Annotated in this window: 201 protein-coding genes, 1 tRNA gene, 2 pseudogenes and 1 riboswitch (1 of these 205 running past the window's edge); of the genes and pseudogenes, 76 read left to right on the top strand and 128 right to left on the bottom strand. The window is 49.5% G+C overall.

Annotated features, from left to right (window positions below; genetic code table 11):
* Positions 1-113 precede the first annotated feature (113 nt).
* Positions 114-320: a hypothetical protein gene (locus tag PAECUDRAFT_RS26370; protein WP_040712207.1), complete on the bottom strand. Its 207-nt coding sequence runs from the start codon at positions 318-320 to the stop codon at positions 114-116.
* Positions 321-586: 266 nt separating this feature from the next.
* On the opposite strand from PAECUDRAFT_RS26370, the gene PAECUDRAFT_RS12210 reads away from it, so the two are divergent.
* The gene (locus PAECUDRAFT_RS12210) at positions 587-1486 is read left to right on the top strand and encodes a sigma-70 family RNA polymerase sigma factor (RefSeq protein WP_006038412.1); all 900 of its coding nucleotides are present in this window, start codon (positions 587-589) and stop codon (positions 1484-1486) included.
* A gap of 85 nt (positions 1487-1571) precedes the next feature.
* Here PAECUDRAFT_RS12210 and PAECUDRAFT_RS12205 read toward each other — a convergent pair whose 3' ends face one another.
* Both PAECUDRAFT_RS12205 and PAECUDRAFT_RS12200 read right to left on the bottom strand, forming a co-directional pair.
* Positions 1572-2063 (bottom strand): ferritin family protein, encoded by a 492-nt coding sequence (locus PAECUDRAFT_RS12205; protein WP_006038411.1) that lies wholly within the window; start codon positions 2061-2063, stop codon positions 1572-1574.
* A gap of 85 nt (positions 2064-2148) precedes the next feature.
* A complete protein-coding gene (locus PAECUDRAFT_RS12200; RefSeq protein WP_006038410.1) occupies positions 2149-2799 on the bottom strand; it encodes a hypothetical protein in 651 nt (216 codons plus the stop codon).
* A gap of 104 nt (positions 2800-2903) precedes the next feature.
* On the opposite strand from PAECUDRAFT_RS12200, the gene PAECUDRAFT_RS12195 reads away from it, so the two are divergent.
* Positions 2904-3383 carry a hypothetical protein gene (locus PAECUDRAFT_RS12195; RefSeq protein WP_006038409.1) on the top strand — a complete coding sequence of 160 codons (480 nt, stop codon included), beginning with the start codon at positions 2904-2906 and terminating at the stop codon, positions 3381-3383.
* 99 nt (positions 3384-3482) lie between these two features.
* On the opposite strand, the gene PAECUDRAFT_RS12190 is transcribed toward PAECUDRAFT_RS12195, so the two are convergent.
* On the bottom strand, positions 3483-4421 hold the full coding sequence (locus tag PAECUDRAFT_RS12190) for a sugar phosphate isomerase/epimerase family protein (RefSeq protein WP_006038408.1): 939 nt from the start codon (positions 4419-4421) through the stop codon (positions 3483-3485).
* A gap of 120 nt (positions 4422-4541) precedes the next feature.
* Between PAECUDRAFT_RS12190 and PAECUDRAFT_RS12185 the strand changes: the two genes are divergently transcribed.
* From PAECUDRAFT_RS12185 to PAECUDRAFT_RS12175, 3 genes are all read left to right on the top strand, one after another.
* Positions 4542-5267 (top strand): Dph6-related ATP pyrophosphatase, encoded by a 726-nt coding sequence (locus PAECUDRAFT_RS12185; RefSeq protein ID WP_006038407.1) that lies wholly within the window; start codon positions 4542-4544, stop codon positions 5265-5267.
* 104 nt (positions 5268-5371) lie between these two features.
* Positions 5372-6043: a response regulator transcription factor gene (locus tag PAECUDRAFT_RS12180; RefSeq protein WP_006038406.1), complete on the top strand. Its 672-nt coding sequence runs from the start codon at positions 5372-5374 to the stop codon at positions 6041-6043.
* Positions 6040-7038, top strand: a complete 999-nt coding sequence (locus PAECUDRAFT_RS12175; protein ID WP_006038405.1) for a sensor histidine kinase — start codon at positions 6040-6042, stop codon at positions 7036-7038. The genes PAECUDRAFT_RS12180 and PAECUDRAFT_RS12175 overlap by 4 nt, the downstream gene beginning before the upstream one ends.
* A gap of 51 nt (positions 7039-7089) precedes the next feature.
* On the opposite strand, the gene PAECUDRAFT_RS12170 is transcribed toward PAECUDRAFT_RS12175, so the two are convergent.
* The 4 genes from PAECUDRAFT_RS12170 to PAECUDRAFT_RS12155 form a co-directional block, all read right to left on the bottom strand.
* Positions 7090-9054 carry an ABC transporter permease gene (locus tag PAECUDRAFT_RS12170; protein ID WP_006038404.1) on the bottom strand — a complete coding sequence of 655 codons (1965 nt, stop codon included), beginning with the start codon at positions 9052-9054 and terminating at the stop codon, positions 7090-7092.
* Positions 9051-9797, bottom strand: a complete 747-nt coding sequence (locus PAECUDRAFT_RS12165; RefSeq protein ID WP_040712198.1) for an ABC transporter ATP-binding protein — start codon at positions 9795-9797, stop codon at positions 9051-9053. The genes PAECUDRAFT_RS12170 and PAECUDRAFT_RS12165 overlap by 4 nt, the downstream gene beginning before the upstream one ends.
* Before the next feature lie 167 nt (positions 9798-9964).
* Positions 9965-11023: a hypothetical protein gene (locus PAECUDRAFT_RS12160; protein ID WP_006038402.1), complete on the bottom strand. Its 1059-nt coding sequence runs from the start codon at positions 11021-11023 to the stop codon at positions 9965-9967.
* On the bottom strand, positions 11020-12804 hold the full coding sequence (locus PAECUDRAFT_RS12155; RefSeq protein ID WP_006038401.1) for an HSP90 family protein: 1785 nt from the start codon (positions 12802-12804) through the stop codon (positions 11020-11022). The genes PAECUDRAFT_RS12160 and PAECUDRAFT_RS12155 overlap by 4 nt, the downstream gene beginning before the upstream one ends.
* 172 nt (positions 12805-12976) lie before the next feature.
* Between PAECUDRAFT_RS12155 and PAECUDRAFT_RS12150 the strand changes: the two genes are divergently transcribed.
* Both PAECUDRAFT_RS12150 and PAECUDRAFT_RS12145 read left to right on the top strand, forming a co-directional pair.
* Positions 12977-14449 (top strand): MBOAT family O-acyltransferase, encoded by a 1473-nt coding sequence (locus tag PAECUDRAFT_RS12150; protein ID WP_006038400.1) that lies wholly within the window; start codon positions 12977-12979, stop codon positions 14447-14449.
* Between the two features lie 20 nt (positions 14450-14469).
* Positions 14470-15555, top strand: coding sequence for a hypothetical protein (locus PAECUDRAFT_RS12145; RefSeq protein WP_006038399.1), 1086 nt, complete (start codon positions 14470-14472; stop codon positions 15553-15555).
* A 45-nt stretch (positions 15556-15600) separates the two neighbouring features.
* Here the strand turns inward: PAECUDRAFT_RS12145 and PAECUDRAFT_RS12140 are convergent, their stop codons facing one another.
* On the bottom strand, positions 15601-16620 hold the full coding sequence (locus tag PAECUDRAFT_RS12140; protein ID WP_006038398.1) for a LacI family DNA-binding transcriptional regulator: 1020 nt from the start codon (positions 16618-16620) through the stop codon (positions 15601-15603).
* Between the two features lie 543 nt (positions 16621-17163).
* Between PAECUDRAFT_RS12140 and PAECUDRAFT_RS12135 the strand changes: the two genes are divergently transcribed.
* Both PAECUDRAFT_RS12135 and PAECUDRAFT_RS12130 read left to right on the top strand, forming a co-directional pair.
* Positions 17164-20436, top strand: a complete 3273-nt coding sequence (locus PAECUDRAFT_RS12135) for a glycosyl hydrolase (protein WP_006038397.1) — start codon at positions 17164-17166, stop codon at positions 20434-20436.
* 167 nt (positions 20437-20603) lie between these two features.
* On the top strand, positions 20604-21008 hold the full coding sequence (locus PAECUDRAFT_RS12130; RefSeq protein WP_006038396.1) for a VOC family protein: 405 nt from the start codon (positions 20604-20606) through the stop codon (positions 21006-21008).
* 223 nt (positions 21009-21231) lie between these two features.
* Here the strand turns inward: PAECUDRAFT_RS12130 and PAECUDRAFT_RS12125 are convergent, their stop codons facing one another.
* Positions 21232-21945 (bottom strand): HAD family hydrolase, encoded by a 714-nt coding sequence (locus tag PAECUDRAFT_RS12125; protein ID WP_006038395.1) that lies wholly within the window; start codon positions 21943-21945, stop codon positions 21232-21234.
* A gap of 188 nt (positions 21946-22133) precedes the next feature.
* On the opposite strand from PAECUDRAFT_RS12125, the gene PAECUDRAFT_RS12120 reads away from it, so the two are divergent.
* Entirely contained in the window at positions 22134-23033 is a 900-nt protein-coding gene (locus tag PAECUDRAFT_RS12120; RefSeq protein WP_006038394.1) for an ATP-binding cassette domain-containing protein, read from the top strand.
* Complete coding sequence (locus PAECUDRAFT_RS12115) at positions 23030-23824, top strand: ABC transporter permease (RefSeq protein WP_006038393.1); 795 nt, start codon at positions 23030-23032, stop codon at positions 23822-23824. The genes PAECUDRAFT_RS12120 and PAECUDRAFT_RS12115 overlap by 4 nt, the downstream gene beginning before the upstream one ends.
* Positions 23825-23873: 49 nt before the next feature.
* On the opposite strand, the gene PAECUDRAFT_RS12110 is transcribed toward PAECUDRAFT_RS12115, so the two are convergent.
* Positions 23874-24668 (bottom strand): TetR/AcrR family transcriptional regulator, encoded by a 795-nt coding sequence (locus tag PAECUDRAFT_RS12110; RefSeq protein ID WP_006038392.1) that lies wholly within the window; start codon positions 24666-24668, stop codon positions 23874-23876.
* 173 nt (positions 24669-24841) lie between these two features.
* Here PAECUDRAFT_RS12110 and PAECUDRAFT_RS12105 point away from each other — a divergent pair, with 173 nt between their 5' ends.
* Positions 24842-25378 carry a DinB family protein gene (locus PAECUDRAFT_RS12105; RefSeq protein ID WP_006038391.1) on the top strand — a complete coding sequence of 179 codons (537 nt, stop codon included), beginning with the start codon at positions 24842-24844 and terminating at the stop codon, positions 25376-25378.
* A 115-nt stretch (positions 25379-25493) separates the two neighbouring features.
* Here the strand turns inward: PAECUDRAFT_RS12105 and PAECUDRAFT_RS12100 are convergent, their stop codons facing one another.
* Genes PAECUDRAFT_RS12100 through PAECUDRAFT_RS12090 form a run of 3 tightly spaced genes read right to left on the bottom strand, consistent with a single transcriptional unit; the run spans position 25494 to position 28742 of the window.
* Entirely contained in the window at positions 25494-27302 is a 1809-nt protein-coding gene (locus PAECUDRAFT_RS12100) for a carbohydrate-binding domain-containing protein (RefSeq protein ID WP_006038390.1), read from the bottom strand.
* A gap of 22 nt (positions 27303-27324) precedes the next feature.
* The gene (locus PAECUDRAFT_RS12095) at positions 27325-28005 is read right to left on the bottom strand and encodes a DUF4956 domain-containing protein (RefSeq protein ID WP_006038389.1); all 681 of its coding nucleotides are present in this window, start codon (positions 28003-28005) and stop codon (positions 27325-27327) included.
* A complete protein-coding gene (locus tag PAECUDRAFT_RS12090) occupies positions 28002-28742 on the bottom strand; it encodes a polyphosphate polymerase domain-containing protein (protein WP_006038388.1) in 741 nt (246 codons plus the stop codon). Before PAECUDRAFT_RS12090 ends, PAECUDRAFT_RS12095 begins: the two co-directional genes overlap by 4 nt.
* Positions 28743-28978: 236 nt before the next feature.
* On the opposite strand from PAECUDRAFT_RS12090, the gene PAECUDRAFT_RS12085 reads away from it, so the two are divergent.
* The 3 genes from PAECUDRAFT_RS12085 (at position 28979) to PAECUDRAFT_RS12075 (ending at position 32430) form a co-directional block, all read left to right on the top strand.
* The gene (locus PAECUDRAFT_RS12085; RefSeq protein ID WP_006038387.1) at positions 28979-29656 is read left to right on the top strand and encodes a response regulator transcription factor; all 678 of its coding nucleotides are present in this window, start codon (positions 28979-28981) and stop codon (positions 29654-29656) included.
* Entirely contained in the window at positions 29656-30942 is a 1287-nt protein-coding gene (locus PAECUDRAFT_RS12080; RefSeq protein ID WP_006038386.1) for a sensor histidine kinase, read from the top strand. The genes PAECUDRAFT_RS12085 and PAECUDRAFT_RS12080 overlap by 1 nt, the downstream gene beginning before the upstream one ends.
* A 411-nt stretch (positions 30943-31353) precedes the next feature.
* The gene (locus tag PAECUDRAFT_RS12075; protein ID WP_006038385.1) at positions 31354-32430 is read left to right on the top strand and encodes an SDR family oxidoreductase; all 1077 of its coding nucleotides are present in this window, start codon (positions 31354-31356) and stop codon (positions 32428-32430) included.
* Between the two features lie 49 nt (positions 32431-32479).
* On the opposite strand, the gene PAECUDRAFT_RS12070 is transcribed toward PAECUDRAFT_RS12075, so the two are convergent.
* From PAECUDRAFT_RS12070 to PAECUDRAFT_RS12045, 7 genes are all read right to left on the bottom strand, one after another.
* Positions 32480-32872 carry a winged helix-turn-helix transcriptional regulator gene (locus PAECUDRAFT_RS12070; protein ID WP_006038384.1) on the bottom strand — a complete coding sequence of 131 codons (393 nt, stop codon included), beginning with the start codon at positions 32870-32872 and terminating at the stop codon, positions 32480-32482.
* 18 nt (positions 32873-32890) lie between these two features.
* Positions 32891-33304 (bottom strand): DUF1801 domain-containing protein, encoded by a 414-nt coding sequence (locus tag PAECUDRAFT_RS12065; RefSeq protein ID WP_006038383.1) that lies wholly within the window; start codon positions 33302-33304, stop codon positions 32891-32893.
* A gap of 156 nt (positions 33305-33460) precedes the next feature.
* On the bottom strand, positions 33461-33850 hold the full coding sequence (locus PAECUDRAFT_RS12060; RefSeq protein WP_006038382.1) for a hypothetical protein: 390 nt from the start codon (positions 33848-33850) through the stop codon (positions 33461-33463).
* Between the two features lie 344 nt (positions 33851-34194).
* Complete coding sequence (locus tag PAECUDRAFT_RS12055) at positions 34195-34680, bottom strand: GNAT family N-acetyltransferase (protein WP_006038381.1); 486 nt, start codon at positions 34678-34680, stop codon at positions 34195-34197.
* 6 nt (positions 34681-34686) lie between these two features.
* Positions 34687-34851 (bottom strand): hypothetical protein, encoded by a 165-nt coding sequence (locus PAECUDRAFT_RS26640; protein ID WP_456090120.1) that lies wholly within the window; start codon positions 34849-34851, stop codon positions 34687-34689.
* 25 nt (positions 34852-34876) lie between these two features.
* The gene (locus PAECUDRAFT_RS26635; protein WP_006038380.1) at positions 34877-35137 is read right to left on the bottom strand and encodes a helix-turn-helix domain-containing protein; all 261 of its coding nucleotides are present in this window, start codon (positions 35135-35137) and stop codon (positions 34877-34879) included.
* A 65-nt stretch (positions 35138-35202) separates the two neighbouring features.
* A riboswitch (ZMP/ZTP riboswitch) is annotated at positions 35203-35281 on the bottom strand.
* A 61-nt stretch (positions 35282-35342) separates the two neighbouring features.
* Positions 35343-36782 (bottom strand): patatin-like phospholipase family protein, encoded by a 1440-nt coding sequence (locus PAECUDRAFT_RS12045; protein ID WP_006038379.1) that lies wholly within the window; start codon positions 36780-36782, stop codon positions 35343-35345.
* 530 nt (positions 36783-37312) lie between these two features.
* Here PAECUDRAFT_RS12045 and metE point away from each other — a divergent pair.
* Positions 37313-39583: a 5-methyltetrahydropteroyltriglutamate--homocysteine S-methyltransferase gene (metE, locus tag PAECUDRAFT_RS12040; RefSeq protein WP_006038377.1), complete on the top strand. Its 2271-nt coding sequence runs from the start codon at positions 37313-37315 to the stop codon at positions 39581-39583.
* A gap of 22 nt (positions 39584-39605) precedes the next feature.
* On the opposite strand, the gene PAECUDRAFT_RS12035 is transcribed toward metE, so the two are convergent.
* The 5 genes from PAECUDRAFT_RS12035 to PAECUDRAFT_RS12015 all read right to left on the bottom strand — a co-directional run bounded on the left by PAECUDRAFT_RS12035 (position 39606) and on the right by PAECUDRAFT_RS12015 (position 43731).
* Positions 39606-40547 (bottom strand): LysR family transcriptional regulator, encoded by a 942-nt coding sequence (locus tag PAECUDRAFT_RS12035; protein WP_006038376.1) that lies wholly within the window; start codon positions 40545-40547, stop codon positions 39606-39608.
* A gap of 66 nt (positions 40548-40613) precedes the next feature.
* Positions 40614-41117 carry an RNA polymerase sigma factor gene (locus tag PAECUDRAFT_RS12030; protein ID WP_006038375.1) on the bottom strand — a complete coding sequence of 168 codons (504 nt, stop codon included), beginning with the start codon at positions 41115-41117 and terminating at the stop codon, positions 40614-40616.
* 204 nt (positions 41118-41321) lie between these two features.
* The gene (locus PAECUDRAFT_RS12025) at positions 41322-42368 is read right to left on the bottom strand and encodes an oxidoreductase (protein WP_006038374.1); all 1047 of its coding nucleotides are present in this window, start codon (positions 42366-42368) and stop codon (positions 41322-41324) included.
* Entirely contained in the window at positions 42358-43143 is a 786-nt protein-coding gene (locus PAECUDRAFT_RS12020) for a DeoR/GlpR family DNA-binding transcription regulator (RefSeq protein ID WP_006038373.1), read from the bottom strand. The genes PAECUDRAFT_RS12025 and PAECUDRAFT_RS12020 overlap by 11 nt, the downstream gene beginning before the upstream one ends.
* A 174-nt stretch (positions 43144-43317) precedes the next feature.
* Entirely contained in the window at positions 43318-43731 is a 414-nt protein-coding gene (locus PAECUDRAFT_RS12015; RefSeq protein ID WP_006038372.1) for an Lrp/AsnC family transcriptional regulator, read from the bottom strand.
* A 146-nt stretch (positions 43732-43877) separates the two neighbouring features.
* Between PAECUDRAFT_RS12015 and PAECUDRAFT_RS24655 the strand changes: the two genes are divergently transcribed.
* Positions 43878-44351: a hypothetical protein gene (locus PAECUDRAFT_RS24655; RefSeq protein WP_006038371.1), complete on the top strand. Its 474-nt coding sequence runs from the start codon at positions 43878-43880 to the stop codon at positions 44349-44351.
* An 88-nt stretch (positions 44352-44439) separates the two neighbouring features.
* On the opposite strand, the gene PAECUDRAFT_RS12005 is transcribed toward PAECUDRAFT_RS24655, so the two are convergent.
* The 4 genes from PAECUDRAFT_RS12005 to PAECUDRAFT_RS11990 all read right to left on the bottom strand — a co-directional run bounded on the left by PAECUDRAFT_RS12005 (position 44440) and on the right by PAECUDRAFT_RS11990 (position 49030).
* Positions 44440-45162, bottom strand: a complete 723-nt coding sequence (locus tag PAECUDRAFT_RS12005) for an ABC transporter ATP-binding protein (protein WP_006038370.1) — start codon at positions 45160-45162, stop codon at positions 44440-44442.
* Positions 45162-46283 (bottom strand): ABC transporter permease, encoded by a 1122-nt coding sequence (locus tag PAECUDRAFT_RS12000; protein WP_006038369.1) that lies wholly within the window; start codon positions 46281-46283, stop codon positions 45162-45164. The genes PAECUDRAFT_RS12005 and PAECUDRAFT_RS12000 overlap by 1 nt, the downstream gene beginning before the upstream one ends.
* A 119-nt stretch (positions 46284-46402) precedes the next feature.
* On the bottom strand, positions 46403-46972 hold the full coding sequence (locus PAECUDRAFT_RS11995) for a TetR/AcrR family transcriptional regulator (RefSeq protein ID WP_006038368.1): 570 nt from the start codon (positions 46970-46972) through the stop codon (positions 46403-46405).
* Positions 46973-47074: 102 nt separating this feature from the next.
* A complete protein-coding gene (locus PAECUDRAFT_RS11990) occupies positions 47075-49030 on the bottom strand; it encodes a GTP-binding protein (RefSeq protein WP_006038367.1) in 1956 nt (651 codons plus the stop codon).
* A 222-nt stretch (positions 49031-49252) separates the two neighbouring features.
* On the opposite strand from PAECUDRAFT_RS11990, the gene PAECUDRAFT_RS11985 reads away from it, so the two are divergent.
* Positions 49253-50914, top strand: a complete 1662-nt coding sequence (locus PAECUDRAFT_RS11985) for a hypothetical protein (protein ID WP_006038366.1) — start codon at positions 49253-49255, stop codon at positions 50912-50914.
* A 68-nt stretch (positions 50915-50982) separates the two neighbouring features.
* On the opposite strand, the gene PAECUDRAFT_RS11980 is transcribed toward PAECUDRAFT_RS11985, so the two are convergent.
* Together PAECUDRAFT_RS11980 and PAECUDRAFT_RS11975 are read right to left on the bottom strand one after the other, a co-directional pair.
* Positions 50983-51855: a carbohydrate ABC transporter permease gene (locus PAECUDRAFT_RS11980; RefSeq protein ID WP_006038365.1), complete on the bottom strand. Its 873-nt coding sequence runs from the start codon at positions 51853-51855 to the stop codon at positions 50983-50985.
* A 15-nt stretch (positions 51856-51870) separates the two neighbouring features.
* The gene (locus PAECUDRAFT_RS11975; protein WP_006038364.1) at positions 51871-52863 is read right to left on the bottom strand and encodes an ABC transporter permease; all 993 of its coding nucleotides are present in this window, start codon (positions 52861-52863) and stop codon (positions 51871-51873) included.
* A gap of 291 nt (positions 52864-53154) precedes the next feature.
* Here PAECUDRAFT_RS11975 and PAECUDRAFT_RS11970 point away from each other — a divergent pair, with 291 nt between their 5' ends.
* From PAECUDRAFT_RS11970 to PAECUDRAFT_RS11960, 3 genes are all read left to right on the top strand, one after another.
* The gene (locus PAECUDRAFT_RS11970) at positions 53155-54735 is read left to right on the top strand and encodes a sensor histidine kinase (protein ID WP_199558749.1); all 1581 of its coding nucleotides are present in this window, start codon (positions 53155-53157) and stop codon (positions 54733-54735) included.
* A gap of 1 nt (position 54736) precedes the next feature.
* Positions 54737-56350, top strand: a complete 1614-nt coding sequence (locus tag PAECUDRAFT_RS11965) for a response regulator (protein WP_006038362.1) — start codon at positions 54737-54739, stop codon at positions 56348-56350.
* A 106-nt stretch (positions 56351-56456) separates the two neighbouring features.
* On the top strand, positions 56457-58163 hold the full coding sequence (locus PAECUDRAFT_RS11960; RefSeq protein WP_006038361.1) for an extracellular solute-binding protein: 1707 nt from the start codon (positions 56457-56459) through the stop codon (positions 58161-58163).
* Between the two features lie 63 nt (positions 58164-58226).
* Here PAECUDRAFT_RS11960 and PAECUDRAFT_RS11955 read toward each other — a convergent pair whose 3' ends face one another.
* The 5 genes and pseudogenes from PAECUDRAFT_RS11955 to PAECUDRAFT_RS11935 all read right to left on the bottom strand — a co-directional run bounded on the left by PAECUDRAFT_RS11955 (position 58227) and on the right by PAECUDRAFT_RS11935 (position 61317).
* The gene (locus tag PAECUDRAFT_RS11955; RefSeq protein WP_006038360.1) at positions 58227-58877 is read right to left on the bottom strand and encodes an HAD-IA family hydrolase; all 651 of its coding nucleotides are present in this window, start codon (positions 58875-58877) and stop codon (positions 58227-58229) included.
* 31 nt (positions 58878-58908) lie between these two features.
* Positions 58909-59712 (bottom strand): histidinol-phosphatase, encoded by an 804-nt coding sequence (locus PAECUDRAFT_RS11950; protein WP_006038359.1) that lies wholly within the window; start codon positions 59710-59712, stop codon positions 58909-58911.
* Positions 59713-59738: 26 nt separating this feature from the next.
* On the bottom strand, positions 59739-59975 hold the full coding sequence (locus tag PAECUDRAFT_RS26715; protein WP_040712363.1) for a YiaA/YiaB family inner membrane protein: 237 nt from the start codon (positions 59973-59975) through the stop codon (positions 59739-59741).
* Between the two features lie 57 nt (positions 59976-60032).
* Positions 60033-60215: pseudogene (locus PAECUDRAFT_RS26710) on the bottom strand (YiaA/YiaB family inner membrane protein); the annotation flags it as partial.
* 226 nt (positions 60216-60441) lie between these two features.
* Positions 60442-61317, bottom strand: coding sequence for a serine/threonine protein kinase (locus tag PAECUDRAFT_RS11935; RefSeq protein WP_006038357.1), 876 nt, complete (start codon positions 61315-61317; stop codon positions 60442-60444).
* A gap of 271 nt (positions 61318-61588) precedes the next feature.
* Here PAECUDRAFT_RS11935 and PAECUDRAFT_RS11930 point away from each other — a divergent pair, with 271 nt between their 5' ends.
* A complete protein-coding gene (locus PAECUDRAFT_RS11930; RefSeq protein ID WP_006038356.1) occupies positions 61589-62887 on the top strand; it encodes an NCS2 family permease in 1299 nt (432 codons plus the stop codon).
* A 154-nt stretch (positions 62888-63041) separates the two neighbouring features.
* Here the strand turns inward: PAECUDRAFT_RS11930 and PAECUDRAFT_RS25275 are convergent.
* The 3 genes from PAECUDRAFT_RS25275 to PAECUDRAFT_RS11910 form a co-directional block, all read right to left on the bottom strand.
* Positions 63042-64393, bottom strand: a protein-coding gene (locus PAECUDRAFT_RS25275) for an IS1182 family transposase (protein ID WP_085979454.1) whose coding sequence is annotated in 2 segments (ribosomal slippage) — positions 63042-63826 and positions 63826-64393 — 1353 coding nt in all. Because the reading frame shifts where the segments join, the coding sequence is not laid out codon by codon here.
* Between the two features lie 138 nt (positions 64394-64531).
* Entirely contained in the window at positions 64532-65308 is a 777-nt protein-coding gene (locus tag PAECUDRAFT_RS11915; protein WP_006038355.1) for a TerC family protein, read from the bottom strand.
* Between the two features lie 122 nt (positions 65309-65430).
* Positions 65431-65988 carry a hypothetical protein gene (locus tag PAECUDRAFT_RS11910; RefSeq protein ID WP_233516752.1) on the bottom strand — a complete coding sequence of 186 codons (558 nt, stop codon included), beginning with the start codon at positions 65986-65988 and terminating at the stop codon, positions 65431-65433.
* A 284-nt stretch (positions 65989-66272) separates the two neighbouring features.
* Here PAECUDRAFT_RS11910 and PAECUDRAFT_RS11905 point away from each other — a divergent pair, with 284 nt between their 5' ends.
* The 5 genes from PAECUDRAFT_RS11905 to PAECUDRAFT_RS11885 all read left to right on the top strand — a co-directional run bounded on the left by PAECUDRAFT_RS11905 (position 66273) and on the right by PAECUDRAFT_RS11885 (position 70496).
* A complete protein-coding gene (locus PAECUDRAFT_RS11905) occupies positions 66273-66713 on the top strand; it encodes a DUF6978 family protein (RefSeq protein WP_006038353.1) in 441 nt (146 codons plus the stop codon).
* Position 66714: 1 nt separating this feature from the next.
* Complete coding sequence (locus PAECUDRAFT_RS11900) at positions 66715-67482, top strand: DUF1829 domain-containing protein (protein ID WP_006038352.1); 768 nt, start codon at positions 66715-66717, stop codon at positions 67480-67482.
* Positions 67483-67669: 187 nt separating this feature from the next.
* Positions 67670-68719 (top strand): fatty acid desaturase, encoded by a 1050-nt coding sequence (locus PAECUDRAFT_RS11895; RefSeq protein ID WP_006038351.1) that lies wholly within the window; start codon positions 67670-67672, stop codon positions 68717-68719.
* A 44-nt stretch (positions 68720-68763) separates the two neighbouring features.
* Complete coding sequence (locus tag PAECUDRAFT_RS11890) at positions 68764-69888, top strand: sensor histidine kinase (RefSeq protein WP_006038350.1); 1125 nt, start codon at positions 68764-68766, stop codon at positions 69886-69888.
* 2 nt (positions 69889-69890) lie between these two features.
* Positions 69891-70496 (top strand): response regulator transcription factor, encoded by a 606-nt coding sequence (locus PAECUDRAFT_RS11885; RefSeq protein WP_006038349.1) that lies wholly within the window; start codon positions 69891-69893, stop codon positions 70494-70496.
* Between the two features lie 82 nt (positions 70497-70578).
* Here the strand turns inward: PAECUDRAFT_RS11885 and PAECUDRAFT_RS26110 are convergent, their stop codons facing one another.
* The 4 genes from PAECUDRAFT_RS26110 to PAECUDRAFT_RS11870 all read right to left on the bottom strand — a co-directional run bounded on the left by PAECUDRAFT_RS26110 (position 70579) and on the right by PAECUDRAFT_RS11870 (position 74174).
* Positions 70579-70755, bottom strand: coding sequence for a hypothetical protein (locus tag PAECUDRAFT_RS26110; protein ID WP_006038348.1), 177 nt, complete (start codon positions 70753-70755; stop codon positions 70579-70581).
* Between the two features lie 120 nt (positions 70756-70875).
* Positions 70876-71850: a Gfo/Idh/MocA family protein gene (locus PAECUDRAFT_RS11880; RefSeq protein WP_006038347.1), complete on the bottom strand. Its 975-nt coding sequence runs from the start codon at positions 71848-71850 to the stop codon at positions 70876-70878.
* A gap of 121 nt (positions 71851-71971) precedes the next feature.
* Positions 71972-72775, bottom strand: a complete 804-nt coding sequence (locus PAECUDRAFT_RS11875) for an SDR family oxidoreductase (RefSeq protein WP_006038346.1) — start codon at positions 72773-72775, stop codon at positions 71972-71974.
* A 52-nt stretch (positions 72776-72827) separates the two neighbouring features.
* The gene (locus PAECUDRAFT_RS11870) at positions 72828-74174 is read right to left on the bottom strand and encodes an LLM class flavin-dependent oxidoreductase (protein ID WP_006038345.1); all 1347 of its coding nucleotides are present in this window, start codon (positions 74172-74174) and stop codon (positions 72828-72830) included.
* Positions 74175-74457: 283 nt separating this feature from the next.
* Between PAECUDRAFT_RS11870 and PAECUDRAFT_RS11865 the strand changes: the two genes are divergently transcribed.
* The 4 genes from PAECUDRAFT_RS11865 to PAECUDRAFT_RS11850 all read left to right on the top strand — a co-directional run bounded on the left by PAECUDRAFT_RS11865 (position 74458) and on the right by PAECUDRAFT_RS11850 (position 77763).
* Positions 74458-74982, top strand: a complete 525-nt coding sequence (locus PAECUDRAFT_RS11865) for a VanZ family protein (protein WP_006038344.1) — start codon at positions 74458-74460, stop codon at positions 74980-74982.
* Positions 74983-75077: 95 nt separating this feature from the next.
* Positions 75078-75719, top strand: a complete 642-nt coding sequence (locus PAECUDRAFT_RS11860) for a peroxiredoxin-like family protein (protein WP_006038343.1) — start codon at positions 75078-75080, stop codon at positions 75717-75719.
* 216 nt (positions 75720-75935) lie between these two features.
* The gene (locus PAECUDRAFT_RS11855) at positions 75936-77279 is read left to right on the top strand and encodes a hypothetical protein (RefSeq protein ID WP_006038342.1); all 1344 of its coding nucleotides are present in this window, start codon (positions 75936-75938) and stop codon (positions 77277-77279) included.
* Between the two features lie 22 nt (positions 77280-77301).
* Positions 77302-77763, top strand: a complete 462-nt coding sequence (locus PAECUDRAFT_RS11850) for a hypothetical protein (protein ID WP_006038341.1) — start codon at positions 77302-77304, stop codon at positions 77761-77763.
* A gap of 57 nt (positions 77764-77820) precedes the next feature.
* Here PAECUDRAFT_RS11850 and PAECUDRAFT_RS11845 read toward each other — a convergent pair whose 3' ends face one another.
* The gene (locus PAECUDRAFT_RS11845) at positions 77821-79017 is read right to left on the bottom strand and encodes a macrolide family glycosyltransferase (RefSeq protein WP_006038340.1); all 1197 of its coding nucleotides are present in this window, start codon (positions 79015-79017) and stop codon (positions 77821-77823) included.
* A 170-nt stretch (positions 79018-79187) separates the two neighbouring features.
* Here PAECUDRAFT_RS11845 and PAECUDRAFT_RS11840 point away from each other — a divergent pair, with 170 nt between their 5' ends.
* Positions 79188-80714 carry an MDR family MFS transporter gene (locus PAECUDRAFT_RS11840; protein ID WP_006038339.1) on the top strand — a complete coding sequence of 509 codons (1527 nt, stop codon included), beginning with the start codon at positions 79188-79190 and terminating at the stop codon, positions 80712-80714.
* A 46-nt stretch (positions 80715-80760) separates the two neighbouring features.
* The gene (locus PAECUDRAFT_RS11835) at positions 80761-81717 is read left to right on the top strand and encodes a helix-turn-helix transcriptional regulator (protein WP_006038338.1); all 957 of its coding nucleotides are present in this window, start codon (positions 80761-80763) and stop codon (positions 81715-81717) included.
* Between the two features lie 38 nt (positions 81718-81755).
* Here the strand turns inward: PAECUDRAFT_RS11835 and PAECUDRAFT_RS11830 are convergent, their stop codons facing one another.
* The 3 genes from PAECUDRAFT_RS11830 to PAECUDRAFT_RS11820 all read right to left on the bottom strand — a co-directional run bounded on the left by PAECUDRAFT_RS11830 (position 81756) and on the right by PAECUDRAFT_RS11820 (position 83906).
* Positions 81756-82535 carry a M15 family metallopeptidase gene (locus tag PAECUDRAFT_RS11830; protein WP_006038337.1) on the bottom strand — a complete coding sequence of 260 codons (780 nt, stop codon included), beginning with the start codon at positions 82533-82535 and terminating at the stop codon, positions 81756-81758.
* Positions 82536-82722: 187 nt separating this feature from the next.
* Positions 82723-83187: a hypothetical protein gene (locus PAECUDRAFT_RS11825; RefSeq protein ID WP_006038336.1), complete on the bottom strand. Its 465-nt coding sequence runs from the start codon at positions 83185-83187 to the stop codon at positions 82723-82725.
* A 116-nt stretch (positions 83188-83303) separates the two neighbouring features.
* Positions 83304-83906: a class I SAM-dependent methyltransferase gene (locus PAECUDRAFT_RS11820; protein WP_006038335.1), complete on the bottom strand. Its 603-nt coding sequence runs from the start codon at positions 83904-83906 to the stop codon at positions 83304-83306.
* A 530-nt stretch (positions 83907-84436) separates the two neighbouring features.
* On the opposite strand from PAECUDRAFT_RS11820, the gene PAECUDRAFT_RS11815 reads away from it, so the two are divergent.
* Entirely contained in the window at positions 84437-85765 is a 1329-nt protein-coding gene (locus PAECUDRAFT_RS11815) for an IS3 family transposase (protein WP_006038334.1), read from the top strand.
* 100 nt (positions 85766-85865) lie between these two features.
* Here the strand turns inward: PAECUDRAFT_RS11815 and PAECUDRAFT_RS11810 are convergent, their stop codons facing one another.
* Positions 85866-87089, bottom strand: coding sequence for an RNA polymerase sigma factor (locus PAECUDRAFT_RS11810; protein ID WP_006038333.1), 1224 nt, complete (start codon positions 87087-87089; stop codon positions 85866-85868).
* An 11-nt stretch (positions 87090-87100) separates the two neighbouring features.
* Positions 87101-87445, bottom strand: coding sequence for a YciI family protein (locus tag PAECUDRAFT_RS11805; protein WP_006038332.1), 345 nt, complete (start codon positions 87443-87445; stop codon positions 87101-87103).
* 198 nt (positions 87446-87643) lie between these two features.
* On the opposite strand from PAECUDRAFT_RS11805, the gene PAECUDRAFT_RS11800 reads away from it, so the two are divergent.
* Positions 87644-88324 (top strand): DUF421 domain-containing protein, encoded by a 681-nt coding sequence (locus tag PAECUDRAFT_RS11800; RefSeq protein WP_006038331.1) that lies wholly within the window; start codon positions 87644-87646, stop codon positions 88322-88324.
* A gap of 61 nt (positions 88325-88385) precedes the next feature.
* Here the strand turns inward: PAECUDRAFT_RS11800 and PAECUDRAFT_RS24650 are convergent, their stop codons facing one another.
* Together PAECUDRAFT_RS24650 and PAECUDRAFT_RS11790 are read right to left on the bottom strand one after the other, a co-directional pair.
* Positions 88386-90665 (bottom strand): PA14 domain-containing protein, encoded by a 2280-nt coding sequence (locus PAECUDRAFT_RS24650; RefSeq protein ID WP_006038330.1) that lies wholly within the window; start codon positions 90663-90665, stop codon positions 88386-88388.
* Positions 90666-90872: 207 nt separating this feature from the next.
* Entirely contained in the window at positions 90873-91232 is a 360-nt protein-coding gene (locus PAECUDRAFT_RS11790) for a winged helix-turn-helix transcriptional regulator (protein ID WP_040712182.1), read from the bottom strand.
* A gap of 136 nt (positions 91233-91368) precedes the next feature.
* Between PAECUDRAFT_RS11790 and PAECUDRAFT_RS11785 the strand changes: the two genes are divergently transcribed.
* The 3 genes from PAECUDRAFT_RS11785 (at position 91369) to PAECUDRAFT_RS11775 (ending at position 93257) form a co-directional block, all read left to right on the top strand.
* The gene (locus tag PAECUDRAFT_RS11785; RefSeq protein WP_006038328.1) at positions 91369-92241 is read left to right on the top strand and encodes an alpha/beta fold hydrolase; all 873 of its coding nucleotides are present in this window, start codon (positions 91369-91371) and stop codon (positions 92239-92241) included.
* Positions 92242-92255: 14 nt separating this feature from the next.
* The gene (locus PAECUDRAFT_RS11780) at positions 92256-92774 is read left to right on the top strand and encodes a dihydrofolate reductase family protein (RefSeq protein WP_006038327.1); all 519 of its coding nucleotides are present in this window, start codon (positions 92256-92258) and stop codon (positions 92772-92774) included.
* Between the two features lie 72 nt (positions 92775-92846).
* Complete coding sequence (locus PAECUDRAFT_RS11775) at positions 92847-93257, top strand: nuclear transport factor 2-like protein (protein WP_006038326.1); 411 nt, start codon at positions 92847-92849, stop codon at positions 93255-93257.
* A gap of 49 nt (positions 93258-93306) precedes the next feature.
* Here PAECUDRAFT_RS11775 and PAECUDRAFT_RS24645 read toward each other — a convergent pair whose 3' ends face one another.
* Positions 93307-93942 carry a hypothetical protein gene (locus PAECUDRAFT_RS24645; protein ID WP_006038325.1) on the bottom strand — a complete coding sequence of 212 codons (636 nt, stop codon included), beginning with the start codon at positions 93940-93942 and terminating at the stop codon, positions 93307-93309.
* 181 nt (positions 93943-94123) lie between these two features.
* Between PAECUDRAFT_RS24645 and PAECUDRAFT_RS11765 the strand changes: the two genes are divergently transcribed.
* The 3 genes from PAECUDRAFT_RS11765 to PAECUDRAFT_RS11755 all read left to right on the top strand — a co-directional run bounded on the left by PAECUDRAFT_RS11765 (position 94124) and on the right by PAECUDRAFT_RS11755 (position 96989).
* Positions 94124-94459 carry an ArsR/SmtB family transcription factor gene (locus PAECUDRAFT_RS11765; RefSeq protein WP_006038324.1) on the top strand — a complete coding sequence of 112 codons (336 nt, stop codon included), beginning with the start codon at positions 94124-94126 and terminating at the stop codon, positions 94457-94459.
* A 169-nt stretch (positions 94460-94628) separates the two neighbouring features.
* Positions 94629-96338, top strand: a complete 1710-nt coding sequence (locus PAECUDRAFT_RS11760; RefSeq protein ID WP_006038322.1) for a SulP family inorganic anion transporter — start codon at positions 94629-94631, stop codon at positions 96336-96338.
* A 24-nt stretch (positions 96339-96362) separates the two neighbouring features.
* Positions 96363-96989 (top strand): NAD(P)H-binding protein, encoded by a 627-nt coding sequence (locus PAECUDRAFT_RS11755; protein WP_006038321.1) that lies wholly within the window; start codon positions 96363-96365, stop codon positions 96987-96989.
* A gap of 48 nt (positions 96990-97037) precedes the next feature.
* Here the strand turns inward: PAECUDRAFT_RS11755 and PAECUDRAFT_RS11750 are convergent, their stop codons facing one another.
* From PAECUDRAFT_RS11750 to PAECUDRAFT_RS11730, 4 genes are all read right to left on the bottom strand, one after another.
* Positions 97038-99404, bottom strand: coding sequence for an MMPL family transporter (locus tag PAECUDRAFT_RS11750; protein WP_233516751.1), 2367 nt, complete (start codon positions 99402-99404; stop codon positions 97038-97040).
* Between the two features lie 34 nt (positions 99405-99438).
* Positions 99439-100053 (bottom strand): TetR/AcrR family transcriptional regulator, encoded by a 615-nt coding sequence (locus PAECUDRAFT_RS11745; protein WP_006038319.1) that lies wholly within the window; start codon positions 100051-100053, stop codon positions 99439-99441.
* A gap of 712 nt (positions 100054-100765) precedes the next feature.
* A complete protein-coding gene (locus PAECUDRAFT_RS24640) occupies positions 100766-104062 on the bottom strand; it encodes a TerD family protein (RefSeq protein WP_006038318.1) in 3297 nt (1098 codons plus the stop codon).
* 368 nt (positions 104063-104430) lie between these two features.
* Positions 104431-105366: a VanZ family protein gene (locus PAECUDRAFT_RS11730; RefSeq protein WP_006038317.1), complete on the bottom strand. Its 936-nt coding sequence runs from the start codon at positions 105364-105366 to the stop codon at positions 104431-104433.
* A 212-nt stretch (positions 105367-105578) separates the two neighbouring features.
* Between PAECUDRAFT_RS11730 and PAECUDRAFT_RS24635 the strand changes: the two genes are divergently transcribed.
* The 7 genes from PAECUDRAFT_RS24635 to PAECUDRAFT_RS11695 all read left to right on the top strand — a co-directional run bounded on the left by PAECUDRAFT_RS24635 (position 105579) and on the right by PAECUDRAFT_RS11695 (position 113836).
* On the top strand, positions 105579-107672 hold the full coding sequence (locus tag PAECUDRAFT_RS24635) for a chitobiase/beta-hexosaminidase C-terminal domain-containing protein (protein WP_006038316.1): 2094 nt from the start codon (positions 105579-105581) through the stop codon (positions 107670-107672).
* A 46-nt stretch (positions 107673-107718) separates the two neighbouring features.
* Complete coding sequence (locus PAECUDRAFT_RS11720; protein WP_083814138.1) at positions 107719-108669, top strand: helix-turn-helix transcriptional regulator; 951 nt, start codon at positions 107719-107721, stop codon at positions 108667-108669.
* Between the two features lie 108 nt (positions 108670-108777).
* Positions 108778-110496, top strand: coding sequence for a glycoside hydrolase family 13 protein (locus PAECUDRAFT_RS11715; RefSeq protein ID WP_006038314.1), 1719 nt, complete (start codon positions 108778-108780; stop codon positions 110494-110496).
* Complete coding sequence (locus tag PAECUDRAFT_RS11710; protein WP_006038313.1) at positions 110490-112160, top strand: alpha-amylase family glycosyl hydrolase; 1671 nt, start codon at positions 110490-110492, stop codon at positions 112158-112160. Before PAECUDRAFT_RS11715 ends, PAECUDRAFT_RS11710 begins: the two co-directional genes overlap by 7 nt.
* Position 112161: 1 nt before the next feature.
* Positions 112162-112923, top strand: a complete 762-nt coding sequence (locus tag PAECUDRAFT_RS11705; RefSeq protein WP_006038312.1) for an SDR family NAD(P)-dependent oxidoreductase — start codon at positions 112162-112164, stop codon at positions 112921-112923.
* Between the two features lie 104 nt (positions 112924-113027).
* Entirely contained in the window at positions 113028-113441 is a 414-nt protein-coding gene (locus tag PAECUDRAFT_RS11700) for a winged helix-turn-helix transcriptional regulator (RefSeq protein ID WP_006038311.1), read from the top strand.
* A gap of 23 nt (positions 113442-113464) precedes the next feature.
* The gene (locus PAECUDRAFT_RS11695; protein ID WP_006038310.1) at positions 113465-113836 is read left to right on the top strand and encodes a winged helix-turn-helix transcriptional regulator; all 372 of its coding nucleotides are present in this window, start codon (positions 113465-113467) and stop codon (positions 113834-113836) included.
* 34 nt (positions 113837-113870) lie between these two features.
* Here PAECUDRAFT_RS11695 and PAECUDRAFT_RS11690 read toward each other — a convergent pair whose 3' ends face one another.
* The 7 genes and pseudogenes from PAECUDRAFT_RS11690 to PAECUDRAFT_RS11665 form a co-directional block, all read right to left on the bottom strand.
* Positions 113871-114791: an alpha/beta hydrolase gene (locus tag PAECUDRAFT_RS11690; RefSeq protein WP_006038309.1), complete on the bottom strand. Its 921-nt coding sequence runs from the start codon at positions 114789-114791 to the stop codon at positions 113871-113873.
* 143 nt (positions 114792-114934) lie between these two features.
* Positions 114935-115113, bottom strand: a pseudogene (locus tag PAECUDRAFT_RS25510) (DNA-binding protein); the annotation flags it as partial.
* Positions 115110-115874, bottom strand: coding sequence for a formylglycine-generating enzyme family protein (locus tag PAECUDRAFT_RS11685; RefSeq protein WP_006038307.1), 765 nt, complete (start codon positions 115872-115874; stop codon positions 115110-115112). The pseudogene PAECUDRAFT_RS25510 and the gene PAECUDRAFT_RS11685, both read right to left, overlap by 4 nt.
* A 13-nt stretch (positions 115875-115887) precedes the next feature.
* Positions 115888-116667 carry an SDR family oxidoreductase gene (locus tag PAECUDRAFT_RS11680; RefSeq protein WP_006038306.1) on the bottom strand — a complete coding sequence of 260 codons (780 nt, stop codon included), beginning with the start codon at positions 116665-116667 and terminating at the stop codon, positions 115888-115890.
* A gap of 44 nt (positions 116668-116711) precedes the next feature.
* Positions 116712-117701, bottom strand: coding sequence for a quinone oxidoreductase family protein (locus tag PAECUDRAFT_RS11675; RefSeq protein WP_006038305.1), 990 nt, complete (start codon positions 117699-117701; stop codon positions 116712-116714).
* A gap of 85 nt (positions 117702-117786) precedes the next feature.
* Entirely contained in the window at positions 117787-118629 is an 843-nt protein-coding gene (locus PAECUDRAFT_RS11670; RefSeq protein WP_006038304.1) for a helix-turn-helix transcriptional regulator, read from the bottom strand.
* Between the two features lie 24 nt (positions 118630-118653).
* Complete coding sequence (locus PAECUDRAFT_RS11665; RefSeq protein WP_006038303.1) at positions 118654-119097, bottom strand: Lrp/AsnC family transcriptional regulator; 444 nt, start codon at positions 119095-119097, stop codon at positions 118654-118656.
* 144 nt (positions 119098-119241) lie between these two features.
* Between PAECUDRAFT_RS11665 and PAECUDRAFT_RS11660 the strand changes: the two genes are divergently transcribed.
* The gene (locus PAECUDRAFT_RS11660; protein WP_006038302.1) at positions 119242-120075 is read left to right on the top strand and encodes an alpha/beta fold hydrolase; all 834 of its coding nucleotides are present in this window, start codon (positions 119242-119244) and stop codon (positions 120073-120075) included.
* Positions 120076-120240: 165 nt separating this feature from the next.
* Complete coding sequence (locus PAECUDRAFT_RS11655; protein ID WP_006038301.1) at positions 120241-121335, top strand: sensor domain-containing diguanylate cyclase; 1095 nt, start codon at positions 120241-120243, stop codon at positions 121333-121335.
* Between the two features lie 140 nt (positions 121336-121475).
* Here the strand turns inward: PAECUDRAFT_RS11655 and PAECUDRAFT_RS11650 are convergent, their stop codons facing one another.
* The gene (locus PAECUDRAFT_RS11650) at positions 121476-122933 is read right to left on the bottom strand and encodes a DHA2 family efflux MFS transporter permease subunit (protein ID WP_006038300.1); all 1458 of its coding nucleotides are present in this window, start codon (positions 122931-122933) and stop codon (positions 121476-121478) included.
* Positions 122934-123093: 160 nt separating this feature from the next.
* Between PAECUDRAFT_RS11650 and PAECUDRAFT_RS11645 the strand changes: the two genes are divergently transcribed.
* Positions 123094-123798, top strand: coding sequence for a TetR/AcrR family transcriptional regulator (locus tag PAECUDRAFT_RS11645; protein WP_006038299.1), 705 nt, complete (start codon positions 123094-123096; stop codon positions 123796-123798).
* An 85-nt stretch (positions 123799-123883) separates the two neighbouring features.
* On the opposite strand, the gene PAECUDRAFT_RS11640 is transcribed toward PAECUDRAFT_RS11645, so the two are convergent.
* From PAECUDRAFT_RS11640 to PAECUDRAFT_RS11625, 4 genes are all read right to left on the bottom strand, one after another.
* Positions 123884-127252, bottom strand: a complete 3369-nt coding sequence (locus PAECUDRAFT_RS11640) for a hypothetical protein (protein ID WP_006038298.1) — start codon at positions 127250-127252, stop codon at positions 123884-123886.
* A gap of 119 nt (positions 127253-127371) precedes the next feature.
* Positions 127372-128376, bottom strand: a complete 1005-nt coding sequence (locus tag PAECUDRAFT_RS11635; RefSeq protein WP_006038297.1) for a LacI family DNA-binding transcriptional regulator — start codon at positions 128374-128376, stop codon at positions 127372-127374.
* Positions 128377-128562: 186 nt separating this feature from the next.
* A complete protein-coding gene (locus PAECUDRAFT_RS11630; RefSeq protein ID WP_006038296.1) occupies positions 128563-129039 on the bottom strand; it encodes a GyrI-like domain-containing protein in 477 nt (158 codons plus the stop codon).
* 50 nt (positions 129040-129089) lie between these two features.
* On the bottom strand, positions 129090-129569 hold the full coding sequence (locus PAECUDRAFT_RS11625; protein ID WP_006038295.1) for a hypothetical protein: 480 nt from the start codon (positions 129567-129569) through the stop codon (positions 129090-129092).
* 127 nt (positions 129570-129696) lie between these two features.
* On the opposite strand from PAECUDRAFT_RS11625, the gene PAECUDRAFT_RS11620 reads away from it, so the two are divergent.
* Entirely contained in the window at positions 129697-130671 is a 975-nt protein-coding gene (locus PAECUDRAFT_RS11620; protein WP_040712176.1) for a helix-turn-helix transcriptional regulator, read from the top strand.
* An 82-nt stretch (positions 130672-130753) separates the two neighbouring features.
* Here the strand turns inward: PAECUDRAFT_RS11620 and PAECUDRAFT_RS11615 are convergent, their stop codons facing one another.
* Complete coding sequence (locus PAECUDRAFT_RS11615) at positions 130754-131725, bottom strand: trypsin-like serine peptidase (protein ID WP_006038293.1); 972 nt, start codon at positions 131723-131725, stop codon at positions 130754-130756.
* Positions 131726-131903: 178 nt separating this feature from the next.
* On the opposite strand from PAECUDRAFT_RS11615, the gene PAECUDRAFT_RS11610 reads away from it, so the two are divergent.
* Positions 131904-133727, top strand: coding sequence for a DNA/RNA non-specific endonuclease (locus PAECUDRAFT_RS11610; protein ID WP_040712173.1), 1824 nt, complete (start codon positions 131904-131906; stop codon positions 133725-133727).
* A 65-nt stretch (positions 133728-133792) separates the two neighbouring features.
* Here PAECUDRAFT_RS11610 and PAECUDRAFT_RS11605 read toward each other — a convergent pair whose 3' ends face one another.
* The 3 genes from PAECUDRAFT_RS11605 to PAECUDRAFT_RS11595 form a co-directional block, all read right to left on the bottom strand.
* Positions 133793-135532, bottom strand: a complete 1740-nt coding sequence (locus PAECUDRAFT_RS11605; RefSeq protein WP_006038291.1) for an ABC-F family ATP-binding cassette domain-containing protein — start codon at positions 135530-135532, stop codon at positions 133793-133795.
* Positions 135533-135738: 206 nt separating this feature from the next.
* Entirely contained in the window at positions 135739-136626 is an 888-nt protein-coding gene (locus PAECUDRAFT_RS11600; RefSeq protein WP_006038290.1) for a TolB family protein, read from the bottom strand.
* A 96-nt stretch (positions 136627-136722) separates the two neighbouring features.
* Positions 136723-137571: an SDR family NAD(P)-dependent oxidoreductase gene (locus tag PAECUDRAFT_RS11595; RefSeq protein WP_006038289.1), complete on the bottom strand. Its 849-nt coding sequence runs from the start codon at positions 137569-137571 to the stop codon at positions 136723-136725.
* A gap of 157 nt (positions 137572-137728) precedes the next feature.
* Here PAECUDRAFT_RS11595 and PAECUDRAFT_RS11590 point away from each other — a divergent pair, with 157 nt between their 5' ends.
* Positions 137729-138160 carry a MerR family transcriptional regulator gene (locus PAECUDRAFT_RS11590; protein ID WP_006038288.1) on the top strand — a complete coding sequence of 144 codons (432 nt, stop codon included), beginning with the start codon at positions 137729-137731 and terminating at the stop codon, positions 138158-138160.
* Between the two features lie 94 nt (positions 138161-138254).
* On the opposite strand, the gene PAECUDRAFT_RS11585 is transcribed toward PAECUDRAFT_RS11590, so the two are convergent.
* Positions 138255-138689, bottom strand: a complete 435-nt coding sequence (locus PAECUDRAFT_RS11585; RefSeq protein ID WP_006038287.1) for a MarR family winged helix-turn-helix transcriptional regulator — start codon at positions 138687-138689, stop codon at positions 138255-138257.
* Entirely contained in the window at positions 138679-139650 is a 972-nt protein-coding gene (locus PAECUDRAFT_RS11580; RefSeq protein ID WP_006038286.1) for a quinone oxidoreductase family protein, read from the bottom strand. Before PAECUDRAFT_RS11580 ends, PAECUDRAFT_RS11585 begins: the two co-directional genes overlap by 11 nt.
* A 226-nt stretch (positions 139651-139876) precedes the next feature.
* On the opposite strand from PAECUDRAFT_RS11580, the gene PAECUDRAFT_RS11575 reads away from it, so the two are divergent.
* The 3 genes from PAECUDRAFT_RS11575 (at position 139877) to PAECUDRAFT_RS11565 (ending at position 142752) form a co-directional block, all read left to right on the top strand.
* Entirely contained in the window at positions 139877-141064 is a 1188-nt protein-coding gene (locus PAECUDRAFT_RS11575) for a sensor histidine kinase (protein WP_006038285.1), read from the top strand.
* Complete coding sequence (locus PAECUDRAFT_RS11570; protein ID WP_006038284.1) at positions 141033-141686, top strand: response regulator transcription factor; 654 nt, start codon at positions 141033-141035, stop codon at positions 141684-141686. The genes PAECUDRAFT_RS11575 and PAECUDRAFT_RS11570 overlap by 32 nt, the downstream gene beginning before the upstream one ends.
* A gap of 178 nt (positions 141687-141864) precedes the next feature.
* The gene (locus tag PAECUDRAFT_RS11565) at positions 141865-142752 is read left to right on the top strand and encodes a CPBP family intramembrane glutamic endopeptidase (protein WP_006038283.1); all 888 of its coding nucleotides are present in this window, start codon (positions 141865-141867) and stop codon (positions 142750-142752) included.
* 135 nt (positions 142753-142887) lie between these two features.
* On the opposite strand, the gene PAECUDRAFT_RS11560 is transcribed toward PAECUDRAFT_RS11565, so the two are convergent.
* Positions 142888-143520, bottom strand: coding sequence for an FMN-dependent NADH-azoreductase (locus tag PAECUDRAFT_RS11560; RefSeq protein WP_040712169.1), 633 nt, complete (start codon positions 143518-143520; stop codon positions 142888-142890).
* Between the two features lie 134 nt (positions 143521-143654).
* Between PAECUDRAFT_RS11560 and PAECUDRAFT_RS11555 the strand changes: the two genes are divergently transcribed.
* Positions 143655-144014, top strand: a complete 360-nt coding sequence (locus PAECUDRAFT_RS11555; protein WP_006038281.1) for a winged helix-turn-helix transcriptional regulator — start codon at positions 143655-143657, stop codon at positions 144012-144014.
* A 14-nt stretch (positions 144015-144028) separates the two neighbouring features.
* Here PAECUDRAFT_RS11555 and PAECUDRAFT_RS11550 read toward each other — a convergent pair whose 3' ends face one another.
* Positions 144029-144745, bottom strand: a complete 717-nt coding sequence (locus tag PAECUDRAFT_RS11550) for a DUF4386 domain-containing protein (RefSeq protein WP_006038280.1) — start codon at positions 144743-144745, stop codon at positions 144029-144031.
* Between the two features lie 34 nt (positions 144746-144779).
* On the opposite strand from PAECUDRAFT_RS11550, the gene PAECUDRAFT_RS11545 reads away from it, so the two are divergent.
* Positions 144780-145649, top strand: coding sequence for a helix-turn-helix transcriptional regulator (locus PAECUDRAFT_RS11545; protein ID WP_006038279.1), 870 nt, complete (start codon positions 144780-144782; stop codon positions 145647-145649).
* Between the two features lie 236 nt (positions 145650-145885).
* Here PAECUDRAFT_RS11545 and PAECUDRAFT_RS11540 read toward each other — a convergent pair whose 3' ends face one another.
* Complete coding sequence (locus tag PAECUDRAFT_RS11540; protein ID WP_040712167.1) at positions 145886-146770, bottom strand: LysR family transcriptional regulator; 885 nt, start codon at positions 146768-146770, stop codon at positions 145886-145888.
* Between the two features lie 100 nt (positions 146771-146870).
* On the opposite strand from PAECUDRAFT_RS11540, the gene PAECUDRAFT_RS11535 reads away from it, so the two are divergent.
* Positions 146871-147755, top strand: coding sequence for a DMT family transporter (locus PAECUDRAFT_RS11535; protein ID WP_006038277.1), 885 nt, complete (start codon positions 146871-146873; stop codon positions 147753-147755).
* A gap of 118 nt (positions 147756-147873) precedes the next feature.
* Here PAECUDRAFT_RS11535 and PAECUDRAFT_RS11530 read toward each other — a convergent pair whose 3' ends face one another.
* Together PAECUDRAFT_RS11530 and PAECUDRAFT_RS11525 are read right to left on the bottom strand one after the other, a co-directional pair.
* Positions 147874-148854, bottom strand: a complete 981-nt coding sequence (locus PAECUDRAFT_RS11530) for a tRNA dihydrouridine synthase (RefSeq protein WP_006038276.1) — start codon at positions 148852-148854, stop codon at positions 147874-147876.
* Positions 148855-148963: 109 nt separating this feature from the next.
* Positions 148964-149278 (bottom strand): EthD family reductase, encoded by a 315-nt coding sequence (locus PAECUDRAFT_RS11525; RefSeq protein ID WP_006038275.1) that lies wholly within the window; start codon positions 149276-149278, stop codon positions 148964-148966.
* A gap of 230 nt (positions 149279-149508) precedes the next feature.
* Between PAECUDRAFT_RS11525 and PAECUDRAFT_RS11520 the strand changes: the two genes are divergently transcribed.
* The 3 genes from PAECUDRAFT_RS11520 to PAECUDRAFT_RS11510 all read left to right on the top strand — a co-directional run bounded on the left by PAECUDRAFT_RS11520 (position 149509) and on the right by PAECUDRAFT_RS11510 (position 151716).
* Positions 149509-150528 (top strand): DUF4349 domain-containing protein, encoded by a 1020-nt coding sequence (locus tag PAECUDRAFT_RS11520; RefSeq protein ID WP_006038274.1) that lies wholly within the window; start codon positions 149509-149511, stop codon positions 150526-150528.
* A 321-nt stretch (positions 150529-150849) separates the two neighbouring features.
* Positions 150850-151263, top strand: a complete 414-nt coding sequence (locus PAECUDRAFT_RS11515) for a DUF4267 domain-containing protein (protein WP_006038273.1) — start codon at positions 150850-150852, stop codon at positions 151261-151263.
* A gap of 9 nt (positions 151264-151272) precedes the next feature.
* Positions 151273-151716, top strand: a complete 444-nt coding sequence (locus tag PAECUDRAFT_RS11510; RefSeq protein ID WP_006038272.1) for a DUF2269 family protein — start codon at positions 151273-151275, stop codon at positions 151714-151716.
* Positions 151717-151991: 275 nt separating this feature from the next.
* On the opposite strand, the gene PAECUDRAFT_RS11505 is transcribed toward PAECUDRAFT_RS11510, so the two are convergent.
* Positions 151992-152918, bottom strand: coding sequence for a tRNA dihydrouridine synthase (locus tag PAECUDRAFT_RS11505; RefSeq protein WP_050794340.1), 927 nt, complete (start codon positions 152916-152918; stop codon positions 151992-151994).
* 164 nt (positions 152919-153082) lie between these two features.
* Positions 153083-153397 carry an EthD family reductase gene (locus PAECUDRAFT_RS11500; protein ID WP_006038270.1) on the bottom strand — a complete coding sequence of 105 codons (315 nt, stop codon included), beginning with the start codon at positions 153395-153397 and terminating at the stop codon, positions 153083-153085.
* A 909-nt stretch (positions 153398-154306) separates the two neighbouring features.
* Here PAECUDRAFT_RS11500 and PAECUDRAFT_RS24630 point away from each other — a divergent pair.
* Entirely contained in the window at positions 154307-155764 is a 1458-nt protein-coding gene (locus PAECUDRAFT_RS24630; protein WP_006038269.1) for a hypothetical protein, read from the top strand.
* A gap of 280 nt (positions 155765-156044) precedes the next feature.
* On the opposite strand, the gene PAECUDRAFT_RS11490 is transcribed toward PAECUDRAFT_RS24630, so the two are convergent.
* From PAECUDRAFT_RS11490 to PAECUDRAFT_RS11475, 5 genes are all read right to left on the bottom strand, one after another.
* Positions 156045-156917, bottom strand: a complete 873-nt coding sequence (locus PAECUDRAFT_RS11490) for a DNA adenine methylase (RefSeq protein ID WP_040712165.1) — start codon at positions 156915-156917, stop codon at positions 156045-156047.
* Between the two features lie 34 nt (positions 156918-156951).
* A complete protein-coding gene (locus tag PAECUDRAFT_RS11485) occupies positions 156952-158562 on the bottom strand; it encodes a hypothetical protein (RefSeq protein ID WP_006038266.1) in 1611 nt (536 codons plus the stop codon).
* Positions 158563-158788: 226 nt separating this feature from the next.
* Entirely contained in the window at positions 158789-159268 is a 480-nt protein-coding gene (gene rlmH / locus PAECUDRAFT_RS11480) for a 23S rRNA (pseudouridine(1915)-N(3))-methyltransferase RlmH (protein WP_040712163.1), read from the bottom strand.
* A gap of 4 nt (positions 159269-159272) precedes the next feature.
* Positions 159273-159440, bottom strand: coding sequence for a CxxH/CxxC protein (locus PAECUDRAFT_RS25270; protein WP_006038264.1), 168 nt, complete (start codon positions 159438-159440; stop codon positions 159273-159275).
* Between the two features lie 181 nt (positions 159441-159621).
* Entirely contained in the window at positions 159622-161034 is a 1413-nt protein-coding gene (locus tag PAECUDRAFT_RS11475) for a S1C family serine protease (RefSeq protein ID WP_006038263.1), read from the bottom strand.
* Positions 161035-161167: 133 nt separating this feature from the next.
* On the opposite strand from PAECUDRAFT_RS11475, the gene PAECUDRAFT_RS11470 reads away from it, so the two are divergent.
* Positions 161168-161389 carry a hypothetical protein gene (locus tag PAECUDRAFT_RS11470; protein ID WP_006038262.1) on the top strand — a complete coding sequence of 74 codons (222 nt, stop codon included), beginning with the start codon at positions 161168-161170 and terminating at the stop codon, positions 161387-161389.
* Here PAECUDRAFT_RS11470 and PAECUDRAFT_RS11465 read toward each other — a convergent pair.
* The 13 genes from PAECUDRAFT_RS11465 to PAECUDRAFT_RS11405 all read right to left on the bottom strand — a co-directional run bounded on the left by PAECUDRAFT_RS11465 (position 161358) and on the right by PAECUDRAFT_RS11405 (position 177275).
* On the bottom strand, positions 161358-162164 hold the full coding sequence (locus PAECUDRAFT_RS11465) for an MBL fold metallo-hydrolase (protein ID WP_006038261.1): 807 nt from the start codon (positions 162162-162164) through the stop codon (positions 161358-161360). The genes PAECUDRAFT_RS11470 and PAECUDRAFT_RS11465 overlap by 32 nt on opposite strands.
* 79 nt (positions 162165-162243) lie before the next feature.
* A complete protein-coding gene (yycI, locus tag PAECUDRAFT_RS11460; RefSeq protein WP_006038260.1) occupies positions 162244-163011 on the bottom strand; it encodes a two-component system regulatory protein YycI in 768 nt (255 codons plus the stop codon).
* Positions 163012-163054: 43 nt separating this feature from the next.
* Positions 163055-164617, bottom strand: coding sequence for a YycH family regulatory protein (locus tag PAECUDRAFT_RS11455; protein WP_006038259.1), 1563 nt, complete (start codon positions 164615-164617; stop codon positions 163055-163057).
* Entirely contained in the window at positions 164614-166446 is a 1833-nt protein-coding gene (walK, locus tag PAECUDRAFT_RS11450) for a cell wall metabolism sensor histidine kinase WalK (RefSeq protein WP_006038258.1), read from the bottom strand. Before walK ends, PAECUDRAFT_RS11455 begins: the two co-directional genes overlap by 4 nt.
* Positions 166446-167225 carry a response regulator YycF gene (yycF, locus tag PAECUDRAFT_RS11445; protein ID WP_006038257.1) on the bottom strand — a complete coding sequence of 260 codons (780 nt, stop codon included), beginning with the start codon at positions 167223-167225 and terminating at the stop codon, positions 166446-166448. The genes walK and yycF overlap by 1 nt, the downstream gene beginning before the upstream one ends.
* A gap of 455 nt (positions 167226-167680) precedes the next feature.
* Positions 167681-169138: a M23 family metallopeptidase gene (locus tag PAECUDRAFT_RS11440; protein WP_158306245.1), complete on the bottom strand. Its 1458-nt coding sequence runs from the start codon at positions 169136-169138 to the stop codon at positions 167681-167683.
* Positions 169139-169315: 177 nt separating this feature from the next.
* Positions 169316-170134, bottom strand: coding sequence for an ICP22 family protein (locus PAECUDRAFT_RS11435; protein WP_040712162.1), 819 nt, complete (start codon positions 170132-170134; stop codon positions 169316-169318).
* 506 nt (positions 170135-170640) lie between these two features.
* Entirely contained in the window at positions 170641-171927 is a 1287-nt protein-coding gene (locus tag PAECUDRAFT_RS11430; protein WP_006038254.1) for an adenylosuccinate synthase, read from the bottom strand.
* A gap of 227 nt (positions 171928-172154) precedes the next feature.
* Entirely contained in the window at positions 172155-173519 is a 1365-nt protein-coding gene (gene dnaB, locus PAECUDRAFT_RS11425; RefSeq protein WP_006038253.1) for a replicative DNA helicase, read from the bottom strand.
* Positions 173520-173635: 116 nt separating this feature from the next.
* Entirely contained in the window at positions 173636-174082 is a 447-nt protein-coding gene (rplI, locus tag PAECUDRAFT_RS11420) for a 50S ribosomal protein L9 (protein WP_006038252.1), read from the bottom strand.
* Positions 174079-176040, bottom strand: a complete 1962-nt coding sequence (locus PAECUDRAFT_RS11415; protein ID WP_006038251.1) for a DHH family phosphoesterase — start codon at positions 176038-176040, stop codon at positions 174079-174081. Before PAECUDRAFT_RS11415 ends, rplI begins: the two co-directional genes overlap by 4 nt.
* Before the next feature lie 18 nt (positions 176041-176058).
* Positions 176059-176967, bottom strand: a complete 909-nt coding sequence (locus PAECUDRAFT_RS11410; RefSeq protein ID WP_407636290.1) for a DUF2232 domain-containing protein — start codon at positions 176965-176967, stop codon at positions 176059-176061.
* A complete protein-coding gene (locus PAECUDRAFT_RS11405; RefSeq protein ID WP_006038249.1) occupies positions 176964-177275 on the bottom strand; it encodes a MazG-like family protein in 312 nt (103 codons plus the stop codon). The genes PAECUDRAFT_RS11410 and PAECUDRAFT_RS11405 overlap by 4 nt, the downstream gene beginning before the upstream one ends.
* A gap of 306 nt (positions 177276-177581) precedes the next feature.
* Between PAECUDRAFT_RS11405 and PAECUDRAFT_RS25265 the strand changes: the two genes are divergently transcribed.
* Positions 177582-177773: a hypothetical protein gene (locus PAECUDRAFT_RS25265; protein WP_083814136.1), complete on the top strand. Its 192-nt coding sequence runs from the start codon at positions 177582-177584 to the stop codon at positions 177771-177773.
* 434 nt (positions 177774-178207) lie between these two features.
* On the opposite strand, the gene PAECUDRAFT_RS11395 is transcribed toward PAECUDRAFT_RS25265, so the two are convergent.
* From PAECUDRAFT_RS11395 to PAECUDRAFT_RS11360, 8 genes are all read right to left on the bottom strand, one after another.
* Positions 178208-179182, bottom strand: a complete 975-nt coding sequence (locus PAECUDRAFT_RS11395; protein ID WP_006038246.1) for an ABC transporter ATP-binding protein — start codon at positions 179180-179182, stop codon at positions 178208-178210.
* Complete coding sequence (locus PAECUDRAFT_RS11390; RefSeq protein WP_006038245.1) at positions 179179-180177, bottom strand: ABC transporter ATP-binding protein; 999 nt, start codon at positions 180175-180177, stop codon at positions 179179-179181. Before PAECUDRAFT_RS11390 ends, PAECUDRAFT_RS11395 begins: the two co-directional genes overlap by 4 nt.
* A gap of 18 nt (positions 180178-180195) precedes the next feature.
* Complete coding sequence (locus PAECUDRAFT_RS11385; RefSeq protein ID WP_006038244.1) at positions 180196-181158, bottom strand: ABC transporter permease; 963 nt, start codon at positions 181156-181158, stop codon at positions 180196-180198.
* 4 nt (positions 181159-181162) lie between these two features.
* Positions 181163-182095 carry an ABC transporter permease gene (locus PAECUDRAFT_RS11380; protein WP_006038243.1) on the bottom strand — a complete coding sequence of 311 codons (933 nt, stop codon included), beginning with the start codon at positions 182093-182095 and terminating at the stop codon, positions 181163-181165.
* A gap of 114 nt (positions 182096-182209) precedes the next feature.
* The gene (locus PAECUDRAFT_RS11375) at positions 182210-183883 is read right to left on the bottom strand and encodes a peptide ABC transporter substrate-binding protein (RefSeq protein ID WP_006038242.1); all 1674 of its coding nucleotides are present in this window, start codon (positions 183881-183883) and stop codon (positions 182210-182212) included.
* A gap of 376 nt (positions 183884-184259) precedes the next feature.
* Positions 184260-186284, bottom strand: coding sequence for an amidohydrolase family protein (locus tag PAECUDRAFT_RS11370; RefSeq protein ID WP_006038241.1), 2025 nt, complete (start codon positions 186282-186284; stop codon positions 184260-184262).
* A gap of 68 nt (positions 186285-186352) precedes the next feature.
* Positions 186353-186796 (bottom strand): CBS domain-containing protein, encoded by a 444-nt coding sequence (locus PAECUDRAFT_RS11365; protein WP_006038240.1) that lies wholly within the window; start codon positions 186794-186796, stop codon positions 186353-186355.
* A gap of 52 nt (positions 186797-186848) precedes the next feature.
* On the bottom strand, positions 186849-187904 hold the full coding sequence (locus tag PAECUDRAFT_RS11360) for an LCP family protein (RefSeq protein WP_006038239.1): 1056 nt from the start codon (positions 187902-187904) through the stop codon (positions 186849-186851).
* A 272-nt stretch (positions 187905-188176) separates the two neighbouring features.
* On the opposite strand from PAECUDRAFT_RS11360, the gene PAECUDRAFT_RS11355 reads away from it, so the two are divergent.
* Complete coding sequence (locus tag PAECUDRAFT_RS11355; protein WP_324603668.1) at positions 188177-188467, top strand: DUF4870 domain-containing protein; 291 nt, start codon at positions 188177-188179, stop codon at positions 188465-188467.
* A 95-nt stretch (positions 188468-188562) separates the two neighbouring features.
* Here the strand turns inward: PAECUDRAFT_RS11355 and rpsR are convergent, their stop codons facing one another.
* From rpsR to rpsF, 3 genes are read right to left on the bottom strand one after another with little or no spacing between them, the layout of a single operon-like run.
* Positions 188563-188841, bottom strand: a complete 279-nt coding sequence (rpsR, locus tag PAECUDRAFT_RS11350) for a 30S ribosomal protein S18 (RefSeq protein WP_006038237.1) — start codon at positions 188839-188841, stop codon at positions 188563-188565.
* A gap of 21 nt (positions 188842-188862) precedes the next feature.
* On the bottom strand, positions 188863-189393 hold the full coding sequence (ssb, locus tag PAECUDRAFT_RS11345) for a single-stranded DNA-binding protein (protein ID WP_006038236.1): 531 nt from the start codon (positions 189391-189393) through the stop codon (positions 188863-188865).
* Positions 189394-189434: 41 nt separating this feature from the next.
* Positions 189435-189722, bottom strand: coding sequence for a 30S ribosomal protein S6 (gene rpsF, locus PAECUDRAFT_RS11340; protein WP_006038235.1), 288 nt, complete (start codon positions 189720-189722; stop codon positions 189435-189437).
* Positions 189723-189940: 218 nt separating this feature from the next.
* On the opposite strand from rpsF, the gene PAECUDRAFT_RS11335 reads away from it, so the two are divergent.
* Positions 189941-190123 (top strand): YjzC family protein, encoded by a 183-nt coding sequence (locus PAECUDRAFT_RS11335; RefSeq protein ID WP_006038234.1) that lies wholly within the window; start codon positions 189941-189943, stop codon positions 190121-190123.
* 445 nt (positions 190124-190568) lie between these two features.
* Here the strand turns inward: PAECUDRAFT_RS11335 and PAECUDRAFT_RS11330 are convergent.
* The 4 genes from PAECUDRAFT_RS11330 to PAECUDRAFT_RS11315 all read right to left on the bottom strand — a co-directional run bounded on the left by PAECUDRAFT_RS11330 (position 190569) and on the right by PAECUDRAFT_RS11315 (position 192217).
* Positions 190569-190660 (bottom strand) — tRNA-Ser (locus PAECUDRAFT_RS11330).
* An 86-nt stretch (positions 190661-190746) separates the two neighbouring features.
* Positions 190747-190977 carry a DUF951 domain-containing protein gene (locus PAECUDRAFT_RS11325; protein WP_006038233.1) on the bottom strand — a complete coding sequence of 77 codons (231 nt, stop codon included), beginning with the start codon at positions 190975-190977 and terminating at the stop codon, positions 190747-190749.
* Positions 190967-191866 (bottom strand): mechanosensitive ion channel family protein, encoded by a 900-nt coding sequence (locus PAECUDRAFT_RS11320; protein WP_040712160.1) that lies wholly within the window; start codon positions 191864-191866, stop codon positions 190967-190969. The genes PAECUDRAFT_RS11325 and PAECUDRAFT_RS11320 overlap by 11 nt, the downstream gene beginning before the upstream one ends.
* A 108-nt stretch (positions 191867-191974) precedes the next feature.
* Positions 191975-192217, bottom strand: coding sequence for a DUF3343 domain-containing protein (locus tag PAECUDRAFT_RS11315; protein WP_006038231.1), 243 nt, complete (start codon positions 192215-192217; stop codon positions 191975-191977).
* A 96-nt stretch (positions 192218-192313) separates the two neighbouring features.
* Between PAECUDRAFT_RS11315 and yyaC the strand changes: the two genes are divergently transcribed.
* Positions 192314-192904, top strand: coding sequence for a spore protease YyaC (gene yyaC / locus PAECUDRAFT_RS11310; RefSeq protein WP_006038230.1), 591 nt, complete (start codon positions 192314-192316; stop codon positions 192902-192904).
* Here yyaC and PAECUDRAFT_RS11305 read toward each other — a convergent pair.
* From PAECUDRAFT_RS11305 to rpmH, 12 genes are all read right to left on the bottom strand, one after another.
* Positions 192879-193367: a DUF4446 family protein gene (locus tag PAECUDRAFT_RS11305; protein ID WP_006038229.1), complete on the bottom strand. Its 489-nt coding sequence runs from the start codon at positions 193365-193367 to the stop codon at positions 192879-192881. The two genes, yyaC and PAECUDRAFT_RS11305, sit on opposite strands and share 26 nt — an antisense overlap.
* A 70-nt stretch (positions 193368-193437) precedes the next feature.
* Entirely contained in the window at positions 193438-194634 is a 1197-nt protein-coding gene (locus PAECUDRAFT_RS11300) for an aminotransferase class V-fold PLP-dependent enzyme (RefSeq protein WP_050794325.1), read from the bottom strand.
* Positions 194635-194764: 130 nt separating this feature from the next.
* A complete protein-coding gene (locus PAECUDRAFT_RS11295) occupies positions 194765-195613 on the bottom strand; it encodes a ParB/RepB/Spo0J family partition protein (RefSeq protein WP_006038227.1) in 849 nt (282 codons plus the stop codon).
* On the bottom strand, positions 195594-196367 hold the full coding sequence (locus PAECUDRAFT_RS11290) for a ParA family protein (protein ID WP_006038226.1): 774 nt from the start codon (positions 196365-196367) through the stop codon (positions 195594-195596). Before PAECUDRAFT_RS11290 ends, PAECUDRAFT_RS11295 begins: the two co-directional genes overlap by 20 nt.
* A gap of 148 nt (positions 196368-196515) precedes the next feature.
* Positions 196516-197340, bottom strand: a complete 825-nt coding sequence (gene noc, locus PAECUDRAFT_RS11285) for a nucleoid occlusion protein (RefSeq protein ID WP_006038225.1) — start codon at positions 197338-197340, stop codon at positions 196516-196518.
* A gap of 258 nt (positions 197341-197598) precedes the next feature.
* Entirely contained in the window at positions 197599-198321 is a 723-nt protein-coding gene (rsmG, locus tag PAECUDRAFT_RS11280; protein ID WP_006038224.1) for a 16S rRNA (guanine(527)-N(7))-methyltransferase RsmG, read from the bottom strand.
* Positions 198322-198330: 9 nt separating this feature from the next.
* Positions 198331-200229, bottom strand: a complete 1899-nt coding sequence (gene mnmG, locus PAECUDRAFT_RS11275) for a tRNA uridine-5-carboxymethylaminomethyl(34) synthesis enzyme MnmG (protein WP_006038223.1) — start codon at positions 200227-200229, stop codon at positions 198331-198333.
* Between the two features lie 103 nt (positions 200230-200332).
* A complete protein-coding gene (mnmE, locus tag PAECUDRAFT_RS11270) occupies positions 200333-201712 on the bottom strand; it encodes a tRNA uridine-5-carboxymethylaminomethyl(34) synthesis GTPase MnmE (RefSeq protein WP_040712316.1) in 1380 nt (459 codons plus the stop codon).
* 110 nt (positions 201713-201822) lie between these two features.
* Positions 201823-202461 carry an RNA-binding cell elongation regulator Jag/EloR gene (gene jag / locus PAECUDRAFT_RS11265; RefSeq protein ID WP_006038221.1) on the bottom strand — a complete coding sequence of 213 codons (639 nt, stop codon included), beginning with the start codon at positions 202459-202461 and terminating at the stop codon, positions 201823-201825.
* Entirely contained in the window at positions 202458-203234 is a 777-nt protein-coding gene (locus PAECUDRAFT_RS11260) for a YidC/Oxa1 family membrane protein insertase (protein ID WP_006038220.1), read from the bottom strand. The genes jag and PAECUDRAFT_RS11260 overlap by 4 nt, the downstream gene beginning before the upstream one ends.
* Positions 203235-203332: 98 nt before the next feature.
* The gene (rnpA, locus tag PAECUDRAFT_RS11255; RefSeq protein WP_006038219.1) at positions 203333-203680 is read right to left on the bottom strand and encodes a ribonuclease P protein component; all 348 of its coding nucleotides are present in this window, start codon (positions 203678-203680) and stop codon (positions 203333-203335) included.
* 82 nt (positions 203681-203762) lie between these two features.
* Complete coding sequence (rpmH, locus tag PAECUDRAFT_RS25260) at positions 203763-203897, bottom strand: 50S ribosomal protein L34 (RefSeq protein ID WP_006038218.1); 135 nt, start codon at positions 203895-203897, stop codon at positions 203763-203765.
* 679 nt (positions 203898-204576) lie between these two features.
* Between rpmH and dnaA the strand changes: the two genes are divergently transcribed.
* The 6 genes from dnaA (at position 204577) to gyrB (ending at position 210920) form a co-directional block, all read left to right on the top strand.
* On the top strand, positions 204577-205923 hold the full coding sequence (gene dnaA / locus PAECUDRAFT_RS11250) for a chromosomal replication initiator protein DnaA (protein WP_006038217.1): 1347 nt from the start codon (positions 204577-204579) through the stop codon (positions 205921-205923).
* 217 nt (positions 205924-206140) lie between these two features.
* A complete protein-coding gene (gene dnaN, locus PAECUDRAFT_RS11245) occupies positions 206141-207283 on the top strand; it encodes a DNA polymerase III subunit beta (RefSeq protein WP_006038216.1) in 1143 nt (380 codons plus the stop codon).
* 17 nt (positions 207284-207300) lie between these two features.
* Positions 207301-207516 carry a S4 domain-containing protein YaaA gene (gene yaaA / locus PAECUDRAFT_RS11240; RefSeq protein ID WP_006038215.1) on the top strand — a complete coding sequence of 72 codons (216 nt, stop codon included), beginning with the start codon at positions 207301-207303 and terminating at the stop codon, positions 207514-207516.
* A gap of 41 nt (positions 207517-207557) precedes the next feature.
* Positions 207558-208661 carry a DNA replication/repair protein RecF gene (recF, locus tag PAECUDRAFT_RS11235; protein ID WP_006038214.1) on the top strand — a complete coding sequence of 368 codons (1104 nt, stop codon included), beginning with the start codon at positions 207558-207560 and terminating at the stop codon, positions 208659-208661.
* 44 nt (positions 208662-208705) lie between these two features.
* Positions 208706-208954: an extracellular matrix regulator RemB gene (gene remB, locus PAECUDRAFT_RS11230; protein WP_006038213.1), complete on the top strand. Its 249-nt coding sequence runs from the start codon at positions 208706-208708 to the stop codon at positions 208952-208954.
* A 55-nt stretch (positions 208955-209009) separates the two neighbouring features.
* Entirely contained in the window at positions 209010-210920 is a 1911-nt protein-coding gene (gyrB, locus tag PAECUDRAFT_RS11225; protein ID WP_006038212.1) for a DNA topoisomerase (ATP-hydrolyzing) subunit B, read from the top strand.
* A 76-nt stretch (positions 210921-210996) separates the two neighbouring features.
* Here the strand turns inward: gyrB and PAECUDRAFT_RS11220 are convergent, their stop codons facing one another.
* Positions 210997-211755, bottom strand: a complete 759-nt coding sequence (locus PAECUDRAFT_RS11220) for a YheC/YheD family protein (protein ID WP_006038211.1) — start codon at positions 211753-211755, stop codon at positions 210997-210999.
* A 435-nt stretch (positions 211756-212190) separates the two neighbouring features.
* Here PAECUDRAFT_RS11220 and gyrA point away from each other — a divergent pair, with 435 nt between their 5' ends.
* Positions 212191-213773, top strand: the 5' portion of a protein-coding gene (gyrA, locus tag PAECUDRAFT_RS11215) for a DNA gyrase subunit A (protein WP_006038210.1). It continues 895 nt past the right edge of the window; the window shows 1583 of its 2478 coding nt (coding positions 1-1583); its start codon is at positions 212191-212193; the stop codon falls past the right edge of the window.

Genomic DNA, 213773 nt, shown 5'->3' with positions numbered 1-213773 from the left:
ATAACTTGCGCTTAGCTTGCCGATTGCAATGACCAAGCAAGTAGTGCAGTAATTGCTTGAAAATCCCGAAAGGGACATCTCCAGCTTTTTGGACACGGTAGAGTAACAGGTTTTCACCAAGTGACAGGCAGGGGCTCGCAAAGCCCCTTCGCGATAGCTTTTCCACTGGTCCGATGCCGCTTGAGCAAAAAACAAAATAAGTCATAAACAGTGAATTTACGCCCTACTTCTCGATAACCAACCGAATTTGAAAAAGAATCCACAATTTCTTTCGGTAGTGCAGTTTGAACTAGCTGGCTGAACGTAGTAGACTTATTCATAAGATCGCCTCTTGGGGGTGGAGTGGGTGGTACTACCCATTACCCGAGAGTGCGGTCTTTTTACCATTTCCAGGTTAATCAACAGGCCTGTATAAAGTGCAATGGCAAACGCTTTTGGGCGCTTGCTTAGTATTTGGCGTTGTATGAAATGCAACGGTCACGGCAGCAACTGTTTGATGATCCCTGCCTACGTGGTATCCATTTTAAACTTCATTTATAATGGGAGCATCAACTGTAAATGTTTTCTAACCGGAGGTGGATATGCCTTGTCGCCGAATGAAGCAACCCTTGAAATCGAACAGCTATACCGCGACTATAAGCCGCTGCTCGCTTCCATCGCTTATCGAATGCTCGGTTCCATGAGCGAAGCCGAGGACGCCGTGCAAGACGTATTCGTTACCGTAAGCAAGCAGGGCGCGATCGATATGGAACACCCTAAAGCATATTTGGTCAAAATGACGACGAATCGCGTGCTTAACATGATGAAAGCCGCACCCCGCAAGCGGGAAACCTACCCCGGACAATGGCTCCCCGAGCCGCTCATTACGATGAATGCGGAGGAGGAGCCGCTGGAGCAGATGCTGCGCCGCGAACGGCTCGGCTATGCCATTCTCGTGTTATTGCAAACCTGTACGCCGCCCGAGCGAGCGGTATTCGTCCTGCGCGAGTCGCTTGGCTACGACTATGCCGATATCGCCGCGATGCTGGATAAATCCGAAGCGGCCTGCCGCAAAATCTATAGCCGAGCCGCAGCGAAGGTCGGCCATCGTCAGCGGGAGGAGCATGAAGCTGCTCTGGACGCTTCGATTGAGCGCTTCGCCCAGTCATTCACTGAAGCGGTCAACACCGGCCAGCTAGGCTCGTTTATCCATTTGCTCACGGATAACGCTGTGCTGCTCACCGACGGAGGCGGCGTTGTACGCTCGGCCATCAACCCGATTCGGGGAAGCGATCGGATCGTCGCCTTTTTCGCTGGCATCGCCAGCAAAGGATCGCTCGTTGGACGGTTCCGCCATGTATGGATCAGCGGGCAGCGAGGGCTGCTGCTGGAACGTGAGAACCATCCGCCGTTCGCTTTTATATTCGAGCCTGATGCAGACAACCGCGCCATTCGCGCAATCTACATGGTATCCAATCCGCAGAAGCTTACGCGAGTTACGGAATAAACCCAATGTGAAAACCCCTTCTGCGGGTGCAGAAAGGGCTGTGGGCTGTCGGTATTACGTTGCCAGTTGCGTCTTTCGCGCTGTCTTATGGCTTGCCAATCTTGCGATCGAGATCAAGGCTCATGATATACGTATACTTGGCCGCATGCTTCTGCTCATCGGTCAAGATTTCAAACACCATATCGCGATAATAACGGCTTGGCATGCCCGCACGGATATCCCGATAACGCTCCACGGCGCTTAGTTCGCCGAAAAACGCCTTTTTAATGCCGTCGATATAGGATTGGGGCTTGTCGAACGCAACGTTTTGCGGCGTCACGATGTCCTGGCCCGTCAGATCTTTATAGATGTGACGAAACATTTGGTTATGCTTGCGCTCATCATTTCGTATAGACGTAATCATATCTCGCTCTTCCTTCGTAGGAGCAACGGAAATTAAATAATCATAAAACAATTCGTCCTCGCGTTCGCCTTGTACGGCCTGTTTGACGAGCGCAAGCGCCTCCTGCAGCGACTTATACGATATCGGTTCACGCCAGTATCCGTATGCAGCAGGTGCGTACCAGTAACCCTCCATTAGAGCCCCTCCAACATTCATGTTATCGGGCATTATATGTGGGCATTCGTCCTGCGGTGCAATTCCTGCTCACGGGAGCATCCGATCACCGTTCTTCAGCAATCGGTTTGTCGGCTTGTCCCGCTGATCGCTCCAAAACCCAGACGAGCCCTCCTACTGCCAAGCATGCGGCGGTCGCAGCAATGACCGAGCCACCTGCATGGAGCAGCAGCGCTGGAACCCAGCTAATGCCTAATAAGCGGTGAATGAGACGCATCTGTTTGTGACGAATCTTGTTAATCAAATAACCGTAGCCGATAAGCGCCAATAGAATAGCGAACGCAGCCAGACCCGTATAGATTTTATCATCATGCAGCTTCGTCATTAGAAAATAGACGCCGTGAACCGCAATGGCAGCGAAGGTCAGCCATCCCAGCAGCTTATGCGCGGCATACAGCAGCTTTCCAGCCTTGCGTACGAGAGGCGAAGGCGATTTCAGCTTCCTTTTGAACCAGAACCATGAGAACGCGCCTGCTCCCAAATAAAGCGCAACCGTTCCGATCGTCGTAAAGTAGTCGCCTAACCCTTCTTCTTTATCTCTTGGGAGACGGGGCCCGCCGCCCTGCAGCTTTCCTCCATCACCTATCCGCGGTCGCGGTTCACCGCCACCGTGCGCGTACAGCCAATAAGCCACAAGAAGCACCGCCGCCACAATCGCAATGATGGCCGGCAACCACACTTTTTTATTTTTGCTCATAAAGGTCTCCTTGCATCGGTTAATGGTAGACCTTCAGTATAGCGGCAATAGATTAAAATCTTATTAACGCTGACGATCTTTTTAAATTGTTACAGGGGGCGCTCATGAAAAAACAAACAATCATTATCCTATTAGGCATTGCAATTATTTTATTCATATACAGCCATTTCACTAACCAAGGATCATATAGCGTTAACAACTTCCTTAATGATAAAAACATTGTTTATAACGAAATAGTTGAAGTAAACAATAAATATTATATTTTCAACGATAGTGATATTTATATTTATAAAAACAAATCCGAGTATAACCACTCAACTGCTAACCAAACAATTGATAAGAACGCGCTCGTCGGAGGGCTTGAAAAAGGATCCGTCGGGCTTATTTTAAATGACCTTCATCTAGCCACCCGCATCGTTCATTATTCTGTTATTGTTGATGGGGTTGAGCGCTTGTCCGATACCTTTCATAAAAAAGGGGCCAATTTCGTCATTGTCGATGATCGAATTTGGAACCCCCATCCGAATTTCACTGTAAAGTTGTTAGATCTTGATGACAACGAGCTACTCCGTCTTGACCTGTAAATCTGCAAGCACCTGATAATCCGAAGAAACTAGTGTCTTGGATTAGGATAAATATGTGCGACTAAAAAGCAACGCTGTAACGAGTGGACGTGAAGTTTGCTATTTAATCGCACTAATTTCATGACCCGAACTGATTAACTCCGCTACCCAGCTATAGCATTCATATAGTTCTTCATCGCTGACCAACTGAGATTGGTGTTCAAACATCACTTTAAAGTGATCATTCTCTTGGGACATGATTTGCAAATATTCCGCGATCGGGGCCCATCCATCTGATGGATCTAAACCAGGCAGTACTGGAACGCGCTTTTGTACAACTTGGTTGTGACGATCAATTTGAAAGTTCGACAGATGAATGGTTTCGGCGTATTTAGCAAATTTCTTAATGACGGACTTGGCATCAAAATGAGGGTCAATTCGATCTTGCAAATAAAGTCTCGCCGTATCCAAGCATAATTTGATGTTTCCGTGCTTCTCTAATAAATCCTCCACCTGATTGCTTAAATACGTATATCGATTCAATGCATCAAACTCTAATACCGGCGTGAAATCATACTCTCTACCTTTATTGGAAAGCCATTCAAATAAGGTATGACTCTCCTCCTTAAACCTCTCGCTAGAATAGGCGCTCTCAAATACATACTCGCTTGGATCATAGAAACGCCAGTCGCTCCAGTCGACCCTATCGTCCAAGATGACGGGCTTGGGGTAGTGAAAGAGAACATAGCTCGGTTTCAAGACCGATAGGAAATCCAGTTCTTGTTGCACGTCTTCATAAGCGCGTTTTCGAGCGGCGTTGTCGCTTGATAGAAACTGTGCGTCTCTTAATGCCGTCACGCCCGCTCTGAGCGGAAAGTGAACGCCAATATGAAAACCAGTATCCTGAGATTCCTTTAACAAACTGGCTATATCTTGCTCGTTATCGAACAAACAGGCTTCTATTCCATAAAAGCCGGGTAAAAAATCGCGACTATATTTGTTGTAATCAAAAGATTCATACTGACCAATCAGGAATCTGTTCATACTCTCTTTAAACATGATAAATACCTTCCTCTATCTTTTTCACTCTATACACCCTCCTATATTTTACATTCTTTACAACGAGTATTAACGTGTTTTAGTTCCAGTCTTGTGGAACAGTTTTGAAGAAGTGATACAATGAAGAGACAGAAAAAGAACAAAGGGGATGCGACAGTGATCGAAACGAACAATTGGAGAACCGGCGCGAATGGCCGCAAATTCATAGCCTCTTTCAGCGGAGGAAAAGACAGTACGCTTGCACTGTACCAAGCCATGAAGGCTGGCGACGCGCTCGGACTAATCGTGATGCTGGAGGAGGAAGGCAAGCGCTCCCGCTCCCATGGCATGCCACCGGAGGTCATTCAAGCCCAAGCCGAGTCGATCGGCCTGCCCGTATTTACCGCAGCCGCGAGCTGGGCGGATTACGAGGCCGAATTCATTCGCTTGCTCACCGAGGCTAAGCAGCAAGGAGCAGAGGTGCTTGTAACAGGAGACTTGGACATGCCGGAGCAGGGCTGCTGGCAGGACAAGATCGCGCGTGGCGTAGGCCTCGAGCTCGGAATGCCGCTGTGGGAAATGGATCATCGCGAGGTCGTTACGACGTTCATCGATCTGGGCTTTGTCGCTACGCTCGTCACGGTGAACCTGTCGCTAGGCATGCGGGAGGATGATCTGGGACGAACGTTAACGCATGAATACATAAAAGAACTTGAAGCACGCGGCATCGATCCTTGCGGCGAAGGCGGCGAATTCCATACGACCGTGCTGGACGGGCCCCTGTTCAAACGGCCGATTTCCGTTCGACAGCTGGACATCGTAAGACATGAAGAGTATGCTTTCTTGCCGTTGGAGCTTATTAAATAATACAAAGCAGCGCCGGATTCTGATTATCCCCTTGGCCGAACTTATCTATCTGCTGGCTGTGCTAATTCAGAGCGCTGTGCGCAGCGCGACTTGGAGGAATGGCCTTGTTTCGCATTATGATTGTCGAAGACGATGTCAAAATTAGAACGATCGTAGCTGACGCGCTGCGCAAATGGCAGTACGAAGTACTCGAGATTACGTCATTCGAGCATGTCTTGCAGCAATTCACAGATGAACAGCCCCACTTGGTCGTGCTGGACATTAATTTGCCCCTATATGACGGGTTCTACTGGTGTCAGAAAATCCGTGCCATCTCCAAGGTGCCGATCATTTTCCTATCCTCGCGGGATCAGAACATGGACGTCATCATGGCTATTAATATGGGCGGCGACGACTTCGTCCAGAAGCCATTCGATCTAGGCGTGCTTGTGGCTAAAGTGAGCGCGCTGCTGCGACGCAATTACACCTATCAAGACGAGGGGCTGCAGCTAGCACATCGCCAGCTTATTGTTCACCTCTCCAACTCCTCCGTCCAGTATAGGGATCAGACGTCGGAGCTTACGCGCAACGAATTTATTATTTTGCAAACGTTGATGCGAAGCATCGGCAAGATCGTTTCGCGCGACGACTTGATGCAGGTATTGTGGAACGACGAGCAATTCATTGATGACAATACGCTGACGGTAAACGTCAATCGACTGCGCCGCAAAATCGCGATGCTGGGACTCGAGGATTTCATCGCTACGCGCAAAGGAATGGGGTACATCGTCGAATGAGACTTTGGCGGTTCCTCAAGCTGGAGAAGCCTTATCTGGTGCTGTACGCCACCGGTTTTCTGCTGACCATCGCAATCGCGGCGACCGATCCGCACACTTCGCTCCATGGCTTCACGATCGTGTACGCCCTTCTCCTTAACCTGATCGTATTGATCGGATTCTTGATTTATCGCTACATGATGAACCTGCGAGCTATACGGCTGATGTACGACGAGGATAACGAGCCGCTAACCTTGGAATCTGAAGCGTATCGGGAAGCCCATGAGCAAGAGACGTTGGCGCATATTCGCGCGTTGAACGAAGTCCAGGCTAAACAAAAGGAACACTATGACTTCATCATCTCATGGTTCCACGAAATCAAGACGCCGATCTCCGTTCTTCGGCTCATGCAGCAGACGGAGGTCGACTCCCGAAGCTTAGAGGAAGAGCTGTCGCGGATCGAGCAATATGTCGACCAAGCGCTGTACTACGCCAAGCTGGACAGCTTTAATCAAGATTACGAGATCGTAAATTGCGACCTAGAATTGTTAGCCAAAACGGCCGTCAAATCGCATGCCAAGGCGTTCATCTCCAATAAAATAAAATTAAAGCTCGACATTCCATCGATAATCGTGCAAAGCGATCCAAAATGGCTCCTGTTCATCCTCAATCAGCTGATTACGAACAGTCTGAAGTATTCCGCCGCTGCCAATGGCGAAATTTCAATTACGGCACGGATTACGCAGCATGAGAAGCTGCTTGTGATCCGTGACAACGGAATCGGGATTAATGCTACCGACATTCCGCGGATCTTCAACAGAGGATTCACAGGCACCAATGGCCGTACCCATACGAAGTCGACGGGCATGGGGCTTTATCTCGCCCAAGAGCTATCGAGGAAGCTGGGGCATTATTTGACATGCGAATCCGAGATCGACCGCTTCACGGCGATAACGATTCATTTTCCAAAGCATCATGATCCTTATCTCCGAACCGTGATGCAAAAACCGCAATGATCGGAGGATCACTGCGGTTTTTGGTCGCGTTTATGGCATTCTTCGCCATCGTTAAGACCGTTGGTTCACGATCTTGTAATACAAGCTCGCCGACGAGCTGTACAACAGCAGGTAGATGAGGAGAAAAATACCCATGATGCTCCATACGATGCCCGGAAGCTCGGGGAAATCCTGCACGGAGTCTAAAATATACGATTTGATGATAAGCCAGCTGTATAGCATGCCCAGTACAATAGGCGGCATGAAGACGAACAGCAGCTGCTTGCGGATCGCACTTTTCATTTGCCGGTTATCGACGCCGATTTTACGCAAAACCGCGTATTGCTGCCTCTCATCCGTCGCTTCACGCAGCTGCTTGAAATAGATGACGCTTGCAAGCGCAAACATGGAAATCAATGCAAGGAAGCCGCTGGCAAACAGCATGAGCGAGGAGCCTTCAATCTGTTTGGAGTAAACGTCTGCGAACGAAGAGTAATAGGCGCCAGGCGTTTGCGTGACGATCGCATGGATTTGCTTAGACAGCTCCTCGGCGGTGTCGGCATCCTGAAGTCCGTAAATTTCAAAAGTCCGATGCGCTGCATGTGCACGCAAGCTTCCGAAAGCCTCGTCTGAGATGACAAGCACGGCGGGCTTTATCCCCATTGATTCGACTGGGTCGGATGCCCAGCCAAGGTAGGCATAGTCTTTCTTCTGCACGAGCTGGAACGTCGCTTCTTCATCCGCCTTCACGGTGAAGCTTGGCCATTCCCCCGATGCATAGGTTCGAGGAAAGTCCGACCCTTGGGATAAAGCGACGGCATCCTGGCCTTGCAGCTCCACCACCTGTCCGTCGCCTCTCTGCTTCACTATATCGTTAAAGGCTTTCTCCGCGACAAGCAAAACTTCCGTCGTAAAATATTCGGGGTTATCAAAGGCGGCGTTCATTGCCGTTACAGGCGATGTTACAAGGGTTTCCTGCGTCAAGTGAAATTCCGCCTGATGACCCGATTGCTGAATGAGACTATCGATTCGCTTGTTCGTTGACGGATCGAGTGATTGGAAGGCGAGATCATTAGGCAAGTTACGGCCGACAGCTTCGAACTGCACTTGATAATTAATCGTTACGAACGACATCAGCATCATAATAACTGCGCTGAATAACGTAATAAACGTGAGATTAAGCGTGTTGCCGCGAATCTGGAACCGGAGCGAGGATGTCCATAATACGGTATTGCCCTCATGGTATTTGCGACGGCGGCTAATCGTTTGCAATGCCCAGCCGGTTAATTGGCGGAAAAACAAGTACGTGCCTCCAATAATCCCGATGACAGAGCTCCACAGGCTAAGCTTCATATAATCCTGCCAGAAGATAGAATCCTTGCCGCTGCCGATGATGACGAAAGCAGTCCCGACCAGCAAAGCAGCGAGCAGCGCGAGCGATGCTGATACGCGTACAGGCTTCTCTGCTTTGTGCTTCGCGTGAAACAATTCCGTGAGCTGTACCCGATTGACCAGCAACAAGCTCTGCAAGCTAATCATAACTGCCAGCAAGAAGAACATCGCGGCCGTAACCATAATCGCTTTCAACGGGAACAGGAGCGAAATGGTCTGATCATAACGCATCAAGTTCATCAGCACCATGCCGAAGAGCTTGGATAGCAGCCCTCCGACCAACACCCCGGCAACGAGGGAAACAGCGCCGAGGACTAACGTTTCATAGAATACCATGCGCACGATTTGACCTTCGCTTAAGCCATACAGCAGATACATCCCAAACTCTTTTTTGCGCTGCCGCATGAAGAACGAATTGGCATATAGAATAAAGAAAATGATGAATAGGAAGATGACGGCCGAAGCGACGAGCACGCCGGTTTGAAAGCCTTGGCGGTTTTGAAGCGCGTTAATCACATCTTCGTTATACATCAATGATAAGAACGTAAATTGAATGATGACGCCTATGATCATCGAGCATAAGTAAATCGAATACAATCGAAAGTTGCGCTTCACGTTGCGAATCGTCAGATCAAGCAAACTCATCGCAGCTTGCCCCCCATCAAGCTCTGCGTCTCTAGAATCCGATCGTAGAAGGCGCGCTGATTCTGTTCCCCCGCATAGAGTTCGTTCACGATTCCGCCGTCTCGCAGGAAAATCACGCGTTGGCAGTAGCTTGCCGCGTACACATCATGCGTGACCATCAGGATCGTCGTTCCGAATGCGCGATTCAAATCAACCAATTGCGCTAGCAGCTGTGTTGCGGAACGCGAATCAAGCGCCCCCGTAGGCTCATCCGCGAACACGATCGCAGGATTCGTCACGATCGCTCTCGCGGATGCTACCCGCTGCTTCTGCCCACCCGAAATCTCGTTCGGATACTTCGCCAAAATTTCGCTAATGCCTAAAGCGTCGACAATGGGCTGAAGCCGCTTCTCCATCTCCTCCGACTTATATTTCCGCAAGGAAAGCGGCAGAAGAATATTTTCCTTCACCGTCATCGTATCGAGCAGGTTGTAGTCCTGAAAAATAAAGCCCATCCGCTCCTGACGAAATTGTCGAAGCGACTTCTTCTTCAAGTCCAGTATGGCTTTCCCCTCTACCCACACCTCTCCGCCAGTGAACTGATCAATCGTGGATAAAACGTTCATCAGCGTTGATTTGCCCGAACCCGAAGGTCCCATAATTGCTGTGAATTCTCCCGCCCGAATCGTTAAATCCACATTTTTCAGCACGGTTGCCGGCCCGTATTTTTTGGTTAGATTTTTCGTTTGAATGACATGCTCCATCATGAGCTCCCTCCCTTTCCTCTCTCTAGTCTAGACGCGCCAAGCGTTTCTAACCATTGAAGTACATGGTTTCCAGGTGACGTTTTTGTCACTTTGAAAGGTCCGCAAAAAAGCATCCCTAGCATGAAGCTTGCCAAGGGATGCTCTCCAAACAGCCAAATTACTCTTTACTGCGCCTTGCGATAAGCATTCACTAGCCGCTGCATGTTGGCTTCCTTATCTGCGATGAAGGCCGTCAAATAGTCGTTCCCGTTCCGTTCATTAAACGCAGCAGCCAGCATCCCGATTTCCTCGTCCAGCCACGCCAATGTTACCGTTTCCGATTCGACAAGCTTCTTTCTCCGTTTCGCTTGGCTCCACTGTTGCAGGAATAGACGGACCGAAATCAGATAGTGAAGCCGATCCAACGGCATTTTGCACGCCAATCCCAGATGAATCGTCCGCTCATATAATTTAACGGCCTTGTTCATATCCGTGACCGTGAAAAACTCCATGAAGATGCCGTACTCCTCCAAATATTCCGGTCCCTCCAGCGTACGAAAAGCCTTCTTCGCAATGCGAAGCGCCTGCTCATAATCGCCTAGCTTCAGCAGCGGGCTGATGACCCGGCTATAGGTCGCCTGCGGCACGCTTCGGCAGCTGATTTTGCCATCTAATATCGGCTTCACGGCCTGCATGCCTCTTTTATTATGATTAATCTGGAAATAATAGCTCCCGAACCGATTCTGCTCGCATGCCCTGCAATCGGACAGCGAATCGCTTGGCGCTGTCCTCCACTGCCGATAGTAGTCAGCTGCCTCTTCCAGCCTTCCTTGCGACAGCATCAAATTCATACTTTGCTGATAATATACCCGTAATGAATATCCGTATTGTAAGCATTTTTCTTTAAAATCCTCAAAGATCGATTGAATCTGCTCTAAGCTAACCTGCGGCAAACGCCAGACCTGATTGAGAATCCATTTATAATGCCACAATATTGAATGGGAGGAATATAGACCTGGCGTTTTCTCGAATTTCGATAAGCACCAAGCAAACGAAACGAACGTTCGCTCTGGACAGCCGCATTCTAGTGCAGTCGATGTATACCCCATCCTCGCATCATAAGCGTCTTCCTCCGTCATATACTTATCCGCAATTAAGATCGCCTCTTCAAGCATTGCAAGCTTTTGCAAGCTGTTAGGCATTAACCATGTTCCGCGCCTTAACTCATCGTATCGGTTTTTCATCCGTGCATGTCACCTGCCTGATGCAAGCCGAGGTTCATGAAATAGAGCAGCGACTCATTCATCAGCTTCATTTCTTCCGCGCTCATCGTGTGGTTGCCCATCAATAACGCTTGCGTGTAGAACAGCTCGATACAAACCTTCTGCACCTTCGGATCCCCCGAAGCGATCGCTTTGCGGACGATCGGATTATTGAAGTTGTAGCACAGCCGCGCGTAAGGCTCCTCATACAACTCGTGTTTCACGACATGGACAAGGCTTCCGAACAGCGGATTGGCTTCCGCTTCACTTGCTTCCGTGAGTTTAAAAAAGTTCAAGGTCTGATTCGTGTTATAAAGCACGGATAAGTCAGCAGGCTCGAACCATCTGACTAAGCTTCGGCAGCGGAAACCTTGAAGCAGTTGATCGGACAAGTCCAAAAACGGCTGCACCTCGCGCTGCTCCGCCACGCTTAACTGCTCGAATCGGCTCGAAAAAGCCAGAATATCAAGAACAGTGACCGTCACCTGCTCCATCACGCTAGACACTTTGCGAACAAGTTCGAAGTCGTGGACATAGCCGCCATTAATGACCATTTCATTTTGCGCCTTAGCTACTCTGGCGATTTGCCTGAACTCGTCCAAGGTGGCAGCCAACGAGATGGCCGTATGGCTTTGGGCTATCGTCGCCATATCCAGCTCGCCGTACGACGTCTCAAAGCTCAAGTACGGAATAAATAATCGGTACAAATCATCATCCTCTACCGCCATCGCTTTGATCGACGCATAGTGGACAAGAATGATCCGTTTGAATAACGCTGGATCACGGTCGGCTAATGCCAGCAAATATTGTTTAATATTTTCGCCAAGCTCGTCTCTCACCGTGTAGAACAAGTCGTTTTCTTGAAACGACTCCCGGGAAGCCGTTGGCTTCAAGCTGTCCGTGTTCATAATGCCATTAACGAAGAACGCCCACGATGGCAGAATATTGTTCATCTTGTCCGAAAGCAGCATGTTTTTCAAATAAACGCGATGCTTCTTCTCCTCTTGCAGGCTAACGGGATACGGCAAAATATAAGCGACGCCTTGAATTCCGCCTACTGCCGAGTGCAGAGGAATGATATCCATCGGCTTGCTGTACGTAGCCTCCTCCAAATACGCGAGAGCCGCAGCCTTGTCCATCTGCCAAGGGGGGACGGACTCGTTAATTCGGCGCTTAAACCGCTCTTCGGTTAAACCAATCGGAACGGCCAGATATTGTCCGAATTTCTCCAGCAGCTCCTGCACCCGCCAGAACTCGAAGTACTCTTCGTACTCCGGCTTTGCCTTTATGTACACGGTCGTCCCGATCGCCACTTCTTTCTTCAATTTCTTGATCGTAAACGTACCGTCGGGCTTGCCCCTCCACTCCAGAGAGTCCCCTTCCATAGCCGAGCGCGTAATTAATACAATCTCATCGCTCACAACGAAACAAGATAGGAGGCCTACGCCGAACTGTCCAATAAAGTCATCTGCCGAATCCAGGTTGTCCTTCTTCGTCGTGCTTCCGATTCGGGCAAGGAATTGTTCAATCTCGGACTCGGTCAATCCGCAGCCGTTGTCTTGGAACGACAAGGTATGATTCGAGAAAATCTCTACATCCACTCTTGCGTCAAAAGCATGCCCAAGCTGTTTTCTTGCTGTAATCGCATCGACGCCATTCTGAAGCAGCTCTCTTATAAAGATGCCGGGGTCGGAGTATAAGTGATTGGATAGCAGATCAATAATTCCTTGTAAGTTCACCTGGAAGTTCATCATAGTCGTCATTGTCTACCCTCTCGAAAATTAGTTTTGTCGAATTATTCCGCATCACAAGTGCAGTAATACCCATATTTTACATACTAATTTGCTAAATTCATTGCAGACGGTGAGCAATTAGTGATATAAAGTGAAGTTGAGCCAAAAAATATCATTCAATTATCGTTTAGGACGTGTACGAATGCTCTTTAATTCTCCTTCATTCATATTTATTTATTTGCCAATTGTATTAACAGGGTACTTTTTGCTTAATGCTTTTCAATCTGTGCGAGCCTCAAGGGCATGGCTTGCTGCTTGCTCTCTCTTTTTCTACGGATGCTGGAATCCCAACTACCTGCCTCTCATCCTTGCATCCATTGCCGTTAACTTTATCATCGGTCGATTACTTATATTAAAGAAGCAAAAAAAGCTTCTAATTATAGGAATTATCTTCAATTTAGGTTTGCTAGGATACTTTAAGTACTTTGACTTCCTACTTACGAATATAAACGCCTTGCTCTCGACGCACGCGAAGCTACTCGATATTACCCTTCCACTGGCCATCAGTTTCTTTACGTTCCAACAGATTTCATACCTCGTGGATTGCTATAAGGGCAAGGTTACAAGCTATAACTTTATTAACTACACGCTGTTTATTACCTTTTTCCCTCATTTAATTGCAGGTCCTATTGTTCATCATAAAGTCATGATGCCTCAGTTCCAGAACAAACAAAATTTAAAAATAAACATGCAAAACATCGCGTTAGGCGTAATGGTTTTTACTATCGGACTGTTCAAAAAAGTAGTGCTGGCCGATCAGTTCTCGACAACCGTGTCCGATGGAATGAACCAATTGGGCACCATCACTTTCTTTGATGCTTGGACGGTCATCCTTTCATACAGCTTTCAATTATATTTTGATTTCAGCGGCTACTCCGATATGGCGATCGGAATTGCCTTATTGTTTAACATCAAATTACCTAATAACTTTCATTCACCGTTTAAAGCGACCAACTTTCAAGATTTGGTCTCACGGTGGCATATGACGTTAACCCGATTTCTATACGAATACGTTTATTTCCCGTTAAACCGATACTTAACGAAAAACGTTTTCTCTCATTCGCTAAAGAAGTTGAGTATGAGCGCTAAAACAGCTATAAACCTGATGCTTCTCTTTCTAATGAGCGGAATTTGGCACGGTGCGGGCTGGAATTTCATCATATGGGGCTTGCTGCTCGGCAGCGGCATTGTTATTTCACGATGGTGGAGCAGCCTAAAAATAAAACTGCCGATTGTCATAGCGTGGGTCCTTACCTTCGGTTATATGAATCTGACACTGATCTTTTTCAGGATTAGCGATTTGGATCAAGCGCTCTTGTTATTAAAAGCAGTACTCGGGCTTAACGGGTTTATACTGCCTGAGCAGCTCTCGCATTTCTTACGTCCACTGTCGGCCGTTGGCATGCAATTCGCTGTAACGCCATTGATGAACAAGTTCCATGCGCTGGGCCTGATCGCCATAGGGTTCATCATTGTATTAGGGTTTAAAAACACTTCAGAGCGTATGGAAAACTTTAAGCCGAAGTTAACTCATGCTTTTTTCATTGCTATTGTACTCGTTTATTCGATTTTAAACTTAACCAAAGCATCCGCTTTTTTATATTTCAAATTCTAATTTAGTAAGGTGATTCTGAAATGAGCTATACCAGGTGGACAATTGTTACATTACTACTTTCAACCTTGCTGCTAGTGCTTGTTGGCTCCTTTAATTATGTGGTAGATCCCTATGGGATCTATCACTTCTCGGGAAGCGACTACAATTATCAGAAAAGCAAAGACAGCGACCCCTATTTAATTAAAGCTTATCAGGGCAAGAAATATAAGCCGGAAGCTATCGTTTTGGGCACTTCTAGATCGATGCGATTGAACCCTCCAACGATCAAATCATTAACCGGCGAAACCGCTTACGGTTTAGGTGTGCCAGCGGCGACGCCCTATATTGACTTAAAGTATTTAGAATATGCGATCAGAGTTGACCCTAACTTAAAAACCGTTTTTCTTGGACTGGATTTCGAGGTTTTTAATGAAAGTTTCCCTACACATGCAAACTTTAACGAAAAACGGCTGAAATCGTTCATCTATTTGCAAGATTTCTTTTCAAGTCTACTCTCCGAGAAGGCTCTGAAGGATAGCCGTAAAGTACTTATCGATAACTACTACAAGACGACCACTTATACAGAAAATAGATTTTTAGGTGATGGAAGCTTTGATGAGACGCTGGTATTTCCACCTAATACTGATCAAGAGACGCTCCAGGCTCTGCCAACTACATACCAATTATCATTGGACAGCTTGGATGACGTGAAACAGATTAAACGTCTTTGTGATGCAAATGGTTTGCGCTTGTATATGTATATCAGTCCCGTCCACGCCATTCTCTTAGAAACGTTTTGGCAAAACAGCCTATGGAATCAGTTTGAAGAGTGGAAACGACAATTGGTCCAGATTGCCCCTGTATGGGACTTCTCGGGCTATCACGACATCTCCATGAGCCCTTTGAAGCATTCAAGCCATTATAATGATCTCTCCCATTTTTCCAAACAAGTCGGAGATCTTATTCTGTACCGTATGCTGAACAAAGAAACGGATAAAGTGCCTGCATACTTTGGCATCTCTCTAACGCCTGATAATATAGAAAGTAATTTGGCGATTCTACGATCGAACAGAAGCCTTTGGCCTGAACGCGGCAAGAACTTGCTGCAGCTTTTAACCAAGAATTAACGCAGCAATGCCAGCCGGAACCGGCTGGCTGCCGTCCTGTTATTTCTATGCCTCCGCCCCACAGCTCCGCCTTACGACCAGCTCCGGCGCCACCATGACCGAACTGGATTGCAGCTGGCCATGGATAAGATCGTAAAGCATTAGCGCTGCCAGCAGGCCGATCTTATCCTTGTCCTGACGTACGGTGGTCAATGGCGGCGAGACATGTTTGCAAGCCTCAATATCGTCGCAGCCGATCACTGCCACATCCTCCGGAACCTTGTACCCCTTGTCCTGCAGCGCTCGAACCGCACAAATGGCCAGCAGGTCAGAGGCGGCGAAAATCGCGCGGGGAACCGTTCCCTTCTCGATCATCTGCATCATCGCTTGATACCCGGTTTGCATGAAGAAGTCCGTCCCATTCACAAAGTATGGCTCAATAATAGGCAGACCATAACTCTGCAGCGCTTCCCGGTAAGCCTGCTCGCGGTTTCGAGAAATCTGGCTTGCGTCTGAGCAGCCGATAAAGCCTAATTCTCTGTACCCTTGCAAATAAAAATGCTCAACCGCCTTATAGGCAATGTTCGTGTTATCGGACATGACGTATCCGGAGCGGTTGCCGGTCAGCGGAAGATCAATCCCGATGCATGGAATATCGCTCTGATCCAGCTCTGCAATATCCGCCTCAATCTCGTCGCCTGATATAATAATGCAGCCGTCCACCTGATAACGACGGCATCTGGATAAATAATCGCCTTCGGATTCATCAAGCCGTTCATTCGAGAAGAAGATTAGATCATAGCCAAGCAAACCCATCCGCTTCTTGAAGGCGTTCATGACATCAACAAAGAAGAGATGGTTGAACTCCGCATTAATTTTGCCTGCATATACGACGCCGATCAAATTAAACTTGCGCGATGCCGAAGCCTTACTCGAATAAGCCGTGGAATACCCATACGCTTCAATGATTTTATGCACTCGCTCTTTCGTTTCCGCGCTGACGTCATCATAGTTGTTCAAAATTTTGGAGACGGTCGATACCGATACGCCTGCCAGCTCAGCTATTTTCTTAATCGTAATCTTCATTCCGTTCTCAGCTCGCTTCCAAGAAACATTCTACTATTCCCCTCATCTTACCATATCAAAAGTTTTCGGAACAACATAACCTTTTAGCGCGATTTTCGGCGGTCAATTTACGAAAGTTTTCGTTATTACTTGTCCAAAAGCGATGAAATCCGTCGAATTTGCCCGATAATCGATAAATCCCCCTTTACAAACCGGAAGTTTTCGGAGATAATCAGGTTGCTTATCACGAAACATTTTCGATTACTGCCTCATCCAAGTCGAATTTCCCCTTCAAGGCTTATCACATCATCGGCACAGCGTCGATCTTCTTGCTTCCATAATGCCAATCACAGCACCATCATCTCCTTTGTCCTTCGCAGCATGCAACCAACAGACTCGCATAGAAACCATTCGAATCGCTTATTTGGTAATCGCTTTCAATTAATCTTTAAGGGGGTGGTCCGGACCGGGACGCAATCGGTCTGATTCTCGCACGTGCAGGAACTGCAAGGCTAACCGTTGGGTTAAAGCATGCGATTGCCATTATCTCTTAGGAGGAGAATCATGAAGAAGCAATGGAAATGGACAAAATTGATGGTCGTAACAGCGCTAGTTGCTTTCACGCTGTTGGGTACAGTCAATGAAGAGGCTAACGCGGCATCCGTAACCGTAGGAGCCGGCAGCTATACGACAACGCTGCCTGCCGGACAGACCGGGCCTCAAGGAACAATCTACAAAACGTCCAATGTAACGGGAGCGATGCCAACCAACGACTGGTGGAGCTCGCTCGCCTGGAAGGCTTATTCCGATGTCATGTTCCCGCACCCTCTTGCGGTTCAGGCGAAAGCCGACGGGCTCGGCATCGGCTATCCGGTGCAATCCGGAAGCACGGATGCTATGTTCGGTGCATACGTGAACGACTTTACGCTCGGCCATTCCGCGCAATCGAATTTCCCGGATGCGCGCGTTGACGCGTTCTCCGATTGGACCGTTTCGATGCTGTTCAACAGCGGCGGCACGATGCGGGTGACGACTGGCCATGGCTTGCCTTTCATCTACAGCACATACTCGGGCGGACTGCCTAAGCTGTCGTTCAGCGCTGTGCCGACGGTATGGTCCGGCAATGCATCCAGCAGCGTTCTCGGCGTAACGGTGAATGGGCATCACTACGGCCTATTTGGCCCGTCGGGCTCGACTTGGTCGGGCATTGGCACGTCGACGCTAACAAACTCGCTCAACAACAAAACCTACTTCTCCGTTGCGGTGCTGCCGGATAATTCCGCTGCTACGCTGGCGGCTTTCCAGCAATATGCGTACTCGTTCGTTACGAATACGACGACCAACTATTCGTATAATGCTTCTACAAGCGCGGTGTCGACGACGTATAACGTCACGACGCAAGCAATGGAAGGCACGCAATCGGGCACCATTATGGCGCTCTACCCGCATCAGTGGAAGCATACGAGCCAATCGCTGCTCCCTTACACGTACAACAGCGTCCGGGGAACGATGAAGACAGTATCCGGCTCATCCTTCTCCACGTCCATGACGTATCAGGGCATTCTGCCGTATTTGCCTGCAGTGGGCACGTATAATGCAGCGACGCTGAACAACTACGTCGAAGCGGTTCGCACAGAGGCCAATCATACGGTCGGGGCGACCGATACGTACTGGCTGGGCAAATACCTCGGTCGGATCGCTAATATTCTCCCAATCGCGCAGCAGGTGGGCAACACGGCGGCCGTGTCCAATTTCCAATCGTATCTTGAGACGACGCTGAGCAACAATCTGACTGCCGGAACGAAGACGAACAATTTATTTTATTATGACGGCAACTGGGGCTCGCTAATTGGCTATCCAGCCAGCTATGGCTCCAATGACGCGCTGAACGACCATCACTTCCATTATGGCTACTGGGTTCGCGCTGCAGCGGAAGTTGCCCGCAATAATCCAAACTGGGCATCGGCGTCCAATTATGGCGGCATGGTCAACCTGTTGATCAAAGACTTCGCCAACTGGGATCGCAATGACACCAGCTTGCCTTACATGCGCAACTTCGACCTTTATGCCGGCCATTCATGGGCATCAGGCAACTCGGAGTTCGCCGACGGCAACAATCAGGAGTCCTCGTCGGAGGCCATCAACGCATGGGCGGCGATGATTCTGTGGGGCCAAGCGACGGGCAACACGGCGATTCGCGATGCAGGCATTTATCTGTATACGACGGAGGTGAATGCCGTCAACGAATACTGGTTCAACACGGACGGCACGAACTTCAAGCCGGGCTACAACCATAACTACTCCTCGATGATTTGGGGCGGCAAATCGGTCTATGCGACCTGGTTCTCCGCTGACGTGCAAGCCATCCGCGGCATTAACATTTTGCCGGTAACGGCTGCTTCAGGCTATCTGGGCTACAAACCGTCTTACTCCGCTTCCTTCCTGTCGCAGATGGCAACCGAATTCGGCAGCCAATCGTGGAACATGTGGCCGGATATCTTCTGGGAGTATCAGGCGCTCTATGATGCGAACGGCGCGATCAACCTGTTCAATGCGAATCCGAACTATACGCCGGAAGACGGCGAGACGAAAGCGCATACGTACAGCTTCCTGTACAACATGAAAGCGCTCGGCCAAATCGATACGACCGTAACGGCTAATGTGCCGACTTACGGCGTGTACAAGAACGGCTCTACCCGCAACTACGTCGCTTACAATCCAGGAGCTTCGGCGATTACAGTTGCATTCTCTGATGGCGCAACCTTGAACGTGCCCGCGGGTTCGATCGCTTCGTCGCTCGGGTCGGTCGTTCCGACGGGGCCTTCGATTTCCGGATTAAGCCCATCCTCGGGTACCGTTGGCACGAGCGTTACGATTGCCGGCAACAACTTCGGCTCGACGCAAGGCACCTCGACTGTTAAATTTGGCTCCACAACGGCTACCGTTTCGAGCTGGTCGAATACGTCGATTACCGCGACCGTACCGAGCGGTTTGGCTGCGGGCAGTGTCAACGTAACGGTTACGACATCCGCAGGCACAAGCGGCGGGGCAGCATTTACGGTGACAACGGGAGCTACCGCGCCGTCGATTTCCAGCCTGAGCCCTACATCCGGAGCGGTCGGCACCAGCGTTACAATTGCCGGCAGCAACTTCGGTACTTCGCAGGGCACATCGACTGTGAAGTTCGGCTCCACAACGGCTGCCGTTACGAGCTGGTCGAATACGTCGATTACAGCAACTGTACCGAGCGGATTGGCTGCGGGCAGCGTTAATGTGACAGTGACCACTTCGTCAGGCACGAGCGGCGGAGCGGCGTTCACGGTGACGACCACCACTACGCTTCCAAGCAGTGTTCTGTATGTCAAATCCGGCGGAGCTCTTAGCTTCACTGCCGGAACAGCTGCTGCAAGCGAAACGATCGCCAGCGCAGGTGGCGTAAACTATGACGGCACGGTACACAGTGCAAACACCTATACGCTGACCGGCATTACCGGCACGTATGATGCAACGAAATCGACGGCGTTCCATCTCTTCTTGGACTCCGCGGCTAATGTCGGCAACGGCCTACAGGTGCAGATTACGTATGACTTCAACGGCAACGGCAGCGCGACGCGCGTAGAGACGTACAATTATTTTGCAACGAACGATGTGACAGGCTGGGAAGACTATACGCAGGCCAGCGGCTTGAAATCCGCTACCGGCTCCTTCGCCAACATGAACAATGGCAAGATTACAATTAAAGTATGGAGCGCCCTCGGAACGGCCAGCTCGACGCTGCGCGTTAATGCGAGCGGAGCGAACGGCCAGCAATCTGCGGTGACGATTCCATTCAAATAAGCCGCTCTATTGTTGAGCGTGTTGTAAGCAGTTTGACGGGACCCGGAAGGGTTCCGTTTTTTTTGTTATGAGAGCAGTAGGTAGGAATAATGCGGGATTGACTTCGAGGCGGCATGTCCCTAGTATAAGCATCAAATAAGAGATGTTCATGAGAAGGAGACTACGTAATGGCCAATTCGATTTGGATTAACCTGCCGGTCAAAGATCTTCCGGCATCAGAAGCGTTCTTTACCCGCCTCGGGTTTTCCGTGACCAGCGCAGGCGATAAAGCCAAGATCGTCGTTGGGGACAAAAATGCCGTCGTCATGCTATTCCCGGAGGAGACCCTTAGCCGGTTTACAGGCGCTCCTATCTCCGACACGCGGCAAGGCATCGAGGTTATCATCAGCATAGGCGCGGACAGCAAGGAAGAAGTCGATGCATGGGTGGCAAACGTCGAGCAAGCAGGCGGCACCGTCACGAGCAAGCCAGGCTATCAGGATGGCTGGATGTACGGCGCTGCATTTGCAGATTTGGACGGCCACCGGTGGAATCTGCTGTACATGGACATGAGCAAGCGGCCGAAGGGCTAGCCGCGCTCTGGCACGCCAGCCAGCCGTTTAGGGCACATTTTTCTGCCCTATTCGCACCTTGGCTCGCCAGCCGGCCGTTTAGGGCACGTTTTTCTGCCCTATTCGCGCCTTGGCTCGCCAGCCGGCCGTTTAGGGCACATTTTTCTGCCCTATTCGCACCTTGGCTCGCCAGCCGGCCGTTTAGGGCACATTTTTCTGCCCTATTCGCACTCCGGCTCGCCTGCTAACCCACCAACTCCAACACCCGATTAAAGTCCCCGTCCCAAATTTGGAACTTGCAGTCCACCTCTTGCACGTCAGGCGAGCTGTTGGAGTGAATATAGCAGCCGTCGATACCCGCCCTGCGCGCGCCCTCGATGTCGGTACGGGAGTCATTGCCAATCATGACAGCCGAAGATAAATCCGCACCAAAAGTCGAGACCAGATAGTCATAAAATAACGGATCAGGCTTGCTAATCCCTGCATTAGAGGAGATCGCGATACCGTCGAAATAACCGTCGATGCCCAGCACGCGAAGCTCCGCCTCAACGAAAATCCTCTGGCCATTCGAGAGCAAGTAAACCCGCTTCCCTTGCGCCTTCAAGCTGCGCAGCGTTTCCTCCACGCCATCATACAAAGCCAGTCGCCGGATCGAAAGCTGCCGGAACCATCGCACTGTTTCCTCGGTCCAACCCGCTGTCGGCGTAACGCTCCTGCGCTCAGCAATCGTTCGGAACGTCTCCTCCATATCAAAATCCGGATGCTCGCACGCAACGCGCGGCGCGCTCATTTGCCGCTGAATATTCGCATGGAATTCCTGCTCCAGCTCGCCAGCTTCGATCGAAATCCCGCTATACCGAAAATGGTAGCTAAGCCGCTCCCATAGCTCCGGCGACTCCTCATCCGTATGAATATCAATCAAAGTGCCATATAAATCGAATATATAAGTGCTGTACATATGCTTTTCCCCCGTTTGATAAAAGATTAAAACAATCAGATTGCTCTCCCTTGCTCCTTATTCGCCATACGCACCCCTCCGCCCTCCAATGGATGCCAAAATCGGTCTATAGAATGAGGTCTATTTTCTGTTTACCTAATATACTGTTTATATAGCACACAATTAAATGAACGGAGTGATCACCACTTATGAACCATCGTTCTTATGCCATTGAAGTAAACGCATTACGCAAGAGCTTCGGCAAACAAGTCGTACTGGACGGCATTCACTTAAACGTAGCAAAAGGAACGATTTTCGCGCTGCTCGGACCGAACGGTGCAGGCAAAACGACGCTAATCCATATTTTATCGACGCTTACGCAAGCGGATGGCGGATCTGCACGTATCGAGGGTTTCGATGTCTCCGCCGCTTCGCGTGAGGTTCGCCGCTCCATCAGCCTGACCGGCCAATTCGCTGCCGTGGACGAGACGCTGACCGGCCGCGAGAACATCGCCATGATGTGCCGTCTATCTGGACTTTCGGCTGGCGATACCCGCTTGCGGACAGCGGAGCTGCTACAGCGTTTCGAGCTGGAGGACGCCGCGAACAAGCGCGTAAAAACCTACTCCGGCGGCATGCGCCGCAGGCTCGATCTTGCCGTCAGCCTCGTCATCAGCCGACCGGTGCTGTTCCTTGATGAACCGACGACTGGCTTGGACACCGTCAGCCGCCGTGCGCTGTGGGACATTATTTTACAGCTCAAGCAGCAAGGAATGACGATCTTCCTGACTACCCAGTACATGGAGGAAGCCGATCAGCTCGCTGATGAAATCGCCGTGCTTAATGGCGGACGAATCGTCGCGGTAGGGACAGCCGAGGAGCTGAAAGCCCGGATCGGCGGCGAAGTCATTGAGCTGCGGAATGAGTGGGATGAGGTCATTCGCACCATTCGGACGAACGGCAGTATGCACGATGTTCAGCAAACATTGACTACGCTTGCCTCCGAATATCCGCCGGGCACGCGCATCATGATACGGAAGCCTAGCATGGACGATGTGTTTCTATCGCTTACAACCAACAAAGGGCCCAAGGAGGCTTCACACGTATGAATCACTCTATCCAATCAACGGACGTTAAACCCGCTTCATTCGTAACCACCAACGCCGTGTTTATCGTCCGCAGCATTCGCCATAGCCTGCGAAACGTCGAGTCGCTCATGATGGCGATCATGCTCCCGATCATGCTCATGCTGCTGTTTACTTACGTCTTCGGCGGTGCAATCGCCCCTGGCGGCGACTACGTCAACTATGTGGTCCCCGGCATTATTCTGCTGTGCGCCGGATTCGGCTCCTCCAGTACCGCGGTAGACGTTGCAACCGATATGAACAATGGCATCATCGATCGTTTCCGAACGATGCCGATACACAGCATTAGCGTCGTTACCGGCCATGTGTTCGCCAGCCTTGCACGCAATCTGCTCGCTACGGGCATCGTCATCGGCGTCGCGCTGCTGGTTGGGTTCGATCCAACCGCCAGCTTCCTTGAATGGCTGGGCGCGCTAGGCATGATCTCGCTGTTCATTCTCGCCTTTACATGGCTGTTTGCCGCAATTGGCCTCGTCACCGGCAGCCCTTCCGCCGCCAGCGGCTACGGCTTCGCCCTGCTGTTCCTTCCCTACCTATCGAGCGCCTTCGTTCCGACGAGCACGATGCCCTCTTGGCTGCAAGGCTTCGCCAATCACCAGCCGATTACGCCTGTCATCGAGACGATTCGCGGCCTGCTGACAGGAACGCCCGTATCCGAACACGCAGGGTGGGCGGTCGGCTACTGCATCGCGATTCTCGTCCTCGCCATTGTCTGGTGTACGCTAAAGTTTCGCAGCAAGAGCGGACGCCGATAATTTCCCTGGAAATAAAAAACAGCGAAACGGCATCGCCGTTCCGCTGTTTTTATTTGCTCGCAGCGCTCTGCTTCTGCTGCAAGTAATGCTCGATGCCGTCCAATATCCGCTCGAGCCCAAACTCCAAGTCATTATTAATCGGATTATCCGCCTCATCCGTATAAGCGCCGGACATCAGGATCGGATACAAGTCCGGGAACCGCTCTCGCGTCACCAGTTGCTTCAATGCATCGCCAAACCCGACGCCGCTGAACGCCTCGTGGCTAATTCCCTCTTTCTCTGCCCGAATAACGTCCCGCATAATAAGGCCGCATGCTCTCGAATAGCTGCTGATCAGCAGAAGGAATGACATTTTCTCAAAATCGTTCAACGGAAAATCCCGCATAATGCGAAGCATCCAGTCGACGACTTGCAAATTGCCAGGCGTCAGCGGGACACTCTTGATCGAAATATCGCCGTACCACGAATGATCGCGGAAAACGCCGACGCAAGCCCAGACATACTCCTTCATCTCCTCGCGCCACGGCTTGCCCGCCTCCTCCGGCGGGATCGGAATATCGCAGACGGCATCCTGCATGAGCGTCAGCAAATCGTCCTTGCTCGTGATATAACGATACAACGACATCGTCGTAAAGCCGAGCGATTGCGCCACCCTGCTCATCGATACGGCTGCAAGCCCGTCTCGGTCGGCAATCTCAATCGCCGCATCCACAATTTTTTTAATGCTGAGCTCGCCCTTGGGCCCTCTTCGCGACTGCTTCACAATGCCCCAGCTTAAGGCTACGCCTGAAGGCAGCTTGCCAAGCGCTCCCGCATCGACTCCCGTTCCATCGCCGTGTTCCATATGGTCAGATCCTCCAATAATCCATTCATAATGGCAAGTGTATATTCTGTACACAGTATAGCATAGCCGCCATTATTTATTGCAAAGCGCCTGCCAACACTGACAGCCTGTTGTCAACAACGCTTTTGTATGATGAGTACATAAGAAACGAAAAGGCAGAGGTGAGCGCGAAGATGAATCACTGCGTAAAAATGTACGACTACCATGTTTGGGCGAACAAAACGATCTTCAATCGATTAAAGGAGCTTCCCGAGCATCTCTACAACCAGGAAATCCAAAGCGTGTTTCCGTCTATATCGAAGCTGATGGCGCATATCTACAAGGTAGATTTCGGATGGTTCAATATCCTGAAGGGCCAAGAGATGAGCGAAGCGATGACGGATTCCTTCCGAATCGAAGCGGAAGCCGAAACCAAGAGCCTGACGGAGCTAGAAGCAATGTATGACAGCTTGGCCGCGAGATTCAAAGCTTACATTGTCGCCCATCCGAATCTGGAAAATGACGTCGTCCTGCACAATCCGTACGCTGGCGTACTGCACACGCGGTATTCCGAATTCGTTATTCAAGTGGCGAATCACGGCACGTACCACCGCGGAAACCTGTCCGCCATGCTCCGCCAGCTCGGCCACTCCTCCGTCATGACGGAATATGGGCTGTTTATGCATCTGCCTCATGAGTCTAGCACGAGTGCAGTGACAGCTCACGGCTAGCAGCTGCAACTGCAGCTAACGAGCCTGCTGCACAAAAGGATCGCGTCTCAGCAAAAGGAGCTTGCGCCTTCAGATGAAGGCACAAGCTCCTTTTCGACTATTCCGGAAGACGGCCTTACTGCGCCTGCTGCGGGCGATCGCCGCCGCCCGGCGGCATGCGGTCTCCGCCTCCACCCTGTCCACGGCCTCCGCCAGGACCGCCCATGCCGCTTCTCGCTTCCGTAACGCCCGATTCGTTCAACCAAGTGACAAGGGATGACGTCTCGAACGCGACTACTTTCGTTCCGCCTTCATATTCGCCGCCCTCATAGAGCCCATCGATCTCGGTGCCCGTCGACGCACCTCCCGAATAGAGGGTGTATGACTCATTTTGCTTCAAATTCGGAGCGCTTATGAACACCGCCTGATAGCTTTTGGATGGCGCGAAGGTGAGGACTGCGTTCCCTTCGCTATCTGCCAGGTGAACCAATGTGCCAGCTTGCTGGGCCTGCGGGTAGGTCATAAGAATGCCAGGCTGCGTCGAGCCCTCGGATGCGGCTTGCACCATGCCGGAGCTCCCCGCTGCGATCAGGAAGCCGCCCGTCATCGTGAAGGTTCCGTCGTAATCGAGCGATCCGTTATTGTTCTCAGTCGGGCCGTTTACGATAACCGTACCGCCAGTCATTTCGATCGAGCCGTTCGCATCCAGTCCATCGCCTTGCGAGTCGACGGTTAAGTAGCCACCGCTAATCGTCAGCTTTCTTGCAGATGCCACTCCCGCTTGATTGCCGCCCCCGGGCCCTCCCTCGTTAGCCGATCCGTCCACGCCGCCCGCAACATTGACGCCGTCATCGCTTGCTACGAGGCCGATTTTGCCGCCTGCAATCCCGACCGTCGGCGCCTCGATTCCCTCATTGCTCTTGGCGATGTCGATCGTGCCTCCCTCAATAGCAATCGCGATTTCCGCATGCACGCCATCATCGCCCGCATTGATTCGGACATCGCCGTCCGTCATTCGAATGCCGCCGCTGCTATGCAGCGCATCCTCGCCGGATTCGATCGCGAACGTACCGCCTGCAAGATTAATGATGCCTTCCGAGCCTGCCTCGTCATTCGTCGTCTGAATGCCGTGCCCGCCTGCCTTGATTGTGAACTCGCCCGCTTGGACCGCCACGAGATCGCGTCCCATCACCCCGTCGTCAACAGCGTCGATCGCGATCGTTCCTCCTGTTACCTTCAGCTTATCTTTGCTTGCGATTCCGTTATTATAGTTGCCTTCGACAGTCAGCCTCCCTGTCCCGTTGATCGTCAGGTCATCCTTGCTGTAAATCGCCGCATTCGGCTCATCCGATTGTTCCGCAGCAGATGCGTCGGCATCTGTTGCGCCGGCTGCGGCGGTCGCCCCTTCCGCCGCATTAGCGTACGCTGCGCCGTCCGATACCCTATTTTCCGTCCCCTCCTGCAAGCTGATGACCGTCTTGCCCGCTTCTTTGACGTAGATTGCGGAGCTGCTGCTATTGTGAATTTCCGCACCATTTAGAACGAGGCGAACGACACCTTTATCCGGTACATCGACGACGATCTGACCATCGTTCAGCTTACCGCTGACCGCATACGTACCGGCTGCCGTTATCGTAATCGTGCTATCCTTCGCAGCTGCCCCAGCACCTTCGACGCTAGCGCTGGTGCCGTTCAGCTTGATAATGGTCGGGTTGCTCGCAGCCCAATCCGTATAGGCATCATCCGCCTCGTATTGGACCTCCTGCGTCAGGTCAATCGTAGCCAATTGCTCACCCGATGCGGACGAGCTGGCTTGAGCTGTTGAAGCAGCCGCTGTCGCCCCCGTCGTCGATGCTGTGCCAGACTTGTCGCCGCATGCTGTCAGCAAAGCTGCGCATAATAGTAAAACACTTAATTTAGGTGTAACGCTCCATGGTTTTTTCATTGTCTATCGTTCCTCTCTATTATTAGTATTCTTGCGTGGTTGGACTCATCGTTAACGTAATATCCAAATTCCCGTTCCGGCATCGGATCGCATCGAGCAGTTCCTTCTGGTTCGTCAGAGGGTCAATCGACACGGCATAGACCAGCTCATATAGACTGCCTAGCTCGGTCGTTCTCACTTTCCTCAGCTCGTAGCCGATCTTGAAGGACTGAAAGATTTCATCGAACGCTTCCTCGTACCCGAGATTTTCCGGAATCGTTACCTTCAGCAGTTTTTGCGTTGTTTTCTTGGCACCGAAGTTAGTCGCTTTAAGCACGAACATCAGCAGGCAGAGGATGATGGTAAAAATGACGGCGTAACCAAACGCTCCTACGCCGCATGCGAGTCCTGCCGCCATCGTGAACAAGACGAATGCAATATCCTTCGGATCGCCCGGCGCGCTTCGGAACCGAATAATGGAGAAGGCTCCCGCGAGGCTGAAGGCTCTTGCAATATTGCTGCCGATCAGCAGAATAATAATCGCTACGATTGTGGGCAGTACGATCATCGTCAAAGCAAAATTTTGCGTAAAGCCGCTCTGCGTCTTCATGTAGGTAAAGCTGATGATTCCGCCTAATGCGATCGAGATGAAGATGGTGAGCAAAGCGTGCGTCAGCGTTAAATCGGAGCTCGTCGCCGCCGTAGCGAAAATGGATTCGATCATAATAAAATTCTCTCCCTCGTCAGTTGGCTGTTCATGCGCGTTTTCTTATACTCATTGCCGTATTTGGAGAAGCTCGTCCGAAACATGCGGTGCTCCGACAGCATATGGGCTAACCAGACCGGTATTGTTTTCTCCGCCTTCACCTCCATTAGCCATTGCCCGCTCTCCAGCAGCGATTCCCCGTAATCGCCCGCCTCCAGCTTAACGTCGTGCCGCCTCGACCGGATGTTCGTATCGAACGTAATCCGCAAATCCCGATTGTTTTTGCAAAATAATGCGATGCGGTCGTACGCCAGATACACCTTCGGCTGCAGCTCGTATCGACTCATGAAATAGTTAATTTCCTGCATCACCTGCTTGTTCATATAAGCCTGCTGCTCCGGCTCGACGCCCGTTCGGATGAATGCGTAAGCCTCATCCAGCTTTAGCGCCGTTCGTCTCTTGTTCACGAGGCCAAACACCTTCTTCTTAAGCTCAACGTAGACCTTGGTGTTGACGTCCGGGATGCCGTAAGCTCTTATCCGCAGCTTCTCCCGGTACTTGGGCTTTGCCAAGCTGTTGCGAATCAGGGAATCGTGCTCGGTATCATAATAAAGGTTGCTGATGGAGTAGAACTTGTCGTTCTTGTTGTAGGCATCAAGCTCCATATAATCGAGCAGTCGGTTGTATAGCGCCTCAAAAGCCCGGTTATCCATCAGATACTTGTTCTCATAGCGGTTAAACACCTCGATTGCCATCGGCATCGCTCCTTCCTTGGCTGAACGTCTCGCCGTTCGCCGTTCCATGACCAAAGCTTAGAGCCGGAACCTTTAACGAATCTTAAATAATAACGCGGCGGCGAATATTTGTTTGTTGGGATGCGGCTGGATGTTACGATGGAGGAGGCTTAAGGTTGGTTAAAGGTTAACGGCTTATAGTAAGCCTACATACGAAATCGCTATATCAAATGAAACAAAGGGGAGCGTGAGCGCCCATGCGCCTATTAATTGTGGAAGATGAGATTCATCTGGCAGAGGCATTAACGCAAATTTTAAAAAAGCAAAACTACTCCGTCGACGCCGTCCATGACGGGCAAGCCGGGCTGGATAACGCGTTGAGCGGCATTTATGATCTGATTTTGCTCGATATTATGCTGCCTGAGATGGACGGCATCACTGTATTGAAGACGATGCGGAGCAAGGGGATCGCCACGCCCGTTATTTTGCTCACCGCCAAAGGTGAGATTTCCGACAAAATCTCGGGGCTGGATTATGGTGCGGACGATTACGTCGCCAAGCCGTTCTCGACAGAGGAACTTCTCGCCAGAATCCGGGCTGCGCTGCGCCGCAAGGGCGAAGTCGTTCCGGAGGATGCGCTCAAGTTCGGGGATATCGAGTTGAATGCAGCGAATCTTAAGCTCACCTGCGGCGGGAAAGAGCTCAAGCTCATTTTGAAGGAAAGCGAGCTGCTGGAGCTGCTGATGTCGAGGAAAAACGCGGTTACCTCGAAGGAACAAATCATTGAGAAGCTGTGGGGATTCGATTCCGAGGTCGAGCACAATAACGTGGAGGTCTACATCTCCTTCTTGCGGAAAAAGCTTGTTTTCCTGAATGCCGCAGTTCGAATCAACACGATTAGAGGCGTAGGCTACGTACTGGAGGCGGCTACCTGATGTTTACGAAGCTTCGCAATCGGTTTCTCGTCGTGAATCTCGTCATTATTTCTTTTATGATGCTTGTAGCCTTCGCCGCCATTTACACCATTACGTATCAAAATGTGCATAACGATATCGATATGGAGCTGGGCAGAGTATCGGAATTTTATCACAAGCCGGATGGAAAGTTCGGAGGAGAGAAGCAGAAGGACGGCGATCATTTCCCTATGGGGGATGGGAGCAAGGGCAGCGGGAAGATGAATGTGAATCCGCCGCCGGAGCGCTCGGTTTCCTTCTCGCTGCAGACGGACGAGCAATGGAACATTACGGCCACGAATTCCCGTTTCGATATGGACAGTGAATTTTACAGCCTGGCGATTAGCGAAGCCGCTTCTGCCAAGTCCAACGCCGGTCAGTTCACCCTCGACGGGAATCGATGGGCGTATCGGGTGCAGACCAATGAGGGCGAGCATCAGGTCGTATTTCTTGATGTGACCGCGCAGCAGAAAATCATTACGAATCTCGTCTATACGTTCGCCGCCGTCGGATTGGTTATGCTCGTCGCCATCTACTTTACGAGCCGCTATTTTGCCAATCGCTCCATCGCGCCGGTGAAGGAAGCCTTCTATAAGCAAAAGCAATTCATAGCCGATGCCTCTCATGAGCTGAAAACGCCATTGGCTGTCATCAATACGAATGCCGACGTGCTCTTGGCCAACAGCGAGGATACGATAAGCAGCCAGTCGAAGTGGCTGCATCGCATCCAGTCCGAGACGGAACGCATGAAGACGCTGACCAACGATCTTCTGTATCTAACCGAAATGGACGATTCGCGGGCGAGCATGCTGTTCTCGAACTTCAACGCGAGCGAGTCGGTCGAAAGCGTGATTTTGACAATGGAAGCGGTCGTGTTCGAGAGAGACTTGTCTCTGCAATACCAAATCGAGCCTGACTTGACCGTGCGCGGCAACAGCGAGCAGATCAAGCAGGTGGTCATGATCTTGCTGGATAATGCCATCAAATACGCGAACGCTGCGGGAACGATTAGCGTCACGCTGAAGAAGCGCCACCACGACATTATGCTGACGGTAACCAACACCGGCGAAGGCATTGCGCCCGAGCATCTCGATCGGATTTTCGACCGCTTCTATCGCGCCGACCCGTCGAGATCGCGCAAACAGGGCGGCTACGGCCTCGGACTGGCAATCGCCAAGTCGATCGTCGAGCAGCATAAGGGCAAGATTACGGCGAAAAGCACGCCGAAGGAGTCGACTTCGTTCACGGTACAGCTCGCGGATCGCTAACGGGGCCACTGACGGACGACGCACGGGTCGCTAACGTTCCCGCTCGCGCGCGGAACACTAACCGGTCGCTCACGAGCCACTGACGGGCGACGCGCAGATCGCTAACGGACCGTATAGCCGCTATATAGCGAATTTGCGGACCTTTGTAGTTGTAACGGACCTGAGCGCCGTTATCTCTCGGAAAACCGCAGGTTTGAGGGGTTTTCACGCCAAATAGCGGCTGCTGGGTCCGTTACATTTTATTTGGGACTGTTTTCGCCTCAATAACGCCCCCTCGGTCCGTTAGCGCGACGGGGCAGAGGTCGGTCCTCCATCGTTACCTCAAGGTTCCTATGTGAGTTCAAAGTGCGTACTTCTCAACGCTTCTGCGCTGTTCCATAATGATCCTCAGATGAAGAGGAGGAATGCGTTATGAACGAAAGCTTGAGCTCGGCCCAATCCCGCAAAACCGCACTTGTCGTAGGCGCCAACGGCGTAATCGGGCGTAATCTGATCGAGCATCTGAAGACACTCCCCGAATGGGACATTATCGGCGTATCGCGGAGAGGTGGAGAGAGCTCCCCTAGGGCGCGGTATGTGGCGGTGGATTTGCTCGATGAAAAGGACGCTCGCGAGAAGCTGGGCGGACTGCGCGAGGTCACCCATATTTTCTACGCTGCCTATCAAGACCGTCCAACATGGGCGGAGCTGGTTCAGCCGAATCTCGCCATGCTCGTGAATGTCGTCAACGCGATCGAACCGATCGCCGTGAATATCCAGCACATCAGCTTGATGCAGGGCTACAAAGTGTATGGCGCGCATCTGGGCCCCTTCAAGACGCCCGCGCGCGAAACGGATGCTTATCATATGCCGCCCGAATTTAACGTCGACCAGCAGCAGTTTCTTGAGCGCCGGCAGCCGGGCAGCAGCTGGACGTGGTCCGCCCTTCGCCCGTCCGTCGTATGCGGCTTCGCGCTTGGCAATCCCATGAACTTGGCCATGGTGATCGCCATTTACGCTTCAATGTCCAAGGAGCTCGGCCTGCCGCTTCGTTTCCCCGGAAAGCCGGGGGCTTACAGCAGCCTGCTGGAGATGACCGATGCCGGACTGCTCGCTCGCGCAACCGTATGGGCGGCAACGGATACGAGCTGTGCGAATCAGGCGTTCAACATTACGAACGGCGACCTTTTCCGATGGAATGAGCTCTGGCCGAAAATCGCTGCATTTTTCGAACTAGAGACTGCGCCTCCGCTGCCGATGTCCCTTGATGTCGTCATGGCTGACAAAGAAGCATTGTGGAACGCTATGATCGAGAAGTATGATTTGGCGAATACTAGCTATAAGGACGTTTCCTCTTGGCGGTTCGGGGATTTCGTGTTCTCTTGGGATTATGATTTCTTCGCCGACGGCACCAAAGCGAGACGCTTCGGCTTCCATGACTTCATCGATACCGAGCAGATGTTTATGGACATTTTTGCAGATCTCCGTCAGCGGAAGGTTATCCCTTAATGCATAAAGCAGGTGTAGAAAGGCCGGTCCCTGATAGGAGGGGATCGGCCTAAGCGTCAATGTCCGCTTGCGATGGGGATGGCGATGGCGGCTCGAACAGCACCTTGCCTCTCTCCCCATACACTCGATCAATATGCGTATCGCCCCATCTGCACATGAGATGCAGGATCGTTTTGAGGCTCCATCCGTATTCCGTCAGCTCATATTCCACCTTCGGCGGCACTTGATTATACGAAATTCGGTTTACGACGCCGTCCTCGACAAGCTCCGCCAGCTGCTGGGTCATCACCTTTTGCGATACGCTGGGCATCAGGTGCATCAGCTCGCCGTTGCGCTTCTTGCCGAACGTCAAGTGAAACAAGATGACCGGCTTCCACTTGCCCCCGATCACCTCAAGCGTGGCTTCGACTGCTGTGTTATATACTTTATCCGCGTTTTGCAATGTTTCATCGCCTCCCTGCTAATACGTCTCTTGCAGAAACTTGACCGACCGATGAATCAGCGACTTCAGCACCTCGGTGTCAATATCGGCCACCTTCTTAATATAGACGCACGCTTTGCCTGCGGTATGCTTCCCGAACTTCTCCAGCAGCGCCTCCCGCCCCGTATCGCCTGTAGCAAAATACAAGCTGATCTGCGCCTTCCGAGGCGAAAAGCCGACAAGCGGCGCGTCACCTTCGTGACCGGAAGCGTATTTGTAATGATAAGAGCCGAATCCGATGATGCTCGGTCCCCACATTTTCGCGGGATAACCCGTCGTTTCCGTAAACAAGTCCAGCAGCTGATACGCGTCTTCCTTCTTCTTCGGGTTCTCGACATTTTCGATAAACGCAATGACGCTATTGTCCGTTTCTTTCGTTTTCGGTTCGTACATGTTTGGGCACCTCTTTCTCGAGTTACATCGTTTAAATTGTACCCCTCGGCCTTGTTATACGCAGCATACCCTAACCCTGTTCTCTGCAAGCGCAGCGCTTTCCTGCCAGGACAAAAACAAGCTGCCGCCGGAAACCCAGCGACAGCCTATCCATCATTAAATCGTTTGCCAAGGCGTATCGGATTGGCCGACGCCCGTCTGCCAGTAGGTAACGCGGATGACGCTATTCTGTGGCACATTATAGTAGACAAAACCGTTCGGCCCATACAAACTGGATGCCGACATGAATACATTTTGCTGCTGGCCGTTATACTCATAGGTTAGAATGGCGTAGTCGCACTGGAAGCTTGGCGTGAAATATACAGCTCCAATGCCTTGGGTAACACGGTTAGGCATGTATTGAATCGAATAGGACGTCTGCGATTGTGCCGCTGTCACTGCTGTCGATGCCTTAGCGGTGTCCGCATAAGCGGCTGCGGGAGCGACCAGAAGAGCTGCAGTCAACGCCATAATAAGCGCTTTTGTAATCGATTTCTTCTTCATCATTCTATCCACTCCAATATTCTATTTATAGGTTCTATTAATGGAATACCGGCCGGACATTCATTAATACTTGTCGGGGTTCTGTCCCTGACATAATTTTACTATAATTGAGGTTGTATACTCTGCCAAGTATGCTGAATTGCCCATAAATCGCTTTCAATTAATACGTTCAGCTAAAACAACCGCTTACACTCCTGTTTTCCAACAATTTCAACTACAACCTTTTATCTATTGTTCTATAGAGATAAATTACAAACGACTCACGCCTCTCTAGGGCATAGGTCGCTTCAATACCCTTTTTGATAAAAGCAAGTTTAATCTGGTTGAGCCGATGGTATTCCTGAAGCTCATATTCTAATCACCGTCTTCACAAAAGTAACGCGATGAAATCCCGGTATAAAATAATCCCGTTCATCTTTCATTTCCTCAAACCCGATCTGCCGATAGAAGGCTAGTGTGCTTTGGGTTTCGGCATGGCCGAGCGTATAGAGGATCACTTGATCGCCGCCGCAATCGGCAATTTTCTCGCAGACCGCGTGGATCATCGCCCGTCCAATCCCTCGCCTTGCTTGAGCCTTCTGTACAACTACACCTACAATCTCATATAGGCCCACTTCATCATTGTACACATACCCGGCATGCCCTACGATCGTTTCACCATCATCATCTGCCATCACAACATAGCTGCTCGTTCGATCATTTTTATTCTGTAAATAAGCGGCCCACCGTGCTGGATATCTCAGCATGACGAATGCAGGGAATTGAAGCGGATATTCCGCCATTAGACTTAAAACGTCATCTCGATCATCGCTAATCAACGGACGGAGGTTCATCCCGCATCATCCTCTCGCGCGATAATACGGATAGTCCATCTTGTCCTGCACTTGCTTCACGAATGTCGCGTCAGTCAGCGATTCTACCACATACAAGCCCAAGTCAATGGAAGCCGACACGCCTCCGCCGGTAAACACATTGCCGTCCCGAACGAAGCGATCTTTCAACACTTCGCCGCAGTATGGAGCCAACAGGTCATATGCCGATGGATTGGTGGTCGCCTTCTTGCCCTCCAGGAATAAAAATCAGATCATAGCCGGACAAGTCCGGGCAGACAAGCTGAGGCTGAATATTAATCGACAACCCGCGATCATCCGTGACCTGTTCTTTATTGGAGCAGAAATCCCATGACACCCTTTCCTTCGCCCCTAGAATGCCCACCCAAGTTACCGCTTCATAAAAGCCTGCAAAATCCAAGGTTGTCATTTGGTCGAACAGAACATACGCCATTCTCATGCCAGAAACACCTCACCATTCTGGAGTATTGGAATACAAAAAAAAGTATTTGATCCCATGATCAAATACTTCGCCCAGGCGTACGGCCGTTATCGGTGTGCTTCCTCATGGTTATCCATGTTTACGCCAGTCACGCACCGCTCAGTTGTTTCTAACCCCAGTATAAGTTGGAAGTAAACTACTTTCAAGCCACTGTTCGTTCTACTCAAGAGGGTATACTGCTTTCCACCAAAGAAGCCATCGTTCCTTTGCGTTTGCCTTTCGCTACGCGCCGGCGCAGCAGTACAACCCCTCCCAGGGATACAATGAGAACTGGAATTAACCCCACATACCAGAACGCATCTTCCGCGCCGTGCTGAATCCAAATATAGACGAAAACGGCTAAATAGAGCAGCAAGTAGCCCAAGCTGAGCAAGCGGGTCATCGTCAGGCTGGGCAGCGAGAGCAGCGTCTTCTCCTTCTGTCCTAACAATGCCAGATACTCCGGCGTCGGCGTCACCGCGTAAGGGCGAACAGACATAAACGGCCAGTAGTCATCCATCTCCTGCTCTGAAACCCATTCACCCGAGCCTTGTCCCTGCAGCTTTTCTATTTGTTCATCGCATGCATAATAACCGACGTACATCAGCGTATAGGCTTCCACCTCAGAGAACGCGTTCAGATCCGTTCGCATCGTCATGGCGAGCGTACGCACCGTCGAATCGACACCTGGGATCTCATCGCGCATCCCTACTATAAGGTCGTCCGTGCCTTCGATTCGCAGGTCGCGAATGGCACCCATGAAGATGTCCTGAATGCGGAAAAATGACTCTACGGCGTCGATTTCTTCGTAATTTTCCTTGCGGAGCGGCTTGGAAGCATCGCTGAGCATGATCGGCATTCCCTCTAGCCATAGCCGCTGAATCGCATGTCCACCAAGGTTGTCCAGCACCCCGCCGTCCACGCCATGCACCGCACGATCCCCGAACGGAATCGTTATCGGGTCGAACAAGCCCGGCACACATGCCGATGCCGCTACCGCCTTTGCTAGAGGCAGATGCAGCAGCTGGTCAGCGGTGATCGCGTGATTGTACTCATTTTGCCGCCATAATGGGCTGTTCGGGTCGGTAGAGATGAATAAGGACTGCCCATTCTCAAGAATAGAGGTATTCAAAATCAATTCCGGCTTCCGATTCTCGGGGTGAACGGGCGCATCCATCAGGTCGCGAAGCGTTAGCGATTTAAACATAAGGGCGCTTATGCCTTGCTCCAGTTTAGATCCAAGCACCATCTCGGGATCTACCGCGGGTATCACCTTATGCACCGCTCCGAGTAACCGCCCTAGAATCTGCTCCGGAACCAATCGGGAGATGCCCCCTGAGATGACTACGCGGTCCCTCAGATTTTCTTGCACAACATCGACGAACGCCTCAATGACCCGCTTCATGAGGTCCCGATAATCCTCGTCCGTCAGCTTGCGATCCTGCCGGAGCTCTTCGCAAAGCATTTTATAATAAAAGGCACCGACGATTGAACCGCCGGAGACGGTCGATAAGGCGCGCACCTCCTTCAATAACCCTTCATCAGCTAATCGAGCCATCACGCCCAGATGATACAACGACGCACGGTAACCGCCGCCGGATAAAGCAAGTCCGATCATACCCATTCACTCTCCCGAACAATTAGTTGCACACAACAAAAGGCACCGCGAAGGGTGCCCGCCGTTAATCCGTTATTTGATCATTCACAGCCGTAGGGAAAGCTGTCTCGACATCCTCTTGGCGGTCCTGCGGTTTATTTACGATTTCCTCGTCATGTTTCGGTTGTTTTTCTTGCTCAGACACGAATCGTCACCTCCTATTTAAGGTTACAGTTCGACGCAAGAATCGATACTCCTCTACAAAAACTGACATTTTTCGTAAAATAAATGTCGGCCATAACTTCACAACTAAGATAAGATGCTGTCCAGAAACTCATCGCAAACCCTGTACGCTTTAGGACGCTGACTTACGACCTCCACGTAACCGTTCACTACAAAAACATTCATTATTTTGTTCAGCTTATAGCAGGTATAGTCCGTATTATTTATCGACCCATAGTTAAAACCTATATCCCCGCATAGTATTTACGTGTTTCCCGATAGCCAATTCCCCGCCCTATAATTAGATCAAAATTGAGCGCAAGGGGTTGGCTGCATTGAAAACATCCATCATTGGCTATCCGAGGGTCGGATCATTACGGGAGCTTAAGTTTGTCTCCGAGCAATATTTTAAAGGCGAAATCACGATCAATGAGCTGCACCGGACGGGCGCCGAGCTTCGTGCAGCACATTGGAAAACACAACAGGAGAACGGCATCGACTTTATCCCATCCAACGACTTCTCCTTCTATGACGGCGTGCTCGATACAGCTTGCTTACTGAACATCGTGCCAGCTCGTTATCAAGCGTTGGGTCTCAGCCCATTGGAGACCTACTTTGCGATGGCGAGAGGCTATCAAGGCGAGCAAGGAGACGTGAAAGCTCTCGCCATGAAAAAGTGGTTCAACACAAACTATCACTACATGGTTCCCGAAATCGATGATTCTACGGTGATTCAACTAGCTGGAACGAAGCTGTTCGATGAATTCCAAGAGGCCAAGCAGCAGCAGGTGGCAACCAAACCGGTCGTCATCGGACCATTCACGCTGCTCAAGCTGGCTAAATACACGGGGACAAAACAAGCTGCGGACTTTGTTGGCGAAGCGGCAGCCGCGTATGCAGCCGTACTGGAGCAACTGAACACGCTTGGCGCAGCGTGGATTCAGGTGGACGAGCCTGCTTTGGTCACGGATCTCTCCCCTGCCGATCTTGCCTTGTTCTCGAAGCTGTATGAGCAAATTCTATCCGCCAAAGGAACCGTTAAGGTTCTCCTTCAAACGTACTTCGGCGATGTGCGCGACTGCTATCAAACGCTGCAGACGCTCCCGTTCGACGGCATCGGGCTTGATTTCGTAGAAGGCAAAGAATCACTGGCGCTCGTGAAGCAATATGGCTTCGCCGACCATAAAGTGCTGTTCGCCGGCCTGATCAACGGCAAAAACATTTGGAGAAATCAATACAAGCGCACGCTAAGCCTTATTGAAGAATTAAGCGCGAGTGTGAAGCAAATCGTGCTCAGCTCCTCCTGCTCGCTGCTGCATGTGCCTTACACGCTGAAGAACGAATCCAGATTGCCTGATGCGACGAAGCGCCATTTTGCATTCGCGGAAGAGAAGCTACAAGAGTTTGCAGAGCTTAAAGCGGTTCTAGCGCAGCCGAATCCTTATGCTGCCGCGCAATATGTACACAACGAGGGGCTGTTCAATGGCACTCGGTTTACGAATAATGAGGCGGTACAAGCGAAAGCAGCGGCTTTGACGGAGGCGGACTTTACGAGGCTGCCCGCTTTCGGCGAACGCGAAGCGATTCAGAAGGCGAAGTTCAATCTGCCGCTGCTGCCGACGACGACGATCGGGTCGTTCCCGCAGACCGCCGAGGTTCGCGCGAACCGGTTTGCCTTCAAGAAGGGCTCTATTACGGAAGAGCAATACAAACAATTTAATTTGGACCGCATCGCCGAATGCGTCGCTCGTCAAGAAGCGATTGGCCTCGACGTGCTCGTTCACGGCGAGTACGAGCGCAACGATATGGTCGAATATTTCGGCGAGTGCTTGGATGGCTTTATTTTCACGGAAAAAGCGTGGGTGCAGTCCTACGGCACAAGATGCGTCAAACCGCCGATCGTATGGGGCGACATCTCCCGCTCAAAGCCGATGACCGTCGAATATTCGGCTTATGCGAAGAGCTTGACCAGCAAGCCGGTTAAGGGCATGCTGACTGGCCCGGTTACGATCCTGAACTGGTCGTTCCCGCGCGAGGATATTAGCCTGCAGGACAGCGCCTTCCAGATTGCCTTGGCTATTCGGGACGAAGTATTGGACCTGGAGGCGAACCGCGTTGCAATCATCCAGATCGACGAGGCTGCACTGCGCGAGAAGCTGCCGCTGCGGAAATCCGACTGGCAGAGCGAGTATCTCAGCTGGGCGATCCCCGCTTTCCGATTGGTGCATAGCGGCGTGCAGGCAGAGACCCAAATCCATACGCATATGTGCTACAGCCAATTCAGCGATATTATTCGCGACATTGATGCGATGGATGCAGACGTCATCACGTTCGAGGCTTCCCGTTCGGATCTTGCGATTATTGACACCCTTAACGAGTGCGGCTTCCAGACCGAGGTCGGCCCGGGGGTATACGACATTCATTCCCCGCGCATTCCTAGCGTTGATGAGCTAAAGCAAGGGCTGCAGCAGATGCTGGATAAGATCGATATCGCGAAGCTGTGGGTTAATCCCGACTGCGGGCTGAAGACGCGTGGCGAACAAGAAACGTGGGCGAGCTTGGAGCATCTGGTTCAGGCGACGAAAGAGGTACGGGCAGCGCTGTAATTATGTGAAAAAGAGGATGAGCTCAGGCGAGCTCATCCTCTTCGTTTATAATGGCGTAGCCGACATCTGAAATCACATCTTTCAGCTTCCGCACATAGTCGATGGCAAGCTGGCTCAAGTTCACCTTTTTATTCGTGATGTATCCGATCTGCATATACTCGTCCGTCCGCAAGCGCACGGATGTGATTTGCTCGCCATTCAGATCCGCGTTCAGCACGCCCGAGCTGATCGTGTAGCCGTTGAGTCCGATGAGCAGATTAAACAAGGTCGCCCGGTCGCTGACCAGTATCTTCTTCTTCAGCGCCCGCGTGCTTAAGATTTCCTCCGAGAAATAGAACGAATTGTACTCGCCCTGCTCGAAAGCCAGGCACGGGAATTCATCCAGGTCCTCAATTTCCAGCATCGTCTTGGCCGCCAGCGGATGCTCCGAGCTGATGAACACATGCGGCTCTGCAGTAAACAGCGGATGGAATTGCAGATCGCTTTCCTTGAGCATTTTCATCATAACCTTCTGGTTAAAATCATTGAGATAAAGAACGCCGATCTCGCTGCGCATGTTGCGCACATCCTCGATAATCTCATGCGTTCTCGTTTCGCGAAGCGTACACTCGTACTCGTTCGTATTCAGATCCTTCAACAAGCTGACGAACGCCTGAACCGAAAATGCATAATGCTGAGTCGAGATCGAGCACAGCTTCTTGGAAGGCTTCTTATTCAGGTAACGCTGCTCCAGCAGCTCTGCCTGTTCGACGACTTGCCGCGCATAGGATAAAAACTCTGCGCCTTCGTTCGACAGCACGATCCCTTTGGATGAGCGCACGAAAATTTCGACGCCAATCTCCTGCTCAAGCTCCTTAACCGCGCTGGACAAGCTAGGCTGCGAAATAAACAGCTGCTTGGCTGCCTCGCTTATGGAGCCGCAGCTTACGATGGTGAGGATATATTTTAATTGCTGAAGCGTCATAGGGAACCGTCCTTCTAAGGTACTTAATGAGTATAGTGTAGCCCAGATAAGGACATTCGTACAATGCTATGTCCGGCAGCCCGACTCCCGCGCCATCTCGCGCAGCTTTTTCCTCGCACGATGAATTCTCGCTTTTACCGCGCCGATCGTCGTATGCTGCGCGCAAGCGATTTGCTGATAGGACTGGTCGAACGCATAGCGAAGCAACGGCTGCTGCAGCCCCGGCTCCAGCCTCGCCACCATCTCCAGCGCATCAGTGACCACGTCGGAAACCTCTGCCCCGCCAGCTGTTGATTCGTACATATGCTCGATTTGTCCCGTCAGGAGCGTCCCGCTTTTCATTTTCTTCCGCCAGAAATCAATTGCCTTATTGCGCGTAGAAGCTCTAATCCACGCTTGTTTGTTGGCGGCGCCCCTAATCGAATCCTGATGGAGGTATAGATTGAGAAACACCTCTTGCACAACGTCCTGAGCCAAGAAGCGATCCTTGACTATGGCATACGCCGTTACATATACGAAGCGGTTATACCGCATATAAAGCTCGTTGAACCCCTCATTCCCCTGCTGCATGATGTTAACGTTCTCCTTTGCTGTCGGAGCTGAAGCCGCTCCTCCTGAGATACGCCCAGTGTACCGAATGCCTGTTTCCAAACCGACACGAAGTTGTATCCAAAATGTAAAATGATCAAGGAGATCAATGTCAGAAACTATCTTCTGCTGCTGCGCAAAAAGCCCCTTAAGCTGATACGTCAGCTTAAGGGGCTCATCTATATGCTATTGCGCCTCTAGTTGGATCGTCCGCTGCTCGCGATGGCTTTGAACCGCGCATTCGATAATCCGAATGGTGTCGCGCGCTTGTTCTCCCGACACAGGAACAGCTTCGCCTGAGCGAATGGCTGCGGCCATTCCCTCGTAGAATGCTTCATATTTCCCCGGCAATGTTCCGATGATCGCCTCCATAGGCAAGCCGCCGACTTCCGTGCTTAGTTTGCCATAAAGCTCCGGGAGATCTTCGCCCCAGCCCGAATCGCCGGGATGCTTGCCCGCCTTCAGCTGGTCTTCCTGCGGGTCCAGCCCGTATTTGACGAAGCTTCCTTTATCACCGTGCAGCATATATCGAGGTCCGGCCAGCTTAACGAGAGAGCCGGAGTGCAGAATGACCCTAAGCTGCGGATATCCGAGAATAAGGTGGAAATAATCATCCGACTGGCCGCCGTCCCGCTCCGTTCGGATGTCCGCCCATACCGTTTGCGGCTTGCCGAACAGATAAAGCGCCTGATCGATCAAATGCGAGCCAAGATCGTACAGGATGCCCGACCCGGGGAGATTTTGCTCGCGCCAGCGATTGCGAACCTCTGGCCTATACCGGTCAAAATGCGCTTCATAGGTCGATAGCCTGCCCAGCATGCCGGTTTCCAGCAACGATTGGATCGTGAGGAAATCGTTATCCCATCTGCGGTTTTGATAAACGGCCAATTGGACCTTATGCTCTCGGGCCAGCGCAATTAATTCATTCGCTTCGTTCGTATCAACGGTGAACGGTTTTTCCGCCACGACATGCTTGCCAGCTAATATCGCTTTCTTCGCATACGCATAGTGCGTTGTGTTGGGCGAACAGATGACGACCAAATCAATCTCGCTCTGCGCGACTAGCGCATCGATATCCGCAAATACGTGAACCTCAGGGTAGTCCTTATTCACCTTCGCCGCATCCGAGGAAACAACCGCTTGGAGATGCATTCCCTCTACGCCATGAATGATTGGCGCATGAAACACGGACCCCGACAAGCCGTAGCCGACCAAGCCTACATTAATTTTCATTATGGCTCTCCCCTTCTAACGCGATAATGAGTTCAACTCCATTGCCGACCAGTACCTCTTTCACCGCTGCAGGCGGCTCCGCATCCGTAATCAGCACATCGATCTTGTCCAAGCTGCATACATGGTGGAGAAAGGATTGCTGGTATTTCCCGCTGTCTGCAAGAACGATTACCCGATCTGCCATCGCGATCATTTCTCGCTTCACATAGGTCTCATCCAATACGGGGCTGGATAAGCCGTCCGGCGTTATCGCGCAGGCGCCCAGAAGCAAGGTTTGCGCTCGAAAATCGCGAATCATCGCAACCGTCTGCGGGCCGGTCACGCTTCGGTGCCATGCGTTGTATTGCCCGCCAAGCAGATGTACCTTAGCGTTCGGGCTTTTACCCAATACAGCAGCCGTATCGATCGAATTCGTAACAGCTGTAAGATAAATATCCTTGCCTGCGCAAGCCTCCACTGCCGCCTGCACCGTCGTGGAAGCGTTCAGAAATAGCGTCTCGCCATCTTGAATAAGCGCCGCTGCCGCTCTTCCGATACGCTTCTTGGCACCCAGATTGTCCAACCGCTCCTCATAGGGCTTCGTGGACAGCTTCGGCGAAGCAAGGATCGCGCCGCCGTGGGTTCGCACGATAAGCTGCGCTTCCTCCAGCTTCACCAGATCGCGCCGGGCACTGTCCCGAGACACCGAGTAATTCTCGCAAATTTGCTCAATGCGAATATTGCCGTTTTCCTTCAAATGGGCGAGAATGTGCTTTAGCCGTTCATCTTGGTTCATATTTATTTCACCCTTAATTATATTATGCAAAAATGCTTAAGTTGTTGTAAGTTTATCACTTAAATAGAGAGCTGTAAATCATCCTTGATTCATGTGTCCTACACATGCTGATCCTCTACATTCGCTAACCGTGGAGTAAGATTAAAAGGACGCCACTAGGGCGCCCTTTTGATTTTACTTATACTGTCCAATAGAAATATTGATTTTATAATGGCCATACACAAGGATCTCATCCAGCAGCTTAGATAGCTCGTCTTGATCAGCCACTTGAACTTTCAGAATAAAACACGGCTCACCGCTAACACGGTGGGCCTCTTTGATCTCATCACGCTGTTGTATGAATGCTTGGAACTTCGTATGCTGATAGTCTTTCATCATAACGGTTACAAAAACGCAGTAGATGTTCCCCAACATTTTTTCATTTAACCTCACCGTATACCCTTCGATAACTCCTGTGTCCTCAAGTCGCTGTATCCGATTGGCCACAGCAACCCCGGACATATGAACCGCCTCGCCGATTTGTTTCCATTGCATTCTTGCGTTACTTTGCAAACAACGTATGATTTCTAAATCAATGTGATCGACCATACCCGTTCACCCTTTCTTTCATCGATTAAGCAATCTAGCGAAAACCCTTTCATGAAAGTATGTAAGCATGGGTTTGTTTGCCTATAAAATAGTTGCTAGAGGATCCTCAAAATACAATTATTGCCTACCACGAGGGGGTTAGACAAGTGTTCAAATCGTACCTTATTTTAATTTCGCTATTACTCATTGTCTTTAGCCTAGTTGGCTGCGGAGACAACACAACAAGTTCGCGCAATAAGGCATCCGATGGGACAACCGCTTCTTCGGACAATTCGCACACTGCGCATTCAGAGACAGCGGCTCCAGCTAATCCTAAGCCGAATAAAGAAATGAAATATTCGCTTGATGCTTCCAGCTATGAAGAAGATGGTATCTATTATCTAAAGGTTACCACGAATCTAAAGCTATCGAGTGAACACTATGAAGGGGCTCCCGTAGACGGGGAAGGACATATCCACTTCTATTTGAACGGCAGTCTGGTAGGTCCAATCAAGGACACGGTTCCTTATCCTCTTCAAGCCTTAAGAGAAGGAAAGAACACAATTAAGCTCGTATTAGCTGAAAATAACCATTCGGAAAGCTTCGGTATTTCTAAAGAGCTAAGTATCGATAAGAAATAATCTGTCGCATTGGCCAACCACTTATCCGGAATAAAAAAAGGGGCGCAACACGTGATCGTGTTGTGCCCTCTGCTGGACTATAGAAAGTCTAATGGCCTGCTTTAGCCGTCATTGGAGCATGCACGGCATCGGATAAGGCTAATGACAATTTGCCGTCCTCCATTCGGTACACCTTATCGCAGTAGGCAAGCATCCGCTCATCGTGAGTAACCATCACCGCTGCTTTTTGCCGTGACTTCACCTCATGCGCAATTAGGCTCACCACTTCATGCGCGCGCTTGGTATCCAGGCTGGCTGTCGGCTCGTCCGCCAATATAACGTTCGGGTTGTTCATCAAAGCCCGCGCGATGGCTGTTCGCTGCTTCTCGCCGCCCGATAGCTCCTCCGGAAATCCCTTCAGCTTCGCGCCAAGCCCGAGTCCTTCCAGCAGCTTGATGGCGAACGCTTTATCCTCGGCTCTCACCTTGCCGGACATCCTCTTCACGACGAGCAATTGGTCAAGAACATTCAAATAAGGAACCAAATTCGACGATTGCATAATGAACCCGATTTCCTGCAACCGAACATTGGACAATTCCCGTGCGGAAAGCTTCGAGATATCTTGCCCATTGATTCTCACTTCTCCTTCGGAGGCTCTAAGCAGCGCACCCGCAATCGACAAGAACGTGCTCTTGCCTGAACCGGAGGGGCCCACTACGGCGACAAACTCGCCCGGCTCTACCGTAATGGACACTTGCTCAAGCGCGGAGACCCGATTGCTCCCTTCGGAAAAATGCTTGCTGACGCCACTGATTTGCAATCCTCTACTCATTATTCTACCCTCCCGAGCGCCTTCAGCGGATCGATTTTTGTCATTTTGCGCACCGATACCAACGAGCTTAGCATCGCAATAATTAGCAAAACAATGGAGTAATTAATGACAAGACTCGAATCGAGCTTGAACGGTATGGCCTTTGGAATGACAGCCGCCGTCCCATAGGTGAGCAATATTCCAGCCGCAATGCTCATTACAGACAGCACAAGCACTTGAGAGATAATGGCTCTTCCCAAAAACCCATTCTTAGCGCCGATGGCCTTCATAATGCCGAATTGGTTCGTTTTCTGCATCGTCACCACGTAGAAGAACACGCCAAGCACGAATGCGGAGATCGTCAGCAAAAATGCGAGCATCATCGTAATAGAAGCATTCTCCTCTTTAAAGCCCGGCATGCCTTTCACGGCAGCTGCACGGGTAACCGTATCCGTATTCGAGAGCTTCGCATTAATGACGCTCGGGTCGATATCCTTGCCCTGCAGCATAATCGCATTGACGGGATTCTCTATTCCTTTATCCGAGCCGGGTGCCGAGAACGTTATCTTCCGCCATTCGGCCATCGGCGCGAACACCGCCGCTACATGGTTGTACGTTTGATTCTCGACAAAGCCGATAATCGTCAGCGATTCGTTCGTCCCGTCCAATTGGAAGGTATCGCCGAGCTTAAACCCGTCATCCTTCATCGTTGCATTCGCGATGATGCCGTTCAGGTTATCGGCAGACAGTCCCTTCCCTTCCACGACAGCCGGCTCCAAGAAGCTGCCGGGGTCAATACCTATAATCGCGATATCCACCTTGTCCTCATTTTTGGTGCTGTTCCCCTTTAGCGCCGTGGCCATCGTATTTCCCATCGGCGAGGCATCTTCAACATTCGGCAATTGCTTCACTTCTGCGACCAACTGATCCGACATCAGCGACTTGCTCATGGATGACTGCGACCCTTGTTCGAAAACGACGTAATCTGCCTTCATGTTTTTGAATGTTGCCGCGGCAAGCGTGGACAGTCCATTACCCAAGCCTGACAAAATCAATACCAGCCAAGATACAAGCACGAAAATAATGACGATCATGAAAAACCTCATTTTATTGCGCATCAATTCTTTCATTGCCAAAAACACGGAACCAACTCCTCGCGCCTTTATATTTGACACATGTGTCAAAATTATCGCGAATCATGACACACATCCCACTTATTGAACAACATAAGTGACACATGTGTCAAGTAAAGTTAGGCTCCTTATTCTTTTTTGGCGCCTCCCATCCACATTTGAAACAAGAGCTTGCCCCACTGCGGCGTAGGAACATTCAGCATGTTAGGCGTATTGATCAGGTTAAAGAACACGCCGATCAGCGCTGGCAGCGGAACATCCTCCCTTAGCAGCCCCTCCTGCTGCGCTCGCCCGAACAGACGCGTGAGCTGAACCTTGAGGGTCTTATGCGCTTCCTCGACAAATGCAAGGTCCTTCTTCGCGGCCGGAGAATTCGCGGTATTAATTTTATGGGCATCACCCAAAAGCTGATGAAGCTTGGATTCCTCCACGTAGACGAGAAGCACCTGCTGGAGCGCCTCCATGACATCCGTTTCATCCACCTCTGATGCGTTGGCCAGCATCTCCGTGATGACGCGCTTCATGCAAGCGGCCACGATCTCTTCTTTATTGGAATAATATTGATAAATGGTGCTTCGTGCACCAGGCAAATGCCGCGAAAGCAGCTGGAGATGGAATCCGTCATAGCCGTGATCAAGGATCAATCGCTTGGTTACGTCAAGCAGCTCCGTTTCAGTGAAGGATTGTTTTCTTCCCATTGGATCGCCTCCTAAATCGTCACTTCTGCTAATGCATACGATCTGTACCATTCTATCACGGTTCGTATAAATAACTAAGGCCGAACGCCGTCGTGCTGAACGCTACAGCAAATGCATCTTCGCCTCCGCTTCATCCCACGGCACGGTATAGCCATGCCCCTTCGCGCAGAAAATCGAAGACGACGAATACAGCGGATCGGCATCCTTCCGGTAAGCTTTGCGATCGATGATCGCTTGTTCGTTATGGCAGCGCTCATAGCCGCCGAAGACGAGATGGATGATGCCTCTGCCATGCGTATAAGCGGCAAGCTCCGTGCTGTATCCCATGAAGGTGGCTACAGGCGCTTTGCCCGTCACGACCGCATGCGCAGCCGTTGTGGTCGGCGGATCGAACCGGCCCGAAGCCCGCTGGATGTCGGACAGCACCTTGCCCAGCTCGTCGAGTTCGACCTTGATTTTGAACGCATAATACGGCTCCAGCAGGATATTTTCCGCTTTCTCCAAGCCCTGCCTTAACGCCCGATACGCCGCTTCGCGAAAATCGCCGCCGTGCGTATGCTCATTATGCGCAGCGCCCGTCAGCAGCGTAATCCGAATATCGGTCAGCGGCATGCCCGTCAATAAGCCATGATGGTCGCGCTCGAAGAGATGCGTTCGGATCAAATTCTGATTGCCGATGCTCAAGTCGTTCGCGTGGCACACGTTAAAGAACGTGATCCCGCTTCCCCGCTCCCCAGGCTCCAGAAGCAGATGCACCTCGGCATAATGCCGGAGCGGCTCAAAATGGCCATACCCTCTGACCGTCGTTCCGATCGTCTCTTTGTACAAAATTTCTGGGTTCCCGAAGGAGACCGCAAGCTGGAAGCGATCCTGCACAAGCTGCTGCAGCACCTCAAGCTGGATGATGCCCATGACATGGATATGAATCTCCTGCAGGCTCTCCTCCCAGACAACATCCAATGACGGGTCCTCCGCATTCAGCATCTTAAAAGCCTTCAGTACATCCTTCACGTTCAAGGCATCATCGAAAATGACCTTAGACGTGAGCGTTGGTACCAGCTCATAAGCCAGCTTGTCCGAATAGCGGCCTAGCCCTTGCCCTGCTTCGACGCCTGAGAGCCCCACGACCGCGAATAAATCGCCGGCCGACACCTGATCGACCGCATGCGACTTGCTGCCGTTCACGATGAGAAGCCTCGTCGCCTTCTCGCAAATCTGCTCGTCCCCGCTTCCGTAGCATAGCTCATCCCGCACCTTCATCGTCCCGCTTAATGCTTTGATATAGGTCAATCGCACGCCGTTGCTATCATGGCGAATTTTATAAACGCGTCCTCCGAATGGCGCCTCTGCGTCATAATCAACCTTCGTTAACAGATGCAGCTGCTCCAGCAATGCAACCACACCGTCATCCTGCAGAGCAGACCCGCTTGCGCAAGGTACGATCTCTTGCCTGCGAATCATGTCCTGCAGCGCCTGCAGCCAGAACGCTTGATCACCCTCACCTGCCAGAAACATCTCCAGCAGCTGCTCATCGCGCTCCGCCATGCTCTCCCGCAAAGCCTCGCCCACTTCGCCGTTTGTGAAACTATTCGTTATCAAGCACGCTTCTGACGTCAAATGCATGCGAATGTCCCCGAGCACGCGGTCCACATCGGCGCCCACTCGATCCGTTTTATTAATAAACATAAACGTCGGGATGCGATGCTTATGAAGCAGCTGCCAAACCGTTTCCGTATGGCCCTGCACGCCTTCCACCGCGCTCAATACCAGAACGGCGTAATCCATCACTTGAATGGCCCGCTCCATCTCCGGCGAGAAATCGACATGGCCCGGCGTATCGATTAAATAATAGGTTCTTCCCTTATAGGACATGACCGCTTGATCCGCGAACACGGTAATGCCCCTTGCCCGCTCGATCTCATGACTGTCGAGGTAGGCGTCCTTATGGTCGACCCTTCCCCGCTCCCGAATGCTCTGCGTATGATATAGCAACTGCTCAGCCAATGTTGTTTTGCCCGCATCGACGTGGGCGAACATGCCGATTGTTGTAGGTTTCATAGGTATCCCCTTGCCCTGACAAGCTGTTATGAATGTAAATAAACGCTACAGTAAAGATAACGCTAGTTGGCGGCAACCCGCAAGGATCATTAATATGTGCCGTATTTCATTGTTTTGTCCCGTTTCTTTATTCTGACAATTTGCTATCTTGAGGAAAGGGGGGATTTCCTGCGCTTATTCATGTAAGCGTTTACCCTAAACCAAAACCACTAGGAGGCAATAATGTTGACCAACCCCACAGCTTTAGCAAGAAAGCTCCTCGCACTAACGCTTTCATTCTGTCTACTCCTCACGCTGGTGCTCCTGCCTAGCGCCCGCACCCACGCGGCTTCCGCGCCGGGCACGGTGCGCATCCTGTATATCGGCAACAGCATGATCTACTTCGCCGATATGCCGGGCAAGATTCAGGCCATTCTGCAAGCAATGGGCTATACGGTGGAGTATCAGCAAGTGACGCCCGGCGGTTCCTTCCTGAGCCAGCATGCACAAGCGGGAAGCGACGCTCGCAAAGCGATCCAGAACGGCTACAACGGCAGCAAGTGGAACTATGTGATTGTGAACGGAAATACGATGGAGCCAGCGAACGCCTACAGCAGCCTGCTCGCCTCAGCTCAGACGTTGAAATCCGATACGGATACGTACAATCCGGGGGCGCAGTTCATCCTGCATTCGACCAATCCGTTTAGCCCGGCAACTATCGTCTCCAATTCGAGCGGCGCATACACGGACACCAATGCGATGGCCAACGACGTCAGCAGCAAGTATGCCAGCATTGCTTCAGCGCTCGGCGTCAAATACGGCCCCAATACGCAAGGCATGCAGAAGCTGTTTAACGATGGAATCAAAAACGCCAGCGTCATCTGGAACGCGGACGGCAAGCATCATACGGACTTCTCGCACTACATGGCCGCCGCGATCTATGCTGCAATGATTACAGGCGTTGACCCAACTTATTTCACGCAAAATGGCGGCCTCTCCGCAGCCGATGCCGATTACGCGAAGAGCGTAGCCAAATCCGTCATCCTTAGCTCCAATCAAGGCATAACCTTAGGTGCTCCTCCCGTCTCCGTACCATCGGGCTCGATCAAGATCGAAGCGGAATCGATGGCTCTGACCAATTACACCGTCGAGAACAACAGCAGCGCTACTAACGGCTCCCTGATTAAGGTTAACGCCAATACGACCGGTACGGCTACCCAAGCGTTCACGGGCAGCAGCGGGCAATACGATGTGAAAATTACTTATTGGGATGAGTCCGACGGCAATTCAACCTACAATCTCTATTCCGCGAATCAGCTCATCGGCAATTGGATCGCGAACGAGGCCACGGGCTCGATCTTCTGCGATAGTACCACGCGGCGAACGCGCACCATCAGCAACGTGACGCTCCACCAGAATGACGTGATCAAACTATCAAGCAACTATGACGGCGATGAATACGGGCGCATTGACGTCATCGAATTTATTCCGAAGCCGGTGGCGGTACCCGTGAAGATCGAAGCGGAAACGATGGCCCTAACCAACTACACCGTCGAGAGCAACAGCAGCGCCACCAATGGCTCCCTCATCAAGGTTGTAGCAGGCACGACCGGCACCGCGACCCAAGCTTTCACGGGAACGAGCGGCATCTATACGGTTAAAATCACGTACTGGGATGAATCCGACGGCAATTCGACCTACAATCTTTATTCGGGCAATCAGCTTATCGGCAATTGGATGGCGAACGAGGCTACTGGCTCCATCTACTGCGACAGCACCACGCGGCGCACGCGCACCATTAGCAACGTAACCATTAACCAGAATGATCTGATCAAAATTACGAGCAACTATAACGGCGACGAATACGGCCGGATCGACGTTATTGAATTTATTCCTGCGGCGTAACGGACAAAAAAACAGGATGAGACAGGCCTAGACCTGTCTCATCCTGTTTTTCTGTTTATGCGCATGGGCTATTCTTTTACAGCGCCGACAACGATCCCTTTAATAAAGAACTTCTGCAGGAATGGATAAATCAATAGCACCGGCAGGACGCCCAAGAAAATTTGGGCCGAGCTTAGCGTTCTTGGCGAGAACGACTTCAGCGTCGTCGAATCGACAAGCTGGCTTAAGTCTCTGGATGTAATGAGCGTTTGCAGCAACGTCGCCAGCGGGTAATGGCCCGATTTCATGTAGAGCAACCCGTCGAACCAAGAGTTCCAGTGGCCCACCAATGCGAGCAAAATCGTCGTTGCAAGCGATGGCAGCGACAGCGGCAAGTAAATATGCCATAGCGATTGCGTATGATTAGCGCCATCCATAAAGGCTGATTCCTCAATCTCCTTAGGAATGCTCTTGAAGAAGTTAAGCATCAGAATCAGATTAAATGCGGAAACTGCCGTCGGAAGCACCAATGCCCAGATCGTATGCATCAAGTGAAGCTTCGAGACCAGAATATAGCCGGGAATTAAGCCCGGGGGAAACAGCATCGTCACCACGAACAGCCAAATAAGGACCCGTCTTCCCTTGAAGTAGTCATACTCCTTCGATAGCGCGAAAGCAGCGGGAATCATGAGCAGCATGCTGATGCCGACGCCCAATACCGTTCGCTCGATGGTTAAGACAAGTGAATCTAAAAATATGCCGTTATTAAACGTCGCTTTGTAGGCTTCCATATTAAAATCAATCGGCCACAGCGTTACCAGTCCGGCCTCCGCGGGGGCCTTCCCGCTAAAGGAGATGGCAAGCACGTTCCACAATGGCAGTATGCACACGATAGCAAGCAGCAAAAGCATGCTGTTGTTAATAATCGAAAACGTTCGATAGCCTAGCGTTTTATGATACACGCGTTCCCGCTCCCCTTAGAAAATTTTATAGTTCGCATATTTATAAGCAAGACGATAGCCGATCACGACCAGAATTAATCCGATGAACGATTTGAACAAGCCTACCGCGGTTGCGAAGCTGAACTGACCGGTCTGAATGCCGATTCGGAAGACGAACGTGTCGATGACATCCCCTTTGCTGTACACGAGCCCGTTATACGTATTAAAAATTTGCTCGAACAAGCCGTAGCCCAGCACGCCGGCAATCGTAAGCGTCAGCACGACCAGCGTAATCGGGAGCATGGACGGAATCGTTACGTACATCGTCTGCTTCCAGCGGTTCGCGCCATCCACCTCGGATGCTTCGTACAGCGCTGGATTGATGCCCGCCAAGGTTGCCAGGAAGACGATCGCCCCGAAGCCGAACTCTTTCCACATATCGCTCACAACAATCACGGCACGATACCAGTCGCCATCCAGCAGGAATGGAATCGGCGCCATGTCAAACACGCGGCCCAGCAATACGTTCACAATCCCCTGTTGGCCGAGCACATCGATCAGAATGCCGCCGAGGATCACCCACGACATAAAGTGAGGCAAGTAAACAAGCGTTTGAATCGAGCGTTTGATGCCCTCGCGCCGAACCTCATTGAGAAGCAAGGCGAAGATGAGCGGTGCAATCGTATTGCCGATGACCTTCAAGACGAACAGCACCGCCGTATTGATCATCGCCTGTTTGGCTGCTTGCAGCGAGAATGCATACTTGAAATGGTCCAAACCGACCCAATCCGCATGGAAGAATACATGATTGAGCGTGTGATACGGCTTGAAATTTTGAAACGCAATAACGGAATAAAGCAACGGCACATAGGCGAAAACCAGCGTGAAGATGACTGCCGGCAGAACCATCGCATAAAGCTGCCAGGATAACATGAAATTTTTCAGCGCAGATTTTTTTCTCTTAATTGCAGGCGTTATCTTACCGCCGGTATCGGTCACTACCCTCGGTTGTTGAGCCATATCAGGCATTTTTACACGCTCCTTTTGTCATTAATATTAAGTAGATCCAATTGTTTCTGAAATAAAAATGTGTTAGTCTGATAGCAATTTGTTAAGCAATTTCCAAATTTCCAATTTCGTTGCAATTGATTGTGGAGAGAAGGGGTTCGTCTGAAGCCATTCGGAATCTTTAAGAAACTGGTGTTATCCCTAGTTCTCCTGTTATTGCCTATAGTCATCCTCTTCGGTTATACCTCCAGCGTCAGCATTGGCGTTGTTAAGGAACAACTGCGATTAACACACTCCAATCGTACGATGAGCTTGTCCAACCAAATCGATACGATCCTGCGACAAATCTCGCACTCATCCGCCGTGTTAATGGAAGATCCCAACATACGCGAATTCACGGGCTTCTCGTTTAACCCGGATCCGTATGAAACGGCCCACAGGAGCAAGCTAATCTATGAAAAAATACACTTATTCAGCGTTTCCGCAGATTTAGGGCTCAAAGTATCCGTTTTTTCAAACTCGAACCAGGCCGTCATCTCGACGGAGCTCGCCAGAGCATTCGATCCACGCATTCTCTACATGGATGACGTCCCCAAATGGCTGTCCGAAACGAACAACAACAAATCGACGTTCTACTGGTATTCGATGAAACCGGAAAATAAAAAGATGAACCAGCCGTCGAACATCGTCATTGAAGTTAAATTTTCGGGCGAGGATCTGAAGAAGTGGCTCGACAAAAGCAAGCTGAATGGCGTGGACGATCCGTTTCTGTACCGGGCGGGCGCCCCTATCATTGCCAATCATTCCGCCAAGGTCGATATCATTACGCAATTAATTCCCAAAATAACGTTCACGCCGGAGGCAAACAACGGCGCGCCAACCGTTCACAATGTACGCATTGCGCATCAGCAATACGAGATTTACACCAAGAAGCTTGCAAATACGGACTGGTATGTGATCGATTACATTCCGGTGGAAGAGATCGTTAAGCCGATTACTACCAACATCAAGCTTTTTTACGTCACGATTGGCTTGACCATTTGCGTTGGCATTCTGCTCGTCTACCTTCTCTATCGCTACGTTCAGCAGCCGATATCGCAATTGATAGTCAGCCTTAAGAAGCTTCAGGTCGGCGATTATTCCGTCCGGATTCATGCCAAGCCCAAGAGCGAGTTTCAGTACTTATTCGAGAAATTCAATAGCCTGGCTGCCCAAATTCAAGAGCTGATCGAGAAGGTATTCAAGGAGAAGCTGCAATCGCGGGACGCCAAGCTCAAGCATTTGCAAGCACAAATTAATCCGCATTTCTTATATAACTCGATGGGCTACATCATCAATATGACGAAGCTGGGCAATAAGGACGCCGTCATTTCCATGGCCAAAAATTTGAGCGAATTTTACCGGTATACGACGCGCCTTGAAAATCCGCTTGCTCGTATGGCGGAGGAAATCCAGCTCATCGCCAACTATCTGGAAATCCAGAAGCTGCGCATGGACCGCGTTCACTATGAAATCGATTTACCAGACAAAATGCTAGAGCAATTCATTCCGCGTCTGCTGCTGCAGCCCATGATCGAGAATGCGTTCGAGCACGGCTTCCAGAAGAAGCTACGCTCCGGATTTCTTCGAATTCATGGTGAAATCGCCGACGACGTATACCGCGTAATGATCGATGACGACGGCGCTGGCCTATCGGAAGAGAAATATGAAGAAATCCAGCAGACCTTAAACGATCCGATCGAGGATACGGTCGGATGCGGCCTGTGGAACGTCAATCAGCGCATCAAAATGCATTATGGAGAGGAAGCCGGCCTTGCTCTGAGTCCTTCGCCTCTAGGCGGGGTCCGGGTGACCATGACTTGGAAGTTCATTTCGAATGACAGAGGAGCTTAATATGCAGCAGTTGTTGATTGTCGATGACGAGCAACATTGGGTAGACAGCCTGGCCGAAACGATCGACTGGAGGTCAGTGGGGATAGGCGGAGTGTTCAAGGCCTGCTCCGGCTTCGAGGCGCTCGACATGCTTCAAGAGCACGCGATAGACATCGTCATTACCGATATTCGAATGCCTGAAATGGATGGTCTGGCACTAATCGAGCGCATTCAAGTCGAATGGCCCAACATCAAATGCATTATTCTTACGGGCCATGCCGATTTTGATTACGCCAAAACAGCACTCCAGCATAAGGTTTCAAACTATTTGCTCAAACCGGCAGAGGATGAGGAACTGCTCGCAGCCGTCTCTCGGCTCGTCCAAGAGCTCCAGCAGGAAATCGAACAATTCACATCCAATAGCAACGCCTTGCGGACGCTGCAGCAAAACTTGGCGCTCATTAAGAGCAACCTGCTGCAGGAATTAATTAGCGTCAAAGCCTATCCGCTCGACAAGTGGGCCGAGAAAAAAACGCTACTGGGCCTTCCTTTCCATGTGGATGAGCCCTATGCCCTGCTTCTCCTGCGGATCGAGGATGAGCACGCACCTAGCCCGTCCGATTCCTTAATCCAGTATGCGGTCTGCAATATTGCGGAGGAGGTGTTCAGCCGTTATTTCCATATTTGGCACAGCACGGACCAGTACGGCTATCTTGTTTTCCTCATTCAATGCAATCATGCGGATAGTGACAGCTCGAATCACAACTATCAATTGGAGCATTCAGCGGCTAGGCTCCAGCATAATGTGAAGGTGTTCCTTCATCGGCAGGTATCCATTTTATTCAGTCAGTGGCACCCGTTTCCTTACGGAATCTCTCAGACCTACGAGAATGTCGTTTCCGCCTTTCGGCAGAAGGTTGGAGATGACCGCGAGTTTTTCATGCAAGTACCGGATCAGGTTGCCAAGAACGACATGCAAGCGATCACTTCCTTGTATGAGCCGCCCACCCTTGCCCATCTGTTGGATTTAGGGCGTTGGGGCGATGTGGAGGACAAGCTCACGCTCATATTCAAAGAGCTTTCCCAGCCCAAATACGAATCGCAGGAGCATCTTCTGGAAGCCTTTTTCCACTTTAGCTCCGTCTTTATTTTTTTCGCGCACAAAAACAACCGGAATTTATCCACGCTCATTGGCGGCGAGTTTTATCAGCTGGAGGGCCAAACCATTCGATCCATCCGCCAATTGGAGATATGGGCGCATCAAATAATCCGGCTGCTGCAAAATGACTTCATTAAGGATATGAAATTGACCCGGCTGGAGACGGTTGTGAAGGTGCAGCAGTATTTGGAGCATAACCTCGAAGGCGATGTTTCGCTTCAGACAATCGCGGACCACGTCTTCCTGCATCCCTCGCATCTGTCGAAAATTTATAAGCTTGAAACCGGCGAAGGACTAAGCCAATATTTGTTCCGCCTTCGCATGGAGAAGGCCGCCTTTATACTCAATCAGCATCATCTCAAAATTTACGAGGTCGGCGAGAAGGTCGGATTACCCAATACGCCTTATTTTATCAAGCTGTTTAAAAAACACTTCGGCGTTACGCCGCAGGATTATCGGGATCGACAAGGGCCATAAGATGCACAACAAATTAGTATGAAACAAATAGATTGTTATATTCTTCCACCTTGAGGCCCAATTATGATAAAAGCGTATTCACGACATTACTCAGGGGGAACAGTGAATGAAAGCCAATAAGAAATGGTTAAGCGTTGCATTAGCAGCTGCAATTAGTACTTCTCTACTAGCAGGATGCACGAGCAGCAGCGAGGAAGCGGACAGCCCGGCGTCAACGAATGCCCAATCTGCCGAAGAAGCGGCTGCATTGGTTGCCAAGGGTAAATATGATACGCCGGTTACACTCACCCGCGTCGTCAACAACACGCAGGAGAAGTTTATTAACGGCGAAGACTGGGACAACAACATTTTCACCAAATGGGCCAAAGAAAAGCTCGGGATCGAGCTCAAGACGCTATGGGTAGTCGACAATGTAAACAATGCCTATACGAATAAGCTGAACCTCTCGCTTTCTTCGGGCGAAGATCTTCCCGATCTCGTGCCAATCCGCGATAACCCGAACTATCTGAACACGCTGCTCGATTCCGATCAGTTTATGACCGTTGACGATCTGTTCGAGAAATATGCGAGCCCAAAATGGAAAGAGCTTGCCAAAAAGTATCCCGAAATGTGGTACGGCGTAACGCGTGAGGACGGCAAGGCTTATGGTGTTCCTGTATTCGACTACACGCTCAACGTAGAGCCTGTGCTCTGGATTCGCCAAGACTGGCTGGATAAGCTGCACCTGCAAGCGCCGACGACCGTCGAAGAGCTCGATAAGGTTATGGATGCGTTCGTCAATCAAGACCCGGATGGCGACGGCAAGAAGGATACGTACGGCTTGGCTGTTACGCTTCGCGACAACTTGAACACATGGATGTCTGACCTGAGCTGGATTTTCGGCGCTTACGGCACAGCTCCAAGACAATGGAATAAATCGGCTGACGGCAAATCGTTGGAGTGGGGCTCCACGCAAGAGGGTACGAAGCAAGCCCTCGCCAAGCTGAACGAGTGGATGACGAAAGGCTACATTTCCAAAGAAGCAGGCACATGGGACGAGTCCAAAGCTTCCGAATCGTTCACCAAAGGCGAAGCCGGCATCATTGCCGGTCCTCACTGGATGCCTGACTGGCCGCTGCCAGACCTGGCGAAGAACGTCAAAGGCGCTAAATATAAAGCATACTCCGTGCCTGCCGGCCCTGATGGCAAAAAAGGCGTGCGCGGCGGCCCGATCAATTCCATGGTCAACGGCTACATTCTGATCAACAAGAAGGCCGCGCATCCGGAAGCGTACTTCATCATGTACAACTACTTGCTGGAGCACTTCGCGAATCCGGAAATTGGCGGCGAGTTTGAATACGGCTTTGCAGAGGGCTATGACTACCGTATGGTGAACGGCAAGCCGTCCAAGGATAATTCCGACGACAAGCTCGTGAAGCCGGAACGTTATGGCGTGACCTGGGAAGGCGCGCGCCAACCGGATCTCATGATCGACACGCTTGCTAAGCTCGCCGCAGGTCAACCGCCTGTAACGCCATTCGAGAAACAAACGAAGGAATACCGCAAGCAGGAAGAAATCGATGCGGCCGGCATCGTCATGGGCTACGAGAAGAACGGCCAGCGTTACCCGGACTATTTCGCCAGCGCATACACCGATGCCATGAACCAGAAGATGGAGCTGCTCAGACAGCTTGAAGTCGAAGCGTTCACGAAGATCATTTACGGCAATGCACCGATCGATTCCTACGAGGACTTCGTGAAGGAATGGAAGGCTTCCGGCGGCGATGAAGTAACGGCCGACGTGAACAAGTGGTTCGCTACGGTAAACAAATAATTAGCTGTATGTAAAAAACAAGCCCCTTTTGCTGTTGAACAGCAGAAGGGGCTTGTTCGATCGCTATGTTTGCACTACCATTGGCAGTTCCAGAAGATTATCAATAATAACATCCGCCTGTTTAAGCTCATCTTCCTGAGCAAAATCAAAACGGCAGCCGATTGCCTTTAATCCATTGCGTTTGGCAGCTTGTATATCGGACAATCGATCACCGATAACAACGGCATTTTCAATCTGATGCTTGTCCAAAATATAATGTACCAGATCCGACTTATGTTGGGTTTCAATCTGTTGAATGCTGAAGGTTTCGGTCACCCATGTATCCAAACCGAAATAGCTTACAATCGCCTGCAGGTACTCGATTTCCCCATTGCTTGCGATAAAGATAGCATGTCCTGCCTTCTTCAAAGCAGCGAAAATCTCAGTGACATGGGGATATAGAGCACCCCTGCCATTCTTAATGTTGGTGATTAATTTTTCCTGAAAATATTGGTTCGCAGCTTCCCTCACCGCATTAGAATGATCCGGCATAAGCGCCTCCCATACGACCGGCAGCGGCACTCCCATGATCTCGCGATACTTCTGAAGGGGCGTAATCTCCGACCACTCCTTGCGAGTCCGCAAATCATCAAATGTTTCTTCAAGCGATAACTCCAAAATTTTGTCCGTCTGAAACAGCGTTCCATCCATATCAAATATAAGGGATATCGGCATGAGTCACCACTTTCTCATTATTATGCACGAGTTATAAATCCACAAAATGCGGCTTTCGCTGCTTATAGATGACCATCCGCTTACAGCCCATCGCAAGCAAGGTCTCCCGCACTTGTTCCCAGTCGCTCGCAATCCGGTCTGGGTGATGCGCATCCGAGCCGAAGGTAATCTGTACGCCGTGGAACAACGCACGTTCGATCACGTCATTGGAAGGATACCATTCCCGACATGCGTGCTGCATGCCGTTCGTGTTAATTTCCATCGCCACCCCTCGGTCCGCCATCCGCTTCAAGATGCCATCGATATAGGGAGACAGCAGGTTGCGGAAGCCGGAATACCCGCGTTTGAACCCGTCCAGATGGCCCACGATTTGCACCCATTGGCTCTCGATGCCCAACACCATTGCTTCTACGTAACGTTGCACCGCGAATTGCTGCTGCTCCTCGGCAGCCGTGTTAAAGTCTAAGGATTCCATAATCGCAGCAGACGATAGAAAATGGATCGAGCCAATCACATAATCGATAGGATACTGTACATATTTGCGACCGTACAAATCAATCTGATCACTGAAAATGTCCGACTCGACGCCAATAAGCAGCTCAATTCGTTCTTCATAAGCCCGCTTCAGCCGAACGGCTTCTTCGATGTAGGCATCGAATTCGGTGATCGCCATCGCCAGTTGCGGATAAGGGTGATCCTCCCGCGAGAAGAAGTACGGAGAATGGTCGGAAATGCCGAGAACCGGCAGCCCTTTCCGAATGGCTTCCTGAACGTAATCCTCCAGTGTGCCTGCTGCATGCCCGCATCGGGCGTGATGGGTATGAAGATCGAACATGTTGACTCCTCCGCCCCTCTTATTGCCTAAAATCCGTTTTCCGATTTTATCGCTTGCTCGGCAAGAATCTCTTTATCCTCCGCGTTGTCCCGCGTCACTTTCTGAACGCCAATTGCACTATAAGAGATCAATAAAATAACAGCGATGTAATATCCTTTTTCATTTAATTCGAACGGCGCATTGTACAGGCCAATTAAGAACATCGCATATCCGATGATCAGGCCCGCAATAGCCATTCCTGTGAAAGCCTCTGTATTTCTCATCCGATGCTTCGGGTTATCTAGGCGTATTTCTTTATCTTCCGTATTGTCCCGCACAACCTTCTGGACCACAATACAGGTAATCGTAATTAACACCATGCAAAGCAGATAGTACCCCTTCACGTTCAACTCCCAATCCGCATTATATACGCCCAGACAGAATAGAAAGAGCCCCGCGCCTAATGCAAAATAGGATGCAGCCGTGAAAGCGGCTGTATTGCGTTTGCGATATTTCTGATTCATTCGATCGTTCCTCTCCTATTCAAGAATAGAATGCAATACTGTTTTTATCCACTATACGATGGAACCTTCGTAACATTCTACGCTTGAACAGGTAATTTTAGGGTAAATTAAGGTAGGATTTTCAGATAAAATGACTAGTATTTATCTTTCAGCGAACTGTCCTTCATAACAAGTTTCAGGGCCATCCTATAGAGGATGACCCTTATCATGTACGAGATCTGAAGCGTTACTTGCCCAGAAAACTTCCCGCTAAATCCCACTCCCGTTTGAAAGCGGCGACGCTGATGTATCTCGATTCGCGATCTTCACTAACGGCTCGTACAGCTACTTCATAGAGCCGTTCCCCCGCCTCCCATTTGGAATATGAGCGGTCCATTTCTCCACCTAATAAACCAAATGCAATTGCTCCCATTGTAAAAACGTTAGTTTTCGAATCAATCGTGGCGCCGAAATGGAACTCTTCGGGAGCTTTTGATCGTTGGGGGCCCCAGAAGTGTTCTCCCATATCATTGACAGCCGGCGCTTTTCGATAAAAATCGATATCACATATTTTCGTTACATGATTTGCAAAATCGTACAGAATACTTCCGTCGTAAAAATCTACAGCAACATAACCATTCGACTCCACATAAGTATGAAAAGAAAAAATGGCATTTAGAGATTCAAGTTTCTGAACCAAAGGCAACTGTTTGTACCTGTAAAATGGTGAGTCCGGGTGAAAATATTTGGCCGCTCCTGCGAATGACCAGTGCGAGTGAAGACACTCCCCTTCAAACCATTGAAAGACCGCTGCGTATCCTTGATCCGTATGAAAGTGATCTACAAATGGAATAAGGTGCTGATGTTTTAAAGTCGCATACAACGGTATCGCCTCAGTTAGCCGCGACACTGCATCTTGGGGATTTCCCTTGTAATCGAGGGGTCTGGCGCCCGCATATTTTACAAATTTTTTTGTTCCATTCTGCTCAACCCCAAAACAGATATTGCCTGAATCCTGCTGGTCAAACACACAGAAGACTTTGCCAAGAGAGCGCAGCCATTCAAAATCATGATTCTCCTGCAATTGAAAAGTAACCCCGTCAAATGAAAATGTATGATTCATTCCATTCCCTCTCTTATTCCGGGGAACGATGTCGTTTACAGGGCTATTTACATGCGTTCCCCTTAATAATTTGCGCCCCAGTGTTCATCATGCTTGATCTCATAGATAACGCCTCCTTTCAATATTCAGCTTTATATTAACACGACTGGTATTCCCGTGATAATGTGGTAGGCGCTGGCTATTGGATCAAATATTTAATAAACCATGCATTCATACGTTCGTTTGTGGAAAACTAATGCAACTATTGCCGCTAAGAAAGAGGCGTTTGCATATGGACAATTGGTTCAAACTGAAAGAACGCGGAACGACCGCAGGGACGGAAGTGCTCGCTGGACTGACGACCTTCTTGACGATGGTGTACATCGTCATTGTCAATCCCGGCATTCTGAGTACCACGGGCATGAGCTTTCATGGCGTTTTTATCGCCACAATCCTCGCAAGCATCGTTGCGACGCTGATTATGGGCATTTTCGCCAACTATCCGATTGCGATTGCACCCGGCATGGGGCTCAACGCCTACTTTGCTTTCAGCGTTGTCGGAGGCAGCGGCGTCTCGTGGCAGAGCGCATTAGGCGCTGTTTTTATAGCGGGCGTCCTATTCATTCTGCTGTCGCTAACTTCATTCCGTTACTTGTTGATCGATGCCATACCTGACAGCCTCAAGCATGCGATTACGGCAGGCATCGGGCTATTCATCACCTTTATTGGGCTGCAAAATGCGAAAATCATCGTCGCCTCTCCAAGTACGCTAGTCACGCTTGGCGATTTGGCAGAGCCGATGACCTTACTAACCGTCGTCGGTTTAATCGTTACGCTGCTCTTCATGGCGTTTCAAGTCCGTGGCTTCTTGTTTATCGGCATGGCTGTCACAGCTGTGCTGGCATGGATTTCCGGGCAATTGCATTGGCCCGGCCGAATCGTAACATGGCCGAGCGGACTGAATGAAACCGCCTTTCAGCTGGATATCGGAGGGGTAGTGAGCAATGGGCTCTATGCGGTCGTGTTTACGTTCCTGCTCATCACGCTGTTCGATACGACAGGCACGATGCTCGGGGTCGCCGGACAGGCAGGATTGCTGAAGGATGGCAAATTTCCGCGTTCGCGCGGCGCGCTGCTGGCCGATGCCATCGGCACAACCTTCGGCTCGGCAATGGGCACCAGCCCTACTTCCGCTTACATTGAATCTGGCGCAGGCGTGGCTATAGGAGGGAGAACCGGCCTGACTGCGGTGACCGTAAGCATATTACTAGCATTAACGCTGTTTTTCTCCCCGCTAGTGGAAGTCCTGTCGAGTATTCCTGCGATCACCGCGCCGTCGTTAATTATCGTCGGCTTTCTCATGATGAACGTGCTCCGGCAGATCGATTGGAATCACTTGGAGGAGGCATTCCCCGCTTTCTTGATCGTCGTGCTTATGCCCTTAACCTATAGCATTGCTACAGGTATCGGCATCGGCTTCATCGTGTATCCGATCTTGAAAGTCATCCGCGGCAAGCGGAAGGACGTCCATCCGATTTTGTATTTATTCGCCCTGCTGTTCATTGCCCAGCTAGCGTTTTTTGGCCATTAGCCGCGTTTACTCGTTGGGATTACGCGTGAAACGTAAAAAAGGTACCCTTGCGGGTACCTTCAGATTGTAGAGAAACCCACGTTTTTTCAAAACGCTGGGTTTCTCTTTGTTTTATCGAGGCTGTATTTAAAGGCAAAAAGGGTGGTTTAACGCCTTACGCCCTCCTTTCGAGGTGGAGGGCAATCTTTTTCATGTTCTGCACCGCAGCGGTCATCAACGCTTGTTCCATCACGTTTTTTAACCCCCGCAAACGGCAATAGCGAAACCCGTGGAGCTGTTTAGCATCCGCGAAGCTTCGCTCAATCGTTTCTTTTCTCTTTTTGTAGAGCCTTTTGCCCGACTTACTGAGGCGGTTTAATCGCACTTGTTCTTTACTGTCTTCCCAAATATGTCTGGTGATCACTTTGCGTTTGGTAGCGGAACGTGTACACTGCTCCAGCATCGGACATGTTTCACATTGTTTTGGATCCGACGCATAATGCCGGTAGCCATGTCGATCGGTTGTTCGGTATGACAGTTCTTGCTGCTGCGGACAAACATACAAATTACGTTCTGCATCATAGATAAACTTCCATTTTGGATGTAAGCCTTGTGTGGGATGGAATCGTCGATGTGCAATGACACCAAAGATTTTACGTTTCTCTAATCCTTTGCAAATCGGAGTCGTCAAATAGCCGGAATCCAATGCAACTGCCTCTACTGTAAACCCAAAACGCTGACGTTGACGGTCTAAACGAGAAAGATACGGTACGGAATCATGGACATTGCCGGCGGTGACGAAAACATCGGTAACTAGGTTGTACTTCACATCAACTGTGCGATGATCCAAGTAGAAGAAGCCTTCCGGCTTACCTTCTCGGTACATATATCCGCTGTCCGGATCAGTCGTGCTAACCTTCACTTCCTTGTCTTCCGTCACCTCCTCCCGTGGTTTTAGTGCTTTTTTCCTTGCGATTTACGGTCTGCTTCTACCGCCGCATTCAGTTCATCCACGTAATCCCGCGTGTTCTGTTGCACTTGCTCTTTCGTGTATTTATGTTTATTCGCATTAGCCTTTACATGAGTTGAATCGGAGATCAGGACACGTCCGCCAATCATTCGATGTGACACAGCCTGAAGTACAATCTCATCAAAAATATCTTGGAACACAGACGTATCTTTGAACCGGGTTCGCCGGTTCCAGCTAATCGTCGTGTGATCAGGGACTCGATCAGTTAGTCCAAGCCCAAGAAACCAACGGTAGGCGAGGTTGGTTTGAACTTCGCGTTCCAATTGACGTTCCGAACGAATGCCATAGAAGTAACCCAGAAAAATCATCTTGAACAGCACGAGGGGGTCGATGGCTGGACGCCCGTTATCTTGGCAGTAAAGGTGGCGTACTTTCTCATCGATGAAAGAAAAGTCGATATACTTATCGATCTTGCGGAGCATATGATCAGCGGGAACTAAATCTTCAATGGAGACTAACTCATAGTTTTGTTGTTTATCTCGATTAGAACGCAGCATGCGACACCATCCGTTCATAGTTATTACCACTATTATACTATATTAACGCGGTGTCGTGTTAAATTACATGCACATAAGAAAGGCTGCCGAGACTTTCTCGACAGCCTGAAGGTACCCTTGCGGGTACCTTTACCTTTGTTACGATGTTTGTCCGGCCTTCACTCGCTTGTTATTCGGTGCAAACCAGCCTATGAGCGCAATCGCGACCAATACCGCATAGAAGACGAGCGTCCAGCCTGTGCTATGAGGGAAATCGTGATCCAACGCGCCAATATCCTCATGGGCAAGCGTAATGACAGCAAGCTTAACGCCTACCCAAGCAACGATCGCGTAAGCTGTTGTTTCAAGCGCCGGGCGCTGTCCCAGCAGCTTCACAAACCATGCCGCTGCGAATTTGATTAAGATCAATCCCGCGATGCCGCCGAGCAGCACGACGATAAATTTGCCTCCGTCCATGCCGCCGAACTCGCCAAGCGGTGAATCCGGCAGCCCGAGCGCAAGCGCTACCGCAGCGAGAATCGAATCGATTGCAAAAGCGAGGTCTGCCAGAGCAATCTTACCCACTGTAGGCCAGAAGCCGCTTCCTTTGCTCTCTTGCTTGTCGGCCTTATGGCCATCTTCGTTTTTCTTGCCGAACCGCGATTGAATAATATGCTTAAAGCCTAGGTATAACAGATAAGCTGCCCCGATCGCCTGCACCTGCCATACGTTCGCAATGAACGAAATCGCGAATAGCGCGCCAAAACGAAAAACAAAAGCCATAATGATGCCGTAGTTAATTGCTTTTTTCTTCTGCTCGTCCGGTAGATTCTTTGCAATTACCGCCAATACGAGCGCGTTGTCTGCTGACAACAAGCCTTCCAGCCCAATAAGGATTAATAAGGCCCATGCATACTCCAGCCAAATGGACTCCAACGTGAATTCTCCTCCCTGATCATGGCAAGTATAAGCAGTCCGCTAAAACACATGTGAATAATGTTCACCTGTCCACAAATGCTTATACGCAATGAACCTTCAAAGGAGTTCACTTTTTTATCCTATCCTGCTTGTCCAATGAAATAGAATACTGCACTTAATATAATAGACAGCACTATTACAAGAACGGCGTTTCGCGAGGTAGGCCTTGGACCGTCCTGCAAAACTTTCACTCCAAGCGGCACAAGCGCTAAACAAAGTCCAGCAACCGCTATTATAGAAAAGATTGTCGTGCCTTTAAGTACGCCTAACGGCAGTGCCGACATAAGCCCTAGAGCAATTGAACGAAAGAGGTTAAGCGTTTTTGCACGATACACACCGATCGCAAGCACAATCCAACCTAACAGGATAGGAAGATTGAGAATGCTGAAAATATGAAATGCACCATAAGAATCGGCAACGGCACTTGTCGCCGATTCTACATTTTGAATACGAACCAATTGAAATGCCAGATGATCAACACCCGCATGGAATGTCCGGGCAAATAGCCCGAATATGACAAAGCAGCCTCCCCATTTGGCCCAACCTGGCCTTGTCCGATGAACAAGTCTGACTACCTCTAATATTGCTGGCCACATTAGCAGGATACCTGCGTTAAATAGACTGAACGACCAGAACATTACTCTCGGGTACTCTTGGTAAGCCCTTAGTTGATCTGGAAAGAAAAAATGAAATCGAGACCTCAACAATACGCCTGCCAGTATCAATAGCGGACCTGCTATCAGTGTTATTCCGCCTATCCAACGGCCGGGAAATCGGTTGTTCTCGTTGTTATAGCTCGAGCTTAGAATATCAAGCACCTCCAGTGAACTTACCTACTGAGCAAATAAGGTATTCCCAACACATACCTCAAGAATGTAATATTATAGAATAAGAGTAATTTAGGTGAAGTGAGGGAATAATATTGTTGACTGATCTGGAAGCGCGTCGACTACTCAATGCAATTAAAGAATTAATTAGCACGAAACCAATCATTTTCCCCTCACTACAATCGTATATTACTTTGGAAGCTACTTCAGCCCAGACTAATGATAAGTTCCAAATAGATGTGCACCGTAAAACTTTAAATGTAAAAAAGTGCACCTATCAAACCCGTTATAAAAAGTCCATCAATTTACTACGTATTGATATTGAAGGCCCTCCTCATCCAAATCCTGATGGCACCGAAGTTCCCTGTCCACATATACATATATACAGGGAAGGATATGACGATAAGTGGGCATATCCGTTATCAGATAAAATTAGCACAGACCCCTTTGATTTAGTACAGGTATTGATTGACTTCCTTGAGTATAATAATATAAATAACACCCCAAACGTCATTAGCCAGATCGAGGTGAACTAAGATGAGTTTAGTTGAACAATTATCTGATTCCTATGTCAATTGGCTCAAACAAAAAATAACGTTCAAGGAGTTAGACAATGCAGTAGAAATAACTACTCCTTTCATGGACAGGCACAACGACTACCTTCAGATATACGTTCAACAAAAAGGCACTAAACTGATAGTAAGCGATGCCGGCTACATTTTAACTGATCTAAAACTTTCAGGCTGTGATGTTTTCTCCTCACCCAAACGAAAAAAGATATTTCAAACGATATTAAATGGCTACGGCGTGAAGGTCTCTTCGCGAGAAGAGCTTTTTGTAGAAACAACGGTAGAAAACTTTCCTCAAAAAAAACATATGCTTGTCCAATCCATGATGACTGTAAACGATATGTTTATGACATCTAGAGAAAACGTCCACAGCATATTCCTTGAGGAAGTAGATCAATTTCTATTTGATAATGACATTAGGTTTGTAGATAATATCAACTTTACTGGTAAAAGTGGATTTCCTCAAACTTTTCACTTTGCTATACCGCGTTCGAAACAATTTCCCGAAAGAATACTACACGCCATTAATAATCCGACAAAACAAAATTCTGAAACCCTTCTTTTCGCTTGGACAGAAACAAAAGAGAACCGCAGACCAGACTCTACGCTTTTCGCTGTTCTCAATGATTCCGAAAAACCAATACGACCAGGTATAGTCAACGCTTTTAATGAATATGAAGTCCAACCCATACTGTGGTCGAAAAGAAATGAGTACATTAATCATCTAACAGGATAGAGCACTCTGATTCTAGTAATCAGAGTGCTTTTTCGTCTTCATTTTCATCACCATATATGATATTCGTCATACCCTCATCTGTGACGTTTATGACTGTAAGCGGCGGAGCGCCCCTCTTTATAATGAAGATATCCTATCACTAGATCATGTCATTCAGCGATAGAGCTTCAATTAGGAGGAAGTCCCCATGGATCCAATGAACATTGCCGAATTAAAGAAACGCTCCGCTCCGTTTGCACGAACGAACACCAAAGCCAGCTTCCGCCAACTAGGAAACACTTTGTTGCCTTTTTTACTCCTTTGGATGGCTGCCTATGCAAGCTTGTCCGTCTCCTACTGGCTGACGTTGCCGATTGCCATCGTTGCAGCGAGCTTTCTGATCCGAACGTTTATCATTTTTCACGACTGTTGCCATCAGTCGTTTTTCAAGAACCGCAGGGCGAACGATTGGTTAGGTAACATTACCGGCGTCCTAACGCATTTTCCATATGAGCAATGGAAAAACGCCCACAATATTCATCATGCGACGAGCGGCAACCTCGATAAACGGGGCGTCGGCGATATGTGGGTCATGACCGTAGACGAATATATCGCTTCCCCGCCGCGACTCAAGCTAGCTTATCGGCTGTACCGGAATCCGCTAATTATGCTGGTGCTTGGTCCCCTGCTGGTCTTTCTCGTCACCTACCGCAAGAATCGCCCAGGGGCGAAGCGCCGCGAGAAACTGAATACGTATATGACGAATACAGCGATTGTCGCCTTATACATTGTGCTAGGACAGCTTCTCGGTTGGAAAAGCGTGCTTCTTGTGCAAACCCCGATCCTTTGGGTTGCAGGAATGATGGGAATTTGGTTATTCTATGTTCAGCATCAGTTCGAGGACTCCTACTTCGAGAACGACGATAAGTGGAGCTATGTACAGGCTGCGGTCGAAGGAAGCTCCTATTATCAGCTTCCCCGTCTGCTGCAATGGATGACGGGCAATATCGGCTTCCATCATGTACATCATTTGAACCCGAAGGTGCCGAACTACAATCTTGAGAAAACTCATCTGGCCATTCCGCCGCTTCAGAAAGCGATGACGATCAACCTTCGGACCAGCCTGCGCTCGCTCCGATTCCGGTTGTGGGATGAGCATGCAAAAACGTTTATCGGCTTCCGTGAACTTAGAGCTATGCGCAATAAGCAGACTGCAAGGCCAGAAATTCCGATTAGCCGGAAACCGGGTATCGAATAGAACGGAATCTAAAGCGCGGGTAGTCCTCATAAAGGTGGAACAACATGCTAAAGTGGCGGTCGAATTTGTACAAGACGACGGGGCTCAATCCTTTCATATGGGCCATCCTGTTTATCCTGCCCTTCTATTATATCTTTCGTACCTCTTCCAAAGCCCATACAGCGGTAGGGATAGCGCTCATTATTCTATTCTTCGTCTCCTATGTGCTCGTCTTTGTCACCAAAGGGTGGAAGGTGTATGTATGGTCGGGCGTTCAGATTGCCATCTCGATTGCCATGACCGTCCTATTCGGATTCGTATACTTCTCGCTGCTGTTAACTTTCGTCATCGGGAACATTACGAGCAAGAAGGGTTTCATTACACTGTACGTTATTCACCTTACGGTAACGATCGCGACTATCGATTATGCGATCGTCGTGAAGAATCCGATGGTCATCAGCCAATTGCCATTCGTCTTTATTTGTTTGATCATGGTTATCCTGCTGCCTATATCCAACTACAACCGCAATAAGAACGAGCGGCTGCAAGGGCAGCTGAATGACGCAAACAAACGGATCTCGGAATTGGTGAAACTGGAAGAACGACAGCGTATCGCTCGGGATTTGCATGATACGCTCGGGCAGAAGCTTTCTCTGATCGGATTGAAAAGCGATCTAGCCATTAAGTTGATGCCGAAAACCCCCTCGCAGTCCTTGATTGAGATGAAGGAAGTCAGGCAGACGGCAAGAACCGCAATGAAAGAAGTGCGGGAGATCGTAAAACAAATGCGCGGCGCGAAGCTGAAGGAAGAAATGGCCCGTATTGAGCAAATGCTAAAGACAGCACAAATTGAACTGATCGTCGAAGGAGACTTGGATCCGAAAAACCTATCGCTCATGAACGAGAACGTCCTCTGCATGTGCCTCAAGGAAGCGGTCACCAATCTCGTCAAGCACAGCGGGGCTTCCGTCTGCACAATCTCGATCCGACCGGATCGTCTAGCTTTGATCGCCATCGTCGAGGACAATGGGATCGGGCTGACACAGAATGCGGTATACTCCCATGGCAGCGGCCTTAAAGGAATGAAGGAGCGTCTGGAATTCGTCAATGGAAGTCTCGAGCTGGGTGAAGGGCCGGGTACCTCCCTTGTGATGAAAGTGCCCAATACCCACCCAAGAGAGAAGGCTTGAAGATGATTCGAATCGTAATTGCAGAAGATCAGCGAATGATTCTTGGCGCTCTAGCCGCTTTACTTGATTTGGAAGAAGATATGATGGTTGTTGCCAAAGCCAGCAACGGCGAGGATGCCGTCAAGCTCGCACGCCTCCATCAGCCTGATGTATGTATCCTCGATATTGAAATGCCGCTCAAGAACGGATTGGATGCGGCTGAGGAGCTTAAGGCAATGGGGTTGGATTGCAAAGTCGTCATCCTTACGACGTTCGCCCGCGCAGGGTATTTTGAAAGAGCGATTAAAGCTTGTGTGCATGGCTATTTGCTTAAAGACAGTCCGAGTGAGGAACTAGCGAGTTCGATCCGAATCATTGCAGGCGGCCGGCGCCTATATGCGCCCGAATTGATGGACGAAGCCTACGGCGAGGAGAACCCCCTTACTGAACGAGAGAAGGCCGTGCTTGTGCTTATTGCCGACGGAAAGAGCACGAAGGAAATTTCGAAGGAGCTGTTTATTACTACCGGAACGATTCGAAATTACATCTCCGTTATTCTCAACAAGCTGGGCGTCGGCAACCGCGTCGAAGCAATCAAACAGTTTAAGGAGAAGGGCTGGTTCAAATAAAGTATGCAGGTCGATCAACAAACCAAAGGCACCCTCGACGGGTGCCTTTTTCGTTCCGTGGACGTACCGCAGTCCATCATTCTTATTGCGTTTCCACTTGCTCGTCGATACTTTCTGTCGAGGAATGGTTCCGATTCTGTTGGAACGCCTCTTCAAACTCTTCCTCATTGCTCGAACCGAGCTTCGCGCCATACTGGTCAAGCCTGCCCGGCTTGCCCGCTGGGCCGTCATTATCTGGCCTGCTGTTTCTTCCTGCCATTGGATCACCCCTCAGCATTAATTTGTTGCCAGTGCGTCGCCTTCGTATTTTAACTCATTTGGCCCCAAACCATTCCATGCCAAGGGGAGAATGCGGGCCAGAAGATCTCTTGAATTTCTATTATTTGCTTTCCTCACGGCCTTGCCGAAGCGCTTCAAGAATCGCCTGTACGTTGTAGCCATCGTAAAAGTCATAATAAAAGCTCTGTTCTCCCCGCACGCGATCGATGACCTGCTTCAAAATAGGCAGCTTGCTCTCCGTCTCGTCTGCCTCGACAGGGCGCATTTCACGCCCCGGCTTGCCCATCAGCAGCTGCTCCCAATTTTCCAGCGCAATCGTCCCGTCGCTGCCATAGACGAGCAACGACACACGCTCTGTGTCTACTTGACCGACCGATCCCGCCACCTCGACATGAATGCCATTGTGCAACGTGAGCATTGCCTTGACGCTGCTCTCGCAAGTTTGCGCATCTGCTGGAAACGTTACGTGGCTCTCCACGTTCGTGATCGAACCAAATAAGGTTTGAATCATATGAATCCAATGCACGCCAACCTCAAGAAGGAACCCGCCCTCTTGTCTGGTCGCGACCCACCGATTGTTTTGCCAAGATCTTGGCCATTCGGGAAACTGCAGCAGCAATTCCATCCTGCCGATTTCCCCTATGCTGCGCTCGGCCAACAGCCGCTTTAACGTCAGAACCGCCGGTTCAAGCGGGAATGAAAAGTGAATCGCATGAACAATCGCCCGCTCGACTGCCGCGTCCAGCAGCGCCTTGGCTTCCGGCAAGCTGTTGGCCAATGGCTTTTCGCAAAAGACATGGACGTTGTTTTCGATTGCGGCCATCGCCACTTCATAATGCATAGAAGGCGGCACCGCTATGTACACCAAGTCGACCGCTGCCTCCTGAAACACCCTCTTGTATTCCGTGAAGCACTGAACATTCGGGTAGATTTGAGCCATTTTTTCAAGCGCGCTTGTATTGGAGTCGCAGATCGCCACCAACTCTATCTCATCTGCATAGTTAGGCATGATATGGACGATCGTGTCTCGCCCCATATTGCCTAAGCCGATTACTGCGAATTTTATTTTACTCATCGTAAGGCCCCTTTATATATTTCCTAAATCATACCATATAAAGGTGAACGATTAAGGCCTTATTTACCTGAAGAATACACAAAAGCCAACCCCTGAAAAACCAAGGATTGGCCTTACAGTGTTATAGCCCCGGTTGATGACCGCCATCGATAACGACCTCTGCCCCCGAGATCGAAGCGGATTGATCCGATACGAGGAATAGTGCAAGATCGGCGACCTCGTCTGGATAGACCGCCCGACCGATCGGGATGGCTGCACGAAACTGGGCTTTGTAGTCCTCAAGCGAAATTCCTTTAGCGGAAGCTTGCTGCACAGCGAGCTCTTCGGCCCTGCCCGTCTCCGTTAAGCCTGGTGAAATGACATTCAGCCTTATCCCCTGCGGGGCAAGTTCTCTCGCAATTCCCTTGGAGAAGTTCAGCAATGCGGCATTAGTCGTACCTCCGGGAAGGAAGGTAGGAGAAGGCGTTCTGCTCGCCGTGCCAATGATATTCACAATGCGTCCATCGCCTTGTTTGATCAATTGGGGAAGCACTGCACGAATCGTACGAATGTAGCCCAAGAGCTTCAGGTTCCATGTATCCGTAAAATCCTTATCAGTCAGCTCCAGGAAAGCTCCAGACTTCGCTGAGCCCGCATTATTAATTAAAATGTCGACTCTTCCGAATGCATCTAGCGCTGCATCAATGATCCGCTTAGCGTTGTCCGCCTCGCTTAAATCCGCTTGGATTGCAATGACTTGCGCAGCTTCCGAGCCGCGCGCGCCCGCATTCGTAATGGCCTCTTTCGCCAAGCGAAGGCGCTCCTCGTCTCTTGCAGCGATAAGCACATGCACGCCCTCTGCATGCAGCTTCTTGGCAATCGCTAGGCCGATTCCGGCACTGCCTCCGGTCACAATTGCTGTTTTGCCCTCTAAATTGAAGCCCATATATACATCCATCCTCTCCGGTATTTTGGTTCATTCATGCCAATGAAACAAGCTATCTCGTAGCGCCGACAATCGGGGCAGCCCATCTATTCGACGGACGCGCCAAGCCATAATTGCCTCGAAGCGTACGGCTCTCATACTCGGTCCTGAACAAGCCCCTGCGCTGAAGCTCCGGTACGACCAGCTGCGCAAAATCCTCCAATCCCGCCGGCAGATAAGGCGGCATCACGTTAAACCCATCGCTCGCGCCTTGCGTGAACCACTCCTCCAACTGATCGGCGACCTGAATGGCCGTTCCCGCGAACACCCGATGTCCCCGGCCTCCCGCTAACTTGCTAATGAGCTGGCGGATTGTCAAATGCTCTCTTGCCGCCAAATCGGTTACGAGCTGGTAACGGCTTTTATTGCCGTTAATCTCGTTCAACGGAGGAAGCTCGGGCAGCGGACCATCGAGCGGATACGAGGATAGATCAATCCCGATAATCCCTGAAAGCTGATTTAGACCGTATGCCGGCACCGTCAGTTCATTCAGCTCCTGCTCCTTTTCCTTGGCTTCCGATTCAGTCGGAGCAATAATCGGGCAGATGCCCGGCAAAATCTTGATTTGATCAGGATCACGGCCATACTTCGCCAGCCGTCCTTTCACATCGGCGTAGAACTGCTGCCCCTCCGCCAGCGTCTGCTGAGCAGTGAAGATCGCTTCGGCGTATTGCGCCGCAAATTCCTTGCCATCCTCAGAGGACCCCGCTTGCACGAGCACAGGATACCCTTGCGGAGCGCGAGGGACGTTGAGGGGCCCATTTACATTGAAATAAGCGCCCGCATGGTTAATTGCGGTTACCTTGGAATCATCCGCGAAGATCCCCGATTCGCGATCGAACACGATCGCATCGTCTTGCCAGCTATCCCACAGCTTAGTCGCAACATCGAGGAATTCGCGCGCCCGCTCATACCTCTTGGCATGCTGCAGATGCTCTTCTTGGCTAAAATTAGCCGCCTCGAATTCGCTTGCCGAGGTGACAATGTTCCAGCCTGCGCGTCCGCTGCTGATATGGTCCAACGAAGCGAACTTCCGCGCAACGTGAAACGGCTCGTTAAAGGTCGTCGACACGGTGCCGATCAGGCCGATATGCTCCGTTACGGCAGCCAGCGCGGATAGCAGCGTGAATGGCTCCAGACCGACGTGGGACCCGTGGCGAATATTTTTTCCGACGGACAGCACGTCTGCAAGGAACAGCGAGTCGAACTTCGCGTTTTCTGCGATTTGCGCAAGACGCGTAAAATATCGAATATCCGTTGCATGCTGCGGGCTCGTATCCTTCCTGCGCCACGCCGCCTCATGGTGGCCGACGTTCATCAGAAACACATTCAAATGCAGCTTTTTCCGGGGTTGACTCATAGCAGACACGCTCCTCATCCATGCGCAATAGAATAAAAAAAGAGCCCACTCATCAATTAAGATGGAGGACTCCGGTTGTTCCGGTCGCATTAAAACTTAATTTCTTATAGAATTACTTGGATTAAATCAATAGTAATCCCATTCCGCCTAACAGTCAACTCATAATTTACGATAACTCGGGTCTCATGCATCTGCCAATATGATCTTTAAGAAATTGAAAGGTTTTTATTACGTTTAATTAAGCCTGCTGCTCTATGCTGATTAGAGAAAGGCAGGGATGCACATGGCGAAGCGCATGCAAGTGAAAGCAGCCGCACCGGCTGCGGTATTGTTCATCGTATATATGTACGTTCTGGTCAAAATCATCTTGTTCAAGTTCGGCGAAGTGAATATCCGGTTTCTGTGGCATCAGGGCAAAGCGGCACTCGCCAACATGGACCGGCTGTCCTATGGAATAGAGCGGGCCAATCTCGAACCGTTTCGTACCATTACCGGCAACCTGGAGAGCCACGCGATGTATGAATACATTCAGCTATACGGCAATATTGGATTGTTCATTCCGCTTGGCCTGTTTCTTGCCTATTTCTATCCCAAGCGAACAATCGGCCTTGGGACGTATGGCGCGGTGCTGGCGCTCTCATTCGCGACAACCTTGCTTCTGGAAAGCACGCAGCTGCTGTGCAGCATCGGATCATTCGACGTCGACGATCTCATTCTGAATACCGCAGGCGGCATTCTGGGATGCATGTTGTACCATCCATTTGCGCGTAAAGCGAAGCTGCAGCAAGTTACCCCTTCCATTCTTTAGAAATAAATTGCTTTTTTCGACAGGATTCCTTATGATAGACTAAAAGTACCGATCGGTATCTTTTTTTCTATGACTTAAGGATGAGGAGAGTACCTATGCTGAACCAGACACTAGAAGAAGCGAAAAATCAATTTGTAGCGAAAGCGCCCCAAGACGTTCAAACCGAAATATTCCGATTGATTCGCGAGCAGCAGCAATCGGGCATTCAATACGGCTTGCCGGAAGGGAGCAAGGCGGTAGACTTCACCTTAAATTACGCCAACGGCTCGGCCATAGACCTGTTCGAGCAGCTTGCGAAAGGGCCGGTCGTATTGACCTTTTATCGCGGGGGCTGGTGCCCCTTCTGCAATATTCAGCTGCGCGCCTACCAAAACATTTTGCCAGAGATTGAAGCGCTCAACGGGCAATTGATTGCCATAAGCCCGCAAAATCCAACTAACTCGCTCGCCCAGCAGACCAAGGAAAGCATTCAATTCCCGGTGCTTAGCGACAAGGACGGCGCAGTCGCCGCCAGCTATAATGTCCTATTCCAAGTTCCATCTTATCTGCAAGAGGTCATGTCCAGTAAGCTAAAACTGAACCTCGGAGAATACAATGGTACCGACCGCTGGATTCTGCCTATTCCTTCAACCTTCGTCATCGACCAGTCCGGCATCATCCGTTGGGCGAATGTAAATCCTGATTTTATGAGACGCTCCGAGCCTCAGGATATTATTAGCCAACTGAAATTGCTTTAGGCTGCGTACATAAAAGGATCCCTACCTGCATGCAGGATAGGGATCTTTTTGTTCGCTAAAAGGGGGGATACGATAGATCGATCAGTTCAGCTGTTCGCTTCGATTCACAGCAATCATTATATCGCCTAATCTATCCCTTTATTTTGAAATTTTTATTGCCAAAGCCCTAGTTAAATTTTAGAATTAGTTCAAAACTATTGAAGGGTGATATCGCTAATGAAATTATGGCTAAAATTATTAAAAAGCAGCATGGCATTGTTAATTGCATTGCCTCTCCTATACGGAGGAGGATCGACTGGTTACGCAGCCGCAGTCGGCTCTGAGTCCTCAGCTAAAGCGAACGGCGCAGCTAAGCCGCTGCGAGAGGGCAAGCGTCTGGGCGATAGCGCAGTGCGCAAGCTCGCCAACGTACATATCCGCAACTATTTGGCACAGGACCTGCAGACGCGCGGCATGAAGCTTCGTGCAGCCGATTCCTTCTTGAATGTGTACGATGTGGATGGCAACCCGTTCGCTTATCTCGTGCCGCTCATAGACGGGGATAAAGAGAAAGAAGTCGGGTACATTACGATCGGCGCGCTTGAGGATGGCTACGACGCGTACGATATTAATATTGGCGACGGCATCACGGGGCAAATCCGCAGCCTTCTACAAGCAAAAGGACAAGGCAATTCCTCCCAATTGGTGCTCATCCCGCCGATGCAATATTTGGTCAAATCGACCGTTGATGGCGCGGAATCCTTTACGGAAATGACATTCGACGTTAACCGTCCGCCAGTTGACGTGACCGATCAAATTCAACGCAACCGTCCTGAAATCCAAGTCATCTATGGACGCATTCGCAGCGAGGACAATAAAGCGCACATCCAGCGCAATACGGAGAAGGCGCCCGAGGTGTCAACGCTCGCTGTTACGAAAGAGGATATCGCCTTATCGACCGAGCGCAACTTTGACCGGTTCGTACCCGTCGAATATTCTACAGGCAATTACAGCTATGGCGGCAACCAGATGTGGTGGCCAGATGGCGGGCAGAAGGAGAACAGAGGCTGCGGTCCCGTAGCAGCGGCGAATATCACATCCTACCTAGCCAAAATCACAAGCCCGACCAAGTATGGCAACCTGTTTACGAAAACGATGACGAACTACACGGACTTCCTCGCGCATATGGATACCATGTATAGTTATATTGATCCGGGCGTGCTCGGCGAAACTTCGGTTTCGTCCTTTGCTTCTGCCGTAGAGAAATACGCAACGGATAAGAAAGTAACGCTGAAGCGCGTGACAAGCGACGCTTCGTTCACGCTGGACAATACGGCGAATTACGTGAAAGCCGGCCTGACCATCGACTCGCCGGTTGCGACGCTGAACCTGTCCAAATTTTCGAGCTACGATTACGAGTGGCACTGGATGACGATTACGAAGTACTATCGTGACGTCAACGACAACCGCTGGATTGCCGTCTCGACGTGGGGCCAGCGGCGCAGCATCAACTACCGAACCCATTTTGACGCCATCACTTCGTTCTTCTCGCTGGGCGGCGGGTTCATGTATTTCAAATAACGAGCGGGCGGAGATTATTGCTATGAAAAAAACCGGAATGACGCTGCTGCTTGCCGGAATCGCACTTCTAGGCGGCTGCACTTCGCACACCAAGCTGGACAGTCCTTCATTGGAAGCTTATCGTGATCAGGTTAGCAAGGCTGTTCCGGGCATATCGCCCCCCAAAGCAGTCGCTCAGCCGACGCGGATCCTGTTCCGGTATTCGTTCGATACCGCGCCGAATACCACCGTACAGCAGAGCATCATCAAGCTAACGGATGCCTACATCCATACGGAACCGTTCCAAACCGAAGTGCTGGAATCCTACTTCAAGTCATACAGCAAGAAAGACCGCATCCTGCCCGATATCGCCGTGCCGATGGATACAGACGGCGACGGCGAGGCGAATTTCGAATATTATGCCTCGCATGAGCAAGACGGCAATTGGTCCTGGTGGTACAGCGACTACAAGAACATGCACACGAAGGTTGAGCTGAACAAATAAGAGCGTGCAAAAAAACTGGCTACGAAGGTGCCAATCCTTCGCGGCCAGTTTTTGTTTTTATATACCGGATGCGAATCCAAGAATTTCATCAACCGCTTGCCGATATCCGCCCGAGCTTCTAAAGGATTCCCCCATATGTGCAGCAGCTTCCTTGGAAGCAGTCGTGCTTAACGCCACCTCTGCAGCTTCACGCAACTGATTGGCCGTTAAGTCCTTCATCTGCAGTTCGATGCCCGCTCCGATATTGACGACTCTCCCAGCAATGATCGGCTGATCCGCGCCTTGCGGGATTACAACTAACGGAACCCCGTAATAGAGACCCTCATGCGTACTGTTCATCCCGCCATGGGTGATGAATAACTTCGCTTGCGCCAAGACATCGGTTTGAGGAACATAGCTTTGTACGACGAAGTTGCTAGGCACCTCACCCAAATCAGACACTTGAACCTTGTTTCCGATCGCCATAACGACCGTGTGCTCCGTATGCCCGAATGCCTCCAAGCAAAGCTTGTAAAAGCCAATAGACCCGTTAAACACCGTGCCTAACGAAATGTAAATCGGGCGCTTCCCCTCTATTGCAGCAAGGTCGAAGCTTTCTTGCGTGGAACGCAGCGCGATGGATGGCCCTACGAACTTATACGATAGGTCGAATGCCTCTCCTTCCGGTTGAAACGCCCTCGTTGTATACACGATCGTAAGCGGTGCAGGATTGCAAAACACCTCGTAAGGCGAATCGATCTCAACCCCGTATTGCTGCTTGATCATCGCCGTCAGGCTTTGGTAGCTATCTTCAATGGATTGGACTATTTCTGCAGGAGCTGTTCGATACAAGTGGGTAAGCGATTGATCGAACGCCACCTTGGTCTGCGCGAAGGAAGTGCAGGAGCTGATCGCGGGAAGCTTAAGGATCTGCGCTAGCAGCCGCCCGCAGCCGAACATCGCGTCATGGATGATGTAATCGAATGTTTCCCCTTTGATCTGTTCAAGCACGGCGGGGATGACGACATCCGCTGTGAGCAGCAGGCCGTTGACTCTTTCGAGCAAATAATTCCGTCCGCCAGCGATGAAGGCTTTAATAAATTTCTGATCATCAAACGTTCGTACCAAAGCTCCCGTCTTCTCCACACGCTCCCGAAAAGCCTCCGTACAAAAGTAAACGACCTCTTCGCCGCGGGAAACAAGTTCCTGCACCACGCCAAGGGTTGGATTGATATGTCCCTCTGATCCGGCATTTATGAATAAAACGCGAGCCATGCTCCCCCCTCCTTTTCTAACCGTAATTATAGCAGAACAATGGACAACCACCTTTAAAATGCCACAAAAGCTTTTCTTTCCTGACATACTGTTGTCAACAAGGGTTCGTTATGATGGTCTCAGATGATTGTTCACCAATCAATTCAGGTACAAGGAAGGAATGGAAACGGATGAAAAACAAACTGGCAGCAATCGTTGGAGGACTGCTTCTTGCCATTCTAATGGCATCCATGGACAACACGATTGTCTCAACGGCAATTGGCACGATCGTCGGGGATATGGGCGGGCTCGACAAGTTCGTTTGGGTCACCACAGCCTATATGGTCGCGGAGATGGCCTGCATGCCGATCTTCGGCAAACTGTCCGATATGTACGGGCGCAAACGCTTCTTCATTTTCGGGATCATCGTGTTTATGGTCGGTTCCGCGCTGTGCGGAATGGCGCAATCCATCGTTGAGCTAAGCATTTTCCGAGCGGTGCAAGGGGTCGGGGCCGGCGCGATGGTATCGATCGCATTCACGATTTTGTTCGATGTCGTGTCGCCTAAGGATCGCGGAAAAATGATGGGAGCTTTCGGAGCGGTATTCGGATTGTCGAGTATCGTTGGCCCGCTGCTCGGCGGGTACATCACCGATCACCTCAATTGGGCTTGGGTCTTCTACATCAATCTGCCGCTGGGCTTCATTGCCCTGCTTATGATCGCCCTGTTCTACAAGGAATCGGCCGCGCATTCGCGGCAAAAAATCGATTGGGCGGGCTCCATTCTTCTCGTCGGCGCTGTTGTCTGCTTTATTTTCGCCCTGGAGCTGGGCGGGAAGACGTATGCCTGGGATTCGCCGCAAATTATCGGGATGTTCGCTGGATTTGCCGTGCTTACTTTCTTGCTCATTATCGTGGAGAAAAAGGCGGCGGAGCCGATCCTCTCATTCGGCTTATTCCGCAGCAGGCTGTACACGACCAGCAATCTCGTTGCCATGCTCAGCGGCGCGGCCTACATGACGGCAGCGATTTTTATTCCGATCTACGTGCAGGGCGTGCTTGGCGGTTCCGCCTCCAATTCGGGGCTGACCTTGCTGCCGATGATGATGGGCTCCGTCGTCACCGCGACCATAGGCGGGTTCCTGATGACGAAGCTGCAGTACCGAACCATTATGATCGGAACGCTGGCGATGCTGCTGATCGGCCTTGCCCTTCTGTCCCAAATTACGGTAGAATCTTCTCGACTCGCCATTACGGGGATTATGATTCTAATCGGTCTTGGAATTGGCGCTACCTTCTCTGTGTTAGGCACGTCTGTGCTTCACTCGTTCCCTGCGGCACAGCGCGGGGCGGCAAGCTCGACCTTGAATTTTAACCGCTCGCTGGGCATGTCGCTGGGCATTACGATTTTCGGGATTATCCAAAGCCACAGCCTGCTCGCGAAGCTTACCGCTGCCTTCGGCAAAGGCGACATAGCAGTTCCCGCCGACTTAAACCTAAGCGATCCCCACGCGCTGCTGAATCCGGCGTTTCGCCAAACGGTCGAGCCTCAGTTGCTGGATTCCATTACCGCTGGACTGTCGAGCTCGATTGGAACAACGTTCGCATGGAGCCTTATTCCCGCCGTATTGGCGCTAGCTGCGGCATTCCTAATGACGCGGGATAAAATGGACCCCGTGGCCGAAAGCGAAGGCGAAGAGCTCGCAGCCGCACACTAATTCATCAATCGGCAAGCCGCGCCATGCCGACTTAGGAGAGCTGACCATGAAGCTTGAACGGTTAATGACCATTACGATTTTGCTGCTGAACCGAAAACGGGTGCAAGCGCAGGAGCTGGCGGACCAGCTTGAAGTATCTCTGCGCACGATTTACCGTGATCTCGACTCGCTCGGTCAAGCGGGCATTCCCATCGTCTCCTATACAGGCATGGAGGGCGGCTATGAAATTATGGACAGCTTCCGGCTCGATCGGCAATTGCTGTCCTTCGATGAACTGACTACCCTCTCTACGGCGCTTCGCGGCCTTGAGTCTACCAAAGCCTATAATCGCTCGAATATGGATCTCCTCCTCAGTAAAGTTGGCGCGATGGTGGCGCAAGCCGAGCAGGGACGGACGGGAGAGGGCGACCGTATTCATGTCGATTTTACCCCATGGAAAAACAGCATCGACGATCAAAGCCGATACGACTTGCTCCGCCAAGCGGTGAACGAACGGAGGCTCATCCGATTCAACTACACGAGCCGATCGGGCGATGAGCAAACGCGCGAGGTAGAGCCCCTGACGCTCGTGCTCAAAAATTACGCGTGGTACCTGCATGGTTATTGCCGGCTGCGCGACGATTTGCGCATCTTTAAGCTGACGCGGATTCGGGAGCTAAGCATACAAGCCGAGACCTTCATCCGCCGAGCGGAGTCGCTTGCGCAGCTGAGCGACCGGTTTGAAGCGCCGGAGCTCAATGAGCCGAACGCGGGAATTCCCGTTGTGCTGCAATTTAAAGCATCGGTTGCCGTATCCGTGATGGACCGTTTTGACGAAAAGTCCATTGAACGGCTGCCGGACGGCCAGCTGATTGTGCGGACGACCTACCTGAGCGAGCATTGGCTGATTCGCAGCGTGCTGCAATATCGAACGGAGGCCATTGTGCTTGAGCCTGCTGATATTGCGCTGAAGGTCAAACAGGCCGCTCTGGATATCGCAAGGCAGTATGGGGCGTTGGAATAAAAGAAAGCCATCCTGGGGCAGGATGGCTTTTCGTTCGTTTATTTGGCCGATGACACCTTGTAGTATTCCTCCAAGCAGGCGCCCTGTTTGCGCATTTCCAACGAGATTTTGCTCGGGCCGATATACCGGATATGCCATGGCTCATACTTGTAGCCTGTAATATGCTCCTTGCCTTTGGGGTAACGAATGATGTACCCATATTCAGCGCTATGCTGGCTAAGCCATTTCGATTCCTTCGTATTCGCGAAGCATGAGGATACCGCGCACTTGCCATCCGAGCCGCTAACATCAATAGCGAGTCCCGTCTGATGCTCGCTCGTGCCGGGCAGCGCGCTGTATTTCATCGCCTCCATATAACCATCCCTTTTCATATAACGCTCGAACAGCCCTTTTTGCGTAGCGTACGAACGGTACCCGGACACCCCGCTCAAATAAATGCCGTCCTTCTTGGCAGCTGCAAACAATCTCTCCAACGCCTTCGCCGCTTCCCGGCGTATTTTTCGCTTATCGATTTTTTCATCGAACAGAAACGTCACGTTCGGATACACTAAATCTGCCGGCTTATAGGTTTGCGGCAAATAGATATTTTTGTTTACGATGACGCCGATCGATGCTGGATACTTCGAGGGAAACATCGTCTGCGCCGACGTGTTATCGTCATCAATGGCGGTGGACTGCTTGTTGGACTTATATGATTGGGATTGATGCGGTTGAGGCTGGGGTTGAGGGCCGTGATTGTTGTTAGGCTTGGTGCAGCCCGCCGCGTAGAAGAGCAGAACTATTGTAACTACAAGCCCGACCCCATATTTTCGATTCATCAGGTTAAAACACCTCACTCGAATAAAACTCGACAGCATAGCGCTCGGATTGCCGGTTTATGCCTAGTTTGAGCTAAGCGCCCTCTCCTGATGACTGTCAATAATAGGTACGATTTACGAAGCAAAACAAAAATAAGCCTCTATTCCGTTCACCGGAGTAGAGGCTTATTGCTGTCCCACGCATGAATTAATATTGGCCTTTAATGACGAAGAATGAGCCGCGGATCGTTCCAGCCAGCTTCGACTTTTGCCTAGCAAATTTGAACTTCTCCTCCAGCTCCTTCGGGATCTCCATCCCCTCCGAAAGCTTAAACCCGACAGCCCGCTTCTTCGGGTCATCCACCGTATACATCACGTTAATCGAAAGCCCATCCTCATAGAAAACGTACGTAAATTGAATGTTTTCCACTTGGAAACGCGACGTTTCCAAAGGCTTGGCGGCAAACACAATATTGCGTTCTTCCTTCAGAATGCGGTTCACATAGTCAAGATCCTCTTGGCTTTCGCTAGCAGGCACAACCGTGAACTCGTGCTTGTACTTGGTCATAAAGTAACGAGCTTCATTCGCCCGCAATCCGGCAAGCGCTTCTACTACAGGAGAAGATTCTAACCCAACCGTAGACACATTTTTAAAATCAACGACATACGACAAATGCCATCCCTCGTTTCTTCTGATCTACCAAATATTATACCAAAAATAGTGCGGTATAAACGATTACATCTAGTCTAGTTGTCTCCTCAACTCCATTCGCAACAGCCCTATCCGTTTTATTTTTGACAATCCAGAACAAACATAGATGCATCCTGGCCCATGAAGATGTTTCTTCCATGATAAAATGTTTTGGATTGAATGCCCCTATACCCTACTGCAGCCAACCGATCCGCAAGCTCCGCTTGATCAAACCCGTTATGAACAATGTCTGATGCTACTTTGTCATTCTTATCAAAATCTACGATCAGCAAATGCCCGCCTTCATTAAGAACATTGAACAGCCTCTTCAGTACGAATTCCACATCCGGAATATGAAGCAAAACCTGCGCCATAAAAATATAATCCGCGCGCAGCTCCGTCAGATCTTCCTTTTCAAAATCAAAGCATAATGTATCTGCATTCTGCAGCTTGAAATCAGCAATCTTTTGTTTGATTTGCGCAATCATGTTGGGGGAAGTGTCCAAAAACAGCACGGAATGAAATTCGTTTAGCAGGCTCATTCCGACAAGACCCGTTCCGCACCCGAAATCGATCGCATTTTTACCGGCAGTATCCACTAAACACCCTCGAATGGCCTCTGAGGATACCCTTGCGATCTCGATTCTCTCCGGCGTGTCATAGTTAGCAGCGATCATTTCAAACTTATCCGTATTTCCCATTATCGCCTCTCCATTCTGTTGGACTTTTATTTAATAGCCGAACACTTGAACTTCACTCAAATAGAAATATTCGGTCGAGGTTTTGACAATTGCAATGTAACGGTACGGAGTATCATTGGATTGAAGCGCTTTTCCCGTAACTTAGGCCCGCTACAGCATCCCCCGTTGCAGTCTGTGCAAGGAGTAGAGCCTCCATTCGTATAAAAGTGATCTGCCGTTGCATTTCGTACAATGACGAATTGCCGAATTCAGGCATACCATCACTGTTTCAGCCCGTATCGGCGGATAATCGCCGTTAGTCGTTGCACAGATTGCACAGATTGCAATGGCATAGCGATACACACCATCCAAAGACCGGTTCCCGTTGCACATATTGCAAGGAGGACGATCAGCCGGTCACCCGATCTTCCACCACGCGAAAAAGGCACCTTAACAGGTAGACTGGTACCCATACTCTGGACACTTAAAAAAGTGTTTAGCGTGTGGGTACCAGTTTTTTGTATACTGAAGTGAACAGTGGGGGCGAATTTATGAGCAGAAAATACTTCAATCAGAACGAACAGGAGCTATTATCGAAAAATTCACATGTCTTACGAGTCAGTGAAAAATCCATTACATATGCAGATGAATTCAAGCGTCTGTTTATCGATGAGTACATGTTAGGGCGGTCGCCAAGAGAGATTTTCGAAACATGTGGTTTTCAAGTAGATATCCTCGGGATGAAGCGCATCGAACAATGTGCAGATCGGTGGAAGAAAGCTTACGAGAAAGACGGGATCACTGGTCTTGCGGATTCGCGAAAAGAGGCCGTTCTACGCCCTGCAAGGCGGGAGCTATCCCCTGCCGAAGTCATTGCCAGACAAGAGGCGAAGATCAAACTTTTGGAGGCTCAACTGGCATTCGTAAAAAAGTCAGACAGGAACGAAAGGAGGCTGTTAGCAAACGGGAAAAACCTAAACCAAAGTGAATGCTTTAAGTTAATCCAAGAGGCTGTTCAACAAGGCTTGGAGCGTATGACACGTTATCTTTGCCAACTCCTAAACGTGTCTCGCTCTGGTTATTACAACTATCTAAACTCTGCCGACAAGCGCGAGGAGCGAGCTTCAGCCGATGAACGAGCAGGCGAGCTCATTAAGAAAGCTTTTAATCGAAGAGGCTACAAGAAGGGCTCACGGTCCATTAAGATGACGTTAGAGAACGAGTACGACACTTGTTACAACCTAAAGCGTATTCGAAGAATCATGAAGAAACTAGGCTTGGTGTGCCCTCATCGGAAACCTAACCCTTATCGACGTATGGCTAAAGCTACTCAGGAACACCGAACACTTCCCAATAAGCTGCAGCGGGATTTCAAGAAGAACCTTCCAGGTCTTGTGCTGCTCACGGACATCACCTACCTTCCGTATGGCAATTCGCAGACGGCTTATTTGTCGACCATTCTGGACGCTTCCACGGGCGAACTGTTGGCCCACAACCTCTCCGATTCCCTCCAACTACCGTTAGCTACAGAGACCATTGAATCACTAATGAAGCAAAAACGTTTGAAACTCCATAAAGAGGCCTTTATCCACTCCGATCAAGGAAGTCATTACACAAGCCCTGCCTATCAAGAGTTATTGAAGAAGAAGGGGTTAGGGCAGTCGATGTCCCGACGTGGAAACTGCTGGGACAATGCCCCTCAGGAATCCTTCTACGGACATATGAAAGATCATGTAAAGAGTCGACACTACACGACTTTTGCTGAAGTAAAACGTGAAATCGATCGCTATATCCGATATTACAATCATCATCGATATCAATGGGGACTAAAAAAGATGATTCCTGTACAGTACAGGAATCATCTTTTAGGTGTGGCTTGATCTTCTTTTTTTGAATGTGTCCTTGACTAAGGGTCTAGTTTAAGGTGCCCTCCCCTCCGGTGTTCTCTCCCACTCTCTGATCTCTCTATCCATGCCGCACTTAGAGCTCCGAAGCTTGGCGGCTTAAAAACTGTCTTACGGAAATATCCGCGCTCAATCCGATAGCAAAGCTATAAGCAGAACGCGCATCCTCTCGCAGCTTCAGCCGCTTGTACAGATGGCCGGCAAGCGCCCAATAGGGCTGATACGACACCACTTCCGCGGGCGGAACAGCTTGCAGCAAGGCCAAGCCCTGCTCTGCCCCATACGCCTCCGCGACCGCTGCGGCTCGACCGACCAATGCGCCCAATGTCGGCTTTATATGAATAAGTCCCTCATATAGCTGAGCAATCGCCCCCCACTCCATGCGCCCTGTCCATAAACGCTGTGCATGCGCAGATTGAATGGCGGCCATGAGCTGAAAACGGCCGATTCGGCCAGCTTGCGAGGCAGCGTGCAGATACTGCTCCGCCTCCATAATCAAGCTGCGCTCCCAACGCGTACACGCTTGCTCAGAGAGGGGAATATAGCTTCCCTCCTCATCATGTCGTGCCTTGCGGCGCGCCTCGCAGTGCAGCATCAGCGCCAAGAGGCCATATACCTCCGGATCTCGGGGAGCGAATTGGAGCAGCAGCCTGCCCAGATAAATCGCTTCCTCCGCCAACCCTTTTCTAGGCGAATCAGCGATGGCCGCCTCGTCCCACCCGCTCCCGTAAGCCGCATATATAGCCTCCAAAACGAAATCGAGGCGCTCCGGAATTTCCTCCGCATCAGGCATTTCAAAAGTAAGGCGCTCAGCACGGATTTTTGCTTTGGCCCGCGTAAGCCGTTGGCTCATGGCGGAAGGTTTGACGATGAACGCAGACGCGATTCGCGCTGCATCGAGCCCCAGCACCGTTTGCAGCATCAGCGGCGTACGCATTGCCGGATCGATTGCCGGGTGCGTGCAAAGGATCATCATCCTCAATCGTTCGTCCGGAAAAGCGGCATGGGACGAAGCCAGGCGCTGCGTATCTTCCGATAAAGCAAGGAGCGTCGGCAGCGCGCTTTCGGAAACCCGGGTGCGGCGGGCGCGGTCGATAAGCCGCCTTCGGGCGATGCTCACTAGCCATGCTTCCGGCTTTTCTGGAATGCCGGACGCGTGCCAAGTCTCCAATGCCGCGAGAAAAGCATCCCCCAGCGCATCCTCAACCGCCTGCAGATCGCGCCAATTGACAGCCAGATAAGAAACCAAACGGCCGTAAGCATCGCGTGCCGTTTCTTCAATGACCTGATGCGTTGTCATAGGTCCGACAACTACAGCGCAGGGATGTTTTGTCTGACCTCAACCGTTTCGACGGGCGCCCGAGCCGCCCACTCTAATGCGGTGTCCAAATCCGGCACATTGATCACGTAAATCCCGCCAAGCTGCTCCTTCGTCTCCGGGAACGGTCCATCCTGAACGGCAACCTCTCCGCCCCGGCGCTTCATCGTAGCAGCCGACTCCGGCCCGTAGAGACCTGAACCGAACACCCCGATTCCAGCTTCTTGGATGGCACGCACATAATGCGTCCAGCCTGCCAAATACGCTTCCTTCCGAGCGGGATCTATTCTTGCCGCAAAATCCTCCTGGCTTTCATAGAACATCAACGTGTACGTCATACAATATTCCTCCTTATAATCTCATTTGAATTTGGTTTCGTTATGATGTCGTTTGAACGATGATGATTTCTACATTTCGAGAAAAAATATTTTAAAATTTATCGTTACCTACGATACGGTTCTCAAGCTGCGCTTACAGTATAGGTGTCAAAATAATGGATACTTTATCATTATCTGTTATGCAAGGGGTTTCGGCAAATGACGTATGGGGAAATTCTATTTCGTACGGCAACGTCCTTTGTTGCCCTGCTCGTTTTAACCCGTTTGCTCGGCAAAAAACAAGTGGGACATTTAACTTTTTTCAATTATGTTACGGGAATCACCTTCGGCTCCACCACTGCCGAGATTATCGTTAACAGACAAATTACGCTGCTGCAAGGGATATCCAGCTTGGTCTTATGGTCGCTCATGGCTTTCGTCATCGCATTAATCGGATTGCGCTCGGTCAAAGCGCGCGAGATTCTCGACGGCCAGCCTACCATTCTCATCAAACGAGGCGAAATCCTGGAACAAGCACTGGCTAAGCAGCACCTCAATATCGACGATCTAAGCATGCTGCTTCGAAACAAGGATGTCTTCTCCATCGAAGAGGTCGAATTCGCCATTCTGGAGCCTGACGGTAAATTGAGCGTGCTGGTTAAAGAAGAGCTGCAGCCTGCAACCAAAAAAGATGTGCAAGCAGCCGTCTCTCCAATTCATAGAATCCCGACTGCGCTTATCATTGACCGTAAAATCGTAGAAAAGAATCTGAATAAACTGGATCTCTCCGTCGCCTGGCTCAACCAGCAATTAAAGAAAGCTAGCCTTTCAATGGAGCAGGTATTTTACGCAGAGCTTCAGTTGGACGGGACGCTGTATATCGATAAGTATGAGGATTAGGCGGCCTAATTGAAAAAAATAGCCCTCGCGTTTGAATAGCGAGGGCCATTGTTCAAGCTCATTAAGGAATGAACAATTGCGAGGATGGTATGATTTGCTTGCTCTGGCTGCTGCTCGACCATGAAAGCTGAGCGACTGCGTCAAAGATGTCGTCGTAGTATTCCATCTTGATATCGTACTTCTGTCCGGCATTTAATGTAATGGCGGCACTGTACTCCGTTGCCCCTTGATTAATCCAATGATCAATAAGGAGCGTTCCGTTGACCCATAGACGGACGCCATCGTCGGTATTGGTGTAGAACGTATAGGTATCTGTATACAACGGCGCCACCTTGCCTGTCCAGCGGACGCTGAATGTGTCGCTGCCGATACCGGAGGCTGGACTGCTCGTTCCCCAGTTGAAGTTGACGTTGGCATCTGTGCGCGTTGCAACAAGGCTGGTAAGATCAGCGTTGTTGTAGTACTGCCCAAGAAGGCCGTTGGTCTGCAAAGTGATGCTGGCCTGCGCGGAATTAGCGCTTTCGCCCGTACTGTTCACGGCGCTGACCACGTAGTAATAGGTCGTGTTATTGGCAAGTCCGGTATCGGTAAAGCTGGTTACCGGTACATTCGTGCCCACTGTCGTATAAGGTCCGCCGTTTGTAGTCGAGCGTTTCACATTATAGCCCGTCGCATTGCTGGCCGCACTCCATGATAATGACGCTTGTGAGGTGCCTGCCGTTGCCGTCAATCCGGTCGGTGCAGCAGGTGCGGGCAGTACTGCGAACAATTGATTCTTGGGAATAATTTGCTTCGACTGGCTGCTGCTTGACCATGAAAGGTGTGCGCCCGCATCCAGGACGTTATCATAATACTCCATCTTAATGTCGTACTTCTGACCCGCTGTTAGTGAAATGGTGCCGCTGTATTCGGTAAACGCCTGATTAATCCAGTGATCGATAAGGAGCGTTCCGTTGACCCACAAACGAACACCGTCATCCGTATTGGTGTAGAACGTATACGTTTCCGTGTACTTAGGGAGAACTTGTCCGATCCAGCGGACGCTGAACGAGTCGGCATCCACGCCAGAGGCTGGACTGCCTGAGCCCCAATTGAAATCGACCTTATCGTCTTTGCGGGTCGTAACCAGACCGGTGAGGTCGGCATTATTATAATACTGCCCGAATAATCCATCACCGATAGGTACGCTATAAGGAGCCTGCACCATGCCGTAGCCGTAGGAGCTATCGCGGCCGGGAGCACCTAGATCCTGTGCGGTCTCATCCAGCTTCGCACGGATTTGCGCGACAGTATAGTCCGGGTACTTCTCCATGTATTGTGCAGCAATTCCAGCCGCATAGGGGGTCGCCATGGAAGTTCCGGTCATCGTCGTATACCCGTTATTATTGTATGTGCTGTATACGCTCGTGCCCGGTCCAGTCAGCTCCAAGTAGGGTCCCTTGTTGGACGAGCTGTTTCTCTCATCCGTTGATGTCGCATTGGCCACCGCGATAACAGAGTCGAACGCAGCCGGATAACGATCCGGGTCATCGCTGCTCGTATTGGAGCTGTTATTCCCTGCGGCAGCGAGAATAAGTATGCCGCTGTCATAAGCTGCGTTGCATGCATCTTCGAATGCGGAAGAATAGCTATCCCCGCTCAGACTCATGTTGATGATATCCATGTTATTGTCGATGGCCCAGTCGATGCCATCGATAAACCATGAATAGTAACCATAATTGTTGTCTCCCAACACTTTCGCGGAATATAAGAGCACATCAGGCGCTGCGCCTACCGTTCCAATGCTGTTATTCTTCGCAGCGATGATGCCCGCCACATGGGTGCCATGGCCAAAGATGTCGCTTGCGCTTGTGCTGTCCGTGAAGTTGACCTTGCTTTGAATGACCAGATCATCATGGTCCGCAATACCGGAATCCAGCACCGCCACTTTAATGTTTTCTCCGGTCAAGCCGTTGCTCCAGCCTTGAGGGGCCTGGGTTCTGGCGATCCCCCAATCCTCGGTTTGCACAGCGCCCCGTCCGATCGCATCCTCCTCAATCGAGAGGATATCGCTGTCATTGATTAATTCCTTCAGTTCCTCCTGCGATACGGTCATGGCCTCCAAATTCAAATGCTTATATAGCTTGTGGTTTTTATACTTCTTTTTACTCGCTTTTTTCGCTGCCGCCGCCTCAGGGCGATATTTCACGATGACGCGCTTGTCCCCCGATGGATTGAGAAGCAGCTTCTGATCTACGATCTTCTGCGGTTCATGTGAAACTGCGGATGCCGGACTAGCGGCGGCAATAGAAAAAGTAATCATCGACGCAACAACAGCTACATGCATAAACTTTCTTAACACAATTTTCCCCCTAACAAGTTTTGGAATAAATAGTTGCTATAGATACTGTAAAAAAATAATAGAAAACCGTCAATACTGTTATTCCGCTCAACCATCCATTTAACGGAAAATTTACACGGGGGAAACAAGCTGCATAGCAAATAGCACCTGTTTTTTACAAGTGCGGGGAGGCGCAGGCCGCTCAGGCAATCCCGCACTTTGTTATTATTACATCACCTTTCCTGCTTCTTCTCCCTCGTTCGTTTCGTTCCGCAAGTAAGCGCCATAACTCTGCGTCCATGTCCACATTGCCTCGAAGATAGGCTGCAGCCCCCTCCCGCTCTCGGTAAGATCGTATTCGACATGCAGCGGTACGCCAGGGTAAATCGTACGCGTGACGATACCCTTCTCCTCTAACAGCCGCAAGCGATCGGTTAACGTTTTCGGGCTGATCGGGTGCAGCTTACGGCGAAGCTCACCGAACCGCTTATTGCCATTAAACAGCTCGAATAGAAGAATAAGCATCCATTTGCCATCCAAAATCTCCAGGATCGGTTCAACCTTACCCGGACAGGATTGATCCATCATCATAACCACTCCATAGTTCATTTTTTGAAACTATTGCACTTAAATGTAACTACTTTTCAAATGTACCACAGGTGGAATAAGATGTGAATCAGGAAGAGGAAACATTCTAATCCCGCATCAGAAAGGAGGGGCCAGCTTGCATAGACCGTTTGAAGTAGACCCCGGGGAGTATCCGTTCACCGACCACTGGCTGCCTTATGGCGACGGCCATATCCATTACGTGGATGAAGGGCAAGGGCCGACGGTTCTTCTCCTTCACGGAAACCCTACATGGTCCTATCTGTATCGGAATGTCATTAAGGAGCTCCGCAACGATTTTCGCCTTATCGCCCCGGACTACCCCGGATTCGGCATGTCGAAGGCGCCTAGCGGCTACCGCTTTACGCCGCAAGAACACTCGGAAGCTATACAGGATCTAATTCGCCAGCTTGATCTGAAGAATTTTATATTAGTCGTTCAGGATTGGGGAGGTCCGGTCGGGCTCAATTACGCGGTACGGCATCGGGAGAACTTGCGCGGCATTGTCGTCATGAATACGTGGGCTTGGCCTGCAACCATTTTACCGATGAAACTATTCTCGCTCGCCATGGGCGGCTGGCCTCTTGGATACTGGCTTCAGACACGACGCAATTTTTTCGCCAAAGTCATTGTGCCCAATGGGATTCACCATGCCGAGAACGTCACGGATCGTCTGCGTAAAGCCTATACCGATCCGTTCCCGACGCCGAAGTCCCGAATACCAACATGGGTATTTCCGCGGCATATCCGCAAAGCCCGGGCATGGCTCGCCGCCATCGAATCGAAGCTGTCGCATTTGTCCGATTTGCCAACACATATCTTGTGGGGAACCAAAGATAGCGCCGGCTTCCCGCTCGAACAGATGGAAAAATGGCAGAAGGCTCTACCAATGAATAAGACCGAAATTCTGGAGGATGCTTCGCACTATGTGCAAGAGGATCGTCCGGACCGGATAGCATCCGCTATCCGAACATTATCGAACCGAATTTGAGGAGGAATATTACGATGAAAACAGTGTTGTGGGCAACTTTAACTGCTAATGGCAATTATGCGCAATCCGGTCCCAAGAATCCACCGAAACAAGAAGCTTTAGACGATTTCTTTACGCAAGCCAAAGCAGCAGGAAACTTCATTGTCGGGCGTCGGACGTTCGAGGGCATGCGCGGCAATGGCGGTCCAGGGCCCTTCACCGAAATCGAAATCGTCGTCGTTTCCAAGAGCGCCGCGGATATCCCGGGTGTAAAGGTTGTAAGATCGCCGGAGGAAGCTCTGAGCCACCTGCACGAGCAAGGTCATCAAACCGCTCTTATTAGCGGCGGCGCGGACATCCATAATTCATTCTTAGGCCAAGGGCTTGTAGACGAAGTGATTTTCAATGTGGCGCCTGTGATGGAAGGTAAAGGCTTAAATCTCTTGATCGACAGCGATCAGTATCAATTTAAGCAGGTGCAGCTGCTGGACTGTAAGCCCCTCGGCGGAGGCATCGTTCAACTGCGCTATGCAATTAGCGGTACGGCGTCCTAAACCGTTTATATTCCGTTTATACACGTTCCTTACAATGATCTTAACCAAATCGAACTTGAGGAGCGATTAAACATGGAGAACACTTCACTAATCGAAGCGATGGAACGTTATTTTCAAGCGGGGAGCGTATTGGACCTGAATCGACTGGACGCGATCTACGCGCCCGACTTCGTGAACATTCGGAACGATCAAAGCGGACGGACCGTCTCGATTACGAAGGAGCAGTTCATGCAGACATTTCGCCGCATAAAGGAAGGAGGCGGGACGTCGCTTGGGGCGACTGAAGACGTGCGGTACCTTACCACTACCGTCTACGACGATCACGGATCTGTTGTTCTTCGCCGGGAGAAAGAGGGAAAGCCTGTCGTGTACAACTTCGTCTGGCGTATGAACGGCGACGGACTCCCGACAACGATCGTTCGCGAGTTTTCATTGGAAGAAGACCTTAGCTCGCTAATTGGCATGATGCAGGGGCAGGGCTGACTCGCCAAACGGGTCCCCTTTACGCGAATTTTCAGGGCACCCGTAATCGTTAAGCGTTCGAGTGAATTAGACGATAATCACGCAGTTCATTATTGAAACGGCGGAACGGACTTGAGAGTGCTTGAATATTTCTTTCGATTCTGTTCCGCTTTTTTGGATCATCCTTGCACTGACTCCATCGGTCAATGTTTTTATCTATTTTCTCTCGGAGCGTTATGATGAATCCAATCGCAATGTGTGCGGACGCTAACTCCCGCAGGTCGGCCGCCAGAGCTTCGCTTAAACTCCGAATGCTTTTCATTTGTAACGGCTTTTCCACGAAAAAAAACTCCGGCGTGAAATCTTCACGAAAGTCTTGTCCTGGGACTTGTATCCAAAAGTCATCCCAATCCTTCAACAGTTCTGTTGTATATAATAGCAACTTTAGAAATCCACATAACCACGCTGTACAACTTGTATTGCGTGTTTTACATCCAATTCCGTTTTCAAGATGACGACATCCATTGCAACAGGAGCCGCTATTCACAATACAAACCTTACAAATCAAATCGGATCCAACCTTATTCAAAGCATCAACGCCAATTTCGATGACCATCTGTCTGCTCATATTTTTTATATTAGAAGCCGATTGGTTAATGGATTGCGAATTTAGCTGTGATTGATCATTTGTATTAAAACCGGGCATTCGCATCTCCACCTTTCATTTACAATCAAATATTCAAAAGTTTGAATATAATAAGCATTATAATGCGGATACCTCCAAATAACAAATGATATGCCGGCTTATTCCTTGTCCACAAAGTAGGTTTTGAAATATGCTATTATATGCATATATACCAAAGTTCAAGTATTAAGGAGCATCTGCTATGAATCAGCATCAAAATATTCATCAGTTTAAAGCCGACTTCTTTAAGGCATTAGCTCATCCCATGAGAATTCGAATACTTGAAGTGCTAAGCGAAGGCGATAGAAACGTTAACGAATTACAGAGCGTATTGAATTCGGAAGGCTCTGCCGTTTCGCAGCAGCTTTCAGTACTGCGGAATAAAAATGTAGTGAGCAGCATAAAAGATGGAACATCAGTGATTTATTCATTACGGGATCCGCTGATTAAGGAGTTGTTGGCTGTCGCCAAGCAGATTTTTGACAATCACCTCGTCGACGCTATTTCGCTACTTGAGACCATTCGAAATGAGCAATAATCCATAAACAAGGGCATCCATGAGCATTTTCAAGGAGCACCTTGTTTTATTTCTTTTTCAATTCATTTTCAAGGAAACAACCCGGGTTTTTGCGTTTGACATTGTCAGTTCCCAGAAGTACATTTTATATATTCAAATAATCAAATATATGAGAATAGAAGGTACTTAAATGAAATGGACGGGAAGATATAAAGAATATCATGCAGCCGCCTTTCGTAAGGATCTCATTTCGGGACTAATCGTTGGAATTATCGCCATTCCACTAGGGATGGCGTTTGCTATCGCCTCTGGGGTCAAGCCTGAGTCCGGCATATATACAACCATCATTGCCGGTATATTAATTTCTTTACTCGGTGGCTCCCGGTTTCAAATTGGCGGCCCGACCGGTGCTTTTATCCCGATTCTTTTCGCCATCGTCTTACAATATGGGTACGAAAATTTATTGATTGCCGGATTTTTAGCTGGGATTATTCTTGTTTTGATGGGCGTATTTAAGCTTGGCGCATTGATTAAATTCATCCCTCGCCCAGTAACCATCGGATTTACAGCTGGGATTGCTGTCATCATCTTCAGTGGTCAAATCGCTAATTTTTTGGGACTTAGCGAAATTAAGAAACACGAAAATTTTATTCCTAATATGAAAGAACTCGTTACACATGTGGAATCCATTAATATCTATAGTGTTGTTACGGCTTCGATTTGCTTAGCAGCAGTCCTACTTACGCCAAAATTTTTACCTAAGATTCCTGGTTCATTAGTGGGGCTTGTCGCATCAAGTGTTATAGCAGCCTTGTTCTTCAAAGGACATGTAGCAACAATTGGTTCCTCATTCGGAGCGATTCCGAGTACGCTTCCCCATTTTCATTTCCCAGACATCACTTGGGATCGTTTGTATACCTTGATTCATCCTGCTCTTATTATTGCCATGCTAGGGGGTATAGAATCCTTGCTATCGGCTGTTGTAGCCGATGGAATGACCGGTACTCGCCATAACAGTAATCGTGAGCTAATTGGGCAGGGTATCGCAAACATAGTGACCCCTCTCTTTGGAGGAATCCCCGCGACTGGAGCCATTGCACGAACAGCAACCAACATTAAGCACGGGGCTGCATCTCCATTGTCCGGTATCATACATGGTATTGTTGTTTTTCTTGTACTCATTTTGTTTGCTCCTTACGCTTCTAATATTCCACTGGCAAGCATGGCCCCCATTTTGATGTTGGTCGCATGGAATATGAGTGAACGCAAAGAATTTGCTCACATCCTGAAAACGAAAACAAGTGATGCTTTTGTGCTTCTGATTTCCTTTCTATTAACCGTACTTACGAATTTAACAACAGCTGTTGAAGTCGGCTTAACCTTGTCTGTACTTCTGTTTGTAAAGCGAATGAGTGAATTATTGACGGTAGCCAAAGTTTTACCCGACTCAACTGACAAACATGAGAAAGTGAAAGCATACATGGTTAACGAAGGTCATGATTGCCCACAAATCAGTATGTTCACCCTTGCAGGACCGCTGTTCTTCGGCACCGCAACTATATTAGAAAATTCCATCATGGATGCGATTTATTTAAGACCAAAAATTTTACTATTGCGAATGTCGAAAGTACCCTACATGGATACGACCGGCGAGTCCAAGCTTGCCCGATTAGTGAAAGATTTTGAGAAATTGGGTGGGATCGTACTTATTTCGGGAATTCAACTGCAGCCTTTGGAGGTATTTAAGAAAACAAGGTTGTATTCGCTTGTCGGAGAAGATCACTTTTTTGAGCATACGGGTGAGGCAATAGATTACGCATTAACCCAACTAGACCTCCACAAATGTGCGGGTTGTAAACATTTCGTATTCCGTGAATGTAAATCAATGTCACAACATTAGTGAGGAAGGGAGCGTCTTAATACTATGAAGAAGGCTGTTGTTTTCGGAGCGAGCGGTTTTGTAGGCTCTCATTTGCTGGACCAGCTGTTGAACAGCGCTGAATATGAACGGGTAACGGCCATCGTGCGCAGCAACTTGCCGATCCGCCATCCCAAGCTCAACATGCTCATCGGGGACTTGGATACATTGCCCGAGCTGAAGGATCAGATTGAGGCGGATGAAGTGTTCATTACGCTTGGCGGGAAAACCCCGAAGATTCACTATGATTACCCGTTACTTGCCGCACAGATCGCCAAAGAAAAAGGCGCGAAAGCCGTATTCATCGTTACAGCGGTAGGCGCCAGCAGCCAATCGCGTATGTCCTATTTAAGAACCAAGGGGGAAATCGAGCGGGATTTGATCGCATTGGATTTTGACCATACGCATCTCTTTCGTCCGTCCATGATTATGGGCAACCGCGGCGAGTTCCATCTCGTGGAAAGAGTAGTGCTGGCGATATGGTCGGTCCTTAACCCCTTCTTCATAGGAGGCATACGCCGCTACAAAGGGATGAAGGCAAGCAACATTGCCAGGGCAATGCTCCGCGCCGCCCAAAATCCATCGGGTAAAGTGAAGGTCTATCATTGGAAGGATATGAAGGACTTATTGTGACAAAAAGGCGTTTACTCCCTTGATGTAGGAGTAAACGCCTTTCATTATTTAATGCACGACACGAGCTTTCGATCGGACATTCTTATTCTCTCCGTCTTCCTTGGCTTTCAGCTCAGCGATTAGCTTATCGCCTTCGACATCAAGGTTAGGCAGAATGCGGTCAATCCATTTTGGCAGCCACCAGGCATGATCGCCAAACACGGCCATAACCGCGGGGACCAGCGCCATGCGGACGATGAAGGCATCGATCAGAATGCCCGCCGCCAGCGCAAACCCGATCTGTTTGATCATAATATCCGGCGCGAAAATGAAGCCCGCGAAGACGGAAACCATAATCACAGCAGCGGCTACCACGACACGGCTTGCTTGATCGTATCCGTGAATGACGCTTTTGGCTCCGCGATGCCCATGGACATAAGATTCGCGCATGGAGCTGACCAGGAATACTTGATAATCCATCGCTAGTCCGTATAGGATGCCTGTGACCATAATCGGCATAAAGCTCAGCAGCGGACCGCCTGTATCGAAGCCGAATAGGGAATGGACCCATCCCCATTGGAACACCGCTGTCGTAATTCCGAAGGTTGCAAGCACACTGAGCAGGAATCCGACAGTGGCTTTGATCGGGACGATAATCGAGCGGAATACGAGCAGCAAAATAATTAATGAGAGGACTACAATGACCCCTACGTAGATCGGGAATGCCTCCGCAAGCTTGGACGACATGTCGATATTAATGGCGGTAAATCCGGTAACGCCAATGGTGACACCGTTCGTTTGCGCAATGTCGGAGTCGGAAGCCCGGAGATCCTCGACCAAGCTCTTGGTCGCCGTATCCGTGGGCCCGGATTGCGGGATAAGGCTAATAATCGCCATATCGCCCGTTTTGTTAACACCCATCGGCGTCACTAGTGAAACATCCTTATGCTTTTGGATATCCTGCACTAGCTTGTTCAACATCTCCGGCGTGACGGGACTGCCGGGATTTTTGGACTCTGCCACTAACAGCAGGGGACCATTGAAGCCCTCTCCGAAACCTTGGGATATCGCGTCATAGCTTTGTCTAGCCATCGTATCCAAATTCGCCGAGGCGCCGGATGGTATGCCCATCTCCATTTTGGTAGCAGGTAGTGCTGCCACGCCCAGTACGACAATGATTCCGACGATCACGAGCCAACGCTTCTTCAATACGCCTGTAACCCAACGCTCAGCCGTACCTTGACGAGACGCTTTGTTCGTTTGGGCACTGTTTTTGGCGCGCGCTTTGACCGATACAATTCGTTCCCCTACAAAGCCGAGCAATGCCGGGAGCAGGGTTAGGGCAATCAATACATTGATCAGAACGCTTGCCGCGGCAACGAGTGCCATGGTCGATAGGAACTCAATGCCGATTACGAGCATGCCGCACAGTGCAATAATGACCGTAAGGCCGGCGAAGAATACAGCGCCGCCAGCCGTACCGACCGCTCTGCTCGCAGCTTCGCGTGCGCTTAAATGCTGATCCAGCATCATACGACGCTGGCGATTCACGATAAATAAGGAATAGTCGATACCGACCGCAAGGCCGACCATAAGCGCCAAGGCAGGCGTGACATCCGTCATGTGAATGAATTTCGAGAACGCAAACGCGCCTCCCACACTGATGGCTACCCCCAGGATGGAGGTCAACAGCGGCAAGCCCGCAGCAACGACGGAGCCGAGTGTCATCAAGAGCACAATAGCCGCCACAATAAGTCCAATGCCTTCGGTCGAGCCTACCGATGTTTTCGTTGTGAGCGAGTCGCTCGGCAATGCCGTAATGCCGGTTCCATTGTCCTGAACAGCCATAGCGGCATCGATTACGGAATCAGGAACTGATTTCGGCAATGACATTTGCTGCACGGTGAATTGGAATTGGAACAGGGCTACACTGCCATTAGAAGCAAGCATGACACCTGGTACGGGAACGCCGTTCACCATTAAAGGACCATAAGGGGGCATTTCAGCTGGAGCAGCTTGTTGTGCCTGCTGTGCGCCTTGTCCAGACGACGAGGACGGGCCTTCAGCTGCAGTTACGCCAGCCTCGGCCGCTAACTTGGCTGGATTAATGACATAGTCGAGTGCGTACACATCATTCACGGCTTTGCTGATCGCAGTTAGCCGATCCGGCGTATCTAGGCGTTCCCCATTCGGCGCTGTGAACACGATGCTAGCTTGTCCGCCTGAAGCCGCTGGCAGCTCTTTCGCCAACTGATCCAATACCTTCTGCGATTCAGTACCTTCGATTTTCATTTCCGAGCTGCCGTGTATGCCGTTCACGCCTAGCAAGGCTAGAACAATGCCCAGGATTGCAATCCAACTGATGACGAAATGCCAAGGCTTGTCGTAAGCGGATTTGCCTAATTTGTACAAGAACGATGACATGGTGGTACTCATTCTCCTTTTGCATCATGCGAAGTTTAATGAATCATTAAAAGCCTTTTCTCAAATAGTTAAACGTGGCATCCAAATAGTGCTCGAATGTCATCGCTTCGGGCAGTTCCGCATCCGTTTGATCTGGAAACCGCACTTGCAAGCTGCCATCGAGTATGGGCATGATCGCCCCGAAAACAGCACCGGATAAAATATGCGTATACGCCGCAGGATACCGTCCGGTAGATAGGCTGGTCACGAGCTCCTGACACTCGTTTTGCAAGCGACGAATGACGCTTAACATATAGGGTTTTAGCGTTGGATTTTGCTCCGAAAGCAGTACGAGCTTATTCATTTTCCAGAGCAGCTCCGTTGTAAGGCGCATTTTCATCAAATGGTAAAGAATATCGAGCGGAGGCGTATTGACCGGCATGCCTGCTAATAAATCCACGGCTTCTTGCTTCCCCTTGAACGATAGCACTGCCATCACCACTGCTTCCTCCTTGCAGGAGAAATGATTGGCGAACGTTCTTCTGGAAAAACCCGCTCGATGCACGATATCCTCGACAACGAAGCCATCAAACCCTCGTTCAAGCACCAGCTCGTAAGCAGCGTCAGCTATCGCATTAGCCGTTGCTTCTTTTTTGATATCACGCAAGCTTCTTTTGTTCATCGGTTCACGCCTATGCGTGCGTACACCTCGCTCCTCTAGGATGGTGATCCTTCCCTAATCTATGCTTATATTATTGCCCATTGGGCAATGATGCACAACGGGCAACGTGTTAACTATTTGTGAATTCGTTGGACATTGGAACGGAATAAAGGGTCTTTATATAAGAAAAAGCCACTCCTTGATGGAGTGGCTACTGATTGTAGGAAACCCACGTTTTCAAAACGGGGGGCTCTCTGCCCTATTCACGCTTCGGCGCGTTAGACAGCCCAATAGGGCACTTTTTTCTGCCCTATTCACGCTTCTGCGCGTTAGACAGCCCGATAGGGCACTTTTTCTGCCCTATTCACGCTTCTGCGCGTTAGCCAGCCCGATAGGGCACTTTTTTCTGCCCTATTCACGCTTCTGCGCGTTAGACAGCCCGATAGGGCACTTTTTTCTGCCCTATTCGCACTTCGGCGCGTTAGCCAGCCCGATAGGGCACTTTTTTCTGCCCTATTCGCACTTCGGCGCGTTAGCCAGCCCGATAGGGCACTTTTTTCTGCCCTATTCTTACTTCGGCGCATTAGACAGCACAATAGGGCACTTTTTTCTGCCCTATTCACGCTTCGGCGCGTTAGCCGATCAAAAGACCATCGAGACTTCTCGACGGCCTGAAGCCACTCCTTGATGGAGTGGCCTCGTGGGATGGCCTGCCCTTTTGCTAGAAATAGCCCTAAAGATAACGGAGCTTCAAATCGTTTACCATCCCACAGTAAATATCCTTGCACCGCTGATAGCTGCCATTTTCAATTGCCCGCAAGCATGCTTCCAAGTAATCGTTCCAAATCCGGCTGTAAATCGTTTCCCTGTCTGCCTCCGCATCGATATGATTTACAATAATCGGCGCTACGCTGTAGTACTCCTGAATTAAGCGCTCGCCATCCGCTTGTTCAGAGAGCCAGTTGTCACGGAAAGCGCGAAAAGCGGTCAGCTCATATCCATCATCCGCGCGGCCCAACGAACGGCACACCGCGGTCGTAATAAAGCAGCTTGAGCTCGTAGACCCACTGTTCAGCTTATCCAGCTCTTTGATTCCATACGGTTGGCCGTACGTCGCCGCTAGCTTCAGCATCATTTCCGCTTTCTCTTTATCTATGGACAGTCCATGCTCTCCCGATCGATAAAAGGAACCGAGCCAAGCCAAAGCCGTAGGCTGTTGGCGGCTGGCTGCTTTCTCCAGCAAAGCAATAGCGCTGCTTTTGTTTGATGTAGCATTATTGTAGCCTTGGCTACCCCAGAAGCCCTGCATAGCGATTGCAGAAATGTTTCCTTTTGCCGCCATATCGATTACGACGCTTGCTGCCGCTTTTTCTTTGGATGAATTGCGGCGGTCCCGCCCGTACATGGCATATTCCATGTCAGCTATCAGGTATTGGGCATAGATATGCCCGCTATTCGCCCGCTTCTGGACATCGCTCAGGAGGCTCTCCATTTCCGAAACGTTGTACTTCTCAATGCTGTTATGACAAACCGTGTCTTTGTAATGCTTCTCCAATGCGTATTCCGCATAAACGTTACCGTTGTCGATTTGGGCCCAAACATATGCTAGATTGCCGTTTCTAATCGCTTCATCAATCGGTTTGCGAATAGCGCCCACTTGCTCAAGGCCCGCTGCCACCGATGCTTGCTGCTTCATCTGCCGCGTGAGAAGGTTCTTCTTCTCTCCCAGAGAAGATTGCAATGCGTTCACATCTATATCCGGATTGTCTTGCCGCAGCCCATTAAGCTTCTGGCGCTTTGCAGCGATCTGTTCCAGCGTGTCATCCGGCATAGCTTTTATGTTGGCTAAGCGGGAACGGTCCAAATCGACAATTGCTTCCCGGTATTCGGATTCCAATCCAAAGTACTTCGCTGCCTTGAGTGCCTCCTGCCGGGAGTCTCTGGCGATAGAATAAAGATTCGTATAATAAGAAACCGAGTACGGATAATGCTGAATGCATTCACACAGCGCATCGACAGCTTTGTTGTAAAGTGACTTGTCGCTTGCATAATGCTCAACCAAATTGTTGGCCCGGGCATTCAACCTTTCCGTGTCGAACGCAATTACCGGTATTCGATCCTCATCCTCAAGAATCTGCCAGACGCTAAAGAACACGCCGAAGCAGCATTCATGCACGCCCTCGGTTAATAAAGCCAGCGTTCGATGATCGGTGAAAATATCTTTTTTCATGCCAGCGATCTTCGCCCTGTCTCCTGCATTAGTCAGGGAATCGCCTATTCCTCTGACCATTCCGGTTCCCATATTTAAAACGCCGGCGGTTAGCGCGCCTTTAATCGCCCCGCCAAGCCCGAATCCTCCGCCCTGCCACCTGCTTCGTCCAGCTCTTGAGAGCTCTCGGTAGCTGCTTAAGCTTTCCGCGTACTCCTCGATTTTTTCGGCAGCTTCCACGAAGGGAGCGATATACTTCTGCATGTCGAGATCTTCTGCCGCGAAGCTTGCCAATCGATCAAAATCAACATCGTCCACATCATATTTCATCAGGACAGAAACACCGAATTTCAGCGATGCGATGACGGACTCGATGAATGTAGGAAATGCTTTATCAAACAAATCATCAAACGACTTCACATAGGTATTGTAGTAAGCAACAAAATCCGTTTTGCTTTTGCTCGCATAAGTGGAGAACATCCTTCTCAGCTTATTGTACTCCACCATGTCCTCCGAGAAGGACAGCGTGCGGCCCAACAATTGGAACGTAACGGAAGAGGACGGTGCGGCGGCTTTAGCTTGCGTATCCGTATCCGATCGCACAGGCATTTCCGGAGCGAGCTCCACCTGATTAACTGCAGCGGCGGCCACGGGAACGGGAGCTGCCACCGGGGTTCCGCAATTCGAGCAAAACTTGGCGTTTTGTACGAGCTGGGAACCGCAGCTGCTGCAAAAATTGGTCTGCCCCGTTGGATTGCTGCCGTGCGGCGGTTTTTCTACGTTATTTTCCGTTAGCAGATCGACTATTTTATCTTGTATCATTTGTTCAATGTCAGCCGCTTGTTCTGCGTTATGATAAACAGCTTTCTCATGCTCTTCGTGATCTACTGTTATAAGGTCATTCATGGCATTTGTATACTTCTCGAACTCGTCATGCTTCATCGCACCGTTCATTTGAAGCAGGAATAGTCCCCTTGCATGCGTGTGAGAGAAAAATCCAATACCACTCAAATGATCATAATGATGCTTTGCAAACTGTAAATCCGCTAGCGTGCCGAACTCAAATAGTCTGCCCCCATTGCCTTCACCCAGATTGGGGACATAAATTCTCTTGCCTTCTTTTCGTCTATCGCCAAACTCGCTTGCCTTAAGCTCCTCCGGATGCTCGGCCTCTAAACCAGCCCGCTTCAGCTGTGCGATGATCGCGTCTACAGAGACCGCATTAGGCTCGCTAGCAGGAAGCAGAGGTAATGTCGGCTCAACGGGCGTGAGCGGCTCCGTTTCTGAAGAAACCAAAGACTGCTCCTCCTCGTCCACCTGAACCCCGAACGACTCTGCTAATGGCTTCAGCCCTCCGTTAAAGCCTCTTCCGATCGCCCGAATTTTGAAACTGCCTTGATGACGATAGATCTCTACAAGCACGAGCGCTTTCTCGTCTGTGGCATCGTCAACTTGATACTGCACTTCTCCATTCGGGACCTTCGCTGTGACACCTAACCCGTTAACGGAATGAAAGGTCTCGTCGCCGTCCAGCGTGGCCGTTAGGAAACACTTATGTATCGTTGGAGAGATCGCATCCAAATTCATCGTAAACACCGTTTTATTCGCTTCGCTTGTCTCAAGACAGACGCTTTGTTCGGGGTCCGTTGTTTGATTATAAAAAATCATATAAGCATCGGATGGAACCTTCCCCTCGGCATTCACCATGAAACAACTCACGTCCAGGACGGAAGCCGATGCCCATTGCAGCTCCACTGTAACGTTTCCACCTGAGGCTAATGAAGTGTTAGCTCCCTTTGATAATGAAATTACGTTTAGCATAATCCTATGCCTCCGCTGAGTGTAATATTTTAGTATAGTTATATTATATATACTTGTGGAATTGTTGTTAATTGTATTGGGATTACGAGGTGAATTTAGTGGTGTTTTCATGATATATGAGGAAAGTTAAACCGTTTATTTGCCTTGTTTTATGAAAGAAAAAAAAGGATAGCCGCCTTCGGCTATCCTTCTTTGTTTAGGGCATTAGTTGGGCCTAGAAGTTTGTGTTCAAGCCGACAATTTCAATAACCTCGACTTGGCCAAGCCTTCTGGATCCCTCCATAAAGTAGCCAATGACACCTAGCTGTATACGATTTATGTGTACTTCGCGTCTCATCTCGGGAAATAGTATCCACATTCCTGCGGTACTACCACTCCCACGAATATTTCATTTCCCTAAATCCAACATCCCACAGCCGTTCATTTCCCTCAATCGTTATGGTAAGCTCCTTAGCTCGTTCGAGATAAATGCTAGTCATGTCCCACTCAGGACGCTGATTTTCTGCAGACGTGGACAGGAACTCCTCCCCATCGACGGAAGCCGTTATGCTTCCTTGAAAATCCTCTTGATCAGGAATGCCATAATTCAGATAAAGATAAAGCTCTTTATTCCCTAGCATGTAGGTATACGTTTCAACCTTTTTGCCTTCGGCGCTATACACGTTATATTGAGGCTCTATCTTCTGACCGCCAATTTCAAAGCTGTACGGCTTTGCTCCCGTTGAGGGCTTTCCGGTGCTGTCTTTCCATTCATTTAACGATACGAAGGGGCCGAGCTCTTCGGTAAACACCTTGCTGACAATTCCAAAGCTCCCCCAAATCCCGATCATAAGGACAACAATGGACAGGCTCGTGACAGCTATCTTTCGCCGAATGTCTGTTGTACGACATCCAAGCTTGTATGACCCGAATCCGACTGCCGCGCCTAATGCGTTTTGAATAACGTCGTTCATATCGAAGCTGCCCAGCAAAGTTAGTGCCTGAATCGTTTCGATCACAAGAATGGACAGGATGAACAGCGTCATGAATCGAACAAAACGGAGGCGATACAGCAACGGGATCAATAGGCCAAACGGGACGAAGGCTGCGATGTTTCCAAAGCCCACAAGATCCATCAGAGCTGGATGCAGCAGATCAGATACGCTCGGCAGCCTAAAGAAATCGACCGGCAGCAGAATAAAGGTGAAATCCCTCTCCAGATGTACTGTGCCTGTCCTGCCAAAACCAAGCAACATAAAATATAGAATCAGAAGGGTATAGGTTATGGTTGTGGCCCCAATCATTTTACGCCATTGTTTTGTCATTGCTCCTTCTTCATCCCCCCTTTTTAGGGTTCTTCTATTTTATCCGTTCACGAAAAATAACGATGATACTACTCAAAAATATTCTTTAATTATTTAGCAAAGTATAGGAATTTGCAACTTGATGTCGAATCTACACTTATTCACATATTTTTTGGATATTTTTATTGAAAGTCATCACATTTTAAAACAGAACACCCGAAGGGATGAATCCGATGAAAAAACGAATGTTAAGCTTTTCAATAGCGGCTCTACTGGGAATAAATGCGGCCGCCTTCACCTTCCCTGCAACCATGGCAGCGAAGACTTCTGCCGACTTTACCGACCTGAAGGATCTGGATGCGGCAACGAAAGCAAAGTTCGACGCTATGATTAGCGCCGGGATTTTCGATGGCATCAGCGATACGACGTTCGGGCTCAAGGATGAGATGAACCGCGCCCAATTCGCAAAGGTTGCGGCATTGATTACGGGCATAGAGGTCAATAAAGATCTGAAAACGTCCAGTTTCAGCGACGTCAAAGCAGATGATGCCGCCAATGGTTATGCGCTGCCCTACATTGAGGCACTCAAAGCTGCCGGCGTTACGGAAGGCTATGGCGCAGGTACATACAATCCGGCAGGCAAAGTAACCAAAGAACAGCTGGCTACGTTCTTGGTCCGGACGTTAAACAAGGACGCAGAAGCAAAAACGAAGACTGGCAACGACAGCACGGTATCCGACTGGGCGGAGGGTTATGTCGCGCTGGCGCTGGAGCTAAAATTATTGGCAAACGGCGCAGACGGAAAGTTCGGCGGCCAAGCCAACGCTACCCGCGATCTGCTCCTTACAGGCGCATATGAAGCCAAACAACAGTATGTTTCTCCCGGGAAAGTGTCTCTTACGGAAGCGAAGCAAGTAAGCGTGAAGAAAATCAACGTGTCCTTCAATAAGCCCGTTGATACCACGAAGGCCAGCCTATCCATCACCAAAGCCGAAGGCGCGCAAGTCGAATGGGCCGCTGATACGAAAAGCGCTACTTTGACCTTTGCAAAAAAATTGGAAGCAGGAAGCTACATCATTACCTTAGCCGGCCTTGATGCCTCCGCTGTAGACAAAACAACTGCCGCCGTGACTGTAGAGGCCGAGAAAGTCACCAAAATTGAATTCACCTCCGCGTCCGACACAGTTGCCCGTTCGAAAGCGGTCGATATCCCGTTCAAGGCGATCAATCAGTTCGGCGAAACGGTTCAGGATCTCTCCGGCTTCGAAGTCAGATCTTCGGTTTCCGCTTCTATTGACCTGAGAAGTATGGCTGTCACAGCGGATACCTCGTCAATGTTAAAGGGTGACCGGATTTTCGTTACATTGATCCATTCGGCCAGCGGCCTTCAAGCTAGTAAAACGTATACGGTTGGAGCTGCTGAGGTTGTGCTGCCGGCAAACCCTACGCCGAGCGTGGTTGAGACGGTTGCGACACCGACCGCTAGTGTATCGGGCGGAGCTGTAACGGTAGGCACGAGCGTATCATTGCTCGATGCGACGGAAGGGGCAACGATCTACTACACGACGGATAACAGCGAGCCTAGCCCAACGAACGGCGTCGTTTACAGCTATCCGATCACAATTGCGGATAACATGACGATTAAAGCCATTGCTATAAAAAATGGCATGACAAACAGCGCAATCATGTCCGTGTCGTACACAATTACACAAGCGCAAGCACAAGTAGCAACCCCTGCGGCGGAGCAGCTTGACTCAAGCGGCAGCGTCCTGGTTACACTGAGCACAACGACGCCTGACGCGACGATCTACTACACGACGGACGGCATTCATGATCCATCGACGAATCCGCAGAATGACCTGTACACCATTGCGTACAACGGACCGTTTTATGTCTCAACCGGATCTACGGTCAAAGCGATAGCAGCAAAATCCGGCATGGCCAACAGCAACATCCTGACGCAGCAAATCACGGTCACTCCCTCGGCGGTCTTGTCCGCAGACGCATTGGAATATATGGGAGACTCGAATACGTCTGGGAGAAGCCTTCTTAAGTTGACGTTCAGCAAGAACGTAAGCCAGATTTCGGCAGAGGCCGGCATCTATATTGTGACGATACAGGACGGCATGAACTACGATTCAGTCACTTTTCATTCGGCGACTTGGGGCGGCGTTGGCCATGAGAACGAGGTTACGCTAGAAGTAGACAGTCTGGCAAATATATCCCCTCAAACTTTTGTGAATGTTCAGGTGTATAACGTTCAGACCGCTGACTTGAGCGAAACGATTGGATACAGTCATAATCAAGCCGGTTATATGGCGCCATAACGTAGTCTGATTCGGAAATGCGAATATGAAGCCAACATCCTAAGCGATGGCGGCTTCATTTTTTTTAAAACGATCGGTGCTAGCAACAGGAGGTATCTATCTTATGGAACTAATCAAGGAACCCATTCTCTATCAAGATCCGCTGCTTCGTATTCAAGTGCGCAGCTTTCACACGACGACAATTTGCCAGCATGGCTGGCATTTTCACCCGCAGCTAGAGATTATCGCTGTGCGATCCGGAAGCATGGAAATCCATACTCCGGCCGAAGTTTATCACTTGCGAGCGGGTGATGTGTTAATTCTAGGCTCCAGCCAACCCCATCTCGATCTGCGAAAAGAAAATGAAGTGGTCGATTATGTTGTGATTCAATTCGAGCTGGAGGCATTCCTGGATTCCAACATGCTGTCCGTCCTATATTTGTTTCAGGAATCATTGCTGCCTTTGGCAAGGTTAAACGCATTGTCTAGAGATCATTCGGCGTTGCGGCAGCAATTATACAACACGGTCATGGAAGTACAGCAGGAACATGAACAGAAGCAAAGAGGCTATGAGATGGCCATTAACTATTTGGTTAAGAAATTTCTTTTCTTATTATTGCGGCATGATAACGAGGAGCTATTGGAACATAACCAATCGATGAACTATGCCAAGCTAAAGGCAGTCTTCGATTATGTGGAAGCTCATCTATCCGATAAAATAACGGTTGAGCAGGCTTGTCTTCTCGTCAATTTCAGCTATACCTATTTCCTTAAATACTTTAAACAGACCTTAGGCATCACTTTCACTGACTACGTCATTCAGCGCAGAATCAAATATGCGGAACGCTTGCTTCTGACCGAAGATCTCAGCATTGCTCAGATTGCTGAGCAGGTCGGCTTGCCGAACCTCTCCCATTTTTACAAGCTGTTTAAACGCGTCCATCATTGTTCTCCGAAAAGCTTTAAAGACACCATCCTAGCCAGGGCTGGCGAAACCATTCACGGCAGAGAAGGTTAATCACAACAGAATAGCATCATGATGGAGTAGTATCGGATATTGGAAGCTTCTTGCAATACCGCTACGATAAACGAAGAGATGAAATAACAATCTTCGAGGTGACTTCACATGGTGCAAGAAGTAATTATGAAAAGAAAATGGTGGAAGGAAAGCGTAGCGTATCAAATTTACCCGAGAAGTTTCATGGATACCAATGGAGATGGTATTGGAGACCTTAATGGGATTACTTCAAAGCTGGATTATTTGAAGAATCTGGGCGTTGACGTCATTTGGATCTGTCCCTTCTACAAATCCCCAAACGATGATAACGGTTATGATATTAGCGATTTTTATGCGGTGTCTGAAGAATTCGGAACAATGGAAGATTTCGAGCATTTATTAGCGGAAGCTCATCGGAAGGGAATCAAGGTGATCGCCGATCTCGTCTTAAACCATACTTCGGACGAGCATCCATGGTTCGTAGAAGCCCGTGCATCCAAAGATAGCCCTAAACGAGATTATTATATATGGAAAAAAGGAAAAGAAAACAATGAGCCCCCATCAAACTGGGGATCATTCTTCGGCGGTTCCGCTTGGGAATATGATGAACAATCCGAGGAATATTATTTGCACATTTTCAATCGAAAGCAGCCGGATCTCAATTGGGAAAATCCGCTTTTAATTGAGGAGCTTCATCGAATGGTACGATGGTGGCTTGATAAAGGCTTGGATGGCTTTCGTATCGATGCGATCAATCATATTGTCAAAATGGAAGGGTTCCCGGATGCGGAAGCGCCAGCCCATGAGAAAATCGTATCCGCGCATCATTTCTTCTCCAATCTGCCCAAAGTGCACGATCACATTCAACATCTCCATCGGGAAGTGTTTCGTCCATATAACATCATGACCGTCGGGGAAGCCGCTAACACGGGTCCGGAGGAAGCTTTGTTATATGTAGAAGAACATCGGGATGAGCTTAATATGGTCTTCCACTTTGAGCATATGAGCATGGACAGCGGCAATGGTAATCTTGGGGGCTGGGAGAAGAGGCCTTGGAAGCTGTCGCAGCTAAAAGAGATTCTTAATCAATGGCAAACGAAACTTCACGGCAAAGGCTGGAACGCCAATTACTGGAGCAACCATGATCAACCGCGGGCGGTTTCTCGATTTGGCGATGATCAAGCATTCCGCGTTGAGTCGGCCAAACTGTTGGCAACACTGATGTTTATGCTGGAAGGCACCCCCTATATCTATCAAGGGGAAGAAATCGGCATGACGAATGTAAAGTTGAATGCGATTGATGACTATCGAGATAGCGTTACCCATCGATTTTACCGTGATGCCCAGCAGGAAGGCTGGACAGAGGATCGGATCATGAGCGCCATTCACCAATCAAGCAGAGACAACGCTCGAACGCCCATGCAATGGAATGATCAGGCTCATGGCGGGTTTACAACCGGAACGCCATGGATTCAAGCGAATCCCAATGCGAGCCGGATTAATGTGGAGGCTGCTGAGAAAGATCCAACCTCCATTTTGAACTATTACAAGCAGTTGATTTCCCTTCGCAAACAGCATCTCGTTGCCGTCTATGGCAAATATGAACCGGTTTTCCCTGAGCATTCATCCATTCTCGCCTTTACAAGGACGTTAGGCAATGAACAGCTGGTCGTTGTTATGAACTTCTCCGCTGCATCAGCTCACATGGATAACCATGAAGCGCTAGCGGATCAATCGGTTCGATTACTGCTATCCAATATAGCGTCAGATACGAATGAAACGTCGATTGAAAATCATCTTCAGCCTTATGAGGCTAGAATCTATTTAAGGGAGGTCACACCATGCTGACTAATTTTCCAACAAAGGGCTCTAAGGGCGTACGGTTTGTTTACTATACGGATACGCCTGTTAAGAGCGTGGCTCTAGCAGGCACCTTTAATAACTGGAACGGCGATAGAAACTACATGAGCCAAATGGAGGATGGGGCAGGCTGGGAGATTGAATTGCCTATTGCAAAGGGCAGGCATCTCTATAAATTGGTCGTGAATGGGGAGGCTTGGATCGTAGATCCGTTGAATCCAAGCATTTCGGAGGATGCACAGAATAACTCTGCGATAACAGTAACGGAAGATGGCGAAGTGCTAATCAGAACAAATGAGATTTCAAAGGATCAACCGGGATATATGTATGAAAATTTCACGGCTCTTTCTAGCCCCGAATGGCTGCGAAAATCGGTCATTTATGAGCTCCATCTTCGCGCTTTTGGAGAAACCGGTTTCCAAGGATTGGCTGATAAGATCGGCTATTTCAAAGAGCTTGGCATTAATGCGCTGTGGCTGATGCCGTTTCATGAAGTGGGACATGAGCGCAGGATTGGCAAGTACGGTGACCCGTACGCGGTCAAAGATTTTTATTCGATAGATCCGCAATTCGGAACCAAAGAGGATTTATTGTTATTTATGCGCAAAGCCCATGAGAACGGGATCAAGGTTGTTCTGGATTGGGTCTTGAACCGCGCCAGCGTCGATCATATTCTGACCGATAGCCATCCGGACTATTTTACGCATAATGAACAAGGCGAGCTTTACTATGATGTTCCTAATCGCGAATATTTCGCCGGCCTGGAATTTAGCAACCGCGACATGAGGAAATATGTCATTGAAGCTATGAAATACTGGATTACCGCATTTGATTTTGACGGAATCCGGTTGGATGATTCGGATATTACGCCTTATGATTTCCTTACTGAAATCAAGCAAGCCTTGCAGGAAGTCAAAGCTGATCTTATCCTGATCTCTCAGTCATATGATGAGTATCATCACCTTGAATCCTGTGATTTGACCTATAACGGGAACCCTCGCATTCTCATTCGCCAGATGATCGATGGAACGATTACACAGGCTGATTTTATAACGAATTATAACTCTTACAAGTACAGCTTCCCTAAGAATGCGCTGAGAATGAACTGGCTTGAGGACAAAGAACAGTCCAGAATCTGCGATTATTTAGGCGCAGAGCATGCAGGCCCTGCCGCTTCGATCTTGCTGACGCTTGAAGGCGTTCCCCTCATCATGATGGGACAGGAATTCAATGAGAATACGATGGAAACATGGACGTCTTTATTCGATGAGTATAAGCTCAACTGGGATTCGTTTGATAAGAGCATGTTCGAGCACTATAAATATCTGACCCACCTTCGGACCAATGAGCCAGCATTTTGGGCGGGTGAATTAGCGTTCGTACGCAACTCGGAAAATAGGGTGTTGTCCTACATCCGGCAGCACGAGGGCGTCAAGTTTTTGATTATCGTGAATTTGTCAGGGGAGCTTGTGAACGTTCAGTTCGATCAGGAAACGCTAGCGGACGAATTTATAAAAGATAAGAGTAATCTGCTTTATCGTACCGGAAGGGACGGCATTCACGCCGAGCAAGCAGGTTCGACATTATCGGTGAACCGCTATGAAACGATCATCTTTCAGATCAGTGAAGGCATGAAAGAGGAGGACCTCTAGCATGTACCCGCAATTTGATTTGACAGGCAAGGTTGCCATGATCACAGGAGCCAGTAAAGGGATCGGGTTTGGGCTTGCACAGGCATTGGCTCACGCTGGCGCGAAGGTTGCTGTTGCAGCAAGAGACAGGGAACAACTCGATCAACTAGTATCAGAAATCCGTGCGGACGGAGGCGATGCTGCGGCTTTTACGCTGGATGTTCGGAATGTGAAGGAGATTGACTCGGTCATCAATCAGGTGAGGATGCATTTTGGCAGATTGGATATTCTCGTGAACAATGCCGGACTGGGCGACAATCATCCAGCAGTCGATGTGACCGAAGCAGATTGGGACAACATGATGGATGTGAATCTCAAAGGTTTGTTTTTCTGCTGCCAGTCGGCAGGGAAGATTATGCTCGCCCAGGGATATGGCAAGATCATCAACATGAGCTCACAGGCTAGTGTCGTTGGCATCGTCGATCACGCTGTATATTGCGCCTCCAAGGGCGGGGTTAATCAGCTGACGAAGGTTCTGGCATTGGAATGGTCTGCTAAGGGCGTGAATGTGAACGCAGTCGGACCAACCTTTACGTATACGCCGGGAAATTCAGAGCGTCTGGATGACCCTGCTTATTTGGAAGGGGTGCTGGCAAGAATCCCTAGTCGGCGGTTAGCTGAGATTAAAGATGTCGCAGGCGCTGTCATCTATCTTGCTTCGCCAGCAAGTGATATGGTATCGGGTATCACGCTTATGGTTGACGGAGGCTGGACTGCTCAGTAATGGCTGCTAAGCGCGATGTATGCCGATACTGCGTGTAAATTCCACACTTACAGAAAGCAAGTGTGGAATTGCAAAATGCAAGCACGACTTGTATAATCATTCTCATGAAAAAGCGACCTTCCACAGTTTGTCCAATTGTATATGCGCTCGACATATGGGGTGACCCCTGGAGCCTTGTCATCCTTCGTGACGTTCTTATCCATAACAAGCGGCATTACCGCGAGTTTCTTGCTTCGCGCGAACGCATCTCAACTAATATTTTGAGCGCACGGCTCCAATCCCTCGTCGAAGCGGGCCTGCTCATCAAGCTAGAAGGAGATACAAATCGCGCGCAAACGATGTACCGGCCAACACAAAAGGCGCTCGACCTGTTTCCGGTCGTTTTTGCCATTATGCATTGGGGCCTAAAATACAATCCCAATACCGATATGACGATTCCGATCATGCAAGAGCTGACAACAAACGAAAAAGCGCTGGAGCTGCGCCTTTTGGAAAATTTCGACGATGTTACTTCTTAGCATTGCGCAGAGGAGGAGATTATGTGAGCGAGTTCGGCATGTCCGCTGAGGTCGAGTCGCCTTGCCATTATCGCAGAGCGTTGGAGGTTGTCTCCAGCAAATGGACGGTTCTCGTGTTCTACGAGCTGGAATTCGGCAAGAGAAGGTACAGCGATCTGAAGAGAAGGGTAGAGGGCGTTACGCAGAAAATGTTGACCCAGACCTTACGGCAGCTGGAGAGGGACGGCCTTGTCGTCCGCCATGTGTATCCTACCGTCCCTCCAACCGTTGAATATGAGCTTACGCCATTGGGCTTAACGCTGATCGAGCCCATGCGGGTTTTGCATCAATGGACCGATGCCCACTATGATTCCGTCCGACAAGCAAGAATGGCATTTGACCAAGAGAACGCATAACTTTACCGAGCTGGCCGATGGCTAAGCTCTTTTTTTATAAATACTCTCGGAGCTCCTTGCCAATTAGCGAGTATACGTCATGACCATCCTCGAACACGTCCGTCAAGGCGTAGAACGTATGAATCATGCCAGGGTAGCGTTTCACCTTTACAGGAATGCCGTTCTCGATCAGCTTCTGGGCATATCGCTCTCCTTCGTCGCGCAGCGGATCGTACTCTGCGGTCACGATCAGAGCAGGGGCTACTCCGGCAACGTCGCCGTACAGAGGGGAAGCAAGCGGATCGGTTCTCTCAGCGTGCGAGTTCAGATAGTGTCCCGCGCAGTATTCGAGCAAAGCGGTCTCGAGGAAGTACCCGGAAGCGTAGGTGCGTCTTGACTCGTAATCCCCAACCCAATCCGTTAATGGGCTAAGCAGAATCTGATAAGCGATTGAAAATGTGCCCCGCTTTACAGCCTGCTGCGCCACGATAGCGGCTAAGTTTCCTCCTACGCTTTCACCCGCAACGGACAGCTTCGAAGGATCGAAGCCCAACTCCGCCGCATGATCGTACACCCATTGCACCGCGTAAATGGCTTCGTCGACGGGAACGGGGAACTTGGACTCCGGGGCAAGGCGATAATCGACGGAGACGACGGCGTGACCCGTCTCTTGCGCCAGCTTGCCGCACATCGGATCGTAGTGCTCCATTCGATTAAAGACGAATCCGCCACCATGGAAAAACACGATGACAGGCAGCGACGCTGCTTGGCGCTGCGGGCGATAGATACGAACGGAGAGGCTGCCATGCGGGCCTTCCAGCTGTATATCCTCTGTACTCGCCAGCTCGATGTTGTCGGAGATCGCATTAGCCACCACGACGTTTCGGATCTCCTGCGGAGACATTGTGTGCAGGGAGGGAAATCCCGCAATATCGCTTAGAAATCGTTTGGTTGCTTCAGGCATTTGAATATTCATGTTTATGACCTCTTCTCATTTTAATTTGTTATGGCTTCTGTTCGTTCCGTGAGATCATCGTAAGCTAACTTTCCAACATACGGAAGAAGGCACTTTAAAGTGGCCTGCTCACTTTAAAGTGCCTTTTTGACGGTTCTTCCGGGTAGCCACGTATAATACGTCACGCTGACTTAGCCAGATAAGCGACTTCCTCTCTGCGGAGTCCGGGCGTCCGCCTGCGGCCTGGAAGCGGCGATATGCCTGCGGTAGACGGCTGCAGCCGCTCGCGACGCGGTTTAAGAAATTGGCCGAGCGGAGACTGTGAATATTGGGTCGTTTTCATAAGGCGCTCCTTGCTATTCGAAAACCAAGGTCATCGATCTTAAAATCCGGCATGCTTTTCCTTCTAGTCGTAGCACCGCAATTGTTCGCTACCTCCGCCCAACTGCCTCCCCGGAAAACTCTATAGTTCCCGTATCGCTCCTTATCATATAGATCCCAGCACCATTCCCAGACGTTCCCGATCATATCGAAAAGCCCCCATGGGTTAGGAGTCTGTTGTCCGACCGGATGAGCCGCTCCATTGGCATTGTCTTGATACCATGCAATTTGATCAATTGCTGCATACCGATAGCCCGCCGTTCCCGCCTTGCATGCGTACTGCCATTCAGCGTCTGTTAGCAATCGAAACCCATTCGCCTCTTTATGATAGATCGTGTTTTCACTTTCATTCGCGATGGTGTAGCATTCCGTCTTCCCAACCATTCTAGATAACGCGTTACAAAAGGCCACCGCGTCCACCCACGAAACATCCGTCATGGGCAGGCCATTGACCTCCGGTTCTGCTTCTTCGCCATGCATGACAGCACGATACAACTGCTGCGTTACCGGAACCTTCATCACATGGAAAGGCTCGATTGTCTCCGTCCATGTTATAGCCTTTTTATTATTTCCAGGGCTCGATAAGGTGTAGTCAGAACTAAGCCATTTATCAGTCGTCACATAATCGCGCAATGCAATGGCTCCCCCCTCTATGGGCACCATTGCATTCATCAGTTCTTGTAGAACCAGCTCTCTGCCACTTCCGTACGGTTGGATGATCATGCTGGCCTCCCTCCTATCCAAAACCGCCTCTTGAATGAATGATCTCTCCGGTAATCCATTTCGCATCGTCGCTTGCCAGAAAAGCGATCAGACGGGCTGCGTCTTCTGGGAGGCCGACCCGGCCCATCGGGAATCGCGGCAGCAGTGTCTGCTTCACCTCTTCGGACATCCAACCGGAATCGGTAGGACCGGGATCAACGGCGTTGACCGTCATATGAAGCGGCGCCAGCTCTGCGGCCAGTGATTCGGTAAAAACAGAGATGGCGCCTTTGGTCGCGGCATAGATCAGATTGCCGGGCATAGCTCCCTTGCCTTGGCCGGAAGTGAGGTTAATGATTCGCCCGCCACGTACACGCTCAGCCTCAAGCATGCGAGCGAACTCAGCGGACAGCATGAAGGTCCCCCTAATGTTGACAGCACAATGCGCATCGATGAGCGACTCGGTTAATTGGCGGAAATCCGCATCAACGCTATACGTGGCATTATTGACGAGAATCGTTGGAAGACCGACCGTCTTCCGGACTTCATCCAATAACTTGGACGCGAAGCCTGGCTCGGTGTGATCCAATCTCATATGTGCCGCTTGCACGCCCAATTGCCGCAGCTCTCCTGAGAAATTATCCGGCCAATGCTCATCCGCATCATTGGGATTCACTTCTTTATCGTAGTCGTGCAGGTGTGTAAAAAACAGGCTGGCCCCTTCGCTGGCCAACGCCCGGCAAATCGCAGCCCCAATGCCGCCCTGGCGGCTCGCACCCGTGACAATGGCAATTTTACCCTGTAATCTGGTCAATTGAGATTTACCTCCTGTAGGATGGAGATCCCCTATCCTCGCGCTTATACTTGTAGAACCAGTTTGCCGACCGTGCTTCCTTGTTCCAAAAGCGCTAGCGCTTCGCCGGCTTGTTCCATAGGATACACGCCGTGAATCTCCGCATGGATCTCTTTTCTTGCCAGCATGCTTAACGCCTCTCGTGCTGCTCTACCGGTCTCAACAGGATTGCTTACCGCGTATCCGCCTAATGCAAACCCAGCAGCCTGTTTGTTAGAAAACCATATTTGATTAAAGGAATGGGTAACATCCTGCTCACCGCTCGCGTTTCCGACAACGACCAACTGACCCAATGGCCGCAGCACCTCTAAGCTTTGTTGGCGCATGCTTCCCCCAACCGGGTCGAAGACGGCGTGAACGCCCTTTTGCCCCGTCGCCTTCAGCGTCTGCTCAACAAAATCGGTCCGGACAAATAATTCATCATACCCGAAGGAAGCTGCAAGCTTCGCTTTCTCTTGATTTCCAACGGTCCCTAATACTTTGCCCGCTCCCAATCGTCTTGCGACTTGCCCCAGAAAGCCGCCCAAACCGCCTACAGCCGCATGAACAAGCACGTCGTCACCTGCTCGCAGTCTATACACATCTTTGATTGCCAAGTACGCCGTCGTCAAATTGACGATGGAAGCTGCCGCTGTCGCCAAGTCCAGCTCGGCTCCCAATTGATCTAACGGAACCGTCAGCTCCGGTCGCACGTTCGCCATCGTTGCAAACCCGTTAAAATCAAGCAGCGTCATAGCAGCTACGGGTTGGCCGATATAGAACCCCTCTACGCCTTCCCCGATTGCACGTACATATCCCGATACTTCCAGACCAGGCGTAAGCGGCATTGGGAAGTCCGTCGCAAATTCACCGCGGCTCAGCAGCACTTCAAAATAACCAACGCCGGCATAGGCCACATCAATAGTAAGCAGGCCCGGTGCAGGCTGCAGATCCGGCTTTTCGCGCCATTTTAAGCTTGCTGGTCCGCCCGGTTGATCGATAACAATGGATTTCATCTCCACTACCTCCTAGTTTAGGTATGGAGCCATTGTATTTCGTATCTGCTAGGGTAACCAGTTTTCCTTTATACAGGTATCCAAACTAATAGGATGATTGGCGCAAATCCGCTAATTTGGCTTCCGTACCGGTATTGGCGATCGGCGTAAATATACAGCAATGCAGGTTTTCATCACCGTTAATATTGGAGAATGTATTCAATTGGAAATATAATTGCCCCGCGACACAATGATCAAACGTATATTGCATCGCTTTCTTCTGATGAACATTATGCAGTCGCCATAATGTTTGAAACTCCTCGCATTCCTGGCACATCTGCCCGACGAAAGCCTCGAACCAACGATCGCTGGCATTCTGGTCATAATACGTCCGAAATACGCCGATCGTAAAGTCCGCGAATTCTTGCCAGTTCACCAACTGCTCACGCAGATTCGGATCTGTAAAAATTAACCGCGTCATCACGCGCTCTTCAGCAGGAATGGCATGGAAATCCGTAATAATCTCGGTTGCCAACCGATTGTATGCCAGCACCTCGGTTCGATGATTGGCAATGATGGCGGGGTAGTTCACTTGGTCGATAATCGTCTGAAGCTCGGGGTAGGCTTCGCCCGCGTTCGGGCTAGCATGCCTCTCCCCTCCGTAGTCGGCCAATCGAAACAAATGAGCCTGTTCATCCGAAGATAATTGCAAAGCACGTGCAACACTCTCAATAACTTCCCTTGATACGGCAGCAACCCTGCCCTGCTCCAGCCAGGTATACCACGTGATGCTCACTCCCGCAAGCTGGGCAACCTCTTCTCTTCGTAGTCCCGGCGTTCTTCTTCTGCCGTAACGGCTAGCGATTTCGATGCCATCCGGTTTAATCCGTTCTCGGCGGGATTTCAAAAAATCGCCGAGTATCTTAATCTTTTCGTTGTCGGCAGCCATATAACCACACCTTGCATTAGAGATTCAATTCGATCCATCACCGTCTGCGACAAGGCTCTTATCCTCGAATCGCGTAGACAGCACAACATGCGTCGATGAGAAGCCGAATGCGTGGCAGCGCTCCAAGAAAGCTTCCAAGGTTTCGCCCGTTGCGGTTACGACCTTTAATAAATAATTGTATTCCCCGCTTGTTCGGTAGAGATCGACGATCTCGGGCGACGCTTCCCCAAACGCTTCGAACTCCTTGCAATTATTCGTCTTAAACAGCACGAACGCCGTAGTATGCTTGCCAAGCTTAGAGGGGGATAGAACAGCCCTATAGCCTGCTATGACTCCCTGCTCCTCCAGCCTTCGAAGTCGCTCCGTGACGGCCGGCTGTGACATCGCGATTTTTCGGCTCATCTCAGACACCGTGATGCGGGCATTCTCATGAATGATCGATAAGATCTGATGGTCTATCCGGTCCATAATCCGTGCACCTCATTTTTAAAGTTAGGTTGACGAATAACGATAGATTTAAGGTTTTAGTCCCCATTCTCCTTCATAATCCCATTTAGATTGTAAACCAAATTCAGTAAAATTCCACTATAACCAGTTAGGGGGAACGATAAAATGACCACGACGCCAAACGAAGCTATCGCCAGCAATGGGCTGCACTACTTTACGACCAATGATGACATTCGAATTGCTTATCGGATCGACGGATCAGTCGGTAAGCCGGTATTGATGCTTGCGAATTCCATCGCCACGACAATGGACATGTGGGACGGTCAGATCTCTGAATTGTCTCGGCATTTCCGCGTGCTTCGTTACGACTATCGCGGACATGGCGACTCGGATACGCCCGCCGGCCCCTACTCGTTCGACAGACTGGGGCGGGATGTTGTTGAACTGCTGGACGCGCTTTACATCCAAAAGGTGCATTTCCTCGGGCTGTCGTTAGGCGGAGTCGTCGGTCAATGGCTCGGTATCTACGCTCCTGAGCGGATCGATCGGCTGATCTTAAGCAATACCTCCTCCTACCTGGGACCGCCTGAACAATGGCAGGGACTAATTAAGGCTGTGCTGCAGCCCGAGAATCTTCCCGCTACCGCCGATGCCTTCATGAAGAACTGGTTTCCTTCGCATATGCTCAAGTCGGACAATGAGACTGTCAACGCATTCCGCAACATGGCGCTTGCCACTCGTCCCGAAGGAATTGCAGGGAGCTGGGCCGCAATCCGTGACATGGATATGCGGCGGACGGTTGCCCTCATCGATAGCCCGACATTAGTCATTGCTGGCCAATATGATACCGTAACCCTTCCTATCCACAGCGAGTTAATTGCCGACACGGTGCCGAATGCAGAACTCATCTTGCTGCCGTCCGTTCACCTGCCGAATGTCGAGTATCAGAATGAATTCTTGAACGCCGTATTAACATTCTTGCAACCGAGCCACGCGTAAGCAGCCAAAAGGGGCATCCTCGTCGTCATCCTGCATGACGTTGGGGATGCCTTTTTTTAAACCTTTAGATAACGGGGCTCGGCTGACAAACCTATTCAAAAATGCTAGCATGTTATTTAATAATATTTAACAGATTACGATACGAGCATGGAGGGAATAGGGACGATGATTGATAACCGTCGCCTGAAAATAATAACGGAAGTCCAGCAGCAGATGCTGTTATCTAACTTTGATCTAAAGCAGTTTATGCATACGATATGCGATCGGATGTGCCTATTAACCGATGCCGATGGTTCTACCATTGAAATGCTGGCAGGCGATGAAATGGTTTATGCCGCCGTCAGCGGCACGTTGCAGCCTCATCTTGGCATTCGAATCAATAAGACCGGCAGCTTGTCGGGCTTATGCGTGATGGAGAAGGATATCTTGTATTCCCCGGATACGCAGCAGGACGATCGCGTCAACAAAGAAGCGACGATGAAAGTCGGCGCGCGGAGCATGGTCTGCGTTCCCTTGTTTGATTCTAACAATGCCGTCGGCGTGCTGAAGGTCATCTCCGGACGACCTGATGCTTTCTCCAACCGCGATATCGAGACGCTGCAGCTGCTATCGCTCGCCCTTGGCTCTGAGCTAAGCAAGCAAATCAACTACGACGACAAAATCCGGATTCTGAACGATTACGAGCAATTATTGATTCAATTAAGAGCGGAGATTGAACGGCGCGAGAAGCTGGAGCGCGATCTGATTCAATTGACGGAGTGCGACATTCTAACGGGATTGCTGAATCGCAGAGGGTTTAGCGTTCGAATTCATGATTGGATGAATCGCGCCAGCGCCAATCAAGATGAGAGCTTATTCGGCTTGTTCTACCTCGATTTGAATAAATTCAAGCAGTGCAACGATACGCATGGACATGAGGTCGGCGATCTCGTGCTTGTCGAATTCGCGAATAGAATCAAACATGTGATTGGCGATTCCGGTCTGGTCGCGCGCGTAGGTGGCGATGAGTTCGTGGTGGCGGCATGGCTGCCGAACGGCTACGACGGCTTGATGCAGGTGGCCAAGCAATTGATCGCGCAAATGGAGTCGCCGATGCAGATCAAGGGGCTTCAACTTCCGATGTCCACTAGCGTCGGCTGCACGCTATGGACCAAGGGCAAGACAGAGCTCGAGCTCATGCGCACAGCCGACCAATCGATGTACCTCGCCAAGTCCAATGGCGCTAATCGGATTGCGGTTGATGACGAGCTTGTCGGATAGGCCGGAGACTGAGACGCGACAAAATGATACGTCCGCGGCGATGCTCATTATTTTGGACGAATATATGAATTAATTTTCCCCTAAAAATGAAAAAGTCGGACCGATGACCGGTCCGACTTTTTTCTATAATCATCCTCGCCTTAATGGCCTGCGTCCATGACAACAGTCGGATGAGCAGCTTGCTCCTTCGCTGGCCGCCTGAGCGTGAACGCCAGCAGCAGCCCCACTGCCGCAATGATTGCGATCAGTATATACGCGTTGTGGAACGCATGCGACATCGCGTCCGGAATCGGCGCTTCGCCTTGCTTCGCGTAATGATTCGTGCGGCTAACGAGCAGCGTCGTCAACCCCGCAATAGAGAACGACCCGACAACCTGCTGGAAGGCGCTTGTCAACGAGGTCACCTTGCCGACCAGCTCCTTGGGAGCGGTTTGGATCAAATGCGTGTTCAAGGCGATGAAGGACATGCCCGTTCCGAACCCGATCAGTGCGCGAGGAGCCAGGAACAGCCACGGGCTATCGCTTGGATCGATGAGCGCGAACAAGTATGCACCCACCGTAATCAAGGTTAAGCCGCCGATGACTAACGGACGCGCGCCGATTCGGTCGAACAACCGTCCGCTGAACGGCATCATCGTCGCGGAGGCTAACGCCTGCGGCAATGTCCATAAGCCTGCCTCGAACGCGCTCATGCCCATCAGACGCTGCATGAAATAAGGGATCGCGAAAATCAGCCCGAACATGGTGAACTGCATCACCCATTGCACAACAATCCCGCGTGTAAACTGCATGGACCGGAATACTCTAAGCTCCAGCAAGGGCTCTCTCCTCCGCCCGAGCTCCACGACAACGAACAAAGCCATTGCGATAGCGCCTACGACCAAACCGGTAACCGTCTTTGCGGAAGTCCACCCTTCCCCCGCTTCGCTTAACCCGTACGATAATCCACCGAAAGCGAATGGCGCAAGCGCAATGCCCGCGAAATCGAGCGATACCGACGCCTTTTTCGGCAGATTCGGCAAGGACACGATGCTCATAATCACGCCCGCGATTCCAACCGGAATATTGATGAGGAAAATCCATTGCCAATTGACGTAATCGACCAGATAGCCGGATACGACCGGACCAAGCGCCGGAGCAAGCAGGACGGGTACGCCCATCATGCCCATAATTTTGCCCACCGACTCGGGAGGGCTAATCCGGTAGGTCATCGCGAAGGCGATCGGCATAACCATCCCGCCTCCTAGGCCTTGCACAACGCGGAAGGCGATCAGCTGCTCCGCCGTCCCCGCGAACGCGCAAAGGATCGAACCGACGGTAAATAAAATAATGGATACGATAAACGTCTGTTTTGCCCCGAAGCGGTCAGAGAACCACCCCGCCATCGGAATGACGACGGCCTGGGCCAGCGAATAGCCCGTAATCGTCCATTGAATGAGGCTCAATGAGCTGTGCAGATCATCTGCGAGTACCGGAATCGCGACATTGACCGCCGTCGTGTCCAATATGACCATGAACAAGCCGACGACGATCGCAATTAGCGGAGCAAGGAGCGAACGAACGGATGCGGGTTCGTTTGCATGGACTTCTGCGGACATGTGAATCTCCTCCAAGCATAATCTTTTCTTGCCATTAAAATAACATATACATCTATACAAAGTAAACTAAATATATAAAAAAAGTTTAGTTCGTACATGTCGTTTGAAAATTCCGCGATATGCTCTATACTTAAGGTGGTCATTCTGGAGGTGTTGCGAAATGTCAGAAATCGATTGCGATCCGCTATTCGAGAAACGGGAAAAGCTTGTGATGCGCTTAATGCCCTACGTCAACAAACACGGCTTCAGCTCGTTGAAAATGGATGACGCGGCCAAATATATGGATATTAGCAAAGCCACGATGTATAAATATTTCTCCTCGAAAACGGAGATCGCGGAATGTCTCATCGAAAAATTCGTCTTGTACGTATCCAATCAAATGCTGGCGGAGGCCCCGCCAACCATGTCACCGGAGCCGCTCTCGCAGCCGTCTGCCGAAGAACGGAAGTTCTACAACGAATCGTTCGCCCGAGCGTTTAAGCTTACCGTCAAGCTGTCGTTCTACTTAACCGACGTCCTGCTGCAGGATCTGAACGCGACCTATCCTGACTTGTCCGTCAAGCTTGCCCAAGCTGTAGACCTATGCAAGAACAAGCTCGCCGACTACTTCAACAGCGGCATTGCGATTGGCGTCTTTTATCCAATCAATGCGCGCATTTATTTGACCCAAGTGGATCTCGTCTTCCGCAAGCTATTGGACCCCAAGTGGCTGATGCTGCAGAACATGACGATGAAACAGGCGCTGATGGACTTCTACAAGATGATCAAGCATCAGGTGTTCTATGAGAAATGGATGGATGACGACGACTCCTCGATCGAGGCGTATTTCGACGCTTTGATTGCGGGCATGCGCGCGTTTGATTGAGAAGAGCGAGCATTGGAAAGAACCGCCTAGCGTTTTCACGATGAAAACGCTAGGCGGTTCTTTTTGTTATCCCGATGGATGGCGATTACATAAACACCTTAACCGCACTTATTCTTCCCGACCGATCAAAGATCTCGTTGCTTGTTTCAACATCGATGACGTGGCCGTCGATCGTTTTCGTATTGCCGTCGCTATATTCAACTTCGATTTTTCCATCGCTTCCGAAGATATAGACAACCGGGATTTGACATAACGTAAAGGCTAATGAACGGCTTGGCAGAGCCATTTGTTTTTGAGCGCCGGACACATCAATATAATCAAATTGTCCTTCGTTTTCCAAAATCTCATTCGGTAAAATAAACTCGGAATCAAATTGCAGCTCACCGTTTTGCACGGACAAGCCCAACTCGCCTCGACGCGCTAAAATATCCTCTTTTACCTGCCCTGTCATGCCAGGCTGCTGCGCAATCCCGCTATAAGAGGTATGGGAGTATGGATCAATCGGGAATCCTCCCCATGCTTCAGGGGTCTTGTTAAAGCCAAGCCCGCTTCGCAATTGATAATAAGCCTGCTTCAGCTGTTCGCGAATGCTCTCATCTTCTCCCGATTTCTTAGCAGCATAGAAGCTTTCCTGCACGCCAAGGATGAACTTGGAGTTTTGGTGCCAATAGATGCATCCCACGCCTTCATATTTGTACATGACGCCAGAACGCCCTGTAAATTGGGAGTGGTGGAATACCTGCTCATAAATCATCCGCATGTATTGCCGTTCTGCTTGCGCCAGCTTCGTATAGGCTTCTTGTTTTTCAATAAAGTCCAGCGCAGCAAGTAAATCGTTTTCAGACGAGAAGTCCCCATGGAATCGGATGTTGTCTGACGAATCGATTTGCACGATATCGGTATTGTTATCGCTTAGCAGCTTTTGAATCAATTGCGAGCTGCCAGCAATATCAGCAGGAATGATGTTTTTCTCTTTAAATGATTTCGGGTGACTGATCGGATATAGATAGAATGAACGATGCTGCGGGCTATATAATCCGCTGCCCTCCATCGCGCTCACCAGATCAAGCACCTCGGCCGAGCTCAGCATTAAACTGTTTAAGATAGCCGTTTGCCCTTCAAGCATCGGATAAAGGTAGTTCACTTCGGCTTCGGTATCTGACAGCGCCAGAAGGTTGTAGGCATTATACAGGCCGTCTTCGCGCTTATTGCTGGTTATGGTTGCATCCACATAGGATAAAGCAAGCTTTAAGAAGCTTTGCAAGTCCGCATAGGAAACCTGATCCTCTTTATGCAGACCATTGTTGTATAATGCCTCACGGTATTCACCGTAGACAGCTCCCAGCTCATCAAGCACAAGCTTGCGCTCAGCTGCGTTAATGTTTGCAGGAATGTATTTCTCGAACACATCCTTAACTCCTAAGAGCCAGCGTAGCACTTCAGTAGAGAACTTCACGCTGCTGCCATCCGTATTACCCAATATTTCAATACACAGACTGATATGGCGGCGCAAATGGCATACCGTTACAACCGACAATCCATTGCCCACGATTGCATTATTGGCATCATTCCATTCCGGCCGCTGCGTATTCATCCATATACCGCCGTGTACAACGAGGTTCGATAGCTTTGCCAAAATAGGAACCAGCAGCTTCTCGGCAAAGGATACCGCGTATACGCCATCGCCCTGCCACATTAATTTGGCATCACTGCCCTGAGCAGCGACATTTTTTTCTTTTTCCGCATCCTTGTTATGATCAAAAATGATCGTATCCTTGCTGTTAGCTACAATATCGGAATACGGTTTGATCACGTATGGAAGGTCGGCATAGCTGAATGCTTCGCAATTGACCAACGAGGTCAGCTTGCTCGTGCTGTAATCCCGTACGATTTCCAGCAGCTTGGTCAGGTAAATGATTTGATGGTCGCCCCAATAACCAAGCGAGCTGAACGGATCTTCCGGCTCGATTTTTTCCCAGTCGATTCCGTTTTTGCTTATCCGATAAGGGTTGAATCCGTCGGCTGTAGATGCGTTCAAAAACTTTACAACCATGTTGTCGATATATTCAGGGTAGCTTAGGCACATTGCCTCCCAGTTTTGGAAGATGTCGCGCCAGTTGCCCTCATAATAAGAAATCGGTGTGCCGTCATCGTTTTTGATCTCGATATTAAATTTATTCCAAGGCCGCGAAGGGTCGCCATGACGACGAGAGAAGCTTAACGGCAGGTATTCGTAAGCAAGGCGCAGCACGTCGGAATTACCGTATTCTTGAGCAGCTTTTTTCAATGAAATGATCGAAGGATCGGTTTCAAACTGCGCCCAAAAATCTTGATGCAGGTTGTAAGCCGCAATATTCCGCTTTTGAACAAAACGAATTAAATCAGCAAAATCAAACGAATACGCATCGATAAATACGCCGCCGCGCATGTTGTTAAACAGAACATTGTTGTAGTGATTGACCACTTTATTTTTATCCGCCGTTTGCTGCAAACCATCCGCTATGGCCACGATGTGCCGCAAGTCCGTATCGGATTTAACCAGGTCCTCATTAAGAAGGTTCATTCGATCTTCTTCCTGTGCCAGAGCGTCCACTTGAACCTGACTAAGGTCTGCATCCAGCACGATACGCCACTGCGTGTTTTCGCCCGATGCCAGAGCAAACTGCTGGTGGAGGATAAAGCAGCAGCGCTGTCCCCGAACAACATTCTCGACGGATGTAACACCGCCTCTGCACATCTCGTCAAACACGCGAGCGGTCAGGCACACGGCAGGCTTGTGCTCCGACACGAACCATGCCACATTGGCGTGCAGGCTCTCTTGCGGATCAGGCGTATCGTTTACTTTGGAAACCAACGAGAATGTGGTGATGCCTGTTTGTTGATCGGATTCTGTTGATTTGTAAGCATCCACAAGGCTGCTTCTATTCTCTTGCAATAGAGGATTTACGTCCGCAGGCAAAATATTTAGAATGCCGTCCAGTATCTCGACTTCACAAGTAACGTTGTCGTTCTTAAGCGTTGATGTTCGGACGATTCCGTAACGCTCACTCATTTCCCACTGATACGAGAACGTCAATCCGAGGGATTCGTTGACCTCTTCGAAAATCAGTGAGTTGCCGAGCACGCTTTTGTACATGTTTCGGGTGACAGAATACTTATTAGCATACGTTAGGACGAATGGCTCCCACAGACTGGACTGTTCACCGGTCGTAATGCGGATCAGCGTTTTGGGGCCGGATTGGTTTTTATCATGAATTTTATCCTCGGTCTCATAAGGGAACAGAGAATACTCTGAATTGCGGCGACCAGCGCAAAGCCCGCCGTTGGACGACAAGAACATCCATACATCGCTGTTGCTTGGCAGCGTTATAAAGAACGGCTGCATCTCATTGTATTTTCCTATTTTGTAGTACTCTTTACCTGAAATATTGACAAACCCATTTGCAGTTTCCATTGTTCATCGACCTTTCTCTGAGTAATTATTTAAGCTTTACCGACGCTGATACCATTAGCAAAATCGAAACCGGTTTCGATTTTTCGAAAAAGAAGGCTGTTAACCTTCCCACTCCAAATTCATAACTCCTTGCAGGACTCTCGAATAACTAGCTCCACGGGCAGCACAATATTCACTGTTGCCCGAACGGACTCGATGGACTCGATCAGTATTTCCGCCGCCTTCGTCCCGAGAAGCCTGGTATCCTGACGAATCGTCGTCATCGCCGGAGTTACATGGCTTGCTAGCTCAATATCGTCAAAGCCGATGATCGACATGTCGTCGGGCACGCGCAGCCCCTTCTCCTTCAGTGCTTTCAGCGCCCCGATCGCAAGATTGTCGCCGGCTGCGAACACCGCCGTAGGAGGGTCCTCCAACGCCAACAGCTCTAGCATCGCCTCATAACCGCTCTCCATCGTGTAATTGCCGCCCTCGATGATATAGTCCGGCCGCTTATTCAGCTTCAGCCTTTGCAAAGCCAGCTCGTAACCGAGCTGCCGTTTTTGTCCGGCGAAGTAATAGCTCCCGCCAGAGATATGGGCGATCTTCCGGTGCCCCAGGCTGTACAGGTATTGAATCGCCTGGTAACCGCCATTCAAATTGTCGGAATAAACGGTGCCGGCCTTCGTCGATTCGCAATCCAACAGCACGCAGGGAATATCGCTATCCAATAGCTCCTGCATGTCCGGGTTCCGCGGATCCAACAGAATCACAATGACGCCGTCCACGGAACGGTAGCGGCAATGTTCCAGATAACTGGTTTCCTTGCCTCCGATGTCCTTCGAGATAAACATCAAGTCGTAGCCTCTCGACTCCGCTTCGCTCTTGAAGCTTTCAATGACGGCATTGAAAAAGGGATGGCGGATGCCCATGCCCGTGGATTCCATGAACAGAATCCCCAAGGTCCAGGAGCGCTTCGTCGTCAATGTTCGCGCGCTGGAGTTCGGCAGGTACCCCATTTCCTTGGCGGCCTGCAGCACCCTCCCCTTCGTCTTCTCGCTGACGTCATGATAGTTATTGAGCACCTTGGAGATGGTGGTCGGGGATAGTCCCGTTTGTTTCGCGATATCGTAGATCGTAACCAACAAATCACCTCCTTTTTTTTCGAATATTTCGAAACCGGTTTCGATTCTATCTGAATTGTAATTCTATTGTCCCTGATTCGTCAACATAAAAACGACTTGTTTCATCGCTGCTCCTCTATAGGACAAAATCAAGGGCACCCGGTTCGGGTGCCCTTCTATATCTGACCTATTATGCAGTCATATTTATTATTTTTTAACAACAGGTACCCAAAATTCGCCGTAGAAAGTGCCGTCGCCGTTATCTTTACGAAAAGTTGCGTTGGGACCGCCGATGTACGCATAGTCCGTATTTTGAGACAAAACTTCACCAAAAGCGCGGTATGTCAACTCATCAAATAACGTTTCCTTGTCGCCATTTCCTCCGACTACGATGTACTCGCTCTCTGGAAACTCGATGATGCGCGTTGCGTCAGCCACTGTTTTCCCAGATTCTACAGCAAAATAGTTCCACGGTTTTCCTTGATAAACCTCGTTCACCGACCATTCGCGATCGTTTTTTGCGGCGCCTTTGAGCTTAGCAAATCGCCCGTCGGCCTTTAGTCCGCCCCAAAACTCCGCTTTTTCCTTTTGCAGGGCCGCCATATCTTGAAAGTTCGACTGAATAGAGAAACCATAACCGGTCAATGTAAATGATTTTTTTTGTTCCAGTGTGTATTCTGCCATGTGAGCGCTCCTTTATTCAAATTTAACTGCTGAGAGATCCTGCTATTTATTTAGCCTTCAACTTTTTTGGCGCGAAGCCACATTTCACCGTAGAATCCACCGTTGTCTGCTGCTTTAACGAACGTTGCGTTACCAGGACCAACGTATTTGTAATCTGTAATCTCATTCATCATACCACTGAAAACCTTGCCTGTAATTTCATCTGCAAGCCGGTCTTTGTCAGCGCCTGTGCCAGGCACAACGATGTAGTCGCCAGCGAGGAAATCGAGGACGATCGCACCTTCCACGACGAACTCACCCATCACGCCGAAGCCGCGCCAAGCTTTGCCATCCAGTACATAGTTGATTTGATATTCTGTCCCGTCGGCGAGAGCGAGAAGCTCAGCAAGCTTGCCATTCTCCGTGATTTCCGCTTTTCTCGCCGCTGTTTTGGCTGCATTGCCCGCCCAGTCGTTAAAGTCTTCGAATGGGACACCGAAAGCCGTCATTTTGTAGTTTTCCGCGATCGTTTTGATGGAATAGTTAGTCATTAATGTTCTCTCCCTTGTGGTTTTGTTCTTTACAAGATTGATTCTATTTGCTGAATGTATCAAAAAATGATACCTTTTATTTGAATCAAAAAATGCCAGCAATGGAGGAGGTTTTCACACCGAAACCATGAAAAAAACAGAACGAGTGAACTTGATCATGCGCTACATCAACAACCGGGCGCATTTTACGATTGCCGAGATTCAGCGTGAGTTCAAAATATCCCGCGCGACGGCGATCCGAGACATAGATGAAATTCAGGCGTTGGGCTTTCCGCTGACGACCGCGCTTGGACGCGGCGGTGGTTACAACGTCCTGCAAAATCAGTATTTGCCCTCCGTCCGCTTCACACCAGATGAGCTGAAAGCGATATTTATCAGCTTTATCGCCTCCAAAAATTCGCAGCTGCCTTATCTGCACAATCGTCGTTCCATCACGGAGAAACTCATCGGCATCGCATCGCAAACCCAGCAAGACGAGCTGATCGAGCTGAATAGCATCTTGCTTTTTGAAAATACGAATCCCGCTAATCCGAATCTACTGGAGCTCGATGATGCGGCGCCTGCAGAGCTGAACCAGCTCATATCGCATGCTGTACGGGATAAGCACCTGCGTTTGACTTATGAAATGGGCCCCGGCTGGACGCAGCTGATGGACGTTTATTTACTGCATATTTTCAATTCGAACGCACAGTGGCTAGCCGAGGTTTATGATTTTGGTACGGATGAGTTTCGTTATTTGCCTGTTGATATGCTTAGGGATTCGGCCATTTCTAAGGAGGAGCTGAAATGGTCAGAGGAAGAGATCTTAAACAAGAAACGGCTTGGCGCACGTGCGGCCAATCTTGTTGTGAGGCTTGATAAGATTGGGATTCAGCGCTTTAAACGCATGCACCCGCCGGGGATTTTATTATCTTTTACTGGGATGTTTCAGTCGAGCGGTACTTTCAGTGTTCAACTTGATGTGACCGACGTAGAGACGCTAGCCTATTATGTGGATTGGCTTTTGTTTTTGGGCAAAGGGGTTGAGTTTGAACGGATTCCTAATGAGCTGCGCGTGATCTGGGAGGAGCGCTTAGGGAGGCCGCCAACTTATACAGGTTAGTTGGACCCTAAGATGTCTATCGGCGAAAAATTAGCCCCCCAGCTTCTGAACTGGAGGGCTAACTTTAAGTATTTACGGGATTTCACAGGAGACGAGAGAGGTGCTCCGAAAACTCTGTAGTTCGCGTACAGTCCTCTCCTTTGCATGCAGTAGTGCAGACATTAGCTACATTACAGCTACCGTTTGAAACAAAGTCAACTTCTCCACGAACTAAAATTCCTTCAACCTCATTGGTGCTGCTGTTGAACACTGGCGATCCAGAGTTTCCATGAAAGGCATCTAACGAAGCAGCAAAGTGAGTCGGCTTTTGATTCAGCAAGACTTCGGCGTCACCTGCTACTTTAATGGGTAGTCCAGCTGGGTAACCAATAAGATGTAGTTTGGCTTTATTTTCAACCTTGCCCTGCTTGCGAATTGTCACTGGCTCATGATTGACTACGGGACGGTCTAGCTTGAGTAGAGCCCAATCGGCTGCTCCATTCGTAAGCTTCTGGGCGATGACTGAGCTCACGCGATAAATTTCGCTATTAGGAAGACGTGTAACAGCCTCTGTAGCACTTTTCATCCGAAATCCAAAAACAACTCTTATTTGCGTTATATCTGAATCCGCAACGCAATGACCAGCCGTTGCAATAACCTGAGGCGCCATCAGAAAACCGCTGCAAAATGCACCAATTGGTTGTTTGTAAAACCTTTCGTCCTCACATAACCCATTTTGTTCCCCATACGACACGGTGCGAAGTGTGGAGGTGCCGTCTCCGTTGTCAATGACACTACTTTCCTCAAAAAATGCAGCAACCGCATCGGCTTGTCGCACAATCTCCCTATCCGTAATTTCAAACAAATCCTGACGATTGTCTTTTCCGTATATAGCCTCCCAGCGATTCTGAAGCGTACGAATGATTTCATCTGTCGGAACGTCGCCAAGGGAGGAAGCCTCGAACAAGGTTGAAGTTGCGTCATTTAACACATTCGCCTTGCCTCTCCTTCTCAACTCCTCTACCAACTCTTCGTTAGTTCGTTCTAGTTTGCTTTGAGCCACTGGAGTGGACATAAATAAAAAAAGCCTCCTTTTATTTGCCAAACTACTCGCGTTAGCATGAACTTAAATCCTCAATTTATGAGAGGTGATTATTGTAAAGCCATGCATTCGCTTTCAATTTGATAAATATGATTTATTCCGTAAATAGTAGTTGGGTCTAAAAACAAAAACCCAGCTGGAGGGCGAAAATTTGTCTATTTTAACGTTAGAACGAACGCAAACGAATACCAGTTCCTTAATCGCTCAACAGCAAGAATTATCCTTACAGCGTTTTATGGCAAGAGTAGCCTCAAGGGAAAAAAATTTGCTGAAACTGCAATCAAAAACGCCATTTGAAGTCGACACCCCGGAAAGAGTTGCTTCAAGGAAAGCAATGCTTGATACCCATGACAATCTTGCACTTGAACGCGTTCTTGGCCTTAGTGACATTTTTCCGATACATTATTTAGAAAAAGGCCTTCAAGTTGCGAAGTCGATCTGCCGCATCGTAATTAAGGATGACAGCGGGCGCAGCATAGGATATGGCACTGGCTTTCTTGTCGCCCCAACCCTGCTTCTAACGAACAATCACGTATTTCCGAACACGGAAACAGCTTTACGAAGCAGCGCGCAATTCAATTACGAACTAGACCTTCAGTTCAATGCGCGGGTTGTGCAAGAATTCCGTTTTCAACCCAATGAATTGTTTATAACCAATCAGGACCTTGACTTTACGCTCGTTGCCGTGCAACCAATATCCATATCGGGTGCAAGAATCCAAGAGTTTGGCTATCTTCCACTCATCAAACAAACCGGAAAAGCGCTTCTTGGCGAATATGTTTCCATCATTCAGCACCCAAAAGGCGACTACAAAGCAGTTGTCATAAGGGAAAATAAAATCACCGACATGCTGGATCACTTTATTCATTATTCGGCCGATACGGAGCCGGGCTCTTCTGGCTCAACCGTTTTCAACGATCAGTGGCAGGTCATTGCCCTCCATCATTCGGGTGTTCCTGATCCTAACCATGATGGCCAATTTATTGCCAATGAAGGTGTTCGTATTAGCTCTATTTTGAATGATATCGAACAGAAAAAACCTACATTGAGCACAAAGCAGCAAACGCTTCTTCAAGGGCTTGGCGAGGAAATCGCTTTTGCCACCCAACCTATCGACAACGATGAATCGGTAGTGGCAGAAGATTTTGACATCGAGCGCTTTGAGGCTATGACTGGATACGATCCGCAATTCCTCGGAGAGCGTAATACCATTGCGCACCCCACCCTTCGGTCAGATCTGAAAGCAGATGTAGCGGAGCTAAACAACGGAAACGGCAGTATTTTGAATTATACGCATTTCTCGATTGTGATGAGTAAGTCTAGAAGATTGGCTTTTTATACGGTTGTAAATATTGATGGCAAACAATTGAAAGATGTTGGCCGTAGTGATAATTGGAGATATGATCCCCGGATTGATCGAAAGTATCAAGTCGGAAATGAACTATATCAGCAAAACCCGTTTGATCGAGGTCATTTGGTACGGAGAAGAGACCCAATATGGGGCCCAGACGCGGCCACAGCCAACGATGATACCTTCCATTTCACGAATTGCTCCCCTCAGCATGAGCGATTCAACCAAAATCCGGAGCTGTGGCTCGGACTAGAGGATTACATTCTGCATCACACGGATAACAATAAGATGAAAGCAACTGTATTTAACGGCCCTGTATTCCGCGAGAATGACATTGTCTATCGTGGTATAAAAATTCCGGAGGAGTATTGGAAAGTTGCCGTTATGGTTAAGGATAATGGTGAAACTTCAGCCACCGCTTATTTAGTTTCACAAAAAGAGTTAATTCGCAATTTGGAAGCTGAACCATTCGGAGCTTTCCGGACGTTCCAAGTCAAAGTATCCCTGATTGAGTCTATGACTGGCTTAAATTTTGGGGAATTGAGCAAATTTGATCCTCTGGAGCGAACTGAAGCAACTACACTCGGCCATCTTTTAGAGCGTGTAGAGGATATTCAGTTGTAAACTCATAAAGCCTCTATTCCCACCTTCGGAATAGAGGCTTATCCAAGAAGCGGTCGCTCCGTTATCTAAAGCAACCCAATCAGCGCTTCTAACTCATCAACCAAACCTTTTGCAAGTTCAAAATTCGTATCCTTTAAAGCCAATTCTATTTTCATTTCAACTGATTTTTTCTTTTGTTCCGTTTCCAGATAGTCTTTATCAAAATGGCTAGCATAAATCATCCGTTTAAATTTTTGCATGCTCATTTTTCGAATCGTCTTATCTTCGATAATTAGAACATAATCCATACCATTTACAACCGAATAGAAATCATGCGATATCATGAGAATTGCGCCTTTATAATCTTTAATGGCGTTCTCCAGTGCGATTTGGGTATAGGTATCCAAATGGCTTGTCGGTTCATCAAGAAGCAATACGTTTGCGTTACTGGCAGCAACTTTGGCCAATTGAAGCATATTTTTTTCTCCGCCAGATAACGACTCTATCTTTTGACTAACCATTTCTCCTTCAAAACCATAACTAGAAAGATACGATCTGATTTCATCATACGTTTTAAACCCTGCATCGATGAATTCTTCTAGAATTGTATTAGAATCCTTCAGCACTTCACCTTGAAGCTGAGATAAATAAGCCACTTTGGCATCAGCATTGATTTCAATTGCATCATGATTATTTTTAACAATTTCTCGGAGCAACGTCGTTTTCCCGGTACCGTTCGCACCGATAATAGCTACTTTATCCGTAGATTTGATCTCGAAGTTAACATTGTCCAAAAGCAGCTCATCAAAGGCAACCCTATACTGATTGACACTTACAACAGTGGAGTCTTCCATTTCATTATCAATGCCAAACCTGATCTTCGGCTGCTTAATGTCAACGAATGGCGCTTTAATTCTCCGCGCTTCCAATCTTTCTTGAAATCTAACTCTAGCCTTTAACGCTCTACCTCTCGATGCTTCCGAATTATAAGTGGCGATCGCTCTAAGGTTATTGATGATGGTCTCGTTTCGCTCAATCTCTTCATGCTCTGCGACTGCGAGCTCTTGCAGCTCGATTTTGGTCTGAAGCAATGAGAAGTTATACTCCATATATCGCCCGTCAAACTCTTGAATCTCCGTGTTTTCAAGATGAATAATTTTGTTAAAACAATGATTCAACAGATAGCGGTTATGCGTAACAACGAGCAGCATTCCTTTGTGGGAATTAATAAGCTTTTTAAGTGCGTTAAGGTTTTCAAAATCTAAGAAAACATCCGGTTCGTCCATAATCATAAGATCGGGACGATTAAGCATTTCCTTCATCACTTGAACAAGTTTGAATTCCCCGCCGCTCAGGTCCGATACCTTAGAGTCCCTTCGCTTCATCAGGTTTGCTAGATTTAGCTGCTTATGAATGTTGCTTTCAAAATCTTCCCCGCCCATTGCTTCCAATGCGTCTAAAGCTAATTGATACTTTTCCAATAACGGTTCTATATCCAATGACGTTTCCATTTCCGTGCAAATCGATTGAATGTCGTTTTGAACCTTTATAAATCGTTCTCCTATATATTCAAAAACCGTGGTTTCTTTCGTGTTGTCTAGTTCTGGGAACTGACTGACATATCCAATTGTGCAATCGGGGTCCATCTCCAACTTGCCGTCGAACAGATAGCTTTCTGGATCCATCAGTATATCGATCAATGTACTTTTCCCACTGCCGCTCGTTCCTATAAAAGCGCAATGTTGCGCTTCCTCTAGCGTGAATGAAATGTCGTTATACAGTTCTTTTTGTGGAAATGAGAAGGATAGGTGTTCAACTTTTATCATCGTATTACCTTTCTTTATAACGAAAATGTGATTATCATTAGATGGTTTGTAGAATATAAACCAAGTTACCCAGAGAGAACGTGGTGAGACATACTTTCCAACGTACCGCTTTCCTTTGTCAAAATCAATAAAAATATTCTGCCATTGTCTATACGGTAATTTAATGGCCATCCTTTTGCCGGATGGCCATCGTCACATCAAATTTGTTAACCCTTGTAATCATCGATATTAAAATCGATCTGATAAACATCTGCCGTACCTGCTTTGTTGCTCGTATAGAACAAATATTTGCTGTCCGGGCTGACGTTAGGGCTGTACTTGATGGTCCCAGTGTCCCCTGGCAACTTAATTGGCTGAGGAGTGCTCCATTTATCGCCATGGCGAAGACTAATGTACAACGTACTTCCACCGCGGGCAAATATAAGGTAACTTTCATCCGGGGCTATATAGGGAGACTCGTCGTTTTCGCTCGTATTAATCTCGGTTCCAAGCGACTCAGGCTCTGTATATTTGCCGTCCTTCCATTTGGATACATACAGATCAATCTGACCAGTACCACCAGGTCGATCGGATTGGAAATACAAGTTGCCATTGGAGGCAACTGAAGGCAACCACTCCTGAAAGCCGCTATTGATAGGTTCGCCTAGCGGAGAGGGCTCTCCCCAGTGATCGCCGCTTCGCGTTGCCATCCATATATCATTATCTTGCTTCGTGCCGCTAGTGGAGCGATTGGAGGCAAAAAATATTTTGCTGCCATCTCGCGTTATGAATGTATCCCCATCCTGAGAAAGTGTTTCTGGTGCGAGCTTAGATTTTTGCGGCGTGCCCCATTTTTTATTCTTATAATGAGATTCATAGATGGTATATTTCTCATAGTCCCCGCGTTGAAAATAGATGGTCGTGCCATCCGGCGTAAAGGAAAAAGACCATTCCTCTGCTTGCTTGGTAGAAATGAGATCTGGCGCAAAAAGAACAGGTACTGGCATCGGCTCCTTGGAGCTATAAGGAAATGTGCTGTTTTGTGCAGCGCACCCACCTATAATGAGACACGTATAGGTAAGGAGAGGTACGAAGGATCGAATGGAAAATTTCAACGGCATCAGCTCCGTTTCAAGCGATTTGTGCAAACGGTTTCACACCATTATATTGCAGCATTTCCATCTTGTAAACAAGCGTTCCAGTGGGTATTGCTAAGCGAGGTTTTTATAATCCTGCTTATAAATCGCATCAACTTTTTCTAGCACACGACGTCCTTGATCAATAAACTTCAACTCGACAACTTTTCCTTTCATAAAGAAAACCCCATTTAATCCGCGATGTTGACCCAGTGCTGCATCATAGAGCAGGGCCGCTCCTTTACTAGGGGGCGGAAAAAATAATTTTATAAAAGGTTTTAAATAAAAGGGCAGCCCCGCACTGTTACCTTTACGTATGGTGTTGTTCCCGCCAGGGTCTGCACTCCTAATTATTATGCCATCCAGTTCGGCAAGCGAAGCCATTTCTCGTGTCCATAACGAAAGCGCAAGCTTTGTGGCAGCGTACGGCCCGAACAACTTTTTGAACGTACTCGGACGCTCCAACGTTTCCGGATCAAATGCTTTGAGTGTGGCAAAAGCGTTGGTTGATGTATTGACGACAGTTCTAAGCGATCCGTTGTGCAAAAGCTCCTTTAATTCCATAAATATAATATACGGTGCAACCGTCTGCAGCTCGAAATGCATCTCGCGATTTTGTTTGGAGTAACGTATTTCCGATAAGCTTCCGCCAGCGTTATTGAATAAAACATCGATTTTTGCTTCTTTAGCTTTAATCGTATTCAGTGCCTGCTTCAGTTGCTCGAAGTCTGTCAAATCCGCTTGGTATTCCCGAAGCCTTTTGTCGCGCATCGCCTGTTGGATAACTTCGTCTTCTGCAGGAAATTTCGAACGGTTTAGTCCTATGACATGCCAATCTTCGGACAGCAATTTGCGAGTCAATTCAAGCCCTATCCCATTGCTTGCACCCGTAATGAGCGCTGTTAAACCACTTTTATTTTTCATCTTGATCCCTCCGCCATTGTACCGTTTGGTTTTTATTTTATTCGCTCAGTCTACAAGTTGAAGCCGACTCCAAGTCAAGCGGGGCAACGCAAGTATTGACTTGGAGATGACTCCAAGTTATACAATGATGTTGGATAGGTTAAAGGAGGTTGAAGCTATGAGCGAACCGTTAACATTCTCTATTAAAGAGACAGCCACCCAATCTGGACTAACAGAGGATACCATTCGTTACTACGAGAAAATTGGTCTGTTGCCTCGTGCGAAGAGGAAACAAAACAGTCATCGCATCTATCACTTGGACGATGTGGAAACAATGAGGATGATTGCCTGCTTTAAAAAAACAGGAATGTCCTTAGAAAGCATGAAGCCCTATCTTCAGCTTTCTCAAGGCGATGATTTGCGCGCATATCCAGAGCTATTCGCTTTGATGGAAGAACATAAAAAAACAATTGAAAATCAAATCGCTTCCCTGCAACAGATTGTTGATTTTCTTGCGCTCAAATTAAAACCAGGCGTTACACATATCGATAACGCGCCCTGTGCATTGGCGGAGCCAGAGAAACGCCCCCCTGCCGCACGACAGCATTAAGAGACGGTGGACCCCGACCCGGCGCTCGCAAAATGAAAGCAACCCCCTTCTCGCTAACAGGAAGGGGGTTGCTTTCCGTAGTTAATAAAGAACGCTAGTCGATCTTAAGCATCGAGTCGAACAGTCGACGCAGCTTATACAGCAATTCCTGTCTGTCCTCTTGCGACCAATCTGACAAAGCCTCCTGCATAATACGTTCGCGAGTATCGCTAATCTTCGCATAAACCTCTTCCCCGTATGGCGTTAATTCAGAGATGCGGATACGCGAATCTGCGCTCGAAGCATACGTATGAACCAGCCCGGCGGTCTCCAGCTTATCGATTTGCCGACTAACACTGGAATAATTCTTGCCCATCATAGCAGCCAAATCCCCAACGCTGGTTGGTTGGAGGTGGACAACCCCCCCGAAGACGCGGAAGGTTGTCGGCTCTAGATTAACGCCGGCGTTTGCGATCATTTTCTTATCACGATCCGGCCGGTTAAGTAGGGAGACCAGATCTAACAACGCCTTGAAAATTTCATTTTCCATCTGTATCCGACATCCTTACAACGGGCCTTGGCATCAATGGGGCGTTCCAAGCCTCTTCAATATCCTCTAAAGCGTACTCCTTCGTATCGATCCTTAGCTTACCCCTTGCAGCCAGTTCGAATGATTCTTTAATTGCGGACAGCATATCGACTTTGGACACGCTCTTATCTCCGCTGCCTACAAGTTCAATCGCGGACGAGCGGAGAATGGCGGACGGCAGCACAATATCTTCTTGGCCAGATGAGGTGCCGATCGTTACAAAACGCGTCACTCGTTCCGTATTCGACTTGGCAAGAGCCAGCATGATCGCTACCGCGCTGTCACCCCATAGATAATCCAATACAACATCGACGCCTTCGGCAATGGCAGGCATCAGGGCGCTTTCAAACCGTTTCGCGCCGTTATCGACGGTCATATTGAATGCAACTGCCTCATCGGCTTGAAGTGCCCGCAGCTTCGCTTCGTCACGCCCGGTTACGATCACTTTATGGGCGCCTAGAGCTTTGGCAATTTGGACGGCTAAGCTGCCAGAGACGCCGGTAGCACCATTAATTAAGACCGTTTGGCCCGCCTTGAAGCGAGCGCGGAAGAGCAATGCTGCCCATGAAGAACTAGCGGGATTAGCGATCGCAGCAGCAGTCCTATCATCAATGCCATCGGGTAAGCGTATTGTGAACTTTTCGTTGACGATCGCCTGCTCAGCCAAGCTGCCGAAAGGCGGGGTAGGCAGCACGAAGTACACGCGAGATCCATCTTGCAATGTTCCAACGCCATCGATGCCCGCCACCAGTGGGAAATGAGCTGCTGAAGAGTAATGCATACCCATTGAACGATATTTACTAACCCGGCTCAAGGCAGCTGCCGATACGTTAATGAGCACTTGCCCCTCCGTTGCCACGGGAGCTTCATACTGACCAACGACGGGATTCGTTCCTTTTTCTTTTACGATTGCTGCTTTCATCGTTAGCAACCTTCTTCCATTGAAGAATATGTGCATCATGCACATAATAAAATATAGCATGGATTGGTTAATGCGTGCAAGTTGCACATATTAAAATGGGTTCGTTGGAGTCGATGTTAGAGTCTGTCTGATCCGCAAGTGATCCAAGCTTTCTACGGCGTGTGCCGTATCTATTGTATAATCAAGGAAAACCATCCATTATGCTTGAGTAAGGAAGGATATCGCTATGAAAAAAGTTTTTAACCTGATGGACTGGGGGATATTTGGGCTCCGGTCCTATAATTATGCTTTGCTGCTGTTTCATATTTTAATGGAGAATGACTATTCGCTTCGATTGCTCGTGAACGTCGTTTGGCTCTTAGCGGCCCTTATTATTCCGCCTTTATTCTGGTTTCCGCAGCTAAGAAAGAACAAGGAATGGTTCATCTTGCTTGAGCTATTGCTAGGGGGATCCTACTATATTAAATTGTTCATGCAGGCCGATCAGCTGGGGAGTGTCGACTATCTTATTCCGAGTCTTACAATCGGTTATTTATTGACCAGAAAGACGGTCTGGACTTTACCGGCACTCTTATTGCTGCCCTTTACCAGCATGTTATTTGGGAACGTTTCATGGGACGTGGCGCTCGGTTCAAGCTCAGATAACTTTCTATTCGCTTTTATCGGGATTTGGGTCAGCTTCATTGCCAAAGCCTATCATGAGAAAAATAAACTAGCGAAAGAAATCGATGAACAAAATAAATTGTTAACCCAATACGCTGCCGAAATCGAAAGGATGACGCTGCTGGAGGAACGAAACCGGATGTCCAGGGAGATGCATGACACATTAGGACACTCTTTTATTTCCCTTATTATGAGTCTTGATGCTGCTATTGCACTTCTAGATGGAGACCCAAATTTAGCTAAGGAAAAGTTAATTAGCATAAGAGGACTGACCGAACAAAACTTGGATAATATGAGGGACATTGTACACAGGATGGGCGAGGAAGAAAATATAAGTCTAGTGCACCACGCCGAAAGGCTTGTCAGCAACTTTCAAGAATATACCGGAACGGTCATTCGTCTTACGCTGAAGGGAATAGAACAGACCTTTCCTTTTGATGCGCGACAATCGGTACTACGAGTGATACAAGAGTCTTTCACGAATGCACTAAAGCATGGCAAGGCAAAGGAAATTGAGCTGGATATTCGCTTTACTCCATCAACTTTACGAGTTTTCATTCGAAATAATGGAAAACCGCTGGGTAAGATACCGTATGGGTTCGGCCTGACAACAATGAAGAATCGGATTGAGTTGCTGGGGGGCACCTTTTCAATCTCCGACTTGGCGGTCACTGGCGTTGAAGTCAGATGCGAAATACCACTGAAGGGAGATACGTTGTATGCCCAAAATGAAAGTGCTCATCGTCGATGATCAGGAATTGATCCTTGAAAGCCTAAAAATTGTACTAGAGATGGAAGACGATATCGAGGTTGTGGGATTGGCCAAGAACGGTGAGGAAGCTATCGACTATTGTGAAAATTTCCAACCGGACATCATTCTCATGGATATAAATATGCCCATTATGGATGGCGTTGTTGCTACAGAGAAGATCAAACCTCGATTCCCATTAACGAAAATCATTATTCTAACTTCGTATAAAGAGGTTGAATATGTGCTGGCAGCGTTAAGCCATGGAGCGGAGGGCTTCCTACTCAAGGCCATCCATCCCAAAAACCTTATAGCCGGCATACGGGTGGTTCACACGGGAGGCACACTCATCTCGCCAGAGATGGCCGACAAAATGATTAAAAGCATGCTTAAAAGCGGGCCCGAATTGCTTGAGAAAAACAATGAATTCGGACTTAGCGCCCGCGAAGTCGAAGTTCTTCACAAGTTGGCGTTAGGCCTGCGCAATCAGGATATCGCTAAGGCCTTATATCTGAGTGAAGGTACGGTTAAAAATTACATCTCGAATATTTATTCGAAAATGAATGTAAAAGGCAGAAGAGAAGCTGCCTATAAGGCTAGGGAAACAGGGATTTTAGATTCTTAAACAATGCAAAGCCGACACCGTAACAGGTGCCGGCTTTTATTTTGCTAAAGTCATATGACCAAGATATGACGAAACGGTACTACTGACGTATGACTTTTTTGAAGTATCGTTGATTGTAACCTGCAATATCGGAACGTAAATCGATATCCAGTCAGGAGAAGAGGAGTGATCGCTAATAATGAGAAAGACGAATACACCCGACAATGAAGCGCTTAGCGGGAAGAGAACATCCACGTTTGTTTCGTTCTTCCAATTTCCCCTCATCTGGATGCTCGTGGGCGCACTTGGGGTCACCCTCGCCAACGTGACATTCAGCTTGTTATCCAAAGATGTAGAAGCACTAGGGTCCCTCATACTGACACTTATCGGAAGCGCCGTTGCCATCGTTATCTACTGGCTTGCGATGAAATTTCTGGCGCGGCGTTCAGTTCCGGAACTTCTATTCCAACGGCGTGCGGTATCGGAAGTTATATTCGGCGCTGCCGTAGGCCTTATCTTTATCATCGTCTCAACGGCCCTCATCGTATTGTGTGATGGATATTCATTCAAGTGGTCACCCGAAAACGCCAGCTCTGTCGTTTGGCCTATTATCACCACATCACTCGGCGCTGCCTTCGTAGAAGAATTGATCTTTCGGGGGCTTGCCTTTCAAGCCATTGAAAAGATGGGCGGAAGCTTCCTTGCACTGATCCTAACATCCCTCTTCTTTGGCATCGCTCATCTAGGCAACCCGGGAGCTACAGTTTGGGGAGGCCTCTCTATTGCCATTGAAGCTGGTGTATTGCTCGGTGCAGCCTTCCTTTGGCGGCGCAATGTTTGGTTTATCATTGGCCTCCACTTCTTATGGAATACAGTAGAGGGTCTCTTAGGGATTCCCGTCTCAGGCCATCCCTCCCCCGGACTTTTCACGGTCGAGGTTACGGGCCCGGCCCTTCTCACTGGAGGAAAATTCGGCCTTGAAGCATCGATCATTCCCGTAATTCTTAGTTTGTTGATCGCCGTCCCTATGCTGATTTTTGCCCGCCGCAAAGGGCATCTCCTATCTCTGCGTCAAGATTCAAAATAACGTTACTCCTCCACTTTTACTAAGCATCGTATCAGCTATAGCCCGAAATCAAAAGGCACCCGATCGGGTGCCTTTTCAATGATTATAACGTAATTAGTCAGGCAGTTGCCCGCCGTCAATCGACAAGTTATGAGATTAGAAACGTTTGGCAACTTCCTTGGCATGCGCAATTGCCTCTTCTTTAATGGCTGGAGCTCGCTCTGATGATGCCGTTCCTTCGGCAAAAATAGCCTCCATCGATGGAATCCCATAGAACTGCAAAATCTTTTTCAGATAACGGTATCCCATTTCAAGTTCAGCAAGAGGACCTTCCGAATAAACGGAACCGCTAGCTTGAATGTGCAAAGCTTTCTTACCGGACAACAGACCTACAGGACCATTCTGGGTATATTTGAACGTCTTTCCTGGAATGGAAGTCGCATCCGTGTATGCTTTCAAAACCGGCGGGATCGAGAAGTTCCACATGGGGGAAACATACACGTACTTATCGGCAGCCACGTATTGATCGACAATCGCGTCAAGCCGAGCTACTTTTGATTGCTCGGCTTCGGACAGTTGATCGAAAGACGAACCCGACCGAAGCTTTTCCCAACCACGCAAAACATCTGCATCGAATTGCGGAATATTCTCTTTGTACAGATCCAGATGAACAACTTCATCTGTTGGATTAGCTTCACGGTACGCTTCAATAAATCCTTTACCGACCGCGAGGCTAAAAGACTCTTGAGGGTCAAGGGGATGGGCGGTGATGTACAGTACAGTTGCCATCAATCAAAACTTCCCTTCTGTAATTAAATGACGTGCACTTTCAAGACTGATCATATAATATGAACTTACTTATTTAAAGTAGGCACAATAATGTGGTATGGTATGAAAAAAGGTACTGTAATGGAGGCCACCGAATGCAAAAGAAACCTCTCCAATGTCAATTCGTTGCGGCGCTGGATTCGATCGTCGGCAAGTGGAAGCCGATTATCCTTTATCATTTGCTTCAAGGCAAGCCTCTGCGGTTCAATGAGCTACGAAGATTGCTGCCCGGCATCACGCAACGGATGCTTACGCTCCATCTGCGCGAATTGGAGGAAGAAGAGCTCGTTAATCGAGTCATTTATCCACAGATCCCGCCGAAAGTGGAATACTCCATCACGGAATACGGCATGAGCCTGTCTCCGGTTCTGGAAGCCTTGCATCAATGGGGAGCGGCCCATGTGGAGCGTAAGCAGCTCAAAAAGGAGACGAATGAACAAAAAGAAACGGACTAGCGTTCGGAATTACGCTAGTCCGCTTCATTCTGCACAATCGTCATGCTCCCTGCTTTATTACGTGTGCTAAATCCCTTCACAATCAGCCAGACGGCCAAGCTCATCTCATATACGCCCACGGGCAGGGCCAAGAATCCTTTAGCTGCCGAATAAGGCTCGAACGCACCGAACATCTCTAGCAGCCCCGCCGTGAATACGAGCACCGCCGTCACCATTCCGAACAGTGCTAACGGTCTTGGCACCAGCCGCGTCCGAAATAGCAGATAGCTATACAAGGTCGTATTGACTCCAAGCATAAAGTTAGGTCCCAGCATCTGCGTCCAACGATGGGTCCCCTGCAGCAGGTACCCGATCTCGAGAAGATTCGCTTGATTGCTTCCCCCGCTTGCTTCATAGTGAGTACTGAGCTGCAATAATCCCAATATGCTCACCACCCCAATGGCAATGAATACGGCCTCCATGAATCGGAAGCACAGATAGCCAAGGGCCAGATGCTCGTTCCAGCGACGAAGATAAGGAAACAGCATGATTGCCGTCCCCACCGCTGATATGACGAGCAAGAGATCATTCAAGACACCGATTAACACCTCTGTTTGGCGCTGATTGGTTACGGCCAAGTACCATTGATCGTTCAACACGGGAGCGTAACACAGAACGGCAATAATGGAAGCAGCCGCGGCTAGAATATAGAAGATTCCGGTGACAATGCCGTTCCTTCTGTCTTGTGTCATTTCTCTAACCTCCTTATTCGATTGGAGATGCCTAATGAACCATTATGATGTTATCGAGCAAGCTTTAATTTTTATCGAGGACCGTCTGGACCAGCCTTTATCGCTGGATGTCGTGGCGAATGCCTCCCATATGTCCAAGTTTTACTTCCATCGACTTTTCTCAGCCATGATGGGTTGTTCGTTGAATCAATACGTCCTCTCCCGAAGGCTGAACGCTTCTTTGTCGCTCATTCGTGCCGGCCGATTATCCCTGACCGATATCGCCTACCAGCTTGACTTCGGCACGCCTTCCTCGTTTACTCGCGCGTTCAATCGCCAATACGGCATCGCGCCAAGCTCGCTAAGAACGAGTCATCCGAGCCTTCTTCCCGTTCCGATTCCATCGATCGTGCGAAGGCCCATCAAAAACATCAATGGCGACGTGGTGGCCGATTTTACCCTGACGGAATTCGCACCCATCCGGCTTAGCGGGATCGTCTTCGAGGTCGATTTGGCGTCAGACTATGAGACGACGATTCGGTCACACTCAAACATGCTCCTGCAAGAAGTCGACGCTTCCGTTCAAGGCCCTTGTTACGTCGTCTATTCGAATTGCCAACCCGACTCCACCCGGTTCAATGTCCTGTGCGGAATTCAGCAGGATATCCGGATCGAGAAGCCCTTTTATTTCACAGTGGACGTTCCCCAGCTCTTTTGCGCCAAGTTCACCTATTCCGGCGATCTCCTCGAGATCGGCGATGTCCTGAAGACGGATTATGCGCGGTTCCTGAAAATCTCCCGACAGGAAACGGACGATTCCCACATCGAGTTGATCCAACGTTTTGACGACGTTCACGACCTTGGTTCAACCTATCATATCTTCGCTCCTATCAAAAAACTGCCCATCGATTCCGATGAGGAATAGCGCTGTTCCCTTCGGAGCTGATGATTTCAAGATATCATAGGTTTGTGCGACGTACTTTCCAAATCTTGCTGTAATCCGTGGCGTTACCCTAGCACGGACCAGGCTACAAGTTTTGCCCTGCTTGTAGTAGGGCTCCACGTACATCTCAAAGGCGAAAATAAGGGCACCCGAATCGGGTGCCCTTCAAAATTTCATTTGTACGACTCGATTAACGTCATTGCGGCAGACGGGGATTGTTAAGTCAGGTCACTCGGCGGCGGCGGAAACAGCTCGAGCGTCGTCCGAATGAACAATTTGACCGCGTGAGATGCCTCGTCGATTGATGGAACCGCAAGCCGAATATCGCGATAGGCATTCGGTTCAAGCTCACGCTTCACGAGCCCTGTAGGGAGCGACTTCAGCGCAAGCTCGGATAGAATGGGGAAGCCGAGACCTTCCTCTGCCATATGGAGAGCCATGCTGACGCTCTGAACGATGTACTTTGATTGCTGGTGGGCTCCCGCTCGCTCGAATAGGTCCATAATTGGCGGCTCATAGCCGGCTTTACAAGTGATGAATGGCTCCGTCGAGAGCTGTTTGACAGAGACAATGGGCAGATGGCTCAGCGGGTGATCCTCTCGCAGTACTGCGAACATTTTCTCCCGATAGAGCGGAATCGTATCCCAATCGCCGTCCGGCGGAATGAGCAACGCCACGTCGATCACTCGTGTCTCCAGCCAGTTTCTCAGCTCGTCGATGCTTCCTTCTTGCAGCTCGAATACGATGTTCGGATGCTGCCTGGCAATGGCGCTAATAATACGAGGCAGGAAGTGAGCAGCGGCCACGGGAAAGGCTCCGACGCGGATTGTGCCGACTTGAAGCCCTTTCTCATCGGCGACGACTTGATCGACCTTGGCGAAGGTGCCAAGAATCTCACGGAAAAGCACGACGATTCGCTCACCCGCTTCAGTCAATTGTACGCCACGGCGGTCGCGCAGCAGCAGAGGGATGTCTAACTCCGATTCTAGCGAGGAGATTGCTCGGCTGACCGCAGGCTGCGTCATATTGAGCTCGAGGCCGGCTTTTGTAAAGCTAGCCAGCTCTGCAATCTTTACGAACAGCTTGATCTGTGTATATGTCATAACGTTAGTGATATGCCCCCTATGAAAAACATTCATTTTAATCATGTTGGCATATAGTGTATCATTCGGATAAGGCTTCTCACAAGGAGAGATTCGTTATATGTCAGAGACAGCATTATCGCGTAAGCAAACGTTATTCTACTTGGTCTTTCTCATTCTAATGTGGGGGATTAACTGGCCTTTATCCAAATATGCTCTCGCGTTCACGCCGCCGATTCTGTTTGCCGGACTTCGCACCCTAATCGGAGGAGCACTGCTTATTCTTATTGCGCTGCCGCGCTGGAAGCAGCTTCGGCTTCGAGAAACATGGCTGTATTATGTGTTCTCCGCATTATTGAGCATCGTATTCTACTACGGCTTCCAAACCGTTGGCCTCCAATACATGCCGGCTGGCCTGTTCTCTGCGATCGTGTTCCTCCAGCCTGTGCTGCTCGGATTGTTCGCTTGGATGTGGCTGGGAGAGGGGATGTACACGCGGAAAATGGTCGGCTTACTGCTCGGCTTCGGCGGAGTCGCCGCGATGAGCATCGGCGGATTGGAGGGCGGCACCTCCATCTTGGGCATTCTGCTCGCCTTGGGCTCCGCACTAAGCTGGGCGCTTGGCACAGTTTATATCAAACGGCAGGCGGACAAAGTCGATTCGCTGTGGATGACCGCTATGCAGATCATGATTGGAGGCATCGTCATGACGGCTTACGGCTCGACCGTCGAGAGCTGGTCTGAGGTGCGCTGGACGGCAGCTTTCTTGTACGATACGCTGTTCATCTCCGTGTTCGTCATTGCGCTTGGTTGGCTCACATACTTCAAGCTAATCGGTTCAGGCGAGGCATCGAAGGTCGGCTCTTACACATTCCTTATCCCGGTCGTCTCCATCGTCTGCAGCATTTTGTTCCTGAATGAGCATTTGACGGTGAACCTTATCGTGGGAATGGCGCTTATCGTCTCCAGCATCTTGCTTGTAAATGTACGGCATAGACGGGTCTAACGCGGCTTAATCGTCGTAACGGTAAGTTAAAGGGCCATCCTTCGCAGGATGGCCCTTCATTATTTCATTTTGTGGTGCGTGGAATCTCGGTCTCCATTCCTGCGCGCCCAACGTGCCATTATCGATCCACCTCACCCTGATGCTGGCTAATAAATTCATCAAGCATTGCGCGTACCTCATTTGTTGACTTTGTATTCATTAAGTTATTTCTTAATTCACTTGCCCCGCGAAACCCGCGGACATAGATTTTAAAGAAACGAGTGATGTGCTTAAACGGTCGGAGTTCTAATGCTGAATAATGATCGTGGAGGTCCAGATGCAGCCGCAGCAGGCTAAGCAGCTCCTCACTGCCATGTTCCCTTGGCTCCTTCTCAAAGGCAAATGGATTATTGAAAATACCGCGTCCGATCATAATTCCATCTACACCGTATTGCTCAGCAAGCTTTAAACCAGTCTGACGGTCGGGAATATCTCCGTTAATGGTCAACAGCGTGTCTGGTGCTACTTCATCGCGAAGCTTCTTGATTTCCGGAATTAGCTCCCAGTGAGCGTCCACTTTACTCATTTCAGCTCTTGTTCGTAAATGGATCGACAGATTGGCAATCCCTTGTTTCAGAATATGGGTCAACCAGTCGCGCCATTCCTCTATAGCATCGAAACCAAGCCTTGTCTTCACGCTTACGGGTAGTCCCCCGGCTTTGGTTGCCTGAATAATAGCTGCCGCAGTCTCGGGACGGCAGATGAGGCCGCTTCCTTGACCATTCTGAGCTACATTGGCTACAGGACAGCCCATATTGATATCGATTCCCTTAAAGCCTTGCTGTGCCATACCAATACTCATCTGACGGAAGTATTCTGGCTTGTCGCCCCATATGTGCGCGACGATCGGCTGCTCATCCTCTGTGAAGGCCAGCCGTCCGCGCACGCTTTGGTGCCCATCAGGATGGCAATAGCTCTCCGTGTTCGTAAACTCGGTGAAAAAAACATCCGGTCTTGCCGCTTCACTCACGACATGACGAAAAACAACATCCGTCACATCCTCCATCGGGGCCAGCACAAAAAACGGCCTCGGCAAATCACGCCAAAAATGATTATTCATATCCTAAACCTCACTATGGTTATAAAGTACATGTCTCTGCTTCTACTACACTTTTAGCATGTTCAGCCCCCTTAATCAACGACATTTATTCCCTGTGCGACTGGGGGTTTTAAAATATCTCTTCAAGTTCGTATATCATGCTGTGCATGCCTGGACTCAATCTTGCAAGGTGGGCAGCATCTTCGGCTGATGCTTTCCCTTCTGGTGACTGAAATGCTTCTTTCATGTCATCCATACTGTCCCATTGCAGTTCGGCTACGAGATAATAGGTGATGCCACCTCGAATCGGTGCGGTATTGCGACTTATCGAATAACGACGGAGACCCGGAAGCTTTTTGGCCAAGGGAATGTGTACCTCTCTGTAATAGTGCTCAAATGCCTCAATATCATTCGGCTGGGTGTATAGGACTAAGAATCTAATCATTAAAAAGCCCTCCTTATTTTTTTGAATGGAATTTTGGGTCGGTGATGATCTGTCATATATTAAAGTCGTTTAGCGTCTAACGATTTCTACATGTCAGAAACATTTTTTCAAGAACCTACTCCTCGACTTTGGCAAAACTATGAGAATTATGCAACTTTGGCAAAGCGGATGCGTCTGAATGGTTAGCAGCTAGAATCTTTCACATTCAATATAACTATAGGGGGATCCAAATGAAAAAAGAGAAAAGAAGGATCACATCGTTTATCGGAGTATGGCTTATGGTTATTATGCTTGCAGCAAGCCTTGCCGCCTGCGGAAGCGGTGATGATGCCAAGTCCGAGGAATCATCGAATGAGAATGCCGCCACGACAGCTACTGATACATCCGATGGCTACGCCTTAGCACAAAAAGACGAAGCGGCTCGCGCGAATACGGAAGTACCATCCGTGGACCAGACAGCCAGCGGAATAGCTGATACGGCTGCACAGGCAGAGTTTCATCGACAGGTCATTTATACGGCCGACCTTCACATGCAAGTCAAAGATTTTGCTGGTACACGCAATGCCATTGATCAGCTCATTACCAAGTCCGGCGGTTATTTGCTCTCCTCCACAGAGAATGCATCGTCCGATCGCTTAAGTGGTTCGTTCTCCATCAAGGTGCCGGCCAAGGGCTTTAATACGTTCATCGATGCGATCAACAAGCTCCCCGACAAAAAGCTCGACAAGAGCATCAAAGGCGAGGACGTCACTGAAGAATATGCAGACCTCACGGCGCGTCTCAAGGCCAAGGAGGTCGCAGAGAAGCGGTTGCTCTCCTTCATGGAGAACGCTGCGAACTCCAAGGATCTCGTTGCCTTCTCCAACGAACTCGCCAAAGTCCAAGAAGAAATCGAACAGATTAAGGGCAGAATGCGCTTCATCGACCAGAACGTCGACTACTCGACAATCAACATCGAGATGTACCAGACTCTCAGCGGCCAAGACGGCTCCGAGATGGATCTCGATGAGAAGAAGGGCTTAATGACGAAAGCCAGCAACGCGCTGCACAAGAGTGCCGATATGATCGTCACGCTCGGTAGAGCGCTTGTCATTATCGCTGCCTTCCTGCTTCCGATACTGCCGATTATTATTATCGTAGGTCTAATCATCTTCTATATTAAACGCCGCAAACGCCGGGCAAAGCCGGTAACAGTGATTACTCCGCAGCAGAACGATCCGACGCCTCCGGCGAACGATAATTTAGAGTAAGATATCGATGCATGCAAAAGGGCCCAAACTACACTGTAAAGTGAAGTAGGGTCCTTTTACTTTGAAAGCTCTTGCTTTAGTTGTGCCGTATGCTTTCGTACGCTTTTCAAAACTAAGTATGAATAAAAAGCGTACTTTTCAAAAACATAATCTGACTCAATAATTGGGGGTGTGTAACCTCACTTTAAGGGCAAGGAGGGATGAGTGTAAGAATCTTGATGATCTTGGCACATTCGGATCTGGAGAAATCCCATTGGTACAACTGTCCGCTATTGACCATATCCAATCTTCTCCGATCTTACAGAAAAAGGAGATAATCAAATGAGTAAATCGATTTGGGGACCAAAGTCAGTAACATTTTGGTTAGTCGGTGTTATTACACTGTTGATGCTGTTTTTAGGAGTAAGAGGCTTTATCCAGCCAGAAGCTGCGATTCGAGAATTTGGCATACCGCTGCATGACACTGCCGATAAAAATCTTGTGTATATAAAAGCAGATCGTGATCTGTTTATTGGCATCTTCCTGTTAGTCTTGATGATCCTTCGTATGAGAAAAGCATTACTTGTTGGTATGTTAACTTCAATTGCGATGCCTATAATAGATGCAGTTTTGGTATTAACGAAAGCAGCGGACAAAACACCTTCTTGGATTCATATCGTTTCTGCCGTATATGGGCTGGTTGTAGGTTGGATGTTGTATCGAGAAGAACAGAAAACCAAAACAACAACAAAGTAGGGGACAAACATGTATAATTACCTGTTGTTCATCCATATCCTTTCCGCAATAACAGCCGTAGCCGCAGTCATCTGCTATCCCATAATCATGAGCAGCGCCCGGACAGTGGGTCAGGCCAAATTCGCGCTTTCATTGCTGGAGAAGACGGCGATCCTGCCGAAACTCGGTGGCACGCTACTGCTTCTTACGGGTCTTGCGATTGGCTTTCAGGAAACCTATTTGTTTCGAGAGCGGTGGTATGTGGCTTCAATTGTCATCTTCTTGGTCATTTTGGTCATCTTCGCTGGACTTCTTCCTGCCGGCATCAAACAGCAGCTAAAGCTGCTGCTGCAGACGCAGGGCGATAATCTGCCTGAGGTGTACCGACTGAGTCGTAGACGCTCCGCCTGGCTAGAAGTGGTCGCTAATCTTGCCGTTTTCATCTCGATTCTGCTAATGGTATTCAAACCGTGAGAAGTCGATCTCTTCAACCTATCTAAATTTCTCTTTATTTATGGTACGGTTCAGCGAATCATCTATAGAGCGAAATCGAAAAGCACACGATTGGGTGCCTTGGCTGGAAAATTCTATTGACGAAAATCAGGGCACCTATTCAAAGGTGCCCTGACTTTATAATTTTTCGCAGCACCAGTAAGCGCAGGCTCTTTTACTATTACGCCGCTTCCGTCTTCAATACTGCCGTTACTTACATCGTCGTCCGAGCAACCTTAATCATTCCTATTACAAGCCTATTCCTCCACCTCAACCTGATGCCGGCTAATAAAGTCATCAAGCATTGTGCGTACCTCATTTGTTGACTTTGTATTCATTAAGTTATTTCTTAATTCACTTGCCCCGCGAAATCCGCGGACATAGATTTTAAAGAAACGAGTGATGTGCTTGAACGGTCGGAGTTCTAATGCTGAATAATGATCATGTAGGTCCAGATGCAGCCGCAGCAGGCTAAGCAGCTCCTCACTACTATGTTCCCTTGGCTCCTTCTCAAAGGCAAATGGATTATTAAAAATACCGCGTCCGATCATAATTCCATCTACACCGTATTGCTCAGCAAGCTTTAAGCCAGTCTCACGGTCAGGAATGTCTCCGTTAATGGTCAACAGCGTGTCCGGCGCTACTTCATCGCGAAGCTTCTTGATTTCCGGGATTAGCTCCCAGTGGGCGTCCACTTTACTCATTTCAGCTCTTGTACGTAGATGGATCGACAGATTGGCAATCCCTTGTTTCAGAATATGGGTCAACCAGTCGCGCCATTCCTCTATAGCATCGAAACCGAGCCTTGTCTTCACGCTTACGGGTAGTCCCCCGGCTTTGGTCGCTTGAATAATAGCTGCCGCAGTCTCGGGACGGCAGATGAGGCCGCTTCCTTGGCCATTCTGAGCTACATTGGCTACAGGACAGCCCATATTGATATCGATTCCCTTAAAGCCTTGCTGTGCCATGCCGATACTCATCTGACGGAAGTATTCTGGCTTGTCGCCCCATATGTGCGCGACGATCGGCTGCTCATCCTCTGTGAAGGCCAGCCGTCCGCGCACGCTTTGGTTCCCATCGGGGTGGCAATAACTCTCCGTGTTCGTAAACTCAGTGAAAAAAACATCCGGTCTTCCCGCTTCACTCACGACATGACGAAAAACAACATCCGTCACATCCTCCATCGGCGCCAGCACAAAAAACGGCCTCGGCAAATCACGTCAAAAATCATTATTCATATCCAAAACCCTCACTATGGTTATAAAGTACATGTCACTGCTTCTACTACACTTTTAGCATGTTTAGCCCCCTTAATCAACGACATTAATTCCCTGTGCGACTGGGGATTTTAAAATATCTCTTCAAGTTCGTATATCATGCTGTGCATGCCTGGACTCAGTCTTGCAAGGTGGGCAGCATCTTTGGCTGAAGCTTTCCCTTCTGGTGACTGAAATGCTTCTTTAATGTCCTCCATACTGTCCCATTGCAGCTCGGCTACGAGATAATAGGTGATGCCACCTCGAACCGGTGCGGTATTGCGACTTATAGAATAACGACGGAGACCCGGAAGCTTTTTAGCCAAGGGAATGTGTACCTCTCTGTAGTAGCGCTCAAATGCCTCAATATCATTCGGCTCGGTGTATAGGACTAGGAATCTAATCATTAAAAAGCCCTCCCTATTTTTTGAATGGAATTTTGGGTTGGTCATCATCTGTCATATATTAAAGTCGATTAGAGTCTAACGATTTCTACATGTCAGAAACATTTTTTTAAGAACCTGCTCTTCGAAGTTTACTATTGGATGGTTGACTTGCAGCCGTTGTATCAACTGTTGCCTCTGACAGAATGACTCCGCTATGAATTCGCCCTACTTGTGATAGGGCTCACATCAATTCTATGGTAAATTAGCAAAGCAAAAGGCTGTTGGTAATTATCCAACAGCCTCGTCATGCTCATTCATACTTAAATTAGCATTACTAATTACCATATTTTTCAACATAATTTTAAAGAAAAAATTAACCAATCCGGAAGTATCTCCTTTATCCGAATCCTGCAGAAGTGCTAAGTAATCCTGCTTTTTTGAAACTTCAACATATGTCGGAGGGAGATTCTTCAACTTTAGTATCCAATTCAACACGTCACCATGACGAGAGGCTCGTCAGCAACTTTCAAGTGTATACCGGGACGGTCATTCCTCTTATGCTGAAGGGAACAGAATAGCCCCTTCCTTTCGATGTGCGGCAATCAATATTTAGAGTGATACACGTGTCTTTTACGAATGCTCTACACTAGCATCAGTTAGAGGTTATTGGATAAATTTATCTCAACAATTTTCATCATCTCTCCTTACACGCTATAACGGCTAAATAGCGATAATCACTGTGAGTTAAGTTTTCTGATTGCACCATTACATCATTAATCATCGTTATTAAAGCGCTTTTTGTCTTCTTGATTTGCATTTCTTCTCTATGATAAATAGCAAGTTTCCATGTTTGGGAAACCTTTATTGAAGTGTTACAGACTATAAAAGTATAATATCCAAGAGTACTGCCAACAAAAAGGAGCCCCGCTTATGTACAATTATTACTTAAAACCGGATAAGTTGACAAACGGTGTTATTAGCAAAATTCTTGAGAATAGTTGGAGAAATAATCCTACTATAGCTAAAGTAGACTTGAAAAAAATCCACCAAGTGTTGGTGGAGCATAATATTTTTGGTGAAGTTGCAGAAAATATATTTGTGCCTGTTTTTAAAGAAAAAGAAAAGATTGGTGAAAAGTTACTGGAAGGAATTCAATTACATATCGATCGAGGTAACGAGGAACCTGAAAATAAGGTCAATCATGTATCCCTATTTCCTCAAAAAGGATTTGTTTTAAAGGATGGGATTTATGGCGCCGCTTTTGGGAGATTCAAGTACGTGTATCGTTCAAAGGGTATTCGTATTTTTTGGTTTGAATCAGGGTTAATAGAATACCGTGCGGTCTATTCCACGATTGATAAATACGGGTTTCAGTATACTGCTGAGGAATTTGATGGATGCAACATTTTTGATGACATAGAACTAGATGACATTATGCACTCCCCATTAAATGAAGCATTTGGAAATGGTAAAATACTAATATCAAATTTGGCGAAAATTAAAAAAGACTTCGTTCGGGATTATCCCATTGAATATCTGTTATACCCTCCGGATGTAGAAGAACTTTCTTCATTTTCAGTCCAATTACGTGAGCAGATATGGGACTCTATAATAGAGTTGATCAAAGAACTTGCTCTTAACATGAAGTTTAAAGATGAAAGATCTGACCTTATAAATTTTCTAACAGATTTCATGGAAGAACAGAGTATTCAGCCTAATGCATATCATATAATTTCGCTATTTGATTTCTATAGGGAAAACCAGACGAAAATTAACCAATCTGATTTTGCTGAGTTATTATCCATTATCAGAAAACAAAGTTCACCTATAGATAATACCTCTAATCCGATTGATGCCAGTCTACTAATTAATCAGTTGGAGGCAACGCCCAAGGGTACGGAAAATGCTGGGGTTTATCATGATATAATCTTTCAATGTTTAACACAAATTTTTAGTGGCGCATTAAAAAGGGGTCAGAAGGAAGTATCTCTGAATGAAGGAAGAAAAAGAATAGATATTGTCTTTGACAATCATGATAATACAGGCTTTTTTGCTTATATTAGAGATCGTTATCAAATTTTCTGCCCCAAGATATTTATTGAATGTAAAAATTACTCCTCAGACCCTAAAAATCCTGAGATGGATCAATTACTCGGGAGATTTGGACAATACTCAGGTAAGTTCGGTATTCTTTTATGTCGTGAAGTTACTAATTACGAAAAATTATTACAACGTTGCAAGGATGCGATGCACCAAGCTAAAGGCCATATTATCTTTTTCGAGGATAAGGACATAAAAATTCTATTAGAACTAAAAAAGGCATCTAATGAAGAGGGTATTATGGAGTATTTATCAAATAAATGGGATGAGCTGATTCTGAATAATTAACACTTATTCTCGTCATGCATATATTTTGGGTCTCACTTAAAAATAATAATGGGATTTCGTAAAATGCCATTATTACATTACATGCAAAGTTAGCTCTACTCTTTTTTCCTCTGGAGAATTTGAATATTCCAACAACGGAAATGCACCGCCTGATTCAAAAGACAATTGCTGATCCAAAACTGTTTGTATTTCATGCAGAAAATAATTAACATATTTAAGACCCTTCTGCGAAATATCAGAAGGGTCAAATTGCTTATTTGAATTTTAAGTGTAAATGGTATTAAAACTCTTCTTCAAAAATCACTTTATCGAAAGGCTCAATATTGGTTTTGTTATTATAGAATAAATACTCTTTTTCTTTTCGAGACTTTCTTGCAGAATATTGAAGAAAATATGTTTTTCCGGGGCATGATTTATACAATTCTGCTATTTCTTCTTCAAAATCATAGGTTGTAATCCAATGGTAATCATGTAGACCTATGATTTCATTAGCTAAATTTTTATGATCTTCATGGGTGAAAAAGTTGGTATAAAGATTTTTCCCTTGCTTATAGTAAGGCGGATCAAAAAAAATAAATGTATTTTGTATATCCATTTTCTCTTTTATTACATTATTTATTAGTACCACAGCATCATAATTGTATACACTAATAGCATGTCTCATTTTAGAGATATCAGAAACCTTTTTAATAAGAGCAGCTTTATTAAACCGACAATCTAATTTGTACTTGCCTGATTGGTCATGTCCTCCAATTGGACCTCCAGTAATTATTCCTGAATTATTTGTACGATTCAAAAAAAAGGTTGCAAAACCTAATTCAAGCAACTCTAACTCGTCTTTATTTAGATATATTTCCTTTTTCTTGTACCATTCCCTCATATTAATTGGCGTTTCTAATATAAGTTGAATAAAGTCATTAGTATGATTTAGAATTGAGTACCACATTGCAAAAATAGCAATATCGAAATCGTTTATAATAATATTAGTCACTTTATTTTTCAATAGCAATTCTATAGCTATTCCTGCTCCTCCTGCGAAGGGCTCTATATAGGTTGCACCAGCTATATTATTAAATTGCAATAAGTGATCCACAAATTTTGTCATCTGAGATTTTCCGCCAGGATATCGCAGTGGAGACAAAGTAGTTGGCATTAAACCACCCCAAAGCCTGTATCTTTTAAGACTACTAGATATGACTGTTCAAATTCTCTATCATGTGCTTAATCAGTATTCTCCATCTTCGTTCAATGTCCCATAAAATGTCTGGTGAAGGTAGATTATACTTCCCATGTGTAATTGAGTTTAATTCGTCGTGATCCTTTTTACCAAAAGATACATTTATAGTTCTTTGATAGTTCTGATTAATATTTTGCATAGATTTATTACTCACACAATAATTTAACAAGTCAGTTATAGAGGGATCCTTCTCAGGCTTCTTCCATTCGTTAAAAAGTCCGTTTTTTATTAAATACTCTTGTAATGTACATTCCAAAAGGGTACGCGTCAAGTACGTTGCACTTAATGTGTAGGTTGAGACTCTTAACCTATGTAGTTCATAGAGTGCTCTTTTAATCCCCGGATGCCCACCATAGTAAATAATCCCTTGAAACAAAAAAGAAATATTTTCAGGTTTTTGTTGCTTTAAGTTATCTAAAGGATTTGGCTGTGATTCTGGATTTGCGTGTAACGTTGCTTGTTCTTCTTGATTATCCGTTTTTTCATCAGGTTGTTTGGCAGTTGGCACTTCTGCATCTGGATTGCCTAGTTCCACCTTTATAGTTCTGTCTTCCGGCTGCTCTGGTCGCTCTTCCACTACAGACTTGTTCTCCGGCCGGTCTGGTCGCTCTTCCACTACGAACTTGTTCTCCGGCTGCTCTGGTCGCTCATCCACTACGAACTTGTTCTCCGGCTGCTCTGGTCGCTCATCCACTACTGGCTTGTTCTCCGGCTGCTCTGGTCGCTCATCCACTACTGGCTTGTTCTCCGGCTGTCGCTCTTCAGAATCAGATAACAAGCTTCGCCAATTTTCATTTTCTATGAAATACTTATTATAAAAGTTTTCTCGATCCTCTTTGTAGTAAACATCACTTACAGTAACTTTTTTATTTTTTATCAGTTGTAAAATATAATACAACTTTTTCTCACTATCACTATTAATTAATTTTATTTCAGGCAACTTTTTATCAATTATGACTCCTACGCGAGTTCTCATATCAGGATCACTAAATATACGTTCCATTGTCGATAGAGATCGCTCAACTTTAAGTATATTATCTAAGAACTCAACCAGATATATTTTATAATCGTCGTTCATAAATCTATTCTGAGCCTTATAATCCCAAGCAAGACGTCCCGCGCCGTTATTCTCTCCTGTATGTTTGTTTTGGATGGTTCTTTTCATCAAAAATTCTTCAGCAGGGATATCATATATAACACAATCAACTGCAGGTATAGATTTATAATTGAAATCTTCTTTTATTTTCTTTATACGATTAATCACTCGATTCCTATTGTCCAGATCAGGAGGTAAAAGTTCAGGAGTGTTTAGTAGCTTTATACAAGTAATTCGCCTATTACCATCCAAAATCAAATATTTATTTGGTGCCCCATTTTCAACAACAATTATTCGCTCTGATATTTCAAAACCATATTCAGCAATCGACTTCATTAAATTAAAGAGTTTTTTTTCATTCTTGAACAATATTTTCATTGCTGCAGCTTCATCTTCTTGAGACTCGTCTCTTGGATTATCCTCATTTATGTGAAGATCGTTAATTTTAATAACTTTAGGCTTCAAAACACTTCCCCCTCTTCAATAAAAAATAGGCCAAAAGCCTTGCTTCCTATATAAAAATAATACCATAAAAGTGGAATCTCGATATTTTAATCCACCAACAGAAAAAGGACGCTTTTGAATCTCTTCAACCAAGTTTCAATAATTTGCTCCTTCAAAAAGCATTCCAGCTCTTGTCTCGTATCCCATCAAGAAAACATGAATTTTTCCAATCAAAAAAATTTCACCGTCACTTATGATAAGGTTCCCCCCGATTTATCTTCACCGCCCGATAAACCTGCTCGATCAACACCAGCCGCATCAGCTGATGCGGCAAGGTCATGCGCCCGAAGCTCAGCTTCTGCTGGGCGCGGCGCAGCACGGCCGGGGACAGGCCGGTGCTGCCGCCTATAACAAAAGCCACGTGGCTCTTGCCGTACGTGGCTAACTTGTCCAACTGCATCGCCAGGTCCTCGCTGGACCACAGCTCGCCGTCCAGCGCGAGCGCGATGACATGCGCGTCGGGCTTGATTTGCGCGAGCAAGCGCTCGCCTTCGCGGTCGCGCACCTGCGCTTCCTCTGCCGGGCTCATCGTCTCCGGCGCCTTCTCGTCGGGCACCTCGGTGAGCACGAGCTTCACGTAAGGCCCCAGACGCTTCGCGTACTCGGCGATGCCCATGACGAGGTACTTTTCCTTCAGCTTCCCTATAGTTGCGATCTGAATAAGCATCGCGTTATACGACCAGGAACTCGGCTGGGTCTTCGCATAGATCGCATTTGCGCGGCGGGTCCCAATCGGAGAATTCCGTATCTTTCAAATTCACCATATCCGGTGCGTCTTCATATTCGTCCACGAATTTATCAAGCGCGAGTTCGACATGCTGTTTGCATACACAATACATAAGGTCCATTACTCCGTTCTATGCTGTAATTTCTACGTACTATTATACCAAAACTTCGCGGTCCGCAACCGCTTTTCCCCTGTGAAAATCCCGATTCCCTGTATAAAAAGGAGCGAAACGTTTCCCCATTGGAAAGCGCCCCGCTCCTTGATCACCCAACTGCCTTAACCAGACCAGTCGACTACTCGTCGTCCGGCTCCTTCTCCGCAAGCTCCAGCTTCGTCGTCTGCTTCTCGCCATCGCGGTAGAAGGTAACCTCGATGCTGTCGCCAATTTCCTTGCTGCCATAGAGATACTTGCGCAGCTCCATGGTGCTGCGGATCGGCGTGTTGTCGAGCTTCACGATGAGGTCATTGAACTGCAGGCCCGCGTCCTTCGACGGTCCGACCGCCTCAAGCACGATAACCCCGTCCTTCACTTCATCCGGCACGATCAGGCCCGTGTCAGCAGCCGCGATGTCGTCCATCGGATTGTCCTCCGCTTGCCCCTCATCGGAACCCGCCGCAGCATCATCGCCACCGTCATCATTGCCCTTGCCGCTCTTGCCACCAGAGCCCGGGTCCAAACTATCCTGCGGCGGCTTGTTGCTCAGCGCCTGCTGCGCAAGATACTGATCCAAATCCAGCGTGTACACGCCCAGATACGGACGCTTCACTTTGCCATACTCGATCAGGCTATCGATGATCGGCTTGGCGACGTCAATCGGAATCGCGAAGCCAATGCCCTCAACGCCGACATCGGCGATTTTCATGCTGTTGATGCCAACCACTTTGCCGTCGAGGTCGATCAGCGGTCCGCCGCTATTCCCTTGGTTGATCGCTGCGTTAACCTGAATGACTTCCTCTTCCCAATCGTAGTTGCCGTCTTGGTTAAGCGAAACCGGAATGACCCGCTTCGTCTTGCTGACAATGCCCATCGCGAGCGAATCGTCGAGGCCCAGCGGACTGCCGATGGCCATTACCCATTCGCCGTTGCGCAGCTTGCTTGATTGGCCCAGCTCCGCTACAGCATCGATGCCTTTATCGTCAATGGCGAGCACCGCGAGGTCCGTGATCTGGTCGCTTCCGACGATCGTTGCGTCACGCAGCGTGCCGTCCACCATCCCGACTTTGACCTGCACGGCTCCCGCGATCACATGATAGTTCGTGATGAGAAGCGCTTTGCCATCCTTTTTGTCAAAAATAACGCCCGAGCCAACGCCCGCCTCCTGCAGCTTCGGCTCTTCCTTGTCCGCAGCATCGCCGTCGCCATTGCCCGCAGCCGATACAGCATACTGTTCATTCAGCACGCTCACGACCGTAGGACGAACGGCAGCCGCCGCGTGAATTGTCTTCTCATAAGGATCTGCCGTGCTGGTAGGCGTAACGGCTACCGTCTTCACAGCAGCTCCCTCGCTGCGGTCAAAGTGGAACACCGCGCCGAACAACAGCGCAGCCGCAGCTACGCTCACCGTCGAAGACAACAGCGCAATGCGCATTTTCGTCCAGCTGGAACGGCTGCGCAGCACCATCGGCTTCTTGAGGTCTTCCTGAACCCAGCGGCTCTTGCGCCGGGAAACTCGACTCGAATAAAAATCGTCGTCGAACAAGCTCATATCTATCTCTCCTCTCAATGCCCCACCGAACATCAAGATTAATTTCGTAGTATAGGAATGTTTTCGGCAATTACGTCTACAATAATAATAGATTACAAGACCAATTGATAGAAAAAAAGGAGCGATTTCCGACATGAGCAAAAAAACGTCAGCTTCCTGGGATATGGTGCAATTAGCGGGTGCCGTAGCCGATCTGAAACGGGATCATTATCGCATTTTGCTTACGATGAGCGTCCTCGTCGACCTGCTTGTCGACCGCGGCTTCGTGTCCCGCGAAGAGCTTGAACGCAAGACCGCCGCCATCGATGACGAGCTCGAAACGCTTATCGACGCTTCACTTCGTCCCATGGGGTAGCGCGATCGTAATACGTCTCCCGCAGCGGGTCCTCATCCCTTTTAAAGAATATGCCGTTGTTCTCCAAAATACCATTAATCGTTAGCTTGGCCAGCTCCATAACATTATGGTCCAGACTGAGATGCGCCAGATAGACGCGCTTCGTCCGGTCCGTCATCAGCTCGCATAACGCCTCGCCCGCCGCAACGTTGGACAAGTGCCCGACATCGCTTAGAATCCGGCGCTTGATATTCCACGGATAACGCCCCATGCGGAGCATCTCCGTATCGTGATTCGACTCCAGGACAAGCACATCCGAATCGATAATATGCTGCCTTACCTTATCGCTTACATAGCCGAGGTCGGTCGCCAAGCTGAGCTTGTACCCGTCCTCGGTGAAGCAGTAGCCGACAGGCTCTACCGCATCATGCGAGATCGGATAGGATTGAACCTTCATTGAGCCAAATTCGAACGTTTCGCCGGTCTGCATAATGTTCCGCTTCTCCGGTGCGATCGTGCCGACATGCTTCTCCATCGCGCCCCACGTCGCCTCGTTGGCGAACACGGGAATATTGAATTTGCGGGCCACGGCGCCCAACCCTTTGATATGATCCGAATGCTCGTGCGTGACGAACAAGGCATCGATATCATGGCCGGACACCCCCCGCTCCGCCAGCAGCTGATCGATCCGCTTCGCGCTCAGACCGGCGTCGACGAGCACAGTGTGCTCATCATTCGTCACGATCGTCGCATTCCCCGTCGATCCGCTAGATAATACTGTGAATCGAAATCCCATACCGCCTTACGTCCCTTCTCTTCTCCCTACTGCTCCGCAAAACCTCTTAACGCTAACCGCTTAACTGCCTATCTATCTACTAGGGCTTAGTAGGCTTCTCTGCCTCATCCGCCTTATCCTGCACGATTTCCCCGCTGATGGCATGCACATAATACGTCTTGCCGTTTTCCAGCAGCACGCGCCATGAAGGGGCGGCATACTGGGTTTCCGAATTAAACAGCTGCCCATGATACCCGAGCGAGATCTCCTTAATGACGGAACCATCCTCCAAATACTTGTCCACGAGCGGCGTCACCGCCTTGGAGGCCGGCAGCACCGTCCGCGCTTCCGAATCATCCGTCTCGACCAGCTCGACGCGCGTCTGCCGATAAGCGGTAATCTTCTGATTCTGGTTGCTGTAGAACAGCTCCAGCTTCACGTCATACATCGGCCTGCCGCCCGTCATGCGATACAAGACGAACTCGCCATCCGGGCTTGCCAGCTGATCGTATTGATACAGCGACAGCTCCGGAATGACGTCTCCTAGCTTAGCCAATAGCTCTTTCTGGTCAAATACGATCCGGCTGTCCACCGGCTTCTCCAGCTCTACCCGATAGGAAGAAGTGGCAGCGTCCTTGAATCGATAGGTTAAGTCGCGCAGATCCGGCGTGTCCGACGGAATGCTTGCCGTGGTAGACAGCCCGATGCCGCGCTCCTTCATAATTCGAAGCGTATCCGCGCCCAGATCGCCGAAATTCTGATTCTGGTTCAGCCGCTCGCTGACATTTTGCCACAGCTGGTAGCCCAGCACGACGTTCAGCAGGAGAAAAGCCAATATGAGCACGCTCTTCGCGCGGCTCCAATCCATGCGTACTCACCCCCGTACGGGCACATCCGCCCGCTTCGCTACGTTACTGTGTCTCTACGTCAGCATCCGCGACGTTGGCGCCAGGACCAACGACTTGCGACAACGTATGAATCGGCGAGTCCGAGCTTGCGCTCTCGTTCGTCCCGCTAGGCGTATTCGTTGCCATATTCGAATGGCCTGTCCCAACGTTTCCGCCACTAGCATCGGCATTAGCATTGGCGTTGCCGTTACTGTTGCCGTTGGCCTTCGTCTGCGCCGCTTGATAATCGCGCCGCTCCGCCGCCCCGTCGTAGCCGACCGGCAGCGCATCTGCAACGACCTTCTGCGTCCCGTCCGCATAACGGACAGCCCAGACCGGCTCCAGCGTAAGCACATTCTTGCCTACCTTCGGCGACACTTGCATCGCCGGGAACAACGCGACGATCTCGCTGCGCCGTTCAAGACGTTCGAGCGCCTTCCGAAGCGGCTCTCCGCCGGGCAGCCAGCGCGTCGATTTGGAATCCGCCGTCTCGTTCAATGTCATCACGGAACGCTCGTATTCAGTGACGAGCCCCTGCTGCAGCGACAGTCGCATATAGCCGAATTTGAACACCGGGTCGGACAGCAGCGGATAGGAGCCATAATACTGCTGAAACTGTACCGTGCGCCCGAGATCGCTAGGCGATTCGCCGCCCGGCAGCTTCACCGGCACATACCGATGCAGCCCGTTCCAGCCGCCATGCTCATTAACGAATTGCACCGAGGCCAAGACGTTCTCCGTCGTATCATTTTCCGTCGTCTGCGGCGCAGCCGGATTCGTGTAGCTGATCCATTTGCCATTCTGCTCGAATTGAAGCCCGCGTTTGCCATCCGTATAAATGAGCGCGCCGTTCAAATTCTCAAGCGTACGCGTTGTACCCGAATCAAAGAACAGGCTGCTGCGCATCTGCTCTGGCGTGTACGTCTCATAGCTAACCTGCGCTTGCACCGCTTCGATGGAGACAACCGGCGCATAGACGCGGCCAACCTGCTTATACGGCGTTCCATACTCTCCGAAGTTTACGTACTCCTGTACGTCTTTCGCCGTCAGGTCGGTACGCGAAGCCTCGTAAACCGTTCGGCCGTCCGCGCTGAACAAGTAAGCATGAACCAGCTCTGTATCCTCGTCCATGTAAATCCAGATTCGTTCGATCCGATCCGCCAGGAAGAGCAAATCGCCCTCCAGCTTCATCATCTTGCTGAGCAGGCTGATCGGGATGCCGCCGCCGAACCGAAGCTCGACGCCTTGCTTCTTCTCGCTTATTTGATCCCAGTCATAGCTGATAACCGGGTTGCGTGTGAACCCTTTGAACCCTACCGCCTCAATCTTACGGAACACAAGGTCATAGAAGTTAGTTGGCGGGAACAGCACAGTGTGCGCGCCTTGTCCGAGATGCAGCACGATCGAGTCTGGGAAAATCACGCTATCGATCTGCTGCGTGGGCCCCATTTTCTCCGTGTTAAGATAGTCCAGCTCTGTTCGCACCGTCTGCGTAAACCCTGGCATGCTGTACGCCAGCCAATAGCTTTGCAGCAGGCTAAGAACGACCAGCAGCACAAGGATCGCCGACTTAAACCGTTCGATCATGCCGGCTCGCCCCCTTCCCGAATGTCGGGCGCCGGCAGCGTGAACGTGACCGTCGTGCCTTCGTTAAGCTCGGACTCCAGCGTAATCGTTCCGCCATGCGCACGGACAATTTCCCGGGCAATAGACAGACCAAGGCCCGTTCCGCCCATGTTCCGAGACCTTGCTTTATCAACCCGATAAAAGCGATCGAAGATGCGTCCCAGATCCTTCTTCGGAATGCCGATGCCGCTATCCCTCACGCTAATCGCGAGCGCGTTCGTCTCCGGCTTGCGCGCCGACAAGACGATAACCCCGCCGTCGAGCGTATATTTGATTGCATTGGATATCAAATTGTCCAGCACCTGATCGATGCCATCTCGGTCCAGCCATACAGTGCCGACGGCATCATCGATATAAACCTCCGTACGAATGCCCTTCTGGCTCGTCTGGAAAGCAAACCGATCCGCCGCTTCCTCCAGCAGCTCCGGCACGCTTGTCGCGCGACGGCGCAGCGGCACCTGATTCGAATCGAATCGGGACAGATGCAGCAGATCCGTAACAAGCCGAATCATCCGTTCCGTCTCGTTACGAATAACGCTGACGAATCGATCCGCCAACTGGCGTTCATCCAGCGCCCCGTCATCCAGCGCTTCCGCATAGCTCCGAATCGTCGTCAGCGGCGTGCGCAGCTCATGCGAGACGTTCGCGACGAACTCGCGGCGCGACTGCTCCAGCTTCTCCTGCTCCGTCACGTCCTCAAGCACGGCAATCGTGCCGGTCGTGCCCTTGTCCCGCCGATGAACCGGCGTGAACGTGACGCGCAGCAGCCACTCGCCGTCGTCATTGTTCTTGCGCAGCAATCGGGAGCCGCCGCTTTGCAACAGTTCCACCGCCTCGTCGCCTTCCATGCCGAGCAGCATGGCCAGCTCGCAGCCTTCGCAAGCATTGACGTCGAGCAACTCCAGCGCGCGTCGGTTAGAGACAATGACCATGCCGCTCTCATCCGAGGCGACCACGCCATCGCTCATATTCGCGAGGACGGAAGCGAGCTTCTCCCGCTCCTCCTCATTCACTGAGAGCGCTTCCCGAAGCCGCTTCGTCATATCGTTGAACGCTTCGCTCAGCCGTCCGATCTCGTCATCGCCGAGCACCTTCACCTGCTGGTCGAAGCGACCCTCTGCGACAGCCGCAGCGGAACGGGTCAGCACCTTGATCGGGTTCGTAATCGTATGCGCGAGCAAAATGCCCAGCACGCCCGTCAACCCCAGCGCGATCAGCGTACCCGATACGAAGATCCGGTTCACCCGGTCCATCGTATCGTACAGATCATTCATCGAAGCGACGATATAGACCGCCCCGACGACGCGTCCGCCCTCGTAGGTGACAGGCTGCGCAATAATCTTTTTCTTCACATTGTCCTCGTCGATAATCTCTTCCTCGTTGTCCCGAATCGACTGGAGCGCCCGCGTCACCGCAAGCGATGTGTTCTTCTTGCCGATATACGACTGATGCGACGCATCAGAGGTTGCCAATACTTTGCCGCTGCTGTCGAGCACCTGGATCTCGGCCTCGCTAATGCTGAACAGGTTGCGCACGACATAGCTCAGCCCTTCAGCCGAATCCGGCTGCTGGCTGTCCGGGTTTACCGTTTTGCCAGCCAGCGTCGGCGCTGCCATCTCGGACAGCAGATTCGCCTGATCCTTGAGGTTGCTCGTGAAGCTCTCCGTCAGCGAGTTCTTAACCGTGCTTATAAAATAAACGCCGATAAGCTGCATCGCGATCAGAATGAGCAGCACATAGATAATGATCAGCTTAACCTGAACGGTTCGGAACAGCCGAATGCCGCTCATCAGAAGCCGAAGCCGCCAGACTTGGGATTGCGCATGAGATAACCGAGGCCGCGCCTGGTCATAATATACTCGGGACGGCTCGGGTCGTCCTCGATTTTCTCCCGCAAGCGCCGTACCGTTACATCAACCGTACGCACGTCGCCGAAGTATTCGAAGCCCCATACCGCCTGCAGCAAATGCTCCCGCGTCATCACCTTGCCGCTGTTGCGTGCCAAATAATACACCAGCTCGTACTCCCGATGCGTCAGGTCGAGCGGCTCGTTGTTCTTATAGACGACATACATGTCGGTATCGATAAACAAATTAAAGATCGTCAATCCGTTCTTCTCGGGCTCAGCAGCCGCAGCGCCCGCCGCTCCGCCTGCGATAGCATCGGCAGCTGCGGATTGCGCCTCTTGCACCGCTTCGCTTGCCTTCTTCTGCCGGCGCAATTGCGCCTTCACCCTCGCCAGCAGCTCGCGCGTGCTGAACGGCTTGGTCACATAATCGTCAGCGCCGAGCTCCAGGCCCAGCACCTTGTCCAGCTCCGTGTCCTTCGCCGTGAGCATAATGATCGGCAGCTGCAAGCCTGCGCGCACCTCGCGGCACACATCCGTGCCGTCCTTGACCGGCAGCATGAGATCCAGCAGCATCAAATCCGGCCGCTCCTCATACGCCAATCGCACCGCTTCGCCGCCATCGAATGCACAGATGACCTCGTAGCCTTCCTTTTCCAAATTAAACTTCAGAATGTCCGCAATCGGTTGTTCGTCGTCAACGACTAATATTTTGCCGTGCATGGCTTCACCGCCCGCCCGTTATAATTTCGTATCGATCAACACTAGTTTACCATATGGAAGTTGCCTGTCCCAATGAAAGTTCCTTCATGTTGTGAGAAACATTGTCCATTGCGCGCTAATCTAATTTTAACATTCCATTCATACTCTGTTTAACTTTGGCCGTTACAATGAACCTATTCGATTCGAGGTGAAACCATTGAGCAAAACGACACGCCGCAGAATGAGCCGCTTGGCGCAAACCGCAAGCGCGGCCCTATTCCTAGCAGCCATATTAAGCCAGAACAACGTCCCCGTCCCCGTTTCCTCCCACGGAACGACAACGCCTCCCGCGCATCAGCCTCTGCCTCTCCCCTCCGCTCCGTAACCCTGCATCTTCCGATCATAAGAAAAAAGCACCGTATGCCGTCGGAACTCGACCGGTCATACGATGCTTCGCATAATAAGAAAATAATAGCTTACAAGTATTTCAACGGGTTTTGGACCACGCCGTTCTTCTGGATTTCAAAATGCAAGTGCGTGCCGGTCGAATGCCCCGTATTGCCCATCACGCCGACCTTGTCGCCCTTCTCGACGACTTGTCCCTGCTTCACAGCAATCGAGCTCATATGTCCGTACAACGTCTTGTAGCCGTTCTTGTGGTTAATGATCACGCAGTTGCCATAGCCGTTCTTCTCGCCCGCGAATTCGACTACGCCATCGTCTGCCGCCATAATCGTGCTTCTGCCGACGAGATCGATGCCTTCATGCATTTTGCCCCAACGTCTGCCGAAGCTGCTCGTCATCGAGTGGCCGGACACCGGCCATGCGAACATCCCCGAACCTTCGCCAAGGATAACCTTCGTGCCCTTCACGACGATCTTAGGCGTACCCTTCTTCAAAATTTCGTAGCCGATCAATTCCTCGCTCGTGAGATAGCCGTTATCCTTCGTCAGGCGATACGTCAGCTTCTTCATGCCGCCGCTGCCCTCTTGGAGCACCTTAGACTCGCCCTTCTTCATGTTGGCGCTCGCCTGAATGACCACCTGCGGGTCCGTCAGGACGATCTCGGCTACGCTCTCCACCGTACGCACCGTAACCTCCGGCTTCAGCACGGTAAGGTCGAGCACGTCGCCCACTTTGATCAAATCATCGTTAATCCACGGATTGTTCTGATAGATGACCTGCTTCGGGATGTCGAACTTGTCCGCGATGCAGCCGACGCAATCGCCTTCTTGCACCGTATACTTCGTATTGCTCGTGCTGCCGACGACAAGCTTCTTGTAGAGTGAAGCTTCATCCAACACTTTGGACGGATCGACCTTAACCGCCGATGTGTCTACCTTCTCGACGATGTTGATCTGCTTCAGCTTTGGCTTCGTATCGGTATCCGTGCTGCTCGCGGTGTCGCCGCTGAATGCCAGCGCTGTAACTTCCTTCGCTTTTGCCGTTGCCGGCGTATACTTGTCCTTCACGCGCTCCATGATCCGGTCCGCCGTCTCACGGTCCTTCACAACGCCGACCACTTTGCCGTCGACCTTGACTTCAACGCCCGTCGCATAAGCGGTCAACATGCCTTCCAGCTTCGCAAGCGTCGCAGCCGTCTCCGGCTCCGCCTTATAGCCGCTGTCGGCGGTATAGGATACTTTACCCGTGTCGAGCACCATATTAATGTTCGGGTGATCCTTCTTCACTTGATCAGCCTTTTGCAGCAGCATCGCCTCTACCGTCTCGGGCTTGTCTACTGTGCCGACCACTTTGCCGTTCATCAACACATTATAATAATCAATCGTATTTGCTTTGATATACTGTTTGCCGCTAATTACGCCGATCAGGCCAACGACGATGACGGCTGCGATCAGAATCGCTATTTTTCGAAATCGATTTACGGCCGTTGCGCCTTGTGGCTGAGACTTGGGGTCCTTACTCACGGTCATGACAATCTCCTTCTTTTTCCTTCCTTGCTCGGTTATAGAGTTTAGAAACGGATTTTTTATAATATCTATACATATAAACACATACAAAAAAAGCGTAACATTCATTCCGAATGTTTCCGCTCTTTACTGTAACATAGTAAAAAAGTATCAAGCAAACAAATCGATTCGACAATACGATTAATATTTTTTCAGAATGCTCATAAAGGTTTTATATTCCTCTTCGCTCAAGTGCTGCGCTACAATTTGCTGAATGTTCGTCAGCTCCGCCGCCGTCAAACCATCTTCTGCATAACCTGAGATGGTCTGCCATGCGTCCTGCGGAAGCTTCGTTGCAAGCATGGAGAATAGCTGGCTCTTGTCCGCATCCGACAGCTGCTGCTTCGCTGCGTTGATCTCCTCCGTCGTTATGGCCGTCGCGCCCGCTTCCACCTTCGGTCCCGTGCCGCCGCCCATGCCGGTAATCGGACCTTCTTCCTCATCGCCGAATGCATCAACCGCTACCGGCTCCTTATCCGTTCCGCTCTTGCCGTCGGTTCCGCTTGCTCCCGTCTTATCCGTTCCGACGCCTGTAGGCGGAGCTTCGCTGCCGTTCGTCTCTTCCGCTCCAGCCCCCTGATCACTGCCACTTCCCACTGGGGTATCGGTACCCGAGCCGTTCTCGCCGGTGCCGCTGGACGTATCGCCGCTCGGCTCCTGATCCCCGTTTCCGCCAGTCGCGTTTGCCCCCGTCTCATCTCCGTCTGTCCCCGAAGAGGGCTGGCTGTCATGGTCACGGTCCGCCAACGCTTGGCTATCTCCGCTCGGAGCATCGGCCCCCCACAGCTTGCCCCACACGCCCGATAATGCAAAAGGCTGCACCTCCAGCGGCAGCTTATACTGCTTGAGCAGCGACTCCACATAGCTATTCACAATATAACCCGTCGTCCAAATCGATAAAAAGCTGGCGATCAGCCCCACTGCAATGGCGCGTCCGACCCAGCTGAACATTTTCCACATGCGATTATCCCTCCGTTCCCGCACGGACCCAAGCACAATGCGGAATCTCCTTTTCTCATCTATGACCAGTATGGTCAGTGCGAGCGGAAGGTATAACCGGTTTGCATAAATTAAGCGACGCCGGGGCACGCTCCACACATGTCTTACACCGTTACATTACAGTTCGCACGTACTTCACACTATTCTCCCGCACCTTCATCTTCCACCCATTGCATTCTGTACAATGGCACGTGATCCAATCAGCTCTACATTGATTATCATTGCATTCTGTGCAACGGCAATCAGCCGTATTCGCCAACTTCCACCTTTTTAGCACAAAAGAAGCGCCTCCCATTGCACAAACTGCAATGGGAGGCGCGAAATTAGACAAAGTTGTGCTATGCCATTGCAGAGAATGCAATGAGATGATCCTTTCAGGCATTGGGTACTTTAGCATAAAAAAACAGCCAGAGACTACTGTCTCCGGCTGCTTCTGCACCCTTTCAGGTTCCGTTCCTAAAGGGAATTTATACGTAAATCGGTTTAACGATATTCGTTTGCTCACGGTTGCGGCCGACCGAGAAGATCGCGATCGGAATGCCCGTCAGCTCGGATACGCGCTCAACGTACTTGCGCGTGTTCTCTGGCAGGTCAGCCAGCGTCTTCGCGTCCGAGATGTCTTCGCTCCAGCCTGGCAGCTCCTCGTATACCGCTTCGCACTCGGAGATCATTTTCAGGCTAGCTGGATAGTGCTCAATAACTTCGCCGCGATATTTGTAAGCGACGCAAATCTTAACCGTCTCAAGACCGGACAGTACGTCCAGCGAGTTGAGCGACAAGCCCGTAATTCCGCTAACGCGGCGCGCGTGGCGAACGACAACCGTATCGAACCAGCCTACGCGGCGCGGACGGCCTGTTACCGTGCCATACTCATGGCCGCGATCGCGAATCCATGCGCCCGTTTCGTTATCCTGCTCCGTTGGGAACGGGCCATCGCCTACACGCGTCGTGTACGCTTTGGCAACGCCGATAACTTGTTGAATTTTCGACGGGCCTACGCCCGAGCCGATGCACACGCCGCCAGCCGACGGGTTCGACGACGTTACGTACGGGTACGTACCTTGGTCGATGTCGAGCATAACGCCTTGCGCGCCTTCAAACAATACTTTTTGGTTGCCGTCGATCGCGTCATTCAGAACAACCGACGTATCCGTTACGTATGGACGAAGAATCTCGGCATGCGCGAGGTATTCCGTGATGATCGACTCTGCATCCAGCGGCTCGCCGCCGTATACTTGCTCGATCACTTGGTTTTTCTCAACAACGAGACGACGAACCTTCTGCGTGAATTCCTCGGCGTCCATCAGGTCCGCGATCCGAATGCCGTTGCGAGCGGCTTTATCCATGTACGCAGGGCCGATGCCTTTGCGCGTCGTACCGATCTTGTTATCGCCCTTGCGCTCTTCTTCAAGTCCGTCGAGCACGAGGTGATACGGCATGATGACATGCGCGCGGTCGCTGATTTTCAGATTATCCGTTTTGAAGCCATTCTCATGGATATAGTTAATCTCATCGATCAACGCGGATGGGTTAATAACCATGCCGTTACCGATGACACAAATTTTATTTTCATTGAAGATGCCCGAAGGAACCATCGTCAGCTTATACTTCTTGTTGCCGATCATGATCGTGTGGCCCGCATTGTTACCGCCTTGGTAACGAGCGACGACATCGGCACCTTCCGCCAAGTAATCGGTAATCTTGCCTTTCCCTTCGTCTCCCCACTGCGTTCCAACAACAACAACCGTAGACATGATCATACCCCCGCCCGATGCTTGTTTGCATCGAAAATGATAGCTGTTTCTGACAATTGCCGCCAGGTTCCCCTATCCATAGCGTCATCATTCGACCTCTACAGACAGGACAAACCGACCACCATCGCAAAGAAGGCAGCATGAATAGTGTATCAGTCCCCTATATCAAAGTCAATTAAAACGCGAACAATTGCACAGTGACCCATGCAATTGTTCGGAATTTAGACTTATGAAGCCGACTCCTGATGCTGGCGATCAAGGCCGACGAATTTGTTAAATTGCTTCAAGAAAGCGAGCTCGACCGTACCTACCGGACCATTCCGCTGCTTGGCAATAATAATCTCGATGATGTTCTTCTTCTCCGATTCCTTATCGTAGTAATCGTCCCGATATAGGAACGCGACGATGTCGGCATCCTGCTCGATGGAGCCGGATTCCCGAAGGTCGGACATCATCGGACGCTTATCCTGCCGCTGCTCTACGCCGCGGGAAAGCTGAGACAGCGCAATAACCGGCACTTCAAGCTCCCTGGCGATCTGCTTCAGCGTACGGGAGATCTCGGATACTTCCTGCTGCCGGTTCTCGCCGGCCTTCCCCCGCCCCTGAATAAGCTGGAGGTAATCGATTAGAATCATGCCGAGGTTGCGCTCTTTTTTCAGTCGTCTACATTTTGCCCGAATGTCTGCTACCGTTATACCTGGCGTATCATCAATGTAAATCTCCGCTTCCGATAATGCGCCGATTGCCATCGTGAGCTTCTCCCAATCGTCTCCTTCAAGGAAGCCGGTACGCATCCGGTTTGCATCAACGTTGGACTCCGCGCACACCATACGTTGTACAAGCTGAGCCGCGCTCATCTCGAGACTGAAGATCGCGACGGTTTCCTTCGCACGCACGCCGACATTTTGCGCGATGTTCAGCGCGAATGCCGTCTTACCTACGGAAGGACGGGCTGCCACGATAATAAGATCGCTTCGCTGGAAGCCGGACGTCATCTTGTCGAGGTCGGAGAAGCCAGACGGGATGCCCGTCGAGCCGCCCTTCTGCGAGTACAGCATCTCCACTCGCTCGAACACTTCCATGAGCACGTCCCGGATCGAGACGAAGCCGCTGCTGGAGCGGCGGTTGGAAATCTCGAGAATCTTTTGCTCCGCCTCGCCCAGCAGCGCACCGACATCCTCTTCTGCGGCATAGCCGTTCGAGACGATTTGGGTGGCGGTCCGAATGAGTCGGCGAAGCATCGATTTCTCTTCGACGATCTGCGCATAATACTCCACGTTCGCAGCCGTCGGGACGGAGTTTGCAAGCTTCGCCAGATACGTAATGCCGCCTGCTTCCTCCAGCAGCTGACGATCCTGCAGGTAAGCCGTCAGCGTTACGAGGTCGATCGGCTGATTATTTTCGCCAAGCTCCACCATTGCCTCGTAAATACGTTGATGGGCCGAGCTGTAGAAATCGTCGCTCTTCACCCGCTCCATCGCCGTAATTAACGCTTCAGCCTGCAGCAGCACCGCGCCGAGAATCGCCTGCTCTGCCTCGAGATTCTGCGGCGGAACGCGATCGAACGTCAATTGATCCGGATTCATGCTCATCGGTAGTCCTCCTTCTGTGGTGAATATTCCCTATATTTGCCCTCTAACGCACAAGCCGCCCGCGGGAAGGAGCGCCATTGTCTCCTGCCTCCGCGAGCGGATTGCCGTGCTTTACTCTATTCTTCCTTCGCCTGCACCTTGAGCGTTCCCTTCACCTCTGGGTGAAGCTTTACCTGCACCTGCGTCACGCCGAGCGTCCGAATCGGATCGTCGAGCTCGATTTTACGCTTATCCAGCTTAATACCGAATTGCGCCTCAAGCCCTTCTGCGATTTGCTTGCTCGTAATCGCGCCGAACAATCTGCCGTCTTGGCCCGACTTCGCTTTAATGACAACCGTCATCTCGCCAAGCTTCACGCCGAGCGCTTGCGCGTCTTCCTTCTCCTTATCCTTACGCTTCTGCTCCGACGCCTGCTGCGCCTTCAGCGTATTGACATTGCCTGCATTGGCTTCCTTCACGAGCCCCTTCGGCATCAGGAAGTTGCGTACATAGCCTTCCGATACTTCCTTTACTTCGCCCTTCTTGCCTTGCCCTTTGACATCCTGCAGAAAGATCACTTTCATTCGAATAACCCCTCTTCCTTCTCAATCTCATCCAAAATATGCTTCAGCCGCTTCGCGGCATCCTGTACCTTGCACTCCATCTGCGCTGCGGCATTCGTTAGATGGCCGCCGCCGCCCAGCCGCTCCATGACAACCTGCACATTCATCGCCCCGAGCGAGCGGGCACTGACCCCAATTAGGCCATCCGGACGTTCACTAATAACGAACGAGGCGTAAATGCCTGTCATGTTGAGCAGCGTATCCGCCGATTGGGCAATATGCAGCTGCGAATATTTCCGACCGGGATCGGTTACCGCAATCGCTATATGATCGTACAAAATTTCGGCATGCTTGATAATATCCGCTTTAAGAATATACTCCTCGAGATCCTCCTTCAGCATCCGCTGAATAAGGGTAGAGTCTGCACCGTTCCGCCGCAGGAACGAAGCCGCTTCGAACGTCCTCGCACCCGTACGAAGAGAGAAGCTCTTCGTATCGACCGTAATGCCCGCCAGCAGCGCGGTTGCTTCCCGAACATCCAGTACAACGCGTTCATGAATGTACTGGAGCAGCTCGGTTACAAGCTCGCACGCCGAGGAAGCATAAGGCTCCATATAGACGAGCACCGACTTGCTGATAAACTCCTCGCTCCGCCGGTGATGGTCGACCACGACGATACGATCCGTCTGCTGCAGCAGCTTCGGCTCCTTCACCATCGAAGCCTTATGCGTATCGACTACGACCGCCAGCGTCTTCGAGTCAACGAGATGAAGCGCCTGCTCCGGCGTAACGAATCTTTTAATAATCCGCTCGTCCTCTCGCAGCATCTCCATCATGCGTTGAATCGCTGGATTGACGCCCTCCAGCACGATATAAGCTTCTTTATTGAACAGCTGAGCTGCCTTCAGTACCCCGATCGCTGCGCCGATGGCATCCATATCAGGCATCCGGTGGCCCATAATGACGACATTGTCGCTTTCGCGAATCATGTCACGCAGCGCGTGCGCGACGACGCGAGCACGCACCCGCGTTCGCTTCTCCACCGCGTTCGACTTGCCGCCATAGAAGGATTGGCGCTCGCCAACCTTAACGGCCGCCTGGTCACCGCCGCGTCCAAGCGCAATATCCAAGCTCGTCTGCGCCCACTGGCCGAGCTCCGTTACCGATTCCGCGCCTGCTGCAAAGCCAATGCTCAGCGTCACCGGAATTTTGTGCTCTGCCGTCATTTCACGCACTTCGTCGAGCAGCTCGAAACGACTGTGCTCCAGCTGCTTCAGCGTCTTTTGGTCCGTAATAATGAGGAACCGGTCTGAATTAAGCCGTTTGAGGTACGTATGATACTTTTGCGCCCAATCCGTAATCTCGGTCGTAACCTTCGATAACATCGTCGTACGCTGCTGATCGTCCATCCCTTGCGTTACCTCTTCGAGGTTATCCATCAGGACGATGCCGATCGCCAGCTTCTCATCCTCGTACTTGCGTCCAAGCTGCCACATCGTCGTAATATCGTGAATGTATACGAGACGCTCTTTGCTCTTAAAATTCAGCTCGAAAATGCGCGAGCCTAGCGTGGCCTCATAGATGCCTTCGCTATTCTTACTTTCCTTCAGCGAAGGGAATAGCTCATGAATGGGCGTGCCGACGACGGAATCTTGTCCGAACATGCGTGCCACATAGGCATTATTCCATTCCACCGTTCGCTCATCATTGTAAATAATGATGCCGAAGGGCAATTCCCCAATTACCTCGCTGCCCGCCTTCTTTACTCGATACGACAATGTACCGAGGTAGGACTTGAGATCCCGCCGGAAAGCGCGCTCCGCATAAACCGAGTACGCTCCAGCCGATATCGTCAGAAGCAGCCCTGCCAGACCAATCGCCCAATTGTACCAGGCGAGTGCCGCCGACAAGAATAGCAGCAGCACGAATGCCCATAACTGGTGCATCCCGTGCCATCGCTTGACAAGAAACTTAGGCATTTCTTCTCCGCTCCCGTGTTATCGTTTCTCGAATGCCTTCCGAATCGGAAAGGCGGTGTCCAGTACACCAATCAAGCTGATCGGTGGAATGAGAAGGACGAAGACTGAAATGATGATAGGCACAGCCTTCGGCCAACCGCGTTGATGCGCAATATAAAAGAAAAACCCAATCGTTTGGAGCATAAAGGCCATTCGAAGCAGCGGCACCAGATTCAGCAGCGCGATCGACAAGAACGAATTATCCGCGACGATGACCATGCTCAGCACCAAGGATACCAGATAATACAGCACCATGATGCGCGGCAGCTTCCATTCATGCGCCTTCGGCATGGCTGGGATCGTTAATCCGCTCTTCTTCAAAGCCATCCGGCTGAAATACTGCGTGACCGCCGCATAGACGAACGAAATCGTCATAAGCGCGACTGGCACCGATTGCGTCATAAGCGTAACCATCGAATCGGTCAAATCCGCCGACCACGTCTCCGGCAGCAGGCCTTCCTTCATTAAGGAATCCGTCGTCTCCCGAACGGTTGTGCCGAGCTCGTTAATGAGCGAGACGCCAAAAATCAGATTGAAGAGCAATAGTTCAAGCAGCATAATGCCCAATAATGACAGAATGCCCGATACGAGCACCCGCCCAGGCGGTGACTGCTTATTAATCATATGAGCCATTATTATCGATGGAACCAAGAAGAACAAGCCAAGAATCGGGGCTATTGCGCCCACTAATAAGTACGCGATGATCCATACGAGAACGACGTGAAGCGCGAATGCCCCCCTCGACCTCGTTGCGTAAAGCACGACATAAGGAACCATCATAAAGACAACCGTAAGCATGTTGAGGCCGGGTACGGCCATGGAGAGCATCAGAACGAGCAGAACTGCACTCCAGATAAGCGATTGTTTGCCGGTATTCAAACCGTTCACCTCTTGCGAATATGTTCTTCCAGCGTCGATAAATCGTGATAAGCATCTTCTAACGTATGCCCTTCTTGCGACAGCTTGCGCAGCTTGGCAATGATCGCCTCGTCGAGCTCCCGGTAAGGGATGCCCAGTCTTCGTCCCAAAATATATCCGCTCGAAATGAGACTGGCCAGACTGTCCGTCAGCCTTGAAACACTGCCGTCCCATAGCGCTTTGAACAAGCGGGATACCTGGTCGACGAGCTCCATCTTCAGCCATTCGATTGCCTGCGCGCGCTTGGCTACATCCATCTCGCGTTCCGTTCCGCGCATACCGCTCCTCCTTTGGCCTGTAAGACTGGCTCTAAGGCAAAGCAACAACTCATGGTGCAGGCTCTTCGTCAGTACGCTTCGTCAGAGCTTTTCACTAAAGCTTTACAGCTCATTATAGCATAAATCCGAAATCGTACACACAAGAGGAGTCTTCCACGTCCGGCTGCGAATCGGTCGATCGGAATTGGTTTTGCACAATCAGCTCAATCAAATATTGGAATATACTCCCCCTTATGTGATAATTCACGTAAGACACCACGGTCCTCTCCTTCTATTACGTATACAAAGCGAGGTGCGTTGTATAAAATGTCGAGAGAAACTCCATCGTTCAATGACGTGACCGCGCATTACCGGGACGTAGTCGGTACGCCCACTCAGAAGGCTGATCTATCGACGCTGCCCGCTCCCCTCCGCTGGTTTGGAATCTTTGTATTCGCCGCAATGGGCGTTGGAGTTGTGCTGTTTGTGATCTCCTATGTCATTAGTCGCTTCTTCTAGATAAAGCGAATAGCTGTCCCGTAAGTCATTGCCAGTCGACTTTAGGACAGCTTTTTTATCGGTCACCCGCGTTCTCCCTCTATCTCTACCTTTTATTCTGATTGCCATGCCGTTGTATTTCGTACAATGGAAAAGGCAGGAGTGGCCTGCCACGAAGGTCCCCATTGCAATCCATACAACGAGATACGCCTCAGAAGAGCTACAATGTGCCCAAAGTATAGAAAACCAGCTTTCCCGCTGCATCAAATACAATGACGCCTTCCTACTTCCGCATTCCAGTCTATTCCATTGTATGAACTGCAACGAACAGGCCGCCGCATCCACATCATCCACCAACGCCACCTAAAATGGAAGTGCGACCTTACGGCAACACCGCCTCAACGCAAAAAAAGGGGTGTCCCCAGCCCTTGCGGCTTTCCGACACCCCTTGGTTATTAAACCGATGCATAATGGCATGCAGCAAAATGGCCTTTCTTCACTTCGGCAAGCGCCGGCGTATCCTTGGCGCACTTCTCCGTTGCCAGCGGGCAGCGGGTGCGGAACGGACAGCCGCTCGGCGGATTGATCGGACTTGGCAGCTCGCCCTTGAGCGTGATGCGCTCCCGCTCTGCTTCCACGTCGGGATCCGGAATCGGAATCGCCGACAGCAGCGCCTGCGTATACGGATGAGCCGGGTTTGCATAAAGCTCGCTGCTCTCCGCCAGCTCAACGACGCGGCCGAGGTACATAACGGCAACGCGATCGCTAATATGCTTAACCATCGACAGGTCATGCGCGATGAACATATACGTCAAGCCCATGCGCCGCTGCAGGTCCTGCATCAGGTTGACCACCTGTGCTTGAATCGAAACGTCGAGCGCCGAGATCGGCTCATCGGCAATGATGAACTTCGGCTCTACAGCCAGCGCCCGAGCGATGCCGATCCGCTGACGCTGCCCGCCTGAGAACTCATGCGGATAACGCGTCGCATGATCGGGATTAAGGCCAACCGTATCGAGCAGCGTTTCGACCTTCTTCCTGCGTTCCGCGCGGCTTCCCGCCAGATTATGAATATCAAGCGCTTCGCCGATAACGTCTGTGATCGTCATCCTCGGATTCAAGGATGCGTATGGATCTTGGAAAATCATCTGCATATCGCGGCGAACCGCCTTCATCGCGGAGCCCTTCAGATCATACAACGGTTTGCCGTCGAAAATAACTTCTCCGCCCGTTGGCTCGTAAAGCCGCATAACCGTTCGGCCCAGCGTCGATTTGCCGCAGCCCGATTCCCCTACGACGCCAAGCGTCTCGCCGCGTCCGATCGTCAGGTTCACGTCATTCACGGCCTTCAAGATTTGTCCGCCGCCGAGATTAAAATGCTTGTTCAAATCGCGAATCTCGATGAGCGGCTCCCCTATCTTCTTGCTCATGCGCTCTCCCCTCCTTCGCCAGCCAGCGGATGGTTCAGCCAGCAAGCAGCCGTATGCCCTTCGCCTTCAACCGGCACGAGGACAGGATCATTCGGCAAGCAAACGCGCATCGCCTCGTCGCAACGCGCGCAGAATGCGCAGCCCGCAGGCGGCTTAATCAGATCCGGCGGAGTGCCGAAAATCGGAATAAGCGGCTCGTCTTTTTTCTGGTCCAGACGAGGCACCGAACGCAGTAGCCCACGTGTGTATGGATGCTTCGGATTTTTGAAAATATCGCGCGTCTTGCCCGACTCGACCACCTTGCCTGCATACATAACGATAACCCGGTCAGCAGCATCCGCCACGACGCCAAGATCATGGGTGATGAGAATAATCGACGTGCCGAGCTTTGTTTGCAAATCCTTCAGAACGCCCATAATCTGTGCCTGTACCGTCACGTCGAGCGCCGTTGTCGGCTCGTCCGCGATCAACAGCGAAGGATTGCAGGCTAGCGCGATTGCGATCATTGCCCGCTGACGCATACCCCCGGAGAATTCATGCGGATATTGGTTTACGCGTGATTCCGGATTCGGAATGCCGACCAGCTTGAGCATTTCAACAGCGCGCGCTTTAGCAGCAGACTCGCTCATGTTCTGATGCTTAACGAGTCCCTCGGTAATTTGTTTGCCTATCGTAAGCGTCGGGTTGAGCGAGGTCATCGGGTCTTGGAAAATCATCCCCATTTCTTTCCCTCGAATGTTCTCCATCTCACGCTTCGACTTGCTTAATATTTCTTCGCCCTTGAACCGGATCGAACCGGTCGTAACGGCTGGAGGGGAAGGAACTAGACGCATGAGCGACTGTGCGGTTACGCTTTTGCCGCAGCCGGACTCGCCGACGATTGCAACGGTCTCCCCTTTGTTCACATGGAAGTTCACCCCGCGAACCGCCTGTACCGTACCGCCGCGAACTTTAAAGTTGACGCGCAAGTCATTCACTTCGAGTATTCGTTCCATCGCCGCCACCTCCTACCTTTATTTTTTCATCTTCGGATCAAGCGCATCGCGCAGTCCGTCGCCAAAAATGTTAAAGCACAGCATCGTCAAGCTAATAAGAACCGCTGGGAACAGCAAGCGCCAAGGATATACCGTCATCGCTTTGAGCGCATCGTTAATCATCGTGCCGAGCGAAGCCGCCGGCGATTGAACGCCGAGTCCAAGGAAGCTCAAGAACGCTTCGGCGAAAATCGCATTCGGCACCGTCATCGTCAGCGTGACGATAATCGGGCCCATTGCGTTCGGAATCAAGTGACGGAACAGAATTCTTCCTGCACTTGCGCCGAGCGAACGGGAGGCCAGCACGTACTCCTGATTTTTGAGCTGCATAATCTGGCCGCGGACGATCCACGCCATGTTGATCCAGCCTGTTATGCTTAACGCCAATACAATCGTAAACATGCTCGGTTCGAGCACGACAATAAGAAGAATGACAATTAACATGCTTGGAATAGAATAAAGAATTTCGCAAAAGCGGTTAAGAATTTCGTCCACCCGTCCGCCGAAGTAACCCATAATGCCGCCGATAATGACGCCAATCACTAGGTCTACTAAAGCTGCATATAAGCCAACTTGAAGCGATATGCCCGCGCCCATCCATGTTCTTGCGAACATATCTCGACCGAGATCATCGGTGCCGAACCAGTGCGTGCCATTAGGCTTCTCATTGGTCGCCATCAGGTCATTGGACCGATAATCGAATCCTGCAATGGATTGGCCGATGATCGCCATAATGACAATGACAAGCAAGACGACAAGCGCAACCATTGCGTATTTATTCGACTTCAGCCGCAGCCAAGCGTCTTTCCATGCCGAGATGCTCTCCCGCACGACGAGGTCGCCTTTTTTCTCCGACTTATCGAGTTTTGCAAAATCAGCTTTCGTTAACCGTTGCTCGGTGGATGAGGCGTGCTTGGTCGGATCGATATCTGCTATCGTCATCGGCTCATCCCTCCTTCCTGTTGCTCAGCTTGATGCGCGGATCAACGAAGGCATAAGCCACGTCCGTTAAGAACCGTGCCGCCATCAGAACGACCGCATAGAACAGCGTCAGCCCCATAATGAGGGTATAATCGCGGTTCGTGATACTGTTGACGAAAAATTTGCCTAAGCCGCCGATGCCGAAAATTTGCTCGACGACGACCGAGCCTGTAATGATGTTCGCCGTCATCGGCCCAATGTAGGTCACGACAGGCAGAATGGCATTGCGAAGCGCGTGCCGCACCAAAATAACGCGGCCGCTCAGCCCTTTCGCGCGAGCTGTTTTAATATAATCTGCGGTTAACACCTCAAGCATGCTTGAGCGAGTCAGACGCGCAATGAACGCTGCCGGCAGAACGGCAAGCGCAATAGTCGGAAGCACGTAGTCGAGCGGGTCATTAAGCCCCGCGACATCGAACCAATTCAGCTTAACGCCGAGGAAATACTGCAAAGCAGCTGCGACGACAAAGTTTGGAACCGATACGCCAAGCACAGCGATGAAGATCGTAAACGTATCGAGAAACTTGCGATGATAAATCGCTGCGACGATGCCGAGAACGACACCAGCGACAACGGAGAGAATTATGGCAAAGATGCCAAGCTGAAGGGAATACAAGAAACCGGTTCCAATAATGCTCGCAACCGTTGTATATTGCTGCTTCATGGACATCCCCAAATCAAGGTGAATCAAGTTGTTGATGTACGTGATGTACTGCTTCCATAGCGGCTCGTTCAAACCGTATTTGGCTTCGAGCATTGCACGTATTGCCTTCGGGATTTCCTTCTCCGACATGAATGGATTACCAGGAATCGCCTTCATTAAGAAGAACGTCGCCGAGGCTAGTACGAACAGAGACACGAGTATGAAGATTAGCTTTTTCAATACGAAACGTATCATGTTGGTAATGCCTCCCATAAATGATGGCTCAAACAGCCATGGGATATATGCTAGATGCATATATCCCATGTCGTTTTCGTTAATCTGTATTGATTGTTGTGCGATGACTAACGTTTAGCCTTCGTAGTAGCCGCGCGTATAGTCGATGTCGCCTTTGTAGTCGATGAAGATGCCTTTGAAGCCCGGCTTCTCGAGGTACACATCGCTATAGTAGTACAGCGGCATGATCGGAAGATCATCCATGAACAGCTTCTCCGCTTGCTTGATCAGCGCCATGCGCTCTTTCGCATCCGAGGATGCATAAGCTTTAGCAACTAGATCGTCATACTCTTTGCTTGCAAAGCCCGTATTGTTATTGCCGCTCTTCGATGTGAAGAGGTCGATATACGTCATTGGATCATTGTAGTCAGCGCCCCAACCTGCGCGCGCAACTTGGTAGTTCAGCTTGTTCCGATTTTCAAGGAACACGCCCCACTCTTGGTTTTGAATCTCGACGTCGAGGCCGAGGTTTTTGTGCCACATTTCTGCTACTGCCTGCGCAACGCGTTTGTGGTTGTCGCTCGTATTGAACGTCAGCTTGATTGTCGGCACTTTCGTAATGTTGAGCTCTTTCATGCCTTCCGCCAGCAGCTTCTTCGCCTCTTCAAGATCTTCTTTGAAGTAGTCGTCCTTCACTTCTGTACGGTACTCTTCTGTCTCGCCTTTAATGCCCGGCGGAACGAGTCCGTAAGCTGGAATCTCGCCTGCTTTCGTGACCTTCTCTGTAATTTGCTTGCGATCAATAGCCATCGAGAGCGCGCGGCGGATGTTTTCGTTTTTGAACGTTTTGTCCGTCGTGTTGAACAGGTAGTAGTACATGCTCGCGATCGCTTTTTGTTGGAACTCGCCTTCTTTGGCGCTAGCTTTTACTGTATCGATCTGGTCCGCTGGAATTTCGCCTGTCGGCTTACCTGCCCAGTCCAGCTCGCCCGTTTTGTACATATTCAGCTCCGTCAGGGAGTCTGGCACCATGACGAACTCAACGCCTGCAAGCTTCACGTCGTTTTTCGCATAGTAGTTTTCGTTCGGTACGATTTTGATCGACGTGCTCTTCTGCCAGCTGGACATTTTGAATGGTCCGTTGGAGATAATCGTCGATGCGTCTGCCGCCCATGCTTCATTGTCTTTAACCGATTTGTGAACCGGGAAGAACGTTTGGAACGACATCAGGCTCAGGAAGTAAGGCGTTGGCGAGTTCAGCTTAACTTCAAGCGTATGCTCGTCCGTAGCTTTAACGCCTACGTCTTCTGCCTTCGCGCCTTTGCCTGTGTTATAGGACTCAGCATTCACGATGTAATAAAGCTGATAAGCATAAGCGGATGGCTCAGGCTTAAGGTTCGGATCAAGCGCGCGCTTCCAAGCAAACTCGAAATCGTTAGCCGTTACAGGATCGCCGTTGCTCCATTTTGCATCCGTACGAAGATGGAACGTATACGTTTTACCGTCTTCGCTGATATCCCATTTTTCTGCTACGCCCGGAATATTGTCACCCTTCTCATCTTTACGAGTCAGGCCTTCGAACAAGCCGTTCAGTACCGTGAACGATACTTGGTCTTGCGATTGTGCCGGATCAAGCGTTGGCGGCTCTGTCGACAAGTTCATGCGAAACACTTTGCTTGTCGCTGCCCCTTTCTCGCCTGTCTCCGTTCCTGTTTTCGTCTCATCCTTCGGCGTACAACCGACTACTACCAACACGAGTGCCATGATGGTCGCGATAATGGACATTCTAGATTTAAAACCTAACTTCATTCGCTTCACCCTCCACAATTGTTCTTAGATGCGTTCGACCTACAAATAGCGGCTTGCAGAATTGCGGTGAATAAATATACGGATTATGCAAAACCCTTTTCTGCTAAACACTGCCGTACATTAAAGCAATATTTAACATGTTGTATTTCGTTGCTATGCGACAATATCTTTTGAATAATCGCGCGCAAAACCAACTATAACCTCAGATATCTACTAAAATCAATGATAATTAATAGGTAATTATTTACTGACAAATTGAACTCTTATTGACGTGTTTAGAATGTGTTTTTCGAAGGGAATTCAACCAAAAAAACCGGCAATAACGGTCAGGAACTTTCTTCCTGATTCGTCATTACCGGTTATAAATTGGAAACGATTATGATCGGTCAATTGACCAATTTCCGTTGATATGACTGGTTTTTAATCCAATAGTATTCAGCCACTCAATTGGTAAAAAGTTTCGTTTTCCGATGGACAGCAGAGACGTTTTGAAGCGATCCATTACTACCTGATAGCCGCGTTCAAGCATTAAAGCACCAACTTCCGGCTTTTGCCCCGTCTCAATTTGTTGGTTTTGGCTAATATTTACTCGACCATTCTTTACCATTAAATAATATCGATTATTATTATCCCATTTCAGCGAATATCCGTGTAATTGGACGATATTTAAATCGATATAGGGTTGTCCCTTATAAGTGATAACTGGGTAAACCTCGCTATCCCACTTGAAGGTGCTTTCAGTTTGGCCTTTTACACGCTGAAACTCGCTCTTGATTGGTTCCCCAACACGTATGCTCTTGTCCAGCTTCCCATTGTCCAACGCCACTTGTCCGCCAACGAGGACATACTGAATACCGCCAGAGTAAAGCTCCGGATGCTCGACCGTTGATTTATCGATAATCGTGCTGTAATCGAACAGCACCAGATCCGCATCCATCCCTTTTGCAACACGTCCTTTTTTCTTCAGAGCCGGCGCTTGCTTCTCCAAGCGCTGTGCTGGAAGCAGGCTTGTCTTCTCCACAGCTTCCATCAGCGTGATAACGCCTTTCTCGCGTGCATATAGCCCAATCGTTCTGGCGAATGTCCCAGACGCGCGAGGATGATTGTTAAGACCCGGCTCAAGTATCGCATCGCTTCCGATCATGACGTATTGCGGCTTGATGGACTCGTCGATATCCTCCGGCGGAATCGCGTAAGCAACGGCCAGTTTGCCTTCCTTCTTAAACTGGGCAAAGGTCTGCTCCGTAAGCCGCTGCGTGGTTCCCGCAATCTGTAGATCGTGATAAGAAATTCGAAATCTCGACTGCCAGCCTTCATCGAATCGCGCTGAGTTTAAGTACGTTCCCCAATAATCGTACGGATAGATGCACGCCGTAATATCCAACCCCTCCGCGCGCGCCGCATCTACCATTGCAAGCGACTGCTTCATGGAGAAGGTTCCGCCTGTACTATTAATATGGTCAATGTGTACAGCAGCGCCTGTCTCCCGGGCATAGCCGATAATTTCCTTCAAGGCATCGATATTCGTCCCCGGCTGCTCCATGTCCGAATAACGGGCATGAAAATAAACCGGAACGTTATAATCGTGTGCAAGCTTCATCAGCGGTACGATTTCTGGCGCCTCAATGCCAGGAACATATTCAAGGCTGAATGAGATGCCAAGCGCGCCGTTATTGAGCGACTTCTCCGCCTGCGCTTTAAGCTGGGCGATCTCGGATTGTGTTGCTCCTGCATAGCGGCTTAGCTTGAACTGATTGCGAGCCTGCGAGTAGAAGAAGCTAGCGCCAAAGTGGACGGGCGTTTGGTTGCGTTCATAGTAGGCATACCACTTATCCGGCGTCGACGTTCCTCCATGCATCGCAATATTGCTCGTTACGCCGTCAGCTATTTTGTTCCATACGCCTAATGGATTCGGGTCGTACGACAGATTATCAATAAAGCCTGGCGCAACTACCAATCCATCGGCTTTTATCGTACGCTTACCCTTTAATGGCTTCTTCGTTACAACGCCTATCTGGCTGCCGATTATGCCTACGTTCATTACAGCATCCAGCTTCGTCTCCGGATTGATCACTCTGCCGCCCGTAATGACAATATCGTACATTCGTGCCAAATCCTTATTATCCACCTGCCGCTCTGCAGCTGCTATTCCGCTAAGCGCGCTGCTTTTCATCAACTGCTTCGCTTCATCAGAGGCCTCTGACAGCTCTGTATTCGTCCCGGAATGGACTTGCATGGGATGCTGTTCATTGCTGCTTATACGCTCTGTATGTTTGTCGCTGCTGCTGTCGTTGCCGTCCCACAGCCTCCAGACGAGAACAACAACAAAAACCGCCGCTAATCCCGCAGCGAACATCGTCAGTCCGCGGAATCGGCGGCGGTGTCTGCTTCTTCGCTCCATACTATATTTGCCTCCTGTGCAAAACGATAACTTAGCATCCATTTAATGCTAACTGTATCGTACTACGCTTACTGCCCGAGTGCAAATTTCGCATGTTGTTTTGAAGCTTCTTCTGCCAACATATTTTTTTCGCAATAATCAATAATATCGCTACGCCTTACAATGCCAATAAATCGGTTCATGTCATCTACCACAGGGACAAAGTTTTGTGTCTTCACCAGTGAGATAAGATCCCGGATATTCGCATCCACATGCACCGCTCGATTGCTTACGCGAAGCGATACATCTGAGAGCTTAACCTTATGAACCTGATCGAACGACAGATCATTATTTTTCATATGCCATAACAGATCGCCCTCTGTCACCGTACCTACATACAGCCCCTCGCGATCCAGAATCGGAACAGCCGTATACCGATGATGCTCCATTCGCTCGAGCGTCTGCCGCAGTGTCGCGCTATTCGGTACGTGCACAACCTCCTGCTTCGGCAGTAGAAAAAATGCAATGTTCATCGTTTGAAGCCACCTCATTTTCTATCACTGATTCGTGCTTGCTCCAGCAGCCTCATTTCTGCTTGGTGCTTACCCCCGCCGACAAAGACTGTACGGGCTTATTCTTCGCTGCATATTCGGAAGGAAGCGGCAGGCTGCTCTTCGCGATTGACGGGTCCAACCAGCTCGTGATCAATTGCTTGGTCTGTGCAACATCCTCTTCGTTAGCGAAGAAGTACCATGCACCGCCGGACTCCTTGCGATGTCCATCGCCCTTCAGCGTGTGGCTATAAATGGTGCGTCCATCTGCCTGCAGCATCGTCTTCGCCAGACCAATCATCATATCCGGCGTCATATCCGTGCTGAAATTATCGCCCATAATGCTAATATAGTCCGGAATGCTCGACCATTGGCTCACCTGCGATGCTTTGTCCATCATGGCATTCAGGAACACCTGATGCCGGCCTGCACGGCTTACGTCGCCGCCCGCATCTTCACGATAACGGACAAAATTCAACGCATCCGTACCATTATAGACGGGTTGATTCGCTTTAATCGTGAACTTCTCATGATCCTTCTCTTTGTTTTCGATATCCTGCTCAATCGGAAGCGAGATGCCGCCCATCGCATCAATCACTTCGCGGAAGCCTGTAAAGTTAATCGATGCGTAGTGATTAATGTGCGTATCTAACAGCTTCTCTACCGTCTCGATGGACATTTTCGCCCCGCCGAATGCGTAAGCATGCGTTATTTTATCCATCTTATCCTTGCCGACGATCTCCGTATACGTATCGCGCGGTATCGAAACCATCAGAATAGCGCCATCGGCTGGACGAACGACAGATACGATCATCGTGTCTGATCGGCCAACCTCTTTGTCCCGCTGGTCCACGCCAAGCAGCAGTACGGAGAAAGGCTCTTTGTTCTCGTAGCTTACCGGCTGCATCTCCCGCCCTTCTAGCGGCTTATACGAATCCTCAAGCTTATTCTTCACCTGGCCGGACAAAAAAACATCAAATCCCCACATGGCCAGCGTCGTACGGTTGTAATATCCGAATAAACCTAATGCAATAATGACAGCCATAATGCCAGATATCCACTTGGTTTTGCGATAACGTTTCGATTTCATTTCTCTGCTCCTGTTCTGTACTTCCTACACTATTTAAACGCACTTTCATCAGTCTAAACGAAGCCGCAGCTCCCGTTGGTCACAAATCCGTTACGGCATATCGTGAAGCGAACGAACATATATTGGGCATAGCAAAGCCGCACAACGCTTACTTGCTAACTATCCCTACTCAACCGATCGAAGTAGATATCGAAAGGAGATTTTCAAAAATGCAGCCACCGTCGCTTGGTCCCGATCGCTCCTCCACGGGTCTAGATGCTAGGATAGCAGGAATGTTGTGTTACTTAGGCAGCTTCGTTACCGGATTCCTGTTTCTCGTCCTTGAGAAACAAAGCCGATTCGTAAAGTTCCATGCCATGCAGTCGATTATCGTCTCTGCATCGCTCATTGTCATTCATCTTATACTGGGCATGATCCCATTTATCGGATGGTTTCTCGCTGGGCTGCTAGCGCCGCTTTCATTCATTCTGTGGCTTGTCCTTATGCTGCTCTCTTTGCAGGGCAAATGGGTGAAGCTCCCCATTATCGGAGATATCGCTGAGCAACAAGCGTACAAATATTAGACGGAGCAATTATTGCAATAGTTTCATCTTCCACAAACCAACCATCTCAGCACAAAAAAGGCAGCCAGTAAGTTGGCTGCCTCCTGTACGATATGCTATTCCGTCGTGTACGGCAGAAGTGCGATTTGACGCGAGCGTTTGATCGCTACCGTCAGAAGACGCTGATACTTCGCGCTCGTACCCGTCACACGGCGTGGCAAGATTTTGCCGCGCTCGCTGATGAATTTACGGAGCAAATCGGTGTCTTTGTAATCAATGTGCTTGATTTTGTTTACCGTGAAAAAGCACACTTTACGGCGCTTGTTACGGCCTTTACGACCGCCGAATTTACGTTCTGGACGATCTTGTCCTTCTTCGCGTGGCTTGAAGCTCATTCAGGAACCCCATCCTTTCAATTAAAATGGCAAATCATCTTCCGAGATATCAATTGGTCTCCCGTCATCCGAGAACGGATCGCGATTATCATTCCGCTGGTTTTGACCGGACCGGCTACCGCCGCCGCTGTTGCCGCCATATGATCCGCCGCCGGCATTACTGCCACCGCCGAAACCGCCACCGCTGTTTCCACCGCCATAACTTCCCTCTTCACGAGGCGCCCCGCCTTCACGGTTCGACTCCAGAAAACGAACGTTATCCGCAATCACTTCGGTAACATAGACACGCTTGCCTTCGTTATTCTCGTAGTTACGTACTTGAATACGGCCTTCGACCGCTGCAAGACGTCCTTTACGAAGATAATTAGCACACGTCTCCGCTAGTTGCCTCCATGTTACGACCGGTATGAAATCAGCTTCGCGCTCGCCTCCGCCACTTGTGAACGGACGATCGACCGCCAGCGTAAATTGCGTAACTGCGACGCCTGCAGGCGTATAACGCAACTCAGGATCGCGCGTTAATCTGCCAATCAGAATCACACGGTTTAACATCGTGAAAACCTCCCAATCGATCACTTACGTACTTGCATCAATTAAGCAACATCTTTAACGATCAGAGTACGGAATACTTCGTCCGCAATCTTCATAACGCGATCCAGTTCAACGATAACTTCAGCCGGAGCCGAGAAGTGTACGAGAACATAGATACCGTCACGTTGCTTGTTGATCTCATACGCAAGACGGCGCTTGCCGATGATGTCGGTTTTGGAAACCTCACCGCCGCCGTTCGTGATGATGCCATTGAATTTTTCAACGATGGCTTGAACTGCTTCTTGTTCTACATCAGAACGAAGGATGTACATCACTTCGTATTTGCGCATTTGATTCACCTCCTCTTGGACTAGAGCGGCCCCCAATTAAGGGAGCAAGGAGCGAGCGCTAACTCGCATACCATATTACTATACCTTAAACGCCCTGCTGATGGCAAGCACGGAAAACCCGCCGAATTCTGCCTGTCATGCGCTTGCCTCCCTCGGCGCACACTATGGCAGAAGCGCGAACGCTGCGTTTCAAATGACTTATACAGGGAGGCAATACTATGGGTGAATGGACTTTATTCTCGCCAGGCGACAAAGCCCCGAATAGCGGCACTTATATTGAGGATGGCGTTAACTCATTCCACATGGGCATCAACAATCCTCAAATCGTTAAGCTGCACAAAGGCGAGCGTTTCCCGAACACGAGCAATCATGAGCGCAAGTGGAAACGGATGCCTAAGTAACGTCCGCTTCTGCGGCGATCGGTCGTGATTAAGCTTCAAAACCGATTATTGCTTCATTGCTGCATAATCTCTTCAACGACTGCACATCATACTCTCGACGGCGAAACGCGAGGTGTGGTTCCATTGAGCCTATATTGGTGCAAGGAATGACGACGAAGAAATAAGACACGGATGCATAGAAGCGAGGGGTTGTGCCAAAGACGACCGTCCGTAACACCATCGTAGAGTCAAATTAACGTCGCAAGACGTCGGATGTAGACGACGAATTCTGCCGCGAATTCGTAACGATGATCCACGATTTCTGTTCCCTGAAGTAGTCTTTTTCACAAACTTCAAAGCGCCGTCAACTGGGACCCGTAAGGGTCCCTTTTTCATTGCAGTGGCTTGTTCAAAATAAAAAACGGCCCTCGATTTTTAAAATCGAGAACCGTTAGTCGCTTATGTATGGCGGAGAAGGTGGGATTCGAACCCACGCACGGCTATGAACCGCCTAGCTGATTTCGAGTCAGCCCCCTTGGGCCTCTTGGGTACCTCTCCGTGGTGAAGACAAGACTTATTGTAGCACACGACAAAACTCGATGCAAGTCTTTTGAAATTGTCAGAATTTTTATTATTCCGTCGCTTTATTGCCCTTCCGATTGCTCGATGCCGTCGGTCGTTTCTTCCTTAGAACGGAGTACTTTTTTCAGGTTTTTCTCGAACTTCGCACGCGGCACGAGTACGCTGTGTTTACAGCCTACGCATTTGATCCGAATGTCCATCCCCATTCGGATAACCTCCATCTCATTCGTCCCGCACGGATGCGGCTTCTTCATCTGCACAACATCGCCTAATTGAAATGTCTTACGCTCCATCCCGTACTCCCCCCTTCTCCGATCGTTGATAGGTGACCATTCTTGGATATGGTATATCGATATGATTATCGTCGAAAGCCTTCTTAATCAGCGCATTCAGCTCGCGCGACACCGCAACCTGCGTATTAGGCAAGCACTCGACAATAACGCGCAGCGTGACCTGCGACGGCCCTAACATTTGAATGCCGAGAACCTCAGGCGTACTGACCGTATTATCCAAATGATTGCCTGCGGTAGCTACCGTCTGCTTCATAATATTGAGTGCTCGCTCCACATCTTCCTCGTAAGCGATTGCGACATCAACAACCGCAAGTGAATTGTTCATGGAGAAATTCGTTACTTCGTTAATCATGCCATTGGGGATAATGTGCAGCTCGCCTGTCCAACTTTTAATGCGAGTGGTGCGCAGCCCGATCATTTCTACCGTTCCTTTGAACTGCCCGGTTTGTACAACGTCACCTACCGCAAACTGGTCTTCCAGAATGATGAAGAAGCCGGTAATAATGTCCTTCACCAAGCTTTGCGCGCCGAACCCGATTGCCAAGCTAAGGACGCCCGCCCCAGCGAGCAATGGCGCCAGATTAACATTAAACTCCGCTAGAATGAGCAGTGCGCCAACGAAATAGATGAGGTACGATGATACGTTTTTGAGCAGCTTGCCCACCGTTAGCACACGACGGGTATGCTGCGTTTGCTTCATCTCCCGCTCAATCATCATGCGATCGATTGACTTGAATATGACAAGCTCTACGACTCTGCCAATAAGCAATATCAACGCAATCCTGACGACTGACATGCCGAAGGTTGCCCACATCCGTCCGCTCGTTACCCAATCCACTAGATCATTCCATACCGCAGTAATGTCCATCTGGTATAACCGCCTTTCCATCAAGCCGCTTCCCTTGAAGCTTGCTTCTATCTAAGCTGTCTCAAGTCTATTTATTTTTCTAACCCCATATGTCACTCTACAAAACTCTTAATTGAAACTGCACCTTTGTTATGGGGCCGCTAACTCTTCGAACTCGTCCCCTATCTCACGGAACATGCCTCTAATTTCGACCTTCTCCGTACGAATCACTTCCCACACGCGATGCTCATCCTCATCCGGGAACCGAATGGATAACGCGCATCCAGCCGTTACTTGCTTAGGCGTAGGGCATAGGTCTATGTCAATTTCTATATACTCTAGCAGCATCTCCATACGCAGCGCCTGCTGCGTCGAATCGAATGCAATAAGCATAAGCACACTCCCAAACATTTTGCACGGTACGTTACGTATAAAATGGTTGTCCCAACCATATACTAGTATTACATTACGAGAGGCGGAGGGGATACTATGAAGCTGTCGTCGTTGTATGAATCACCGTTGAAAGTGCCTTATCAAGAGCCAAACGTGTCCGGCATATTGACTAATCGGCTAACGGTTCTACTGAACGGCCTATCCGGCAATCAACGCATTATCGTCGTTTGTGTCGGTACCGATCGTTCGACGGGTGATTCACTCGGTCCGCTGATCGGCACCGCGTTAGGTAAGTTCCGCAGTCCTCATTTTGAGTTATATGGCACGCTTGAGGAGCCTGTGCATGCTATGAATCTCGAGGAGACGCTTGAACTCCTCCATCGGCAAAATCATAACCCCTTCGTCATCGGCATTGATGCCTGCCTCGGACAAGTTACGAGCGTTGGCAACATACAAGTCGGCATCGGACCCGTGCGTCCTGGCGCTGGCGTAAACAAGCAGCTCCCGCCGGTCGGCGATATGCATATTACCGGCATCGTTAATGTCGGAGGCTTCATGGAATATTTCGTTTTGCAAAATACTCGGCTTCATCTCGTGATGCGAATGGCCGACGTTATCGCTCACAGCTTATTCTCCGCCATTATGAACTGCCGTACGACATCTAGGCCTGCTGCAATGCCAGAGTAACTGCCTTCTTCTCTTCCGGCGTTAATGGATATGGCGAGTCCCCTTTATCAAGCGGCTTCGCGTAAACATACGTATCCTCGCGGCTATGCAAACCGCTTAATACGATGCCATCCTGCGAATCGTTCACAATCGCTAACGAAAAGCTTAAGTCGCTGCCTTGCTCCGCAAATGCATTGTAGCGATGTACAGCAACCTTTCCACGCGATTCGCTTAACGCCTTTTTCAGCAATTCATGCGCCTCATGCTGCTGGACGATTTGCTGCTCCTGCTCGCTTAACTGCCGTTTCATCTCGCCCAAAATATCCTCTAAGTTTGTAACGCCCATACCATCCATCGCAGCTACGTATTGTTTCCGCAACTTCTTCAATCTTCCGCCAATAACCGTCATCCAAATAATAAGCACAATAATGACAGCGCCTAATGCGACTACAGCAATCTGTAATGGTGACAATGCATCGTTCATTGAATACTCGCTCCCCCGTTACTCCAATTCCATTTTCAATTGCAGCTCAACCATTACACGTTATTTCAGGTTAAACATCCGAATAGTGCTTACTAATTTCTTTCATTGCTTCAACAATAGACATGGCTTCCTCATCCGTTGTGAAGCATCCCACACTTGCACGAACCGCACCGGTTTCCATGGTGCCTGCTGCAGCATGCGCCAGCGGGGTGCAATGATAGCCCGCGCGTACCGCGATTCCATAATGCTGATCCAATATGAACGAAAGCTCTGATGCGTCGGCGCCCGCCAAATTGAATGACACGATTCCTGTACGCGGCTGTCCAAGTTCCGGACCAAGCACTTGAATGCCCGGAATGCCGAGCAGCCCCTCCATCATCATTTGCGTCTGGCGCCATTCCTTAGTATGGATCGTTTGAACCGTCTCATGCAGAACGTGGCTGACACCTGCCGCAAGCCCCGCAAGCCCTGGCGTATTAGGCGTTCCCGCCTCATATCGATCCGGCCTTACGCTAGGCTGCTCAGGAGCCTCAGATTGGCTTCCTGTTCCGCCATGCAGCATTGGGATAAGATCAAGGTTAGGATGGATGTAGAGGCCTCCTGTGCCCTGTGGGCCCAACAGCCCCTTATGCCCAGGAAACGCCATCATATCGATTCCCATCGCTTCTACATCAATGGGCAAAATACCCGCACTCTGGGCAGCATCTACAAGCAGCTTTACGCCTCTGCGTCTGCATACTTCTCCGATCTCGGCGACAGGCGCAATAGTCCCAAGCAAGTTCGAGCTATGGTTGATGATGGCAAGTCGTGTAGTGGGCATAATCGCTTGCTCAACCTGCTGCGGTGTAATGAACCCTTTCTCATCAGCCTCTATGTACGTCACCTGAATGCCAATCGCCTGCTTCAAGTACTCCAACGGACGCCTCACCGAGTTGTGCTCCACAGCCGTTGAGATCACATGGTCTCCCGGCTGAAGAAACCCTTTTATCGCTTGATTAAGCGCAGTTGTCGTATTCATCGAGAAAGCAATGTCATTCGGATTACTAATCCGAAATAGCTTTGCTAACTGCTTACGCGCTTGGAAAATGTGACGGCTGGAGCGAACAGCCATCGCATGGCTCCCCCTGCCCGGATTAGCTGTATCATTTAGCATCGCATCATATACAGCTTTCACTACAGCTTCTGGCTTAGGCCATGACGTCGCCGCGTGGTCCAGATAAATAACTCGATTTTGCTCCAATCCTCTTCCTTCCCTTCCGACTCCCATCTCTTGCTTACGTCCATTAACGCCAACAATAGCATACCTCAGTGTATACGTTCATGAAGAACATAACAACCTCCGGCATGCTATCGCGATTATCGTGCGCTATAGGAATGATATGATGGACATCTTGGATTTAAGCCATTTGCTGCAAAATTTCTAACAAACGCTCAAGATCCTGCTTATTGTAATACATTAATTCAATTCGTCCCTTATCCTTCTGCTGCTTGACGCGAACCGTTGTTTTAAATTGTTCACGCAGCGTCTCTTCTATGCTTTCCAAATAAGGGTCACGTTTCTTCGCTTTTACTTTAGCTTTCTCTGGCTGCTTCTCCGACTGTTTCTGAATGACTGCCTCTAATTCCCGGACACTCCACTCTTGTTCAATCGTTAACCGCGCCAGTTCCTGCTGTTCCTTTACTTCCTTAATTCCGACCAACGCTCTCGCATGGCCCATCGACAATGTTCCACGTGAAACATTATCCTTAATTTCCGCTGGCAATGTCAGCAACCGCAAAAAGTTTGCAATATGCGATCTCGACTTACCTACTTTCATCGACAGCTCCTCTTGCGTCAATTGGAACTTGTCGACGAGCGCTTGATACGCAATAGCCGTCTCGATTGCATTCAAATCTTCACGCTGCAGATTTTCAATCAGCGCAATCTCCATAACCTGCTGATCTGTGAACGTCCGTACAACCGCAGGAATCGTTGTATTCCCGCATAGTTGCGATGCGCGGTAACGCCGTTCGCCTGCAATGATTTCATACCCTTTCAGCACCGTTCGAACGATAATCGGCTGGATGACGCCATGCTGTTTGATGGATTCGGCTAGCTCTCTAATCGATTCCTCATCAAACGTTTTACGAGGCTGATATGGATTGGGACGAAGCTGACCTAACGCGATTTCAATTACCTTGTCGTCATCCTTAACCGACAGGGATGGAATAAGGGCGTCTAACCCTCTACCTAGCCGCTTGCTCATACGTAATCACTTCCTTCGCCAGCTCAAGATACACTTCTGCACCCTTCGAGCGTGGATCGTATGTGATGATAGCCTGTCCGTGGGAAGGGGCCTCGCTAAGACGAACATTACGAGGAATGATCGTCTGATACACCTTCTGCTGGAAGTACTTTTTCACTTCTTCAATGACTTGAATGCCGAGGTTCGTACGTGCGTCGAACATCGTCAGCAGTACACCTTCAATTTGCAACGTTGTATTCAAATGCTTCTGGACTAGCCGTACTGTGTTGAGCAACTGGCTTAATCCTTCTAGCGCATAATATTCACATTGAATTGGAATAAGGACCGAATCAGATGCCGTAAGGGAATTGATGGTCAGAAGCCCTAACGAAGGTGGGCAGTCAATGAGGATGTAATCATAATCCTGTTTAACTAAATGTAAAGCCTTTTTGAGACGGACCTCTCGCGATATCGTTGAAACCATTTCAATTTCAGCGCCTGCTAGTTGAATCGTTGCTGGGATAACATTGAGACCTGGAATGTTGGTTGGTACGATCGCATCCCGGGGATGTACATCATTAATAAGAATGTCATAGATACAATTCTCAACATCCGCTTTATTAATGCCAATCCCGCTCGTCGTATTACCCTGCGGATCGATATCAACCAACAGCACTCGTTTGCCTAAAGAGGCAAGGCAAGCGCCTAGATTTACGGACGTTGTCGTTTTTCCGACACCGCCCTTCTGATTTGTGATGGCAATAATCTTAGCCAATCCGGTTCACCTCTTGTGTGTATACAAACTTTTTGTCTAGAAACCAGAAAAAGCGGCTAGACGGCCGCTTTCGCCAGGCATTACGTCATTAAAACATAAAATAACTACTCTTACTTAACCGCTTAGGACCGTAATCCAATCAAACGATTTAACGTTTAGGTATATGAATGACGATTTCATAATGATCATCGTGATCATTTTCCTTCGTATCAATCTTCAGTCCTGATGTCGTTACCATCTCGATGGATTGGCGAATCGTGTTCAAAGCGAGACGAACGTCCTTCGTGAACGAAACTCTTCTTGCCTTCTTCGCCTTCGTTGCTTCTTTATAAAATGCGACGCGAGCCTCGGTTTGTTTCACGTTCAGTTCTTTGGAAACAATGTCGCCTAACACCTTTTCTTGCAGCTCTTCCGTGTCCAACGACAACAGTGCTCTTGCATGACGTTCCGTAATCTTACGAGCCATTAGCGCGTCCTTAACCGGACTGCTCAATCCAAGCAGGCGAATCTTGTTCGCAATGGTGGATTGGCTCTTGCCTAACCGCTGCGCCAAGCTCTCTTGCGTTAGTTGATGAAGATCAATCAGCTTCTGGTAAGCTACCGCTTCCTCTAATGCAGTAAGCCCTTCCCGCTGAAGGTTCTCAATTAGCGCGATCGATGCCGCTTGTGAATCATTGAACTCGCGTACGATTGCAGGAATACGCTCAAGTCCGAGCTTCGTTACAGCTCGCCAGCGCCGTTCACCCGCAATGATCTCATACCGTCCATTACGAAGACGTACCACGATTGGTTGGATAACCCCGTGCGTCTTAATCGTTTGGCATAGTTCATCAATTCGTTCATCATCAAACACTGTACGCGGCTGATAGGGACTCGTATCGATCTCACTAATCGGAATTTGCTTCACTTCATCCGATTCCGCATTGTTTCGTTGATCGGTTAGACCGAACAACCGTGAAAACTGTTCTTTCATAACGTCAACTACCACCCGATTCTAATATGCCGATGTCCGTTCAAAAGAAATGAACATTCCGAAGAAATACAAGCTGCGTACAGTCAGTCATGCACTAGCTTGTACTTTGAAACAATCGTACCGAGTATCCATCCGAATACATGCTTGCTTTACTTAAATTCGCTACGACTGCCCACATTTCCTGCTTGAATTGACTATCGGCACAAATAAGTTTGCCGAGAATGTTTCACGTGAAACATTCTCGGCATTGAATATAAGCTATAGGATAGGCTGTTTCAATGGTGTACCCGCTTTTCGCGGGTATTTCCTAGGCGTGGAATCTGTCTTCGTAATAAGAACAATATGCCGTTCAGACTGTTCAAATGGAAGCTGCATTGCTTCTGTACCCGCTGTTTTCCCTTTAAGCTCCCGAAGACTCGTGCTAGCTTCACGGATTTCGTCTGTCGGGTCGCCCCCCTTCATTGCAGCGAAGGTTCCCCCCTTGCGCACAAATGGGAGACAAAACTCATTGAGCACATTGAGCTTCGCAACCGCCCGAGCCGTCACCAGATCATAATGATCGCGATGCTCAGGCAGTCTTGCGATATCCTCGGCGCGTCCATGAACGCAGGATACATCAGATAGCCCTAATTCATTAACAACGTGCTGCAAGAAGGAAATCCGCTTGTTTAACGAATCAACAATTGTGATCTTCAGATGAGGGAAACAGATTTTGATAGGCAGACTCGGAAAACCGGCCCCAGAACCAATATCGGCAATATGCCGTACATTTTTCATATCGACATAAAAGGATAGCGCAACCGAATCATAAAAATGTTTCTCATAGACTGCTTCCCTTTCCGTAATGCCGGTCAAATTCATTTTCTCGTTCCATTCGACCAATATTCGAAAATAGGCTTCAAACTGGTCCAGTTGCTCCGCCGTCAATGTAATTCCCTTTTCGGCCAGCGCACCATTGAACCACGCATGTATCTTATCCATTCTTGCCCGCTACCCCCTTGCTGCGCGAGCAGCCGTCACACGATTATAATGCTCGAGGTATACGAGGAGAATCGAGATGTCTGCAGGCGTAACGCCTGCAATACGGGAGGCTTGCCCGATCGAAAGCGGGCGAATTTGCGACAAATTCGTTTTTGCTTCGTTTGCCAGACCATGGACATCAAAATAGTCGATATCATCTGGAATCCGTTTTTTCTCCATTTTGCCCATTCGCTCAACTTGGTGCAGCTGTTTCTCGATGTACCCACTGTACTTCACTTGAATTTCAGCCTGCTCCTTCATTTCCTCGGTCAATTCATAAGGCGCGGGAACGAGCTTCTCAATGTGCGCATACGTAACCTCTGGACGAAGAAGCAGCGAGAGCGCTGAACAGCCGCCAGTCAATGGAGCCGATCCGATCTCAGCCAACAACGCTTGTACCGATTCCTCCATCCGGATTTTCGTCGTTTTCAGACGCTCGATCTCTTGTTCCACTAACTCTTTCTTGTTCAAATAACGGTCATAACGCTCTTGCGTTATCAATCCGATTTCATATCCAAGCGGCGTGAGGCGAAGATCCGCGTTATCGTGGCGAAGCAGCAATCGGTATTCTGCACGTGAGGTCAACAAACGGTATGGCTCACTCGTGCCTTTGGTCACAAGGTCATCAATCATAACACCGATGTAGCCTTGCGAACGTTCGATAATAACAGGCTCTTTGCCTTGCGCTTTGCGAGCAGCATTAATGCCGGCTACGATGCCTTGGCCTCCCGCTTCTTCATAGCCCGATGTACCGTTAATTTGACCGGCAGTAAACAAACCTTCGATTAGTTTCGTCTCCAGCGATGGCCACAATTGCGTAGGAACAACGGCGTCATATTCGATTGCATAGCCGGTCCGCATCATTTCGACATTCTCAAGCCCAGGAATCGAACGCAGAATGCCCAGTTGCACGTCCTCCGGCATACTCGTCGAAAGCCCTTGAACGTAATACTCCGACGTGTTTTTCCCCTCTGGCTCTAGGAAAATTTGATGCTTCGGCTTATCGGCGAATCGAACAATCTTATCTTCGATAGAAGGGCAATACCGTGGTCCCGTTCCTTCTATTGCACCAGAAAACATCGGTGCCCGATGCAAATTATCATTAATAATTTGATGCGTCGTTTCAGATGTATAAGTCAACCAGCAAGGCAGTTGTTCATTATTGGAGCTCTCTGTTTCATAGGAGAAAAACTTCGGCTTCTCGTCGCCCGGTTGAATCTCCGTTTTGCTGAAATCAATCGTATCGCCATGGACCCGCGGCGGTGTTCCCGTCTTAAATCGAGCGAGTTGAAAACCAAGGTCCTTCAAGCATTGCGACAGCTTGATAGAAGGCTGCTGATTATTCGGTCCACTCTCATACATCAGCTCGCCCATAATCACTTTACCGCGCATATAAGTACCTGTTGTGATAACGACAGCTTTGGCGCGATATTCCGCTCCCGTCTTCGTGATCACGCCTACGCAATGGCCATCCTCTACGATCAGCTCATCCACCATGCCCTGGCGAAGCGTAAGATGATCCGTTTCCTCAATTGTTTTCTTCATCATATGCTGATAATCGAATTTATCCGCTTGTGCGCGAAGCGCATGAACGGCAGGGCCTTTGCCCGTATTCAGCATCCGCATTTGAATAAACGTTTTATCGATATTGCGGCCCATTTCCCCGCCGAGCGCATCAATTTCTCTTACAACGTGCCCTTTAGCCGGACCGCCGATCGACGGATTACACGGCATAAACGCAACCATATCCAAGTTAATCGTCAGCAGCAGCGTTTCGCATCCCATTCGGGCTGCCGCCAATGCCGCTTCGCTTCCTGCATGTCCCGCTCCTACGACGATAACGTCATAGCTTCCTCCGACATATCCCATTGTTGAAAACCTCCTTTATGCACCTAAACGAATTGCAAATCCGTTTTAAAATGAACATCCATCTATCATCAAGTGTAACTTCAATGTTAGCTGACTAGCTTCCTTACTTCCCTAAGCAAAACTGCGAGAAAATCTGATCCAGCAGCGATTCGCCTGCCGAATCCCCTATCACTTCACCAAGCAGCTCCCACGCCTGTTGAATATCGATCTGCACGATATCAATCGGAACACCGATTTCAGTCGCCTCGATCGCATCGAGCAACGACTGCTTTGCCCGCTCAAGCAGCGAAATATGACGAACATTCGTTACATAGGTCAGATCATTCGATTCGATTCGACCTTCGAAGAACAGCTCGCTGATCACCTCTTCAAGTCGATCGATTCCTTCTTCTCCAAGTACCGACATCGGTACAATCCGCTCGGCAGGAAACACTTGCTCAACCTCGGCTGTTTCCAACTGCTGTGGAAGATCCGTTTTATTAAAAATAACGACAACCTGGCGGCCAGCTAGCTTCTCCATCAATTGACGGTCATCGTCATGCAGCTTCTCATTTCGATTTAACACATATAGAATCAAATCCGCTTCTTCCAAAGCTGAATTAGAACGTTCCACGCCAATACGTTCTACGACATCGGCAGTTTCGCGTATGCCTGCCGTATCAAGCAGTCGCAGGGGGATGCCATTAACCGTAACGAATTCCTCAATTACATCCCGGGTTGTTCCCGGTATATCGGTAACAATCGCTTTATTCGATTGCGTAAGCGCATTAAGCAATGACGACTTGCCTACGTTCGGTCTTCCTACTATCGCGGTCACAATACCCTCGCGCAATATTTTGCCCTCTGATGCCGTCTTCAGCAAACGCTTAACGCCCTCTAACGCCACTCCGCAATGCTCGCGTATGAACGCACTTGTTAGTTCCTCTACATCATGTTCCGGATAATCAATGTTAACCTCAACATGCGCAATTACCTCAATGATCGTTTGTCTTAAGTCTGCGATTCGCTTGGACAGTGAGCCTTCCGATTGCTTCATCGCCACTTGGAACGCGCGATCTGATTTGGAACGAATAAGATCCATCACCGCTTCAGCTTGCGTCAAATCAATTCGCCCGTTAAGAAATGCGCGTTTTGTAAATTCGCCCGGCTCTGCCACCCGTATGCCGGGCTGTTTCAATACGAGCTGAAGCACGTTTTTGGCCGCAATAACTCCGCCATGCGTACCGATCTCTACAACGTCTTCTCCCGTGAAGGAGCGCGGCCCTCTCATTACCGTAACGAGCACTTCCTCCACACGCTGGTTTGTCAGCGGATCAACGATATGCCCGTAATGCACAGTATGGGACTCCGCCGATCGAAAGTCTTCTTTGGATCGGAAAACATCAGCAGTGCGTTCAATCGCATCTGGCCCGCTAACGCGGATGATAGCAATACTTCCTTCGCCGACTGCCGTGGCAATCGCCGCTATCGTATCGTGAGTCATATTCATAAATGAAACGCTCCTCATAAAAAACAGCAATGACCGCTATGAGCCATTGCTGCGAATAATGCGCTACGTTAATTGCACGCCCGATATCCTCATTATTCGCCGAATTACCCCTTCACATTCCTGTCTTGGATTGCGATGACAACACGGCGATTTGGTTCATCCCCTTGGCTGAACGTTCGGACATCAGGGTGGTGCTGCAGCTGCGAATGAATAATTTTGCGTTCTTGCGATGACATGGGCTCCAGCACGACTTCCTTCCGTGTCTTCACGACACGGCCGGCTAACCGATCGGATAACTCCTCTAATGTCTTCCGCCTGCGATCTCGAAAATTCTCCGCATCAAGTACGATTCGAATCGGCTTGTCGCTATAACGGTTGGCCACGATTGTGGTCAAATATTGCAGTGCATCGAGCGTCTGTCCTCGGCGTCCAATCATCTGACCAAGCTCGCCTTCTCCTTGAACAACAAGTAGAAGCCCTTCCCTTGTCTGTGACCGTGATACCGAAACTTCCAGTCCCATCGCACTCGCAACTTCGCGGATGAACCGCTCTGCCTGATCCGAAGCGTCAGGCAGCTCTTCCAGCTCAACCTTAGCTTCCTTCACACCGATCAAGCCGAAGAGCCCCTTGGAAGGCTGCTCCAGCACGACCGTTCGGACGCGATCTTCAGTCGTTTGCAGTTGTAATAATCCGTTACGCACAGCTTCTTCTATCGTTTTCCCCGATGCGACGATTTTTCTCATTTTGCAGGAACACTCTCCTTACGCTTGGATGGGCGTACGTACAGGAAGTAGTTCTGAACGATTGTGTACAGGTTGCTGAAAATCCAGTAGAGCGGCAGCGCAGCTGGGAAGCTGAGCGCCATAACGAAGATCATGACTGGGAAAATCAGCAGCATAGCTTGCATGCCAGGCATGGTTGTCTTCTGCTGGGACTGCATCATTTTCGTTTGTACAAACGTCGTGATTGCAGCGATAATCGGCAAGATGTGATACGGGTCTTTCTGTCCAAGCTCCAACCATAGGAATTGATGCTCGCGAATCGCGCTATTCATATAGATGGCATTGTACAATGCGATAAACACCGGCATTTGCACAATCATAGGCAGACATCCCGCCATCGGATTCACTGAGTTTTGCTGGAACAACTTCATCGTTTCTTGCTGCAGAAGCTGTGGATTGTCTTTATGCTTCTTCCGCAATTGCTCGAGCTCAGGCTGGATGGCCTGCATTGCTTTCGAGCTGCGGTATTGCTTCAGCGTCAGTGGCAAGATAAGCGTTCTTACAATAATCGTCAGGAGCAGAATCGATAAACCGTACTCGCCACCGAACCATTTTGCGAATGTATCAAGCACTAATGCGAACCAGTAGACAACGTTTTTCTGCCAGAAGTTACCCTGCAACAAATCCTCTGTTGTCATCGTCTGGTTATGCGAGGAACACCCCGTTAGCGTGGCCATAAGCAGCACCAGCCCTAATACAAGCAGCCATCTCTGTTTCAAAATCCGGGACAACATCACAAACTCCTCTCTGTCAGAGCCATTGCTTTTCCACACTAAACTATACCATATTCTTAGTACCAAATAAACAACTCGTCCTATTGGTCGAAAGCGGGCTAAGCGCGCTGCTTCAACAGCCCCGCTTTTTTCAAAACATGAAGCACGCTCCGCTCCAGTTCCTTCGTCTTCATGTCGACGGCAGGCTTGCGAACGATGAGAATAAGGTCGACCCGCGGCGCGATCCGCTCTGCATTCAGTCGAACGATTTCCTTGACGACTCGGCGCATCCGATTGCGGATAACGGCGTTGCCAATCTTTTTGCTGGCCGATACGCCAAGCCGAAATGGCTCAGCCGCAGGCTGCTTGGACCAATACACAACGAATTGTCCATTGGCAAACGACTTTCCGCCTCGATAAATCCGACTGAAATCTGCACGATTCCTCAATCTCAGCTTGCGATGCATGCTCCTCTACCCCACTTCCTTCAATAAAGAGGTCGTTCTAAAAATAGATAAAAAAAAAGACCACCGCACAGTGGTCTTCAATTTATGCGCTCAGCACTTTTCTTCCTTTTTGACGGCGAGCGGCCAATACTTTACGACCGTTCTTCGAGCTCATGCGAGTACGGAAGCCGTGTACTTTTTTACGTTTGCTTACGTTCGGTTTAAACGTTGGTCTCATTTCGTTTGCACCTCCTTGAAAAGTGTCGTGATATGTCTCCTTCTCCGAAGAGAGTATGCTTCCGCATAACTTGCGGCATTCTTTCATTAAAGAAGCATTTCACCAAACTGCGGTTTCAAACGGATCATTACATGACCCAATAGTCCTCAAAAAGACCTTTTTTTATTTAACCACGTCGGTAATTAAAAGTCAACCGCCGCGCAGCAGCCAGAATTGGACACACTACGGAAGTTGTACACAGCTGGAGAGCGCGTTGACGAATTTTGTGGATATGCACAGGCTGCGTTGTGATTTTTGACGAAAATTAATAACATGTGCATAGATTTTGAGCGGTTCCGGCGAATTATGTCGAATTTTAACAAGTTATAAACAATATCTTGTGCTGTCGATAACATTTATACACAACCTGTAGGATTTGTGGATAAAACGGACAGATTCGTTGTAATATAAGGCTCTTTTTGCTATGATAGATATGTTTTCTGTGTGGATACAGGCCTGTGAACAACTATCTTATTAACAGGCTGTGGATAACATTGTGAACAAATCAATTCCCCTCTTAATAGTTTATGGGTTTACCTTCGTTTATACTGTGGATGGCTGACCAAGCCATTGCGTATATTTGTCACGAACCCCGCATTACAGAGCCAGTTTGGCCATTCAGATTAAGGAGTGACACGCTGTGGACAGCCATACCCCGGATATGTGGCAGCAAGTGCTGTCGGTCATCCAGACGAAGCTTAGTAAGCCGAGCTTCGATACGTGGTTCAAAGCGACGAAAGCCGAGCTTGACGGTGAAGTTCTCGTCGTAACCGCGCCAACGACGTTTGCGGCCGAATGGCTGGAAAGCCGATACACCAAGCTTGTCCGAACGACTATGTTCGAATTTCTGGGACGGCAAGTCGACGTGAAATTCATAATTGAAGAAAACCGAGCGCCAGAGCCCGCACAGCCTTTGCCAGTGGCCGTGCAAGTGCCCGTCGCTTCGGATGAGCCCTTCACCCATTTGCTTAATCCCAAATATACGTTTGATACATTTGTAATAGGCGCCAACAACCGATTTGCCCACGCGGCATCGCTCGCAGTTGCAGAAGCGCCAGCCAAAGCGTACAACCCGCTTTTCCTATACGGGGGAGTTGGACTAGGCAAAACTCATCTTATGCACGCCATCGGGCATTATATTTTGGATCATAATCCGAGCACTAAAGTTATGTATATTTCATCCGAGAAATTCACGAACGAGTTCATCAACGCCATTCGAGACAACCGCGGCGAGAGTTTTCGGAACAAATACCGCAACATCGATGTGCTGCTCATTGACGACATTCAATTTCTGGCGGGCAAAGACGGTACGCAGGAAGAGTTTTTCCATACGTTCAATGCATTGCATGAGGAAAGAAAGCAAATTATTATCTCCAGCGACCGTACGCCGAAGGAGATCCCGACGCTTGAGGAACGGCTTCGTTCCCGGTTCGAATGGGGATTAATAACGGATATTCAAGCGCCAGATTTGGAAACCCGGATCGCCATTCTTCGCAAGAAGGCAAAGGCAGAGAACCTGGAAATTCCGAATGAAGCAATGGTCTACATCGCAAACCAGATTGATACGAACATCCGTGAGCTCGAAGGCGCGCTTATCCGCGTCGTTGCCTATTCTTCGCTCATTAATGAAGATATTTCGTCTCATTTAGCAGCTGAAGCGTTGAAGGATATCATTCCATCAAGCCGGCCTAAAATGATTACGATTCAGGATATTCAACATAAGGTTGGCGAGTTTTACGGGCTGCGGCTGGAGGAGTTTAAAGCGAGGAAAAGGACCAAAGCGGTTGCTTATCCAAGGCAAATTGCGATGTACCTATCTCGTGAATTGACCGACTACTCGCTGCCCAAGATTGGCGAAGCGTTCGGCGGCCGTGACCATACAACCGTCATCCATGCGCATGAGAAAATTACGACTCAGCTCAAGACGGATCCGGATCTTTACAAAATTCTACAAAACCTGACCGAGAAAATTAAAAATCATACGTGAATAACGTAGAACAACGAAGCAAGCCTATGCACAAGCTATGCACATGTGGATAGGCTTGCTTCATCAACGTTCTCGAGGCTTATCCACATATTCAGGTCGCCTACTGCTACTACTACTGTTTTAAATTATTAAACAACGTCAATAAACGACATTCGTCGCCTTCTTGCGAAAGCAGAATGCCGATCCCTATCGGACTCTCGTTATAGGAGTGAAAATCATGAAACTGTCCATTGCAAAAAATGAATTAAACGACGCGATTCAACAAGTAGCGAAAGCTGCTTCGACACGACCGGCTATTCCGATTCTTGGCGGTATTAAATTCGATGTAACCCATCAAGGCATAACGCTGACAGCGAGCGATACCGATATTTCAATCCAAAGCTTCATTCCCGTTGAATCCGGAGATTCCATCGTCGCTAAAGTAGATAAGCCAGGCAGTGTCGTATTGCCGTCCAAATTTATCGTAGAGATCGTTAAAAAGCTTCCGTCCGACGAAGTCGAAATCGAGGTTGGCGAACAATTTATTACGATGATTCGTTCAGGCTCCACCGATATTCAAATGGTCGGACTCGATCCAGAGGAATTCCCGGTGCTGCCGTCTATTGAACAAAGCGACGTACTTCAAATTCCAGGCGATCTGCTGAAATCGCTTATTCGCCAAACGGTATTTGCTGCATCTACAAGTGAGCAAACACCGATTTTGACGGGAGCGCTTGTCAATCTCTTCGAAGGCGAGCTACGTTTCGTAGCCACAGACCGTCATCGGCTTGCGAACCGTTCTGCACATGTGGATACATTGCCAAGCCTCCGATTCTCCAACGTCGTTATTTCGGCTAAGACATTGAATGAGCTTTCACGCCTAATTCCAGATGCATCTGCGCTTGTAGAGATGGTAGTTGCGGATAATCAGGCTTTATTTAAAATCGGCAGCGTTCTGTTCTACTCCCGACTGCTCGACGGAACCTATCCCGACACTTCCAAGATTATTCCGCAGTCTTACAAAACAGAACTCGTTGTGGATACAAAAAAATTAACCGATGCAATCGACCGTGCTTACCTCATGAGCCGCGAAGAAAAAACGAACATCGTTCGCCTCATTACGCTGGAACATGGCGGTATCGAAATTTCGTCGAGCTCATCCGAGCTGGGCCGCGTAACCGAGCAGCTCGAAGCGTTCAAAATGGAAGGAGAAGCGCTTCGTATCGCGTTTAACTCCAAATATATGCTTGATGTGCTGAAGGTTATTGATAGCGAGCAGCTGAATATTCAATTTACGGGCGCCATGAGCCCGATTATCATTCGCCCGGCGGATCATCCGCATAGCACCTATATTATTTTGCCGTATCGTACGACGGGCTAGAAACGGAGCGACATCGAATGAAAGAAATTGCAATCGGAACGGAATATATCGCGCTTGGGCAGTTTTTAAAGCTGTCGGACTGCATCGATTCCGGCGGACAAGCGAAGTTTTTTCTACAGGAAAATGAAATCTTGATTAATGGCGAGGCTGACAACCGGCGGGGACGCAAGCTCTATGCGGGCGATGTCGTGAATGTTCAGGGCTTTGGTTCATTTACGGTCACTCGACGTTAAGTGAGAATGAAAGAATACGCAGTATCGGGGGCTGAAGACATTTGTTTCTGAAACGAATCGCCCTGCGCAACTATCGAAACTATGCAGAACTCGAACTTGATACGAACAGTAAAGTAAATCTGTTTATCGGGCCCAATGCGCAAGGGAAGACAAACCTTCTTGAATCAATCTTCGCCCTCGCCCTTACCAAGTCCCACCGGACAGCCAAGGACAAGGAGCTCATTGGTTGGAATGGGACGGATGCACATATCCATGGGGAAGCAGACAAGCAATACGGTACAGTCAAGTTGGATCTGATGTTGTCGGCGCAAGGCAAGAAAGCTAAGATCAATGGCTTGGAGCAACGACGTTTGAGCGACTTCGTCGGCTCGTTGAATGTCGTCATGTTTGCGCCAGAGGATTTGGAGATTGTGAAAGGAACGCCGGGCGTACGCCGTCGGTTTCTAGACATGGAAATCGGGCAGGTACAGCCCGGTTATTTGCATACGCTGCAGCAATACAGCAAGGTGCTCGTTCAGCGCAATAACTATCTGAAGACGCTTTGGTCCTCAGGCGGCGACAAACAGGGACTGCTTGAGGTGTGGAATGCGCAGCTGGCGGATTTTGGTGTTAAAATTATAAAAAAAAGGAAATACTTTATTCATAAGCTCCAACAATGGGCAGAGCAAATTCATGCAGGAATAACGGCTGGATCCGAACAATTAACGGTTTCTTACAAGCCATCGTTCGAGTTTGAAGATGAATCTGTTTTATTTGAGCATTTTATGTTAAAGTTAACACAGGTGAAAGAGCAAGAAATACGCAGAGGAACAACGCTTGTTGGCCCTCATCGTGATGATTTAATGTTCTTTATTAATGGCAAAGAGGCACAGACGTTCGGTTCCCAAGGACAACAACGAACGACTGCATTATCTCTTAAGCTGGCGGAAATCGAATTAATTCGCGAGGAGATTGGAGAGTATCCGCTCCTGCTGCTTGATGATGTGCTGTCCGAGCTGGATCGCAATCGCCAGACGCAATTAATCGAGACATTCCAATCCAAAGTTCAAACGTTTATTACAGCGACCGGTCTTGAGAGCGTCGATGTCGGCAAACTTCAGGATGCCGGCATTTATCATGTTCAAGAAGGACGTGTCATGCGGTAATGCGTTAAAGAATAATGGCGTTTTAGCGAAAGGGAGGACTGCGAATGTATATTCATTTGGGCGGAGAGAAAATCATTCGGGCAGCGGAACTGGTCGCCATTTTCGATATATCGATTGAGCAATCGTCCAAGCTTTCCAAACAATTCGTAGCGGGCGCACGCAAACGCAAGGACGTCGAGACGATTGGTGAAGAGGAACCTAAGTCGATCGTGCTCACTAAGCATAAAATATATTATTCGCCGATTTCATCCTCCACGCTGAAGAAGCGGGCCCATCATTTTGCGGCTTATTAAGTCGGCGGGCCGAATCGCAATCAGGAGAAGCAGTCGAGAGGAGTAGTGGGTAGGCATGTCTTTGAACCAGAATACGTATGATGAGAGTCAGATACAGGTTCTCGAAGGGCTAGAGGCAGTAAGGAAACGTCCGGGGATGTATATCGGCTCTACAAGCAGCAAAGGTCTTCATCATCTCGTCTGGGAAGTTGTCGATAACTCAATTGACGAAGCACTCGCTGGGTTTTGTACGCATATCGATGTGATCGTTCATGAAGATAACAGCATTACCGTAGTAGATAACGGTCGGGGGATTCCGGTCGGCGAGAATACAAAGCTGAAAAAATCGACAGTTGAAGTCGTTATGACGGTGCTCCATGCGGGCGGTAAGTTTGGCGGCGAAGGCTATAAAGTATCCGGCGGCCTTCATGGCGTCGGTGTTTCGGTCGTAAATGCATTGTCTGAGCACGTCACCGTTACGGTTAAGCGTGATGGGCATGTATATCAGCAGGAATATCGCCGCGGTGCGCCACAATACGACATTAAAGTGATTGGCGATTCGGAAGAGACAGGAACGATCGTCCAATTCAAGCCGGACCCGGAGATTTTTACAGAGACGACGGTTTACGAATATGAGATTTTGCAATCGCGTATTCGCGAGTTGGCATTCTTGAACAAAGGCATCTCCATTTCACTAACCGATGAGCGAACCGGCCAAAGCAATATCTACAAATACGATGGCGGTATTATCGAGTTTGTAAAATACTTGAACCGGAATCGCGAAGCGCTGCACGAGACGCCGATTTACGTGGAAGGCGAGAAGGATCATATCCAGGTAGAGGTTGCGCTGCAATACAACGACAGCTATTCCGACAACATCTACTCGTTCGCTAACAATATCAATACGCATGAGGGCGGAACGCATGAGTCCGGTTTCAAGAGCGCGTTGACACGTATTATTAACGACTATGCGCGCCGTACTAATTCGATCAAGGACAACGATTCGAATTTGTCAGGCGATGACGTTCGGGAAGGCCTGACAGCGATTATTTCGGTGAAAATTCCTGAGCCTCAGTTCGAAGGACAGACGAAGACCAAGCTAGGCAACAGTGAAGTGCGCGGTATCGTGGAATCTTTCTTTGCTGAGAAGCTTCAGGAGTTTCTCGACGAGAACCCTTCCGTATCGAAGCGTATCGTTGAGAAGGGTCTGCAAGCATCCCGTGCTCGGGAGGCGGCCCGTAAAGCACGTGAGCTGACACGCCGCAAGAGTGCGCTGGAAGTAAGCTCGTTGCCAGGTAAGCTGGCAGACTGTTCGTCCAAGGACGCCTCGATCAGCGAACTGTACATCGTCGAAGGCGACTCGGCAGGCGGCTCGGCGAAGCAAGGACGCGATCGCCACTTCCAAGCGATTTTGCCGCTGCGCGGTAAAATTCTTAACGTTGAGAAAGCTAGGCTGGACCGGATTCTAGGCAATGCCGAAATTCGCGCTATTATTACGGCTCTGGGTACAGGGATCGGCGATGATTTTGATATTGCAAAGGCACGTTATCACAAAATCATCATTATGACCGATGCTGACGTCGACGGCGCGCACATCCGTACGCTGCTGCTCACCTTCTTCTACCGTTACATGCGTAAAATCATTGATGCTGGCTTTATCTATATCGCACAACCGCCTCTGTTCAAAGTCGAGCGCAATAAAGTCGTTCGGTATGCGCAAAGTGAGAAGGAACGCGATCAGATTATTGCCGAGTTCGGCGAAGGCGTCAAAGTCAACGTTCAACGGTACAAAGGTCTCGGAGAGATGAACGCTACACAGCTGTGGGAAACAACGATGGACCCTGAGAGTCGTACGATGCTTCAAGTTACGATCGAAGATGCGATGGAAGCTGATGTCGTATTCGATACGCTTATGGGTGACAATGTAGAACCGCGTAGAGACTTCATTCACCAATACGCGAAATATGTAAAAAACTTGGATTTCTAAACGAATCGAGTTTGGACCATAACGAAGCCGCATAACCTAACACAGGTTTGCGGCTTTTTTGCGCAATCGCGCTATGCTACTTTTTGAATCGGCCGTACCCGACCGCATACCTGTATATTCGTTTGAACACCATGCGGTCCTTTAGCTTGCGAAATAGAAAAGGGTCCGGTAACGTATTAACCTCAAGAATCCATGGATGCATATCCGTGCCGAGAGCGATGTCGATTCCGATCTCTTTTAGTCCGGGATAATGGGTCTGCAGCTGCTGCGCAGTATTGACCCCCAGTACCGACAGCCTGTTGAGTAGATTCGTCTGTTCGAATTCTGGCAGGTGGGAGGACATAAGCGTTTGAAAGGATAGCGGTGTGCCGCCGCTATGATAGTTCGTTACGATTTTGGCAGGGTGGCCGAGCCGGCCGATAATGCCGGTCGTTTCCCACATGCCTTGCATATTATGCTGCACCATTACGCGAAGGTCGAATCTACGGTTTTGATGCTTTAGCAGATGAATGCCTTTTTGGATCAAATAACGCTTGCCCGATTGAACAGCAGCCAACTGTTTATACATGCTGTCAAACGTAGAAAAACGTCGAATTCTCTTGCCAAGCTGGAATTGATAGGACCACGAATGATGCTGTAATTTGTCGACTCTTATAACGCCATGGCCAAACGTGCCCAGGTCGGGTTTGACGTACACCATCTGGTGCTGATCAAGCATGGCACGAATCGTTTCACGTCGAAACGGTGATGTTTCGGGAATATATTGGCGCATCTGCTCGGAACACAACAGGGCTGTCGTCTTCGCCCACTTACTCTGAACACGTTGAATAGCCAATCTTCAACTCCGCCTTTCACCATAAAACTATCCCGATCATTCGACAGCCAAACGAGACAGAGGTGGAAATCGATGATATAATAAAGAGGTATGCCTATTGCGGCGTAAGTACTCGTATTCCTCATTATCATATGGCGGAATTCAGTTGAAAGCGAAGGGCGAGTAACACATTTTCTGCATCGGAATCGCCCTGATTTAGCAGGAAGTCATATTACTGCACGAAGCAGGTTTAAGCTGCACAGCTTTGTGAAAGGAATAGACTAACAATTTTAATGCGGTTAAGTCGGCTTGCATCGTATAAGCCGCAGGCCGGCGATGATGTCATCAGACGGATTCGATTGTACAGTCAACCTCATTTAGGTTGATTCATTCATAGCGATAGTGCGACGCATAACGCGAGCTGTATCGTTTGCAGAATACGTCAGGAGGATAACAATGGCGGAAGAACAAAGCTCTCAGATTAAAGACCGCGATATTGGCATTGAGATGCGCGATTCGTTCATGGACTATGCCATGAGCATTATCGTAAGTCGTGCATTGCCAGATGTGCGGGATGGATTAAAACCGGTTCACCGGCGCATTTTGTATGCCATGTCCGAGCTAGGCATGTCACCGGACAAGCCTTATAAGAAATCAGCACGGATCGTAGGCGAAGTTATCGGTAAGTACCATCCGCATGGTGACTCGGCTGTATACGAATCTATGGTCCGTATGGCGCAAGATTTCTCAATGCGCAACATGCTGGTTGATGGCCACGGCAACTTCGGTTCCATCGATGGCGATATGGCAGCAGCAATGCGATATACAGAAGCAAGGCTTTCCAAGATTGCAATGGAGCTGCTCCGCGATCTGAACAAAGATACCGTTGATTTTGCTCCCAACTATGATGGTGAAGAACATGAGCCAGTTGTTCTCCCTTCGCGCTACCCGAATCTGCTGGTTAACGGTGTAACGGGTATTGCGGTAGGTATGGCTACGAATATCCCACCTCACAATTTGCGCGAAGTCATTGACGGGGTACAGGCGCTTATCGTTAACCCTGATATTACGTCCATCGAATTAATGGAATATATTAAAGGCCCGGATTTCCCGACTTACGGCTACGTAATGGGCCACTCAGGCATCCGGCAAGCTTATACAACTGGGCGCGGCTCTGTAACGATGCGCGCTCGCGCAATCATCGAAGATAATGGCGGCAAAGCTCGCATTATCGTTCATGAGCTGCCTTATCAAGTAATTAAGGCGAGATTGGTGGAGAAGATCGCCGAGCTGGTTCGGGAGAAAAAGATCGAAGGCATTACAGACCTTCGCGATGAATCGGACCGCAACGGCATGCGCGTTGTAATCGAACTGCGCCGGGACGTTAACCCGAACGTTGTGCTTAATAATTTGTATAAGCAGACGCAGATGCAGTCCACCTTCGGCATAAACATGTTGGCACTAGTCAATCGTGAGCCGAAAGTTCTCAATTTGCGCGATATGCTGTATCACTACCTGCAGCATCAAATTGAGATCATCCGCCGCCGTACGGAGTACGACCTGAAGAAGGCGGAAGCAAGAGCCCATATTCTCGAAGGTCTGCGGATTGCACTCGACCACTTGGATGAAGTCATTGCACTGATCCGTGGATCGCGTACAGCGGATGAAGCACGTGAAGGGTTAATTACCCGTTTCTCGCTCTCACTCGAACAAGCACAAGCGATTCTCGATATGCGTCTGCAACGTCTCACCGGCTTGGAGCGCGATAAAATCGAGGCTGAATATGCAGAGCTGCTGGCGAAGATTGCGGAGTATAAAGCGATTTTGGCGGACGAACAGCTTGTTCTGGATATCATCAGCACAGAACTTAACGAAATAAAAGAGCGCTTCGGCGATGACCGTCGAACGGAAATCACAATCGGAGAAGACGAGATTCTAGACGAGGATCTAATTCCTCGTGAGGATGTCATTATTTCGATCACGCATTCCGGTTACGTGAAGCGACTGCCAGTAACAACTTATCGCAGCCAACGTCGCGG

The sequence above is a fragment of the Paenibacillus curdlanolyticus YK9 genome, from assembly GCF_000179615.1.
GTDB classification, from domain to species: domain Bacteria; phylum Bacillota; class Bacilli; order Paenibacillales; family Paenibacillaceae; genus Paenibacillus_T; species Paenibacillus_T curdlanolyticus.
Note: the sequence above shows the minus strand (reverse complement) of the source record. Positions and strands in the feature narration are given on the sequence as shown.

Excerpts from the sequence above, each read along its gene's own strand:
- PAECUDRAFT_RS11730 (WP_006038317.1), bottom strand. The coding sequence starts at position 105,366 with ATGACAAAACAATGGCGTAAAATGATTGGGGCCACAACCATAACCTAT.
- PAECUDRAFT_RS11625 (WP_006038295.1), bottom strand. The coding sequence starts at position 129,569 with ATGACTAACTATTCCATCAAAACGATCGCGGAAAACTACAAAATGACG.
- PAECUDRAFT_RS11335 (WP_006038234.1), top strand. The coding sequence starts at position 189,941 with ATGGGTGAATGGACTTTATTCTCGCCAGGCGACAAAGCCCCGAATAGC.
- PAECUDRAFT_RS11620 (WP_040712176.1), top strand. The coding sequence starts at position 129,697 with ATGAAAAAAACAGAACGAGTGAACTTGATCATGCGCTACATCAACAAC.
- PAECUDRAFT_RS12170 (WP_006038404.1), bottom strand. The coding sequence starts at position 9,054 with ATGAGTTTGCTTGATCTGACGATTCGCAACGTGAAGCGCAACTTTCGA.
- PAECUDRAFT_RS11565 (WP_006038283.1), top strand. The coding sequence starts at position 141,865 with ATGAGAAAGACGAATACACCCGACAATGAAGCGCTTAGCGGGAAGAGA.
- PAECUDRAFT_RS11660 (WP_006038302.1), top strand. The coding sequence starts at position 119,242 with ATGACCACGACGCCAAACGAAGCTATCGCCAGCAATGGGCTGCACTAC.
- PAECUDRAFT_RS11415 (WP_006038251.1), bottom strand. The coding sequence starts at position 176,040 with ATGCCTAAGTTTCTTGTCAAGCGATGGCACGGGATGCACCAGTTATGG.
- PAECUDRAFT_RS11890 (WP_006038350.1), top strand. The coding sequence starts at position 68,764 with ATGCTAAAGTGGCGGTCGAATTTGTACAAGACGACGGGGCTCAATCCT.
- PAECUDRAFT_RS12140 (WP_006038398.1), bottom strand. The coding sequence starts at position 16,620 with ATGAAGATTACGATTAAGAAAATAGCTGAGCTGGCAGGCGTATCGGTA.
- PAECUDRAFT_RS25270 (WP_006038264.1), bottom strand. The coding sequence starts at position 159,440 with ATGTATTGTGTATGCAAACAGCATGTCGAACTCGCGCTTGATAAATTC.
- dnaN (WP_006038216.1), top strand. The coding sequence starts at position 206,141 with ATGAAACTGTCCATTGCAAAAAATGAATTAAACGACGCGATTCAACAA.
- PAECUDRAFT_RS11440 (WP_158306245.1), bottom strand. The coding sequence starts at position 169,138 with ATGACCGTGAGTAAGGACCCCAAGTCTCAGCCACAAGGCGCAACGGCC.
- PAECUDRAFT_RS11470 (WP_006038262.1), top strand. The coding sequence starts at position 161,168 with ATGAGCAAAAAAACGTCAGCTTCCTGGGATATGGTGCAATTAGCGGGT.
- PAECUDRAFT_RS11880 (WP_006038347.1), bottom strand. The coding sequence starts at position 71,850 with ATGAGTAAAATAAAATTCGCAGTAATCGGCTTAGGCAATATGGGGCGA.
- PAECUDRAFT_RS12155 (WP_006038401.1), bottom strand. The coding sequence starts at position 12,804 with ATGACGACTATGATGAACTTCCAGGTGAACTTACAAGGAATTATTGAT.
- PAECUDRAFT_RS12060 (WP_006038382.1), bottom strand. The coding sequence starts at position 33,850 with ATGATGAAGAAGAAATCGATTACAAAAGCGCTTATTATGGCGTTGACT.
- PAECUDRAFT_RS11885 (WP_006038349.1), top strand. The coding sequence starts at position 69,891 with ATGATTCGAATCGTAATTGCAGAAGATCAGCGAATGATTCTTGGCGCT.
- PAECUDRAFT_RS11715 (WP_006038314.1), top strand. The coding sequence starts at position 108,778 with ATGGTGCAAGAAGTAATTATGAAAAGAAAATGGTGGAAGGAAAGCGTA.
- PAECUDRAFT_RS24635 (WP_006038316.1), top strand. The coding sequence starts at position 105,579 with ATGAAAAAACGAATGTTAAGCTTTTCAATAGCGGCTCTACTGGGAATA.
- PAECUDRAFT_RS11975 (WP_006038364.1), bottom strand. The coding sequence starts at position 52,863 with ATGCCTGATATGGCTCAACAACCGAGGGTAGTGACCGATACCGGCGGT.
- PAECUDRAFT_RS26715 (WP_040712363.1), bottom strand. The coding sequence starts at position 59,975 with ATGAGAAATACAGAGGCTTTCACAGGAATGGCTATTGCGGGCCTGATC.
- PAECUDRAFT_RS11390 (WP_006038245.1), bottom strand. The coding sequence starts at position 180,177 with ATGGAACGAATACTCGAAGTGAATGACTTGCGCGTCAACTTTAAAGTT.
- PAECUDRAFT_RS11845 (WP_006038340.1), bottom strand. The coding sequence starts at position 79,017 with ATGGCTCGCGTTTTATTCATAAATGCCGGATCAGAGGGACATATCAAT.
- PAECUDRAFT_RS11950 (WP_006038359.1), bottom strand. The coding sequence starts at position 59,712 with ATGTTCGATCTTCATACCCATCACGCCCGATGCGGGCATGCAGCAGGC.
- PAECUDRAFT_RS11320 (WP_040712160.1), bottom strand. The coding sequence starts at position 191,866 with ATGGAAAGGCGGTTATACCAGATGGACATTACTGCGGTATGGAATGAT.
- PAECUDRAFT_RS11865 (WP_006038344.1), top strand. The coding sequence starts at position 74,458 with ATGGCGAAGCGCATGCAAGTGAAAGCAGCCGCACCGGCTGCGGTATTG.
- PAECUDRAFT_RS25265 (WP_083814136.1), top strand. The coding sequence starts at position 177,582 with ATGTCGAGAGAAACTCCATCGTTCAATGACGTGACCGCGCATTACCGG.
- PAECUDRAFT_RS11260 (WP_006038220.1), bottom strand. The coding sequence starts at position 203,234 with ATGTTGTCCCGGATTTTGAAACAGAGATGGCTGCTTGTATTAGGGCTG.
- PAECUDRAFT_RS11820 (WP_006038335.1), bottom strand. The coding sequence starts at position 83,906 with ATGGGAAATACGGATAAGTTTGAAATGATCGCTGCTAACTATGACACG.
- PAECUDRAFT_RS24640 (WP_006038318.1), bottom strand. The coding sequence starts at position 104,062 with ATGCTAAACGTAATTTCATTATCAAAGGGAGCTAACACTTCATTAGCC.
- PAECUDRAFT_RS12075 (WP_006038385.1), top strand. The coding sequence starts at position 31,354 with ATGAACGAAAGCTTGAGCTCGGCCCAATCCCGCAAAACCGCACTTGTC.
- PAECUDRAFT_RS12195 (WP_006038409.1), top strand. The coding sequence starts at position 2,904 with ATGAAAAAACAAACAATCATTATCCTATTAGGCATTGCAATTATTTTA.
- PAECUDRAFT_RS11850 (WP_006038341.1), top strand. The coding sequence starts at position 77,302 with ATGAAAAAAACCGGAATGACGCTGCTGCTTGCCGGAATCGCACTTCTA.
- PAECUDRAFT_RS11810 (WP_006038333.1), bottom strand. The coding sequence starts at position 87,089 with ATGACAACGCATCAGGTCATTGAAGAAACGGCACGCGATGCTTACGGC.
- PAECUDRAFT_RS11300 (WP_050794325.1), bottom strand. The coding sequence starts at position 194,634 with ATGGGAGTCGGAAGGGAAGGAAGAGGATTGGAGCAAAATCGAGTTATT.
- PAECUDRAFT_RS11855 (WP_006038342.1), top strand. The coding sequence starts at position 75,936 with ATGAAATTATGGCTAAAATTATTAAAAAGCAGCATGGCATTGTTAATT.
- PAECUDRAFT_RS11585 (WP_006038287.1), bottom strand. The coding sequence starts at position 138,689 with ATGGAAAATGAAATTTTCAAGGCGTTGTTAGATCTGGTCTCCCTACTT.
- PAECUDRAFT_RS11430 (WP_006038254.1), bottom strand. The coding sequence starts at position 171,927 with ATGTCTACGGTTGTTGTTGTTGGAACGCAGTGGGGAGACGAAGGGAAA.
- yycI (WP_006038260.1), bottom strand. The coding sequence starts at position 163,011 with ATGGATTGGAGCCGCGCGAAGAGCGTGCTCATATTGGCTTTTCTCCTG.
- PAECUDRAFT_RS26370 (WP_040712207.1), bottom strand. The coding sequence starts at position 320 with ATGAATAAGTCTACTACGTTCAGCCAGCTAGTTCAAACTGCACTACCG.
- walK (WP_006038258.1), bottom strand. The coding sequence starts at position 166,446 with ATGAGCGGCATTCGGCTGTTCCGAACCGTTCAGGTTAAGCTGATCATT.
- PAECUDRAFT_RS12085 (WP_006038387.1), top strand. The coding sequence starts at position 28,979 with ATGCGCCTATTAATTGTGGAAGATGAGATTCATCTGGCAGAGGCATTA.
- PAECUDRAFT_RS11965 (WP_006038362.1), top strand. The coding sequence starts at position 54,737 with ATGCAGCAGTTGTTGATTGTCGATGACGAGCAACATTGGGTAGACAGC.
- PAECUDRAFT_RS11935 (WP_006038357.1), bottom strand. The coding sequence starts at position 61,317 with ATGAATCATACATTTTCATTTGACGGGGTTACTTTTCAATTGCAGGAG.
- PAECUDRAFT_RS11895 (WP_006038351.1), top strand. The coding sequence starts at position 67,670 with ATGGATCCAATGAACATTGCCGAATTAAAGAAACGCTCCGCTCCGTTT.
- ssb (WP_006038236.1), bottom strand. The coding sequence starts at position 189,393 with ATGTTAAACCGTGTGATTCTGATTGGCAGATTAACGCGCGATCCTGAG.
- PAECUDRAFT_RS24645 (WP_006038325.1), bottom strand. The coding sequence starts at position 93,942 with ATGCCCGGTTTTAATACAAATGATCAATCACAGCTAAATTCGCAATCC.
- PAECUDRAFT_RS11685 (WP_006038307.1), bottom strand. The coding sequence starts at position 115,874 with ATGATCATCCAACCGTACGGAAGTGGCAGAGAGCTGGTTCTACAAGAA.
- PAECUDRAFT_RS11520 (WP_006038274.1), top strand. The coding sequence starts at position 149,509 with ATGAAAAAAGAGAAAAGAAGGATCACATCGTTTATCGGAGTATGGCTT.
- dnaB (WP_006038253.1), bottom strand. The coding sequence starts at position 173,519 with ATGAGCATGAATCCGGATCAATTGACGTTCGATCGCGTTCCGCCGCAG.
- PAECUDRAFT_RS11605 (WP_006038291.1), bottom strand. The coding sequence starts at position 135,532 with ATGATAAAAGTTGAACACCTATCCTTCTCATTTCCACAAAAAGAACTG.
- PAECUDRAFT_RS11830 (WP_006038337.1), bottom strand. The coding sequence starts at position 82,535 with ATGAATCGAAAATATGGGGTCGGGCTTGTAGTTACAATAGTTCTGCTC.
- rplI (WP_006038252.1), bottom strand. The coding sequence starts at position 174,082 with ATGAAAGTGATCTTTCTGCAGGATGTCAAAGGGCAAGGCAAGAAGGGC.
- PAECUDRAFT_RS12190 (WP_006038408.1), bottom strand. The coding sequence starts at position 4,421 with ATGTTTAAAGAGAGTATGAACAGATTCCTGATTGGTCAGTATGAATCT.
- remB (WP_006038213.1), top strand. The coding sequence starts at position 208,706 with ATGTATATTCATTTGGGCGGAGAGAAAATCATTCGGGCAGCGGAACTG.
- PAECUDRAFT_RS11900 (WP_006038352.1), top strand. The coding sequence starts at position 66,715 with ATGAGTTTAGTTGAACAATTATCTGATTCCTATGTCAATTGGCTCAAA.
- PAECUDRAFT_RS26635 (WP_006038380.1), bottom strand. The coding sequence starts at position 35,137 with ATGAGAATGGCGTATGTTCTGTTCGACCAAATGACAACCTTGGATTTT.
- PAECUDRAFT_RS11655 (WP_006038301.1), top strand. The coding sequence starts at position 120,241 with ATGATTGATAACCGTCGCCTGAAAATAATAACGGAAGTCCAGCAGCAG.
- PAECUDRAFT_RS11780 (WP_006038327.1), top strand. The coding sequence starts at position 92,256 with ATGAAAACAGTGTTGTGGGCAACTTTAACTGCTAATGGCAATTATGCG.
- PAECUDRAFT_RS12020 (WP_006038373.1), bottom strand. The coding sequence starts at position 43,143 with ATGAACCAAGATGAACGGCTAAAGCACATTCTCGCCCATTTGAAGGAA.
- PAECUDRAFT_RS12105 (WP_006038391.1), top strand. The coding sequence starts at position 24,842 with ATGAATCACTGCGTAAAAATGTACGACTACCATGTTTGGGCGAACAAA.
- PAECUDRAFT_RS11750 (WP_233516751.1), bottom strand. The coding sequence starts at position 99,404 with ATGAGTACCACCATGTCATCGTTCTTGTACAAATTAGGCAAATCCGCT.
- PAECUDRAFT_RS12100 (WP_006038390.1), bottom strand. The coding sequence starts at position 27,302 with ATGAAAAAACCATGGAGCGTTACACCTAAATTAAGTGTTTTACTATTA.
- PAECUDRAFT_RS11575 (WP_006038285.1), top strand. The coding sequence starts at position 139,877 with ATGAAAAAAGTTTTTAACCTGATGGACTGGGGGATATTTGGGCTCCGG.
- PAECUDRAFT_RS11395 (WP_006038246.1), bottom strand. The coding sequence starts at position 179,182 with ATGAGCAAGAAGATAGGGGAGCCGCTCATCGAGATTCGCGATTTGAAC.
- PAECUDRAFT_RS12080 (WP_006038386.1), top strand. The coding sequence starts at position 29,656 with ATGTTTACGAAGCTTCGCAATCGGTTTCTCGTCGTGAATCTCGTCATT.
- PAECUDRAFT_RS11670 (WP_006038304.1), bottom strand. The coding sequence starts at position 118,629 with ATGGCTGCCGACAACGAAAAGATTAAGATACTCGGCGATTTTTTGAAA.
- PAECUDRAFT_RS11530 (WP_006038276.1), bottom strand. The coding sequence starts at position 148,854 with ATGAATAATCATTTTTGGCGTGATTTGCCGAGGCCGTTTTTTGTGCTG.
- rpsR (WP_006038237.1), bottom strand. The coding sequence starts at position 188,841 with ATGAGCTTCAAGCCACGCGAAGAAGGACAAGATCGTCCAGAACGTAAA.
- PAECUDRAFT_RS12030 (WP_006038375.1), bottom strand. The coding sequence starts at position 41,117 with ATGCAGCAGGGGAATGAGGGGTTCAACGAGCTTTATATGCGGTATAAC.
- PAECUDRAFT_RS11315 (WP_006038231.1), bottom strand. The coding sequence starts at position 192,217 with ATGCTTATTGCATTCGATTCGACGCAGCAGGCGCTGCGTATGGAGATG.
- PAECUDRAFT_RS11930 (WP_006038356.1), top strand. The coding sequence starts at position 61,589 with ATGGACAATTGGTTCAAACTGAAAGAACGCGGAACGACCGCAGGGACG.
- PAECUDRAFT_RS11540 (WP_040712167.1), bottom strand. The coding sequence starts at position 146,770 with ATGACATATACACAGATCAAGCTGTTCGTAAAGATTGCAGAGCTGGCT.
- rpsF (WP_006038235.1), bottom strand. The coding sequence starts at position 189,722 with ATGCGCAAATACGAAGTGATGTACATCCTTCGTTCTGATGTAGAACAA.
- rlmH (WP_040712163.1), bottom strand. The coding sequence starts at position 159,268 with ATGCTTATTCAGATCGCAACTATAGGGAAGCTGAAGGAAAAGTACCTC.
- PAECUDRAFT_RS11570 (WP_006038284.1), top strand. The coding sequence starts at position 141,033 with ATGCCCAAAATGAAAGTGCTCATCGTCGATGATCAGGAATTGATCCTT.
- PAECUDRAFT_RS11835 (WP_006038338.1), top strand. The coding sequence starts at position 80,761 with ATGAAGCTTGAACGGTTAATGACCATTACGATTTTGCTGCTGAACCGA.
- PAECUDRAFT_RS12090 (WP_006038388.1), bottom strand. The coding sequence starts at position 28,742 with ATGGCAATCGAGGTGTTTAACCGCTATGAGAACAAGTATCTGATGGAT.
- PAECUDRAFT_RS11560 (WP_040712169.1), bottom strand. The coding sequence starts at position 143,520 with ATGGCAACTGTACTGTACATCACCGCCCATCCCCTTGACCCTCAAGAG.
- PAECUDRAFT_RS11775 (WP_006038326.1), top strand. The coding sequence starts at position 92,847 with ATGGAGAACACTTCACTAATCGAAGCGATGGAACGTTATTTTCAAGCG.
- PAECUDRAFT_RS11955 (WP_006038360.1), bottom strand. The coding sequence starts at position 58,877 with ATGCCGATATCCCTTATATTTGATATGGATGGAACGCTGTTTCAGACG.
- PAECUDRAFT_RS11840 (WP_006038339.1), top strand. The coding sequence starts at position 79,188 with ATGAAAAACAAACTGGCAGCAATCGTTGGAGGACTGCTTCTTGCCATT.
- PAECUDRAFT_RS12015 (WP_006038372.1), bottom strand. The coding sequence starts at position 43,731 with ATGGTCGATCACATTGATTTAGAAATCATACGTTGTTTGCAAAGTAAC.
- noc (WP_006038225.1), bottom strand. The coding sequence starts at position 197,340 with ATGAAAGAACAGTTTTCACGGTTGTTCGGTCTAACCGATCAACGAAAC.
- PAECUDRAFT_RS11590 (WP_006038288.1), top strand. The coding sequence starts at position 137,729 with ATGAGCGAACCGTTAACATTCTCTATTAAAGAGACAGCCACCCAATCT.
- PAECUDRAFT_RS11720 (WP_083814138.1), top strand. The coding sequence starts at position 107,719 with ATGGCGGCTTCATTTTTTTTAAAACGATCGGTGCTAGCAACAGGAGGT.
- PAECUDRAFT_RS11595 (WP_006038289.1), bottom strand. The coding sequence starts at position 137,571 with ATGAAAAATAAAAGTGGTTTAACAGCGCTCATTACGGGTGCAAGCAAT.
- PAECUDRAFT_RS12205 (WP_006038411.1), bottom strand. The coding sequence starts at position 2,063 with ATGGAGGGTTACTGGTACGCACCTGCTGCATACGGATACTGGCGTGAA.
- PAECUDRAFT_RS11990 (WP_006038367.1), bottom strand. The coding sequence starts at position 49,030 with ATGAAACCTACAACAATCGGCATGTTCGCCCACGTCGATGCGGGCAAA.
- PAECUDRAFT_RS11545 (WP_006038279.1), top strand. The coding sequence starts at position 144,780 with ATGAACCATTATGATGTTATCGAGCAAGCTTTAATTTTTATCGAGGAC.
- PAECUDRAFT_RS12045 (WP_006038379.1), bottom strand. The coding sequence starts at position 36,782 with ATGGGTATGATCGGACTTGCTTTATCCGGCGGCGGTTACCGTGCGTCG.
- PAECUDRAFT_RS12120 (WP_006038394.1), top strand. The coding sequence starts at position 22,134 with ATGAACCATCGTTCTTATGCCATTGAAGTAAACGCATTACGCAAGAGC.
- PAECUDRAFT_RS11705 (WP_006038312.1), top strand. The coding sequence starts at position 112,162 with ATGTACCCGCAATTTGATTTGACAGGCAAGGTTGCCATGATCACAGGA.
- PAECUDRAFT_RS11325 (WP_006038233.1), bottom strand. The coding sequence starts at position 190,977 with ATGGAGCGTAAGACATTTCAATTAGGCGATGTTGTGCAGATGAAGAAG.
- PAECUDRAFT_RS12130 (WP_006038396.1), top strand. The coding sequence starts at position 20,604 with ATGGCCAATTCGATTTGGATTAACCTGCCGGTCAAAGATCTTCCGGCA.
- PAECUDRAFT_RS12165 (WP_040712198.1), bottom strand. The coding sequence starts at position 9,797 with ATGGAGCATGTCATTCAAACGAAAAATCTAACCAAAAAATACGGGCCG.
- mnmG (WP_006038223.1), bottom strand. The coding sequence starts at position 200,229 with ATGGGATATGTCGGAGGAAGCTATGACGTTATCGTCGTAGGAGCGGGA.
- PAECUDRAFT_RS12185 (WP_006038407.1), top strand. The coding sequence starts at position 4,542 with ATGAAGAGACAGAAAAAGAACAAAGGGGATGCGACAGTGATCGAAACG.
- PAECUDRAFT_RS11615 (WP_006038293.1), bottom strand. The coding sequence starts at position 131,725 with ATGTCCACTCCAGTGGCTCAAAGCAAACTAGAACGAACTAACGAAGAG.
- PAECUDRAFT_RS12035 (WP_006038376.1), bottom strand. The coding sequence starts at position 40,547 with ATGACGCTTCAGCAATTAAAATATATCCTCACCATCGTAAGCTGCGGC.
- PAECUDRAFT_RS12135 (WP_006038397.1), top strand. The coding sequence starts at position 17,164 with ATGAAGAAGCAATGGAAATGGACAAAATTGATGGTCGTAACAGCGCTA.
- PAECUDRAFT_RS11710 (WP_006038313.1), top strand. The coding sequence starts at position 110,490 with ATGCTGACTAATTTTCCAACAAAGGGCTCTAAGGGCGTACGGTTTGTT.
- PAECUDRAFT_RS11405 (WP_006038249.1), bottom strand. The coding sequence starts at position 177,275 with ATGCGCGGAACGGAACGCGAGATGGATGTAGCCAAGCGCGCGCAGGCA.
- yycF (WP_006038257.1), bottom strand. The coding sequence starts at position 167,225 with ATGCACGGCAAAATATTAGTCGTTGACGACGAACAACCGATTGCGGAC.
- PAECUDRAFT_RS11910 (WP_233516752.1), bottom strand. The coding sequence starts at position 65,988 with ATGTTCTGGTCGTTCAGTCTATTTAACGCAGGTATCCTGCTAATGTGG.
- PAECUDRAFT_RS12110 (WP_006038392.1), bottom strand. The coding sequence starts at position 24,668 with ATGGAACACGGCGATGGAACGGGAGTCGATGCGGGAGCGCTTGGCAAG.
- gyrB (WP_006038212.1), top strand. The coding sequence starts at position 209,010 with ATGTCTTTGAACCAGAATACGTATGATGAGAGTCAGATACAGGTTCTC.
- PAECUDRAFT_RS11525 (WP_006038275.1), bottom strand. The coding sequence starts at position 149,278 with ATGATTAGATTCTTAGTCCTATACACCCAGCCGAATGATATTGAGGCA.
- PAECUDRAFT_RS11465 (WP_006038261.1), bottom strand. The coding sequence starts at position 162,164 with ATGGGATTTCGATTCACAGTATTATCTAGCGGATCGACGGGGAATGCG.
- PAECUDRAFT_RS11455 (WP_006038259.1), bottom strand. The coding sequence starts at position 164,617 with ATGATCGAACGGTTTAAGTCGGCGATCCTTGTGCTGCTGGTCGTTCTT.
- PAECUDRAFT_RS11510 (WP_006038272.1), top strand. The coding sequence starts at position 151,273 with ATGTATAATTACCTGTTGTTCATCCATATCCTTTCCGCAATAACAGCC.
- PAECUDRAFT_RS11815 (WP_006038334.1), top strand. The coding sequence starts at position 84,437 with ATGAGCAGAAAATACTTCAATCAGAACGAACAGGAGCTATTATCGAAA.
- PAECUDRAFT_RS11535 (WP_006038277.1), top strand. The coding sequence starts at position 146,871 with ATGTCAGAGACAGCATTATCGCGTAAGCAAACGTTATTCTACTTGGTC.
- PAECUDRAFT_RS12125 (WP_006038395.1), bottom strand. The coding sequence starts at position 21,945 with ATGTACAGCACTTATATATTCGATTTATATGGCACTTTGATTGATATT.
- PAECUDRAFT_RS11295 (WP_006038227.1), bottom strand. The coding sequence starts at position 195,613 with ATGAGCAAGCGGCTAGGTAGAGGGTTAGACGCCCTTATTCCATCCCTG.
- PAECUDRAFT_RS11360 (WP_006038239.1), bottom strand. The coding sequence starts at position 187,904 with ATGAAATCGAAACGTTATCGCAAAACCAAGTGGATATCTGGCATTATG.
- PAECUDRAFT_RS11550 (WP_006038280.1), bottom strand. The coding sequence starts at position 144,745 with ATGACACAAGACAGAAGGAACGGCATTGTCACCGGAATCTTCTATATT.
- PAECUDRAFT_RS11500 (WP_006038270.1), bottom strand. The coding sequence starts at position 153,397 with ATGATTAGATTCCTAGTCCTATACACCGAGCCGAATGATATTGAGGCA.
- PAECUDRAFT_RS12160 (WP_006038402.1), bottom strand. The coding sequence starts at position 11,023 with ATGAAAAACCGATACGATGAGTTAAGGCGCGGAACATGGTTAATGCCT.
- jag (WP_006038221.1), bottom strand. The coding sequence starts at position 202,461 with ATGAGAAAAATCGTCGCATCGGGGAAAACGATAGAAGAAGCTGTGCGT.
- PAECUDRAFT_RS11690 (WP_006038309.1), bottom strand. The coding sequence starts at position 114,791 with ATGAATATTCAAATGCCTGAAGCAACCAAACGATTTCTAAGCGATATT.
- PAECUDRAFT_RS11650 (WP_006038300.1), bottom strand. The coding sequence starts at position 122,933 with ATGTCCGCAGAAGTCCATGCAAACGAACCCGCATCCGTTCGTTCGCTC.
- mnmE (WP_040712316.1), bottom strand. The coding sequence starts at position 201,712 with ATGACTCACGATACGATAGCGGCGATTGCCACGGCAGTCGGCGAAGGA.
- PAECUDRAFT_RS11640 (WP_006038298.1), bottom strand. The coding sequence starts at position 127,252 with ATGGAAACTGCAAATGGGTTTGTCAATATTTCAGGTAAAGAGTACTAC.
- PAECUDRAFT_RS11800 (WP_006038331.1), top strand. The coding sequence starts at position 87,644 with ATGACGTATGGGGAAATTCTATTTCGTACGGCAACGTCCTTTGTTGCC.
- PAECUDRAFT_RS11860 (WP_006038343.1), top strand. The coding sequence starts at position 75,078 with ATGCTGAACCAGACACTAGAAGAAGCGAAAAATCAATTTGTAGCGAAA.
- PAECUDRAFT_RS11675 (WP_006038305.1), bottom strand. The coding sequence starts at position 117,701 with ATGAAATCCATTGTTATCGATCAACCGGGCGGACCAGCAAGCTTAAAA.
- PAECUDRAFT_RS11790 (WP_040712182.1), bottom strand. The coding sequence starts at position 91,232 with ATGATGGATCAATCCTGTCCGGGTAAGGTTGAACCGATCCTGGAGATT.
- PAECUDRAFT_RS11385 (WP_006038244.1), bottom strand. The coding sequence starts at position 181,158 with ATGACGATAGCAGATATCGATCCGACCAAGCACGCCTCATCCACCGAG.
- PAECUDRAFT_RS12005 (WP_006038370.1), bottom strand. The coding sequence starts at position 45,162 with ATGAGTAGAGGATTGCAAATCAGTGGCGTCAGCAAGCATTTTTCCGAA.
- rsmG (WP_006038224.1), bottom strand. The coding sequence starts at position 198,321 with ATGGATAAGATACATGCGTGGTTCAATGGTGCGCTGGCCGAAAAGGGA.
- PAECUDRAFT_RS12025 (WP_006038374.1), bottom strand. The coding sequence starts at position 42,368 with ATGAAAATTAATGTAGGCTTGGTCGGCTACGGCTTGTCGGGGTCCGTG.
- PAECUDRAFT_RS12145 (WP_006038399.1), top strand. The coding sequence starts at position 14,470 with ATGAGCTATACCAGGTGGACAATTGTTACATTACTACTTTCAACCTTG.
- PAECUDRAFT_RS11700 (WP_006038311.1), top strand. The coding sequence starts at position 113,028 with ATGAAAAAGCGACCTTCCACAGTTTGTCCAATTGTATATGCGCTCGAC.
- PAECUDRAFT_RS11760 (WP_006038322.1), top strand. The coding sequence starts at position 94,629 with ATGAAATGGACGGGAAGATATAAAGAATATCATGCAGCCGCCTTTCGT.
- PAECUDRAFT_RS11645 (WP_006038299.1), top strand. The coding sequence starts at position 123,094 with ATGTCAGAAATCGATTGCGATCCGCTATTCGAGAAACGGGAAAAGCTT.
- PAECUDRAFT_RS12115 (WP_006038393.1), top strand. The coding sequence starts at position 23,030 with ATGAATCACTCTATCCAATCAACGGACGTTAAACCCGCTTCATTCGTA.
- PAECUDRAFT_RS12150 (WP_006038400.1), top strand. The coding sequence starts at position 12,977 with ATGCTCTTTAATTCTCCTTCATTCATATTTATTTATTTGCCAATTGTA.
- PAECUDRAFT_RS24630 (WP_006038269.1), top strand. The coding sequence starts at position 154,307 with ATGTACAATTATTACTTAAAACCGGATAAGTTGACAAACGGTGTTATT.
- rnpA (WP_006038219.1), bottom strand. The coding sequence starts at position 203,680 with ATGCATCGCAAGCTGAGATTGAGGAATCGTGCAGATTTCAGTCGGATT.
- PAECUDRAFT_RS11765 (WP_006038324.1), top strand. The coding sequence starts at position 94,124 with ATGAATCAGCATCAAAATATTCATCAGTTTAAAGCCGACTTCTTTAAG.
- yaaA (WP_006038215.1), top strand. The coding sequence starts at position 207,301 with ATGAAAGAAATTGCAATCGGAACGGAATATATCGCGCTTGGGCAGTTT.
- PAECUDRAFT_RS12175 (WP_006038405.1), top strand. The coding sequence starts at position 6,040 with ATGAGACTTTGGCGGTTCCTCAAGCTGGAGAAGCCTTATCTGGTGCTG.
- PAECUDRAFT_RS11630 (WP_006038296.1), bottom strand. The coding sequence starts at position 129,039 with ATGGCAGAATACACACTGGAACAAAAAAAATCATTTACATTGACCGGT.
- PAECUDRAFT_RS11985 (WP_006038366.1), top strand. The coding sequence starts at position 49,253 with ATGTTGACCAACCCCACAGCTTTAGCAAGAAAGCTCCTCGCACTAACG.
- PAECUDRAFT_RS11665 (WP_006038303.1), bottom strand. The coding sequence starts at position 119,097 with ATGGACCGGATAGACCATCAGATCTTATCGATCATTCATGAGAATGCC.
- PAECUDRAFT_RS11580 (WP_006038286.1), bottom strand. The coding sequence starts at position 139,650 with ATGAAAGCAGCAATCGTAAAAGAAAAAGGAACGAATCCCGTCGTTGGT.
- PAECUDRAFT_RS11995 (WP_006038368.1), bottom strand. The coding sequence starts at position 46,972 with ATGGGAAGAAAACAATCCTTCACTGAAACGGAGCTGCTTGACGTAACC.
- PAECUDRAFT_RS11805 (WP_006038332.1), bottom strand. The coding sequence starts at position 87,445 with ATGACGTACACGTTGATGTTCTATGAAAGCCAGGAGGATTTTGCGGCA.
- PAECUDRAFT_RS11365 (WP_006038240.1), bottom strand. The coding sequence starts at position 186,796 with ATGAACATTGCATTTTTTCTACTGCCGAAGCAGGAGGTTGTGCACGTA.
- yyaC (WP_006038230.1), top strand. The coding sequence starts at position 192,314 with ATGAAGCTGTCGTCGTTGTATGAATCACCGTTGAAAGTGCCTTATCAA.
- PAECUDRAFT_RS26110 (WP_006038348.1), bottom strand. The coding sequence starts at position 70,755 with ATGGCAGGAAGAAACAGCAGGCCAGATAATGACGGCCCAGCGGGCAAG.
- PAECUDRAFT_RS12200 (WP_006038410.1), bottom strand. The coding sequence starts at position 2,799 with ATGAGCAAAAATAAAAAAGTGTGGTTGCCGGCCATCATTGCGATTGTG.
- PAECUDRAFT_RS12055 (WP_006038381.1), bottom strand. The coding sequence starts at position 34,680 with ATGAACCTCCGTCCGTTGATTAGCGATGATCGAGATGACGTTTTAAGT.
- PAECUDRAFT_RS12065 (WP_006038383.1), bottom strand. The coding sequence starts at position 33,304 with ATGTACGAACCGAAAACGAAAGAAACGGACAATAGCGTCATTGCGTTT.
- PAECUDRAFT_RS11755 (WP_006038321.1), top strand. The coding sequence starts at position 96,363 with ATGAAGAAGGCTGTTGTTTTCGGAGCGAGCGGTTTTGTAGGCTCTCAT.
- PAECUDRAFT_RS11355 (WP_324603668.1), top strand. The coding sequence starts at position 188,177 with ATGTTGTGTTACTTAGGCAGCTTCGTTACCGGATTCCTGTTTCTCGTC.
- PAECUDRAFT_RS11370 (WP_006038241.1), bottom strand. The coding sequence starts at position 186,284 with ATGGAGCGAAGAAGCAGACACCGCCGCCGATTCCGCGGACTGACGATG.
- rpmH (WP_006038218.1), bottom strand. The coding sequence starts at position 203,897 with ATGAGACCAACGTTTAAACCGAACGTAAGCAAACGTAAAAAAGTACAC.
- PAECUDRAFT_RS11875 (WP_006038346.1), bottom strand. The coding sequence starts at position 72,775 with ATGGGCTTCAATTTAGAGGGCAAAACAGCAATTGTGACCGGAGGCAGT.
- PAECUDRAFT_RS11375 (WP_006038242.1), bottom strand. The coding sequence starts at position 183,883 with ATGAAGTTAGGTTTTAAATCTAGAATGTCCATTATCGCGACCATCATG.
- PAECUDRAFT_RS11435 (WP_040712162.1), bottom strand. The coding sequence starts at position 170,134 with ATGTGGAAAATGTTCAGCTGGGTCGGACGCGCCATTGCAGTGGGGCTG.
- PAECUDRAFT_RS11515 (WP_006038273.1), top strand. The coding sequence starts at position 150,850 with ATGAGTAAATCGATTTGGGGACCAAAGTCAGTAACATTTTGGTTAGTC.
- PAECUDRAFT_RS11555 (WP_006038281.1), top strand. The coding sequence starts at position 143,655 with ATGCAAAAGAAACCTCTCCAATGTCAATTCGTTGCGGCGCTGGATTCG.
- PAECUDRAFT_RS11505 (WP_050794340.1), bottom strand. The coding sequence starts at position 152,918 with ATGGAGGATGTGACGGATGTTGTTTTTCGTCATGTCGTGAGTGAAGCG.
- PAECUDRAFT_RS11380 (WP_006038243.1), bottom strand. The coding sequence starts at position 182,095 with ATGATACGTTTCGTATTGAAAAAGCTAATCTTCATACTCGTGTCTCTG.
- PAECUDRAFT_RS11960 (WP_006038361.1), top strand. The coding sequence starts at position 56,457 with ATGAAAGCCAATAAGAAATGGTTAAGCGTTGCATTAGCAGCTGCAATT.
- PAECUDRAFT_RS11745 (WP_006038319.1), bottom strand. The coding sequence starts at position 100,053 with ATGAACAAAAGAAGCTTGCGTGATATCAAAAAAGAAGCAACGGCTAAT.
- PAECUDRAFT_RS11305 (WP_006038229.1), bottom strand. The coding sequence starts at position 193,367 with ATGAACGATGCATTGTCACCATTACAGATTGCTGTAGTCGCATTAGGC.
- PAECUDRAFT_RS11870 (WP_006038345.1), bottom strand. The coding sequence starts at position 74,174 with ATGAGTCAACCCCGGAAAAAGCTGCATTTGAATGTGTTTCTGATGAAC.
- PAECUDRAFT_RS12095 (WP_006038389.1), bottom strand. The coding sequence starts at position 28,005 with ATGATCGAATCCATTTTCGCTACGGCGGCGACGAGCTCCGATTTAACG.
- PAECUDRAFT_RS11490 (WP_040712165.1), bottom strand. The coding sequence starts at position 156,917 with ATGCCAACTACTTTGTCTCCACTGCGATATCCTGGCGGAAAATCTCAG.
- PAECUDRAFT_RS11475 (WP_006038263.1), bottom strand. The coding sequence starts at position 161,034 with ATGAGCTTGTTCGACGACGATTTTTATTCGAGTCGAGTTTCCCGGCGC.